The sequence below is a fragment of the Psychrilyobacter piezotolerans genome (genome assembly GCF_003391055.1).
Taxonomy (GTDB): domain Bacteria; phylum Fusobacteriota; class Fusobacteriia; order Fusobacteriales; family Fusobacteriaceae; genus Psychrilyobacter; species Psychrilyobacter piezotolerans.
In genome coordinates, this window is the sequence record NZ_QUAJ01000001.1 from 115,343 (window position 1) to 302,268 (window position 186,926).

At 34.2% G+C, this 186,926-nt stretch carries 172 protein-coding genes and 2 riboswitches; of the genes, 31 read left to right on the forward strand and 141 right to left on the reverse strand.

Annotated elements, in window-relative coordinates:
* Positions 1-64: 64 nt before the first annotated feature.
* The 10 genes from DYH56_RS00520 to DYH56_RS00565 all read right to left on the reverse strand — a co-directional run bounded on the left by DYH56_RS00520 (position 65) and on the right by DYH56_RS00565 (position 10,573).
* Entirely contained in the window at positions 65-1,057 is a 993-nt protein-coding gene (locus DYH56_RS00520) for a 7-cyano-7-deazaguanine synthase (RefSeq protein WP_114640890.1), read from the reverse strand.
* 86 nt (positions 1,058-1,143) lie between these two features.
* On the reverse strand, positions 1,144-2,451 hold the full coding sequence (locus DYH56_RS00525) for an MATE family efflux transporter (protein WP_114640891.1): 1,308 nt from the start codon (positions 2,449-2,451) through the stop codon (positions 1,144-1,146).
* A 216-nt stretch (positions 2,452-2,667) separates the two neighbouring features.
* Positions 2,668-3,120, reverse strand: a complete 453-nt coding sequence (locus DYH56_RS00530; protein WP_114640892.1) for a cell division protein SepF — start codon at positions 3,118-3,120, stop codon at positions 2,668-2,670.
* A 12-nt stretch (positions 3,121-3,132) separates the two neighbouring features.
* Positions 3,133-3,807 carry a YggS family pyridoxal phosphate-dependent enzyme gene (locus tag DYH56_RS00535; protein ID WP_114640893.1) on the reverse strand — a complete coding sequence of 225 codons (675 nt, stop codon included), beginning with the start codon at positions 3,805-3,807 and terminating at the stop codon, positions 3,133-3,135.
* A 10-nt stretch (positions 3,808-3,817) separates the two neighbouring features.
* A complete protein-coding gene (gene hemW, locus DYH56_RS00540; protein ID WP_114640894.1) occupies positions 3,818-4,909 on the reverse strand; it encodes a radical SAM family heme chaperone HemW in 1,092 nt (363 codons plus the stop codon).
* A 162-nt stretch (positions 4,910-5,071) separates the two neighbouring features.
* Positions 5,072-6,067, reverse strand: a complete 996-nt coding sequence (locus DYH56_RS00545) for a BMP family lipoprotein (RefSeq protein ID WP_114640895.1) — start codon at positions 6,065-6,067, stop codon at positions 5,072-5,074.
* A gap of 342 nt (positions 6,068-6,409) precedes the next feature.
* Positions 6,410-7,420, reverse strand: coding sequence for a BMP family lipoprotein (locus tag DYH56_RS00550; protein ID WP_114640896.1), 1,011 nt, complete (start codon positions 7,418-7,420; stop codon positions 6,410-6,412).
* Between the two features lie 147 nt (positions 7,421-7,567).
* Positions 7,568-7,777, reverse strand: coding sequence for a helix-turn-helix domain-containing protein (locus tag DYH56_RS00555; protein ID WP_114640897.1), 210 nt, complete (start codon positions 7,775-7,777; stop codon positions 7,568-7,570).
* 187 nt (positions 7,778-7,964) lie between these two features.
* Complete coding sequence (locus DYH56_RS00560) at positions 7,965-9,323, reverse strand: MFS transporter (RefSeq protein ID WP_114640898.1); 1,359 nt, start codon at positions 9,321-9,323, stop codon at positions 7,965-7,967.
* Positions 9,324-9,391: 68 nt separating this feature from the next.
* Positions 9,392-10,573 (reverse strand): nucleotidyltransferase, encoded by a 1,182-nt coding sequence (locus DYH56_RS00565; protein ID WP_114640899.1) that lies wholly within the window; start codon positions 10,571-10,573, stop codon positions 9,392-9,394.
* A 365-nt stretch (positions 10,574-10,938) separates the two neighbouring features.
* On the opposite strand from DYH56_RS00565, the gene mgtE reads away from it, so the two are divergent.
* Both mgtE and DYH56_RS00575 read left to right on the forward strand, forming a co-directional pair.
* Complete coding sequence (gene mgtE, locus DYH56_RS00570) at positions 10,939-12,294, forward strand: magnesium transporter (RefSeq protein WP_114640900.1); 1,356 nt, start codon at positions 10,939-10,941, stop codon at positions 12,292-12,294.
* A 10-nt stretch (positions 12,295-12,304) separates the two neighbouring features.
* Positions 12,305-13,072: a type III pantothenate kinase gene (locus DYH56_RS00575; RefSeq protein ID WP_114640901.1), complete on the forward strand. Its 768-nt coding sequence runs from the start codon at positions 12,305-12,307 to the stop codon at positions 13,070-13,072.
* Between the two features lie 86 nt (positions 13,073-13,158).
* On the opposite strand, the gene DYH56_RS00580 is transcribed toward DYH56_RS00575, so the two are convergent.
* The gene (locus DYH56_RS00580) at positions 13,159-14,001 is read right to left on the reverse strand and encodes an MBL fold metallo-hydrolase (RefSeq protein WP_114640902.1); all 843 of its coding nucleotides are present in this window, start codon (positions 13,999-14,001) and stop codon (positions 13,159-13,161) included.
* A 151-nt stretch (positions 14,002-14,152) separates the two neighbouring features.
* Here DYH56_RS00580 and DYH56_RS00585 point away from each other — a divergent pair, with 151 nt between their 5' ends.
* Positions 14,153-14,590 carry a hypothetical protein gene (locus DYH56_RS00585; protein ID WP_114640903.1) on the forward strand — a complete coding sequence of 146 codons (438 nt, stop codon included), beginning with the start codon at positions 14,153-14,155 and terminating at the stop codon, positions 14,588-14,590.
* A 56-nt stretch (positions 14,591-14,646) separates the two neighbouring features.
* Here the strand turns inward: DYH56_RS00585 and DYH56_RS00590 are convergent, their stop codons facing one another.
* The 5 genes from DYH56_RS00590 to DYH56_RS00610 all read right to left on the reverse strand — a co-directional run bounded on the left by DYH56_RS00590 (position 14,647) and on the right by DYH56_RS00610 (position 18,184).
* Positions 14,647-14,817, reverse strand: coding sequence for a 4Fe-4S binding protein (locus DYH56_RS00590; RefSeq protein ID WP_114640904.1), 171 nt, complete (start codon positions 14,815-14,817; stop codon positions 14,647-14,649).
* A gap of 245 nt (positions 14,818-15,062) precedes the next feature.
* On the reverse strand, positions 15,063-15,206 hold the full coding sequence (locus DYH56_RS00595) for a FeoB-associated Cys-rich membrane protein (protein ID WP_114640905.1): 144 nt from the start codon (positions 15,204-15,206) through the stop codon (positions 15,063-15,065).
* 153 nt (positions 15,207-15,359) lie between these two features.
* Positions 15,360-17,561 (reverse strand): ferrous iron transport protein B, encoded by a 2,202-nt coding sequence (feoB, locus tag DYH56_RS00600; protein ID WP_114640906.1) that lies wholly within the window; start codon positions 17,559-17,561, stop codon positions 15,360-15,362.
* A gap of 67 nt (positions 17,562-17,628) precedes the next feature.
* Positions 17,629-17,865 carry a FeoA family protein gene (locus DYH56_RS00605; RefSeq protein WP_114640907.1) on the reverse strand — a complete coding sequence of 79 codons (237 nt, stop codon included), beginning with the start codon at positions 17,863-17,865 and terminating at the stop codon, positions 17,629-17,631.
* Positions 17,866-17,956: 91 nt separating this feature from the next.
* On the reverse strand, positions 17,957-18,184 hold the full coding sequence (locus tag DYH56_RS00610; protein WP_114640908.1) for a FeoA family protein: 228 nt from the start codon (positions 18,182-18,184) through the stop codon (positions 17,957-17,959).
* A 406-nt stretch (positions 18,185-18,590) separates the two neighbouring features.
* Between DYH56_RS00610 and DYH56_RS00615 the strand changes: the two genes are divergently transcribed.
* On the forward strand, positions 18,591-20,000 hold the full coding sequence (locus tag DYH56_RS00615) for an aminopeptidase P family protein (protein ID WP_114640909.1): 1,410 nt from the start codon (positions 18,591-18,593) through the stop codon (positions 19,998-20,000).
* Between the two features lie 535 nt (positions 20,001-20,535).
* Here DYH56_RS00615 and DYH56_RS00620 read toward each other — a convergent pair.
* The 22 genes from DYH56_RS00620 to DYH56_RS00725 all read right to left on the reverse strand — a co-directional run bounded on the left by DYH56_RS00620 (position 20,536) and on the right by DYH56_RS00725 (position 46,279).
* The gene (locus DYH56_RS00620; protein WP_147269576.1) at positions 20,536-21,123 is read right to left on the reverse strand and encodes a hypothetical protein; all 588 of its coding nucleotides are present in this window, start codon (positions 21,121-21,123) and stop codon (positions 20,536-20,538) included.
* Positions 21,083-21,817 carry a peptidoglycan editing factor PgeF gene (gene pgeF / locus DYH56_RS00625; RefSeq protein WP_114640911.1) on the reverse strand — a complete coding sequence of 245 codons (735 nt, stop codon included), beginning with the start codon at positions 21,815-21,817 and terminating at the stop codon, positions 21,083-21,085. The genes DYH56_RS00620 and pgeF overlap by 41 nt, the downstream gene beginning before the upstream one ends.
* A gap of 143 nt (positions 21,818-21,960) precedes the next feature.
* The gene (gene argS, locus DYH56_RS00630; protein WP_114640912.1) at positions 21,961-23,676 is read right to left on the reverse strand and encodes an arginine--tRNA ligase; all 1,716 of its coding nucleotides are present in this window, start codon (positions 23,674-23,676) and stop codon (positions 21,961-21,963) included.
* 927 nt (positions 23,677-24,603) lie between these two features.
* On the reverse strand, positions 24,604-25,818 hold the full coding sequence (locus tag DYH56_RS00635; protein ID WP_114640913.1) for a dTDP-glucose 4,6-dehydratase: 1,215 nt from the start codon (positions 25,816-25,818) through the stop codon (positions 24,604-24,606).
* 2 nt (positions 25,819-25,820) lie between these two features.
* Complete coding sequence (locus DYH56_RS00640; protein WP_114640914.1) at positions 25,821-26,777, reverse strand: glycosyltransferase; 957 nt, start codon at positions 26,775-26,777, stop codon at positions 25,821-25,823.
* Positions 26,767-27,714: an NAD-dependent epimerase/dehydratase family protein gene (locus DYH56_RS00645; RefSeq protein WP_114640915.1), complete on the reverse strand. Its 948-nt coding sequence runs from the start codon at positions 27,712-27,714 to the stop codon at positions 26,767-26,769. The genes DYH56_RS00640 and DYH56_RS00645 overlap by 11 nt, the downstream gene beginning before the upstream one ends.
* 24 nt (positions 27,715-27,738) lie before the next feature.
* A complete protein-coding gene (locus DYH56_RS00650; RefSeq protein ID WP_114640916.1) occupies positions 27,739-29,133 on the reverse strand; it encodes a flippase in 1,395 nt (464 codons plus the stop codon).
* Positions 29,123-29,971 (reverse strand): dTDP-4-dehydrorhamnose reductase, encoded by an 849-nt coding sequence (gene rfbD, locus DYH56_RS00655; protein WP_114640917.1) that lies wholly within the window; start codon positions 29,969-29,971, stop codon positions 29,123-29,125. Before rfbD ends, DYH56_RS00650 begins: the two co-directional genes overlap by 11 nt.
* Positions 29,972-30,015: 44 nt before the next feature.
* Positions 30,016-30,594, reverse strand: coding sequence for a dTDP-4-dehydrorhamnose 3,5-epimerase (gene rfbC / locus DYH56_RS00660; RefSeq protein ID WP_114640918.1), 579 nt, complete (start codon positions 30,592-30,594; stop codon positions 30,016-30,018).
* A 1-nt stretch (position 30,595) separates the two neighbouring features.
* Positions 30,596-31,468 carry a glucose-1-phosphate thymidylyltransferase RfbA gene (gene rfbA / locus DYH56_RS00665; RefSeq protein WP_114640919.1) on the reverse strand — a complete coding sequence of 291 codons (873 nt, stop codon included), beginning with the start codon at positions 31,466-31,468 and terminating at the stop codon, positions 30,596-30,598.
* A gap of 48 nt (positions 31,469-31,516) precedes the next feature.
* The gene (locus DYH56_RS00670; protein ID WP_114640920.1) at positions 31,517-32,425 is read right to left on the reverse strand and encodes a glycosyltransferase family 2 protein; all 909 of its coding nucleotides are present in this window, start codon (positions 32,423-32,425) and stop codon (positions 31,517-31,519) included.
* A 524-nt stretch (positions 32,426-32,949) separates the two neighbouring features.
* The gene (locus tag DYH56_RS00675; protein WP_114640921.1) at positions 32,950-33,984 is read right to left on the reverse strand and encodes an EpsG family protein; all 1,035 of its coding nucleotides are present in this window, start codon (positions 33,982-33,984) and stop codon (positions 32,950-32,952) included.
* Entirely contained in the window at positions 33,981-34,934 is a 954-nt protein-coding gene (locus DYH56_RS00680) for a glycosyltransferase (protein ID WP_158538999.1), read from the reverse strand. Before DYH56_RS00680 ends, DYH56_RS00675 begins: the two co-directional genes overlap by 4 nt.
* Positions 34,927-35,985, reverse strand: coding sequence for a glycosyltransferase (locus tag DYH56_RS00685; RefSeq protein ID WP_114640923.1), 1,059 nt, complete (start codon positions 35,983-35,985; stop codon positions 34,927-34,929). The genes DYH56_RS00680 and DYH56_RS00685 overlap by 8 nt, the downstream gene beginning before the upstream one ends.
* 11 nt (positions 35,986-35,996) lie before the next feature.
* Positions 35,997-36,743 carry a glycosyltransferase family 2 protein gene (locus DYH56_RS00690; RefSeq protein ID WP_114640924.1) on the reverse strand — a complete coding sequence of 249 codons (747 nt, stop codon included), beginning with the start codon at positions 36,741-36,743 and terminating at the stop codon, positions 35,997-35,999.
* Between the two features lie 124 nt (positions 36,744-36,867).
* Positions 36,868-38,253, reverse strand: a complete 1,386-nt coding sequence (locus tag DYH56_RS00695; protein ID WP_114640925.1) for a mannose-1-phosphate guanylyltransferase/mannose-6-phosphate isomerase — start codon at positions 38,251-38,253, stop codon at positions 36,868-36,870.
* 501 nt (positions 38,254-38,754) lie between these two features.
* A complete protein-coding gene (locus tag DYH56_RS00700) occupies positions 38,755-40,050 on the reverse strand; it encodes a sugar transferase (protein ID WP_114640926.1) in 1,296 nt (431 codons plus the stop codon).
* 67 nt (positions 40,051-40,117) lie between these two features.
* The gene (locus tag DYH56_RS00705; protein WP_114640927.1) at positions 40,118-41,071 is read right to left on the reverse strand and encodes a hypothetical protein; all 954 of its coding nucleotides are present in this window, start codon (positions 41,069-41,071) and stop codon (positions 40,118-40,120) included.
* An 833-nt stretch (positions 41,072-41,904) separates the two neighbouring features.
* Positions 41,905-42,168 carry a 30S ribosomal protein S16 gene (gene rpsP, locus DYH56_RS00710; protein ID WP_114640928.1) on the reverse strand — a complete coding sequence of 88 codons (264 nt, stop codon included), beginning with the start codon at positions 42,166-42,168 and terminating at the stop codon, positions 41,905-41,907.
* A gap of 160 nt (positions 42,169-42,328) precedes the next feature.
* Positions 42,329-43,657 carry a signal recognition particle protein gene (gene ffh, locus DYH56_RS00715; protein WP_114640929.1) on the reverse strand — a complete coding sequence of 443 codons (1,329 nt, stop codon included), beginning with the start codon at positions 43,655-43,657 and terminating at the stop codon, positions 42,329-42,331.
* A 10-nt stretch (positions 43,658-43,667) separates the two neighbouring features.
* Positions 43,668-43,982 carry a YlxM family DNA-binding protein gene (gene ylxM, locus DYH56_RS00720; RefSeq protein ID WP_114640930.1) on the reverse strand — a complete coding sequence of 105 codons (315 nt, stop codon included), beginning with the start codon at positions 43,980-43,982 and terminating at the stop codon, positions 43,668-43,670.
* A gap of 1,064 nt (positions 43,983-45,046) precedes the next feature.
* A complete protein-coding gene (locus DYH56_RS00725; RefSeq protein ID WP_114640931.1) occupies positions 45,047-46,279 on the reverse strand; it encodes a dicarboxylate/amino acid:cation symporter in 1,233 nt (410 codons plus the stop codon).
* A 245-nt stretch (positions 46,280-46,524) separates the two neighbouring features.
* On the opposite strand from DYH56_RS00725, the gene DYH56_RS00730 reads away from it, so the two are divergent.
* The 3 genes from DYH56_RS00730 (at position 46,525) to abc-f (ending at position 49,784) form a co-directional block, all read left to right on the forward strand.
* A complete protein-coding gene (locus tag DYH56_RS00730) occupies positions 46,525-47,274 on the forward strand; it encodes a threonine/serine exporter family protein (RefSeq protein ID WP_114640932.1) in 750 nt (249 codons plus the stop codon).
* The gene (locus tag DYH56_RS00735; protein WP_114640933.1) at positions 47,275-47,724 is read left to right on the forward strand and encodes a threonine/serine exporter family protein; all 450 of its coding nucleotides are present in this window, start codon (positions 47,275-47,277) and stop codon (positions 47,722-47,724) included. It abuts the gene before it with no gap.
* A gap of 191 nt (positions 47,725-47,915) precedes the next feature.
* Complete coding sequence (abc-f, locus tag DYH56_RS00740; RefSeq protein WP_114640934.1) at positions 47,916-49,784, forward strand: ribosomal protection-like ABC-F family protein; 1,869 nt, start codon at positions 47,916-47,918, stop codon at positions 49,782-49,784.
* Positions 49,785-50,410: 626 nt separating this feature from the next.
* Here the strand turns inward: abc-f and DYH56_RS00745 are convergent.
* The 11 genes from DYH56_RS00745 to rfaD form a co-directional block, all read right to left on the reverse strand.
* Positions 50,411-50,611: a cold-shock protein gene (locus tag DYH56_RS00745; RefSeq protein WP_028855325.1), complete on the reverse strand. Its 201-nt coding sequence runs from the start codon at positions 50,609-50,611 to the stop codon at positions 50,411-50,413.
* Between the two features lie 160 nt (positions 50,612-50,771).
* Entirely contained in the window at positions 50,772-52,079 is a 1,308-nt protein-coding gene (hflX, locus tag DYH56_RS00750) for a GTPase HflX (protein WP_114640935.1), read from the reverse strand.
* A gap of 208 nt (positions 52,080-52,287) precedes the next feature.
* Positions 52,288-52,533 carry an SHOCT domain-containing protein gene (locus DYH56_RS00755; protein WP_114640936.1) on the reverse strand — a complete coding sequence of 82 codons (246 nt, stop codon included), beginning with the start codon at positions 52,531-52,533 and terminating at the stop codon, positions 52,288-52,290.
* A 1-nt stretch (position 52,534) separates the two neighbouring features.
* Complete coding sequence (locus DYH56_RS00760; RefSeq protein WP_114640937.1) at positions 52,535-53,911, reverse strand: sensor histidine kinase; 1,377 nt, start codon at positions 53,909-53,911, stop codon at positions 52,535-52,537.
* A complete protein-coding gene (locus DYH56_RS00765; protein ID WP_114640938.1) occupies positions 53,908-54,558 on the reverse strand; it encodes a response regulator transcription factor in 651 nt (216 codons plus the stop codon). The genes DYH56_RS00760 and DYH56_RS00765 overlap by 4 nt, the downstream gene beginning before the upstream one ends.
* A gap of 205 nt (positions 54,559-54,763) precedes the next feature.
* On the reverse strand, positions 54,764-55,405 hold the full coding sequence (locus DYH56_RS00770) for a hypothetical protein (protein WP_114640939.1): 642 nt from the start codon (positions 55,403-55,405) through the stop codon (positions 54,764-54,766).
* A gap of 281 nt (positions 55,406-55,686) precedes the next feature.
* Entirely contained in the window at positions 55,687-56,211 is a 525-nt protein-coding gene (locus DYH56_RS00775) for a ComEA family DNA-binding protein (protein ID WP_114640940.1), read from the reverse strand.
* A gap of 670 nt (positions 56,212-56,881) precedes the next feature.
* Entirely contained in the window at positions 56,882-58,276 is a 1,395-nt protein-coding gene (locus DYH56_RS00780; protein WP_114640941.1) for a coproporphyrinogen III oxidase, read from the reverse strand.
* A gap of 201 nt (positions 58,277-58,477) precedes the next feature.
* The gene (locus tag DYH56_RS00785) at positions 58,478-59,503 is read right to left on the reverse strand and encodes a type IV pilus twitching motility protein PilT (RefSeq protein ID WP_114640942.1); all 1,026 of its coding nucleotides are present in this window, start codon (positions 59,501-59,503) and stop codon (positions 58,478-58,480) included.
* 10 nt (positions 59,504-59,513) lie between these two features.
* On the reverse strand, positions 59,514-60,017 hold the full coding sequence (locus tag DYH56_RS00790; protein ID WP_114640943.1) for a GNAT family N-acetyltransferase: 504 nt from the start codon (positions 60,015-60,017) through the stop codon (positions 59,514-59,516).
* 256 nt (positions 60,018-60,273) lie between these two features.
* A complete protein-coding gene (rfaD, locus tag DYH56_RS00795) occupies positions 60,274-61,272 on the reverse strand; it encodes an ADP-glyceromanno-heptose 6-epimerase (protein WP_114640944.1) in 999 nt (332 codons plus the stop codon).
* Positions 61,273-61,556: 284 nt separating this feature from the next.
* Between rfaD and trxA the strand changes: the two genes are divergently transcribed.
* From trxA to thrS, 3 genes are all read left to right on the forward strand, one after another.
* A complete protein-coding gene (trxA, locus tag DYH56_RS00800) occupies positions 61,557-61,865 on the forward strand; it encodes a thioredoxin (protein ID WP_114640945.1) in 309 nt (102 codons plus the stop codon).
* Between the two features lie 111 nt (positions 61,866-61,976).
* Positions 61,977-65,636 (forward strand): porin family protein, encoded by a 3,660-nt coding sequence (locus DYH56_RS00805; RefSeq protein WP_114640946.1) that lies wholly within the window; start codon positions 61,977-61,979, stop codon positions 65,634-65,636.
* Positions 65,637-65,904: 268 nt separating this feature from the next.
* Entirely contained in the window at positions 65,905-67,818 is a 1,914-nt protein-coding gene (gene thrS / locus DYH56_RS00810; RefSeq protein WP_158539000.1) for a threonine--tRNA ligase, read from the forward strand.
* A gap of 110 nt (positions 67,819-67,928) precedes the next feature.
* Here the strand turns inward: thrS and disA are convergent, their stop codons facing one another.
* From disA to DYH56_RS00880, 14 genes are all read right to left on the reverse strand, one after another.
* Positions 67,929-68,990: a DNA integrity scanning diadenylate cyclase DisA gene (gene disA / locus DYH56_RS00815; protein ID WP_202922740.1), complete on the reverse strand. Its 1,062-nt coding sequence runs from the start codon at positions 68,988-68,990 to the stop codon at positions 67,929-67,931.
* A 2-nt stretch (positions 68,991-68,992) separates the two neighbouring features.
* The gene (gene radA, locus DYH56_RS00820) at positions 68,993-70,351 is read right to left on the reverse strand and encodes a DNA repair protein RadA (RefSeq protein WP_114640947.1); all 1,359 of its coding nucleotides are present in this window, start codon (positions 70,349-70,351) and stop codon (positions 68,993-68,995) included.
* 12 nt (positions 70,352-70,363) lie between these two features.
* On the reverse strand, positions 70,364-70,867 hold the full coding sequence (coaD, locus tag DYH56_RS00825; protein WP_114640948.1) for a pantetheine-phosphate adenylyltransferase: 504 nt from the start codon (positions 70,865-70,867) through the stop codon (positions 70,364-70,366).
* A gap of 1 nt (position 70,868) precedes the next feature.
* Positions 70,869-72,344 carry an Rne/Rng family ribonuclease gene (locus tag DYH56_RS00830; protein ID WP_114640949.1) on the reverse strand — a complete coding sequence of 492 codons (1,476 nt, stop codon included), beginning with the start codon at positions 72,342-72,344 and terminating at the stop codon, positions 70,869-70,871.
* Positions 72,341-73,372 carry an elongator complex protein 3 gene (locus DYH56_RS00835; protein ID WP_114640950.1) on the reverse strand — a complete coding sequence of 344 codons (1,032 nt, stop codon included), beginning with the start codon at positions 73,370-73,372 and terminating at the stop codon, positions 72,341-72,343. The genes DYH56_RS00830 and DYH56_RS00835 overlap by 4 nt, the downstream gene beginning before the upstream one ends.
* Positions 73,359-74,066, reverse strand: coding sequence for a ribonuclease III (gene rnc / locus DYH56_RS00840; protein ID WP_114640951.1), 708 nt, complete (start codon positions 74,064-74,066; stop codon positions 73,359-73,361). Before rnc ends, DYH56_RS00835 begins: the two co-directional genes overlap by 14 nt.
* Before the next feature lie 128 nt (positions 74,067-74,194).
* Positions 74,195-75,436: a beta-ketoacyl-ACP synthase II gene (gene fabF / locus DYH56_RS00845; protein ID WP_114640952.1), complete on the reverse strand. Its 1,242-nt coding sequence runs from the start codon at positions 75,434-75,436 to the stop codon at positions 74,195-74,197.
* 148 nt (positions 75,437-75,584) lie between these two features.
* Positions 75,585-75,809: an acyl carrier protein gene (locus tag DYH56_RS00850; RefSeq protein WP_114640953.1), complete on the reverse strand. Its 225-nt coding sequence runs from the start codon at positions 75,807-75,809 to the stop codon at positions 75,585-75,587.
* A 78-nt stretch (positions 75,810-75,887) separates the two neighbouring features.
* Positions 75,888-76,640 (reverse strand): 3-oxoacyl-[acyl-carrier-protein] reductase, encoded by a 753-nt coding sequence (gene fabG, locus DYH56_RS00855; RefSeq protein WP_114640954.1) that lies wholly within the window; start codon positions 76,638-76,640, stop codon positions 75,888-75,890.
* 10 nt (positions 76,641-76,650) lie between these two features.
* The gene (gene fabD / locus DYH56_RS00860) at positions 76,651-77,544 is read right to left on the reverse strand and encodes an ACP S-malonyltransferase (protein WP_114640955.1); all 894 of its coding nucleotides are present in this window, start codon (positions 77,542-77,544) and stop codon (positions 76,651-76,653) included.
* Between the two features lie 69 nt (positions 77,545-77,613).
* Positions 77,614-78,609 carry a beta-ketoacyl-ACP synthase III gene (locus DYH56_RS00865; RefSeq protein ID WP_114640956.1) on the reverse strand — a complete coding sequence of 332 codons (996 nt, stop codon included), beginning with the start codon at positions 78,607-78,609 and terminating at the stop codon, positions 77,614-77,616.
* Positions 78,596-79,612 carry a phosphate acyltransferase PlsX gene (plsX, locus tag DYH56_RS00870; RefSeq protein WP_114640957.1) on the reverse strand — a complete coding sequence of 339 codons (1,017 nt, stop codon included), beginning with the start codon at positions 79,610-79,612 and terminating at the stop codon, positions 78,596-78,598. Before plsX ends, DYH56_RS00865 begins: the two co-directional genes overlap by 14 nt.
* Before the next feature lie 135 nt (positions 79,613-79,747).
* Positions 79,748-79,930, reverse strand: coding sequence for a 50S ribosomal protein L32 (gene rpmF / locus DYH56_RS00875; protein ID WP_114640958.1), 183 nt, complete (start codon positions 79,928-79,930; stop codon positions 79,748-79,750).
* A 41-nt stretch (positions 79,931-79,971) separates the two neighbouring features.
* Entirely contained in the window at positions 79,972-80,463 is a 492-nt protein-coding gene (locus DYH56_RS00880; protein ID WP_114640959.1) for a YceD family protein, read from the reverse strand.
* A 322-nt stretch (positions 80,464-80,785) separates the two neighbouring features.
* Here DYH56_RS00880 and hydF point away from each other — a divergent pair, with 322 nt between their 5' ends.
* On the forward strand, positions 80,786-82,015 hold the full coding sequence (gene hydF, locus DYH56_RS00885; RefSeq protein ID WP_114640960.1) for a [FeFe] hydrogenase H-cluster maturation GTPase HydF: 1,230 nt from the start codon (positions 80,786-80,788) through the stop codon (positions 82,013-82,015).
* 408 nt (positions 82,016-82,423) lie between these two features.
* Positions 82,424-82,894: a septal ring lytic transglycosylase RlpA family protein gene (locus DYH56_RS16190; RefSeq protein ID WP_114640961.1), complete on the forward strand. Its 471-nt coding sequence runs from the start codon at positions 82,424-82,426 to the stop codon at positions 82,892-82,894.
* 105 nt (positions 82,895-82,999) lie between these two features.
* On the opposite strand, the gene DYH56_RS00895 is transcribed toward DYH56_RS16190, so the two are convergent.
* Both DYH56_RS00895 and DYH56_RS00900 read right to left on the reverse strand, forming a co-directional pair.
* Entirely contained in the window at positions 83,000-83,581 is a 582-nt protein-coding gene (locus DYH56_RS00895; RefSeq protein ID WP_114640962.1) for a TetR/AcrR family transcriptional regulator, read from the reverse strand.
* Positions 83,582-83,760: 179 nt separating this feature from the next.
* Positions 83,761-85,005 carry an OmpP1/FadL family transporter gene (locus tag DYH56_RS00900; protein ID WP_114640963.1) on the reverse strand — a complete coding sequence of 415 codons (1,245 nt, stop codon included), beginning with the start codon at positions 85,003-85,005 and terminating at the stop codon, positions 83,761-83,763.
* A 469-nt stretch (positions 85,006-85,474) separates the two neighbouring features.
* Between DYH56_RS00900 and DYH56_RS00905 the strand changes: the two genes are divergently transcribed.
* From DYH56_RS00905 to DYH56_RS00915, 3 genes are all read left to right on the forward strand, one after another.
* Entirely contained in the window at positions 85,475-86,758 is a 1,284-nt protein-coding gene (locus DYH56_RS00905) for a tRNA nucleotidyltransferase/poly(A) polymerase-related protein (protein ID WP_114640964.1), read from the forward strand.
* Between the two features lie 268 nt (positions 86,759-87,026).
* Positions 87,027-87,593: a hypothetical protein gene (locus tag DYH56_RS00910; RefSeq protein ID WP_114640965.1), complete on the forward strand. Its 567-nt coding sequence runs from the start codon at positions 87,027-87,029 to the stop codon at positions 87,591-87,593.
* Between the two features lie 38 nt (positions 87,594-87,631).
* Positions 87,632-88,327: a hypothetical protein gene (locus tag DYH56_RS00915; protein WP_114640966.1), complete on the forward strand. Its 696-nt coding sequence runs from the start codon at positions 87,632-87,634 to the stop codon at positions 88,325-88,327.
* A gap of 134 nt (positions 88,328-88,461) precedes the next feature.
* Here the strand turns inward: DYH56_RS00915 and DYH56_RS00920 are convergent, their stop codons facing one another.
* The 9 genes from DYH56_RS00920 to DYH56_RS00960 form a co-directional block, all read right to left on the reverse strand.
* Complete coding sequence (locus DYH56_RS00920) at positions 88,462-89,796, reverse strand: CoA-disulfide reductase (RefSeq protein ID WP_114640967.1); 1,335 nt, start codon at positions 89,794-89,796, stop codon at positions 88,462-88,464.
* A gap of 63 nt (positions 89,797-89,859) precedes the next feature.
* Entirely contained in the window at positions 89,860-90,711 is an 852-nt protein-coding gene (locus DYH56_RS00925; protein WP_114640968.1) for a DUF5677 domain-containing protein, read from the reverse strand.
* Between the two features lie 42 nt (positions 90,712-90,753).
* A complete protein-coding gene (gene tsaB, locus DYH56_RS00930) occupies positions 90,754-91,443 on the reverse strand; it encodes a tRNA (adenosine(37)-N6)-threonylcarbamoyltransferase complex dimerization subunit type 1 TsaB (protein ID WP_114640969.1) in 690 nt (229 codons plus the stop codon).
* Positions 91,437-91,889: a tRNA (adenosine(37)-N6)-threonylcarbamoyltransferase complex ATPase subunit type 1 TsaE gene (tsaE, locus tag DYH56_RS00935; RefSeq protein WP_114640970.1), complete on the reverse strand. Its 453-nt coding sequence runs from the start codon at positions 91,887-91,889 to the stop codon at positions 91,437-91,439. Before tsaE ends, tsaB begins: the two co-directional genes overlap by 7 nt.
* Before the next feature lie 200 nt (positions 91,890-92,089).
* Entirely contained in the window at positions 92,090-92,563 is a 474-nt protein-coding gene (gene rfaE2 / locus DYH56_RS00940; protein WP_114640971.1) for a D-glycero-beta-D-manno-heptose 1-phosphate adenylyltransferase, read from the reverse strand.
* 181 nt (positions 92,564-92,744) lie between these two features.
* Positions 92,745-93,080, reverse strand: a complete 336-nt coding sequence (locus DYH56_RS00945; protein WP_147269577.1) for a hypothetical protein — start codon at positions 93,078-93,080, stop codon at positions 92,745-92,747.
* A 125-nt stretch (positions 93,081-93,205) separates the two neighbouring features.
* On the reverse strand, positions 93,206-93,874 hold the full coding sequence (locus DYH56_RS00950; protein WP_114640973.1) for a HesA/MoeB/ThiF family protein: 669 nt from the start codon (positions 93,872-93,874) through the stop codon (positions 93,206-93,208).
* Between the two features lies 1 nt (position 93,875).
* Positions 93,876-94,124: a MoaD/ThiS family protein gene (locus DYH56_RS00955; RefSeq protein ID WP_199532944.1), complete on the reverse strand. Its 249-nt coding sequence runs from the start codon at positions 94,122-94,124 to the stop codon at positions 93,876-93,878.
* 4 nt (positions 94,125-94,128) lie between these two features.
* Complete coding sequence (locus tag DYH56_RS00960) at positions 94,129-95,856, reverse strand: aldehyde ferredoxin oxidoreductase family protein (protein WP_114640974.1); 1,728 nt, start codon at positions 95,854-95,856, stop codon at positions 94,129-94,131.
* A gap of 10 nt (positions 95,857-95,866) precedes the next feature.
* Positions 95,867-95,989: riboswitch (molybdenum cofactor riboswitch) on the reverse strand.
* A 274-nt stretch (positions 95,990-96,263) separates the two neighbouring features.
* Here DYH56_RS00960 and DYH56_RS00965 point away from each other — a divergent pair.
* The gene (locus tag DYH56_RS00965) at positions 96,264-96,584 is read left to right on the forward strand and encodes a toxin-antitoxin system YwqK family antitoxin (protein WP_114640975.1); all 321 of its coding nucleotides are present in this window, start codon (positions 96,264-96,266) and stop codon (positions 96,582-96,584) included.
* Positions 96,585-96,829: 245 nt separating this feature from the next.
* On the opposite strand, the gene DYH56_RS00970 is transcribed toward DYH56_RS00965, so the two are convergent.
* Positions 96,830-97,207, reverse strand: coding sequence for a GerW family sporulation protein (locus DYH56_RS00970; protein WP_199532945.1), 378 nt, complete (start codon positions 97,205-97,207; stop codon positions 96,830-96,832).
* 26 nt (positions 97,208-97,233) lie between these two features.
* Entirely contained in the window at positions 97,234-97,830 is a 597-nt protein-coding gene (locus DYH56_RS00975) for a hypothetical protein (protein WP_114640976.1), read from the reverse strand.
* A 228-nt stretch (positions 97,831-98,058) separates the two neighbouring features.
* On the opposite strand from DYH56_RS00975, the gene DYH56_RS00980 reads away from it, so the two are divergent.
* The gene (locus DYH56_RS00980; protein WP_158539001.1) at positions 98,059-98,670 is read left to right on the forward strand and encodes a toxin-antitoxin system YwqK family antitoxin; all 612 of its coding nucleotides are present in this window, start codon (positions 98,059-98,061) and stop codon (positions 98,668-98,670) included.
* 397 nt (positions 98,671-99,067) lie between these two features.
* Complete coding sequence (locus tag DYH56_RS00985; RefSeq protein WP_114640978.1) at positions 99,068-99,406, forward strand: DUF952 domain-containing protein; 339 nt, start codon at positions 99,068-99,070, stop codon at positions 99,404-99,406.
* Positions 99,407-99,496: 90 nt separating this feature from the next.
* Here DYH56_RS00985 and DYH56_RS00990 read toward each other — a convergent pair whose 3' ends face one another.
* From DYH56_RS00990 to DYH56_RS01040, 11 genes are all read right to left on the reverse strand, one after another.
* The gene (locus DYH56_RS00990; RefSeq protein ID WP_114640979.1) at positions 99,497-100,630 is read right to left on the reverse strand and encodes a hypothetical protein; all 1,134 of its coding nucleotides are present in this window, start codon (positions 100,628-100,630) and stop codon (positions 99,497-99,499) included.
* Positions 100,631-100,743: 113 nt separating this feature from the next.
* Entirely contained in the window at positions 100,744-101,193 is a 450-nt protein-coding gene (locus tag DYH56_RS00995) for an MOSC domain-containing protein (protein ID WP_114640980.1), read from the reverse strand.
* A 1,034-nt stretch (positions 101,194-102,227) separates the two neighbouring features.
* Positions 102,228-104,111 carry a molybdopterin biosynthesis protein gene (locus DYH56_RS01000; RefSeq protein WP_114640981.1) on the reverse strand — a complete coding sequence of 628 codons (1,884 nt, stop codon included), beginning with the start codon at positions 104,109-104,111 and terminating at the stop codon, positions 102,228-102,230.
* Positions 104,112-104,119: 8 nt separating this feature from the next.
* Entirely contained in the window at positions 104,120-105,340 is a 1,221-nt protein-coding gene (locus tag DYH56_RS01005; protein ID WP_114640982.1) for a molybdopterin molybdotransferase MoeA, read from the reverse strand.
* Between the two features lie 15 nt (positions 105,341-105,355).
* On the reverse strand, positions 105,356-105,964 hold the full coding sequence (locus DYH56_RS01010) for an ATP-binding cassette domain-containing protein (RefSeq protein ID WP_114640983.1): 609 nt from the start codon (positions 105,962-105,964) through the stop codon (positions 105,356-105,358).
* 2 nt (positions 105,965-105,966) lie between these two features.
* The gene (locus DYH56_RS01015; protein ID WP_114640984.1) at positions 105,967-106,662 is read right to left on the reverse strand and encodes an ABC transporter permease; all 696 of its coding nucleotides are present in this window, start codon (positions 106,660-106,662) and stop codon (positions 105,967-105,969) included.
* Between the two features lie 96 nt (positions 106,663-106,758).
* On the reverse strand, positions 106,759-107,697 hold the full coding sequence (gene moaA, locus DYH56_RS01020; RefSeq protein ID WP_114640985.1) for a GTP 3',8-cyclase MoaA: 939 nt from the start codon (positions 107,695-107,697) through the stop codon (positions 106,759-106,761).
* A 10-nt stretch (positions 107,698-107,707) separates the two neighbouring features.
* The gene (locus DYH56_RS01025; RefSeq protein WP_202922741.1) at positions 107,708-108,196 is read right to left on the reverse strand and encodes a MogA/MoaB family molybdenum cofactor biosynthesis protein; all 489 of its coding nucleotides are present in this window, start codon (positions 108,194-108,196) and stop codon (positions 107,708-107,710) included.
* Positions 108,197-108,405: 209 nt separating this feature from the next.
* Positions 108,406-109,050: an HD domain-containing protein gene (locus DYH56_RS01030; RefSeq protein ID WP_114640986.1), complete on the reverse strand. Its 645-nt coding sequence runs from the start codon at positions 109,048-109,050 to the stop codon at positions 108,406-108,408.
* Between the two features lie 160 nt (positions 109,051-109,210).
* Entirely contained in the window at positions 109,211-109,876 is a 666-nt protein-coding gene (gene deoC / locus DYH56_RS01035) for a deoxyribose-phosphate aldolase (RefSeq protein WP_114640987.1), read from the reverse strand.
* A 216-nt stretch (positions 109,877-110,092) separates the two neighbouring features.
* Entirely contained in the window at positions 110,093-111,394 is a 1,302-nt protein-coding gene (locus DYH56_RS01040) for a thymidine phosphorylase (RefSeq protein WP_114640988.1), read from the reverse strand.
* 312 nt (positions 111,395-111,706) lie between these two features.
* Here DYH56_RS01040 and DYH56_RS01045 point away from each other — a divergent pair, with 312 nt between their 5' ends.
* Entirely contained in the window at positions 111,707-112,363 is a 657-nt protein-coding gene (locus DYH56_RS01045; protein WP_114640989.1) for a Crp/Fnr family transcriptional regulator, read from the forward strand.
* Positions 112,364-112,434: 71 nt separating this feature from the next.
* Here DYH56_RS01045 and DYH56_RS01050 read toward each other — a convergent pair whose 3' ends face one another.
* The 3 genes from DYH56_RS01050 to DYH56_RS01060 form a co-directional block, all read right to left on the reverse strand.
* On the reverse strand, positions 112,435-112,899 hold the full coding sequence (locus tag DYH56_RS01050) for a MarR family transcriptional regulator (protein ID WP_114640990.1): 465 nt from the start codon (positions 112,897-112,899) through the stop codon (positions 112,435-112,437).
* A gap of 37 nt (positions 112,900-112,936) precedes the next feature.
* The gene (locus DYH56_RS01055) at positions 112,937-113,488 is read right to left on the reverse strand and encodes a cyclase family protein (protein ID WP_114640991.1); all 552 of its coding nucleotides are present in this window, start codon (positions 113,486-113,488) and stop codon (positions 112,937-112,939) included.
* Between the two features lie 106 nt (positions 113,489-113,594).
* Positions 113,595-114,602, reverse strand: coding sequence for a BMP family lipoprotein (locus DYH56_RS01060; RefSeq protein ID WP_114640992.1), 1,008 nt, complete (start codon positions 114,600-114,602; stop codon positions 113,595-113,597).
* 84 nt (positions 114,603-114,686) lie between these two features.
* A riboswitch (purine riboswitch) is annotated at positions 114,687-114,783 on the reverse strand.
* Positions 114,784-114,965: 182 nt separating this feature from the next.
* Between DYH56_RS01060 and DYH56_RS01065 the strand changes: the two genes are divergently transcribed.
* Positions 114,966-115,649, forward strand: coding sequence for a Crp/Fnr family transcriptional regulator (locus tag DYH56_RS01065; protein WP_114640993.1), 684 nt, complete (start codon positions 114,966-114,968; stop codon positions 115,647-115,649).
* Positions 115,650-116,089: 440 nt separating this feature from the next.
* Here DYH56_RS01065 and DYH56_RS01070 read toward each other — a convergent pair whose 3' ends face one another.
* From DYH56_RS01070 to DYH56_RS01115, 11 genes are all read right to left on the reverse strand, one after another.
* Positions 116,090-116,500: a hypothetical protein gene (locus tag DYH56_RS01070; protein WP_114640994.1), complete on the reverse strand. Its 411-nt coding sequence runs from the start codon at positions 116,498-116,500 to the stop codon at positions 116,090-116,092.
* 116 nt (positions 116,501-116,616) lie between these two features.
* Positions 116,617-117,573: a PGN_0703 family putative restriction endonuclease gene (locus DYH56_RS01075; protein ID WP_114640995.1), complete on the reverse strand. Its 957-nt coding sequence runs from the start codon at positions 117,571-117,573 to the stop codon at positions 116,617-116,619.
* Between the two features lie 50 nt (positions 117,574-117,623).
* Positions 117,624-118,223 carry a hypothetical protein gene (locus DYH56_RS01080; RefSeq protein WP_114640996.1) on the reverse strand — a complete coding sequence of 200 codons (600 nt, stop codon included), beginning with the start codon at positions 118,221-118,223 and terminating at the stop codon, positions 117,624-117,626.
* A gap of 34 nt (positions 118,224-118,257) precedes the next feature.
* Positions 118,258-118,410, reverse strand: coding sequence for a hypothetical protein (locus DYH56_RS15805; RefSeq protein WP_158539002.1), 153 nt, complete (start codon positions 118,408-118,410; stop codon positions 118,258-118,260).
* A gap of 154 nt (positions 118,411-118,564) precedes the next feature.
* A complete protein-coding gene (locus tag DYH56_RS01085; RefSeq protein ID WP_114640997.1) occupies positions 118,565-118,879 on the reverse strand; it encodes a DUF6693 family protein in 315 nt (104 codons plus the stop codon).
* Between the two features lie 142 nt (positions 118,880-119,021).
* Positions 119,022-120,749: a phospho-sugar mutase gene (locus tag DYH56_RS01090; RefSeq protein ID WP_114640998.1), complete on the reverse strand. Its 1,728-nt coding sequence runs from the start codon at positions 120,747-120,749 to the stop codon at positions 119,022-119,024.
* Between the two features lie 368 nt (positions 120,750-121,117).
* On the reverse strand, positions 121,118-121,666 hold the full coding sequence (locus DYH56_RS01095) for an IMPACT family protein (protein ID WP_158539007.1): 549 nt from the start codon (positions 121,664-121,666) through the stop codon (positions 121,118-121,120).
* A 20-nt stretch (positions 121,667-121,686) separates the two neighbouring features.
* Positions 121,687-122,313, reverse strand: a complete 627-nt coding sequence (locus tag DYH56_RS01100; RefSeq protein WP_114641000.1) for a trimeric intracellular cation channel family protein — start codon at positions 122,311-122,313, stop codon at positions 121,687-121,689.
* A 140-nt stretch (positions 122,314-122,453) separates the two neighbouring features.
* Positions 122,454-123,200 (reverse strand): site-2 protease family protein, encoded by a 747-nt coding sequence (locus DYH56_RS01105; RefSeq protein WP_114641001.1) that lies wholly within the window; start codon positions 123,198-123,200, stop codon positions 122,454-122,456.
* 35 nt (positions 123,201-123,235) lie between these two features.
* Positions 123,236-124,888, reverse strand: a complete 1,653-nt coding sequence (locus DYH56_RS01110; protein ID WP_114641002.1) for a ComEC/Rec2 family competence protein — start codon at positions 124,886-124,888, stop codon at positions 123,236-123,238.
* A gap of 84 nt (positions 124,889-124,972) precedes the next feature.
* A complete protein-coding gene (locus tag DYH56_RS01115) occupies positions 124,973-125,329 on the reverse strand; it encodes a DUF805 domain-containing protein (RefSeq protein WP_114641003.1) in 357 nt (118 codons plus the stop codon).
* A gap of 550 nt (positions 125,330-125,879) precedes the next feature.
* Between DYH56_RS01115 and DYH56_RS01120 the strand changes: the two genes are divergently transcribed.
* Positions 125,880-126,407: a GNAT family N-acetyltransferase gene (locus tag DYH56_RS01120; protein WP_114641004.1), complete on the forward strand. Its 528-nt coding sequence runs from the start codon at positions 125,880-125,882 to the stop codon at positions 126,405-126,407.
* Between the two features lie 54 nt (positions 126,408-126,461).
* On the opposite strand, the gene nagA is transcribed toward DYH56_RS01120, so the two are convergent.
* A complete protein-coding gene (nagA, locus tag DYH56_RS01125; protein WP_114641005.1) occupies positions 126,462-127,607 on the reverse strand; it encodes an N-acetylglucosamine-6-phosphate deacetylase in 1,146 nt (381 codons plus the stop codon).
* A gap of 562 nt (positions 127,608-128,169) precedes the next feature.
* Positions 128,170-128,997 carry a glucosamine-6-phosphate deaminase gene (nagB, locus tag DYH56_RS01130; protein WP_114641006.1) on the reverse strand — a complete coding sequence of 276 codons (828 nt, stop codon included), beginning with the start codon at positions 128,995-128,997 and terminating at the stop codon, positions 128,170-128,172.
* Positions 128,998-129,339: 342 nt separating this feature from the next.
* On the opposite strand from nagB, the gene nagE reads away from it, so the two are divergent.
* Positions 129,340-130,776 carry an N-acetylglucosamine-specific PTS transporter subunit IIBC gene (nagE, locus tag DYH56_RS01135; protein WP_114641007.1) on the forward strand — a complete coding sequence of 479 codons (1,437 nt, stop codon included), beginning with the start codon at positions 129,340-129,342 and terminating at the stop codon, positions 130,774-130,776.
* A gap of 116 nt (positions 130,777-130,892) precedes the next feature.
* Here nagE and gltX read toward each other — a convergent pair whose 3' ends face one another.
* From gltX to DYH56_RS01155, 4 genes are all read right to left on the reverse strand, one after another.
* A complete protein-coding gene (gene gltX, locus DYH56_RS01140) occupies positions 130,893-132,404 on the reverse strand; it encodes a glutamate--tRNA ligase (protein WP_114641008.1) in 1,512 nt (503 codons plus the stop codon).
* 19 nt (positions 132,405-132,423) lie between these two features.
* Positions 132,424-133,522 (reverse strand): peptide chain release factor 2 gene (gene prfB / locus DYH56_RS01145; protein WP_114641009.1). Its coding sequence is split into 2 segments (ribosomal slippage): positions 132,424-133,449 and positions 133,451-133,522, totalling 1,098 coding nucleotides; the frame shifts between segments, so codons are not numbered across the junction.
* A gap of 138 nt (positions 133,523-133,660) precedes the next feature.
* Positions 133,661-135,274, reverse strand: a complete 1,614-nt coding sequence (locus DYH56_RS01150) for a diguanylate cyclase (RefSeq protein ID WP_114641010.1) — start codon at positions 135,272-135,274, stop codon at positions 133,661-133,663.
* Positions 135,275-135,293: 19 nt separating this feature from the next.
* Positions 135,294-136,865 (reverse strand): glycosyltransferase, encoded by a 1,572-nt coding sequence (locus DYH56_RS01155; RefSeq protein WP_158539003.1) that lies wholly within the window; start codon positions 136,863-136,865, stop codon positions 135,294-135,296.
* A 154-nt stretch (positions 136,866-137,019) separates the two neighbouring features.
* Between DYH56_RS01155 and DYH56_RS01160 the strand changes: the two genes are divergently transcribed.
* Positions 137,020-137,715, forward strand: a complete 696-nt coding sequence (locus tag DYH56_RS01160; RefSeq protein WP_114641012.1) for a helix-turn-helix domain-containing protein — start codon at positions 137,020-137,022, stop codon at positions 137,713-137,715.
* A 63-nt stretch (positions 137,716-137,778) separates the two neighbouring features.
* Here the strand turns inward: DYH56_RS01160 and DYH56_RS01165 are convergent, their stop codons facing one another.
* The 7 genes from DYH56_RS01165 to DYH56_RS01195 all read right to left on the reverse strand — a co-directional run bounded on the left by DYH56_RS01165 (position 137,779) and on the right by DYH56_RS01195 (position 147,393).
* Positions 137,779-139,170: a cation:dicarboxylate symporter family transporter gene (locus tag DYH56_RS01165; protein WP_114641013.1), complete on the reverse strand. Its 1,392-nt coding sequence runs from the start codon at positions 139,168-139,170 to the stop codon at positions 137,779-137,781.
* A 78-nt stretch (positions 139,171-139,248) separates the two neighbouring features.
* Positions 139,249-139,617 carry a rhodanese-like domain-containing protein gene (locus DYH56_RS01170; protein WP_158539004.1) on the reverse strand — a complete coding sequence of 123 codons (369 nt, stop codon included), beginning with the start codon at positions 139,615-139,617 and terminating at the stop codon, positions 139,249-139,251.
* A gap of 257 nt (positions 139,618-139,874) precedes the next feature.
* Complete coding sequence (locus DYH56_RS01175) at positions 139,875-141,653, reverse strand: hypothetical protein (protein ID WP_114641015.1); 1,779 nt, start codon at positions 141,651-141,653, stop codon at positions 139,875-139,877.
* 5 nt (positions 141,654-141,658) lie between these two features.
* Positions 141,659-144,409: a DEAD/DEAH box helicase gene (locus DYH56_RS01180; RefSeq protein WP_114641016.1), complete on the reverse strand. Its 2,751-nt coding sequence runs from the start codon at positions 144,407-144,409 to the stop codon at positions 141,659-141,661.
* A gap of 144 nt (positions 144,410-144,553) precedes the next feature.
* On the reverse strand, positions 144,554-144,886 hold the full coding sequence (locus tag DYH56_RS01185) for a cupin domain-containing protein (RefSeq protein ID WP_114641017.1): 333 nt from the start codon (positions 144,884-144,886) through the stop codon (positions 144,554-144,556).
* On the reverse strand, positions 144,887-146,284 hold the full coding sequence (locus tag DYH56_RS01190; RefSeq protein ID WP_114641018.1) for an APC family permease: 1,398 nt from the start codon (positions 146,282-146,284) through the stop codon (positions 144,887-144,889). It lies immediately after the preceding gene.
* A 140-nt stretch (positions 146,285-146,424) separates the two neighbouring features.
* Complete coding sequence (locus DYH56_RS01195) at positions 146,425-147,393, reverse strand: OmpA family protein (RefSeq protein ID WP_114641019.1); 969 nt, start codon at positions 147,391-147,393, stop codon at positions 146,425-146,427.
* Positions 147,394-147,599: 206 nt separating this feature from the next.
* Here DYH56_RS01195 and DYH56_RS01200 point away from each other — a divergent pair, with 206 nt between their 5' ends.
* From DYH56_RS01200 to rnr, 4 genes are read left to right on the forward strand one after another with little or no spacing between them, the layout of a single operon-like run.
* On the forward strand, positions 147,600-148,631 hold the full coding sequence (locus DYH56_RS01200) for an N-acetylmuramoyl-L-alanine amidase family protein (RefSeq protein ID WP_114641020.1): 1,032 nt from the start codon (positions 147,600-147,602) through the stop codon (positions 148,629-148,631).
* A gap of 19 nt (positions 148,632-148,650) precedes the next feature.
* Positions 148,651-149,220, forward strand: coding sequence for a GerMN domain-containing protein (locus DYH56_RS01205; RefSeq protein ID WP_114641021.1), 570 nt, complete (start codon positions 148,651-148,653; stop codon positions 149,218-149,220).
* Positions 149,221-149,246: 26 nt separating this feature from the next.
* The gene (gene yqeK, locus DYH56_RS01210) at positions 149,247-149,807 is read left to right on the forward strand and encodes a bis(5'-nucleosyl)-tetraphosphatase (symmetrical) YqeK (protein WP_114641022.1); all 561 of its coding nucleotides are present in this window, start codon (positions 149,247-149,249) and stop codon (positions 149,805-149,807) included.
* A gap of 14 nt (positions 149,808-149,821) precedes the next feature.
* Positions 149,822-151,960 carry a ribonuclease R gene (gene rnr / locus DYH56_RS01215; protein WP_114641023.1) on the forward strand — a complete coding sequence of 713 codons (2,139 nt, stop codon included), beginning with the start codon at positions 149,822-149,824 and terminating at the stop codon, positions 151,958-151,960.
* A gap of 48 nt (positions 151,961-152,008) precedes the next feature.
* On the opposite strand, the gene DYH56_RS01220 is transcribed toward rnr, so the two are convergent.
* Positions 152,009-152,761 (reverse strand): YebC/PmpR family DNA-binding transcriptional regulator, encoded by a 753-nt coding sequence (locus tag DYH56_RS01220; RefSeq protein WP_114641024.1) that lies wholly within the window; start codon positions 152,759-152,761, stop codon positions 152,009-152,011.
* A gap of 305 nt (positions 152,762-153,066) precedes the next feature.
* Between DYH56_RS01220 and DYH56_RS01225 the strand changes: the two genes are divergently transcribed.
* Positions 153,067-154,395 (forward strand): MATE family efflux transporter, encoded by a 1,329-nt coding sequence (locus DYH56_RS01225; RefSeq protein ID WP_158539005.1) that lies wholly within the window; start codon positions 153,067-153,069, stop codon positions 154,393-154,395.
* A gap of 45 nt (positions 154,396-154,440) precedes the next feature.
* On the opposite strand, the gene DYH56_RS01230 is transcribed toward DYH56_RS01225, so the two are convergent.
* Positions 154,441-155,082: a helix-turn-helix transcriptional regulator gene (locus tag DYH56_RS01230; protein WP_199532946.1), complete on the reverse strand. Its 642-nt coding sequence runs from the start codon at positions 155,080-155,082 to the stop codon at positions 154,441-154,443.
* Positions 155,083-155,250: 168 nt separating this feature from the next.
* Between DYH56_RS01230 and DYH56_RS01235 the strand changes: the two genes are divergently transcribed.
* A complete protein-coding gene (locus DYH56_RS01235; protein WP_114641027.1) occupies positions 155,251-157,056 on the forward strand; it encodes a YgiQ family radical SAM protein in 1,806 nt (601 codons plus the stop codon).
* 112 nt (positions 157,057-157,168) lie between these two features.
* Complete coding sequence (der, locus tag DYH56_RS01240) at positions 157,169-158,482, forward strand: ribosome biogenesis GTPase Der (RefSeq protein ID WP_114641028.1); 1,314 nt, start codon at positions 157,169-157,171, stop codon at positions 158,480-158,482.
* A 58-nt stretch (positions 158,483-158,540) separates the two neighbouring features.
* On the opposite strand, the gene minE is transcribed toward der, so the two are convergent.
* The 25 genes from minE to DYH56_RS01370 form a co-directional block, all read right to left on the reverse strand.
* Positions 158,541-158,798 (reverse strand): cell division topological specificity factor MinE, encoded by a 258-nt coding sequence (gene minE, locus DYH56_RS01245; protein ID WP_114641029.1) that lies wholly within the window; start codon positions 158,796-158,798, stop codon positions 158,541-158,543.
* A 14-nt stretch (positions 158,799-158,812) separates the two neighbouring features.
* On the reverse strand, positions 158,813-159,604 hold the full coding sequence (gene minD / locus DYH56_RS01250) for a septum site-determining protein MinD (RefSeq protein WP_114641030.1): 792 nt from the start codon (positions 159,602-159,604) through the stop codon (positions 158,813-158,815).
* A gap of 13 nt (positions 159,605-159,617) precedes the next feature.
* Positions 159,618-160,289, reverse strand: a complete 672-nt coding sequence (locus tag DYH56_RS01255) for a septum site-determining protein MinC (protein ID WP_114641031.1) — start codon at positions 160,287-160,289, stop codon at positions 159,618-159,620.
* A 23-nt stretch (positions 160,290-160,312) separates the two neighbouring features.
* Positions 160,313-160,720, reverse strand: coding sequence for a hypothetical protein (locus DYH56_RS01260; RefSeq protein ID WP_114641032.1), 408 nt, complete (start codon positions 160,718-160,720; stop codon positions 160,313-160,315).
* 91 nt (positions 160,721-160,811) lie between these two features.
* Positions 160,812-161,639, reverse strand: a complete 828-nt coding sequence (gene folP, locus DYH56_RS01265) for a dihydropteroate synthase (RefSeq protein ID WP_114641033.1) — start codon at positions 161,637-161,639, stop codon at positions 160,812-160,814.
* 171 nt (positions 161,640-161,810) lie between these two features.
* Positions 161,811-162,644, reverse strand: coding sequence for an NAD+ synthase (locus tag DYH56_RS01270; protein WP_114641034.1), 834 nt, complete (start codon positions 162,642-162,644; stop codon positions 161,811-161,813).
* Positions 162,645-162,655: 11 nt separating this feature from the next.
* Complete coding sequence (gene ylqF, locus DYH56_RS01275) at positions 162,656-163,531, reverse strand: ribosome biogenesis GTPase YlqF (protein ID WP_114641035.1); 876 nt, start codon at positions 163,529-163,531, stop codon at positions 162,656-162,658.
* A 248-nt stretch (positions 163,532-163,779) separates the two neighbouring features.
* Positions 163,780-164,484 (reverse strand): 16S rRNA (cytidine(1402)-2'-O)-methyltransferase, encoded by a 705-nt coding sequence (gene rsmI / locus DYH56_RS01280; RefSeq protein ID WP_114641036.1) that lies wholly within the window; start codon positions 164,482-164,484, stop codon positions 163,780-163,782.
* A 21-nt stretch (positions 164,485-164,505) separates the two neighbouring features.
* Positions 164,506-165,306, reverse strand: coding sequence for a TlyA family RNA methyltransferase (locus DYH56_RS01285; RefSeq protein WP_114641037.1), 801 nt, complete (start codon positions 165,304-165,306; stop codon positions 164,506-164,508).
* 12 nt (positions 165,307-165,318) lie between these two features.
* Positions 165,319-166,152 carry an HD domain-containing protein gene (locus DYH56_RS01290; RefSeq protein ID WP_114641038.1) on the reverse strand — a complete coding sequence of 278 codons (834 nt, stop codon included), beginning with the start codon at positions 166,150-166,152 and terminating at the stop codon, positions 165,319-165,321.
* The gene (gene dxs, locus DYH56_RS01295) at positions 166,139-167,950 is read right to left on the reverse strand and encodes a 1-deoxy-D-xylulose-5-phosphate synthase (protein ID WP_114641039.1); all 1,812 of its coding nucleotides are present in this window, start codon (positions 167,948-167,950) and stop codon (positions 166,139-166,141) included. The genes DYH56_RS01290 and dxs overlap by 14 nt, the downstream gene beginning before the upstream one ends.
* Positions 167,951-167,977: 27 nt before the next feature.
* On the reverse strand, positions 167,978-168,283 hold the full coding sequence (gene yhbY, locus DYH56_RS01300; RefSeq protein WP_114641040.1) for a ribosome assembly RNA-binding protein YhbY: 306 nt from the start codon (positions 168,281-168,283) through the stop codon (positions 167,978-167,980).
* A gap of 99 nt (positions 168,284-168,382) precedes the next feature.
* Entirely contained in the window at positions 168,383-170,335 is a 1,953-nt protein-coding gene (locus DYH56_RS01305) for a ribonuclease J (RefSeq protein ID WP_114641041.1), read from the reverse strand.
* A gap of 112 nt (positions 170,336-170,447) precedes the next feature.
* The gene (mrdA, locus tag DYH56_RS01310; RefSeq protein WP_233499969.1) at positions 170,448-172,259 is read right to left on the reverse strand and encodes a penicillin-binding protein 2; all 1,812 of its coding nucleotides are present in this window, start codon (positions 172,257-172,259) and stop codon (positions 170,448-170,450) included.
* A gap of 399 nt (positions 172,260-172,658) precedes the next feature.
* Complete coding sequence (rsfS, locus tag DYH56_RS01320; RefSeq protein ID WP_114641043.1) at positions 172,659-173,003, reverse strand: ribosome silencing factor; 345 nt, start codon at positions 173,001-173,003, stop codon at positions 172,659-172,661.
* A gap of 8 nt (positions 173,004-173,011) precedes the next feature.
* Positions 173,012-173,980, reverse strand: a complete 969-nt coding sequence (locus DYH56_RS01325; RefSeq protein ID WP_114641044.1) for a LytR C-terminal domain-containing protein — start codon at positions 173,978-173,980, stop codon at positions 173,012-173,014.
* Positions 173,955-175,268, reverse strand: a complete 1,314-nt coding sequence (gene mtaB / locus DYH56_RS01330; protein ID WP_114641045.1) for a tRNA (N(6)-L-threonylcarbamoyladenosine(37)-C(2))-methylthiotransferase MtaB — start codon at positions 175,266-175,268, stop codon at positions 173,955-173,957. Before mtaB ends, DYH56_RS01325 begins: the two co-directional genes overlap by 26 nt.
* Complete coding sequence (locus DYH56_RS01335; RefSeq protein WP_114641046.1) at positions 175,255-175,962, reverse strand: RsmE family RNA methyltransferase; 708 nt, start codon at positions 175,960-175,962, stop codon at positions 175,255-175,257. Before DYH56_RS01335 ends, mtaB begins: the two co-directional genes overlap by 14 nt.
* Before the next feature lie 3 nt (positions 175,963-175,965).
* Positions 175,966-176,385, reverse strand: a complete 420-nt coding sequence (locus DYH56_RS01340; protein WP_114641047.1) for an RrF2 family transcriptional regulator — start codon at positions 176,383-176,385, stop codon at positions 175,966-175,968.
* Positions 176,382-177,392, reverse strand: a complete 1,011-nt coding sequence (ruvB, locus tag DYH56_RS01345; RefSeq protein ID WP_114641048.1) for a Holliday junction branch migration DNA helicase RuvB — start codon at positions 177,390-177,392, stop codon at positions 176,382-176,384. The genes DYH56_RS01340 and ruvB overlap by 4 nt, the downstream gene beginning before the upstream one ends.
* A 164-nt stretch (positions 177,393-177,556) precedes the next feature.
* On the reverse strand, positions 177,557-178,159 hold the full coding sequence (locus DYH56_RS01350) for a DUF445 domain-containing protein (protein WP_114641049.1): 603 nt from the start codon (positions 178,157-178,159) through the stop codon (positions 177,557-177,559).
* Positions 178,160-178,349: 190 nt separating this feature from the next.
* Complete coding sequence (locus DYH56_RS01355; protein WP_028855210.1) at positions 178,350-178,550, reverse strand: cold-shock protein; 201 nt, start codon at positions 178,548-178,550, stop codon at positions 178,350-178,352.
* Between the two features lie 128 nt (positions 178,551-178,678).
* Entirely contained in the window at positions 178,679-181,870 is a 3,192-nt protein-coding gene (locus DYH56_RS01360; RefSeq protein ID WP_114641050.1) for a UvrD-helicase domain-containing protein, read from the reverse strand.
* The gene (locus tag DYH56_RS01365; protein WP_114641051.1) at positions 181,857-184,508 is read right to left on the reverse strand and encodes a PD-(D/E)XK nuclease family protein; all 2,652 of its coding nucleotides are present in this window, start codon (positions 184,506-184,508) and stop codon (positions 181,857-181,859) included. The genes DYH56_RS01360 and DYH56_RS01365 overlap by 14 nt, the downstream gene beginning before the upstream one ends.
* A 149-nt stretch (positions 184,509-184,657) precedes the next feature.
* On the reverse strand, positions 184,658-186,085 hold the full coding sequence (locus tag DYH56_RS01370; protein ID WP_114641052.1) for an APC family permease: 1,428 nt from the start codon (positions 186,083-186,085) through the stop codon (positions 184,658-184,660).
* A 471-nt stretch (positions 186,086-186,556) separates the two neighbouring features.
* Between DYH56_RS01370 and DYH56_RS01375 the strand changes: the two genes are divergently transcribed.
* On the forward strand, positions 186,557-186,926 hold a 370-nt coding region (locus tag DYH56_RS01375; protein WP_199532947.1), incomplete at its 3' end, for a transposase zinc-binding domain-containing protein.

The following is a 186,926-nucleotide window of genomic DNA, read 5'->3' on the forward strand; positions in this document are numbered from 1 at the left end:
CACCATGGTGCACGCATAAAAAAATAAGGTTATAGACCTCATCCGTCTATAACCTTATGAATTTTTATAATACTAAATATTTTTTTATATCTTCAGCTAATTTCTCTAAATTTACTTCCTCTACATCTACAATCTTTTCATTCATCACTACTTGAATTTTTTTCTTCCCCTTAGCCTGTGAGTATCTTGAAAATAAATTTTGAGCTAAGGCAATTTGATCTTCATTCAGATCTCCATATCCTACGATAGCCGGCCCCGGAGTACCTGCTCCTGCGATATACAGAGTTCCATATCCCTTGTACTCAGAAAGTTTGAAGTTATCATCCTTTTCCCTTCCAACAAATAGATATTTACCACTGTCTAATCTAAAGAACCTTCCCCTCTTTGTCAGGTGGAACAGGTGTGAATACTCATCACTTAAAAACCCATCCTCTTCCAAAGTTCTCAACCTTTTAGAATAATTTGGCTCTGTCAACATACATCCCCCGCCGGGAGTTGGATATTCTACAATCCCCCATTTTTCTACCAGTTCCAATTGAACTTTTCTACTTCTACCGTTAACATCCATCAATTGTTCCCTGTCGATCCATCCTAATTCCTCAGGTTTTGTGATAGGTAATAATTTAGCACATAATGGTCTCACTATCAGGTCTTCCAGATCTACACCGGATAATTTTTTTACTCTATTCAATGAACTAAAATTTTGAGACATGGGTCTTTGTCCTAAAACCTCTCCAGATATCAAAAAACTAGCCCCATATTGTTCTAATAATTCTCCCGCTTTTTCAAACATAAGAGCGTGACAATCGATACACGGATTCATGTTTTTTCCCCTTCCACTGGGAGGATTTTTTACCAGTTCTGTATGGATCTTGCTAAAATCTACGTATTCTAATTTTACCCCCAATTGTTTAGCCATGTTATCTGCTTTCTCGTTTTTTCCGCCGAAAAAATGAGATACAAAATTAAGTGCTATAACCTCTATTCCTTGCTTTTGTACCAGCTTAATAGCTAAGGTACTGTCTAATCCACCTGAAAAAAGTGCTAATGCTTTCATCTTTGTTCCACCGTCCTTTTAAAATGCTCAAGGAGTTTTATCCCCTCTAAATAAATTGTTTTTTTACTTTATTAGTAAATAAAACATTATACCATTTTTTTCCTTATTCCCCAAATAATAAGAACTGTAGTTGTCATTTCTGCCAATGGTAAAGTTAACCAAACTCCGTCTATCCCATAAAATTCAGCCATTGGGTATAGCAGTATTGCAGTCATCCCAAGACCCCTTAAAAACATTATAAACATTGAAATTTTTGTCTGTTCCACAGCCTGAAAATAAGTCCCCATAAATAGATTGAACCCCATAAAAATTATGGCTATAAAAAATAATGGAAATCCATTTGTGGCTACCTCTGTTAGTTCTCTATTTTCGCTTACGAATAAATTTACCAAATTTTCCCTGTAAAAAACAACGCCTATATATATCAACACTCCCACACAAAATGAAGTTATCACTCCTATTTTTAACATCTCATCCAGCCTGTTTTTTAAACTACTCCCATAATTTATACTTATGATGGGCTGGCACCCTTGGGATATACCCAGATATAAAAGATAGATCATCCAGTTTATATTAAGTATGATAGCATAGGCAGAAACTCCTATAGATCCACTGAGTTTGAACAATATTCCATTCAGTAAAAAAATTACTACCCCTCCAAATGCGTCTGTTATAAAACTCGGGAATCCAGTTTTTATTATCCTCTTCAATATTTTAATATTAAGCCCGTCTTTTATTACCCCCAATGTATTTTTAGAGCTGATAAAGTGTGTTGCCAGGATCAAGGTATAGGTTAGTTGAGCTATTCCTGTAGCTGTGGCTGCACCTATCATCCCCCATTTAAATATAAATATAAATATATAATCTAAAACAATGTTTGTTAGTCCGCAGATCATCATCCCTACCATGGCCAGATTTGGATTGTTATCATTCCTGATAAATATATTCATAGTATGAGGAATTAAATAAAAACATGTAAACAGCGATATCACCTTTAAATATGATCTTACCATATGATAAATTTCTCTGGTAGCTCCCAGCCCGCTGACTATATCTTTTAAAAATAATTGTTGTATTATTGTCAATATTATACTTAATCCTATGGCTAATAACAATGCATTGGTAAAGGCTGTTTTTAAACTATCCTTTTTCCCACGGCCTAACTCTATCGCTCCTACAGTAGCTCCGCCCATACCCAGCAGCAATCCTATGGACGAATAGAGGGTAAACATAGGGACTGCCGTGGTAAGAGCCGCCAATCCTAAACTTCCTATCCCGCGGCCTATAAATAAGGTATCTATAAAAATTAATATTCCTACAGACAATGTTCCTGCCACCGATGGCAGGAGGTAGTTTAGAAATAACTTTAATATAGGATCTTTCCTTAAATCCATTTTTATGCCTCCTGAAACAATATTTTTCTATATAAAAATAAAATTCTCCTTCATACTCCCCTTACTCATTACAATATTTTAATACTTTTCCCTTATTTCAACATGTTATAACACGGTCCTATACCATTTGCAACCTTTTTCAACTCTACCCTTATATTTTTAAATTTTCACAAAAAAAAAGATTCTAACTCATTAGACGTCAGAACCTTTTTCCCCCTATCCAAATATTTCGTTATTTTCATCTTCTACATATGATTTTATCCCATCAGGTATAGATACATATACCTTCTTACTCACAGTTATAAACCTGGCTTTTTTTACTTCCATAGCTCCACTTAAAAAATCCAGCATCCTTTGAGCCATTTCATTGCTCAAGCTCTCTAAGTTTACAGTTACAATCTTTTCCTTATTTATATAGTTTGCAATCTTTTTACACTCTTCAAAACTAGTAGGGCTGACAAAAATAGTCTGATAGTCGCTTATATTTTCATTATTTTTATACACATTACTCTTTAAACTCGGTGTAGGTGATGATGGAACTGATAGATTTTCTTCTTCTTTTTCCCCTGCTTCTTCCTCCATTTCAACCATTATTTCATCTTCGATTTCATTGGATCCTTCTGTCCCCTCAAATCCTAAAACTTGTTTAAAATTTTTAAATAATTCCATAATTTTCTCCTCCTACTTGAATATCTTACTTCCAACTCTAAGTATTGTTGCCCCTTCTGAAAGGGCTATCTTATAATCATTTGTCATTCCCATAGAAAGTTCTATCAGACTGCCATTAAAATGTGTTTTATTTAGTTCATCTTTCAATGTTTTCAGGTCTGAAAACACCTTCCTCACTACTTTTTCTTCCTCAGTAAAAGGTGCCATGGTCATAAGTCCGCAAATCTCTATATTTTCAAATTTTAAAAGATTTGGCAACTCCTCATATAACCTTTCTATCGAATACCCTTCCTTACTTTCCTCTTTGGATATATTTACCTCTAATAATACTTTTATCCTTCTATTATTTTGTTTAGCTCTCTTATCTATCTCCTCCGCCAGAGAGATCTTATTGACAGAGTGGATCATCTCAATGTAGGGAGCAATATATTTCACCTTATTTTTTTGTAAATTTCCAATAAAATGCCATTTTATATCTCCTGTTTCTAAAGTTTCCAAAATATTTCTTTTTTCTTCTAAAGCCTGTACCCTATTTTCTCCTACAACCCTGCATCCTGCCTTGACCACTTCTAATACCCCATGTGCATCAACATATTTAGTTGTAGGCAGCAGTGTCACTACTCCTGGATTAGGTGAGTATTTTTCTATCTCACTTTTCAATTCTAAAATATTTTCTCTTATCCCCATAACTCCCCCTCTATTCCATGATTTCTACAAAAACATCATTTGCAAACATAAGCCCCTTAGATGTCAATTTATATATGCCTTCCTCATTTTTTAAATATCCTTTTCTACAAAGTTCCTTTATTTTTTCAAAGTAAAGATTATTTTCCGCCTCTATTCCTTCATTTAGAAGGCGAAGCCCCAAAATATAATAATTTTCTATCCTGTCTTTATCACTGACTTCTTCTTCTTCCATTAGTGGTTTTTCAGCTGTATCTATCTTTTTATAATAATCAGACAGTTCCACCTGATTTTTATACCTGATTCCTTCATAATATCCAGAAGCTCCCAGCCCGACTCCTATATACTCTATATTTTTCCAATATTTACTGTTATGTCTTCCTTCATATCCTTTTTTGGCAAAATTAGATATCTCATAATGAAGATATCCTATTTTTTTTAACCTGTCTATTATCAGTTCATACATCTTTGCTTCCAAAGCATTATCCAGTGGGTTCAATTTCCCGCTGTCCAGAAGATCCATAAATTTTGTCCCTTCCTCCCAGATTAAGGAATATATGGATATGTGTTCCGGCGATAGTCTTTCAACTATATCTAAATCTTCTTCCAGTTCCTCAATGGTCTGGTCAGGAGTGGCAAATATCAAATCGATGCTGATATTTTCAAATCCTGCTTTTCTGGCGTCATTATAGGTTTTTATAGCTATCTCCTTACTATGAATCCGTCCTAAAACTTTTAATTTTTCATCATTAAAACTTTGGATTCCAATACTCAACCTGTTTATTCCTATTTTTTTCAATCCCTCTAACTTTTGCATATCCACTGTCTGCGGATTCACTTCCAAAGTGATCTCAGCACCCTCATTTATAGCTAGTTCTTCTAAGATCTTTTCTATCTCTTCTACTTCCAATAGAGATGGTGTTCCACCTCCAAAATAAACAGTATCATATTTTAACTTAGGATATAATCTTATCTCCTCTATTAATTTTTCTACATATTCAATCCTGTCTGTCTTACTTTTTTCCTCACATGAAAATGAAAGAAAATCACAATATCCGCATTTTTTTACACAAAATGGAATATGAATGTATATAGCGTCACACATAACTTTTTCATCCCTTCTATTACTTAATTAATTTTCTATTTTTAAAATACCTTATAAAATTCTATAACTTTTAAATATAAGTTAATTATAACAAAAAAATCAACTTATTAGAAACCATTTTATAAATAAAAAAAACCTAGGAAAGATCCTAGGTTTTAAAGTTTATTTTAATTTGATTGAACCATCAATTATACCTTGCTTGATTTCTTCTATTTTTTGAAGTTTTTCCTCACCGATTATATCTTTAGTGTATTCAAATTTAGAAGTTCCTACACCATTGTTGGCTACACCAAATCTATTTATTCCTGGTTTGAAAGTTCCCTCTTTAACATCTTTTACTGCTGCAAATACTGCTTGGTCTACATTTTTAATCATAGAAGTAAGCACTGTTCCTGGTGCTACATAGTCTTGATCTGAGTCTACACCGATTGCATAGATTCCCATTGCCTTGGCACCTTCTATTACTCCTGTACCTGTTCCACCAGCTGCATGGAAGATTACATCTGCACCTTGATTATATTCTGCAATTGCACTTTCTTTTCCTCTAACTGGATCGTTAAAAGGATTTGGTCCAGATGTATACAAAGTAGTTACTTTGATATCAGGATTTATATATTTTGCCCCTTGAACATATCCGCTTTGAAATTTTTGAATTAAAGGTACTTCCATCCCGCCAACAAATCCAACTGTATTTGTTTTTGACATCATAGCTGCTAAAGCTCCTACTAAGAATGAACCTTCATCTTCTGCAAATACCAATGAAGTTACATTAGGTGCGTCAATTACTTCATCTATGATAGCAAACTTAACATTTGGATGTTCTTTTGCTACTGTTTCTACTGAGTCTTTCATTAAGAATCCTACACCTACTACTAAATCGTAGTTATTTTCGGCAAATTCTCTTAAAAATTGCATATCCTCCGATGGAGAAGCTGGTTCTACATATTTAAATTTAATCCCTAATTGTTCCTCTGCCATAGTAAGTCCTCTATAAGCCGAGTCGTTGAATGATTTATCTCCTAATCCACCTGTAGATAATACGATACCGACATTAAGAGGTTTTTCAGCCTTAACTTCTTTCGTTTCCTCTGTCTTTCCTCCGCATGCAGTTAAAAGCATAGCAAAAACTACTGTGAGTAATATAAATATTTTTTTCATCTTCTTCCTCCCGTTAAATATGATTCTAATTCATAATACCATATTTTTTTATCGTGTTCAACAATTAAATTGAAATATGTTCACAATTTTCACTATTTATTCTTTTTTAATTCATTATACTATATTTATAGATTTATTTTCACCAATCCATTCTTAATAATAATCTTTAAATAATTGATACATCTGGTCTAATGTTGAATCCACCCTTTTAATATTTAGAAAAAATTTCCATCTACTCGAAGTTTTCATTTTTGATTTTTAGACAACTACCTGAGATCTCTCTTTTATAAAATAGATATATAAAAAAGGAGTTAATTTATAAAATTAACTCCTAAAAAATATTTATTTTAATTTAGACATCTCTGCTTTCACATCAATTTTACCTGATATGATATCTGCTTTTATCTGATCCAATCTTTTTAATTTATCTTCACTGATCTGGTCTTTAGTATATTGAAGATCTGTTATTCCCACACCATCATTGGCTAAATTAAAGTCTTTTTGTCCTTTTGTAAATCCTTTTTCCTTTGTCTCTTTGATTATAGCAAATACTGCTCTGTCTACTTTTTTAAGCATAGAAGTAAGTACAGTTCCCGGTACCACTCCATCCTGGTTAGAGTCTACACCTACTGCATATACACCTCTTTCTTTAGCTGCTTCAAATACTCCCATTCCTGATCCTGCTGCTGCATGGTATATAACGTCTGCTTTACTATCGATCATAGATAACGCCATCTCTTTTCCACGAGCTGGGTCATTAAATGGACTGTTCCCGCCAACATATGCATCAAATGTAGTTATTTCAGGATTGATATATTTTGCTCCTGCCATAAATCCATCTCCAAATCTTTTGATAAGTGGTACTTCCATTCCACCTATAAATCCTATTGTGTTTGTTTTCGTCATCATTCCTGCCAATGATCCTGCAACAAATGACCCTTCTGGTTCATTGAATGTAGCTGATATTACATTAGGCATATCGATAGGTTCGTCTACCATTAAAAAGTGCACCTCTGGATATTCTTCTGCTACTTTAACTATAGAATCTCTCATTTGGAATCCTATACCAATTATTAAATCGTAATCTGCTTCTGCAAACTGTCTTAAAAACGTATCAAATTCCGATACATTTGCCGGTTCTACATATTTTATTTTTACTCCTAATTTTTCTTCTGCTTCTTTAAGACCTGCATAAGCTGAGTCATTGAATGATTTGTCTCCCAATCCACCTGTAGATAGTACTAATCCTACCCTGAATGCCCCATTGTCCTCTGCTTTTTCTTCCTTTGCTCCACCACATGCTGTTAATAATAATGCCATAATAACCATTATAAGTGTTATCATTTTTTTCATCTTTTCACCACTCCTTTTATAAACTTTCAGTATTATACACTAATATCCACCTAAGAAACAGGACATCTGTCTTGATGTTACTCTTTTTTTCAGACTTAATAAAATAAAAAAAAAAGGATTAGCTATATACTAATCCTTAACTCTCACCTATCTAACTTTATCTACTATGATAATCTCTTTTCCCATAGCATTCAATAGATTTTGTACAAATTTTAATCTAGGATCAATAGCTCCTATTTCAAATCTACCTACTGCTGAAGTATGTTTTCCTAATTTTTCTCCTAGCTCTCTTTGTGTAACTCCATTTTCCCTACGGTATGTTCTGCATTCTTCAATCAATCTATCTCTTAAGCTCATTATATTCCTCCCAATTATTGCTCACTAAGATATTTTAAAGTGATTATAATCTCCCTTTTAATTAAAATTTTGATTAATTTTGGAGGTCACTAAAAAAATACATTAGCTTCACTCATAATAACATATAAGTCAAGAAAAATCAATAATTTTCCGGGTTTTTCACAAAAAAAATTAAACATTACTGAATTTAACTGCCCTCTCTATCTTCCTCCGCTTGTTTTTCCGGATAAAGATAATAAAAAACAAAGGAAATTCCAAAGGAGATCGCTGAAAATATAGTGGTGGAATATACACCACTTTTCTCTACTCCCTGGGGTTTTGTTGAGGTCATAGCATCTATGAAACTCCCCGATCCAGCCACTAATAATACGGGCAGGGTGGCTATGGATACCAAGAATGCCATCTTTAGAAAAAAACCCTGGATACCAAAACATATCCCCTCTACCTGGGTTCCGCTGTCCTTTGTGATACGAGTACCTATCTCACTGAGCATTGCCGGCGGATAGATAAAAGCTGCTCCTGCAACTGGTATCCCGATCAATCCAAATAGTGCTAACCCGTATTTAACAGGTACTCCCCGGCCGAGGTAGTTTAATAGGAGTGATGTAACTATCAAAATTACCAATGAAATTAACATGGGTTTTTTATACCCTATCTTTTTACAGAGTCTGTTTGTGGGGTAAAAAAATAACGCTGACATACCAAACAATATCGCTGAAGCTATAGTTATCGCTTCCTTTCCGAGTCCCATAACATCCTCCACAAAGTAGTTCATAGTTCCACGAAGGGTATTAAATCCTATAAAGAAAAATAGTAAGCCCAACAGATAATAGATAAAAGATCTGTCTTCAAATATTATCTTAATCGAATTTTTTAAGGATTCTGTCGATTTCCTCCCATGGGATAGTTTTTTTTCAGGTACACCAAATATAGTTATGAGAGCTGGCAGGACAGAAAATAAAGCCAAAACAATAACCATTCCCCTGACACCTTTCTGGGTATCTCCACCCCCTATAATTTTTATCAAAATCCCCGGTAAGATCATAGCCAGGGCAGTGTATAACAGCCTGAATACAGACTGCCAGGTAGACAGGTTCAGCCTGTCTTCTTTAGTGTTGCCAATTTCCGGGATCATGGCATTATATGGTGCTCCTACGATGGTGTAAAATACAAAAAAAATAGATCCTACACACATCAAATATATAAAAGTCATCCAGTCATTACCTAATACCGGATAAAAAAATGCAATGGTAGACAGTGCCAGGGGTACAGCTCCCGCTGCTATAAATGGTATCCTCCTGCCCCATCTGGTATCCACCCTGTCAGACCAATATCCCACCAAGGGATCTGAGATCATATCTACAGATCTCGATATGATTAATGCCAAAGATATTAAGATCGGTGCCATTATCGGTGTCAATCCTGAATTTTCAGGGGGCAGATAGTAATACAGCACCCACTGGGCAAATATCTGGTCTACTATGGCATAGCTGACACCTACCCCATAGAATATCTGGTATTTTAAACTTAATTTTGTTTGTTCCAAATTTTTACCTCCCAATCATAATTCTACAGAAGTAGGGGCAATTCATGAATTACCCCTACATAAATCTTTTAATTTTTATCCATTAATTCACTTTTCATAATTATAGGAAACTTCCTCTCCTCATAGGGACTGACTATCCCGTATATCCTGTCACATTTTATCTCAAAATTCAGGAGTTCCCTCTCCCTTTCATCTAAGATCAGGCTGACATTTTTTAATCCCGACAGGGGTTTTATCCTCAAGTTTTCTTTTTTTTCCTTGAGATATCTGCTTCCTGCCTGAGAAAACCCCAATATTTTTACATATGTAGTTCCGGCCTTGGTTTCATCTATTATTTTTTTATCTATCTTCAAAAGGATATGGGCCAATACCCTTTGGATCCTTCCATTGGTATATCTCTTGGTCATTAGATTTTTATAAAATTCATGAAAATCCGGATATTTTACTGCCATCTCAAAAACCCGGTTATCTAAGCCTATTTCCATATCTGCGATAAATTTAAGTTCCTCATAGTTATTTAAAATTTCATATCTCAACAGGGGATAGAATTTCTCCAAATAAGTAGGAGTGCCTAAGATCTCAAAACTTTCTGCCGGCATCACTCTTTTTATCTCCTCCACCCTGCCTTCCTTTATCATCTCCCTTATGGAGGTGGCACTGGTAATTTCATCTATTATTTCCTTATCATGATACCCCACAGCCTTTCTTTCTATAAGGGTGGGTTCCATGGATGAGCCCAATTTTCTGATGGCTTTGATATATTCTACCCCCAGTATATCGTTGGGTTTTAGGATACCTTTTTCTCCTAAAAGTTCCTCTATAACAGAGTTTATAGCATTGGGATAGGATACCCCCTCCTCCATCCTTTCCTTTATCTTTTCATCCACAAGTTTTTTTTCATCTATCTGCAGATAGGCAATTTTTTTTAATTTTTCTAAGTCCGAAGATTCCGAACCAAAAACTAAAGTTTCCGCCCCTAGTTTATCCAGGATATCCACAGCTCCATGGGAAAATATTTCCGCTGACTGGGCAGAATAAAATACAGGCAGCTCCACCACCAGATCTACCCCATTTTTAAGTGCCATACGAGCTCTGGTCCACTTATCGTATATTGCAGGTTCCCCCCTCTGTAAAAAATTACCGCTCATGACTGCTATGACCAGGTCACCGCTTTTTTTAGCTTCCATCAAATGAAGTTTATGTCCATTATGAAATGGGTTGTACTCTACTACTATTCCTGTTGCTCTCATCCTTCTCTCCTTTTTAACTACAGACTCCTCGATCCTTGCTACTATATAACTTTTGAATTCAACTTTTAACTATTTTTTATTGGGACTGAGTTTTTTTATTTTTCTTTACCTTATTTTGAATTTTTTACTCATTACCATTATTATACATAATTTTTTTATATTCTTACTATATATTTTAAAAGTATTGAAGATATTTAGTATCTATATTATAATACCTTGGTTATTTAAAAATATTTTTTTTGCAATAAACTGATGTTTTTTATTAACAAAATAAATTTAATTTTAAAAAGGAGTTGGGTTATATGGACGATTGTATACGCAGGCTGGATGTGATGAAACAAATGTAAATCAAAGGAGGACTATATGTGAAGAACATACTTTTAGACTTAATCAAAGAAAAAAAGTTTAACAAACTTAAGGAAGAATTGATCAAATTAAACCCAGTTACCATCAGCGAGATAATTAGCGGGGTGCCTACTAGAGAGGAAACAATAATCTATAGGCTGCTGCCAAAGGAACTGGCAGTAAGATCGTTTTCCTATTTAGAATCCGAGGAACAGTTAAGGCTGATAACCTCATTTTCTACAGGGGAAACTACAGAATTAATAGATGAATTATTCTTTGATGATTTGATAGACTTGATCGAGGAAATGCCGGCTAATATCGTAACCAAGATATTGCAGGCATCTACCTTTGAAAACAGAAAAAAGATAAACCATTTTTTAAGCTACCCGGAAGAATCAGCAGGCAGCCTCATGACCACTGAATACCTTTCTTTAAAAGAAGATATGAGTATCGGTGAGGCACTAAAATATATTAGAAGGACAGGAAAAAATTCAGAAAGTATCTATACGGCTTATATTACCGATAAATCCAAAAAACTATTAGGAGTTTTGTCTCTCAGGTCAATTATTTTATCTGAATTAGATCAGCAGATATCGGATATATATAAGTCCGATGATATAGTTACTGTAAATACCCTGGATGACCAGGAAATTATTGCAGATAAATTTAAAAAATACGACCTCATCTCCATCCCTGTTGTAGACTTAGAGGGAAGATTGACCGGAATAATCACCATAGATGATATTGTGGAAGTTATAGAGGAAGAAAATACCGAAGATATGCAGAAGATGGCTGCCATCAATCCCCTTACAGATAAATATATGGATGTAAATTCCCTTGATATGGCAAAGAAGAGGATTCCCTGGTTGCTTATCCTTATGATTTCAGCATCTTTTACCTCTGGAGTAATTGGAAAATATGAGCACACTTTGGCCCTCCTCCCCATACTGAATGGATTTATCCCTCTATTGATGGATACAGCCGGGAATTCCGGTGCTCAGACATCTACCCTTGTAATCAGGGAACTTTCACTGGGAAATATCGGTGTAGGAGACTGGTTTAAGATAATGATCAAGGAATTTAAAGTCAGTTTTCTTGTAGCCATTATCCTGTCTATCGTTAATTTTTTAAGATTATATTATCTGGAGATGACTCTTTTTGGAAGGGTTAACAAATTTGAAATTGCATTCGTAGTTTCTTTCACCCTGTTTTTTACTGTTGTTTTAGCAAAACTAGTGGGAGCACTCCTTCCATTGGGAGCACAAAAATTAAAATTAGATCCCGCTCTTATGGCCGGACCATTAATTACAACAATTGTAGATGTACTAGCCTTGATAGTTTATTTTTACCTAATTACCACTTTTATGCCTGTATAAGGAGGACATCATGTTAATAGCATTTGATATTGGAAACACCCATATTGTCACTGGAATCCTGGATGACAAAGGAAATTTAATCACTAGTTTTAGGATCGCTACCAAGGATAACATCACCGAAGATGAACTTTTTTCATACTTGAAAAATATTACCGATTTTAACGAAATCAAATTAACTAATGTTAGGGGGGTTATAGTTTCTTCTGTAGTTCCCGGACTCATCAGAATTTGTGATTACCTGGCAAAAAAATATTTTAACCTGTCCCCATTAATTATAAATCTAGACCTTAACCTGCCTTTTGATTTCGCAGAAGGATTAAACAACTCCGGATTCGGAGCCGACAGGATAATAGATATAGTACAGGGGTTAAAATTACATCCAGATAAAGATCTGGTGGTCTTTGATTTCGGAACAGCTACTACCTATGAGATCCTTATAGATAAGGTCTATGTAGGGGGCGGGATTTTGCCGGGGATAAATATGTCTATAAATTCCCTCTTCGGGAATACAGCTCAGCTGCCTAAGGTAAAGTTTGAAAATCCACATACCATAGCCGGAAGAAATACAGTTGAACAGATCCAAGCTGGAATTTTTTATGGATACACCGGGCAGATCAAAGAGATTATCAGAAAAATCAAGGAGATCTATCCGGATATCTACGTTATTGCCACCGGCGGACTGGGTGAGATCATCAGTAAGGAAGTCAGTACCATCGATGAATACCTTCCAAATCTAAGTATTGAAGGGATGTATTCTATCTGGCTGGAAAATAACTAGATTATACTTTACCCTCTCCTAATTTAGGAGGGGGATTTTTTTTAACAGCTAACCTAGTTTAGGAGAGAAAAATAAGAAAGGTGAAGTTAAGAAATCTCAAAAACTCTCCCTGTATTAAACTCCTCAATCTGCTCTCCCAATATTTTCTTTAGCACACTAAACCCTTTTTTCCCTGTACAGTGGCCTGTATAAATATGAGGTATTCCCATTAGTTTTTCTCCTATATTTACCACTCTTTTTTCAGGTTCTGCCAATTTTTTAGTTATATTATTCTGAAGATGAAACCCTCCTACAAGGCCCTTTATCCTCATATCTGGATACCTGTCCTCCACACTTTTTACCATATTTAATATTCCCCCATGAGAACACCCGGTAAATACTACTAATTCACCTTTTTTTTCCTCTATTACCATGATCATCTCGTGGGAAAAGTCATCTGGAATATAGATCTCTCCGGTTTTTTTATAGAGATGGGAATTTCCCTTGAGAACCTCCCCTTCAGAATGGGTATTTATTATAAAACTTATATTTTTATCTAGTTTAAACTCTTTATCTACCAGAATAAACCTGTCTATATTCTCTTCTAAAAGTTCATTTTTTACCCCTATATATTTATAGAATCCCAGTCTCTTTGAATAGACCTCTGCTTTAGCTCCTCCACTGATTATTATCTTGGCAGTTTTATTTATTTCTAAAAATTTAGCCAGCCCTCCTACATGGTCGTAGTGGGCATGGGACAATACCAAATAATCTACCCCTCCTATATCTACCCCTAAGATTTCGGCATTTCTGTAAAATAAGTCATCTTTTCCCGTATCAAACAGTATTTTTTTATCTGCTGTCTCTATATGCAGACTCAATCCATGTTGTGATTTAAGATCTTCCTGTCTGGAATATAGATCGTTTTCAACCAATGTAGTTATCTTCATATCCGCCTCCTTTTTTATTTAATTTTAACAAGGAAATATTATTTTTCATAGGTATAATATTAAAATAGGAAATCAAAAAAATTGAATTTACGAAAGGGTAATTCATGAATTATCCATACAGTTCGCTATATGCGGTAGGAGGGGAGATTTTATGTCCGATAAAAGAATTATAGATAGCGATGAGTTACTCCGTTTGATCAAGAACAACTCTAGAAAAAACGAGGGTGAGGAGGGTGAGTTGGACTACGATATATTTATCGGTTTTGCCGATGGTACCTATGAAGGAATTGAAGTTGATACCAGTTATCATATCCTCGTTAGGAATGAATTTTTATTTATTTCTCAGATAAAGGAGTTTTTAGAAATCTGGGAAGGGGGAAATCTGGAAAATGAGGAGGAAAATGCTACTTGGTTTATCTCTGATTATTTCTCCGATGGAAATATCTATGAGTTAGAAGATGTAGACAGGGTGTTCAAAGAATATATTGTAGAGGGAGATGAATTTATTGTGGTAGGAAGTCATGATGAACTCTTCAAAACTATGATTGAAAATCCAGGGAAAAGCCTTGTAGTGGAATGGAGTAGATAGATTTATTATTTATACTAAAAAAAGTAGTCCTAGGACTACTTTTTTATATAAATCAATTATCCTGCTGTGATAGCGTCTACTGGACATGATCCTGCACATGCTGAACAATCGATACATGCATCTGAGATTTCATATTTTCCATCTGCGTCAGCTGAAATTGCTGCTACTGGACAAGTTCCTTCACATGCTCCACATCCGATACAAGCGTCTTTATCAATAATATACATAAGTGTTACCTCCTAAGAATTTGATTTACCTTACCCTTAATATACTCTAAATATTTCTGTATGTCAATACTTTTTTTCTTCTCTACCCCTTGTTTTTACTAGGTTTGTTTGGTTATCAAACTATATAGAAATCTTTGTTTTTTATAAGAATCAAATTTCTCACTCTTTCTATATATTAGAATATATCTTTTTATTCGTTAGTCAAAAATAAAAAAGCAACGTGATGTTGCTTTTTAGATCTATCTTTATTTTATCTTACCCTTGGTTTTGCAGGTTTCAGCACTGGGGCATCCCCCGCATTTGGATTCTCCCTTAAATGATTTAAACAAACTTCTCAAAGAGTAATATGAGATACCTATTAATATTAAACTTAAAAATATAGTTTTCATAAATCCACACTCCTTTAACTCTCTCTGATTCTCTCTCTTTCTATAAAGAGAGAGACCATTTTATTAACCCTCGCTTTAATCACATTTTAAATTAAATTAAATTTAATTTATATCTAATTTAAATATTCGTGAATCGAGAGGGAAGGGAGAGTTCTAAATAAACAATCTTCCTATTTGATAGATCAATGTAGATACAACATATGGTACCAATACCAAGAATCCTGTTACAAACCACATAAATTTATGTCCAAACTCCTGCTTTATAGCTGCTAAGGTAACTACACAAGGAACAACCAACAGAATAAATACCATAAATGAATATGCTTTTAATGGTCCCTCTTTATCTCCGGCCCACAGATTGGATACGGCTTGTACAACTCCGGTTCCCTGTTCCTCTATGGCATCTGCATCTGGTGCTTCGAATAATCCAGCTATTGCACTTACATCTATTATACCTAAGAATGAATCCTTTAATGCAACTCCTAAACTTCTAACCTGTTCTGTCAGATCTTCTCCCACGGTAGTAACTTCTTCATTTTCATCTTGGCCTCCCTCTTCTTTAAGAGGTAATACTTGAGCCATAAATCCTACTACAACTTCCTTAGCTGCTATACTCGGTACAACTGCGGCTACCGCTTCCCATCTGTCTCCAAAACCTGTTGGTTTCATAATAGGAGCTACTGCTTTTCCAAACTTTGCCATATATGAGTTTTCTGTATCTCCATGATTCGGGAAATAAGTCAATGCCCATAAAATTATCAATACTCCCATGATTACTGTTGTAGCTTTCTTCAGGTATGATCCTGTTCTTGTGAATGCTGACCTGGTTATCATCTTAATACTAGGTATTCTATATGGCGGTAACTCTATTAATAATGCTCTGTCATCGGTTTTAAAATATTCATGTTTTCTAAAAGTTAATCCCACTAGCATAGCTACAAAAATTCCTAAGAAATATAAACTCATCACTATCATTCCGGCACTCTTACCAAAGAAAGCTGCAGTAAATAATCCATAGACCGGTAGTCTTGCACCACAAGACATAAACGGTGCCATTAAAGCTGTCAATCTTCTGGATTTCTCATCTTCTAAAGTTCTGGTAGCATAGATGGCAGGTACTGTACACCCAAATCCTAATACCATTGGTACAAATGCCTTTCCATTTAATCCCATAGTTCTCATGACCTTATCCATTAAAAATGCTACTCTGGACATATACCCGCTTTCCTCTAATATAGCCAGGAAAAAATATAAAAATAACATCAATGGAACGAAGACTAATACTCCTCCAACTCCTGCAATCAATCCATCCAGCACAAATGAACTTAACCAATCTGGTGTTCCTTCTACAAGGATTCCGGCATATTTACCAATAAATCCATTTATAAACCCGTCTAGCCAGTCCTGTAATGGAGCTGCACCATTAAATACCGTCCCCATAAGACCAGCAATTAATATTAAAAATATAGGCAGTCCTAAAACTCTATTGAGTAAGATCTTGTCTACCTTATCTGTAAAATCTAACCTTGACTTCATAGATGTCTTCAATGTGTGCAGAAGGATCCCCTTTACAGCCCCATACCTGCTCTCTGCAAATACAGTCTCTACATCTTCATCAAATTTATCCTCTATCCTGGCAATAGATTCCTCTACTAAATCGATCTTATTTATTCCATATCCTTTCAACTTTCCTAAGAAATGTTTATCAGCTTCCAACAGCTTTATAGTTATAAAATCCATAGAGTATTTTTTCATTACAGGAATAAATTCATCGCTGTTTTTAATAAATTCCTTTACTTTTTTCATCTCTGATTCTAAAAATTTATCAACTCTCAATTCATATTTAGAATGTACCTGTCCTTTATGTTCTTCTGCTACCAGTAAAGCTTTTTCCAGCAGTTCTTTTATTCCTCTATTTTTTAACGCACTGGTTGGAACAGCCTGCATTCCCATATGTTCCTCAAAATGCTTTAATTCTAATTTATAGTTTAATTTTTCAAATTCATCTACAAAATTTAATGCCATCAGCATCGGCTTCCCCAGTTCTTTTAACAGCATAGTCAGGTATAAATTTCTATCTAAGTTGGTTGAATCTACTACATTTATTACTACATCCGGGTTCTCATTTATGATATAGTCACGAGTGATTTTTTCTTCCAGGGTATATGGACTGAGGGAATATACTCCCGGCAGATCCACTAACTTAATTGTTTGACCCTTATGCTCAAATTGTGCTTCTTTTTTTTCTACTGTAACTCCCGGCCAGTTTCCTACCTTTAGGGATGAACCTGCTATTTCATTTATCAGTGCTGATTTACCTACATTTGGGTTTCCTGCAAAGGCTATCTTTATCATTTCTTATCTCCCCTGTCTCCTACGGGCAATTTATGAATTACCCCTTCGTAAATTTTATTTTTTTTAATTATTTAGTTTCTACAACATCTTTTATTTCAATATGATTTGCATCTTCTTTTCTGATGGCTATCCCTGTGCCCTTTATTAAAAATTGCTGAGGATCTCCAAGGGGAGCATCTCTTTCTAATTTAATAACTTCTCCAGATGTGATTCCCATATCTGTCAGTCTTTTTTTCAGTTCTCCTAATTTACCTATCTTTACAATTACTGCCTTTTCCCCTCTGTTCAGTTCTGTTAATTTCATCCTGCCCTCCAGTTATATTCCTTATTCAAACCTATTGTTTTATATTATATTTTGAATTTCAAAGTATTCTCCTAAAAAAAAGGGCCGAGCCCTATATTTCATCTACAATAATTTTACTTGCCAGCCCGAATCCAACTGCATATTTTGAAGTTTTTGTTTTAAGTATCATATCTCCTCTACAGCTTCCCTCAGAAACACAGAGACACTCTCCTACACAAAATCCTCTCTCTGAGAGTTTATTCTTAGCCCTATCTCCACCTAATATTTCAACAATTTTTAATGTTCTATCCGATGCAGCAAATGTTATTGGACAAGCCATAAGATCCCTCCTAGTACTGATTTTCCTTCTATAATCAGTCTACCAACTTATTAAACATTTGTCAAGAATAAACTTTGACAATAAAAGTATTTTTATTCCCATATAATTTTTCAAAATATTTTGTTGTTTTTTCACCGAATATATTGAATATATGGTAGGATAACCTTGAGGTTATACTAAAAACTTATAACTAAAAAATAGAACGCTGATGCTATGCATACATGGATAATATAAAGATGATCGCAGATTTAATTTTAAGTTAAGAAAAAAATCAGCGAATATCCGTTAAATCAGATTTAATCCGCGTTCTATGAATTATTAGAAATTTGTAAAAAAAAAACGCTAGTTATAATCTGGGTAATCACGAAAGTAGCCTAGACAAAAATATAAAAAATAGGGGGATATTATGTTTAGTAAAGAAACTTATATTGAAAGAAGAAAAAAATTAAAGGAAGAATTAATAAAAGAAAAAAAATCAGGTCTTATTCTTATTACCGGAAACGGTGAAGCTAGTATGGATTATTTAGATAATACCTATGATTTTAAACAAGATAGTACTTTTAGATATTATTTCGGTATCGACCGGGCTGATATGTTTGGTCTTATAGATTTGGACAATGATAAGGATTACATCTTTGGATATGACTACACCATCTCCGATGTTATATGGATGGGACCTCAAAACTCTTTAAAGAATGAAGCTCTTAATTTTGGAATAGAAAACACAGGATCATACGATGATTTAAAGCTATTTTTAGAAAATAGCAACGATAAAAAAGTCCATTATCAGCCTCAATACAGGGGAGATAATATCATCACCTTAGGAGAACTTTTAAATAAAACTACCTGCGAGATCAAAAATGGAAGCTCGGAAAAACTTTGCTACGCCATAGCTGATCAGAGAAACTACAAATCTTCCGAGGAGATCGAGAAGATAGAAGAAGCAGTCAACGTTACCCGTGCCATGCACTTAAAAGCCATGCAGACTGCAAAAGCCGGGATGAAGGAATATGAAGTTACGGCAGAGATCCAAGGGGTAGTTTTAGGCAATCACTGCACCAATAGTTTTCCTACTATCTGCTCAACTAACGGTCAGACCCTTCACAACCACTATCATGGCAATACCCTGGAGAGCGGAAGGATGCTCCTCATCGACTGCGGAGCAAAATCAGCCTCAGGTTATTGCGGAGATATGACCACTACTTTTCCTGTCGACGCAAAATTTACTCCTAAACAAGCTGTTATCTACAATATATTGATAGATGCATACGATCATGCTGAATCTATATTAAAAGCAGGAATCACATATAAGGAAGTTCATCTGGCTGCTTGTTCTAAAATTGCCCAAGGGTTGAAATCTTTAGGGCTTATTGTGGGAGATCTGGATAAAGCTGTTAAAAACGGAGTCCATGCACTGTTTATGCCTCATGGATTGGGTCATATGATGGGGATGGATGTACATGATATGGAAAATTTTGGAGAGGTTATTGTGGGATATAACGGAGAGGCAAAGTCAACTCAATTTGGATTGTCTTCCCTTAGAATGGGAAGGGTTTTAGAGGATGGATTTGTTTTCACTGTGGAGCCGGGAATATACTTTATTCCTGAACTTATCAAAAAATGGAAAGATGAGGGGATTAATTCTGAATTCTTAAATTTTGAAAAAATTGAAGAGTTTCTAAACTTTGGCGGGATGAGATATGAGGGAGACTATGTTATAGAAAATGGCAGATCTCGTAGACTGGGATTGAAGATGCCAAAAACTATTGAAGAAGTAGAAGCCGAGAGAGCCAAGGCTTACATCAATAGCCTATAACTAAACATTTTAAAACCTTCAACACAAAGTAAATAAGATAAAGAGTTACACTAAGAAAAACTTTTTCTTGGATATAACCTTCCTCTCAACGCAGAGTCACAGAGATCAATGAGATTCACAGAGTTAAATCTTTTTTCTTGGTTAGAACCTACTCCTTTAATGCTGACTATCGCAATATTCTATGTTTATGACAGTAAACTAATAGTATATTGGTGATGCACACATCGGGTAGGTTCTAACTTTTTTAATTCTGACTTTTATTTTGACTCTAAAAATGAAGTTTATAGTCGTTGAGCTCCAGCTGTGTTTTTCCTACAATAACGATCGTGTATTACTCAGCTAAGACAACTTATAAATCTTCTTGAACTTTTACGTCTCATTTTCTTTCAAGAGAAAAGAGACCCGTATTAAAGATGGAATCTTTAGAATCTTTTTTTGCCACCAATTTACACTAATCTATAAACCTTTACTTCTACAACACAGAAACTTTTTTGACACAGATCTTTATAGAGCTAAAATAAAAGATATACGTTTATTAGAATATAACCTGCTCCAATTCTTCCGTTCCTATAAAATCATAGGGAAAGACCATAAATCCGCCGTCATTATCTAAATCCAGCTCATACCCAAGTTCTTTTGCAGTAATATAATATATATACCACACATACTTGGAACAATAAAAACTATTGGTATTTTTTCTCGAACTTATAAAATATCCTTTATCGGTATGTTTTTTTAAGTTTTCTACAAACAGTTTTTTAAATTTTTCATCGAAATGTTTATATCTCAGTACCATAACCTTCCTGTCTTCATACAGCCAGGAATAGGTATCAATCTCATAATATCCCACTCCTAATTTGGGATAATCACCTATGGTATCTTCTTTTACCACCATGGCCGCATGGCCGTACCACCCAAGGGGGTCCTTTACAATCTTATTCTTTACTATAATATCTCCTACCTCTAATTTTTCCGTCCTGTACCTTACCCGTATGATATCCTGCCATTCCCTCTCTACAGGTATACTGGCACAGGATGTAAAAATAAGTAAAAATCCAAAAAAAATAAGGATTTTAATAAAATTATTTTTTCTTAAAATATATGAATGCTCCATTTCTGCCACTTAGCTCCCCGTCCCTTCTGTACGAATGAAATTCATCCCTGTAAGTACACCTATTAGAAATTATTATATTTTCTTCCTCTATTCCCAGCCTTGTCAATATCTGTCTGTTAAATTCTATATTATCGTAGTAGTAACCGTCTGATTTTATGGAAAATACCAACCTTGTCATCTCCTTACCATACCGCCTGTAGTAAGCCTCAAAGAACTCCTCTCCCACCGGGTAGTTATCAGCAGATATCCCTATACCCAACCCGATTATAATATCTTCTACCTTGGAGCCGTATTCAGATATCATCTTTTCTATCATATTTTTCTGGATACCGTCAAAAGCTCCCTTCCACCCGGCATGGCAGAGTCCCATGACCTCATTTTTCTTGTCATAAGCATATATGGGCAGGCAGTCTGCATACTGGGTAAATAAAACTAAATTTTTATTTTTTGTGATAAATCCATCGGTATCCAGGTAGATGTCTTTTACCTCATCTTTTATCACCGCTATATTTGCAGAATGGGTCTGGCCCGCAAAAACTATAGTTTTATCCTCTATATGCAGAATTTTTTTTATCCTATCTCTAGATACCAAATCTTGCTTTATTATCCTGCTGTCTATCAGATCTTTGGTAGTATAGACTGCCCCTATCCCCAAATCATCAAATTCCTCTATCTTATAGTATTTATCTTTTTTTATAAACATAAGTTCTCCTTTTCAACTCCACCTATATTGTTTTTATTTCGTATAGTAAAAGAAGAATTCCAGTGGAATTCTTCTTTTGCTTTTTTTCTCCTATTTTATACTTCGGTTTCTCTAGATTTAGAGAAACCATAAAAAGGAAGAGTTTACATTCTGTCTACTGTTTTCATACCTAATAATCCTAATCCCTCTTTTAAAGTCTTGGCTGTTCTGTCAGCAATCAATAATCTAGAGTATAGGATCTCGTCCTCTTGGTTTAATATCGGGCAGGCATTATAGAAAGTATTGAATTTCTTAGCTAATTCATATAAATAATCTGTGATCAGGTTTGGCTTATACGTTGTAGAAGCCTTGAGTACCGCTGCCGGGAATTGATTCATATGCAGAGCCAGTGCTTTTTCTGCTTTTTCTATAAATTTCACCCCAGCATTTTCATCTAAGTTTTTAGAAGCTTCTGCCCCTTTTCTAAGGATAGACTGGATTCTGGCATATGTATATTGTAAATAAGGTCCTGTGTTTCCTTCAAAACTTAAAATCTTATCCCATTCAAATATTATTGCACTCTGTCTGTTTTGAGACAGGTCGGCATATTTAACAGCTCCAGTTCCAACTACTTCTGCAATAACGTCTTTTTCCTCGGCCGAAAGTGTAGGATTTTTTTCCTCTACTACTTCCAACGCTCTTCTTTTGGCTTCATCTAACAGTTCCTCTAATTTGATTACATTTCCCTTTCTAGAAGAGAATATTCCATCGGCAAATCTCATAATTCCAAACCATATATGTTGTTTTTCGATATCCCAGCCCATCATCTCAGTTATTGCGAAAAACTGCTTAAAGTGATCCTGTTGTCTTTCATCGGTTACATAGATCAATTTATTTACATCGTAGTTCTCTTTTCTGAATTTAACTGTAGCTATATCCGAAGTTGCATATAGGAATGCCCCGTCTCCTTTTTGTACCAGACACGGATTTAGCTTTGTTTCCTCAGGGAAAAATACAACCTGGGCTCCCTCAGATTCCACAGCTATTTTCTTTTCCTTCAATTCTTCTATAACTCCCGGCATTATATCATGGTAGTGAGATTCACCGAAATATGTGTCGAACTCGATATCCAGTCTGTTGTATATATTGTTATATTCATTTAACGATACATCTATAAATTCCTTCCAAAGTCTGTGGTTTTCTTCGTCACCTTCATGTAATTTTTTTAATTCCAATCTTGCCTGATCGTTTAATTCCTCGTTATCCTCCGATTCCACAGCAAATTTTACATATACTCTCTCTAATTCCTCGATAGGAGTTTCCTTATATGCATCTTTATTCAGCCAGTTTCTATACCCTATGATTAATTTCCCGAATTGCGTTCCCCAGTCACCGATATGGTTGTCTGCCACTGTATTATATCCCAAATGATTGTAAATTCTCTTGATGGAATCACCTATGATAGTGGATCTAAGATGACCTATATGCATCCTTTTAGCGATATTAGGAGAAGAATAATCTATAATAACATCTCCATGGGTATCTAAAAATGAAAAGTCATATTTTTCAGTAGTCATGGTATTTATTCTTTTCCCTAAATATTCTTCCTTTAAGTATATGTTGATAAATCCTGGTCCTGCTATCTCTAACTTTTCGATGATTTCATTTTCGAAGAACCCCTCTACCAGCTTTGCAGCTATTGCTCTGGGATTTCCTCCTATTATTTTAGAATTCATCATGGCAAAGTTCGTCTGGAAATCTCCAAATTTATCATTTGCAGTAGGCTGGATATCTACTTCTTTTAATCCTTCTACCCCTTCAAATGAATTTTCCACCATTTTATTAAATATACCTGCTATCTCTTTTTCAATAAGTAACATATTTTCAACTCCTATTTCTTACAATTTTTATAATTTATTTACTTTATATTTTAACATATTTAATTGGAATTTTGGATTTTTTTTACCCATATTTTTTTGTCATGGATTTCTAAAATTAAAATCTTTATACTAAACTCACAAAGGAAAAATTAAAACCTTTAATTCTTTGCCACTAATTTACACCAATCCATAGAACACGAATCTCTCTCGAGATACACTGAAACTCTATAATTTTCACTGATTAATTTTTTTATTGGTTAGAACCTTTTTGGGGTTCTGACTTTAATTCCTTTTTCTAGATGTTACTTTACTCCTCAGTATACTTCTTACGAGTTTCATCGTGTCCACCATGCCCGTCAGGCAACCCACTAAGAAACGGGGATCTAAAACCTCTCAACGCAGTGACTCAGAGCTCACAGAGACTACCTTTATTTCTTAGTTAGAACCTTCTATCTTTGACGCAGACTAAATTCTGACTTTTAATCGAAGTTTATAGTCGTCCAACTACAGCAGTACTGTTCCTACAATGACGATTGTGACTTACTCCACTAAGACAATTATAAACCTTCTTGAACTTTTACATCTCATTTTCTTTCAAGAGAAAAGAGACCCGTATCAAGGACGGAAACTTTGGATCTTTACTATACTCTTCTTTTTTATGGTTTCTCTTCAAAAAAGAAACCGAAGTAGTAATGATTAGCACTTTTAAATTTTGAAGACGATCATATCTAACTCCTTCTGTCCTTTGGACATCTTCCTCGCTTCGCGGTGACGATTATTAGAAATAATTTATAAATAAAAATCATTTCTAAATGTCAAGAGGGAGAATTTATCATAAAATTTTTTACATCAATGAAGATTGATGTTCATTAGTGACTAGTTTTTTTTCAGAAAAAAAGCACAGTTTCCTGTACTCTATATTTTTCTCTATTTGTTATACATATTTTCATAGTACTTAGCATAATCTCCAGATACTACATCATTTACCCACTCCTGGTTATCCAGATACCATTTAATTGTTTTTTCGATCCCTACAATAAAGGGTGTTTCCGGATAAAAGCCAAGTTCTTTGACTGTCTTTGTCGGATCTATGGCATATCTTGCATCATGCCCTAATCTATCCTGTACATAAGTTATTAGATCATAATTGATATCTTCAATATTACATTTCACAATACCTTTGTATTCATCTTTTATCTTTTCCTTGTCACAAGTCACTAGTTTTTTTATTGTATCGATAGTCATCTTCACAATATTTATATTAGTTTCTTCATTGAAGCCGCCAATATTATAAGCTTCACCTAATCTTCCGCCATCTATTACCATGTCGATACCCTTACAATGATCTTCTACATAAAGCCAGTCTCTGACCTGTTTCCCATCTCCGTATACTGGTAGTTTCTTTCCTTCCAGTATATTTTTGATAATTAAAGGAATTAATTTTTCAGGAAAGTGATAAGGCCCGTAGTTATTGGAACACCTTGTTACATTTACCGGGAAATGATAAGTTTCATCATAGGCCCGAACCAGCATATCAGCACCTGTTTTAGAAGTAGCATATGGTGATCTTGGATCTAAAGGAGTTTCTTCTGTAAAAAATTCATTACCAAATACTTTAGGTATACTTTCTCTATCTTTCAATATTCTTTTCATTTGGTCATTTGTTACTGCTAATTCTTTTCCTTCAGGATATTCTCTACACAATGAACCGTAAACCTCATCTGTACTTACCTGTAAAAACTTTTTCCCATCTTTATAGACAGGATATCCTTTGTCATCCTTAGCAATTGACCAATGCTGTTTCGCCACATCCATCAATATCTGGGTTCCTAGAATATTAGTTTTTAGAAATATCCCCGGATCTTCTATGGATCTATCCACATGAGATTCCGCAGCAAAGTTTACCACAGTATCTATATCATGATTCATAAAAATGTTTTCTATCAATTCTTTATTGCAGATATCCCCTTTAATAAAAGATACCCTGGAGTCTTTGAAGTCTTCCTTTATAGTTCCTAAATTTCCTGCATAGGTAAGCTTATCTAAAACTATATATTTATCTTCCCTATTCTGTTTTAATTTATATTTTAAAAAGTTGGCACCAATGAAGCCCGCTCCGCCTGTTACTAAGTAAGTTTTCATAATTAAATTCTCCTTTTTAATTTTTTTATTATTTTATAGATTATTTTTAAAGATATAGGTGGTATTAATAGAACAAAAGGTATGATTTTTACATCAATTACACTAACATATTTTAATGTACTATAATATTTTATATAATATTTGAAAGTTAGTATTCTATCTTTTCTTATTAACAAATAATATTTCAAATTAAACAATCCTGATTTTCTAGAATGATCTTTTATTACTTTTCTTTTATCTGAATCACTATATTTATTTGGTAACATGAATATAAAATTTTTCCAATCTTCTCCAAAAACTTTAAATGGATCTTTTTCCCAGTAACTGCCATTTTTTTTCTTATTCGTGGTTATTACTTTAAAATTTGACCAACATATTTCCATATTTTTTTTCAATGCCATTTCTAAGAGAATCCCCATTTGAGGGAAATTAGTTCCTAAATATTTAATATGTTTCTTTTTTTCAAACACCTTCATCATTTCATCTCGATTATAAATCGTTGCTCCTGTCATTGTTACATGCCAACCCAATTCTAAAAAAAATTTTTTTCCAGAATTATAATTTTTTTTAGAAAGATTAATTACACGATCTGGTTCTGTATTTAAAATAATTGAAGTATATTCTTTTTCTTTTATTAATTCCAAAATTTTTTTCAACATTCCTTTTTTTACTTTTAATGAATCTCCTAAATACCATATATAATCTTCTTTAGGTAACATTAAAGTTGAAATACAATTTTTATCATGCCCTAATGATTTTTTATTTTTTATATAGTGGATTCCTTCATATTTTTTTTTTAATTCTTTTACAACAAACTCTGTTAAAGAATTATTACTATCATCTGAAATATATAAAGGAATTTTGAATTCCTTTAATTCTTCTATTATTTCTAATATATTTTCTTTTAGGATTTCACTTCGATTATACGTAGGAATAGCTATTGCAAATTTATTTTTCATATTTTAATGTTGACTCCTTTACACAAGTTTCATAGATATACGTTATTCCTTCTTTTAGTGTTATTAAATCTATTTTTTGTATTTTTTGTATTTTTTGTATATCTAATATCATCTTTTTTGAATCCTCTAATCTTGAATCTTTATAAATAATTTCAAATTTTTTATTAGTAATTTCTTCTATCATTTCTATTATTTTTTTTATTGAAACCCCTCGCCCTGAACCAATGTTAAAAACTTCATTTTTAATAGTTTTATTTAAAATCAAATTAGAACTTAAACGACACAAATCTTCAATAGTTATAAAATCCCTAATTACACTTCCATCGCCCCATATTTCTATTTTTTCATTATTAACTAGTTTTTTTATAAAAATTGGAATTATTCCTTGATGTTTTAATTGGTTGATGCTCATTCCATAAGGGTTCGAAGGTCTAATTATTAAGTAATTAAAATTATTTGATTTTGAAGAAAGTTTAATATAATTTTCTAACAAAACTTTTGTCCAACCATAATAATTTATAGGATTTAAAGAATCTATTTCTTTGTAAATTCCATTTTCTTTATAATCTCCATAAACTGTTCCTCCTGATGAAAAATAAATAAATTCCTTTATTTTTAACCGTTCCAATGAATTTATAAGTTTTATCGTTGGGTTTACTACGTTTTCCATTTCTAATTCTAAGTCTTGTTCATTGCTAGACGGAATTAAAGAAGAAGCTAAATGGATTATTCTTTCTATCTGATATTCCTTTATTATATTTTCTAATTTTTTTATATCTTTAAGATCACCTTCTATTAAAGTTATGTTTAATAACGATAATTTTGATTTTTTATCATTTACTTTATCATATATATATATTTTTTTTTCTGACTTTAATAATTCATTTACTAAATTTACACCTATGAATCCTGATCCACCTATAACCAAAGTTTGCATTTTATACCTCCTGGTAATACAAAATTAATTGTTTTCATATTTCAATCTTCTTTTTCCTATAATATCCAATATTATTTTTTCTTTTAACATAATTAATGAAAATAAATATATTAAAATTCCCATTATAATTTTTAATATAAAATTATCTAAAAAAGATAAAATTATTAACATAATTATCCCTGAAACTAAAGATTTTAACATTAATTTTATATTGAATTTAAAATATTCTTTAGAATAATATATTTGAATAAAAGTAACTACTCCTTCTGTTAAAACAGTTGCTAATACTGCTCCCATTGCATTATATTTTTTTATTAAAACAAAGTTTAGTGCAATATTTATTATTGCTCCTATTAAAACTGAAATAGTTATTTTTTTTTCATTTTTTGTAGGAATTAAAATTTGACTACCTGTTATATTATTCCAAGTCCAAAATATTATTGTGATTGACATAACTTGAATCAATATATATATATTTAAATATTCTCCTGTAAATAATAAATTCACTATATCTTTTGCAGTTGCTATTATTCCAAAAATTAAACCAACTGCTAATAAAGTCAAATAATCAAATGATGTTTTAATCATATTTTTCATCTCTTCATATTTTTTATTGCTATACATATTAGATATTCTTGGTAACAATACTGCTCCTACAGTTGTTATTAAAATCATAGACATAACAATCAATTTATTAGACACATTATAAAAACTTACATATTTTTTATCTATTAAATACCCTATCATCAATTTATCTGATAAAGTATATATAGATATAGTTATTTGAGGTATAAATAAGTGTATACTTTCTTTAAAGTGTTTTTTTATATTTAATTTCTGATATTTAAATGAGATTTTTTTATTTATTCCTATCCAAAAAATAAAATTAGAAAACAAATTTAATAATGCAACTAAAAGTGCATACTTTTTTAAATCCTCTGGTTCCTTTACCAATATAAAAAGTAAAATTAATAAAATCATTTTTATTATAATATTTCTAAGTGATATTTTTTTAAAATCTTCTATTCCTTGATAAAACCAAGAGATATCAAAGATCAATGCAAATATATTTATAGATTGATATAGTATTAATATTTTACTCTCAAAAATATTAATACTTAAAAATAAAACTATAATAGTTATTAAAACTGTTAGTGTTCTAAATAACTGAATTTCTATAAAGTTCCTAGACAAATTTGTATGATCATTCCTTACATATGCTATTTTTCTACTTCCATATATGTTACTTCCTAAAGTTGCAAAAATAAGAAAATAAGATATAATTGTAAAATTATACGTATATATCCCCATATTATTCGCATTTAAAACTCTTGTTAAATATGGTAATGTAATTAATGGAATTAATAAATTTACTAATTGATATAACATCTGATAAAAATAATTTTTCTTAAAACTCACCTTTCAACTCCATTAAAAATTTATCTATTCCTTCTTTCCAACTAGGTATTTTCATTCCTATAACTTTCTCTAATTTTTTAGAATCTAACTTACTATACTCTGCTCTTTTAGCTGGTAACTTAAAATCACTACTTTTTGCCCTATTTAAAGTTCCATTCCAACCTATAGAATTTAGCACATATTTTGCTTGATCATATTTAGAAGCTTCTCCATCATTAGATAGATGATATAATCCATATTGTTTAGTTTTAATTAATTCCCATGAATATTTTGCTAAATCACATGAATAAGTCGGACTAGATACTTGATCATTTACTATAGATAGTTCATCCCTTCCTTTAGACCAATTTATAACCTGTTTATTAAAATTATTATTTCCTATACCAAATACCCAAGAAGTTCTAACTACAAAACTTTTTTCATAATTCTCTAATACTAATTTTTCTCCCTCTGCTTTTGATTGACCATAAATAGATAATGGACTTACTTTATCCTTCTCAGTATATGGAGCTTTTTTCTTCCCATCAAAAACAAAATCTGTAGAGTAGGTAATAAGCTCTGCTCCTATTTCCTTTGCGATTAGTGAAAGATCTTTAGGCGCATAGGCATTTAATTTATAACAAGTTTCTTTATCTTCTTCTGCTTTATCTACATTGTTATATGCAGCACAGTTTATTATCAACTTTATATCTTTACCTTTTATAAATTCTCTAATTTTTTCTATATCTGTAATGTCTAATTCTTTATAATCTGTAGCTATATATTCTATCTTTAGTTCATCAAATAACTTTTGAAAATCATAGCCTAACTGTCCATTAGCCCCTGTAATTAATATCATATTTCACCTCTTAATTCTGTGATGAGTGACATGTTACTTTCTTCTTATAACTTCACTCCACTCTCTACAAACTCTTTTAGTGTTTGCTGTACCTTATCTTTTTCAGATAATAATATCTCTTCTTCTTTCAATCCATATTTTTCAAAGTTCCAATCGATACTTATATCACTATCATTCCACAATACTCCTGAATCAAATTCTGGGGCATAATAGTTGGTACATTTATATTGGAATTCGGTATCATCTTCTAAAGTTAAGAAACCATGAGCAAATCCTTCTGGCACATAAACCATCCTTTTATTTTCTTCTGTTAACTCCACAATATAATGTTGTCCAAAAGTTTTACTTCCATCTCTAAGATCTACAGCTACATCCAATACAGAACCAGCTATTACCCTTACCAGTTTCCCCTGGGTATGTTTAGTTTGAAAGTGCAATCCTCTCAAAACTCCCTTTTTAGATTTCGAGTGATTATCTTGGACAAATTCCATCTTCAATCCTATCTCTTCAAAGTCCTTCTTTGAATAAGATTCCATAAAGAATCCTCTGTTGTCTCCAAATACTGTAGGTTCAATAACAACTAATCCCTCTATCCCAGTTTCTATTCTTTTAAATTTAGACATATTAGCACTCTCCTCCAACAAGATGAAGCAAGTACTCTCCATAGTGAGATTTTGAAAGAGGCTTAGCCAGTTCGCAAACCTTTTCCTTATCTATCCATCCATTGTTAAATGAAATTTCTTCTAAACAAGCAACCATTATCCCTTGTCTTTTTTGTACTGTTGATACAAAATTTGCAGCATCTAGCAGCCCTTCATGAGTTCCCGTGTCTAACCATGCCATTCCTCTTCCAAGATTGATAACATTTAAAGTGCCCTCATCTAAATACATCTCATTAAGAGTAGTTATTTCCAACTCTCCTCTGTGGGAAGGTTTTACAGCCTTGGCTTTTTCAACCACTGTATTGTCATAAAAATATAATCCTGGTATTGCAAAGTTAGATTTTGGATTAGTTGGTTTTTCTTCCAATGAAATGGCCTCTCCTTTTTCATTAAATTCTACTACTCCAAAAGATTCTGGATTAGTTACCGGGTATCCAAATATTGTAGCTCCTACAGTTCTTTTAGATGCTTCTGTTACCATTCCTGTAAGTCCGTGACCATAGAAAATATTATCTCCCAATACTAATGCACAAGGTTCTCCATTTATAAATTTCTCACCAATTATAAATGCCTCTGCCAGACCATTAGGATTTTTTTGTACTGCATATTCCAATTTCATTCCAAAGTTACTGCCGTCACCTAAAAGTTCTTTGAACGTAGGTAGATCACGAGGAGTAGATATAATCAATACCTCTCTTATATTTGCTAGCATCAATACAGATAGTGGATAATAAATCATCGGTTTATCATATATTGGATTGATTTGTTTACTTATTGCCTTTGTTATTGGGTAGAGCCTTGTGCCAGATCCCCCAGCTAAAATAATACCTTTCATAACTTGATCTCCTTTAAATATTTTTATTATACTTTACTTCTTATCACTTTAATTTTTTAATGTTAATTTATATTTATAATATTCTTCCTTATTGATTTTTATCATTTTTAAATATTGGTTTTTAAAAGTTATTAAAAATTTAAATACTAAATTTAAAATTAGTATTGAGTAACTCCATTTTAAACTTTTAACTCCATAAACTTTATTAAAATATTTATATCTACTTTCGTACATCATTCTTGACCTATGTTCTTTAAATTCAAATGATTGACCTTCTAAATGTATTATTTTAGCTTCTGGAATAGAGATAATTTTATATCCTAATTTTTTTACTCTATTTGTCAATTCAGTTTCTTCATAATACATAAAAAAATCTGGATCAAAAAAATAAGAATTCTCTAAAATTTCTTTTCTAATCATCATATCAGCACCAGTTATATATCCAACTTCTTTCGGAAATTTACTATAATTAAAATCTGCTCTTTTTTTGAATATTCTTTTTTTTATAGTCGGTATAAGAAAAATTGATTCTATTTCTGACTTTATTGAAGGTAATTTTTGTGAAAATGAGTGTATTGGCACCAATCTTTGACTGTAAAGGTTGGCACCACATATTCCTACACAAATATTTTTTTCCATATAATCAAATAAAATTTTAATTGCATTATTTACTAAAATAGTATCTGAATTTAAGAGAAATACATATTTTCCTTTTGAATTTTTTATCCCTAAATTATTTGCCTTTCCAAATCCTAAATTAACTTCACTTTTAATAAATTTTATTTCACTTCTATATTTGTATTCTTTTTCAAAATAATTTTGTGAACCATCATTAGAAGCATTATCAACTAAAATTATTTCATATTTTAGTTGTTTCGTTTTTTCTATTACGGAATTTATTGTTTCTTCTGTTAATTTTAAAGTATTATAATTTATTACTATTATTGAAATATCTATGTTCTACACCACCTTATTTTTTAAAAATGTCCATCTCTCTAAAAACATTGGCCACCAATTTAAAAATGCATATAGCATTATAATTGGATTTATATATGTTAATATTAAAATTATTCTATTTAATTTTTTTCTCCTTGTATAATGAAATAGAGCTATAATAAGCACTATTTCAGTTTGTTTAATTTTTTTAATACATAATTAATATAGACGCTGTGGATTAGTGTTTTCTCCTATATCTTAGACTATTTTCTTAAGGCTCTAATCGTAATTCATGTTTAATTGTTAATTAATTAGATAACGCTCGACGTTTTATATATAGCAATGATACGTTAACATAGTTTTTATGGATCACAACATCAAATAAATTATTCAAGGAGTGATAACTATGATTTTTGTTGGTATCGATGTTGCTAAAAATAAACACGATTGCCATAATTTTGACTCTTCCAAATAAACGATCGAAACAAAATTTTCTTTTCTAAATTTTTTAGAAGGTTTTTACAACCTTTAAAAATATTTTAAAATTAGTTTTTTAAAAAATAAATCTGATACGGTATGTATGCCGATTTATCACTTTTAGTAGATATAATTATTGTTGCTAAAAATAATATCATCATGGCTAAATAACAAATATAATTTAAAATTTTATATTGCTTAAAACATAATATCATCTGAGGAATAATCAGTATATAGAATATCAAATAAAATATTGATCCTCTGATCCCAGCATGTCCATATTTTATTAATGATATATATACTAAACTTCCAATTGTAATAGCATTAATATAAATATTATTATCACTATTTTGTTCTCGCAATCTATCACTTAACATAACTGTAGCTAACATTAAAAAAATTACTAAATAATATATTATTTCTCCGCCACTGCCTTTATGATCCTCAACATAAACTGAATAATTTGGAATAAATTTGATAATTAGAAATTTTAGAACTTTATCAAAAAAAAAGCTTCCACCTAATAAAAAAGTCAATATAAATTTATTAAATTTAATTTTTTTTAAAAAATATAATGGCAGTATAACAATTGCACTTTTATGCACTAACGTAGCTATGCATATTGTAGTTATATATTTTAAAATATTATTATTTTTAATATACTTAACAGAATACAAAGTTATTGATAAAGCCATATATTGCCTCATCATGCTAAGTGATCCTAAAAAAAACATTGGGATACCTAAATATACATACAAAGAAAGAGTTTTGTTCGCACTATTTTCTTTGATTGCAATATACAAGTAATATATTATAAAAATTCCATATAATATTATTAATACTTGTGGATAATTTATAAACCAAGTTATTTTTAAAAAAATCTTATTTATTAATTCTATTCTATTATATGCCTCAAGATAATCTGTTGATTTAGTTGCCCAATTATAATATCCCATAAAATCATAACCAACATCATATCTTAAAATTGTAAACAATAACATTATTATAATATTTAGTTTGTAACCTAAATCATTATCTTTATAATAATTTTTAAAATATAATATTAAACTTAATATTATCAATAACAATACATAAATAATCATATTTTCCCTTCTTCCCTGATTCTTACTAGAAATAATTTTATTAATTTTTTTATAATTTTAAAATTTATATTCTTAAAAAATATAAATAATATTTTTTTTGATTTAAATTCTTTAAATATTTTTTTTCTATATTCTTTTTGTTTCATCTCTTTTTTTAAAAATGGAGTTACGATGTTTGCAATAATTATTCTTGATATATTACCATTCCATTTTTTCTCTAATCTAAATTTTTCAAGTTCTTTCACTACATAAAATTTATCTTCGACTAATTTAATACTATTTATGACATTTATGGAATTAGTTGTTGAACCCATTCTTTCTCTTCTATAAAAATATAAAACTTTATTTATAAATTTTACTTTTTTTGCTTTATAAAATAATTGAGGTAAAGCTAGTGCATCTTCGGCAAAAATTCCTTCTTTAAAACAAAAATTTAATTTATTCAAAAACTCTCTTTTATAAAGTTTATCACATGGTCCCACAGCAGGATCTAATTCAAAATAATCAATACCTGATAATACTTCACTATTATATTCTATAAACTTATATGGAAAATTTTTTTCTAAATTTTCAACAAAATAATTTTCATACAAGCATTGCACTATATCTAAATCATTTTTTTTTGCTTTTTCATACATAATTTTAAACATATCATAATCTATAAAATCATCACTATCTATAAATGATATATACTCACCACTAGCACTTTTTAAACCCAAATTTCTTGCTGATGATTGTCCACCATTTTCTTTTATTATTAATTTTGTCTTTTTAGGATATTTAATTTTATACTCTTTCAGAATTTTCAAACTATAATCTGTTGAACCATCATCAACCAATATAACTTCTAATTCTTTTAAAGTTTGTCTGTATACAGTCTCTAAACATTCTTCTAGATACTCATCCACATTATACACAGGAATAATTACAGATATTTTAATTTTATCCATTATATCCCACCTCATTAAATACTTTTCTCATATTTTTCACATAGCTTTTAAAAGAGTACTTCTCTAGATAGATTTTTCTTGATTCATTTTTAGATTTTTTGAAATCACTCATTAATTTTTCTATAAATTCATCTTTAGAGTTACAATTTCCACCAACCAATGAACAATCAATATCAAACCCTTCAAAAGCTTCTGTTGTTCCATAAATAAGTTTTCCAAACATCATTGCCTCTGTTGTTTTTGTTTTCATTCCAGATCCAGAAAAAATTGGACAAACAACAACTTTAGTTTTATAATAAAACTCATCCACATTTTCTACTGTCCCGATAATTTCAACGTTATTTCTTGTATATTGATCTTTTAAACACTCCATTCCTTTTCCTATTATTTTTAATTTCCCCTGTACATGTGGCATAACATTCTCAATAAACCAGGTTATCCCTTCGACATTTGCAAAAAAATTAGATCCAACAAACAAGTAATCAATTTCATAATTTTCTATTTTATTTTTGTTAAACCTATCTTTTAATGATAATGGAATTATTTTGTAATTATCTCTTTTATAAATTTTGTTTAGCTCTTTTCCATCACGCTTATTTAATAAAATTATTTTGTCCGAATATTTCGCTGATAGTTTTTCATTATAATATACTGAAGGAAGTAAAATAATATTTTTCTTACCCTCGATCTTTATCTTTTCTTTTATATATTTATAATCAATATTATGAAAAAAAGTTATTATTTTTATAGTTTTATAATATCTTTTTATCTTCAAAATCATTCCACCATTTAAAGAACCATCAAAAAAAATATAATTATACTTGTTTTGTTCTATTTTTTCCATTAGTAGATTTTCATCTTTTCTAGTTAAACCTACACCACGAAGTATTAAAAGTTGAAATATTTTTTTTATTTTATTAGGGTTCTTTTTTATTATAAATTGATCCAATTTTCTTTCACCAAAAACCTCAATTAGCGACTTAAAATTTGTATCACTTACAATACCTCCTCCAGTTTTATCACTTTCATAACCAACATATAAACACTTCATCTAATTCTCCCCTAAACTTTATATCTCCTATATCCATACCATAAATAATTTATAAAGTAATAAACACTTTCAATTCGAGTTAATTTTTCTATTTTTCTATTTATTTCCCATTGAAATTTAATAGCATCTATTTTACTACTAGATCTAGAGTTTCCCAATACCCTATATTGAGCTAATGATTCTTCCACTCCATAACTATCTGTATCTTTTAAAATTTCTAACCATAATACATGATCTTCGCTCATTTTCAATTCTTTAAAATATTTTTTCCCTAATTTTTCGCAATTATAAATAACAGTTAAACACCCCATTATATTTCCCTTTAAAGATTCGTGATAAGTAACATTTTTAGGAACTTTTATTTCTCCCCTTATAGTCCCATTTTCATTTATCTTTTCATATCCCGTATAGGAAATTAAAACTTTATTTTTTTTCATAAAAGATATCTGTTTTTCTAATTTTTCTTTTTTCCAAAGATCATCCGCATCTAAAAAAGCTATATATTTTCCTTTAGCTAATTCTATTCCCTTATTTCTAGTCTTAGTTACACCACTATTTGCTTTATTTTCAATAAGCTTTATTCTCTTTTCTTGCTCTGCTAATTTAACAACCAAATTATAGCTATTATCTTTTGAACAATCATCTACTATAATCATTTCCCAATTTTTATAAGTTTGACCTTGTACAGAATTTATTGTTGCTTCAATATATTTTTCTGCATTATACAACGGAGTTATTATTGATACTAATTCTTCCATTTTGCCTCCATTTTTCTATGATTTCACATTTTAATAAAACCTTTTTTGACACAAATTTCACCGCGATAAAAAAAGGAAACGTATTAAAACAAAACTTCTTTTTTATAATTTATTTTAAATAAATTCAATTTCTAGCAAAATCATCTTCTAATCTCACTATATCATCTTCCCCGGTATATTCTCCTACCTGTGCTTCGATCATAACCACCGGTATCTTTCCTTCATTGGATAATCTGTGTACTTGACCCATCTTGATATAGGTACTTTCATTAGGTCTTACTAATTTCACTTCATCTCCTACAGTTACAGTAGCCGTTCCTGATACAACTATCCAGTGTTCATTTCTGTGAAAATGTTTTTGTAAACTTAATCTTTTTCCCGGCTTTACCTCTATCCTCTTTACTTTATATCCTGGAGTGTCTACCAATACCTCATATGTTCCCCATGGTCTGTGGGCTTTCAAATGAATATCGGGCAAAGCTGACCCTTCTTTTTTTAACCTTACTACCCTTTCCTTTATCTTCTGGCTGGACCCTTTCTTACTGATCAATAATGCATCCTCTGTATCTACTACAATCAGGTCCTCCACATCTATTAATTCAGTCTGCTTCTTGGTCAGTACAAAATTGTTATTTTCATCGTTAGGTAACTCTTCAGCCAGTGCATCAAAACTTCCAACATCCGACCACTTTATATCAGATGGTATTACCTTCACTATTTTTGATTTTTCCATGACAGCGTAGTCTATGCTGTCATGTGGAATATTTAACATATCATCCATTTTTATTCTCATCTGCTTCTCTTCTAAACTAACTCTTCCTTCATAGGCTGTCTTACTTGCTTCATATATTTCAGGTGAATACTTTTTTAGTTCCTCCAAAAATACCCCTGCCTTGAAACAAAACATCCCGCTGTTCCAATAATAATTTCCGGCTTCTAAGTACTTTGTAGCTGTCTCAAAATTAGGCTTCTCATGGAACGCCTTTACTGCAAAACCTCTAACTTGTTCCCCGTCTTTGTCTAAAGAAGGGGCTAGGGGAAGTTCGCTTTCTATATATCCAAACCCAGTTTCAGCAAATCCTGGAGTTATCCCGAAGGTAACCAAATTATCTTCTTCAGCCAGCCTTTTTGCTTCACTTAATCCTTTTTCATATTCATATTCATCCTTTATCAGATGATCCGATGGTGTCACCAATACTATCTCATTGGGATCCAGATCAAAGCATGCTAAAGCTATTGCAGGAGCAGTATTTCTTCCAACCGGCTCTAGTAAAAATTTAGCATTTTGAAAGTTATACTTTTTATCCTCTTCCAACTGATCGATTGCTAGAAAATACTGCTCCGTATTTGATATAATAAAATTACTGTCACATACCTTATTATTTCTCTCAACCGTCAGTTGAAATAATGACTGATCATTAAATAATTTAACAAACTGTTTCGGCATAAGGGTCCGGCTCACAGGCCATAACCTAGTCCCATTCCCGCCGCATAATATAATATTTTTCATAAACTTTTTTCTCCCTATCTTTCTTTTTTTTAAAGTAACCTAAACTATCTTTTTATCACAGGTTTTCTCAAATTATCCAACACTAATAAATTCTTTTTTTATTGGTTTTAAAATCCGAAGTTTATAGTCGTTAAGCTTCAGCTGTAATGTTCCTACAATGACGATCGTGTTTTACTCACTAAGACAATTATAAACCTTCTTGACCTTTTCGATTACATTTTCTGTCAAGAGAAAAGGTAATCCGTATCAAAGGCGGAATCTTTGGAACTTCCTTTTTGTCACAGATTATACAGATTTTCTTGGATTACCCAACCCTAAGAAATTTAATTCCCTTACACTAAGAGTAGCTAAAAAAATTCTAATCCTTTATTTTTGACTTTCAATCGAAGTTTATAGTCGTTACTCTCCAGCTGTAAAGCACCTACAATGACAATCGTGACTTACTTTTTAAAACAACATATCGCAAATAGTCTTAATTTATAAATCAATTTTATTGATTTACTATCTCCCTTTTACGGACAACACCGTCTTAACTGTTTTAAAAAATATCCCTACATCCATCACAAAATTTTGATGTTTTATATAATACAGATCAAATTCCAGCTTTCTCAATGAATCCTCTGTTGTGGCTCCATAGGGATACATTACCTGTGCCCATCCTGTAACCCCTGGCTGCACCGCATGCCTTAGATTATAAAAGGGCAGTTCCCTTTCTAATTCCTCCACATAGGGTACACTTTCCGGCCTGGGTCCCACAAAGGACATCTCCCCTCTGATTACATTTAATAACTGCGGCAGTTCGTCCAGTCTTGTTTTTCTCATGAAATGCCCTATTTTTGTAACTCTGGGATCCCCTTCAGTAGTCCATGATTCTTTATGGGGGTCAAACCCCACCTCTGCCCAATTCTCCTTGGTTATCATACTTCTAAATTTGAACATCTTAAAAGGTTCATTTCCAAGCCCTACCCTTATTTGAGTAAATAACAGCGGTCCGGCTTCCTTCTTATCCAAAAGTCCTGCTATCTTTAGTAAGACTGCGGTTAGCAGCATTATAGGCAGAGCCGGAATAGATATTATTATAGCCATCACTATATCAAACAGCCGCTTTACCCTTCTCTGAAGGGTATTATGCAGGATGTTAAATCCCAGGCTGTAGAGCAGCCATCTTTCGTCTATCTTAGTCACATCTATCTTTCCTTCTACTTCTTCATTAAACTGCCAATATGTCTGTATTTTTTTTCCCTTTAACTTAAGGTCCAATAATAAGTTTTGGTGATTTTTCAGGATAGCTTTTTCAGTAATTATTATCATGTCTATTTTCTTTTCAGAGACAATTTCTTTCAATCTGTCCACACCTTCGCAGCAGCATTGACCTGTGTATACATGTCTATCTGAGTTAATTATACTTTGTTTTATCTTATCAATCAGATCGTTTTCTCCCGCTAAGAGCACATTCATCTTGCTATTATTTAAAGCTGCCAATATGTATTTAATCAGATTTGCAATTATAATCAAAATAAGGAACACAGTAAATTCTTTTTTACTCTTTGTAAAGAAATAATTTATACTTCCTAAGACTGTATTAATCAAAACGGAATATACTATATCATTTTTTTCCAATTTCCCATTGCTGAAATCCAAATACCCAACAAGGTAATACGCCAATCCCATAATTAAAAACATAAGATAAAAAGCAGCATTATCTGTCCTATTAAATATATGAAATAATTTGTAATATGCCGTATACATTATTATAAAAAATATTATTCTTGACAGTATATTTTTGCTGTGTCGCATCTGCTCCTCTCCCCTTTTTTTACTCTTATTATTTTACAAAGTTTCTGTGCTGAAGTTTACTGGTTTTTTAATTCTTAAAATCAACATTTTCAAAAAATTCCTTCATGAAGGCTGCAAAGATCCCCAGGAATAACCCCAGTATCAGCCCCATAGCTACTATCATCATAGATTTACTCTTTTCCTCCACCTTATAAATAGATGATAATTTTTCAATCTGCTGGTTTAAATTTTTATCCTCTTTGAGCCCCTCTATTCCTACAGCTTGATCATAATATTTCTCATACAGAGCTTTATCACTATCCATCTCTTGCAATAAACTTGGATTAGTTATAGATAACATTGATATTATCTCTTGATTTTCCAATATTGAAACTGGCTGTTGTTTTATTATCTCCGCTATATTCTTTTCGCCCTCTTTAACTTTTTTTTCATATAAATTTCTTTTCTGAATAATAAAATCATCTTCGGTATCAATAGCATTTATTATTATAGCTGCTTTTTCTTTATTTATGATATCTATATATAAAGCTATTAACTTTTCACTCAATCCTTTATTAGCTTTGATATTGGAAATTAAGGAATAGTATTTTATTTCTTTTTTACCCTCATCCATAACTTTATTTATTTTAATGCTGTTATTTATAAATTCCCTTTTTTCATCTTCATTAAGAATCTTATCTTTGTTTTTAGTTTGAGAATATTTGTTGAATTCTTCATTTTTATAAAATTCATCTACTACTTCATTTTTTAATAAAATATCTTCGATAATAAATTTTTTTATTGTAAGATCAGCTTTTTTATTATAGTATGAATCGTTAAAATCTATAAGTTTAAAATTCTGCCCAAATTTCTCTATTTTATTAGCCTTAATATAAAAAGCTCCTCCTACACTCATAAGGGTGATTATTGCAGCGGTTAACAATATTAAACCTTTGTTTTTAAGTAATATTTTAATTAAGTCCACTAAATCTATCTGATTTTCATATTTCCTTACTTCATTTTTTAAAATTTCTGTACTCATCTCTCTCCTCCATTTTTTCTTTTTCCTTTCACCATATCATAATTAATTAGATTAATTAAATTTTTACATAATCTTTTCCACAATATTTTTAGACCCTTCTTAACAGCCCCTGCAGTCACACATCACCTTGTGAATAATTTTGTTTAAAATTCAATTCACAATTTACAGGGTTTTGTTATTTAATTACAAACCGCCGAGTTAATCCAGTATTATTATATCATTAAATTCCATGGTTTTTAAGTTTTTTTTAATGATTGATTTGATTTGACATTTCTACTTATTAAAATATATAACATACAAAATTCATGATCTTGATATTTTTTTCACTGATTTGTTGTTTTATTCATATTTCTTATATAAAAACAAATTGTTTATCTCAGCCCCAACAGAATAATGAAATATCTCAATTCGAAGTTTACAAAAACACAATACTCAAGTTTATTACATTTTTTAAAGTTATGCAAATATTTCAATAAAGATGGTACATCTCATTTTGTAAAATAAGCTCTATCTCAAAATCCTATGTTTACGCAGTAAACTAATATCTCAAGATTCTTAGATTATGTAATAACCTCTAGAAATCTTGGTGATGCCCCTTGCGGGTAGCATTTTGGTGATACCACTCGCTGGTAGATATTTGGGGATATCTCTTCCAGTTAGAATTTTTTTAACGCTGACTAAATTCTGACTTTTCGGATTTAAACCCATAAATATCAAGGTATCTCTAATTATAACTTTTAAAACCTGAGTCATCTCTGCCTAACGTTTTTTGTGACTATTTTTGTATAAAAAAGAACCCTCTCGGGTTCTTTTAAAATTTTATTTTAATAAAATTAGTTTTTCTTTGACTCTTCAAACTTAGCCCAAATTCCAGCTTTAGTTAATAAAGATTTAACAGTTCTTGTAGGTTGAGCTCCGTTTCCTAATAATCTTAAGATTTCTTCCTCTTTTAACACTACTTTAGAATCTTCTAAAGGATAGTAGTTTCCTAAGAAAGCTATTGCCTTTCCATCTCTTTTTTGTAATGCTTCCATTGCTACTACTCTGTAAACAGGTCTTTTCTTGCTTCCTAATCTAGTTAATCTGATTTTTAACATAATTAATTCTCCTTTTCTCATTTTAATTTATTTAATAATTTATTATAATTTGCGACTCTTTTCGTCCTAACGGACACCTTTCTTTTAAGAAGAGAAAGGAATACTTATTCATTCCAACCTCGGTTTCTTTGTACTTAAGAGAAACCATAAGAAGGAAGAGTTAAAACGGTAATTTAAACCCTTTGCCCATCTTAGGCATTCCCTTACCGCCGCCGAACATCTTCATCATACTCTTCATCTGTTCAAACTGTTTCAGCATCTTATTGATATCATGAACCTGGGTAGCAGATCCCCTGGCTATCCTTTTTTTTCTGCTGGAATTTATAATCTTTGGTTTTCTTCTTTCTTCTACAGTCATAGACTGTATAATCGCTTCGGTCTTTTTCATCTCTTTTTCTGCCGGTGCTAGATCCCCTAGATCCCCTACTCCCGGTAACATCTTCAGGATATTTCCGATAGGTCCCAGTTTCTTTATATTTTGCAATTGTTTTAGAAAATCTTCTAAGTCAAATTCTTGCTTTCTTAATTTTTCTTCCAGCAACCTGGCTTCATCTTCATCTATGGCACCTTGAGCTTTTTCAACCAGGGAAACTACATCTCCCATCCCCAAAATCCTGGATACCAGTCTTTCAGGATGAAATAATTCGATATCCTCCAGTTTTTCTCCTACACCGATAAACTTGATCGGCTTTCCTACCACTGCTTTGATCGATAGTGCGGATCCACCTCTGGTATCTCCATCTAACTTCGTCAGTACTACACCATCTATATTTAAAGTTTCATTGAAACTGCTTGCTAGATTAACTGCGTCTTGACCAATCATTGCATCTACTACTAATAGTATCTCTTGAGGTCTGACTTTTTTTCTTATCTGATTTAACTCCTCCATCAGATTTTCATCTATATGAAGTCTTCCTGCTGTATCCAGGATTATGTAAGTTGCTTCCTCTGCTCTGGCTTTTTTTACACCGGTTTCACAAATATTTACAGCATCCTTACTTCCCTCTTCATAGTATACCGGTACACCGATCTGATCTCCTAACACTTGAAGTTGCTTCATAGCTGCCGGTCTGTATATGTCCGCTCCTACTAAAAATGGTTTCTCTCCATTTTTTTTCAAATATTTAGCTAACTTAGCTGCAAAGGTAGTTTTACCTGCCCCTTGTAACCCGGCTAACATAATTATCGTGGGACCCCTGTGAGCTTTAGTTAATCTTGCATTTGTTCCGCCTAATAGTTCTGTCAATTCATCATTTACTATCTTTATGAATTGCTGTCCTGGATTGATTCCGCTGAGGGTGTTTTCTCCTACAGCTTTTTCCTTTATTTTATTTACAAAGTCCTTTACCACACGGTAGTTAACATCAGCTTCCAACAATGACAGCCTTACTTCCTTCAGGGCAGCCTTTATATTATCCTCTGTTAATTTTCCATGTCCCCTTACCTTTTTAAATATTCCTTGGAATTTACTTCCTAAATTATCTAACATAGAACACCTCTTATATATCAAAACTTGCTATTAAGCTGTCTAACTTTGCTTCACTATAATCTGCCTTCAGTTCTTTCAAACTGTCCCTTATCTCTTTCTCTCTCTTTAAGAATCCTATCTTTTCCTCATACCCCTTTAAAATCTTGATTCCCCTCTTGATATTATCATAGACTGCCTGTCTGCTGATACCGTGAGATTTTGCAATCTCCGAAAGGGAAAAATCATCTTCAAAGTGTTCTTCCATATAGGTTCTTTGTTTGTCACTTAAAAGGTTGCCGTAGTAACCTAATAAAATTGAAATCTCTAAAAATTCTTTTAATTCCATAATTTACCCCTGTATTATAATATATCTCCACCATTATGTCAAGTGTTTTTTCTTTACATTAAAACTATTATATCAAACTTCTTCCACTATCTCAACTTTTAATTATTTTTTTGACTTCTAACCCATAGAACGCGGATTATATCTGATAATAGCTATGATGTTCACAGATTAAATTCTTTTTTTCTTGGTTTTTAAAATCGAAGTTTATAGTCGTCCATCTACAGCTGTAGTGTTTCTACAATGACGATCGTGACTTACTCCACTAAGACAATTATAAACTTCTTGAACTTTTTCGTTAATTTTTCTTTCAAGAGAAAAAGTAACCCGTATTAAGGGCGGAACCCTTAGAACTTTATTTTTGACACAGATTACACAAATCTAAAATCTAATTTACACAGATTAAAACATTTTATTTTTGGTTAGAACCTTCTTTTAATTTTTACTTTAAATTTAATTCTTTTTCTATTGTTTGCTCTGTTTATTAAGTTTTAAAAATCGAAGTTTCTAGCCGTCAGATTCTCTTCTTTAATTTTGAACTTAATTCTTTTTCTAGATGTTACTCCACAGTATATTTCTTGCAGGTAGAACCTTTTTCTCCACCAACCTGCACTAATTTTATAAAACTTTTATAGCCATTATACAGAAGTCTTCTAATCATTTTTAGTCACAGATTTTCTCAGATGATTTAAATTCAAAACCTTTAATTCTTCATCACAAAGAACTGAGATAATGAGTTACACTAAGAAAAACTTTCTTGGTTTTGAACGAAGTTTATAGTCGTTGAGCTTCAGCAGTACTGTTCCTACAATGACGATCGTGACTTACTCCACTAAGACAATTATAAACTTCTTGAACTTTTTCGTTAATTTTTCTTTCAAGAGAAAAAGTAACCCGTATTAAGTGCGGAATCCTTGGAACTTTATTCCCTCCTTTTATGGTTCCCAGAGGGCACCAAATTTAGGATATAAGAGAAAGACAGCGGAGCTGTCTTTCTCTTAACTTTTTTATTAAAACCGAAGCAAAAAAGGATTTGAAATTTTCAAATCCTTTTTATTTATTTCCAACTATGCATCTTTTAGTACAGATTCTACTGCTGTATCTTCCGACAGCATCTTTTCCACGATTACCGCACAAGAAGCGTCTCCCAGTACATTTGTAGAAGTTCTCATCATATCAAACAATCTGTCTACCCCGAAGATAAGCGGCAAGGCTGTTACCGGAATTCCTGCTGCTACCAGTACCGCCACTACCAACAATGCCGGCCCAGGGACTCCTGCTGTTCCAATTGCTCCCAATACAGAAGTTAAAATTATTGCTGTATATTGAGCCATTCCCAATTCTACACCAAACATTTGAGCAAAGAATACTGCTGTCAATGCATATAACATGGCATTTCCATTCATATTAATTGTGGCTCCCAGGGGTAAAACAAACGATGTCACTTCCTGCTTTACACCTAAATTTTCACACTCCTGCTTGTTTATAGGGAGGGTAGCCATAGATGAAGCTGAAGCAAATGCTAATATCTGAGTTTCTTTCATCCCTTTTAAGAATGTCAACGGATTCATCCCGCCTAAAATTTTTACCAGCATAGGAATCAGTACAAAGTGGATCACTCCCAGTGTAACGGTAAAAGCAGCCAATAACTTAAGCACCAACACCATTATATCCATCCCAAACAGTGCTATTGAATTAGTCATCAATCCAAATACTCCCAGTGGCGCAATGATCAATACTTTTTTTATCATCCAGATCATCCCATCATTTACAGTATCCAAAATATCCGTCACCGGCTTCTGCTTTTTCTCATCCATTGTAGATAATGCTATTCCGAAGAACAATGCAAAGAATAATATTTGCAGGATGTTTCCGCTGACCAATGATTCAAATGGATTTGCAGGGATAACCCCCTGAACCGTATCCCAAAATCCAGCTACATTTGAATTTTCCGCATATGTAGCTGCATCTGTCATCAATGAATCCGGAACTTTTACACCTAAACCAGGTTTAAATATATTTCCTGCCAATAACCCCAACACCACAGATACTGCTGATGTACCTAAATAATAAGCTATTGTAAATACCCCGACCTTCCCTGCTGACTTTGTCTTTCCAAGTGCTGCCGAACCGGAGATAATACTAAAAAATACCAAAGGTATAACCAGCATCTTAATTAAGCCGATAAAAATATTTCCCAGTGGTGCAAAGATCACACCCTTTTCTCCTAAAAATGCTCCTGCCGCGATACCTAATACCATTGCTATCAATATCAATGTACTGTTGCTTACTCTTTTCATCCTTTCACTCCCTAAATTAACAAAATATTTATTTCATGTATAAACTTTAATCAGTTAAAATTATAATATGATTATACTAAATTTAAATAACTAATTGAAATATCTAAATAGTATTGTATTTATACGAAAAAGAAATAAATAAAACTTGGACTACATTCTATTTTTCATCTATGTTATCTGTGTGCGAAAAGGTTTTAATATGCTATAATAACAATAAAAAAATATGCTAAATTTAGGAGCTCAAAATGACATTAAATAAAATACTTAAAATCTCTGCCTATGCAGGGAAAATGATCTTAGAAAATGGCGGTGAAACCTATAGATCAGAGGATATCGTAACTAGAATTTGCGATACCCATGGTGCCACTTCCGACTGTTTTGCTACCCTGAGTGGTATCATCGTAGCTGTCGCAAAGGACGATAAAACTCTTTCAACCGTTATCCGTATAAAATCCAGGACGGTAAATTTGGAAAAGGTACACCAAATAAATGACCTTGCCAGAGATGCAAAAAACTATAATTGTGATGAATTCATGGAAAAACTTAAAAGCATCGATGGAACACCTAGATATTCTATCCTTTTTAATCTTTTAGCTCATGCTGTAACCGCAGCTTCCTTTGCCATACTTTTTGGCGGAACTTTAAAAGATTTTTGGGGAACACTTCCCATCGGGGCTGCAGTCTACCTGTTGTCATATTCATTCAGTAAGTATGAATTAAACGGTATCTTTGTAAATACATTGGGAGGAGCCTTCAGCGCCTTCCTTGCCTATTACTTCTTTTCTATTGAATTTATCGATAATATCGATAAAGCTATCATAGGTTCCCTCATGCTGTTAGTTCCAGGCCTGGCTCTAACCAATGGTATCAGAGATATTATTGCAGGAGATTATATGACAGGAATGGCTCGGGGGACAGAGGCTCTCCTTGTGGCCACATCTTTAGCTGTAGGGACAGGGGCGGCTATCAGTCTCTGTTTAGGAGGTAAATTTTAGATGTTTATACAAATTTTATTCGCTGTTTTGGCCACCTTTGGTTTTGGAATTATCTTTAATATCCGGAGAGAGAAGCTGATTTTTTCAGCTCTTGTAGGAGGAATAAGCTGGGGAACCTACTTATTCTGCTTAGAGCTTAGCACCTCTATTATTCTTGCTTATTTCGCCTCATCTGTTGTCCTGACCATTTGTTCCGAAATCTTTGCCAGACTCCTAAAAACTCCGGTTACGTCTATCCTTATAAGCGGATTGATACCATTAGTTCCCGGAAGCGGTATATATTACACTATGTTTTATATATTAGAAAAAAATATGGAACAAGCTATCTACAAGGGAACCGAGACCCTGTTTATTGCAGTGGCACTCTCATTTGGAATAGTAGTTGTTTCATCCCTTGTAAGAATCATTAAAACCGGACAAACAAACAGGTATTCAAGAAATATTTCTTAATAATTTAGTAGGAGCTTTATTTAAATAAAGCTCCTATTTTTATATCTTTATACAGTTTTATTTTAATCCTAATATAATTCAAATAATTTCTTAATTTAGCTTTTTTACTTAATTTATTATATACTGGAAGAGGAAAATTTGATTTTAAATGCGAATAGAAAAATTAAACTAAAGTTTAGAAGGAGATATAGATGTTACAGGTTACTATGGATAAAATAAGTAAATATTATGGCTCAAATTTAATATTAGATGATATCTCCCTCCGAGTAATAGAGGGTGAAAAAATTGGTTTAATCGGTAAAAACGGAAGTGGTAAATCGACTATATTTAAAATAATCTCTAAAATAGAAGATTACAGCAGCGGAAATCTGACCTTACAAAAAAACCTTAAAATTGGGTATTTAATACAAGATTTCACCAACTTTTTAGAAAAAGATGTCAATGAAGTCCTATATAGTGGATTTGAGGACCTTTTAGCCATTGAAAATAACATTAACAACTCTTTGAAACTAATTGAAGACTGTACTTCTCCTACCTACAATGATGATCTGATAAATTACGGTAAATTACAGGAGGAATTCGAGTCTCAAGGCGGTTATGAGATAGATGAAAAAATTAAAAAAATCAAGTTAGGGTTAAAGATTCCTGATGAATTCTTGAAAAAAAAGATTAGTGAGCTTAGCGGAGGGGAAAAAAATAGAGTTTTTCTTGCAAAAGCTTTAGTAGATGAACCTGATCTATTGTTATTAGACGAGCCTACAAACCACCTGGATCTTAGTTCTATAAAATGGTTGGAAGAATTTGTTAAAGGGTATAAAAAAAGTATTTTTTTAATTTCCCATGACAGGTATTTTTTAGACAATACCATCGATAAGATATACGAATTAAATGATAAAGGCATCGAGATATTCAACGGAAACTATAGTTACTATGTTGTAGAAAAAGAAAGAAGATACCTTAAAGAATTAGAAATATACTTGGCTCAAGAGAAAAAAATCAAACAGATGGAAGATGCCATTAGAAGGTTCAGACACTGGGGAAGCAACGGTGATAATGAATCTATGTTTATCAAAGCTGAAAATATGAGAAAGCGTATAGAGAAAATGGAAAAAATAGATAAACCAAAAATTGAAAAAAATATTTCATTTGATTTTGACAGCCAAGGGAGAAGCGGTAAAAGAGTTATTAAAGTTGATAAAATTTCTAAGGAGATCAATAACAAACTGCTATTTAAAAATATCTCTCTAGACCTGTATCTAGGCGAAAGATTGGGTATCGTCGGATCTAACGGCAGCGGTAAATCTACACTTTTAAAGATGATCTTAGATGAAGCAGAGGGTATTACTCTAGGAAGCAGCTTAAAGATAGCTTATCTTGATCAAAACCTCACATTTACAAATTATCAGTCTACTCTAATTGATGTTTTTAGAGATGAAAGTATCGTCAAAGAATCCGACCTTCATAGGAGTCTGGCAAAGTTTCATTTCTATTGTGAAGATTTAAATAAGAAAATAGAATCTCTTAGTGGCGGCGAAAAAGCCAGATTAAAATTAGCTATCATGATAAATAATGGATTTAACCTTCTTATTTTAGACGAACCTACAAATCATCTGGATCTTCATTTCAAAGAAATTTTAGAAGAAACACTGGCTTCATTTAATGGGACTCTTTTATTTATTTCCCACGACAGATATTTTTTAAATAAAATTGCAAATAGGATTATTGAATTAAAGGATCAGACTTTGTATGATTATCCCGGTAATTTTAATTACTACTTAGATCAAACTTCGGAAGTAATAGTAGAAGCTGTAAAAAAAGATAGAGCAGATACCAGAGTTAGAGACAATCAAAAACAAAAAAATGATGAACGCCGGTTAAAAAAATTAAAAACTCTTGAAACAAAAATTTTAAAAACTCTTGATAATTTAGAGGTTGATATCTCTCTAAACCAAGGTGATTACACAAAACTAGGTAATCTAATTATAGAAAAAGAAAAAATTGAAACAGAATATGAAATTTTATTGGAAGAAACCTTTGAATTGGAAGAGCTTTTATCTTAAAAGTTCTTTTTTTTACAGATCTATAAAAATCAAAACCTTCAACGCGGAGACACAGAGATCACTGAGATACGCAGGGTTAAATATTTTTTTGTCACCAATGTTCACCAATCTTTAAATATTCTACTGCTATAACACAGAAGTCTTTTTTAACACAGATTACAAAGATTTAAAATCTAAGATATACGGTTATTAAAATTAAGTATACTAAAAAACTTAATTTTAAATGTATCACAGGTCTAAAACCTTTTTTTCTTGGTTAGAACCTTTCTTTTCCTTTAATTCCTTTTTCTAGATGTTACCCTACTCCTCAATAGATATCTTGCGAGTTTCGTCGTGCCCAACATGCCCGTCAGGCATCCCACTAAGAAACGGGGATCCATGGTCTTCCTCATATAACATCATTTAGAAAAAGTGAGATTTTCTTTCCTCTATTTCTTTTGCTCATGAAAAGAAATGGAGTCAGTTAAGTGTGACACCCTTAGAACCTGTTTTTGTCACGAATTTATAAAACTTAAGCCTCTACACTAAGTCCACTAAGAAAAAGCTGGAAAGATCACTAAAAAAAAAATTTTTGGTAAAAAAAAAGCGATAGAATAAATCTATCGCTTAACTTTCAAATAAAGAAATTATACAGTTTCGATGTTTGAAGCTTGAGGACCTTTAGCACCTTCAGTGATTTCGAAAGTTACTTCTTCCCCTTCTTTTAAAGTTTTGAATCCTTCTTTGTTGATTTGAGAGAAATGTGCGAAGTAGTCGTTTCCATCTTCAGCTTGGATAAATCCAAATCCTTTATCGTCATTAAACCATTTAACTGTTCCTTTTAACATGTGTGTTACCTCCGTAAAATTTTAATACAGTAAAGCTTTCTCAAAATCCATTTAACTTCAATCCCAGAAGGGTTTCTTACTCAATGAAACTTTTGTTTAACTTCCTGTTACTATCCATATGATACTACACCCATTATACTTTGTCAAGTATTTTTACTTTTTATACCAAGAATAAATTGTATCTGTTGATATCATGTCCGTTTAAATAGGCCCTCACATGGAGGCCGTCATCTAAATATTTATGCTCTACAACCTTGGTGTTCTCCAGTATATAGTTAGCCATAGATCCACTTTCAAAGGGAATAATTAAATCTACAACCTTATAATCTTTCATTATTTTCCCCTCTATTTCAGAGATCAAGTGATCTAATCCATCACCAGTCAGGGCAGATATCGGCACCGTCATTTCCAATGGATCGGTAATTTCCAAAAGTTCTTTAGAATTTAATCTGTCTTTTTTATTTTGCACTATTATATACGGGATTTCCTGGGCTCCCAATTCCTTCACTACATTTTTAGTAACCTTCAATTGATGTTCATATTCCTCATTGGATACATCTACCACATATAACAACAGGTCTGCATCTTTTACCTCTTCCAACGTAGACATAAAGGCATCAACCAGAGTATGGGGCAATTTATTTACAAATCCTACTGTATCAGTCAATATAAACTCCAAATTATCCTTTAATTTTACCTTTCTATGAAATGGATCCAATGTAGCAAACAGCATATCAGCAACTGGTGACTCGTGTTTACTCTTCAATGGATTATTTACCCTTAAGAAAGTATTCATCAAAGTGGATTTCCCTGCATTTGTATATCCTATTAGAGCTACTGTCTGCAGGTGGCTCTTTTTTCTCTTACTTTTTTGAACTTCCCTTTGTTTTTTTAACGCCTCTATAGATCTTTCTACATCCCTTATCCTTTTATCGATAGTTCTCCTGTCCAGTTCCAACTTTTTTTCTCCCAGTCCCCTGGATCCTATTCCTCCGGCTTGTTTCGACAGCTGGGTACTTCCTCCTACAATTCTGGGTTTTTCATATCTCAATCTGGCTAATTCGACCTGTAATTTTCCTTCCTTACTCTTGGCTCTGTTGGCAAAGATATCCAAGATTAAACTGGTTCTGTCTATTATTTCCATATCTAAGATACTCTCCAGATTTCTTATCTGGATCCCGGAAAGTTCATCATCTACAAGGAGGATATCAGCACCATATCTGGCCGCCAATGCCTTTATCTCCTCTATTTTCCCACTTCCTAAATAAGTTCCTGCCTCTATTCTGTTTTTTCTTTGACTTATTGTATAAACCGTTTCTATCCCTGCAGCATGGGATAATTCCTTTAACTCTGCCAGAGAATCTTCTAAAGATACGTTGCTTTTTCTGGCAAAGACCTCTATCCCTACAACTATAGCCTTTCCAATAACACTGTCTATAAAACCTTTTACTTTTCCTGGTCTTCCCATAAATCTCTCCTTTTTTTAACACAGATTAAACTTTAACAATAGAACACGGATAACGCGGATTTGATAGATAATCACAGATTTTTATTTTCTTGATTTTAATCTCGAATTTAAAATTCTGTTTCTTTTCCTTAATATATCCGTGTATGCTTCAGCATCCGCGTTCCATTTTTTTCGTATTAATTCGCATCATTCGCGGTTCAGCATTTTTTTAATCTTCTATTATTTTTTTCAATTCTTCATACTCTTCCTTGGTGATCTCTCCCTTAGCCAGCCTCATCTTCAGCCTTTCCAAAGGAGTTTCTGATTTCTGAAGAAATTCGCCTTCCTTCCCCTTCATAAATCTATATACTAAGTATAACAATATTATAGGAAAAATAAAACCCGCTACTCCTCTAAACAGCATAAAGACCCAATAAACTCCCCCTGGTAATCCATCCATCATATGATAGCCCATGTTATACCTCCTTTGATACTTTTTCCAGTGTAAACCAAAATTTCACACCATCACTCACATTCTCTACACCAAATTTTGACCCGTGTCTTTCCAGGATCCCGTTGACTATGGTGAGGCCGAGACCTGTCCCCCCATACTTTCTATTTCTGGATTTCTCTACCCTGTAAAATGCTTTCCAAATATTTCCTAACTTATCTTCCGGAATGGAAGATCCTGTATTTATTATCTCTACCCTGGCTTCATCTCCCTCAGTTTCTAAGTTTACCCTGAGTTCGCCGTTATTCTCCACATAGGATACACCATTACTCAAAAGGTTATTTACAACCTGTCTTATTTTAAATTCGTCTCCTAAAACCATCAGATTTTCCTCTAAATTCAGGATTAAACTTACACCCTTATCTGCCAGATCGATCTTATATTTAGAACTCTCTTCCCTCAGCAGATCAAATAAGTCTAATTTTTCCAGCTTTATATCCACTATTTTTTCCTCTAATTTTATAAGTTTTATCAGTTCACTCAAAAGGGTGCTTATATTATTCCCCTCAGAGATAATAGTCCTAAGATACTCCTTCCCCTCCTCCTTATTTTCAATCAGGTCATATAGGAGCATCTCGGCATGGGTATTTATTACCGTTACAGGGGTTTTTATCTCGTGGGTTACACTGGCAATAAATTCCTTCCTGAGTTCATCGATCCTCCTTCTTTTTTCTACCTCATCTTTCAGCTTCATATTGGATAATTTTAACTGTCCTATATTTTTTTCCAGCTCCGAGGAAAGAAAATTTATATTATCCCCTAATTCTTCCAGTTCGTCCCCGCTTTTTATGTTGGCCCGGTAGGAAAAATCCATGTTTACCATCCTTCCGATAATAGAATTTAAAGCTATTATTGGTCTTGTGATATGGAGGGAAAATATATATACAAAAAAAAGTGATCCTATCAATATAGCTATTCCCTCATAGATATAAAATTCATTGACTATTCCAACTGTACTTCGTATAGAATCCATGGAGATTCTCAGAGTTATAAACTGCCCCGTTGGAAGGAGTTTATAATATTCTAAATGCTGCATCCCCCTGTGTTCGATTACCATGTTCCCCTCATTATTTTCATCCAATTCATATCTCGCTATACGCCTGGGATTTATTTTACCCATCATATTTATTGTAATATTATATTTTTGTGCATAGGTGTCTAACTCTTCCTCTGTGGGAACTTCCTCAGATATCAGTTTACGTACTTCCTTTATCTGAGCTATCCTTCTGTTGGAATAAAAATCCTCCAAATAGTTGTTATTTATGTATATCCCCCCGATTATAACCAGGGATACAAGGGCAAGGGAAAAGATAAATACCTTATGAGTCAATTTTAATTTCATCTCTTGTCCACCTCAAACTTATAACCTATCCCCCTTACGGTTGTTATATGCTCAGCACCGATTTTTTTCCTCAGGGTTTTTATATGGGTATCCACAGTTCTATAATCTCCATCGTAGGCAAAGTCCCATACGTCCGCTAATATTTTTTCCCTGTTCAGAGCTATCCCCCTGTTCAATATCAAATAATTCAATAGTTCAAACTCCTTTGGAGATATATTAGTATCCTTCCCCTTGATATATACTTTATGGTTGTTTAAGTCAACCTCTAAAATACCGTATTTTTTTTTCCCCCCTATTAAATTGAGAAGTTTTTTCACCCGTGTAACCAATATTTTCAGACTAAATGGTTTCTTCAGGTAATCGTTGGCTCCTACCTCCAGCCCCTCTACCTCGTCATCCTCCTGAGATTTTGCTGTAAGCATCAGGATGGGCAGACTGGACTCCTGTCTGACCATCTTCAGCACTTCTATACCATTTACCTTGGGCAGCATCCAGTCCAGTATAATTAAATCTATCTTCTCACTATAGAATATATCCATAGCTTCTGCCCCGTCACGGGCTTCCAACACCTCAAATTCATTTATTTCCAATATTTTTTTTATTACTTTTCTTATGTTCTCCTCATCTTCTACAACCAGTATTTTCATAGGTAGATCCACTCCTTTTTTTTCTCAATAATCCCTCTTGTGGTTTCCCCCTCGGAACCCATTCCTCTTTGGCGTTTGCCCTTTGTCAAAGGGTAAACTACAGTAATAGCTTAGAAGCATTACGTTGGTTCCTCTTTACTAAAGAGGAACCATAAGAAGGAGGAGTTCTAGGGCGAGAGAGGGTTCTTTTTATTATCCCCTATTATTATGAAATTAATGTGAAGACTGTTTTCACCCCTGCCTCTCCTGCTGTCCATAGGGTTTTCATATTTTCCATTAAAAATCCATAAAAATCGGGATCTATATAGGAAGCTATTCCCAAAAATAAAAGTAAAAAAGACCCTGTCGGCCTTATTAATTTTCCCTCTTTCCTCTTATTTAATCCAAGGAGCAGCAGCCCCAGAATTAAAAATAAGATGGTCTCCTCTATGGATCTGCTGAGTTTTATACCTGTCATAAATGAAATTACAGTAAATAAAATAAAGAGAGTAACACTCCCCATTTTTTTTATCTTTCTATTTAAGATTGGAATGTGCAGAAGAGCACTACCATTCCAGCCGTTGGGAAATAGATCATAGAGAAAATGTATTCCCATTCCTATGGAAAAACCCATTATAAAATATCTGAATCCCGTCTCTTTCTCTCCTCCAAAACCTAAAAACCCGCCCTGTTTATTTAAATATATGTATATAAAAAAAAGTGTGATCAACGGACTGTGAGTCAGTATAGACCTGTGTTTTAATTTTAATTTGAAATCCCAGTCCGGGTATTTTATCCCTATGAATACAGAGAACAACCCCAAAACTAAGCCTATTATGTCTATCGCTGTAAAATCTAAATTATGCATCTTCCCTACTCCTGTCTTTTTTTATTATCCATTCAAAATTTGAGCCGCTAATGATCGTAAATAAAGTTTTTTTCATCACTAAGAAAAGAGAACTCAAAGGTGCACAAAGAAAATATAGTAACCGGTTACGCGCAACTTATTGCTTTTTAATGAATACTTCGTGTAACTCTTTATCTCATCTCTTTGTGATTATAATTTTGTGTCAAAAACTATAATTTGAGTCTATTAATGTTATTTGCGGTTTGTTTTTTTACCAGTAAAACATTAATAATCATTGGTGTTTAATTATACTCCAATATATTTTCATAGGCCCTGTATCTTTCCTCTCCCAATATCTCCATCATCTCGATGTTGGAGTAGATCACACCATTTTTTCCTATGTAGATCTCTATTTTTTTTATTTCTTTTTTGGTGAATCCATAATATTTTAATGTCTCAGGAGGAGCTGAGTTTATCTTCAATTTATTTAAAGTCCCACCGTCTCCCGCCTCTATATTCTTAGACAATTTTTCTACACTCTTTTCTCCTATCCCGTCTATCCTGGACAGGTCTTCCAAGCTGTCTACCCTTCCCAGTATTTTTTTATATTCAAATATTTTTTTGGCAATACCAAGACTTATTCCTGCTTTTAAATAATCTTCTAATTGGGCATCGTTTATATTTAATTTTTTATTTTTATCTATGGTGCCAAAGATCATCTCTTTTTTTAATTTTATACTCTTTTTTTCAGGTCTTATCTTATTATAGACAAAACCTGTTGTTAATATCACTATGATTATGATAATCAACTTTATATTCTGATTCAAGGTTCCCACACCTCCTCAAATTCTCTTTGCAACTACTAATATTACTAAATTTCATTTTTTTAGTCACAAATTACACGAATTATCACTAATTCTTTTTCTTGGTTTTAAATTCCGAAGTTTATAGTCGTTGAGCTACAGCTGTACTGTTTCTACAATGACGATCGTGACTTACTCGCTAAGACATTTATAAACCTTCTTGAACTTTTTCGCTAATTTTTCTTTCAAGAGAAAAAGTAACCCGTATTAAAGATGGAATCTTTAGAACCTCTTCTTCTTTACGATTTCCCCCAGTCAACCTAAGTTGCCACTTGTAAAAAAGACCTAAGGATCCCATCCTTAACTGGCTCTGTTTCAGATATCGCGAGTATGTTATTTTCTCTAATAACATTAGAAAAAATAACAATGCGAAAAAAGTAGAGAAAAGCAAGAAGATTCTTACTCTTCCTTCTTATGGTTTCTCGATCACGAGTACGAAAAATTTACTTTTAGTAAAAATAAATTTTACGATGTGAAGAGAAACCGAAGCAATAACCATTTGATGTTATTTGAGTAAGTCAAAGGTAATGTCCGTCTTTTTATAGCTACAGTCCTCGTTATACTGCGGAACTTATTCTGTTGGACGACTAAGTAGAATATTCACTGAGAAGCTAGGGAACATCTAAAAAAAGGGTTATTTAAATAATTCCAATTTTTTAGGCAGCCTCTCCCTCATCTGTCTCACATAGGCTATGGGTTCCTTGGGGCTCACTATCCTCTTTATCTTATCCACAGTGAGACTTTCAGTTACCACAGATTTAGTGATGGCTCCCCCGCCTAATCCAAGGGTGGACTGGTTTTCCTCTATCATCTCAATATTAAATATCGATTCTGTCCCCTCTACAGCAAAGCCCATATTTTCTCCCCATTCAAGGCTGTTTTTCTGCCTGTACATATAATAGGGTTTCATCTTTTTCCCTTCTGTAACCTCATATAATTTTTCTTCTATCTTTTCATAGTCAAGAGGTGCCGGTTCATGAATATCTTTAAATAAAACAGAAGCTTTTTTCAAGGCAAGTACATGGGTCGTCAGGTTTTCAGCAGGATATTTTTTCAGCTCCTCCAGGGTATATAATATATCCTCTGTAGTCTCTCCCGGAAGTCCCAGGATCAGATCCATATTTATTATAAGTCCTATTTTTTTAGCGTAGTCAAACATATCATCAAATTTATCCCTGTCCAATGGACGATTCAATTTTTCTAAAGTTTTCAGATTAAATGTCTGAGGGTTTAAACTTATCCTCTCAACTCCGTAAGATTTCATTATGTCTAATTTTTTAAAGGTAAGTGTATCTACCCTCCCGGCTTCCAGGGTAAATTCTTTTAGATAGGTTAAATTTATATTGTCTTTTATTGATTTTAAGACCCTTTCCATATCAACCTCTGTCAATATACTGGGTGTTCCTCCTCCAATATAGAGAGATTCAATCCTGTTGGAAGTTCCCTTTAAAAATTCCCCTGTAAGAGCAATCTCCTCCAGGAGAGTTTCTACAAATTCATTGTAGTATTTACCGATCTTCCCCTTCATCTCATAGGAAGCAAAGGAACAGTATCTGCATTTTGTCGGGCAGTAGGGTATTCCTATATACATATTTATATGATCCCGGTTGAGAAATTCCATCTCTTTTTTAACCACATCTATGAGTAATTTTACTTTCTTAGGAGTCACCAGATATAGTTCATTTAGTAATTTTTCTATCTCCTCATAGGTGTATGCGAGATTTAAAAACCTTCTCACTAATTTTGTCGGTCTTACCCCTATTAGTCCTCCCCAGGGATATTTTTTATCCATTAATTTCAGGAGTCCCACCTTGGACATGACCAACCTCTGGTCCTCCAGTCTGTCCAAATTATTTTCATATGAAAACACAATTTTCTTCCCTGCTGCCTCTAATTCCAATTCCAAGAATCCATCACATCTTTTTTCCGTAATAATTATTTCTTCATCCACTAACTCCGGTATAAGAACCCGGATAAATTCCTTTAGATTGTTTTTTTTTATCTCAAAATTTAATTTAATATTTTCCATCTTATTTATTTATTTCTCCAATCTTTTCTAAAATTTTATAAATTCAAATTCTCCTACCACGAATTACACGAATAAAATCCAATCGAAATCAAAATACCCGACACGGATAACATCGATTTATTAGGATTGTCTATTAGCGTTATTCTTGGTTCAATTTTTAATCTATATCTATAAGTTTTTCTTACTTCTTATTTAAATATTCTATAATATTCTGCTTTTATATTCCTCTCTACTTATGATTCCTTTATCGAATAGGGCTTCCAAAGATTTTTCCATGGTTATCATCCCAAATCTGGCTCCTGTCTGTAAAACAGATGGTATCTGGTGGATTTTCCCTTCCCTTATGAGGTTTCCTACAGCCGGATTTCCTACTAATATCTCCAAAGCAACTCTTCGGCCGGTGCCATCTTTCGTTGGAACCAACTGCTGAGCTATTACCCCCCTCAGAGAAGTAGACAGCTGAGACCTGATCTGTCCCTGTCTTTCTTTGGGAAACACATCTATTATTCTGTCTATTGTTTTGGCCGCACTGTTTGTATGGAGAGTTCCAAAAACCAGATGACCTGTCTCAGCTGCTGTGATTGCAGCCTCTATAGTTTCCAAGTCTCTCATCTCCCCTACAAGGATTACATCGGGGTCCTGTCTGAGGATATATTTTAATGCTGTTTTAAATGAAGCGGTATCCGACCTGATCTCCCTCTGTTCTACCACACTCTTCTTATGGCTATGCATGTATTCTATAGGATCCTCTACAGTTATTATATGATGTGCTTTTTCCTCATTTATCTTGTCTATCATAGCTGCCAGAGTAGTTGATTTACCACTCCCTGTAGGTCCCGTCACCAACACTAACCCATTTTTATACTCTGTAAATTGTTTCAAGGTTCCCGGTAATTTCAACTGTTCAAAGGTAGGAATTTCAGTATTCAATACCCTGATGGTTATTCCAACTGTTCCCCTCTGCATATGGATATTTGCCCTGTATCTTCCCAGCCCTGCAACTCCAAAGGCAAAATCATATTCATGATGTTCCTTAAACTCTATGTATTGATCTTCCGACAGGATTGTTTTAGCCATCTCCTCCAAATTTTTAGGCAGCATCTTGTCAAAATCACCTGTGTCTAACAGTTCCCCGTTTATTCTGATCATAGGTGGTCTGCCTACTACAAAATGAATATCCGATCCTCCTACCTCATTAGCCTTCTCCAAAACTTTTCTTAATTCCATAAAATCTCTCCTATTTTATTATATACTGTTCATACAGCTCATTATTATCCTCTGCCAGGCCCATAAAAACACCATTATTTTTTATAATTATTTTTTTCGAGCCCTCATTATCAGAGGTACAGGATACTCTCACTTCTTTTATCCCTAGTTCTCTGGCCTTCTCCAGTCCCAGCCCCAATATCTTCGTCCCATATCCTAAAAATCTTTTTCTAGGAGGTATATCATAGCCTATATTTCCATGAACAGGTATACTCTCATGTCTTATTTTTATGATCCCTCTAATTTCTTTTTCTCTCCTATCTACAAGCCAGTATTCAGTAGCAGCAACATCACCTTTAGGCAGAGTTATCCCCATCCTCAATTCTTCTACCCTTCTTAAGTAGCTGTCAAAATTGTCTGCGGCCTCCATATATGAATAATACAGAAGGTCATTATCTTCCTGGTAATCAAATATCATCTCTCTAAATTGTTTTTCAAGTTTTTTTACAGGTAATATTAATTTTATTCCTATCACCTCCTAATTTTCATTTTAATCCTTTTGAAACCGCTAATGTCACAAATCAAAGTCAAAACACTTGATACGGATGACACAGATAAACTTCTAATTTACAAAATCAAATAACTCAACCACCAATCAATGCTGATACTCACTAATATCTAAAGAAATACCAGTTATTGACTATAATTAAAAACAAGGAAAAAAATTCCTTGTTTTCATCTTTAAAATCCTATTCTTTTTATTCTACAGTTCTTTTAAATATCCTTTAAATTTATAGATATGGATTTTCTTTAGCCAAATGATTTTGAACGTAATCCTTTACTCCCTCTTCCAATGTATGGAATTCCTCTGTATATCCCACTGACTTTAATTTTTTCATCTCCGCACAAGTATAATATTGGTATCTTCCTCTAAGATCCTCAGGCATCGGTACATACTCTATAACTTTAGATTCTTCCAATGAATAGTCATCTGCACCTGCTCTTATTGCATTTAATGCAAGATCTTTAAAACTTCTGGCAACTCCGGTTCCTATATTATAGATTCCTGATTTATCCTCGCTCTCTATAAAGAACTTTAATACCTTTACTACGTCTTTTATATAAACGAAGTCCCTCAACTGACCTCCGTCTTCATATTCAGCCTTATGAGATTTAAATAATTTTACCTTCCCATCTTTCTTATATTGATTGAAAGCATGAAATACCATGGATGCCATTCTGTCTTTATGGTATTCCTGAGGTCCGTATACATTAAAAAACTTTATTCCAACCCATTGTTTAGGAGTTCCCTCCTGCTTAAATGCCCAGTCATCAAAGAATTTTTTAGAGTATCCATATTTATTCAGTGGTTTTAATTTTTTTAACTCCTCCGGACTTACATCATCATCATATCCTAATTCTCCCAATCCATAAGTGGCAGCAGATGAAGCATAGATGTAGTTTATATCCCTTTGTGTACAGAATTCCCACAATTTTTTAGTGTATTCGTAGTTATTTTCCATCAGGAAATCCATATCTGTTTCAGTAGTTGCAGAACATGCTCCCATATGCACCACTGCTGTTATTTTTTCTGCATTTTCCTCCACAGACAACCATTCAAACAAATCATTTTTATGTACCCAGTCATAGTAGTCTCTGTCCCTTATATTTAACCACTTATCTTCTTTTTCTAATTCTCCAGATAAGATGATATCATTTCTTCCGCCTTCATTTAATTCCCAAGTTAATGCACTGGCAATAAACCCACATGCTCCTGTAATCAATATCATATTCCTAAACCTCCAATTGTTTTAGTTTTAGATTTTTTTATAACCTAATTTTAACATAATTATATATGGATGAGCAAGAAAACTCATTTATTTCAGCCTTATTTTTAGAAATACGATATTTTTTTAAAAATATATTTAGGTCATGGGGATTCTATACACAATGGTATAAAAAATAACCGATAATAATAAAAACATTAGAGATGTTGAATGTTTGACACAGTATATTTAATATGCTAGTATTACTTAAAGATGTTTGTAATCAACATAATTTAGGAGGGGTTTTAATGAGTAAAGTTATATATACCGATGAAGCTGGTTTCGATACTGTTATCCAAGATGGGATTGTTTTAGTTGATTTTTATGCTGACTGGTGTGGTCCTTGTAAGATGTTAGCTCCAATTTTAGATGAATTATCTGAAGAAGTTACTGCCAAGATCGTCAAAGTAAATGTAGATGATAATCCTGGATTATCTCAAAAATATGGTGTTAGAAGTATCCCTACTATGATAGCTTTTAAAAATGGAGAAGCTGTGGATCAAATAATAGGACTGGTTCAAAAAGGAGATTTAACTAAAAAATTAAATTCATATTAAGAGTAAGGGTCTTCGGACCCTTTTTTTTTGGTTGAAATCATAGAAATTTATGTTATACTTTATCTACTATAATGGAAAAAAATTGCTTAAAACTAGGGGAGACATGATGATATGAAAAATTTGAATTCAAAGTCCCTTGCTATCCTCCTATTTTGTGTTGTTCAAACATCCTTTGGTGCAAACGACATAAATAAAGCGGCTTCAGCAGGGCTTTTTTCGACTGTAAGTGATATAAGTAAAGTTAGCACCTCCAGTGATGGTACTGCTATCTCCAGCGAAAGTTTAGTTATCGACACAAAAAACGATACCCTGACAGCTGATGGCGGGGTAAAGTTTCAATACCAGGGCTTAAAACTCCAAGCCTTCGGATTTAAAAGGGATAGGGAATCAAACATAGTTACTGCTACTGGGGATGTCAGGATCCAAATGGGAGACTACCCTAACCAGGCCAGGATCGATTCCAATAAAACCCTTCTTTCATTGGACAGCAGTACCTTAAAATACTATGACAGTATATCCTATATGGAAGTAGGTACAGTAACTGGTGCCCAAGCTCCCAATGACAGAATATACTTTGGCGGGGAAGTAGGAGAATATAATGAAGAAGCTTTTACCCTGAAAAATGCCTGGTTTACTACCGACTTTAGTATCTTAGAGACTGGGGATTATAAGAAGGGAGGGTATTACCTCGGGGCTAAAAAATTAAAAATTATACCGGATAATAAGGCTGAATTCCAGGATATCGACCTATTTATAAACGATTATAAGGTAGGCTGGTTCCCATGGTATGCAGTCAATATCAGACAGGGTTCCAAGGTACCGCTTTTCCCTGTTTGGGGAGACAGTACCGATTATGGATTTCATATATCCAGCGGTATAAACTATGGAGATAATGACAGTAAGTACTTTAAAGGTGGTATAGCTCCTAAATTTGCCGACAAGCTGGGACTCTTAGTTGGAAGGTTTGAAAACTGGTATGACCTGGGAAATTATGGACAGGGCTTAGTTACTGCCGATGATCTGTTGGTAGTAAAAAAAGATAGTTCTGTCGACGATAGATGGGACCTGGCTGCCAATCATGAATATAAAGATGATAGTGGTTACCTGAAGTTAGGACTGCAGAGTACAACAGTAAATAAGATAAGTGCTTTAGAAGATCATAGAGATGATCTTGAAAGAAGTGGATTCTATGACCCTACCAGCCCCAACTATGGGGGGGAGGAAAGAAATGACGGTGAAACCATTAATTTCATCACCTTGGATTCTGAGTTTGAAGATATAGGGGAAAGAAATGATATCACCCTTTATTCTAAGGTTAAGATGTTAGCTGGAGGAGAGGATGCCTACAGACAATTAGTAGATGACCGAATGGACGATGCCTCTTTTGGTTCCCAGTTAGATAATAAATTATACACCGATCTCGGGTTCACCAAAGATAACGAAGATTATATGATATCTGCCTACTACGACTATCTAAAGGATCTAGACCCCGGTTCTACATCTAAGGCAGACGATGACCAGTCCAGGCGTGAAAATTTCGGATTTGCGTTCAACCTAAAGGAAACTAAGATAGACTTTGCCTACGATCATGAAAGGGGAGATAAACTGAGAAAACTCAGATCTTGGGAACGTAGTCCCGATTTAGAGGATATCACAAGACTTCAAGGGGGAAGTATAAACTATGTTCCCTGGTCTGTATATGAATACGATAAAGATGACAGCGATAAGATCAGACTACACCTTGGAGAATATGATCTGGGCAGCAGCGGAGCAACCTATAAGGTTAAGTTTGACAGTCTTCAATCTGAAAAGGAATTAAACCTGGATAATGATCCATTTAGGGAAACTGCACAGTCAAACAATCCCGACTTTAACAAAAGGGATCAGCAGTATAACAAGGAAGAGAATATTATCTACAATAAAAACAGGGATGATAAGGTTGCAACTGAATTTTTCTATGATCAATATAGATTGGAACTTACCTTGGGGCACTCCAAACAAGAGGTCTGGGACAGGGAAGGTATATATAATTACAATGAATTAGAGGAAAATGATGCCTATAATATCTATATCAACGAATCTGATTTTGTCCAAATTGAACTGGAAGATAAAAGACTTCACCTAGGTTACTTAGGTGAAATGGGGTTAAGATATAATCTGAGATACGATGATTATACAGATGGGTACGACTCCTATTCCGGTGATAACAGCGGCGGAGACTCCTCTTTAAGGCACCAGGTGGACTTCAATCATAAACTTACCCTATTGGATAACACCAACAACCATTTTAGAAACCTGGACTTTAAATTAAACAATGAATTTAATTATTTTGGCCAACTTTACTCCTATGACAATGGAAGCCGTAATGGTGATTCCACATATAATGGACAGGTCAGGTTAAAGAACAAGGACAGCATCCATGAATTCAAAGACAAGGTTACATTGGATCTCGGTAACACTACAACTGTCTACAGTACCGGATATAAACAGAGTAATGACGGCTTTGACAGAGATGTGAAAAGAGGGGATCTCTTTACCAACAACATCGATTTTTTAGTCAACGATGAGAAAAAATTGAACCTGTACTATGATCTGGATAAGAGGTTTACCCGTGGGGAGCTTACCCCTGCCGGCTATGCCTTTGACGATGAATATAATGACCTTACCAGCAATAAATTCGGTGGTAGTTATTATATAAATGAAAGTTACAGGTTCTATTACAGCCATGAAAAAATTGATTACACCCTCATGGAATCTCAAAATATTCCTACTACCGATCCAAACTATAACTATGGTGCCCATGAAAAAATATCGGAAAGTACCTATGGATTGGAGATAAAAGATGAGCTGGATCTCTATAACCTTACATATACCCATGCTTCCGATGACAGAGAAGATAACAATATGGATACTTTAAATATTAAAAATGATGTTATCGGTGCCAGTTATTTAAATGGCGGAGAAGTAGAACACTTCTATCGTGCTACCTACGGGATATATAAATATGGGCCGTCTCAAAATTTAAAGGATTATTCTGCAGATCAGGTTTCATTTAAATATGAATACAGGGACAAAAGATTTACCGATGAAGAATTAAGGAGTTATGCCGCAGCTGAGTATAATAAAGGCAAGTTAGAGATCACACCGGCCGAGATAAGCCGGGTGAAACAGATCTTAAATGAGAGAAATGACAATCAGCTGGACTTTAGTTTAAACTCTATTATGTTAGAAGAGATGAATCGTCCTGAGTATAAAAAATACTTCACCCTTTCCCTCATGGCGAAAGTACATAGGGAAGCCTATGACCAGAGTAATGATTTTTTTGGAAGTTTAAAGGAATTCGAAGGAGATGTTTATGGGTCATATAAAAGGTTTGGCCTGGGATATAAATATCGCGAAGAAGCCAATTTTAATAGCAGTTATGACAGGGATATCACCAAGCAGGAGCACGAATTCAGGCTCCGAGCCGGGATAGGAAAACCCAGTCAGGGGTGGAACATAAAATTATCCTATAAAACCGAAATTGACAACGATGATGAATACGGTATCTATCTTGGAAAGGAGACGGGATACTATGAATGGTCTGTTGGGTATACCAAAGATTACGACAGAACTACCAAATCATATGACGATCGTTTAGCTCTTCAATTTACTCTGCTTACATTCCCAGAAAATCCTCTCTTGGGTATCGGATACAAGGATAAAGATGGAAGTATGACTCCTAAACTATGGCTTGGCAGCGGAGTAGAGGTAGATGAACTAAACAATTAATAGACTTTTTGACATTTTGAACTAAATATGTTAGAATTTTCAGATAATAATATTTCAGCAGGAGCTTAGACTATGAGATTACTTACCACCACAACGGATACTTTTTTTTAGGATTTGTAAATATACAGATCTTATTTCCCTTGTAAAATTATAAGTTTTGTATCTGTCTGGAATGAAAAAATATTTAACCCATCTAGATGATACTCTAGGTGGGTTCTTTTTTGTAAAAAAAATTATATTATATAAAAAACTGAGGAGTGATGTAAAGATGATTAAGATAACTTTACCAAGCGGGGATATCAAAGAATTTGACAGCCCGGTAAATATGTTTCAAATTGCCAAAAGTATAAGTAATTCACTGGCTAAAAATGCTGTAGCAGCTAAGGTCGACGGAAAATTAGTGGATATGGCTACAATGCTTAGCGAAGATGCTGCTGTGGAACTTATCATGCCTAACAGTGAAGAGGGAATAGAGATCATCAGACATTCCACTGCACATCTTATGGCTCAAGCTGTAATCAGACTTTTCCCTGAAACTAAAGTAGCCATAGGACCGTCTATCGAATATGGATTCTACTATGATTTTGATCCTAAAGAGCAGTTTACAGAGGATGATCTGGCTAAGATCGAAGCTGAAATGAAAAAAATAGTCAAGGAAGATATCATTATAACTAAAGAAGATATCTCCAAAGAAGATGCTATAGCAAGATTTAAAGAAGCAGGAGAGGACTATAAGGTAGAGATTATTACTGATATTGCACAAGGAGCTCTTACTCTTTATTCCCAGGGTGAATTCACAGACCTATGTCTTGGACCTCACGTACCTTCTACTAGATATTTAAAATCATTTAAACTTATGTCGGTAGCCGGTGCTTACTGGAGAGGAGATTCTTCTAACAAGATGTTACAAAGAATTTACGGTATAGCCTTTGACTCAGATAAAGCATTAAAACTTCACCTGAAATTCTTAGAGGAAGCTGAAAAAAGAGATCATAGAAAATTAGGTAAGGAATTAGATCTATTCTTCATGAGTGAATATGGTCCAGGATTCCCATTTTGGTTACCAAAGGGAATGGAATTGAGAAACGCACTGGAAAACCTTTGGAAGTCAGAACATAGAAAGGCCGGATACCAGGAAGTTAGAACTCCTATCATGCTTAACAAGGAATTATGGGAAACTTCTGGTCACTGGTTTAACTATAAGGAAAACATGTACCTTTCTGAAATAGATAAACATGAATTTGCTATAAAACCTATGAACTGTCCTGGAAGTGTTTTAGTATACAAACACGACTTACACTCTTATAAGGATTTCCCTATTAGAATGGGTGAATTAGGTATCGTACACAGACATGAATTCTCTGGTGCATTACACGGATTATTCAGAGTTAGAAACTTTACACAGGATGATGCTCATATCTTTATGACTCCGGATCAAATCGAAGAGGAGATCATAGGAGTTATCAACTTAATCGATAAATTCTACAACAAGTTATTTGGATTTGAATACCATATCGAACTATCTACTAAACCTGAAAAGGCTATTGGATCGGATGAGATATGGGATAAAGCTGAATCAGCACTAGAAGGAGCTATGAAAAAAATTGGATTAGATTATAAATTAAATCCAGGAGACGGAGCATTTTATGGTCCTAAGTTAGACTTCAAAATCAAAGATTGTTTAGGTAGAGAATGGCAGTGTGGAACTATCCAGCTTGACTTCAACCTTCCTGAAAGATTTGATATGAACTATATTGGAGAAGACGGAGAAAAGCATAGACCAGTTATGGTTCATAGGGTAGTTTATGGTTCAGTTGAAAGATTTATCGGAATCTTAATTGAGCATTTTGCAGGTGCATTCCCGCTATGGCTGGCTCCTACACAAATAAAATTACTGACTCTAAACGATGAAGTAGTTCCATACGCTAAGGAAGTTATGGCTGAATTAGCCAAAGTTGGAATCAGATGTGAATTAGATGACAGAGCAGAAAAAATAGGATATAAGATCAGAGAGGCCAACGGTCAATACAAAATCCCTGTACAGCTTATCCTAGGAAAAGCTGAGGCTGAAGCTTCGGAAGTTAATGTAAGAAGATTTGGTTCAAAAGACCAGGAAACTATGAAATTAAATGATTTCATTTCTATGATCGCAGAGGAAGCAAAGGTAAAATTTGATAAGTAAAAACTAAAAAAGGAAGATGCACAGGCATCTTCCTTTTTGCTTACCCTATATCATCTAGCTTTGTTTAGCCCTACGAGGGAGAAACCTAAAAGGAAGAGGGTCAGAGGGTTCTATTTTTCCCACTCCGCTGTCATCTTCAATCTTTTTATCCCTTTTTTTATGGATCTGGCTTTAAACATACTGATCCCTCTTATCTCCATCAATTCCTCTTCTGTCAGTTCCAATATTTTGGATAAAGTTTCGTATTTACTGATTATTTTTTCAGTGTCTTTTCTCGTAATCCTCGTGACCTTATTTAAGATCCTATATCCCCTTGTGTCTAACTCCATATCAAAGGTAGCTGCTGATCTGCCGTACCCCAAAGCACCCGCTATATTTTCCGACTCCAAGAGTTCCAAATCTCCTAATTCCAACAGCCTTTCCTTTACTTCAGCTGCACCAAATTCCTCTTCCAACCCTAGATTTATATAGTCTCTTATGAAATTTTCCTCTTCCTTCAGAACCCCTTTAAATAGTTCCTCCAACTGGATCTCTAAAAATTTCCCTTCCGATCCTAATTCTATTATTGAATGTTCCACTTCTACCCTTATCCTTACCAGCATCTCAAACCTTTGGAGAACTGTCACAACCTCTGAAAGGGTCACCATTCCGTCAAATTCTAAAAGGGTAATATTTTGTAAGGCTCTGTCCAATACATGTTTATACCTTTCAAAGGTTTTCATTGCCTGGCTGGCTTCAATCATTATATCAGCCAGGTTTTTCACCTTATATCTAAAATCTCCCTTATAGAGGGTGATCCGGTTCCTTCTTTCTGAGATAGCTATAACTAAATTATCCGTCTGTTTAGCTACCCTTTGAGCTGACCTGTGTCTGGTTCCGCTTTCATTTGTTTTAAATGATTTATCTGGCTGCAGATGTACATTGGCATATTTAATTTTTGTAGCGTTCCCATCTAAGATGATAGCACCATCCATTTTGGACAGCTCATGGAGTCTTTGAGGAGTAAACCTGCAGTTTATTTCAAATCCACCATCTATAAGGTCTTCTAAAGTATCATTGGCATCCAAAACTACCAGAGCACCAGTCCCGGCATCTAAGATGTTATCCAAACCTTCTCTAAATACCGTTCCAGGGGTTACCTGGGAAAATATTTTCTTTAAATTATACTCCATAATCACCTCATCCTCTCTGCAAGTTCTGCTAAATTTTTTAGGTATATCATCTTTAAATTATAACTATTATTTTCAATCTCTTTCTTATTGGAATGAGGGAGATAAACACCTGAAAACCCCAACTTTTCCAATTCTTTCAGCCTTTTATCCACGAAGGATACTTTTCTTATCTCTCCCCGCAGACCAAGTTCTCCAAGTGCTGCTATCTTTTGACTGATCTCTATCCCCTTGGTTATAGAGATCATTGCCATTACTACTCCTAAATCTGCCGCCCCGTCATAGATCTTTATTCCTCCTGGGATATTTACGAAAACATCCTTAGAGGACAGGTTTAATCCTATCTTTTTTTCCATAACGGCATTGAGTATCTGCACCCTGTTTCTGTCAAACCCCTGTACTACCCTCTTTGGAATTCCAAAGGGGGATTCATTCACCAAAGTCTGAACCTCCAATAAAAATATCTTGGTCCCTTCCAATACAGGAACCACTATACTTCCGACATTTTTTTCATCCCGTTCACTGAGAAAAAATTCCGAAGGATTTTTTACCTCTACCATTCCTTTTTCTTCCATATTAAATATTCCAAGCTCGTTGGTAGATCCAAATCTATTTTTTAAACTTCGTAAGATCCTATAGAAGAGTCCCTCTTCTCCCTCAAACTGCAGCACCGAATCCACCATATGTTCCAATAATTTCGGCCCTGCCACCTTCCCGTCTTTGGTAATATGTCCTACTAAAAAGAAAGATATATCGTGGGTTTTAGCCAATTCCACTATCTTTAGGGTACATTCCCTTATCTGAGTGGTAGTTCCCGGGATGGAATCAAAATTTGAACTGTATAAAGTTTGGATGGAGTCCACCACAACTACCTTGGGTTTCTTCCTGATAACATAATCATAGATAGATTCCATCTCTGTCTCCGACATGATAGATATATTATTTCCAGATAAACCCAACCTGTCTCCCCTGTATTTTACCTGAGCCGGTGATTCCTCCCCGGATATATAAAGTACCTCTCCATACTGGGAATATTGATCTACAGCCTGCAGGAGCAGGGTAGATTTCCCTATCCCGGGATTTCCTGTCAAAAGGACTACTGCTCCCTTTACAAGACCTCCTCCCAGCACTCTGTCAAACTCATTAAATTTCGTGGTATATCTATAGTTTTTTTCTACTTCTACATCTTTAAAATTAACTACCCTGGTGTTGCTGATTTTTTTTTTAACACTGCTTTTAGAAGAAGCACTGCTGACCTCTTCCTCCAATGTTCCCCAGCTGTCACATTCCGGGCATTTCCCCAGCCATTTAGAAGATTCATAGCCACAGTCTGAGCAGATATATACAGTTTTTAATTTAGCCATGAATTCACTCCTTTAACCCTTATTTTTTATCTCTTTTGCCCTTTTTCTTACATCCTCTACTATCTCCGGTGAAATAAATTCATCTATCTTTCCACCATGGAGTGCCACTTCCCTTACCAGGCTGGCACTGAGATAGAGACTTTCCCTTGATCCAGGTAAAAATATTGTTTCTACCTGATTATCTGAAAGGGATTTATTTGTAAGAGCCAGCTGCAGCTCATATTCATAGTCAGAAACAGCCCGTAAACCTCTCACTACAATATTAGCCTTATTTTGTAAAACAAAATCTACCAACAATCCATCAAAAGTCTTTACTTCTATATTATCTAATTCCGATAAACATTTTTCAACCAATGCTTTTCTTTCCTCTAAATTAAACCAATATTTTTTGTTGTGGCTGTTTAAAACACCCACTATTAATTTATTTGAAAATTTACTGGCACGTTTTATAATATCTAAATGCCCCTTAGTTATAGGATCAAAACTTCCTGCACATACTGCTACTATTTTTTTCATCTTACATCTCCATTACTATTTCATAGTCATTATTGTTTTTTTCTTCATTTTTCTTATTTTTTTTCAGGACAAATTCCTTGTTACGTAATTTTAAATATCCTGTTATAAACTCTATATAAGCCTCACAAATAAAGTCGTACAACTCCGCACTCGTAGCAAGCCTTATTCTCCTAATATCATCATCTTCCCCTATTTCTCTTATTTCTCTCATTATATCCAGGATAATACTCTCTTTAGATTTCACTGTTCCTGTCCCATCACAGCACGGACAAGGTTTTTGATAGTATTTAGCCAGGGGGCTTCCCTGTCTTTTTCTCGTCATCTCAACCAGCCCAAGATCTGTAAAATGAATGATATTATTTTTTATCCTGTCTTTTTTTAAGCACTGCCCCAATACTTCCACTACTTTCAGCTTGTCTTTTTCCACCTTCATATCGATAAAATCTATGATGATAATCCCACTGAGGTTTCTAAGTCTCAGCTGTCTTGCTATCTCTATGGCTGCTTCTACATTAGTTTCCACTACCGTCTCTTCCAGGTTCGTCATCCCTGTATTCCTGCCTGTATTCACATCTATACTTATGAGAGCTTCTGTCTTTTGGATGATCAGATATCCCCCGCAGTCTAACCAGACCCTTTCATTTAGAGCCGCCTCCAATCCCTTGGTTACATTGTAGTGATCGAAAATATGGAGGGAACTCTCAAATAATTTCACCTTGGTTTTAAATGTATTGTCGGAAAATGCCCTTACATAGTCCACTATCTCCCAATACCTTTTCTCATCATCTATTATCAACTCATCTATTTGATTGGAAAAAACATCCCTTACAGTTCTTGTAACCATATCGTTATCCTGGTATAGAATCTCTCCTGCACGGCTTTTTTTAAAACTGTTCTCTATATTTTTCCATTTTTTTACCAAATATTCAATCTCCCTTTCAAAATGAAGATTAGTTTTATCCTTAGCTGCAGTCCTTATAATAACCCCCATCTCATCAGGTTTTATCTTGTGGATTGCGGTTTCCAGCCTCTCTCTCTCTTCAGGCTCCTTTATCTTTTGCGAGATAGCAATATGGCTGTCGTTTGGCATCAGAACCAAATATTTTCCAGGTATAGTATAGTGGGTAGTCACACGAGCTCCCTTATCACCCCGGGGTTCCTTTACTATTTGGACTATTATTTCATCTCCTACACTGAGGATCTCCTCTATGGGTCTATTGCTGTTTTTTACACCACTCAGATATTTTTCCTCAAATTCACGCAGATCCCGGACATGCAAAAAAGCATTTTTTTCTGTGCCAATATCCAAAAATGCTGATTCCATTCCAGGTAATACATTGGCTACCCTAGCCTTATATATATTACCATTTATTCTATTTTGTTCGTTCCTCTGTATAAAAAATTCTGTGAGTTTATCTTCCTCTAAAAGAGCTGCTCTCTCCTCGAAATCACTTATACTTATTATTATCTGATTCATAATATACCACTCTCTAAAATTTTATTTAAGATTTCTTTCCTAGTATATTCTATCCTATTTACCACTACTTTTTCCAGTGATAAACTATTATCTCCCTTTATAGTCATCTTTTTTCCAAAAAATAACTTGTTTTTTTTATTCATCCCTACTATTTTAGAGATGTTTTTCTCATGGGTAACTATATCCAAAGTTTCTAAATTTAGTGATCTTAAAAATCTACCATAGATTTCTGTCTCAATAGTTTCCTTAAAAGCCGGATGAAAAGGTCCTGCTTTTATTACCCCCTCTTCACAAAGATCGTCGGAGGGCTGCAGTCCTACCCTGATTATATTTATATCATTCAGTTCAAACAAAACCATGATCGGCAACACCCTCATAACAGCTTCTTCCAACTCCATGGGGCTGTATTCCTTATCATAATACATCTTTTCTAATTTCGTATTATTTATAACCAATGTAGGATATATCCTTACCATATCCGGTTTTATCTCCACTACCCTTTCTGCTGTTTTGTAATCTGTCTTGTTGGTAGACCCAGGGAGTCCGGGCATTACCTGTATTCCTAATTTAAAACCATAACTCTTTATTAAAGTAGATGCCGCTTCTACTATATTAGATTTATAACCTCTTTCAGACCGGGACAAGACCTCATCATCCAGAGACTGTACTCCCAACTCTATAGTTGTTACACCGTATTTCAGGAGAAGGTCCAATATCTTTTCATTGATGTAGTCAGGTCTTGTAGACAGTCTGATCCCATCTACAAGACCTGCATCGATATACGGTTTAACTGTAGCTAAATATCCTTCCTGTATCCTCTTGTCAATCCCTGTAAAGGTTCCACCAAAAAAAGCTACTTCTTTAACCGAATTCTTTGGTAGAATCTCTAAATGTTCTTCTATTATTTCTTTAATATCGGAACATGTGACGTCGGTTTCCCTACCATTTATCTTCACCTGATTACAAAATACACAGGTGTGGGGACAACCAAAGTGACTTATGAATATTGGAATGTTATAATGTTTCAATATATTTTATTCCCAAACTGTCACAGGCATGTTTTGCGGCTTTCTGCTCTGCTGTTTTTTTGTTTTTTCCCTCTCCTGATCCTACTAATTCACTATTTATAAATACACCTATCTTAAAAAATTTAGCATGATCCGGTCCATCTTCACCTATAAGCTCATAGGTAGGTACTTCCTTATATTTTCTTTGGCTGTACTCCTGCAGGGCCGTTTTAAAATCTATCAATTCATCATTTTCATAGATGTGCTCTATCTCATAAACCAGATGGGATAAACCGTATTTTCTAGCAGTTTCTAAGTCCGAATCCAGGTAGATAGCTCCTAATACCGATTCAAATACATCTCCTAAGATTGAAGATCTATCCCTTCCCCCGGTGACTTCCTCTCCCTTACTCAAAAAAAGATATTCACCTAATTTTAATTTTCTTGATATTTTCGCTAATACCGGTTCACTTACTACCATTGATTTTAATTTAGCCAGATCACCCTCTGAGGATTCTTTAAAATTTTTATATAAATATTCAGTAACGACAAGATCTAGAACTGCGTCTCCTAACAGTTCTAGTCTTTCGTTGCTTATTTTTTTATATTCCTTATTTTCATTTCCATAAGATCTATGAAGTAAGGCATGTTTTAAAAGTTTTTTATCCTTAAAAGTGTGACCCAGAATTTTTTCTAATTCCAAGTATTTTTTCATTTCTCCACCCTTATAATTGACTCTTCCTCCCTATGGTTTCTCGATTCACGAGTATTAAAATCAATTCTAGTTAGAATGAATTTTAAATGTGATAAAGGAAACCAAAGCTCAGGGAAAGAGTTAGTTTTTTAGTTCTCGTATTTTTTCATAGCTATTACTGCGTTATGCCCACCAAATCCTAATGATGTAGACATTCCTACTCTTATTTCCTTCTTTCTCGCTTCATTTGGAACGTAATCTAAATCACATTCTTCATCTGGATTTTCATAGTTGATAGTCGGTGGCATTATCCCTTCACTTATTCCTAGGGCTAATATTACACCTTCAATTCCACCTGCTGCTCCAAGTGCATGACCTGTAGCTCCCTTAGTAGATGATACCGCTAAATCTTTAGCATGATCTCCAAAAACAGTCTTTATAGCTGCTGTTTCCAGCCTGTCATTAGCTGGTGTAGAAGTTCCATGTGCATTGATATAGTCAACTGTAGTTTTATCTATATTTCCCTGCTTTATAGCCATCTCCATAGCTCTTGCTGCTCCCTCTCCACCTGGTCCTGGGGAAGTGATATGGTGAGCGTCACAAGTTTCTCCATATCCTACGATCTCTGCATATATCTTTGCTCCACGTGCTTTAGCCTGTTCCAATTCTTCCAAGATCACTATTCCTGATCCCTCTCCCATTACAAATCCATCTCTATCCACGTTAAATGGTCTAGATGCTTTAGTCGGCTCATCATTTCTAGTAGATAATGCTTTCATATTAGCAAAACCTGTGATCGCAAATTCTGTGATACAAGCTTCAGTTCCACCTGCTATCATAGTATCAGTTTTCCCATATTTGATCATCTCAAAAGCATCTCCAATTGAGTGAGTTCCTGCAGCACATGCTGTTACTATAGTTTTATTTGGTCCCTTAGCACCAGTGTATATTCCTACATTTCCAGAAGCCATATTAGCTATCATTGCAGGTATTGTAAATGGAGATACTCTTCTAGCACCTTTATCTAATAAAGTCTTATGTTGAGTTTCAAAAATTTCCATCCCACCAATTCCAGAACTAACTATAGTTCCTACAGAAGTTGCATTTTCTTCAGTTATCTCAAACTTTGCATCTTCCAAGGCCATCTTAGCTGCTGCTATGGCAAATTGTGTGTTTCTAGCTAATTTTTTTACTTCTTTTTTTTCAATTCCAAAATCTGTAGGATCGAAATCAGTTACTTCTCCAGCTATCTTTACCGATGTATTTTCAGTATCAAAACTCTCTATTCTCTTTATTCCGCACTCTCCAGCTTTTATTTTAGCCCAAGATTTTTCTACCCCTGTTCCTAGTGCAGTTATCATTCCTACCCCAGTAATTACGACTCTTCTCATCTTTTCACCTCATAATATTTAAGTTTTTTAAATAACCATCTCTAAATTGTAGCTTCCTACCAATTGTTGATTTTCTATTATCATATCTAATCTACAGACAGTTTTTTAAATAAAATGATAGGGGATATAACTCCCCTATCTATAATCTTTATTTAGCTGCTTCTACGAAGTTAAGTACATCTTGAACAGTTTTGATTTTTTCAGCATCTGCATCAGGAATTTCGATATCGAACTCTTCTTCGAATGCCATGATTAATTCTACTGTATCTAATGAATCTGCTCCTAAATCGTCGATGAAGTTCGCCTCTAAAGTTACTTGATCCGCGTCTACACCTAATTGATCTACTATTACTTCTTTAATTTTATCTAACATAATTTTTTCCTCCTTGAATTTAATTTACACTTTATAATAATAACAAATTTTGTACATTTTTTCAACCTTAAAAAGGTTTTAAGGCATTATCATACCACCATTAACACTTAAAGTCTGCCCTGTTATATATGTAGACAGATCCGAAGCTAAAAATAACACTGCATTAGCTATATCTTCCGGTTCTCCCATCTTACCTAGTGGTATTGAATTTAACATAGCTTCCTTTGCAGCAAAACTTATAACATTCGTCATATCAGATTTTATATATCCTGGTGCTATAGCATTTACCCTTACATTTCTTTTAGCTGATTCACGAGCCAGTGATTTAGTCATCCCTATAAGTCCGGCTTTAGAGGTAGCATAGTTTACCTGCCCCATATTTCCTGTAAGCCCTACTACAGAGGTCATATTTATAATCGATCCAGACCTTTGCTTAGTCATAGTTCTATAAAACCCCTGAGTCACATAAAATATTCCTTTTAGGTTTACATCCATAACCGAGTCCCAATCTTCTTCTTTCATCTTCATAAACAGCCCATCTCTTGTGATACCGGCATTATTTACCAGGATATCTACTCTGCCAAATTTTTCTATAGTTTTGTTTACCAGATTTGTTACATCTTCTTTAGAAGTAACATTGGTTTGCACCGCCAAGGCTTCCACGCCGTATTTAGCAGATATTTCGCCAGCTATCTCTTCTATTTTTTCAATAGCAGAACTTCCGATTATTACTACATCAGCTCCACTTTCAGCTAATTTTTCCACAACAGATCTTCCGATCCCCCTTGTAGATCCAGTAACTACCGCTACCTTACCCTTTAAATTAATCATAATAGTCTCCTTATATCGATTCGACATTTACCACTTCTAAAGTTTTATCTATCTTTCTAACTAAACCTTTTAATACTTTTCCAGGTCCAATCTCATAGAATTTAGTTACTCCATTATCCCTTAATTTTTCGATTGTTTCAACCCATCTTACAGGACCAAAAGTCTGGTGGTATAACTCTTCTTTTATTTTTGCAGCATCCTTTAAAAACTCTACTCCTGTATTAGACAAGATCTCGATATTTCCTTCCATAAAGTTGAATTTATCAAAATCAGCTTTTAATCTGTCTCCTGCCGGTTTCATCAATGATGAATGAAATGGCCCGGATACAGCCAGTACCATAGCTCTTTTAGCTCCTGCTTCCTTTAACTTCTCACATGCTGCAGCAATGGCATCTTTTGATCCCGCTATTACAGTCTGCTTAGGTTCGTTATAGTTTACAGCTTCTACTATTCCATCTATACTTTCACAGATCTCCTCGATCTTAGCTGATTCCAGCCCGATAATAGCTGCCATAGTTCCGTCTACCTCACCTGAAACTACGTTCATAATCTCCCCTCTAAGGGCAGTTAATCTCACTGTATCACAAGTTGATAATACGTTAGCAGTTCCTAATGCTGAGTACTCTCCCAGTGAATGTCCAGCCGCATAGTCTGCTTCGATTCCGCTGTCCTTTAATAACTTAGTCAATACCAACGACATAGTTACTATAGCAGGCTGTGTATATTTTGTTTGTTTTAACTTCTCCTCAGGTCCGTTAAACATAGTTTCTTTTAAGTCTAAATCTAAGCTATCAAAAATTTCATCAAAATATTTTTTAGCCATCTCATTTGTTTCATATAATTCCTTACCCATTCCAACATATTGTGTTCCTTGTCCTGGATATATAAACGCTATTTTCGACATTGTTCCTCCCTTAATCATAACACCTGTAATTTATATCACATAACACCTGTTATGTCAAATTTTGTGTGACTAATATGCCCACTTCATAACACATGATGCATAGGTCAATCCGGCTCCGAAACCTACCAACGCTATATTATCACCTTTTTTAATCATTCCTTTTTCCAACGCTTCTCCCAAGGCTAACCCAACGGAAGCTGCTGATGTATTTCCATATCTATCCAAGTTTAGCACAAATTTTTCTGCCGGGAATCCCAACTTTTTTGCTGCTGAACTTATGATTCTCATATTAGCTTGGTGAGGTACGATTAGTTCTAATTCATCTATACCTATACCTGTATTTTCCAATACTTTTTCCACTGCTCCAGGCATGGCTTTTACTGCAAATTTAAAAACTTCCTGTCCCTTCATCTTAAGGTAGTGAGATCTATTATCTATAGTTTCATGGGTTGCAGGAGTTCTAGATCCACCTGCCGGGATGATCAATACATCATCCAAATCTCCGTCAGCACCCAGATGAGAACCTATAAGGCCGTAACCCTCTTCAACCTCTCCCAGTACTGCCGCTGCCGCTCCATCACCAAATAGTACACAGGTATTCCTGTCTTCCCAATCCAAAATTCTAGAGAATACTTCCGCACCTATCACCAATACTTTTTTATACATACCAGTTGCTATAAAGTTCCCTCCGGCTTCCAGTCCGTATACAAATCCACTGCAGGCCGCACCCAGGTCAAATGCTGCTGCATGATGTGCTCCCAATCTTTTTTGCAGCATAGCCGATACAGAGGGAGTAAAATAATCCGGTGTCAGCGTAGCCACAACTATGAGGTCTATCTCCTCCGCCTTGGTATTAGATGATTCCAAGGCCTTCACTGCTGCATTGTAAGCAAGGTCAGAGGTAGCTTCATTCTCTGCCGCTATCCTTCTTTCCTTTATCCCTGTCATCTTTTGTATCCATGCATCTGAAGTATCCACTATTTTTTCTAAATCAGAATTTGTCATTATTTTTTCAGGGACATAGGTTCCTATTCCCAATATCCCAAAATTTTTAAGAGTTTTCATTTTCTCCTCCGATTACCTTTTTTAAACTTTCAACAAAGTTATTTTCTGCAAATTTATTTCCGACTAAGATAGCATTTTTTATAGCTTTTGAATCTGAGTTACCATGAGCCTTTATAGATATTCCATTGAGTCCCATAAATAGCGCTCCGCCATATTCCGATGAATCGGACTGCCTCTTCATCTCTTTGAATACAGAGCTCATAAGTAATGCTCCTATTTTTGCCAGGAGGCTTTTATTTACCCCGTCCTTTATGATGTTTTTCATAAAATGAACTGTTCCCTCTGCTGTTTTCAGCACTATATTCCCTGTAAATCCGTCTGTTACCACTACATCTACAGATCCATTGGTCATCTCACGGGTTTCTATATTCCCACGAAAGTCTATGTATTTATTTTCTTTTAACAGATAAAATGCAGCTTTAGTAAGTTCATTCCCCTTACCATCTTCCTCTCCTATATTAAGTAAACCTACTCTAGGACTTTCTATATTCAACAATACCTTGGCATACTCATTTGCCATGGTAGCAAACTGATCCAGATATTCCGGCTTACAATCAGCATTTGCCCCTGCATCCAGGAGCACTATATGTTTATTATCATTTGCCGGGAACACTGTTGTTATAGCAGGCCTGAGCACTCCTTTAATCCTTTTTAACTTCAACTGGCTGGCTGTCATAAGGGCCCCTGTATTTCCGGCCGATATACAAGCTGTAGCTTCTTTATTTTTTACCATCTCTAAAGCCACATTCATAGATGCATCTTTTTTAGCTCTTACAGCTGCTGTAGGAGATGACTTCTCATCCATTTCTATCACTTCTGTGGCATTTTTTATCTCTATTCTATCCACATCATAACTATATTTTAACAGTTCTTCTTTTATAAGTTCTTCCTTCCCCACAAGGATCACACGGATATTTTTATTTTCACCGATAGCTTCGATAGCTCCCTTTACTGTTTCTAACGGAGCATAATCACCACCCATAGCGTCTAATGCTATTCTCAATATTCTCACCCCTTTTCCTATCTACTCACTCTATCCTACCATATTTCTTCGTTTTTTTTCCCTTGTTTTTTTGTTTTATAATTTATTTTTATATAAAAAAAAGGTAAGAATACTCTCACCTTTTTTTCTTAAAGATTACTCAGCGTCGCTAGTTAAAACTTGCTTCCCTTTATAACTTCCACATTCTAAACATACTCTGTGAGGTCTCTTTGGAGCTCCACAGTTAGAACACGTAGCTAAGTTAGTTCCTTTTAAAGCGTGGTGCGATCTTCTCATGTTTTTCTTAGCTTTTGATGTTTTCTTCTTAGGTACTGCCATTATATTCCCCTCCTAACTTTTATTTTAATTATAATAAATTATTAATTCTTTAAATCCAGCAGCTTTTGCCATCTGGAGTCTATACCGCTGTTACGATATTTTTCTAATTCTTCTAAACCATCACATTCCGGTTCACAGGCTGGAAATTGAGGCATATCCAAAATAATATAATCTCTTACCAGAGAACTTATATCCACCTCTCCATCAACTAACTCTTCTACCATGTCATCTGATACTTGCGCTTCCTTACCTAGAGATTCGATATATTCGTCATAATCTTTACTCTCTTTATAGTCTCCAAAAAACTCTCCAGAAACCTTGACTTCTATCTCCTCTAAACACCTGACACAACTAGTCTTTGCTAAAGCTGTATATTCACCTCTAATGATGACCTCACCTTCAACTAGTTCTAATAAGTAATCTACATGAACTTCCGGAACTATTGCTCCTTCTACCAGAATATCTTCTAATATCTCTGTAAATTCAAATTTAGTTTCCCTTTTCATTTTTAACTGATCAATATTTTTTTTCAAGTCAATTCACCTCTATAATGTTACCTATGCATTATATTAAACTTTCCAACCTTTGTCAAGTAAATTTTCTTAACAAAGGTTTTTATCTTCATTTTTATTTCATTCTAATAGTTCTTTACGCCAACCTTTTCGGCTTAAATTTAGTTTACGAGTAATAATTTACAACTAAATTTATTTTAACAAGGTAATTTATTCCATTATAAATGTCCAATCCACCTCCTATTATATAACGTATGTTATTTTATTTCAATCAAAAAGTTTACATTATAGATCGATTAACGATATAATATAAATATCAAAATATATTTAAGAGGTGATTTTAATGTCAAATTTAAATAAAACTCCAAGTTCAAACAGACTGCATATCTCTATTTTCGGGAAAAGAAATATGGGGAAATCAACACTAATCAATGCAATCACAGGACAAAATTTAGCCATCGTTTCTGATTTTGCAGGAACAACAACCGATCCCATCTATAAAGCTATGGAGATCCTGCCCATAGGACCATGTGTTCTTATCGATACAGCAGGAATAGATGATGTAGGTGCCTTAGGAGATTTACGTATAAAGAAAACCATGGAAGTCGTAAGAAAAACCGATATAGCCCTTATCACAGTTGACTACAACGGATTTCTAGAGTTCGACTATAATATTATCGACATTTTAAATAAAAATAACACTCCGTTTATAGTGGTTATCAATAAGGCAGATATAGAAAAACCCAATTCTGATTTTTTAACGGAGTTAGAAAATTTAAATTATCCATATATAAATCTGTCCGCAGAACAAAAAGACAGGATGGAAGATATGAAAGGCCTGATCATCCAGCATTCTCCCATGGAATTTGAAAGTCCAAGCATCTTAGGAGACCTTATAGAAGACGGAGATCACATTGTTTTGGTTATTCCCATCGATACCGGGATGCCTAAAGGTCGTATAATTCTGCCCCAGGTGCAGACTATGAGAGATATTTTAGATAACAGCGGAATCATCCACACCTGTAAAGATACCGAATTGCAAGCCACTTTAGATGGATTGAAACATCCTCCGAAATTAGTCATCACAGATTCCCAGGCTTTTGAAAGAGTCTCAGCCATGGTTCCAGAAGGTGTCCTTCTGACTTCATTCTCCATCCTTTTTGCCCGATACAAAGGTGATTTAAACAGGATGGTAGATGGAGCAAAGACACTGATGTCACTTAAAAGCGGGGACAAATTTTTAGTTTCAGAAGCCTGTACCCACCATGTTCAAAAAGATGATATAGGCAGATATAAGATCCCCAAATGGATAGACGAAAAGATCGACACCGGGATAGATTTTGATATCGTAGCAGGAAGGGACTACCCAGAAAATTTAAAAGACTATAAATTGGTTATCCATTGCGGCGGATGCACTCTGAACAGAAAAGAGATGTTAGGCAGAATAGACATAAGTTACCGTGAAGGGGTTCCCATCTTAAACTACGGTCTTTGTATAGCCGCCCTCTATGGTATCCTGGACAGAGCCCTTAAACCCTTTCCAGAAGTTAATGAAATATGGAAGAAAAAGTAAATCTTAAAAACTTAACCGCAAATTACACAAATGAATGCGAATAAGTAGAGGATAGAGGAAAGTATCTTGAAAAAGAAAAAATCAGATAGAAGCCCAAGAAGAGAATTAATTACAAAGAAAAGAGGTTAACAGAACCCTCTCTTTTGTTCTCCCCCCTTTATGCCATCGTAAAATTAACTTTTACTAAAAGTAAATTTTTTGTACTCGTCAATCGGGGGAGATGTCCAAAGGACAGTAGGGGTTCTTGGTGTTGATTGGTGGCTAAGTTATTTGATTTTTGTAAATCAGAAGTTTATCTGTGTCATCCGTGTCAAGTGTTTTGACTTTGATTAGATTTTATTTTCGAAAATTAACCACATTAGCGGTTTCAAAATTGTAAATTAGTGATAAAAAGGAGAGGATTTCGAAATGAAAAAATTAGTATTAGTCATAATTATCGCTATTGCCCTGGTAGGCTGTAGCAGCAACGCCCCAAAGAAAACAGTATCGTATTCTAAATCCCCCGTACAAAATTCTAAATCTAAAACAGGTAAGACTGTCACAGATAAGACCGTCAAAGGGAAGACCATGAGAGGAAAGGCGTCTTGGTATGGAGATTACTTTCACGGGAAAAAAACAGCCAGCGGGGAAAAATACAACATGTATAATTTAACCGCTGCCCATAAAACACTGCCTTTCGGCACAATTGTCAGAGTAAAAAACTTAGATAACGGGAAATCTGTAGAAGTCAAAATAAATGACAGAGGCCCATACGTGAAGGGGCGGATCATCGATCTGAGCAGAGCTGCCTTTAAAAAAATAGCCCCCTTGGGAGCCGGAGTATTGAATGTTGAGGTTACCATCTTGGACACTTCAAATACTTTTAGATATAAACACTAAATTTTATCTCAAAATTCTATGTTTATGTAATAAACTAGTAGCATTCTGCTCTTGGGGTATGATTTTTCAAATAAAAAATGAGCAAAATAATTTGCTCATTTTTTATTAATTTAATTCATTTTTTTCTTTTTCTATACCTAGGTGGTAATAGATGATCGATGCAGGGCCACTTATCAGTCTTTTTCTTATAAAATTATCCGATGGTGTTTTGAAATATCCCGTTGCAATAAGGGTAGATAAACCATGGGCATATGTCCAGCAATCAATGGTCAAAGTTTCTTTGACATCAGCTGGCAGACTATCAAACCTTTCGTCTTTTTTCATCTCCTCAAAGATAATCTTATGAAACTCAGATATCAATGTACTGTATGAGCTATTTCTTAAAAATATAGATTTAAATAACGGTTTTTCTTCCCTTGCAAATTTGCAGATCCCCATCCCTATATTAAGAAAAGGTACCTCCTCTTTTTCTTTGCTGACATATGTTAAAAATAGATTTTTGGCTCTATTTATCAATTCCTTTTTTAATTCATCCATAGATATAAATAAACCATAGATGGGTGCAGGAGAACAGTTTAATTCCTTGGCTAAACTTCTAGCTGTGATATTTTCCAAACTGCCTCTCTCTAACATACCAAAAGCTTTATCTATTATTTGTTCTCTTGTGAATATGGGTTTTTTAGGCATTTTTCCCCTCCAATTTTATTTTTCTTGTATTATAACACTTGTTTTTTTATCTTTTATGTATTATAACACTTGTTTTTTAGTTTTTCAACCTCTATTCTATATAAGTTTATAATTTATAACTATATTTAAGTTGTAATTTTATATAAAAAGGGAACCCCTCTAAGAGTTCCCCTAAATAATTAGAATTTATATGCTGCACTTATTCCTGTAGCAATTATATTTTTTTTATAATTTACCCCATCTACTTCATGATCAATATAGTCCACATACATCGTTCCGAATGTCCACTCTAAGTTAGAATTCTGCTGGAACTTAGCTCCCACTGTAAATATATGTGAGTTTAATGCAAACTCGGTGTCGTTAAACGTCTCATCAGATGCACCTGTATCCGCATAGTTATATCCAGTAGTCAGAGTCCATCTTTCAGATACCTGGTACTCTGTACCTACATTTACTTCCCATCCGTTTTTAAATCCGTCTTTACCATCTGTGTCAGCTTCTGAAATGAAAAAATAGTTTCCTCCACCCATTACAGTCCACTTATCGGTCATTTTATAAGATACCCCGTATTTCAATTCAGCTGGAAGGTCTCTCCATCTTTTATCACCATCGATGATTGGAGCTAAAGCTGCTCCTGCCGGGTTTGCAGCTATTGCAGGTAGCATTACTCCTAAACTTCCACTTCCTTCTGAATCTGCTTCAAATTCCAGCTTAACCTTAGTATTATAAGTCACTGCCATGTTCAATCTGTCGTTAGGTCTATAGTTCACTCCAAAGGTTCCACCGAATCCCTGGGCCGTTCTCTCTGCATCATAAGTACCATCCAATCCTTTAGTTATTGGACTTGTTGGATATTGTTTTGTATCTTTAACTTCAATTTTTATATTTCTTTGGGCATAGATATATTTAACCCCTGCTGCCACCGACCATTCATTGTTTAATCTGTAGGCCGTCCCAAGGTTAGCCATGACATAGGCATTTTTCCCTTCAACGGTACCGCTTCCACCAAAATCAGCTCCAAGTCCACCATGAAGTAAACCATCCAATAAAGGTACTCCATCCTCATAGTCTAAAGTAGGTCCTCCTGCTGCTCCTCCAGTGTTGGCATAGAATGCCCAGTCTCCACTCTTATGAATATAACTTAAATTAGGTATAATCCCCATTGGATCGTTAGCCTTATAGTTATCCCCACCCTTTTCCATCTCGTAAGTAATATTAGACAGCTGTCCTCCTATACTCATATAGTTTCCGTCCTCTAAATGGACTAAACCTGCCGGATTATAATAAACCGCCTCTGCTGTTAATGTAGCATTTTGAGCCGGGTTCCCCATATATGCTGGCGTTGAGTTAGCTAGTGCGTCTACACTGGCTCCATATGATACTGTACTAAGTAAAGCTATACATCCAAATAATATTTTCTTCATTTTTTCATTTCTCCTTCTTTCTCTTTTATTTTAACAGATCAACAATTTGACCTTCCTAATTAATTACTAGTGTAATATAACACCTATTATTTTAAAAGTCAAGATTTAAAATAACACTTGTTCTTCATCACCTTCTTAATTATGGATCTCTTAAAGCCGAACAACCGTAGCCTACTTTAATTTTATCGTGATTTATCATAAACTATTAATTATGCTTATCTTTCACTTATTCATCATGTAGAATTACAAGAAACTTTATGCCCTACAAATGATCCAGATAGGTGCAAAAAAAACAAAGTCATAGAAACGAAAGATCTGTTATAAAGTTCAGCCTTTGGTTATGTTTTAAATTATTTTATTTTCAGGTAATTTAATATTCGTGCCATAGAAAACGAAGAGAGAAAAAAAGTTTTAAATCACTCCTATCTGAGGTATAATTACCATAAAGCGGCAAACTGAAGGAGTAAAGATGTATATAGAATTAGCTAAGGAGATCCAAAAGATAAATGGTTGTCTATATGTGGTAGGCGGGGCTGTGAGAGATTTTTTTATCTACAACAATCCCATTGAAAAAAACTCAAATATAGACATAGAAATCTTAGGAGTTTCTCCTGCACAAATAGAAAAAATATTAAATAATTTCGGCAGATGGAAATTAGTCGGCAGCCTCTACAAGGTCTATCTCATCGAAAATTTAGAAATTACTCTACCACGAGACGGTGACGGATTCAACCCCGCTTTAAATATAGAGACTTCCATTCTAAACAGGGATCTGACCATCAACTCCCTTTACTACAACCCTCTGACAGAGAAGACTATAGACCTTTATAATGGAAAATCAGACCTTGAAAATAAAATTTTACAATATATAGACCGTGAAACTTTTTTAGAAGACCCCCTCAGATTATTTAGAACCATCGAGCTGGCAGGGAGGTTAAATTTTAAGCTTTCGGAGGATCTAAAGGTCTTAATTTCAACAAATTTTCACCTGATTCAAAAGATTCCACGGGAAAGAATCATGGGGGAATTGGAGAAAATCCTTTTAAATCACAGGAAACCTTCCAAAACTTTCAGGCTCCTGGATGAGGTTGGAGGAGTCGAGATCCTGTTTCCAAATCTATACCGGTCTAAAAAAACAATCCAGGATAAAGTTTTTCATCCTGAGGGAGATGTTTTCACCCACACCCTTATGACCCTTGATATCCTAAAAACCACCGAAAGAACAGCAGACCTTATGGTAGCCCTTTTATTTCACGATATCGGAAAAAACCTTACACAAGACACCAATTTTAAAGGGCATACCAGAGCATCCAGGGAGATGTTTTTAGATTTAATAGGTAAATTTACAAACAACAAAAAACTCATATCTTCTGCTTCTGATTTAATTTTTTACCATGCTGCCCCATTGATATTGATGTTAAACAACAAGGTCAATAAAATCACAATAAGAAAGCTAGCTGTCCAGGTAGATATCCCTAAACTCCTCAAAGTCTATAAAGCTGATGTTTTAGGAAGGGGACGGTTAGACAACTCACAGGAACTGGATAACATCCAAAAGATAAGGTCTATCTATCTGGAGATAAAAGATGATCTGACTCCCTTAGTCAACGGCAGCCACCTGCTTTCATGGGGATATAAGAGCGGGAAGGAATTTAAAAAGATCCTGAACTATCTGTATAAGTTACAGTTAGAGGAGAAGTTCACCAGCATAGAAGAAGCTAGGGATATAATTGAAAATGAAGAGAAACAATAGAACGCGGATGCATAGATACATACACGGATAAAATGGAGATAATCACAGATTTTTATTTTTGGGGTTTAAACCAAGAAAACGTAATTATCAGTGTGAATCAGAGATTTTTCTGTGTATCTCGAAGAGATCCGCGTTCTATGAGATAAGTTAAAGTCAAATTTTAGTCCACTTCAAAAACAAAGTTTAGGATAACGGCAAAGAAAAGGTTTGAATATTTACAAAAATATCTAATTATGATATTCTTGTACTATAATGATTAGGAGGAACTATGAATTTTTTTAAAAAGATGCTACTTTTAACCCTCTTACTTTCCTTCATGGGATGTTCTAAAAATGCCTATGTCAGAACTATTGAAAAAGGATACAGTAAGAGTAAGGAAGATCCCTCTGTTTATATTAAAGATAGTGAGGAATCTATATATACCAAGAAAAAAATGAAATACTCGGTCTACGAAAACCAGCACTTCCTAGTGTTGAAAGAAGATAAAAAGACCCGGGAAAAAACTCTATACCTGGCATTGAAATACAGGGGGGATGAGTGGATCTATATGAACGCTCTGGATTTAATCTCCCATGAAACCTATCATATGAATTTTATGGCCAGAAAATTAAATACAGCTTTTTGGAGGGATAAATCAAATCTTGTAGATTCCGTTGAGGAGTACATAGCTTTTGCTTTAAAACCTCAGGAGATCGATGCTATGAAAAAAATGGCTGAGAGTAATCACGGAGAGATAAAGTATTATAGTGAGGTCGATGACAGATCGGTAACAACAGCAATAACTGCAGAAGAAATTCAAAATATGAAAGAAATATTAGATTTATATTCTAAATAAAATATAGGGGTCACCACCCTGTCAAAAGGAGAGATATTATGTCAATTAAATTAAAACATTGCTTAACATCACATGCAACATCATTCAATCCTCAAAGTCGTGGGTTTGATATAGCAGGACAATTCGACAGCTTGGTTCAGCCTATTTTTCCAATTGGAATGCCTAAACTATCTATATACTTAGCATTCGAAGGGTTAAATAGAGATACTAACTTCGAGATGAGAATCAACAGTCCTAGTGATGAATTATTATCCAGTGGAGAGTTACCAGTTCCCAGAGATATGTTTGGTCACGGTAGAAAAGTAATCAACATTGAACAATTTGTTATTGCCGAAAGGGGAACATATACATTAGACATCTTAGAAAAAACTCCCAGCGGATTAAAGTTTTTAATGACTGAAACTCTGTTTACTACGTCTTATCCGCCTAAAAGACATTTTCAAGATGGAGAAGTAGAAGCTATCTTAGCTTCTAAAGAAAAAATCATCAGAACTATCAAAAGTGATTTTAAACCAGTGGATGTGGATACTGTTGTAAAGTTACAGCTGAGCTTAGACGTCAATGAAAAGTTGGAAGAAGGGCATATCTTATTCCCTGAAAATAATATCCTTACTATTGAAGACAATGAATATGATCTTACCGGACTGAGAAGGGAAATGGAATGGATGTTTGGAAGACCTATCCCTCAGCAGCAGCCTCAAAATGAAGAAGGATCTGCAGAAGAAACAAAATAAGTTATACTCAATATAAAAATATAAGAAGAGGCTGATCCAAAAAGATCAAGCCTCTTCTTTTGACTACTAAATCTAATGACTAATTTACCAGAAAAACACATTATTCAGTAGGTATTTAAAAGTATAATTTATATCTATTTAGCTACATTTCCGCTTACATTGAGTACATCCCATGTTCTGGCAAATGGAGGAGAATAACAAAAATCCATCATTCCTAATTCTGAAGTTTTCATCTTTGCAGCAACTGCCATGGCAATAACATCTACCCTCAATACAGCTCCATTTTTTCCTATAATCTGCCCTCCTAAAATAACCTTAGTCTCAGCATCATATATTAATTTTACAAAAATATTCTCCTGTCCCGGATAATAATTAGTTTGATTTTTATCCTTTACTAATACAGTTTTATAGTTTATCCCGTCTAATTTGGCTTCGGTTTCTGTTATCCCTGTTCTTCCGGCTTCTAAATCCATTACCTTGATGCAGGCAGATCCCAGAGTCCCATTGAACTTAATTTTAGCCCCGGCTAAATTTTCCCCTACTACCCTTCCAATTTTGTTAGCTGTTGTAGCCAGAGGAATATACACATTTTTCTTTCTGACTTTATGATATACCACTGCACAGTCTCCTGCTGAATAGATACTATCTACAGATGTTTTTCCCTCTTCGTCTATTATAATAGCTCCCCTGTCCATCTCAATTCCTGTACCCTCCAGGAATCCTGTTGCAGGTCTTACACCAGTGGCTACAACTACGATATCAGCACTGTATTCACCCTTATCGGTAATGACCCTTTCTACCACACCATTTCCCTCTATTTTTTTTACAATCTCTTCTAAATGAAGTTCTACACCATGTGATCTTACCTCTTTTTCCATAAGATCTGTTATCTCACTGTCAAAAGAAGCTGACATCATCCTTTTTCCCTGTTGGATAACCCTTACATTTTTCCCCAGATTTTTCGCCGCTTCTACAACCTCTATCCCTATGTACCCGGCACCGATCACTACTATCTCTTTATTTTCCTCTTTCATTATGGCTTTCTTTAAACTGATACCGTCATCCATAGATTTCAAAGTGAAAATATTTTTTAAAGTTTTCAATCCTTCAACTGGCGGCAGGATAGCATTAGCACCTGTAGCTACCATTAATTTATCGTATGAACTTTCAAAAGTTTCATCTGTCACTAAATTTTTAACTATTACTATTTTTCTCTCCACATCTACCTTTAAAACCTCATGATTTATATTCACTTCTACACCGGATTCTCTAAACTGTTCCGGAGTCCTGGCAATCATACCTTTGGGATTGTCAAAAAAATCTCCTACATAATAGGGCAGCCCGCAGGCTCCAAAAGATACGATACTTCCCTTTTCATATACTATGACCTCTGAATTTTTAGCCATTCTTTTAGCCTTTGCTGCTGCACTCATTCCTGCTGCTACTCCGCCTATAATAACTATTCTCATAAATCCTCCTTTATCGTCTACGAAACTAAAAATGTCTAATCAGAAATCTTTATAATGCCATCCTTATATTTCAGCATTCAATTTTGTTGTTCCTGCCAATCTTTCATTATCTAATTTTATCAACTTTTCTGATTTTTCAAATATTTCTTCCCGCCATTTTTCTAAATTAGATGAAGGTTCCCGGATATACAACTTAACCATCCTATCAAATATTTCCCCTGAAAAACGTGCAATTATCTGTGAGATTAACCCTATTTCAGTTTTCGAAGTATCTCTAAATCCTCTCAATTTAAAACTATTATCCTCTGAATAACTGTGAATAATCGAACCTTGGTTATGGGTTTCAGCACATAATAAACTATAGTGTATCTTTGCACCCTTACTTTTGTAAGGATCGTCTGTTTTTTCATCAAAATAAAAGCTTTTCCAGTTAAGTCTGTGATCGTTACTTTCTTTTTTCTTTCCCCGCTGTTTTTTTAGTTCGTCTCCCAACTGTTGTTGAATTGATTTTATACCCTCCTGGTCATCTGCCGATAATTCCATTTTTTCATATTTAGACAGATAATCTAAACTTTTGCAGTAAATATAAGCTAATGCTCTTTTGGGGGCTTTCAGCATAAAATTCAGATCTAAAAAACCATCTAAAACACTTCTTGCTAAAACAGATATATTCTGCTGGGAATATTTTTCCGATAATATAATTATCCCATCTATTTTTTCCAGTATTTCCTTTAAAATAGAAATCATTATTTGCTGCTGTTTTTCTTCCCGGCCAGTTACCTTACTTTCATTTAAAGAAACTACTATATCCAGGCCTTTTTGAATAACTTCTTCCAGCATCACACTAAATTCAACATACATTTCTTTTGTTTTATCAGTTGCTTCCTCTGTTAACTCTTGTTTTGTAATCCCCATATTCACCACTCCTAAAAATAATTTTATTCGTGTTGTTCATGATTACTTCTTCTCCCTGGCTTCTTTTTCCCTTTCAGCCTGGGTTTTCGAGATATAATAAGGCTCCAGTGTATAAAGGTTATCTGCATCTCTTTCCACTGCCATCTCAGCCATAATTCCCGCTCTTACCATTGAGTTGGATTTTAAATTATATACGGCATTATCTCCCATAACTTCATCTATTATTTCCTTATAGACAATACTTCCGTCACCTGTAAAAGTAATTTTTTCCCCTTTAAAATCTTCCAATATTAATTTTAGCTCCTCGGCTCCATACTGGGATACCCGCGTCATCAGGTCACCATTATATTCATAGGCAGAATAATACACCCTTCCCTTTCTGGCATCTATCAGTGACATAATCTTATTGGGAGTTTGTGACACAGTATGTGCAAGGATATCCAATTCATTTACCCCTACAAGGTCGCAGCCGATACTGTAAGCCAGTCCTTTGGCTGTTCCTACTCCTACTCTGATTCCTGTAAATGATCCAGGCCCTATACTGACAGCTATCCTGTCTATATCCTTTGGCTTAAGTTTAGCCAGGCTGAATACCATATCCACTATGGACATCAAAGAATCTGAATGATTCAGCCTTATATTTGCATTTATTTCCGATAAAATCCCTATCTCACTATCGTATAATGCTACACTACCTGTTTTAGTAGAAGCATCTATTCCCAATACTACCATAATTTATTTAACTCCTTCTCTCTTTCTTCATTCCCGATAAATTTCATCTCAACTTCACGGGAATTCTCATCCCTGTGATATATTTTTATCTCTATATATTCTTTGGGTAACTCTGTATCTATTATGTTGGCCCACTCTATTATTGTCAGCCCGTCGTTATGCAGATAATCTTCATACCCGATCTCATATACTTCCTCAGGGTCGGACAGTCTATAAACATCAAAATGATATAAGGGCATCTTCCCCCCTAGATGTTCCAATACATAGTTAAATGTGGGACTTTTTATATTGCCGGTGATCCCTAATTCTTTTGCTATTGTTTTAGTCAGAGTTGTTTTTCCTGTTCCCAGATCTCCTACCAGTGCTATAACGTCATTTGGAATTACAAAATCAGCTAATTTAACTGCTAATTCCGTCAATTCCTCAAATGATAATATTTTCTTCATTTTTTTCATTCTCCTTTTTGTCACGAATTACACCAATTTATAGAACACGGATTACGCGGATCTAGCGGATTTTCACTGTTTTTTACTGGAAATAAAATCTGCGATTACCTTTTTACACCATCCGTGTATGCATAGCATCCGCGTTCTATCACCTTTTTCTAGGTGCTAATCAGTATTTATTGGTGGCTAAGTTTTTTATTTTAATTTTTGTTTTCCGCTATCTTTTTCACTACATTGGAGGTAGATTTCCCATCTACCAGGGTAAGGATCCTTACCTCTCCTCCGTTTTTCTCTACTACCACAGTTTCAGGAAGATCTTCCTTCTTGTAATCTCCTCCCTTTACATGGATAGAGGGCTTCAATGTTTCTATTATCTCTACAGGGGTGTCCTCCGGGAATATTACAGCATAATCTACAGCCTTTAGCCCGCACAATAATTCTGCCCTGTCCATCTCACCATTTATAGGTCTTGTAGGCCCCTTTAACCTTCTTACAGAGTCATCGGAGTTAACTCCCACGATCAATATATCACCGCATTCACGGGCTTCATTTAAATATCTGAGATGTCCCACATGCAGGATATCAAAACACCCATTGGTAAAGACCACCTTTTTTCCGCTTTCTTTCAGTCCTTCAACTAATTTACCGGCCTCTTCTCTCGTTAGTATACTCATAAATTCCTCCTGATTTTTTCCTTTTATTTCTATAAATTATACCTTAATTTCAATTCTTTTAAAAGACCTCACTCTCAAACCTGTCTATAGTTTTCTCTATTGTCATATTAAAAAAAATTTTAATTATGAATTTTTTTTATATTCATGACCTCGTGAAAACGCCAAAGAGGAAAGAGTAAGCCTACCTGTGCCTCATCTCATCCAATTCAAATACCAGTCTGTCATATGAAGACTGCATCCTCTTCATCTTTTCCTCATATTCCCTTGTTTTCTCCTCCACCTTTGTTTTCAGTCTGCCATCTACATCATCTAATTTTGCTCTCAATTCCCTTAATTCACCATTCCTAACCTTTAATTTCTGCTTTAAGGTGGTGTTTTCTTCCTCTATTTTTTTATATCCATTCTGAATCTCTAATTTATCCCTGCCTAATTTCTCCAGTCTGCCTCTCAGTTTATCTATCTTACCCAGCAGTTCTATTTTTTCCCTTCTATATCTGCTCTTTAATACAAAAAACATCTTTATATTCTCCTTTAAATTTATTTTTATAATATATATTAACACGATTTTATTAGTTAATAAAACATTATAACCATTAAAATAGAGGGGAATAATCCTGCGATCATCCCCCTCTATTTTAGTCATTACACCTTCAATCTGGTAAAACTGTTGTACTCAAGGTCGATATACAGGACCTCATTGTTTAAGACTTCTCCTTTATTCAATAGGAGCTTGATTACTTCTCCTACCTGGATAGAAGCTGCCAGGGCAGGGGTGAAACTGGGATTCCCCATCTTATTTTCCAGGTCATCTTCCTTATAAATTTTATCCAAAATAAAATCTCCCGGCATGATCACTGCTACCTGTGCTATCCACCCTCCTATAGCTCCATGAACCATGGGAATATTGTTTTTATCACAAGATAGCTCTACAATCTTTTTTAATCCAGGAGAATCCAGTGCGTCTACCACTATGTCTGCCCCTTTTATGATGGCATCGATATTATGACTGGAGATTTTCCTATTGATTGCCATAACTTCCGTCTCCGGATTTATAGTTTCTGCCCTTTTTTTACCTTCCTCTACCTTAGATATTCCCAAATTATCTTCTGTAGAGATTATCTGCCTGTTTAAATTAGACATCTCAAATTTATCAAAATCCACAAGGATAAGTTTTCCTACTCCTATCCTTGTAAGCATCTCAACTGCATATCCCCCTAAGCCTCCCATACCTAAGATAACTACCGTGGATTCGGATAGTTTCTTTTGCTCATGGGTCGATATCATTTTTTTATTCCTGGAATACCTGTCCATCTTATCCCCCTCCTACAGGGGGGAAGATAGCTACCCTGTCCCCTTCTTTCATAGATTCATTATAATCTAATTTCCTTATCCCGTTGATCATAACTATCATAATTTCTTTTTCTGAAATTCCAATCTCGTCCATCAAATCATCTATTGTCAGATCATTTTTCACTTGTATCTTTTTTACCCCTCTGCTCTCTAGAGGAAGCAGCTCCCTCAAATAAGCAAAAAGTCTTATTTCTATCTGAATATTTTCCATCCTCCTAAAATTCCAATGTTTTATCTAATTCTTCATCTGTAAAATCAAATGTTACATTGTGAGGAGCGACTGCTTCCTCTTTGAAAAATTCAGGTAACCTGTCTTGAACCTTTGTTATTCCAGCCCTTTGATTAAATGCTTTTTCCAGCTTTAATACTTCCTGCCCCCCTGCAAGGATCTCATTAATATCAAAATTAGTGTCATATTTTGAATTTATCATATTAGCTACTTCGGGGAAGGCAGTTTCATCATCTAAGATAGGGAAGGCTACAAAGATACAGAATCCCAAACTATCTAAAACTGCTGTTGCTATTTGAAGATTTCTGGATAACTCCACCTGTCCCTCTTTCTTTAATGGGTCCACAACTCCTCCTACCCCTAATATGTTCGACGTAACTGCATATCCTGCCGTATGATCTGCTCCCATTGGAGTAGTTGCATAGGTTACTCCCTGCCCCTTTACCGATCTGGGGTCATAAGCTGGCAGCGCCTGCCTTTTTACTACGGGCACCCTCTCTGTTCCAAATGCCTGACCTGTAAATGCAGCTCCATTACCTATGATTCTCCCGATAGGTGAACCTTTACCGATCTCTTCCAATAACTTTAGTGCACCTTTATCATCACCAAATTCTAAATATCCGCCTTCCATTGCAACTCCTACTGCAACTCCAGTATCTATGGTGTCTACTCCAAAATCATCACACATTTTATCCATCTTGGCTATTGAATCCAGATCTTTTATATGACAGTGAGCTCCAAATGCCCAGATAGTTTCATATTCAAATCCCCCTGTAAGATAATCCCCTTTTTTATCATTATACACCTGGGAACATCTCATGATACATCCAGGATGACATGCATGGGTTGTCTGCCCCTTTCTTTTTTGAATAGTTTCAAACATAGTTTCCCCACTGATACTTTCGGCAAATTCAAACCTGCCATCTCTAAAGTTATCTGTAGGTAATCCCCCGGCTTCATTTAAAATATTTACCAGAACTGCCGTTCCATATGCCGGCAGACCCTGCCCGGATACAGGGTGGGCTAAGACCGATTTGGAGAAGTTTCTGGCTGCAGTCCTAAATGAATCTATATCATGGTATTCAACTTTGTTTTCCTTCCCGGGATCAATAACTATTGCCTTTATCCCTTTGGACCCGAGAACTGCCCCGGTTCCGCCCCTTCCGCAATGTCTTGTTGGTCTTCCTTCCGGATCTGTAACTGCAATTGATGCTGCAGTTAATCTCATCTCCCCAGCCTGTCCTACCGACATTACAGTTACTTTTTCACCGCATTTTTCTCTCAAGATATTTCCTACATCATAGTTCCCTTTCATCTTTAAGTAGCCGGCATCTTCTATTGTCACTCCTTCAGGAGTTATTTTTATGAGGTTTAATTCCTGATTTTCAGGTTTATTCTCTATAATAATTGCCTTATACCCTAATTTTGCCAGGCTCTGGGCTGCTGTTCCCCCTGCGTTGGATTCCTTTATCCCGCCAGTTAACGGACTCTTGGTTCCTACACTGAGCCTTCCTGAACTTGGTGCCAAAGTTCCTGCAAAAAGACCCGGAGCTATGACTAACTTATTGTTCTTCCCCAGCGGATGTGACGCGGCATCAACTTCATCGGATATAATTCTGGATGTCAGTCCTCTCCCGCCTAATCCTGTATATTCAGGTTTTACCTCTTCAAAACTAACGATCTTGGTACCCATGTCGATTCTACAAATTTTCATAATACATTCCTCCTTATTTTGGTCCACTCCTTTCCAAATGCGGGAGGAAATTCAGTTTCCCGAAAGACCCATTGGTGTCATTTCATAGATGTCAAAGATCCTTAGAAATTTCCACTCGGAGATAACATTAATATAATAATCTTACAATATAGTATATAATATATTTTCTTAATTTCAAGTTTCTTGCCTAAAATAAACGATTATCTCTTTAAAATAATTAAAAAAACAACTAAATTCTGAGGTACTACTACAATAACGACATAAAACGCTAACTATTTAAAGATAAAGTTAACCTTTAACAAGACTTAAAAAAATAAAGATAAACTTAAAAAAATTGAATATATTATTATTTAAAAGCACACTTAAATAGTGGTTAATAATTTTTAAAAAAATCAAAGGAGGGAGTCATGAAAAAAATAATATTAATATTAGTGATTAGTATAGGTTTAATGAGTTATAGTAAATCAATTAATCAATTACATAACAAAAATATCAAACTTAGAAGACATTTTTACAATAAATTCGCAGATACGGAAGTGACTGCCTATAGTAAAAATAGAAAAGTCATATATAAAGGACATTATAAAAATGGGAAAAAAGATGGGGAATGGATTACCTATTATAAAAATGGGAAAATTAAATCTAAAGAAATTTATAAAGATGGGAGAAAGATTAGCTATGGTACTATACCAAGGTTAATTCCTTATGCATTTATAAAGTTTTATTGATTTATAAACAGATGTAATTGTCCAATAAAATTATAAAGATGAGATTAGAAAAGAAATTTCAAGATACATGAATTATTATAATAACCATAGGTATCAATGGAATTAAAAAAAGATGACTCCCGTGCAATACAGGAATCATCTTTTATCAGTAGCCTGACTATACCTTTTTTTAAGTGTCCTTGACAAAGGGTACAGTTTAAAGTACCCATTCTGCTATCATTAGATAAAGGATGGGTACTTTTTATTTAATCATTTTCAGATTCTTTCTTGAAACTATCAGGAGCAACCTCTTTAAGCTTATCCATCAAATCAGGGACCATCTCTAACAGCTTCTCCAATCCAGTATTTTTCTTAATCGGAAGAACACTCACTTCTCCGTTTTTAATGACAATCACAGCAACAGGCGTTATATGGGAGCCGAAGCCGGCACCATGGCTACCAGACTGCTGGTTTTTTTTTGGGTCTGATTCTTCCCCATTGCCTGTTCCCAATCCAAAAGAAAGGGAAAGAGTCGGGATTAAAGTAATATCCCCTATTTGAAATGGTTCTCCAATGACAGTTTTGTTTTTAATAAAATTTTCAAATTTGTCAAACAACTGATCAATATTTTCTTTAATAGCCATGGTTATAACCTCCATTAAATTTATTATTATCTTAAGACAAGCCTTGCCGGCTTATACAAAATCAGTTTTAAAAAAATAAAAACCAAATAATATAAAGCAAACGTCCCGTCTGTGTATATTGTCCCGTTATAAATCTCCTCGTCATACCTAAATCTAAATTTTTCCATATCCATGGGGATGCTGAAAAAGCTGCTTAAGCCATGTACAAAACCTGTAATGCCGGGGTCTTCAAACCCAAGCTCCCCGCTGATGACAAACTTTTTGGGTTTATATTTTTTCAACACTTTTTTTAAACAGTGAACTATATATTTTACTCCCTTTTTCGTCATTTTCCTTTTTTTAACCCTGGTTCTGCCTTTCTTTTCATTTTCTTCAATTTTCTGTTTTTGTGCAGTTTTTTTACTTTTAATTTTAATGGATCTGCCAAACACCTTGATGTAAAATAGCTGCTTATTACTATAGCCTAATTGAAATAAACCAAACAACCATCTTACCTTTGCACCACAGTAAAAACAGTTTTTGTTATTTGCCAGTTTAATACTGTAGGTAAAAGGAAAAAACAGCAGCAGCAAAATAAATAACAGAACAGATATTAAAATAATTAGTAATACATCTAAAATCATAAATAAAACATCCTTGGAAATTTCCACTCGGAGATAACATTAATATAATAACCCTACATTAAAGTATATAATATATTTTTTTAATTTCAAGTTTCTTTTATTCACCCAACTTGTGCAAACTTTATTTTTTGTTGTCTAATCATCTAAAACAAACATTGTCCCTTTAAAAATTGACTTTTTAAATTTTTTGAGTGAGACTAAAAAAAAAGAATGAAAAAGGGAGGAAGAATGAAAAAATTATTAGTATTATTAATAATTAGTATAAGTTTAATGAGTTATGGAAACTCAATTAAAAAAGATCAATTACAAAACAGAAATGGGATGGATTATAAAAATAGAAAAGATGGGGAATGGATTGGCTATTACGAAAATGGACAAATTGAATATAAATACAATTATAAAGATGAGTTAGCAAATGAGGAATTTATTAAGTATTACGAAAATGGACAAATTGAGTATAAATACAACTGTAAAAATGGGATATTAAATGGGGAATCAATTGGCTATTACGAAAATGGACAAATAAAATATAAATATAATTATAAAGATGGATTCGCAAATGGAAGATCGATTAGCTATTACAAAAATGGACAAATCGAATATAAATACAATTATAAAGTTGGATTCGCAAATGGGGCAGTTATTGGTTATTATGAAAATGGACAAATAAAACTTAAAGGAATTTATAAAGATGGAGAACTAAATGGGGAATGGATTTTCTATTATGAGAATGGACAAATAAAACTTAAAGGAATTTATAAAGATGGAAAACTATATGGGGAATGGATTTCCTATTACGAGAACGGACAAATCGAATATAAATATAATTATAACTCTTAAAGATGGAGTTAAATACTAATTTATTGGGATACAATATTTTATAAACCTCTTAAATGAATGTTGTGCTTTACTCATTTTGGAACTCTCATAACTCGAACCAATAAAATCAACCTTAAAAGGACACTGAAAAACAGTGTCCTTTTATTTATTACTTTTTAACATTTTGTCTTTAAATTCATTGAACTTTAAAATTTGCACAAGTCGAGTTATTAATTTTTAACCTTCTAAAAATTCTCTGCATTAATATATACCTTTTCTATTTCCTCTTTGGGAATTATCCTGCTGAAGATATTATTTTCATCATAATTTATTTACCTCACAAAGCTCCTTTATAATTAAACATAGCTTTATAGGTTTATGCTATACTACACTTATCAACTAAAAGCGGAGGTTCAAAATGATATTTCATATAGTAGATAAAGATTATTGGCTCAGTCAAGTTTCTAGTGGTGAATATCTCACAAGCTGTCTGGATTCAGAGGGCTTTATTCATTGCTCTGATCTCCATAAAGTTACCCATGTGGCAAACCAAATATATAAAGGTGTTAAGAATTTAATACTACTCTGTATTGATGAAGATAAGGTTCATGCTGAAGTTAAATGGGAAGACCTTTACAATCTAAATTATGACTATCCACATATTTATGGCGTGCTAAACATAGAAGCAGTAATCTCAATTCATGAATTCGAACCTAATGAGAAAGGCTGTTTTAGTATTCCAAATGATCTAATATAACTGATTCCCCAATATGGGGAGACACGTCCTTATATCTTAACTCTAGCTATAGGATACCTTTACATTAGTGGCAATCACCTCTATATATTATTATAATTCATCAAACTCAGATAAATCCATTTCTTTCCTATTTTTCCAGTCACAAACTAATCCACCTTTAAAAGATTCTCCAATATACTCATTGGTAATCCTAATTATAGCCGGTAGTTCATTATAAAAACTAACAACGCCATAAATGTTATTGTCTTTTGCAATTATCATTGAGTAATGAGATTTTTCAGGTGTTTTTTCTATTATTTCAATAACATTATTTAAAATATCTTTCTCTTTAATAATAAACTGATCAATGTTTGTACAATTTAGGATACTCTCCCTAATTGAATTGAATATTCTATTTAAAACAAATTCATGTCCCTTTAGGTAAGCAAGAGTGTTAAAAGCCGTTTTTAAATATAAAAAATGCATATCTACAGATTCTAAGTCAATTTGATAAGTATATTTATGATTTTTTTTACCTAAATTCAAAATTTTCTTAGTTCCTTTAACATTTTTTTTAATTTCCTCAAGCAATGCTGTAATAAGAACAAGAGCTAAAAAATCCATATTAATTCTTTTATGGGAAGTTGCTGCAAACCACTTGTTATTGTTAATTCCAATATTGATAAAATGTTTTTTAGTTGAATATGGCATCTCTACCATAATGTAACTTCTTTTTTTATCCAACAAGAAAACTAAGAGCTTTAATTGAAAACTAAGTATATCTTCCTTGCTACGATTAATATTAAAAAACGTAGGTAAACAGGAATTCTCAGCGTCATTGAAGTCAATATATATTTGAGGAATTATATGTGATTCTCCAGCGAATATAAATCCAAGCTGATAGGAATCGTTTGGTATCTCGCCCTCTTTTAAAACTCGTACCATTGGGGATTTTATTTTTTTTACATTTAACGATCCTCTTTTTCCTGGACCAAAATTATTTCTATTGATTGAAATAAATGAATTTCTCATTATATTCATCTCTAGAGGAGAAAATTTTTCATTCACTTTATCAGACACATATCCATTTGGTAACGTACGTATTCCACCAAGTCCAGCAGGAATAATATGCTCTTTTTTTACATATGTAAAATTTTCACTATCATTATTAATATAAATACAGTGTTTAATAACAATCCCTCCATTTATAAATAAAAATGTATTTTTTCTACTATTATTCTGCAAAGTCGACTTTACCTAACTTTTTTATATATACTTAAAATTTTCGTTTATACTTTCAAATTTGAAAACATAGATGAAATCATGGCTTCATATTATAATATTTTTCCACCAGTATCTTAATCTTCTACAACTTCTATTAGATCGCCCTCTTTTATCTCTCCACCCTTTAAGATCTTAGTGAATATCCCCTCTCTGGGCATAACGCAGTCTCCCACTAATTTTCTGATCTCACATCCTACATGACAATTTTTTCCTATTTGGGTTACCTCCTGGAGGGTTTCACCAATTTTTAACTTTGTTCCAACCGGTATTTCATATAAAACCATTCCTTCTGTTGTCAGATTTTCGGCAAATTTTCCTGTACAGAACCCCACCCCGTCTAAATTCTTTAATTTTTTTATACTGGAATTATCCAACAGGCTGACCTGTCTATGCCAGTTACCGGCATGGGCATCTCCTACCAAACCATGATCTACCTTAAACACTCCAGTTTTTATAGGTTGTTTAACCACACCCTTTGTTTCACTTATATTTATTGCAAGTATCTTTCCTTTTATACTACCCATGATCTTCTCCTTATTTTTTATAATTATCTAATTTATGTTTAATTTTTTTTGACACAGATTTTTAAATTCTTTTTTTCTTGGCTAGAACCTTTCTTTTCTACCGCGAATTACGCTAAAAAAAATTCGTACTCGTCATTCGGGAAAATTGAAGGTTCTAAGGGTGTCACCCTTAACGGACTCTATTTACTTTTTATCTGAAAAAGAAATAGAGGAAAGAAAAGCAGACTTTTTCTAAATGATGTTATAGGGGTAAGTCAGAGATGATTTTCGTCTTTTTACTGTGACAGTCCTCGCTTCACTGTGGAACTTATTCTGCTGGACGACTAAGTCAGATATTTATTGTGAAGCTAGGTAACATCTAGAAAAAGAAATGAAATTCAAGAATAAAAAAACAAAAACTCTTTCTGACTTTAAATTTTGAAGTTTATAGTCGTTACGCTTCGGCAGTACTGTTTCTACAATGACGATTGTGACTTACTATACAAAGACATTTATAAACCTTCTTGAACTTTTTCGTTAATTTTTCTTTCAAGAGAAAAAGTATCCCGTATCAAAGGCGGAACCTTTGGAACTTAATCTTTTGTCACAGATTACACAGATTTTGGAACCTTTTTACACGGAGACTCACCGAGGTGAGGTTAGAGATACACTGAGGTTTTTCTCTGGGTAACTCTTCTTTCCTCTGGGTTCTCCGTGTCCAATTTTTTTCTTTTAAATTCTTTTTCTGGATGTTATCCTGCTTCCCAGTATAACCTTTGCGAGTTTCGTCGTGCCCATCATGCCCCGATAGATAAGACCCTCTCTCCCCCTTCAGGTACTCTCTCCCTCGTAGGGAGAAAGAACTATAACTGTCCTTGCTTTGGTTTCTCCCGATTCACGAGTACAAAAAATATACTTTTAATAAAAATATTTTTTTCGATGTGAAGGGAGAGACCTAAGAGGAAGAGGGTAATAAGAACTTTCAACTTCGAAGTTTATAGTCGTTACACTTTGTTTCCTCTTTACAGAAAGAGGAAACATCGAAAGAAGGAGTTCTAAGAAATCTCAACTATCTCCCCTGGATTCTCCAACTTATATCCCGGTATATTATCTATCTCTTTAGAAAATTCTTCCGATTTTAAATATTCAATAAACTTTAAAACTCTTTCATCTTCCAAACTGTCCTTTAAAACTGCAAAATCATAGTCCTCATAATCTACTAAAATAAAATCAAGATCCAATATATCTGCTGCAGATTTCACCCCTAAAGCCAGGTCACAGGTTGAAGATTTCACCGACATTGCTGCCGCCATATGGGTTACAGCTTCCCTTTCATAACCCTGGATATCGTTATTATCTATACCTAATTTTTCCAGATTATAGTCCAGAAGGATACGGGTTCCTGCCCCCCTCTGCCTGTTCATAAATGTCAGATCAGCCCGGATCAGATCCTCTATTCCCCTTATATTTTTGGGGTTTCCTTTGGGTACCATGAGTCCCTGTTCCCTCTTTATCCCTTTTATCAAGGCCGCATCCCCAGAAGGGAAATATTTATTTAAAACACCTGTATTGTATGTTCCGCTTTTACTATCCAGTATATGGATAGGAGCTATGGTGGTTTCCTTTTTCTTTAATGCCAATACCCCACCAAAACTACCCACATGGGATAACGACAATTTTATTCTATCGGAAATCCTGTCCATTATGGGATCATTGCTTCCAATCACTACTATGGATTTTTTTATAGCTGATAACGGCTTGAGTAATTTTATCTCTACCTCTTCCCCTATATCGTGCCCCTCGTTATTTCTCGATATTACAAGGATTCCATCGGCTTTCACCAGACTCATGCTGACTCCTGCCCCTCTGTCCAGAGGAGTAGCAACTAATTTACCTCCTACATAACCTAAAGTCATACGGACAAACTCCTTATGTTTCAAGGAGGAATATATCCGCTTGGATAAGCTGGCTTTTACTATGTCAGCCTTTTCATCATCTCTGCATAACATCTTCTCCAGGAGTGATTTTACAAACTCCTGGTAGACAAAATATGCCGATACGGGGTATCCCGGTATTCCTATTACGGGTTTGTCCTCAATAAATCCTAAGATAGTAGGTTTTCCCGGTTTGATGGCTATACCGTGAATTATAACTTCTCCCAACTCTTCTATGAGAGATTTTGTATAATCATGGGTTCCTGCTGACGACCCTGCATTGATAATCACTATATCATTTTTCCCTACTGCATCCAGTATATTTTTCTTCAGCAGTTCCCTTTCATCCCGGACAGGTGAATATCTGTACGGCTCCCCACCGGATACGGTAATCATTGCCTCAAACATCCTGGAGTTGGAATCTATGATGTCTCCTACCTTTAAATTCCTGTAGTCTTCTACGATCTCGCTCCCCGTCGGGATAATTGCAACTTTCGGCTTTTTAACCACCTCTATCTCAAATATCCCCCCGGCAAATAAAGCTCCTATATCCTCCGGCCTGATCTCGTGAAATGACGGCAGGATCATATCGTTTTTTATTATATCTTCCCCTACATTTCTGATATGCTGGTAGGGATACGCTGATTTTATTATCCTGACATCTCCATTTTCTGCTTCCACTACTTCCTCTATCATGATGACTGCATCAAACTCGGGATTGACAGGATTTCCTGTATTTACATAGAGAAAATCTTTATCTTTTTTTAATGTTACAGGATTGGTTTCGCTGGCCGTTTCCGTGTCTTTAGACCTGACTAATATCCCGTCCATAGCTGAAGCATTAAAATTAGGAGATGATACATTGGCAAACACAGGGGACGATGTTACCCTTCCCAGAGATTTTTCCGTGGGAATGGTTTCTTTTTTACTGTATTTTTCTATCCTGTTAAAAAACAGGGGTTTAGTTTCTTCCAAGCTGATATTATCTATAAATGTATTCCTCATTCTGCCTCCTAAAATCTATATACCCTTACCCTGCTTCCTTTTTCTAAGCCCTCTATATTACTCCCCAGTACGATATATCCGTTGGATTTAGTCATAAGAGTTATCATCCCTGATTTCCCGAAAATAGGATTAATAATTATCTCATTGTTTTCAACAGTTTTATTTATCATCTGATATGTTGTCCGTCCGGGGGTAGAGTGAAGGTTATGGGATAAAACCCCATAGTAATAATCATCACTATCCCCGCAAAAATATAAACTTTCAATAAGTTTTTTTACGACAATATTAAAAACAACCATGGAGGAGATGGGATGACCGGGCAGACCAAAGATAAGTTTATCGTTGGATCTCCCGATAATAGTAGGTTTCCCGGGTTTTATAGAGATCCCGTGAACAAAGACTTCCCCCCCGTCCAATTCCGAGATAACCCTGCTGGTATAATCGTAGTTCCCGGCAGAACTTCCCCCTGAAATGAGCACTATATCGGATCTTTTGGTTGATTTCCTCACCTCTTCCAATATAGTTTCGAAATTATCTTTAACTATTTTTTTCTCTACCACGACTCCAAATTTCTGAATAGCCAGGGAAAGGGTATAGGAGTTTATATCCCTGATTTTTCCCATCCTATACTCCTCATCCTCTCCTATAATCTCGTCTCCTGTGGAAATTATAGAAAACCTGAATTTTTTAAATACCGGAAGTTCGTATATCCCTAAAGATGCCAAAACTCCTACATTTTCAGGGGTTATAACAGCCCCTTTTTTCAGGATAATATCGCCTTCCCTTACATCTTCTCCCATAACCATTATATTTTCAAAACTGCTTACCGGTTTATGAACCAGCAGAGTATCTTCCAGTATCTCGCAAAACTCTATCATAATCATGGAATCTGCACCCTCTGGGATCATGGCACCTGTGGGGACATATACAGCTTCCCCCCTTTCCAGTTTTTTAGAACTATCTTCCCCCATCAAAACCTCACCTTTTATGGTGAAAAATGCCGGGATCCCCTGGGAAGCTCCCAGGGATTCCCTGGATTTTATGGCATATCCATCCACTGTTGACCTGTTAAATTCAGGAACATTCAGGTCAGCTGCAATGTTTTCACACAGTACCCTGCCCAGGGAATCTTCCAGTTTACACATCTCTTTTTTTCCTTTAAGGGATGGTATCTTTTTTAAAATTAATTCTTCTATCTCATCTATATCGGTTACCTTTAGAAAGTTCATATTTTGACTCCTCTTTTATTCCACCCCTAATTTTTCCAGGACTATTTTTTCTCCCTTTAAATTCTCAAAAAAACTATGATCGTGAGTTACAACAATTATAGTAGTGCCTCCCTGGTTGTATTTTTTCAAAATATCTATAAGTTCCAGCTTAGCCCCTTTATCCAGATTTGCTGTAGGTTCATCCAACATCAATAGTTTTGGGGAAAAGGAAAGTGCTCTTACAATTGCAACCTTCTGGGTTTCCCCGCTTGAGAGTTTAGAAGCTTCCTTATTTTTTAATGCCTTTAAATTAAAGATCTCCAAAAGATCTTCCATACGCTTCTCTATATTTACTCTTTTTCTGATCTTCAGCGGGTATGCGATGTTTTTATAGACATCTCCTTTTAGCATATACGGGTTTGCATCCACCAATGAAATCTCTTCTTCTGAAAAAGAGTCATCTATCCTGCCCTGATAATCCCTGTCTATCTTGGCTAGAATATTTAATAAGGTGGATTTCCCTGCTCCATTTTCCCCTAGCAAATAACTGATTCCGCCATTTCTAAAAGTAAGTTCCGGAATATTTAAAATACCCTTCCTATTAAAACTTTTTTTTAAATTTTTAATCTTAATATCTTTCCCCATAACTAGTTATCCACCTCGATCTTATGAACATATATGAAGTTATTAATTAAAAATGTAATTCCTAATAATATTATCCCCAAGGCTATTCCTGTAGAATAATCCCCCATTGAATTTAACATGGATATAGACGTTGTCATCACCCTGGTGGATCCTTTGAGGTTTCCTCCTACAATCATCACTGCCCCTACCTCTGTTATTGCACGGGAAAAACAGGTGATAACTATTATCAGCAATTCATCTTTTAATTCAAACAGGATTAAGAATAATCTGTCTTTTCTTCCTCCGCCCAGTATTTTCCCCACCCTGTTTATTTTTCGTGCCTTGGACCGGCTCAGTGTATAGGTCAGGCTCAGGCACAGAGGCAGGATCAAAAATGACTGGGCTATTACAATGGCTGTAGGAGTGTATAGCAGTTGTAAAAAACCAAATATTGAGTTCCTGGATAAGACCAAAGCTATCAATAATCCTACTACTACCGATGGGACCCCCATCAAAGAGAATATTGTTCTGGCGAAGAACACTTCTCCTTTAAATTTTTTCAGCCCCAACTTTAATCCTAGGGGTATGAAAATCACTGAAATTATCAGTGTTGAGATAAAGGCAACTCCTACCGAGAGAAAGATAACTTCATACAGCTCCTTATTGAAAGATATTATCAGTTGAAATGCCTTTATAAATCCATTTAATATATAATCCATATTTTTTCCTTTTTAAGTTTACTTCACAATAACAGTCTATTCTTTTTACTTTAAACTTATCTATCATTTTAATTTTTTTTAAAATGTATATCCCACTTATCCGCCTATACTTACCATATTTTTTTTTATATATTTTTTTTCATTCAACCTGTGTTCCTTTGGTTTTTCTCCCATAATTTTTTTTAAAGTCCCCAGGGGATCCTTTTCTTCTAAAACTTCTAATAAGTTGTACTCTGTATCCGAATGCAGACACAGCTTTAACTTCCCTTCAGAAGTTATCCTTATCCTGTTACAGGAAGAACAAAATTTATTTGAATTAGGTGATATAAATCCGACTTCTCCCTTTGAGTCCGGTATTTTGTAAATTTTAGCTACATTTTCTCCCCTATAAAATTTCAATTCCCTGTATTTGTTTATAACCTCTTCTGCTGAATAATATTTATCTTTCCCCCACTCTATATTATCTCCCATTGTCATCAATTCAATGAATCTTACCTGGATTTTTCTATCTTTGGTAAGTTTTATAAACTCTCCTATTTCCTCGCTGTTAAAGCCGTTGATCAAAACACAATTTATCTTTATGGGAACCATGTCCAGTTCTTCTAATTTATCTATAGCCGATAAAATTTTATTTAAACCATCTACCCCTGTTATACCTTTAAATTTATCCCTCTTAAATGTATCCAGGCTTAAGTTTACTCTGGCTAATCCGGCTTTTTTCAGCTCCTCTAATTTCTCCGATAATAACAGCCCGTTACTGGTCATGGTAATCTCTTCTATCCCATCTATCTCCTTTATTCCACGGACTATTTCCACTAAATCTCTTCTTAACAGCGGTTCCCCCCCTGTTAACCTGATCTTTTTTATTCCCATTTTTGAAAATAATTTTACTAAATTAATAATCTGCTGCTGTGACATAGTTTTTTCAAAACAATGTATATTATCCTGGGGGCTGCAATACTTACATTTAAAATTGCAGCTATCTGTCAATGAAATTCTTAAGTAGTCTATATCTCTGCTGTATGAGTCTAACATATTTCCCCCTCTACTTTCTGGCACAGTCTCCTGTTTGTTTTAATAAAATTTCCAGACCGTGATGTACCGGTTCTAATATATATTCTAATATTTCCCTTACCGCTTTAGGGCTTCCAGGGAGATTGATGATCAGCGTATTCTTCCTGATTCCTGCAACGCCTCTGGACAGCATCCCACGATTGGTAATCTTCAAACTAAATGCTCTCATAGCTTCCGGTATTCCCGGTGTCAGCCTTTCTATTACTTTCAGGGTTGCTTCCGGCGTTACATCCCTTGGAGAAAATCCCGTTCCCCCTGTAGTTAGAATTAAGTCTACATCTCCTCTTTCAGTTATTTCCAGAAGTTTCCCCGCTATAATATCTTCTTCATCTGGAATGAGATCTGTTACAATAACTTCATATCCAAATTCTTCCACACACTCTATAATGACTTTTGTACTCAGGTCTTCCCTCTCACCTTTGGATCCCTTGTCACTCATACAAATTATTCCAACTCTCATAATTTCACCTCTTATCGTCAATAATAGTACATTCCATCTTACTTATATCAAGAATAATATACCTCATTTTTATATAAATCAAGTTTTTTCCTAAATTGTATAATTAAATACCAAAAAAAAGATCCATAGATACCCTCATATAGTGTAATTACCACCAGACAGGAGTATCTATGGATCATAATATTTTAACCGGCATAAAGATAAGTTCTTTATTTTTCCCCATTCCACTCTGAGTGAAAATTTTCCAAAAATTCTTCCATTACCCTGTGCCTATTCTGGGCTTTTTTATATCCTGTTTTAGTATTCATCCTGTCTTTTAACAGGAGCAGTTTTTCATAAAAATGACTTATTGTATCCCCCTTATCTTTTATATGGAGGTTACAATCCGGGTCATACATAACTCTTTTTTTATATCCGCCATATGCAAAAGTTCTGCCTATCCCTATGGCTCCTATGGCATCTAACCTGTCTGCATCCTGCACTATCTCGCCCTCGACAGTTTCCATCTTGTGTTTATTTTTCCCCCCCTTAAAGGAGATATTGTTGGCTACATAAACTACATGATCTATTATTTTTTTTTCCACTTCTAACTCCATTAAAAATTCACTTATGATCTCTCTTCTGTCCTCATCGGTGTGCCCGAATTTATGATCTGCTATATCATGCAGGAGAGCCCCTAACTCCACCACAAAGATATCTATCTTACCCTCATAAAGTTCCTTCTCCTTCTTAGCTATATCCAGTGCATTGTTGTAAACTCTTACAATATGCCACCAATCATGGCCCGATCCTTCCCCTTCTAATTTTTTCTTTACAAATTCTTTAGTTTTTTCTATGATTAATTTTCGATTCATCCTCAACACTCCTTCCATTAATTTGTTTATATTTTTATTTTAGCATATTTATTTGATTCCCATAAAAAATAGTTCCAATCAAAAAAGAATACTGTAAACAGTATTCTTTTTATTTTATTTTATTCCTGCCTTATAATTATAAAATTAAATTAAAAACAGTTTAGTATTCCCCTTCTTTGGCTTTTCCTGTACTCACTAAGCTGACACCAGAAGATGTCCCTAATCTAGTTACTCCCATCTCAATATATCTCATGGCAGTCTCTATATCTCTTACTCCTCCAGCGGCCTTTATCTGAGCTTTATCCCCTACTACTTCCTTCATAAGAGCTACGTCTTCAAATGTAGATCCCCCTGTTCCAAATCCTGTAGAAGTTTTTACAAAGTCTGCTCCTGCACTGACAGAGAGCTCACAAGCTTTTCTTTTTTCTGCATCTGTCAGGTAGCAGTTTTCATGGATAACTTTTAATACATGAGTTCCCATAGCTTCCTTTATCTCTCTGATCTCAGTTTCCACCTCATCAAATTTACCATCTTTTAAGAATCCAACATTGAGTACCATGTCGATCTCATCTGCCCCGTCTTCGATACATTTTTTAGTTTCGAACACCTTTGCGTCTTTAGACATAGCTCCCAAAGGGAATCCTATTACTGCTGCAATTTTTACATCCGATCCCTCTAACTCTTTCTTAGCTAAAGGTACATACGATCCATTTACACATACTGAAAAAAAGTTATATTCACGGGCTTCCTTACATAATTTGATTATATCTGCCTCTGTAGTCGTTGCCTTTAACACTGTATGGTCTATATACTTGTTTATTTCCATGATTTTATTCCTCCATTTTTTTGTTTTTGGCTTTACACAAATCAAAATATCTGACACAGATTACACTAATTTTTAGAACTCTCTGTTCTCCCTCTTTATGGCATCGTAAAATTCATTTTTACTAAAAGTAAATTTTCGTACTCGCCAATCGAGGGAGGTGTCCGAATGGACGGTAGGAGTTCCTCGTGTTAATTCGTGACTTAATCTTATTAGTTATTATCCTATCATATCTAATATTGTTGGTATTTTTTCTACTTTTTCCTCAGAGAATACAAAGGCACCCCTTAAAGTTTCTAAGATCTCATCTCTCATGTTATTTTGATGGTATAGAGTTAACAGAGCTTCTCCTGCCTCAAACTGGTCTCCTACCTTCTTATGCATTATCAGTCCAACTGAATGATCGATTATATCATCCTTTGTAGCCCTTCCAGCTCCAAGCATCATAGCAGCCTTACCTATTTTTTCAGCATCAATATGTTTTATATATCCCCTTTCATCCACATTGAATTCAAAAGTTTCAGCAGCTATATTAAGCAGTGAATAGTCGTCACAGATATCAGGATTTCCACCGCTGCCTTTTATGAATTTTTTCAGCATCTTAAGAGCTTCTCCATTTTCTATAACTTCTTTTACCCTTCCGATCCCCTCTTCCAATGTTTTTACATCACCTTTTAAGATAAGTGCCTGTGCTCCCAATACTTCCACCAGATAAGTGAAGTCCTCAGGTCCATTCCCCTTTAAAGTTTCCACAGCTTCCACTATTTCAAGTGAGTTCCCCACAGCATTCCCCAATGGTTCATCCATATTAGTCAGCATGCATACAATATTCCTGTCAAATGCCTTCCCCAGGTCATACATTGTCTGGGCTAATTTACGTGCTTCAGTCAGGTCCTTCATAAATGCCCCGGATCCTACCTTTACATCTAAAATTATTGCATCTGCATGAACTGCCAATTTTTTACTCATTATAGAACTGGCAATAAGCGGAATACTTGATACAGTAGCTGTAACATCCCTGAGTGCATAAAGTTTTTTATCCAAAGGAACTATTGTATCTGCCTGCCCCATGAGTCCCGTTCCTGTTTCATTTACTATTTTTATCAATTCTTCTTTTGAATTGCTGAATTTAAACCCTTTGATCGACTCAAATTTATCTATAGTTCCACCAGTGTGACCCAGTCCTTTACCGGATAATTTTGCCGTTCCCATTCCCAGGGCACCAAATATAGGAGCTAAGGCGATAGTTGTCTTATCTCCTACCCCTCCTGTAGAATGTTTATCTATCAAAAACTTCTCCACGCCAGGAAAATCTATTGTTTCTCCTGAATCTATCATAGTTCCCGTGAATACTTTCAATTCCTCTGTAGTCATCCCATTAAAATAAACAGCCATTAAAAAAGATGCAATTTGATAATCAGGTACTTCTCCTGCCTGGTAATTTTCCAATAAAAATCTTATCTCCTCATCGGTTAAAATTTCTTTTTCCCTTTTCTTTTGGATAATGTCAACTATTCTCATTTTTAGCCTCCCCATATAATACAGCTATACCTATAATATTATAACTTATATTTTCTTTTTTTCCTCTTTAATCATTATTATTAATGAACGTTCGCGATGGTGCATGCATTAAAAACCTTAGAGTTTGCCCGCCTCCGGCGGGCAAACAGCTATAATTTTTCTTTGAAATCATCAAAATACTTTATTTAAAATAGAATTTTAAATAAAATAAGAATTACATTTTAATATTATTATTTTGATTTTCTTCTTAAAATATGATATAAAATTTTATGAGTTAATTATAGGACAGGTGGCAGAAATGGAGGAGAATGGATGAAAAGCAGTCTGATTATAGAAAAATTTATCGATACATATAAATTGAACAACCTGTTTTCTAAGGAAAATATCAATTTATTTAATTTAAAAAAATACTCCAAGGGAGAAAATATCCTCAACGCCAAAGATGAAGTAAAACACATCTATTTTATTGTGTCCGGGGGTGTTGATATCCACTCTTTTTTAGCCAGCGGCAGGGGTATCTTCATAAATAAATTATCCCCACCGGAAATATTTGGAGATGTGGAATATCTAGGAGAAACTTCCATGTTATTTGATGTAATTGCCAACTCTAACAACACCCTTATTATGAGTATCTCATTTAAGGCTATTGAAACGCATTTAAAGGACAACTCCCAGTTGTGGAGATTTTTAGGTGTGGCTTCTACCCGAAAATTATTAAAAACAAACAGTGCCATCCTCCTGAAGGAGGGGTTTAACCTAAAAAATATCTTAGCCCTTCATCTGGTTGAAAATGACCACCTTATAAATTTCAAATCTTTAAATGAGCTGTCCAAAGAATTGAATGTCAGTTATCGTAATCTGACCAGGATCATAAAGTTTTTTACAGATTCAGGAATAATAAAAAAAGACCGGAAGAGTATCACCACTCTGGATGAGAAGGCCATAAAAAAATATGCTAAAGAGATATAAAAAAGCAAGGTGAGGTTACATCCAGATAAAAAAACTAGGGATTTTTCAAAATTCCTATTTTTTTTATCTTTTTAATCTCTTAGTTTTTCCATCTCATTTTGCAGATGATTATTTGATCTTTCCAGAAACTTTAAGACTATTTTCTGCTCTTCCCCGGTAAAGGTTGAATAAAAACCCATCTCCCTGTCTTTCGCTGCTTTATGGGTCTTTTCATGGTCTAAATAAACTTCCATTCCCTTTGAAGTTAATCTAAAATATACCTCTTTTTTATTTCCCTCTTCTTTAAAACTAGTTATAAACTCTTTTTTTATTAATTTTCTTGTAATCTTTGTTATTCCGCCTCTGGTCATCTTCATTGTATTTGCCAGCAAAGTAACATTTGGAGATTCCAGCTTTTCAATATTATCTATACAGTGGATCTCCGACAAGGATAGATCCCAGCTCTTATTTTTATTGGACATATGGTTGTATACTTCTGCTTTTTCTAGAAATTCAGATATTTTTTCAAATATAAGTTCTTCTATAATTTTTTTCATATTTCTCCCTCCGTTCTATAATCTAAAGTTCATAAAACTACCCGAAAACTTCTATTTCTACCGGAATAGCCGTAGCTCCCTCTTTCTGATCCCATTCTAATTTCAATTGAATTATATCAGAAATTTTATCCAGATTAGTCATATTTTCAATTACATAGGTTCCTTTGGACTCTGTATATTCATCTATCTTTCGATGATCCTTCCCATGCTGGATCCCATGGAGATCTATTCCTATAAATTTTACTCCTCTGTCTATGAGGGAATCCACTGCTTCATCTGTCAGAAATGGAGCATCTTTAAAATTCAAATATTTCTCCGTCCCATAACCGAATTTTTCCATGAAACCAGTTCTAAAAATAATAAAATCTCCTTTTTCAACTTCAATTTTTTTTACTCTTTCATAGCCTATGAGATCCAAACCTCTGACATCAACCACCACTCCCCTGCACAGTCTTAAAGACAGATCCAAATCAGAATAATTGTATACATCTATATGGGTTCCTACATGTCTAGCCTGATGTTCATCCTGCTTTTCGGCCCACTCTCTAAGTTTTTCCGGCATATCAAAAGTTTTTAAATTTAAGTTCATATCTCTGCCTCCTTTTTGTTTATAAGGAAACAATAACTCGTTTTTGTTTCTTTGTCAACAATAATTTTTATAATAAAAAATCCTCCAAATTTGGAGGATTTTAAACTTATTTTATTTCAATCTTTCCCGAGATAAGATCTTTCTTTATTTGTTCTAATTTACCTAAATTTTCCTCTCCGATAACTTCTTTAGAAAATTCAAAGTCAGTAGTTCCCATTCCATTTTCTTTTAATCCTAAAACAAGTGTTCCAGCTGTAAAGTTTCCGGCTAATCCCTCTGAAGCTGCATCAAATACAGATACGTCCACTCTTTTTAAGATTGAAGTTAGGATTTTCCCTTTTACTTCTCCATCCTGGTTTGAATCTACACCGATCCCATATAAATCTTCCCTGCCTTTTATAGCTTCCATAACTCCTCTACCAGATCCACCTGCTACTGTAAAAATAACATCCACACCGTTTTCTGCCATTGATATAGCCAATTCCTTTGCTCTGGCAGGGTCATTGAACGGGTTGCTTCCACCAACATATATATCCTTTACTTCAACATTTGGATTCATATAAAGAGCTCCCTGCTCATAACCCTCATAAAAACTCTTTATTACCGGGGCGTCTACCGCTCCTATAAATCCCAATGAATTATTTTTGGTTACCATTTGTCCTAAAGCTCCTGCTAAGAAAGAACCTTCTTTTTGATTAAAGATTATAGATTTTACATTTGGCAGATTTACAACTGAATCTATAATTACAAAATTACTTTCCGGGTATTCTTTTGCTACCTTTTCAATACCTTTTTCAGCATCAAAACTCACACCGATTATAAGGTCATAATTTGCTTCTGCAAATTCAGTTAAAAATTGATCAAATTCTGAAAGAGTTGTAGGCTCTACATATTTAATTTTTACACCTAATTCTTTTTCCGCTTTCAAAAGACCTTTATAAGCTGAATCACTGAAAGATTTATCTCCTAACCCGCCTAAACCAAGTACTATTCCTACTTTATAATCAACTTTTTTTACACCTGCATTTCCGGCATTGGCAGAATCCTCTTTTTTCCCGCAAGCAGTCAATAAAATCAAGCTTAAACCCATTAAAAATAATATTATTCTTTTCATTTTTTTATTCCTCCTAATTTTTAAACAACATCAACAATATCTTATTTATATATGTAAAAACTAAAAACAGCTTACCAAAAAGTAAACTGCTCGCAATTTACTCATAGTGGCTAATTTAGGTTAGCCGTAGAAACTTTTGTCCATATCACAAATTTATATGAGTTGATTTATTTTTTTATGGTAATATGATAGTATAATACCAACAATAAAAATAGGTCTTATGTCCTTTTTTAGGGTATAATAATAAAAAAGCACAACTTTGCCTTTCTATTAAATATTAACCAACAACTAAAAATTAACGTGGATAAAACTTAGGCAAAAATTTACAAAACCTTAAACAATAAAAAAACAGAGGTGGAATCTATGAAAATCATCAATAGTCCCAATTTATTAAAAAAATATATTGAATTGTACAATATCAGCTCCATTTTTTCAAATAACCTTGAAAAATATATGTCCCTCTACCAATTTAAAAAAAATGAACATCTTTTTACCTCCTCTGAAAAGGTAAATTATTTCTACCTATTGGTTGCCGGGGGAACGAAAATCGTTTTAAATTTGGAGAATGGAAAATCCCTCCTAATTGATTACAGTAAACCCTTGGAGATGTTAGGAGAGATGGAAATAATAAACAACCCATATTCAAAATACGATATTATTGCTACTGAGGACACTACTGTAATAGGTATCAGTATGAGTGTTTTTTCAAAATTAATTGCCGATGATCCAATATTCTGGAAATACCTGTATAGCTCTACCCTAAATAAATTACAGGCTACAGTTAATTCCAATATTATCTCCTCCTCCTATAGTTTTGAGCATGTTTTAGCCAACTATCTCATCAACCATGCTGTGGAAAAAGGAGATGAAATCTTGATAGAATCTACCAGTTTTAACGACCTGTCCCAACTTTTAGGTACCAGTTACAGGCACCTCAACAGAGTCTTGAAAAAATTCATCGAGCAGGGGCTGATAAAAAAAGACAAGAGAAGGATAGTTATCACAGATTATGAAAAATTAAGCGAGTATTATATAGAACTATATTAAAACATAAAGAGGCACAACCCGTTTTGGGTCAGCCTCTTTTGTTTACCTCAATATAGTCATTCCATAAAAACTTATTTTCTTGATGCTGACTAAAGACTTTGTCACGAATTACACGAATTTTAAAAAATTTATTTTATCCTTTAAACTGAAGTTTATAGTCGTTACACTTCCGCTGTAGTGTTTCTACAATGACGATTGTGACCTACTCCACTAAGACAATTTATAAACTTCTAGCACTTTTTGGTTACTTTTTCTTGCTACAGAGAAAAAGTGACTCGTATTAAGGACGAAACCCTTAGAACTTTTATTTACTCTTCTTTTTTATGGTTTCTCTTCAAAAAAGAAACCGAAGTAGTAATAATTAGAGTCAAGTTTAAATACTCTTTGTGAGCTCTATTTTTTCTTCGTGTATGGTGCCCATTTATTAGCTAAAAGCAAGACTACATATTTTTTATATCGTGCTTCATATTTATAATGTCTGCTTTAATAGCAGGAACTATCTCTTTCCAGATGATCTTCTTTTCCGCTGCAAAATCTTTTTTCATCCTGTTAATTTTTTCAAATAGTGATAAATAGATCTCTCTAACTTTTTTATTTCTAAGGTCTGTTCTGTATACCTTATCAAACTCTATCAGGATATTGTCTACACACCCTTCATTTACAAATTTTTCCCCATCAAAACTGGTCTTAAATAACATCAACATGAATTTATAACCAATTTTATCCTTATCTAATTTACAATATTTTAAAGTATAGATATCTCCTCCTGCAATAACATTTGAAATAAATCTTCCATCTATATGATCGGCTACCTTTTCCTTTATCTTTAATACATGATTTTCATTTTCCATTGTCTTTCAACTCCTAAATATTTTTTATATTACATTTTACCATATGATCCATTAAAAATTTATAAAATTAAAAACCTCCTGTGAAATAGATTACTCTAAATGCAGGAGGCTATATTTTATTTGAAATCCAAATAGATTTTTTGAAATCTTTCATAATGATCTTTTAACTTTTTATTCTGGTATTTTTCTGATATTTTCAAGATACTTTGATTGACATCCTCCCAATAATACAGATTGATTTTATTAAAATATTCTATTTTTATATTTTTTCTAAATTTTATGAATTCTTTGTATTGAGTATCATTTCTTTTTGAAATAATACAATTCATAGTTCCTATATTTTCTTTTTTAACTATCACATTGTTTTTTAATTCAAAAAATGTATTATATAAATTTCTAACCAACTGATAATTTTTTAAAAAAAACTCATAATCAACAGTATCTTCATTAAATAATTCAATCACTTTATCGTATTGAACTTTTGTATTAGTCATATTTAAGTTATGCTTCTCATTAGGAATTCCAAACCATTTTGATTCATATTTTGATTCATTCTTTACTTTTCCAAAACTATTTTCTGTATATTTTATCTCAAATAAATGCTGTATCCCTTTATTTTCCGTTAAAAGACAATCTACTTCTGTTTGGCTTTCTCCACCTCCAGAATCATTCATAGAAACTTCTAGTTTTAGACTTACTATATCTTTAATCCCAAAAATAAATTCACACATGTCTTTTTCGTTTTTTTCTATTTTAATTGGTAAAAAAAAGTTTATAGCCATACTTTGAGATGAATTTAAATGTTTTTGAAAATTGTGTAGTTTTATTTTTTCACTTTTTATCAATTCTAAAATTTCTTTTCTATAGGTGTCAAAATAAACAATTTCACTATATTTATTATCATTAAAACCCACACACAGCTTATCCGATAATATATAATCATATTTTTCCCCATTATAAATTATAAATTCTTTTAATTTTTCTTCCTGTATTGAAGTTACACCTAAATTTAATTTCGTGCTAAATTCACCTAAATGATTTTTAACTTTTTTATTAAATTCACCGGATTTCATCCTATCAACTCCTAATATTTTATTTTTAACATACTATAAATTATAAAAAGCTATATCCCTTTTAAAATTTTACCTATTTCACTTCTATTTTCGTCTATATGTACGGCTATTTCCAAAAGACCATCTTTTATTTTTTTTATTACTTCTTTTCTTTTACCTTCATCTTGCAATTTATAAAAATTTTTATTTTCATATTGAAAATCTGTATCACAGTATTTATATAAATTTGTTGCTCCACTGGACGTTTTTAATGATAAAGTGGTTAATTTTTTTAACAACTCCTCTTCAATATTTTTCAAACCAACCTCTTGTACGTCTTTATCAAATATTTGAAAGAATAAATAAAAATCTTCATCTGCTTTTGCATTTGCTACTCCTATACTCAAAACATTTTCATTAAAATAATCCTCATAAACATAATACATTTCTAATGGTGACCATTTATTGTTTCTCGCATTTTTTATTTTATTCACTTCTGATACCCCTTGATCATTATCTAATGAAAACCCATATTCCCCTATACTTCCTCCTATCTCTTCTTTTAATTCATTCCAAAATTTAAACTCTATCTCGGCTTTTGCTTCTGGGATTGATTTACTTAATTCCTCAACTATCTTTAAATTATTATTTTTTAATAAAAATTCTTTCATTATTTCCTCCTTTTCTGGCTCAGAATATATATATTTAGTATTCTTTTTTATATTGAGCTGTCGTTTCTCTCACACTAGGTATAATACTTAATTTTTCTATACTTTCCTCTATAAATTTTAGAATTTTTTCTTCAAATAATATCTTTTCATAATTTAAATCTTCGCTGTCCAAGGTTAAATAATACAATTTATCTTAATATATCATTAAAATTTTCCTACTTCCTTTCCCCTATGAATATTAGGAATTCACTTTTAGTTTTAGTTTCAAAAGTAAAATATACTTAGTATACTAAAAAAGGGTAATCCATAAATCACCCTTTCTTCTGATTATATTATTCTCTTTATGCTATTTCTATACTATTCGTAACACGTTTTCCTAAGCTGAATATGAAGAATATACCTGCTATTCCAAATGTTATTATACTAAATATTGTCCATAACACGAGATATACACAATCTCCTCCTACATTTAGATTAGAACTCATTCGTCTTTCGATACCGTTTTCTACCAGTATACTTCTATTAATTAAATATTTTGAAAAACTCAAAATAAAAAATGGTGCTGCTAATCCAAAAGTTATAATCAGTAATAAAAACCACCCCAATAAAAACAACAAACTTTCTCCAAACGTTAAATTACATTTTATTTTCCCCACAAAATCTCTCCTTTTTTTAAGTTTAATTTTTCGTATTTTAAGCATACATTAAGTTTCAATAAAATAAAAATTAAAAAAAATTAATATTTTAAAAAAAGAAAATCCTCAGATTCTCTTTCTTAAATTATATTATTTTATTAAACTATAATCCCTCTACAAATTCTTTGAATTCCACCATAGATCTGTCTAGTTTCTTTTCCACCTCTGCCTTGCTGTCTGATTTTACAGCGAAATAATATTTTATTTTCGGCTCAGTTCCAGATGGCCTGGCTGTGATATATGTTCCGTCAGCTAAAACAAATTGAAGCACATTGGATTTCGGCAGGTCTAATTTAACCTCTGTACAAGCCGTCTTATCGCACTCTGTCTGTAATTCAAAATCTCTTACTGTGACTATGTCCTGCCCCAATAGTTGTGCAGGAGTATTTTCTCTTAGAGTTTTCATGATATTGGTGATTTGTTCTGCTCCATCTTTTCCACTCATAGTTATTGCAGTGATTCCCTCTTTATACCAGCCATATTTTTCGTACATCTTATCTAATTCTGCCGGAATATCTGTTCCAATAGACTCATAATAAGCTGCCATCTCGGATAAGATCATAGTAGTCACAATGGCATCTTTATCTCTGGCATGGGTACCTATCAGGTATCCATAAGATTCTTCAAATCCAAAGACATAACTTCCGTCTAAGACCCCATCTTCGAATTGCTTTATTTTTTCCCCTATGAATTTAAACCCCGTCAATGTTCTATACATCTTTACCCCATGAGCTTTTGCCACTGCATCAAGCATAGGAGTAGAAACCACTGTGGAAATTACTGCACCATTGGAAGGGATATCCTTTTTAAATTCCAAGATATATTCCATCAACAATAACCCTACCTGGTTTCCATTTGGATATGACCAATCACCTTTTTTATCCTTTACTGCTATTCCCAGTCTGTCTGCATCTGGATCATTTGCCATAACAATGGATGAACCTTTTTCATCTGCTAACTCAATTCCTAATTTAAACACTGCCGGATCCTCAGGGTTTGCATACCCCACTGTAGGAAATGTTCCATCTGGCATCTCCTGACTGGATACTGTGTACACAGATTTAAATCCACATTCATCCAATACTCTTTGTACAGGCACCCTCCCTGTTCCATGGAGCGGGGTATATACTATCTTATAATCTGCTTTATTTGGAATATCTGTTATAATCTGTTCCTTCTTTACAGCCTCCATATATTTATCATCTAAATCTTTTCCTACTATGATCAATAATCCACGGGATTTAGCTTCCTCTTCAGAGATAAGTTTAATCTCTCCTAAATCTTTGACATTTTTAACACCATTTACTATCCCGCTGGCATGAGGTTCTACACATTGAGCTCCGTCATTCCAATAAACTTTATATCCATTGTATTCTACCGGATTATGGGATGCAGTTACTACTACACCTGCCTGGGTTCCCAATTCTCTCACTGCAAATGATAATTCCGGAGTAGATCGAAGTGATTCAAATAAATATGCAGGAATTCCATTGGCAGCTAATACCAAAGCTGTATTCAATGAATATTCTACCGATCCTATCCTGCAGTCATAAGCTATTACAACACCTTTTTTTCTTACAGCTTCTGCATCTACTTCTAACAGGTAGTTTGCAAATCCTTGAGTCGCTTTCCTTATCATATATTTATTCATTCTATTGATTCCGTTTCCCCTGACTCCCCTCAATCCCCCTGTACCAAATGCTAATTCAGTATAGAACCTTTCCTCTATCTCCTTTTCATCTCCCTTTATAGAAGCTAATTCTTCCCTGTCCTCTCTATCTATATATGGTGAATTTAACCACACTTCATATTCCTTCATATAATCTTTCATAGTTTCCCTCCAATTTTTATTTCTCGCTTCTTAGTAGATAATACTTTTTTTCCGTCTTTTTTTCAAGTAAGATTTTTGAGTTAAATCTACTTCTCCACCTTTTTTTTCCTGTTAATCTACAGAAATCTTAATTCATAGAACACGGATCTCTGTCGAGATACACAGAAAATCTCTGATTCACACTGATAATTACGTTTTCTTGGTTTAAACCCCAAAAATAAAAATCTGTGATTATCTCCATCCTATCCGTGTATGTATCCATACATCCGCGTTCTATTTCTTTTTTTCTCTGTGTGACTTTATCTTCCCTCAGTGCAGCCCTGTGTCCAAGTTATTAGCCTAAAAAAAAAAGGTTGAATAATTCAACCTTAATTTTCTATCAATACAATTCCCCTTACTTCCTTTAGTTTTGCAAGTGTACCTTCTGAAACTCTTCCCCTGTAGAGAATTTGTTCCCCGTATTCCTTGAAAAACTCCTCTTCATCCTCCAGCAATTTGTCTATCTGAACAGACCTGTCATAAGAAAATTCCATTACCACATTTATTTTGGGATTCCATTCCACTATCTGGGCTTCTTCCACAGCTAATTTTGCAGTTTTAGCATAATTTCGAATAAGTCCTCCGGCTCCTAATTTTATCCCGCCAAAATATCTGGTAGCTACTACCACTAAATTATCCAACCCCAGTATATTTAAAATCTCTCCCATAGGTTTCCCTGCTGTTCCACTGGGTTCCCCATCGTCATCTACCTTATAGTATTCCTGACCTTTTTCTAAGACCTTATATGCACTGCAATTATGTCTCGCATCGGGATGTTTTAATTTTATCATCTTTATAAATTCCTCTGCCTCATCCTTTGTAAAAATAGGCTTTATATATCCTATAAATTTAGACTTTTTGATCTCAAATTCTATCATACTTTCATTTTTTATTGTTTTCAAATCTTAATCTCCCTAAATTTGCCAGGTAAGTTTAATTTATATTTAATAGCTACCATCCTTATGGCGAATAGAAGTAAAAATATTGTATAAGCTAAACTTTCCCTCTCTAAAATCTTCTCCTTGGCTAAAAACCAATATAAAAATCCTCCTGCTGCACATAGGGCAGCATACAGGTCTTCCTTCAATATAAATGGGATTTCAGAAACCAGCATATCTCTGATCACTCCTCCGCCTACACCAGTCAGGGTAGCCATTACAGCTGTAGAAAATGGCCCTAAATTAGCGTTCACACCTTTTTCTGCTCCAATTATGGCAAAGGCAGCCAATCCTAATGCGTCAGATATCATTACAAGTCTTGAAATTCTCCTGCTGCCTTCTAATTTATTGTGTAAAAAAAAGTAACTGATCAGTGCTGTAACCACAGCTAAGTATGCATCCCTTTCATTGAGAAGTGATACCGGAATTTTATTTAGGAGCATATCCCTTATGATTCCACCACCTACTGCAGTTATTACGCCCAGTACAATCACACCAAAAATATCTAACCTGTATTTCAATCCCTTTAACATCCCGGATATTGCAAAAGCTACAACACCTATATAATTTGTAATCTCGAAAAACATCTTCCCTTTACACTCCTAATCTTTTCTCTTTTATTATTTTTTATTTTATTTTTGACGCTAAATTTTATTTAATTGGCGTATTCGTGGTTAATCTCCTGGTCTTTAATTATCCATTGTACATTTGGGATTCCAATTATTAGTTATCCCTGCCTTATATACATATTTAAAATATTCACTAAAAAACCAAACATTGGATCGATTATCTTCCATAGTATCCCCAGGTAACTTAGGGCAATTATTATAAAAAATCCATATCTGTCTAAGTTCTCGACCATATCTTTTATCACATCTCCTCCCAGACTCCATAAGATCTTAGATCCATCCAAAGGCGGGATAGGCAGGATGTTAAATATCCCTAAAACTAAATTTATCCTGATCAAATAACCTATTGCCATATGAACTATATCATTGCTCATATATAACTCCGGGAAAAATTTAATTATCGTAGCACCTACAAAGGCCAGGGTAAAATTCACTACCACTCCGGCTATAGACACCATGAAAACACTGAGTTCCCCTCTTCTAAAGTTTCGATAGTCTACAGGGACAGGTTTTGCCCACCCTATGACAAAGGATGACCCCATCAAGATAAGTCCGATGGGTAACAACATACCTAAAGGATCTATGTGTTTTATAGGGTTTAGTGTCAAACGTCCCATGACTTTAGCTGTGGAATCTCCATTTAGATAAGCCACCACTCCATGAGCTAATTCATGCAATATGATAGATATCATGAGGACTCCTATCATAATAAGGATCGTTGGTGTTTTTATCAAACGCCCCATCAGAAATACCAACAATAAAACTGCCAAAGTTCCGTAGATAACCTTGGTAGACCTGGGCATATCTCTATTTTCATATTTAAAATTTTCAAAAAAATCTCTCATCTTACCTCCTATTTCCGTTATTATGACACAGAGATTTACTTTCTCTCTGTGACTTTCTTTATCCTTCCTTTTTCATTTATAAAAAATTCATCTCCTACCTTTATCCTTTGCCCTTTCTCAAGTACAGTAGTTTCTGCGCCGGGGTAGGCTTCCTTTAACTCATTATTTTCCATTCCATAGGAGGTCACTATATAATCTAATCTATTTATCCCGCTGTCTTTTAGCAGGAGGATCTCCCTCCTCTCTGGTCTCCTATTCAAAAATAATACCTCATTGGGAGTGCTTCTATAATTCATCCATTTCAAATCTAATTTTTCTATCCTTTGAGGCGGTACTAGAAATATCAACGGTATTATCCCTAAAACTATATACCAGTATTTTCTTATTTTTTCCCTTTCAAATAGGATAAATAATAATATTAGAACATATAGGAAGATATATAATAATAAAGAGATTTTAACATAAAATGCCAAAGTTAAAAAGGGAATTTTAGAAAATATATCTATTATTAAACTCAAGAGTTTATAGAGGTAATATCCAAGGGGCATCAAGATCTTCCCCAGACCTATAAAAGATAATAAAAGGGCTATAAATAAGACCTGAACTGTGACCGTGCCCAGTGGAATCACTATTAAATTTGGTATAAAAGAAAACAAGGGTAAAACTCTAAAATAATATAAAAATATCGGTATCAGGATAAGCTGGATGGAAAAGCTTAATATAAGAAAATCTATAAGTTTTATTTTTTTTAGTTTTTTAGGAATAAATCTTTTTATCTCCCCTTGGATTTTAGGGTATAAAAATAAGATTCCTGCTAAAGCCAGGTAGGACATCTGGTAGGAGATACTCCTAATGGCATAGGGGTTGATAAAACCAGAAACCATAAAAGCCAGCATCAATGCTTTCTTCATCTCCCTTTCCTCATAAAAGATCTTAGCACCTAAATATAGTACTCCCATGATATATGCCCGGAGGACAGAGGGAGTAAACCCTACCCCATAACAATAGGCCGTGAGGATGATTCCGGCCATTGCATATCTGATCTGATAGGGTAATTTTTTTAACAGAACCAGTATGGAAAATATTATTATTCCTATATGCAGCCCTGATATTACAAGGATATGGGAGGTTCCTGTATAGTTAAACTTTTCCCTGACCTCTTGAGATATCCCGTCTTTCCTGCCCAGCAGAACTGCTGCAACAAAATTTTGAAATTCATAGGGAAAGGCGGAGACTAATTTTTCTACCCTGTTATTTAAAAGATCTTTAATTGGAGTTTCTATCTTTTCATCTTTCAAAACCACCAATTCTATCCTGGCATCCTCTATTTTATTTATTCTTCCCAGAACATTATAAGAACCATCCTCTAAAAACTTATCCAAAACAGGATAATAACTGATTTTCAAATGTTTTCCGTCGGTTTTTATTATCTTGGCATTGTCTGAAACCACATCCATCTGAAATTCATAAGTTTTATTTACTCCAAGTTTATCCATGGTTTTCAAACTGTAATTCACATACAAAAATATCGTTATCCCGCTTAACACCAAGGTTAAGATCCTGTCTTTTCTTTTAAAGTAAACTGCCAGGATAAACAAAAGGGAACAAAGTAATCCTTCCCTCCCTCCAAAAAGATTGACCATAGATATAAATATTGCATTTAGGAAAAATATCATATTTATATCCATAAGATCACTCCCTGTTCTAATATTTTACTTGATACAGCTCTAGTTATTCCCAAAGTCAGTTACCAGATGCAGTTCATTGTATAATTAAAACCTTGTTTGCCGTAAACTTTCTCCATATTGATTTCTGCCAGCCTCTCCCTCATTAACCATTAAGACCAGAAACCATATCCAGCCTATCAACGGAATCAATATCACCAGCTGCATCCATCCGCTCTTTCCTATGTCATGCAGCCTTCTTATGGTAACTGCAATTCCCGGGATAAATATAAACAATGAATATATCCCTGAAAGAACTTCATTTCCAGGGGAAATTAGTTGGTCTATTGTAAGCAATGCCATACTTATTGCAAAATTTACCAATACAAACATCCAGTATTCCCTTCTGTCGGATCTGCCGTCAAAATCCTTCCACTGCCTCAATACTTTTAAATAATAATTCATCTGCTCTCCTCCTTTATTAGTTTTGCCTATAATTTACTAAAAATACCTTATTTTCCTTTTCACATCACCCCTATTTTTTTTAAAATTTATAAATCGATCTTTAATAATCTATCTTTCATAGCGTTACAGAACTTTAAAAAAACTTTTACAGCTATTTCGCTGAAGTCTAATAATTTTTTTGTCACGAATAGCACGAATCTTATAAACATTTTTTGACACAGATTTACGCAGATAAAAACTGATTTCCACAGATTAATTTACATCCTGTATTTTTTATTTCTTAATCCGTGTATGCTCTTGCATCCGCGTTCTATTTCTTCGTGATACATTTAAATTTCTTTATTAAATCATATTTAAAATTAAGTTTTCCAGTACACGTTTTTCTACGATTATCTAAATCGAGTATAGCTAAAACTTGATTTAGAATGTCGTTTTTAATAATCCTATATTTTTAGTGTAATTCGTGACTAAGTCTTTTAATATTTTTGGATTATTTCCCTTTGCAGAGTATACTCCTATTAAAAATTAATTTTCAGGGGAGGAAAAAAAGATGTATGAAGGTAAACTGGTACGACTGAGGGAGTATCGAAAGGAAGATATAGAAAAAGCTAAGGAGTTTTTAAATGATTTTGAGGTAAGGAAAAATTTGCAGCCTGCAATACCTTACCCGTATACATTGGAAGACGAGGAAAAGTGGTACAGCGGTATCAGTGCTGTAAAAGATACCTATACCTTTGCCTTGGAAACTCTAGAGGGCAGATATATTGGGGGATGCGGGGTAAATAGTGTCGATTGGAAAAACAGTAAGGCAGTGATCGGAATATTTATAGGAGATAAGGAATACTGGGGTAAAGGATACGGCAGTGATGCCATAAATACCCTGGTTAAATTTATATTTGAAGAGATGAATATCAACAAGATAGCACTGTGTGTCTATTCTTTCAACGAAAGAGCCATCAAATGTTATGAAAAATGCGACTTTACCAGAGAGGGGGTTTTGAGGGAAGAACTTTTCCGACAGGGCAGATATCACGATGAGATATTGATGAGTCTGCTGAGGAAAGAATATAAAAAATAAAAACCCTGCCTAATAATTAGAGAATTCTCCTCTAATTATTAGGCAGGTTTAGGTTTAATTTACACTAAATTTTGATACACCCCTTACTATTACATCTATTAATTCTATTTTTTCATCTAAGATAACCAGGTCTGCTGTATATCCAGCAGCTATCCTTCCATACCTGTTGTCTATATTCACTGCTTTGGCCGGATATAAAGATGCCATCCTCAGAGCTTCTTCTAAAGATACTCCTACATGTTCTACTAAATTCCTGACTCCCTGATCCATGGTCAATACCGACCCGGCTAAATTTCCCTCTTCATTTCGGAGCTGACCATCTTTATGAAAACACCTCTTACCCTCAAACATAAATTCAGGCATATCGGTCCCTGCAGGGGACGCTGCATCTGTAACAAGATATAATCTTTCTCCCAGCAATTCTTTGGCAATTCTCACACTGGCATAATGACAATGGAACCCATCTACTATTATTCCTGCTTTTATATCTTTAGAGTCGAATACAGCTCCTACAACCCCAGGCTCTCTGTGGGTGAACGGACTCATAGCATTATATAGGTGGGTTGCCAATGTTATCCCATAAGGTTTCTTTTCCATTATCTCTTCATAGGTAGCGTTGGTGTGTCCAAGGGCCACATTTACTCCCCCTTCTCTCAGGGTTTTTATATGCTCAGGTTTGGCATTTTCAGGTGCCAGAGTAAGGATAGTTGTTTTTGACTTGGATATTTTCCCGATAATTTCATCCGATAAGACCCTTATCAGATCCTCCCTATGAGTTCCTTTTTTATCCACAGATATATATGGCCCCTCTATATGAAGTCCCAAAACTCCTAAACTTTCCAAATCCTCTATCTCTTCCATTACCTGAAGAGCACTCTCGATCTTATGGTCTGCACAGGTAATAAGGGTAGGAGTATATAGAGTACAGCCATATCTTATATTAGTTTCATTCATAACTTTAAAAGTATTTACAGATACATCCTCATTTAATAAGACTCCTCCGCAGCCGTTGAGCTGTAAATCTATAAATGCCGGTGCTATAAGATTACCATCTATATCTTTTTTTTCTATATTGGGATATAAAGTGTCTAAATCCTCTGATTTTACTATCTCTTTTATTTTTTTTCCATCTATGACAAGGGTTCTGTTAAAGATGGTTTTTTCACCGGTAAATATTCTGCCGTTTATCAATGCGTACATACATTTCATCTCCTTTTAAAACTTTGACACAGATCTCACTATGCCCATCAGGTATCCCACTAAACCATCTCTCGCCTAACTCTTTCCTTGTTGTCGTTTTCGCGAGGTCACGAATATAAAAAAATTCTTATAGTTAAAAAGAATTTCTTTAATGTGAAATCAGAGAAAACTATAGCTCGATCTTTTAGCTTTGGTTTCTCTAAAACTAGATTCATATTTAAAATTTATTCTAAAGTTAGAATTAATTTTGATATTCATGAAATCTCCATAAAAAGGAGGAGTCTAAACTTCCGGCACTTTTTGGATACTTATTTCTTGCTCGCATTTTTATTTTTTTCTAATGTTATTAGAGAAAATAAAATAATCGCGATATCTAAAGTATCCCAGTTAAGGGTGGAATCCTTAGGTCTTTTTTGTCGCAGATCTCACAGATTTCATAAACTAAAGTCTTTCAATTCTTCCTTTTGACATTTAGAAATGATTTTTATTTCTAATAATCGTCACCTCGAAGCGAGGAAGATGTCCAACAGGACAAAAGGAGTGATCTCTGTCAAATATAATCCTATCTTCCCCTATTGTATAAATCTGCAATTAATTTTTCCGAATCTAAGTTTGCACTTTCTATATCTTTAAAATATCTATAAGTTCCTACTTTTAATTCTACTGTAGCCTCTTCATCCGACACTATGATGCCTTTTTTATGCATTTGAAGAGCTGAGATTGTCCACATATGATTGATTCCCTCTTCTACAGCCTGACGAAGTGCTCTGGCCTTATTATGTCCATTTACCATGATCAACACTTCCTTAGCATCTAGTATAGTCCCTACCCCTACAGTCAGCGAAAGCTTTGGAACCTTATTTATATCGCCGTCAAAGAATCTTGAGTTAGCTATGATAGTATCAGCAGTTAATTCCTTATCTCTTGTCCTGGAAGTAAGTGATGATCCCGGTTCATTAAATGCAATATGACCATCTGGACCAATTCCCCCTAAAAATAGATCTACTCCCCCTACAGTTTTCATCTTTTCTTCAAATCTTGCACACTCAGCTTTATAATCTGCAGCCATCCCGTCTAAAATATTGATATTTTCTTCCTTTATATCTATATGATTAAAAAAATTCTCATACATAAAGTAATGATAACTCTGCGGGTTATCCCTGTCTAAACCTACATATTCATCCATATTAAATGTCACTATATTCTCAAAGCTGATTATTCCATCCTTATTAAACTGAATAAGTCTTTTATACATTCCTAAAGGTGTCGATCCTGTGGGTAATCCCAATACAAAGGGGGTTCTTGCAGTAGGTTTTGCCTCCAATATTTTGTTTGCTACATAACAGGCTGCCCAGTCACCAATATTTTTTTCAGTAATAACAACTCTCATAGTCCTTCCTCCAATTTATATTTTTTTATTTATCAAAATTATAGTTTCATTTTTGACTATTGTCAATCTTTTTGAATAAAAAACACAATCTTTATTTTAAAAATGAATTTTTTTTACAAAATCCTTGATTTTTGATATACTTATATTGTATTATATTTTTAGAGAGTGTTTTTTAATAATATATACTGTATTATATTAAATCAATTTTTATACTTTTTTAAAAAAACATGAATTAAGAAAACTTTAGTAGGATATTTAGACCCTGTTAGGTATCTTAATTTAAGGAATAAATTTTAAATCATATAAAAATTGTATAACTACTTAATTTTAAGGAGGAAAAATATGTTTAAGTATTTACAAAAGATTGGTAAGGCATTGATGGTTCCTGTAGCTGTACTTCCAGCAGCAGCAATATTAATGGGTATTGGATATTGGATCGATCCCACCGGATGGGGAGCAAACAGTCAGGTAGCAGCACTTTTAATCACAGCTGGTAAATCTCTTATAGGTAGTATGGGAATTTTATTTGCTGTAGGTGTCGCTTTTGGAATGTCTAAGGACCAGCATGGCTCTGCTGCACTAACTGGTTTGGTCGGGTTTTTAGTTTTAACTACCCTGCTCAGCCCCGGAGCTGTAGCTGCATTAAAAGGCATAAAAGTTGCCGATGTTCCTGCTGCTTTTGGCAAGATCGACAATGGTAACCAGTTTATTGGTATCTTAGTGGGGGTTATCTCATCTGCATTATATAACAAATTTAGTAAGGTGGAACTGCATAAAGCATTATCTTTCTTCTCAGGTAAAAGATTAGTTCCGATTATAACTGCTGCTACAATGATCCCCATTTCATTTATATTGATGTTTCTTTGGCCGGTAGTCTATAATGGATTAGTTACATTCGGTACTTCTATTGTTGATTTGGGACCATTGGGGGCAGGGATCTATGGATTCTTCAATAGATTATTGATCCCTGTTGGATTACATCATGCTTTAAACTCTGTATTCTGGTTTGGCGCAGCAGGGATCAATGACCTTGGAAACTTCTGGGCTGGAACAGGAACTAAGGGGATTACAGGTATGTATATGGCCGGATTTTTCCCAATCATGATGTTTGGATTAGTTGGAGCCGCTGCTGCTTTTGTTAAAACTTCTAAACCAGAAAATAAAAATAAAGTTGCTTCTATCATGATTGCTGCCGGATTTGCAACATTCTTTACCGGTGTTACAGAGCCATTGGAATTTGCATTCATGTTCTTAGCTCCTGGATTATATTTAATACATGCACTTCTTACCGGTGTTTCTTTATTCATTGCAGCTACTATGCACTGGACCGCTGGATTTGGATTCTCAGCCGGGTTAGTTGACTTTATCCTGTCTTCAAGATTACCCCTGGCTGATAAGCCGTATATGTTAATAGTTCAAGGGCTGGTATTTATGGCTATCTATTATCTTGTATTTACATTTGCTATCACAAAATGGAACTTAAAAACTCCAGGGAGAGAAGAGATCGAAGGGGATACTGAAGAATTCGAAGCTCCTACAACTCATACTGCAACAGCTAAGTTAATCTTGGAATATGTCGGTGGAACGGAGAATCTCATGGAAGTAGACAGTTGTGCTACCAGACTCAGATTGGAAGTTAAAGATCAAGGATTAGTTCAGGATGCTAAGATTAAGAAGATCACTTCTGGTGTATTAAAACCAGGAAAAACATCTGTTCAAATTATTGTCGGGCCGCATGTGGAATTTGTAGCTGCGGAATTAAAAAAATTAGTAAAATAAGATAAAAAAATAGGGTTAACCATTTGGTTGACCTTATTTTTTTATCCCCTATTATTTTCAAAAGGAAGTAAAATAAAAAAAAGGAACTAATCACATGATTAATCCCTTTTTTATATCTAGTATATCTTATACTGTTCGTTCATATTTTGGATTCTGGCTAAAGTTCTTGTCTTCCCTATGATAGAGATAACATTGTATAATTCAGCACCCTTTCCTTGACCGGTAATTACTGCTCTAAGCGGCATATATACTTTACCAGGTCCTGTTCCCATAGCTTCTAAAGTATCTACTAACATAGCTTTTACTTCTTCTACAGTTAACTCTTCATTTGCACCTTCTAATTTCTCTACGAAATACTTTATAGCCTTTATCTCATCTTCACCCTTTATAGCATTGTGAAGTCTTTGAATTGGTTTTTTCTCCTTGTTGCTCATCTCTTCAGTTGTTTCAGGCAGCTTGAATTCATCCACATAGTAGATGTCAGCTAATGCTGCTAATCCCTTCATAGTAGTTGCAGGTTCTCTCAAGATATCGATTACTCTCTCTAAAGTTTTCATCTCTTTTTCATCGGCATTTTCAGATACAAATCCTCTTTCAACGAAAAATCTCTTAGACATTTCAGTTAATTCTGTCAGGTCTTTCATTCTCATATGCTGGTTATTTACCCATCCTAACTTTTCTAAATCAAAGATCGGTCCTCCTAATGATACTCTTGTAATATCAAAAGTTTCTATAAATTCATCCAGAGTAAAGATCTCCTTATTTTCTCCTACAGAGTATCCCATAAGACCCAGGAAGTTTATCATTCCCTCTTTTAAATAACCCTCTTCAAGATAGTAATTTAATGATACAGGATTTTTTCTCTTAGAGATCTTTGTTCTGTCTGCATTTCTAAGTAATGGCATATGAACAAATTCAGGCATATCCCATCCAAAAGCCTTATACATTTGAATATGTTTAGGGGTAGAAGCAATCCATTCCTCTGCTCTTATAACATGAGTTATCCCCATTAAATGGTCATCTACTACGTTAGCTAAGTGATAAGTCGGGAACCCGTCTCCCTTTAATAAAATTTGATCATCTATCTTATTGTTTTCAAATCTAACTTCCCCTCTTAAAACATCCTTTATCACAGTTTCACCGTCATATGGCATCTTAAGTCTGATTACATATTCCTCACCAGCTTCTAATTTAGCTGCAATTTCTTCCTTAGATAATGATCTGCAATGCCCGTCATATCCAGGAGCCTTTTTCATGGCTTTTTGTCTCTCTCTTAATTTATCTAATCTGTCTCTTGTACAGAAACAGTAGTAAGCTTCTCCTTTTTCCACCAATTCATTGGCATATTTCCCGTATAAGTCAAATCTTTCAGACTGTCTGTAAGGACCAAAATCCCCGCCTACGTCTGGACCTTCATCCCAACCTAGATCTAACCATCTCAAAGTATCAAATATTTGCTTTTCTGAATCAGCAGTAGTTCTAGTCTGGTCTGTATCCTCTATTCTAAGTAAAAATGATCCTCCGTTTTTCTTAGCCATAGCTAAATTAAATAAAGCTATATAAGCTGTTCCCACATGGGGATCTCCTGTTGGAGAAGGTGCTATTCTCGTTCTAATTTCTTTACACATATCTATATTCCTCCTAAATTTATTTTTTCATCCATCTGAGATATCCGGTTATGAAGTTATCTATCTCACCATCCATAACTGCCTTTACATTCCCGCTTTCTGTGTTGGTTCTATGATCCTTTACCATGGTATATGGCTGGAATACATAGGATCTTATCTGGTTTCCCCAGCTGTTGTCAGACTGTTCTCCATGGAGTTTTTTCAGCTCATCTTCCCTTTTTTTCATCTCTATCTCTAACAGCTTGGATTTTAACATCTTTAGGGCTGTTTCCCTATTTTGAAGTTGTGATCTACCACTCTGGCATCCTACTATGACTCCCGTTGGAAGATGGGTCATCCTTACGGCTGAATCTGTGGTGTTTACATGCTGCCCTCCTGCTCCTCCTGCTCTAAATGTATCCACCTTTAGATCACTTGGAACAATCTCGATATTAATCGTATCATCAATTTCCGGGGTTACATCTATAGAGGCAAAAGATGTGTGTCTTTTTTTAGCAGCATCAAAGGGAGATATTCTCACCAGTCTATGAACCCCTTTTTCACCCTTTAAGTATCCATAAGCTCTCGAGCCGCTTACTAAAAGGGTAATGGATTTTATTCCCACCTGGTCACCTGCCTGATAATCAAGTTCCTCCACCTTATACCCTTTAGAATTAAACCACCTGCTGTACATCCTATAGAGCATCTCTGCCCAGTCACAGGATTCTGTTCCTCCTGCTCCTGCATGAATAGTAAAGATAGCACCGTTTTCATCATATTCACCATCTAAAAGCAGACTGGTATCAAAATCTTCTATCTCCTTTATGAGTTTAGAAAATTTAGTCTGGAGTTCCTCTGCAAATTCTTCTTCACCAGCTTCTACAAATTCAATGAGTAGATCCAGTTCATCTATCCCATTAGATATATCATTGTATTCTCCTACAATCACTTTTAAAGAATTTAAGTTTTTAATTATCTTAGAACTTTGTTTCTTGTCGTTCCAAAATCCATCTTTCAGGGTTTCACCTTCCAGTTCCTTTATCTCATCATTTTTTTTCTCTAAGTCAAAGATGCCCCCTGATTCCAGTTAATTTCTCTTTAACTCCTGTCATTTCCCTTCTTATCTCTAAAATATCCATATTTACCACCTATACTCTCTATTTTATTCAACCATAATAATCTTATATTTCCCCTTTAAATTACATTTTTATTCAGAAAATTATAGCATGAAATTCCTTTATTTTCAATGCTGCTACCATATCTCTAAATCACAATTTTTAATATAAAATTTTATTTTTTCCCGATCTTTTAGCCTTATATAGTGACTTATCGACTATCTCTATCAACCCTTCAACACTGAGTCCTTCTTCATATTCCATGACTCCTCCGCTTATAGTTACCTTTATTTTTTCCCTGCTATTGAAAAATTCTCTCTTTTTTATTTCCTTCCTTAACCTTTCTCCTACTTTAAAAGCATCCATTCTGTTAGTATTAGGTAAAACAATTATAAATTCTTCCCCGCCATACCTGCACACTTTATCCATCTTACTGGTTTCTTCCATAAAAATTTTACAGACTTCTTTTAACACAAAATCTCCAAAAACATGGCCGTAGACATCATTTATATTTTTAAAATTATCTAAATCAATCATAATTATAGAAAAAGTCGACTGAAACATCTTCTTTTTAATTATTTCATCCTCTAAAAAAGTAGTGAGACTCTGCCTGTTATAAACCCCGGTAAGGGAATCTATTCTGGCAATTTCCTTTAATTCAATCTCTCTCTTTTTGACATTTTTTTGAATATTTTTTACCTCTTTTGTTATTACATTCAATTCTGAATCATCGGATATATACATCAATATTTCTTCTATATTTTTACTATAGTTTCCATTGGAAATTCCCTCTATTAAAATACTTAAATTTTTCAAATGAACCTTTAACTTTTTAGAAAATGAATTTATTATCAATAGAGAGATTATCGTCCCTATCAAACTAATGATAATTCCAGCTTTTATTATATTTAAAGGGAGCTCTTTTAGCTCATTTTTATAGGTTCCGCCTACCATGATTAATCCTAATTCTAAAATAGGTTCCAACCTAAAATATTTTTCACCATTAGGTGTATCCAAATCAAATATTACAGGTTTTTTAAGACTTAAAATTTCATCTAAATAAGATTTTTCACCCTTGAATTTCAAATCCATATATTCCTTTATTAAAATTATATTTTTATCATTTACCCCTGGTATCCCGGCATCTACAACAAGCATTCCCTTCTTATCCATGATAAACATCTTTCCTGTTTTTCCGATGGACAGATGGGACATTTTCAATTGATAATCCGAAAAATTCAGGTCCACTCCTACTACTCCTAATATTTTATCTTGAATATATACAACCTTAGCTATGGTAATTCCACTCTCTCCATTTGAAAATCTATAAATATCTGTAGTATGATAATCACTGTCTTCCTTTACCGCTCCTGTATACCACGGCCGTCTCCTCGGGTCATACCCCTCAGGTATAAAACCTGACCCCTTTAATGAGAAGTTTCCAAACTCATCCCCATAAAATATATTTTCAACCTCTTTATTATCAGTTACTATATGATCCATCATACCCTCTATCAGATCTTCAAATTTATCTTTGTGGGAACTTTCTTCCACACTGTGGATCACAAAAAACTCCAACAGGTTTAACACGGCTTCCATCTTATCGTTGATTAATTTTAATTGTTTTTTTTCCGAAGCAAAGATAAATTCAATTTTTTCCTGCTCCCTTCTTTCAGTTTCATTTTGTGTCAAAAAAAAACTATACATCCCTAAAAAAAAGATGGGTATCAGGCAGCTGATCACAGAAATTTTAATCACACTTTTTTGTATATTCATAATAACCCACCTCCTTTTTTTATCTTAGATCAAGTAACCTTTTAGCCACCGATTCAAAAGAATATTTTTTACTTTCCGCTATAAATTTTTTGTTCAGGTTGGGTACTTTCCCTAACTTTTCTAAATTTAAATTAACTACCTTCTCCAGATTGTTTACAACTTCACCATCTAAATTCACTAAACTATCCTTAAAAGGAATAACTTCTTTTAATCCTGAATGATTGAAAACTACAGGAACCAATCCCTGAGACATTCCCTCTATACTTACCATCCCAAAAGACTCTGGAAAAATAGACGGAACTACAATTACACTATGTTTTTTTATAACATGGGGCAGGGTATCGTGATCTAATTTTCCCAAAAACACAACCCTGTCCAGATCTATTTTTTTAGCTAATTCTAAATATTTATCCAATTTATCGCATTCTTTTAATGAATTCCAAAATTTTGATAAATATTTCAACTTCCCATGTTTTTTTTCTTCTAAATAATTTCCTTTTTCTATAATAATTTCTAGTAGCTCCTTATTACCATCTATTAATCCCCTCAGTAAGATTTCTAAAGCCGGTCTAAATTTCCCATATCCCACAATAGTTATATTTGTTGTGGGATTATTTTGAAAAATATAAGGCAGACTCATCAATAAAATATGCACCCCTTTGGAAATTATTAGTTTTCCTATATACAGGATCTTCTCCTCTCCTCTTAGGTTCTCAGATAATTTAGATATCAGATCTCTGTCTATATCCCTATATTCTATAACATTTTCTCCCTCATCTAAAAGTTTTTTTATCTCCTCTATATCTTTTAATTTTTTCACTTTCTCATAATTTTCATCATATATTTTTTTTATCGGCCCATTGGAATAACTCACTTTTTCTTCTATAATATTTTTAACCTCTTTATCTTTTAACAACCTATTGAATTGCTCAAAATTAACCCCTGAAGGAATGATTTTAAACCTGGTATCCCTAAAAAATTCTGTTCTTTCATAGATCTCACAAGATCTATCCCTTATATATTCACTTTGGACCACCACATTCTTGGAATCCAAAAACCCTTCATAGGAGAGGTTCATATACCTTTTATCTCTGCTTATAATATAATTTAATGAACTTCCATGACCAATAACTATATATGGCACCCCGGTCTTTTCCTGCACTTTTTTCATTATATATGGAGCTATGGCAAAATGATTACAGTAGATTATATCTATCTTGTTTTTTTTCAAAAAACTAATCATTGCCTTTACATTTAAATCTATATACCTTTCTAACTCTTCATCGGTCAAGTTATCAAATGTTTTTACTTTAAACCCGTCATATTCATCGTAGACAAACACAGGAAGCAGATCACCAATATACGGAGTTACTCCTATAAATCCATCATCTTTAAAATTCGTCTCCAGAGAAAGATTTTGATCGGCATCCATAACCCAATGGGAGCCAATATCTTCCACTCCACCCCAATTTCTTTCCTGGGAAAATAAATATACGTTATTTTCTTTTAAAAATTCTTCCACTATATTCAATGTAAAAACATTACTCCCGCTACCACGTAAAAGGTAACCATGCCAAAATAAAATTTCCAAACTCATCAACTCCCTTTTAGTTTAACATAATATACCTTTAATTTTAAACATTCCCTGTACAAAAAAATAATCTATAGTTCAAATCATCATTTGTAATATTCCCAAATTGAGGTTATAATTAACTATAACAATATATAGGGAGCTGATATCTATCATGACTTTTAATAAATTTATTAAAAATAAACGAACAGAATTAAATCTAAGTCAAAATAAATTTGCTAAATCCATTGGAATAACTCAATCTTATTTTAACAATATCGAGAGGGGTGAGTTAAAAAACCCGCCCAGTGAAGAAGTTTTAGAAAAAATATCCATGGGTCTCATGTTAAATGAGGAGGAGATCGATTATCTAAAATTTTTAGCTGCTTTTGAAAGAACTCCCCAGCTCATCAAGGATGAATTAGACAGAAAAGATAAGGAGATCAGCTATCTCAGAGGAAATTCTTCTATTTCTGAAAACAATTCCATCTCCATCGACGACCAGATCCCGGTCTTTGAAAGGATCAGTGCCGGCATTGGAGTTTTAGGAGACCAGGAAGTTACAGAGTATATTACCCTCCCTGGGATCAGAAATCACGGTAATATTTTCGCAGTCAATGTATGGGGTGATTCTATGGAACCCACCATTAAAGACGGTTCTATAATTATTGCTAAAAAAGAAGTTGAGGTAAGAAATGGAGATATCGGAGCTTTTTTTATAAACGATGAAGCCTTTGTAAAAAGGCTGAAAGTTACAGATTCATATGTAGCTCTTATCAGTGACAATCCCAACTATCCCCCTATTTTTATAGGCCCTGGAGAAGATCTCAAAGTTGTAGGAAAGGTAGTAAAAGTTTTAAGTGATATATAGCAACGTGATGTTAAATCTAAATAATAAAAAATGGAAGCAGAATTTCTGCTTCCATTTTTTAGTTTATCCTCTATTCAGCACGGCCTTACCTTCACCGTCATTATATACCTCTTTATCTAAAGATCCCAATAATTTTGCTGTTACAACACCGGTAGCCATAGCTCCCGATACATTTAAAGCAGTTCTACCTTGATCTAAGATAGGCTCAATAGCGATCAATAATCCAACCAATTCAATCGGTAATCCCATTATAGGAAGTACGATTAGGGCTGCTATTGTAGCTCCTCCTCCAATTCCAGCTCCTCCAAGTGAAGCTATCATTACAACTATTACCAATTTCACAAAAAATGCAGGTTCCAATACGTTTATACCGGTAGCAGTGGCAATCATTACAGCTAACATGGCAGGATATACTCCTCCACAACCGTTTTGTCCAACGGTAGCCCCGATTCCAGCTGACATACTTGCAATAGAGTTAGGTACTCCTAATTTTTTTGTCTGACAATCAATATTCATTGGAATAGTTCCTGCAGATGTTCTAGATGTAAATGCAAATGTCAGTACCGTCCATCCTTTCTTTAAAAATATTACCGGTGATACACCGCATAACATGATCATCACTAAGTGTACTCCAAACATAAGTGCTAATGCAACATAGGTAGCTACAACAAAGTTACCCAGTCTTGAAATTTCCACAAAGTTAGAACTAGCACATACCTTGGTCATTAAGGCTAATACACCGTATGGAGTAAGTCCCAATACCATCTGTACTAATTTTAATACAACTGCCTGAGCTGCATTTGTAGCATTTTGAATTAATTCAAAAGTCTTCTTATCTTTCTTTTTGATCTTTCTTGTAGCTACCCCCACTAAGGCTGAGAAGATAACAACACCAATTGTTGAGTTGTTTCCTGCACCAGTCATAGCTTTAAAAGGATTGTTTGGAATAATTCCAACTATTTGTTCAATCAATGAAGAAGTATTGCTGACTGCTCCAGCTTTCCCCTCTAAGTAACTCATTCTGGCAGCTTCTTTTGCTCCTGATATTAATCCTTCTGCACTTAAATTAAATGCTAAAGATGTAAATACGGATATAAGAGCAGCTATACCACAAGTTACCAATAATATCCCAATTATAGTTGTACTCATCTTCGCTATAGAACTATTTTCAGATTCCTCTGCATTGATAACAGATGAAGCTATCGATACCATTATTAGAGGAATAACTATCATCTTTAATAACGATACATACCCGCTGCCAATTATATTGGTCCATTGTAATGTACTTGCAATTATATCCGATCCCTGTCCATAAAAAACCTGCATAGACACACCAAATACTACTCCTAGTCCCAATCCAGTAAATACCCTGTTTGTAAATGACTTATATGATTTCTGCATCCAAGCCAGCACATATACCAATATTGCCATAATAAGTATATTTAAAATTTGCATATATAACCCTCCCTAAAATTTTCTACCAAATTTAAAACCTTTTTTTATTTTAAGTCTAACCTAGACTTTTTGTTTTTATCATGTCCCGCATCCGTCATCATTTGCATGCCAGGCATTGGTACCGTATTTCATATTAAATGATTTTTCAAAACCATATTTCCTGAGAATCTTTACAGCCTTTAGTCCCTTGGCTCCTGTCGTGCAGAACACTACATATGAATCGTCTTTAGTTATCTCTTTTTTTTCCAAAAGGTCTTTGATCTTTGTTTCAAACTCCTTAAATTCAACGTTGATAGTTTCATCAAAGATAGGTTCAACCTTCTTTCTTTTACTTTCATTCCTTACGTCGATTACAATTGCATCATCCCCTATAAGATCTAATGCTCCATCTTTATCTACTTCCAGGTGTTTATCCCAGCCAAATAGATCACTAATAATTCCCGCCATTTTTCCCCTCCCCATTTTTTAAAAACATTTTTTACTAATTTAGTCACTTTTACATTGTCGACCCACATTGTAAACAATGAGATCTATTTTGTCAATCTAAAGATTTTTTAAGTGTCTTGCCACCAAGATCACTAAGAAATAACCAAAAAGATCACTGAAAATCCTTTTTCTTTGGATTTTTAATTTTTAAGTTTAAATTGCTAATAAAAAGCAAAGACCTGGAGAATTTATATCTCCAGGTCTTTGCTTTTTTTATCTTATTCTATTTCATTAAAATAACCATATTTCGACAGGATAGCTTTAACCTTAGGTACATTTTCTTCCTTTATAAGGATATAAAAACCCTCTGCTTTTAAAATATATTCTTTTAACTTACTATCTGTAGCCAGGATCTTAAAAAATTCTTTGTCCTGTTTAACTTTAAATACCTTTATCTCAGATTCATGAGTCAGGCAGTTTACTTTAGATCTCAACTCATCAAAGAAAGTCTCCCAAACTTGGGGGAGGTCTTTATAAAATTTATTTTTAAATTCTTTTATCCTTTCCTCTAGTTCCTTTATTGTTGCAATTCCCTTTAAGAATCTTCCCTTATCCATCCTATATTTATTTTCACCAATCTTGATAGATATTTTTTCTAAAAACATAGACATTATAGGAGCTGACCCAATGATGGTTATTAAAAGAAGATCTTCATCATATACTATCTCTGCGTCTTCATTTTCCTCTGCGAAAGCATACTCATCTGCCCGCCCCAGGACATATTCTCCTAATTTAGTCAGCTCTATATATTTTAACCCATCATATTTCGATAAATAATTATTCTTCAAATATAATCCATTGTTGCCGCTGGGCAGGTCATAATAAAGGGTAAATAATCCCAAACTTCCTAAAAGGAAGAATATCGACTTTACAAAGGGCTCAATGATATATCTATGATATTCATCATACTGGGATATTCTGGTCCTTCCATAGTTTGATTCATTTATATACACATAATCATATACATCTTTTAACTCAATGATATCTAAAAACTCATCTCTATAAACCAGATAGTTTATAATATTTGAAATACTTATGGTCTTTTCCGACGGCAGTTCCATGATTAATTTCACTATAGTCTGAAGTGATCTGGTCAGATTTTCTGTTTTCTTTATATTTTTTACACCCTTTAAATAATTCAGGTATTTAGTTGTATATTCATACCCATCGTTCTTTGTAAGTTTTCCGCTGAGGAACTCGTTTATAATATATTTAAATTTGTCCAGCTTAAAGTTTTCCGGGACAAGGTATTCATCTTTTATCAGATAGAATAACAGTCCCATAGTTTCAGTTTTTAAATAATCCAAATCTTTATTTTCACTATAAAATTCTGAAATATCACAGTATTTCTGCATATCCCTTTTGCTCTCTTTGAGGAGTTTTAAACTGGTAGAAAGTTTTATATTTCCCTGGCTGTAAAAATTATAGTATAAACTATACTTTTTACATATTTCCTCTTCAGAGTTATGTTTATAGGTATAGATTGGATTTTCTATCGGGTGGATAAAATAATCTCTCACTTTATTTGGACAATGGGGTCTTATTTTCCTGATGATATCATTGTCTAAATATAAATACCCCGGCCCTTCTTTAGCTATTTTATTTTTTTTATAATGAAAAAATTTATATCTGTCCTTTAAATTCTCACTGGTTTCATAGGTGTGTTCTTTTTCAAAGAACTCCTCTATCTGCGACTCTTCCAAGATATATTTTCCGCTCCACAAGATACTTCTAAAGATCTCCTGAATATCCTCTTCCAGGCTGTTAAATATCTCTACAAAAGTTTCTTTTTTATAGAAAGCTTCCTCCAATAGATCTACAAATACCGATTTATTCGACGTTTCCGATAACAATGAAACCTCAAATATATCCAAATGAAGACCAATGTGTCCATCTGCTATCCAGTCTATAAAATATTTTTTATACAAACTATAGATTCCATCTTTTGTATAAAAATTTGTAATCGAACTTTTAAATTTATCTCTGCTTATCCCCATTTTAATTACACTCCTAACATATATTCAATATCAGATTCACTTAGACTTTTAACTGCAACAGTATCTGTAGTTATAAGGCTGTTAAATAATTTATTTTTTTCCATCTGTAAACTAAGCATCTTTTCTTCTATAGTTCCTTTTGTAATAAGTTTATAAGCAAATACCGTCCTGTCCTGTCCCATACGGTAACTCCTATCTACAGCCTGATCCTCTGCTGTCTTGTTCCACCACGGATCATAGATAAATATCTTATCAGCAGCAGTCAGGTTCAGCCCGACTCCTCCTGTTTTTAATGTCATGATAAATACCTTGCATTCCTTGGCCGTCTGAAATTTTTCCACTAACTCCTGTCTGTTTTTGGTAGCACCAGTCATAGATATATGATTTATTCCATGACTTGCCAGTTCCTCACATATATTATCTATGGAATTGATATAATTTGTAAAAACCAGCACCTTATGTCCATTTTTTACTGCTTCCAAAATGTTGTTTACCAATATTTCCAACTTTGCCGATCTTACTAAACCATCACTTTTGGATTCCGGGCAGCTGGCTATTTGACGCAATTCATTCAATGCCTGGAGGATAAATATCTGACTCTTTCCTATCCCGTGTTCAGTTAATTTTTGATTTATAAGGGTATAGTAGAAATTTCTTCTCTCTTCATATAATTTTCTTTGCGGTTCATTCATCTCTACATAGAGAGTTTTTTCTATCTTATCCGGCAGATCTTTTAATACCTGCTTTTTTATCCTTCTCAAAATAAATGGGTATATTTTCTTCTTTAATTCCTCTATTATCTCTAAATCGTTGTCTTTTTGAATCGGGTTAGCATAATAATTATTAAAATCTTCAATCCCGCCAAACATCTGCGGATTTAAAAATCTAAACAATGAATAAAGTTCCCCCAAATTGTTTTCCACCGGTGTTCCACTGAGAGCCAGTCTTTTTTCGGAATTTAATAACATCACTGCTTTCGTTATCTGAGATGTAATATTTTTTATATTCTGGGATTCATCTAAAATTACCATCTCAAATTTTTCTTTAGTCAGTAATTTAACATCATTTCTTACCGTTCCATAGGTAGTCAGAATAATGTTACAGTCTTTTACCTCATTAAAATCTCTATTATTTCCATAATATATTCCTACGGTCAGGTCTTTACAGAATTTTTTTATTTCACTCTCCCAGTTAAAAACCAAACTTTTAGGCATGATGATGAGAGACGGCTTCGTCAGGTTTTTATGCAGGTATGTATAGGCTAAGATACTTATGGTTTGGATAGTTTTTCCCAGACCCATGTCATCAGCCAGACAGCCGCCTAATTTATTTTCAGTTATATAATATAACCATTTATATCCATATTCCTGATAACTTCGCAAGGTTGCATCTACCATGGCATTTGGTATGTCTAGAGTTTCTATCTCATTTAAACCTTGGAATATCTCTCTGCCATAGGCCACCCCATCTCCGGATATTTTTTCTCCGATAAGTTCCTCTATTATTGGCAGATCAAAGAAAGATACCTTAACGTCTTTAGATGATTTAGTATTTTTAAATAACCTTTCCAATTTTTCTATATATTTTTTATTGATCAGTGCATTAGTCCCATCACTTAGAACCACATATGAATCTTTTTTATATTTTGAAATTATATCCAGGATAGAAAATTTTTCCCCTTCTATCTCCAGGTGTGCATCTCCCTCTAAAAAATCAATTGAATGAGATAGTTTAGCTATCAGCTTTGGCTGCACAGTTTTTATTTTATACGTTTTTAATTTTTCTGTCCCTATAAATTTATATTTAGAAACTAAATTAAGCAGTTCCTTACTTATAAATTCTTTGGCTAATTTTTCATGGAGAATGATCAGATTCTCCTCCACATAGTAACTTTCCTTTAACTTTAACTTTCTTTGGTATTTCACCAATATCTTTATCACGTCTTCCATACTTTCAGACATGGTAGATATATCTATATCACAAATTGATATTATTTTTTCCAATGAATTTAATAATACCACCGTTTTAATGTCATCTTGTTTCAGCATATTATAGGTCATGGTAGATATTTCAAAACCAAATTTAAGATACAAACTTCTGTCTTTAGAAATTTTTTCTATTATAATCTGCGGTACAAATGACCTCTTATTTAATTTTTCTATCCTGTAATCCTCATATTCCAAACTTAAATTATCAAAATAAGAGTTGGTTATAGTCAAAAATCTTTCCATCTCTTTTGGATCTATCTGTGTATTCAGTTCCAGTGCACTTAGGTAATTCTCTCCTATGTCATCAATATGATAGATCTTGTTTTTTCTTATCACATAGTTTTCAGTCAAAAATTCAAAAATTTCATACTTAGCATCCAATATTAATTTAACCTCTATTTTTTCCTTGGATTTTTCCAGTTTTAGAGTTATTTTTCTTTTATTCTCCCTAATACTGATTTGTTTAAAATCCTCTGTGACAAAGTATTTACTCTTCCTCAGCAGTTCAAATAGATGTGGGTTTTCTTCTAAATAAATTAGATTAGATTCATTTTCCCACGATATATTAAAAAAATTATGCTCACTTATAAGGTTCAAATTAGAAATTATTTCTAAAGTATTTTTATCTGTTTGGATAGGAGTTATTGGAAGACTTATTTCATTCCCTTTTTTATCTACTACCTCGATATAAGATTTTTTTTCATAAAATCTCAATTTAAAATAAACTTCTACCCGTTCTTCACTTTTACTAATAAATTTATCGTACATCGCTCTCTCCACTCTTCAAAAATTCTAATTTAAATATCCATTAAAGCCTATTATATCAAAAAATCTAAACTTTTTCAATCTTTGGGTAAGTTCAGTTCTAAATTTAAAATTTGGAAAAAAAAGAAGGACCTAAGTCCCTCAGAATTACCTTACATATTTTACCGGATGTTTTGCTCCCGGAGCTTTTATTACTATAAGCTCTAAGACCTCCTCATCTTCATTTCTAACATTCATCTTTATATCATATGGAATTTTCAAAAGAGTTCCTTTTTCATATACTTTAGTTTTTTCATCTCCCAAAGTTATAGATAATTTACCCCTGATAACCGTCATATGTACAACTGCATTTGAATAATGTAAAGGCAGCCCCTTTCCCTTTTCAAATACCATATGAATATAGTTTAAATCATCCTCTAAAATTAATTTTTCTACTGCCGTTTTATCCCCTGTGGACATTTTAAACACTTCTTCTATCATCTAATCCCCCTTTAAATCCCTGTTCAGGATCAATTCATCCAACTCTTCTTTAGTATAATGCACCACCTTAAGGTCATAAAACTTATAGAATGATAAACCTATGAGCCCCCAGACTATTACTATAGTTGCCGACGGCATGGACAGTGAACTATTCAGTCCCGGCACCAATAATAAAATTAAAAATATTACCCCGGCTATGGAACCAAATATAGATGGCAGATAGATTTTATTATATTCTGCCTTATATAATTTATAAGAAGAAAGGCTGGTATACAGGTATCCTATGGAAGCTCCTACACTTGAAGTCCCGACTATCCATCCCAATACATTCCTTCCAAACCATGGTGCAATCAATGATATTCCCAGGATGAACAGGATAGCATTTTTAGGAGTATGATATTTAGGGTCTAGTACCCCGAAGAATTCCGGTAATATCTTTCCCCTGGACATGGCAAACAACAACCTGCTGGCAGCCATATAAAATCCATTTATCCCTGCTACTATAGCCGAAAGAAGAGCTATTCCAAGGGACCACAATCCAGTCTTACCAAAATAATATTCAACTGTATGTCCCGTTGCCCATGTTATATCACCCCTTGTGACTTCCTCCAAGGTTATCCCAAAACTTGTGAAAAATAAGATTGAACAATAGATTAAAGCTCCTATTAAAATAGAAAATACAGCCAATCTGGAAGCTTCTTCAGCCTCAAAATTCAGTTCCTCTGCAACCTGTGGGATACAGTCAAACCCAACAAACAACATTGGGGCAATAGACAGGACCTTTGATATGTTAGACAGGCTGATCCTCTGGCCTGTAAGGAAGGTAGCCGTGTATGAGTTAGCTACACCAGCTTTTGCTATGACCAGGCTTAGAAATAAAAATACTATCCCCACCAATAAAAGTACCATTATATTTTGAAAATTCGAGGCTAATTTTACCCCTTTAATATTTAGATAGGCGAAAAAACACAGGGCAAATACTGCTATTCCTATCTCCCCCAGATATATACTGGATCCCGCTATGGTATAAAGGTATCCAACCTTTAATACTCCCGGCATTATAAATTTTGCAACAAAAGCCAGACCTGTAGCATTAAAGGGTACTAAACTTGAATATGCCAAAGTTAGAAACCATCCGCATGTCAATGCATGCTTCCAGCCAAATGCGTCATAGGTAAATGCGTATTCTCCTCCTGCTACTGGAAATTTATGGAGTAAATAACCGTAATTTTTTTCTATTACAACCATTATAAGCCCGCCCATAAGGATAGCTATAACAGAGTTTATCATCCCTGCTTTCAAAAACGTAGTTCCCGGGAGTATAAATGCTCCGGTTCCTATGATTGCCCCAATTGCCAAGGATAATATATCCATCTTTTTAATTTCTTTTTTCAACATCAAATCAGTCCCTTATGTCAAGATTACCATCCATTAATACAGTTCAAAACATAATATTAACACGTGATACGATATAATTATATCACATATTTTTAGGAGAAAGATGAAAAATTATACAAATATTACCCCATACAAATCTATTATTTCTCTATTTCTATTTCCACCCTTCTATTGGTATTATGGTCTTCTCCTAATGGCATTGATTCACCCTTACCAATTACTTCTACTTCTACTTCTTCTGGGATTTCCAGATAATCCACGACCGCCTGAGCTCTCTCTTCTGATAATTTTTGGTTATATTCAACCGATCCCCGAGTATCTGTATGCCCTGTTGCAGTTATTTTTTTGGCTCCCCCTACCTCGGGTTTTAACTTATCCAGATCAGCCCTTCCCTTTTCACTTAATTCACCATCATTAAACTCAAAATGATCTAAGGTATATTTTATTAATGGTTCCTCTTCTACGATTACTGGAATTATTTCACTTTCCTCAACTACAGATATATTTTCCGGGATTACTGAGTTATCACCTTCTTCTGAGATAACCACAATCCTCCTAGGAGCAGCTTCCTGCCTCATCATGTCATAAAACTCTCCCAGCTTCATTCCAAATTTTATTCCTACACTATCATGATATCCGCTCTGATCCTCTTTTTTAAATTCATAACCCATATTTTCATATAGAACTTCCAGATTAAAAAATCCAAGGTCCCTTCCTACACCAACTCCTACATAATGACCCCCTCTGGTGTTCCCGCCAGTCACATTGGAGGATGCATTATAACCGCCTCTTCCTACCAGGTAAAACATCTCATCCAGCATCTCATATTTCCCAACTAAATAAAACGGCATAGAATTATTATACTCATTCTTATCATCTTCTATCCTGGATCTGAATTCCGTCCCCACCCCATAGGTGTAATCCTCCCCATAGGCCCATAAATACTCTGCTCCCAAGGTCCATCCCTGATCTATGGAGCCGCCGCTGTCCCCCATATAATCTTTGGAGATATTTCTCCATACATCATATCCACCTTTGATCTCCAGTCCCTGTGCATAGGTTGTGGTTACCAATACCAATGCTGCCATACCAAATAAAAGTTTTTTCATCCTCTACCCCCTTAAAATCATATATACAATAATATTTATCTACTAAATTTATTCCTTATTTCCTTTTTTTTTACTTTTTATTCAGATATTTAATGAGATAAAATTATCAACTTTTTCTAATAAAAATTTACACATTATATTGTGATATATGATAAAATGTAACTTGATAGTTCAACCTTAACCTCATACAATATAAGGAGAGCACAATGAGAAAAATAAATTTAATCCTACTTTTTTTTATCCTAGCTACTATAGGATTTTCTAACCAAATTTTATTACAAAACCTGAGATTTAATGGTAATCCTCCCCAAATGGTTATCGATGTAGAAGGAAATGTTAAGCCTAAGTATAATATTAGTTATGACGAACAAAACAGGTACCTCTTTGTTGAATTTTTAAATACAAGAGCTTCCTCAAACTTAAAAAATAAGATACTCAATGGAAGTTATGTTAAAAATGTCCAGGTAAGAAAGTATAAAAATTCTACAGGTGTCTTTATATTTTTTAAAAACAATATAAATTATAGTGCCCGTTATTGGTCAAACCCCACAAGGTTTGTATTAAACTTTGATAAAAATAAGGCTAAAAAGGAATATACCATCATCGTAGATGCAGGTCATGGGGGAAAAGATCCTGGTGCCACTGGTTTTAATAGATACCATGAGAAAGATCTGGCACTGAAAATCACTAAATATCTTAAAACTAATCTTTCAAAAGATTTTAACGTAATCATGACCAGATCCAATGATTCCTTTATCAGTTTGTCCGGCCGGCCGAACATAGGGAATAAATATAAGGGTGACTTCTTTGTAAGTGTCCATCTAAACTCCAACAGCAGTTCCCAGGCTAACGGTGCTGATATATTTTATTTTTCCAGAACAGAATCCAATTATGCTAAAAAAGTAGCTGCTTTTGAAAACAGTGTAGGAGATAAATTTGGAGAAAATGCCGACGATATAACCCTTATTATGGGACAGCTTTTTTACAAAAAAAATAAAGAGGTCTCTGCCAAGGTAGCACAAAACCTGGTCAACTCTTATTCCAAAAAGTTAAGAATGACAAACAGGGGAGCACACGGAGCTAACTTTGCAGTTCTTAGGGGATTTGATGGCCCTGGAATACTGGTAGAAGCTGGATTTATTACAAATACCTCAGATATAAGTAAGATTAAGCAGGCTAAATACCAGAAATTAGCTGCTGACGAGATTGCCAAAGCTATAAAACAACATTTTTATTAAAACATTAAGGAGATCAGCTATGAAAGATAAAAAAAGTTTAATTATCTTAGGGAGTTCCATTACCTTCCTTTTAATAAGTAGTATTTTTTTCTATAAATACGTCACTATGGGAGATGAGATTCCCATAAAAAAAATTACTAACCACAAAAATATACAGGCAATTATCGATATTAAGATAGTAAAAATTTATACTCCCAACGATTCTTTGGACAGGTTGGTTCCATCGGATATAGAGATTGTTAAGGAAGATTTTGCTTCCGAGGTAAAATCCATCTTCAACGGGATTCATGAACAGAGCAATTATCAGATTAGAGATGAAAACGGGAATTACTATCCATTTATGGACTCCGATATAACACTCTTAAACTCCTATCTTGTAGGTGATAAACTATATCTTAACCTCAGCTCCAACATTACCAAGAGTATTCAAACTAAGGAACAGGAACTCCTAATCATATACTCTTTGGTGAACACCTATACAAGTTTAGAGGGGATCAACAGGGTAAAAATACTTATCGATGATGTAGAAGTAAACAGATTAAAATGGTACAGTCTCAAAACTTTTTATACTAAAAATTTAGATATCTAAAAATAAAAAGTATCACGGAGGTTTTTATGTTAAATCAATTGTATGACCATATTGAGAAATCACTCCCACCTAAAAGATACCAGCATACCTTGGGAGTTATAGAAGTAGCCGTCGCTTTGGCAAAACAATATGATATCAATGAACACAGTGCTGAGATTGCAGCCCTCCTGCACGATGTCTCTAAATGCATGAATTTGGAAGAACTTCACTTCTATGTGGAATGTGATGAAACTTTGAAATATTACGGAGATATGGGAGAACTGCTCCATGGTTTTGCAGGAAGTGTTTATGCAAAAAAAGAATTGGGAATCCATGATGAAGATATCCTCAGTGCCATCAAATACCACACCATCGGCAGGAGGGGAATGACGACTTTAGAAAAGATAATATATATTGCCGACGCTGTAGAACCTAACAGAAACTACCCCAATGTAGATTTAATTAGGGAAAAAGCAAAAACTTGTATCAACGACGCTATCCTACTTGAGGTAGATAGAAAATTAAAACATCTCCTGGAGATCGATGCTCCTATCCACCCTAATACTGTGGATATGAGAAACTGTATCTTAGGAGAGTTGGGAAAATAAAGGGAGAAAAAGTTATGAATAAAAACGATGAAAAAAAAGTTTTAGAACTTTTTAAAAAAGGTAAAGGAAAAACTTTAAGTGAGATCACATCTTATATGGGTTGGTCTCTTAAATTAAAAAAACAAAATAGAGATTTTTTGGATAAATTAGTAGAATCGGGAGACCTTATCTTGAGTAAAAGGGGGAAGTATAATACTCCTCAGAATTTAGGATATGTTATCGGAAATCTCGATGTAGTAAAGGACAGATTTGCATTTGTTGATACAGAAGATTTTGGTGTATTTATCCCTAAATCTAAATTTAACGGTGCATTCAACGGGGATCTTGTTATGGTACAGCTGTCCAGTGAAACTACCGGAGCCAAAAAAGATGGGGAAGTAGTCAAAATATTGAAAAGGGAAAAAAATACCATCATTGGTATCTACCAGGCCAACGAGAGATTTGGCTTTGTAGTTCCTACCCATTCATTCGGGAATGATATATTTGTTCCCAAAAGGTTCAATGGAGGAGCCCATAATGGTGAACTGGTGGTCTGTGAAATTATATCTTGGGGGGAAAAAGATAAAAAACCCGAGGGTAAGGTTATCGAGAGAATCGGGGACCCCTATGATACCAACAATATGATTGAAGCTCTTATCATCAGGGAAGGGCTGTCTATGGACTTTTCTCCCAGACTAATTCAAAAGGCAAAGGAATTAAGCGATCAGCTTTCAGAGGAGGAGATCGCAAAAAGGCACGACCTGAGAGATCTTCCTATTATTACCATCGACGGGGAAGATGCCAAAGATCTAGATGACGCTGTATATGTGGAAAAATTAGATAATGGAAATTTTAAACTTATAGTATGTATCGCCGACGTTTCTTACTATGTTCCTTTCGGGAGTGCTCTGGATATGGAGGCCCGTAAAAGAGGTAACTCGATATATCTGGTAGACAGAGTAATACCTATGTTTCCCAGGGAGATTTCAAACGGGCTGTGTTCGTTGAATCCCCATGAAAATAAATTTGTATTTACATGTGAAATGGAGATTGACAACAAGGGGCAGGTAGTAACCCACGAAACTTATAAAGCTGTAATATCTACTGCTCATAGGATGACCTATGGGGGAGTCAATAAGATCCTGGCTGGTGATAAAACTTATACAGAGGAATATAAAGATATAAATAAGATGGTCTTTGAGATGTTAGAACTATCTCATATCCTTAGAGAATTAAAATATTCCAGAGGCAGTATCGATTTTGATATTCCAGAGGTAAAAGCTGTCTTAGGAGAAGATAAAAAAGTAGAGTATCTTAAGGTAATCGAAAGAGGTGAATCTGAAAGAATTATCGAGGATTTCATGATTGCAGCCAATGAAACCGTTGCTGAAAAGATATTTTGGATGGAACTGCCATTCCTATACAGAACCCATGAAAAACCTGATCCAGACAGAATTACCGCACTAAATGATTCTATTAAAAAGTTTGGATATAACCTTCATTCCCATGAGGACTTACACCCAGGGAAGTTCCAAAAGATAATAGAGCAATCTAAGGAAGACGGCAACAGCCAGATCATCCATAAACTTATTTTGATGAGTTTAAAGCAGGCCAGGTATACAGTAGAGAATGTCGGGCATTTCGGATTATCTTCAAGTTATTATGCTCACTTTACTTCTCCTATCAGAAGATATGCCGACCTTATGGTTCACAGAGTTATCAATGAAACTCTAACCGGTTATCCAAGTAAAAAAACTATAAAGATGTTTAAAGATGAGATGTCTGCCATTGGATCACATATCTCAAAAACAGAGAGAACAGCTATGAAATTAGAATCTGAAAGTGTAAAGATAAAAATTGTAGAATATATGCTGGATAAGATCGGAGAAGAATATAAGAGCAGGATTATTGGATTCAATAAAACTAAGATATTCTTTGAGACAGAGGAACACGTAGAGTGTTTCTTTGACGGAGTCAATTCTCCCAACTACTTCACCTTTGATGAAGATAACTATACTATGAAAAATGAAGATACAGGAGATCTCTTTAAATTAGGAGACAGTGTAGATGTATCTATCGTTCGGGCTGACCTCAGCCAGTTAGAGGTAGAAGTTGTCCCTGCACAGTATTTAGACAAATACAGGGGCCCGAGACAATTCAGAAGAAAACATTAATAAATTAAAGTAAATAAAAATGGATTCCTAATGGAATCCATTTTTTATTTACCCCATTATTTTTTCCATTAACTCATCTGAGATATCAAAGTTAGCGTAAACATCATTTACATCTTCATTATCTTCCAATGCTTCGTATAATTTCATAACTTTTTCAGCCATTTCTTCGTCTTCCACTTTCACCATGTTTTCAGGAAGCATTACTATTTCTGCTTCTTCATATTTATAGCCAGCTTCAGTCAACGCCTCTACTACAGTTTGTAATTCAGTAGGGTCAGTTAGGATTTCGAATGTATCCCCTTCTACAATCAGGTCTTCTGCTCCCATCTCTAGTGCTTCCATCATAAATTCATCGGCATCTAATCCTTCAGAATTTAATATGATCTGGCCTTTTTTATTGAACATCCATGCTACTGCACCGTCGGATCCCATATTCCCGCCATTTTTAGCAAAATTTGATCTTACAGATGATGCAGACCTGTTTTTGTTTTCTGTAACTACATCTACTATAAATGCAGTCCCGCCTGGACCATACCCTTCATATCTGATCTCTATATATTCTACACCAGCTAGTTCTCCAGTACCTTTTTTTATCGCTCTATCTATATTATCCTTTGGCATACTCTGTTTCTTTGCCTTCTCTAATGCTAATCTTAATCTAGGGTTAAAGTTTATATCTTTCCCCCCCTCTTTTGCTGCTATTGTTACCTCTTTTGCTAATTTTGTAAACAATTGAGCTCTCTTTTTGTCCTGAGCTCCCTTTCTATGCTTAATATTAGACCATTTACTATGCCCTGCCATATTATTACCTCCGCTTATTAGTTTCTTTTATATAACCTAATAATTTTATCATATTTAGAATAAGTTATCAAATTCACTCTATCTTTTGTCGATTTACAGTGACATGATAAAATTATTTGCATATACTCAAAAAAAACTTAAGAAAATTAAAAAAAATTAAATTTTTAAACATATTCATGATATTATTTATTAAGATAAACCTTGACCATAAGGTACATTTAATGTTTATAATGTATTATAAACGGAAATTTAACAACAATGTAAAACTTTAATTATAGATCAAAATAAATTTAAGGGAGATGGGGATGAAAAAAGATATAAACAAATTGTTTTTTAAATACACCATCCCAGGTGTTGTAGGGATGATGGTAACTTCACTATATGTAGTTGTAGACGGAATCTTCATAGGTAAGGCTGTGGGAAGCGATGGCCTGGCTGCTGTAAATATGGTGGAAGCTGTTATTGCTTTCTCATTTGCACTAAATATCATGATTGCCACAGGGAGCGCTACCATAGTGGCTATAAAGATGGGAGAGAAAAAAAATCACGAGGCCAGTAAGGTATTTAGTTTCTTTGTTCTTGTACTTACTTTAGCAGCCGGCGGGATAAGTCTTTTCGTTTTAGGATTTCCAGAGCAGACTGCCGATTTTTTAGGAGCTACCGGAGTTTTAAAAACCATGGTTATAGAATATATGACCACAATCATGTATTTCAACATTTTCTTCATGGGAACATATTTTTTAGAGATCTTTGTCCGGACAAATGGCAGACCTACCTATTCAATGAGTGCACTCATAATAGGCGGAGTGTTAAATATAATTTTGGATTATATCTTCGTTATCCAGTTAGACTATGGTCTGAAGGGAGCTGCCCTTGCAACGGGTATATCCCAGACCATTTCTACAATAATGCTTATCGTTGATTTTTTTAGAAATGACAGTCAGCTCAAATTTGTAAGGCCTGATTTTTCCCTGAATCTTCTCTTTAAAGGCATTGTCAATGGAGCTTCAGAATTTGTAAGTGAGATATCTTTGGGATTTATAATATTTATATTTAATCTTATCATCATGAAAGAGATTGGAAAGATAGGAGTTTCGGCTTTTAGTATTATAAACTATATCAACACAGTGGTTTTCGCTATCCTTTTGGGAGTTTCCCAGGGGATACAGCCAATTATAAGTTATAGTTTAGGAGCTGGTGAAAAATATGTGATTAGGGGTATCTTTAATTTAGCTATAAAAACAGTTTTCATCATTGGAATTTTTGCTTTTACATCTATGTTTATATTTAGTGAGGAGATCATCGGGACTTTTTCTGATAATAAAGAGCTCTTAATATTTACTACTAAAGCTGCCAAGATCTACTGCTTTGCTTATTTTTTAAACGGTATCAATATGGTCATGTCAGCATATTTTACAGCTATTGAAAATGCTAAACTTTCCGCTTTCATCTCTGCTCTCAGAGGAATAATATTTGTTATCATGGGCATCACCATCTTTCCCAGGGTCTTGGGAATAGATGGTATATGGTTTACCATGCCCGTGGCAGAGGTTTTAACAGCTTTTATCGGATATAAATTTATTAAAAAATGTAAGGTATTAAACCTAAATGATTCTACCACTGTAGCCGTGTGAAAATAAAAAGGTGATTTCTTTCAGAAAGAAATCACCTTTTTTTAATTATTTATTCACCTGTTTTATATATCTGTACATTGTAGCTTCCGAGGTTTTTAGTTTTTCAGCCACCTTGGCCACCGACCCCTTTATCAAAAATACCCCTTTTAAATTTAATTTTTTAGTTATTTCTATTTTCCCCAGATGATCCATCCGGTCTACAGAGATCCTGGATTCTGTAATAACTTCATTTATTATGGAATCCATAATATCTTCAATGGAGCTTTCAAAACGCTCCTCCTCCCTGTCTTCCATAACATTGTTCCCGCCATAGTTGATAAAGTCTTCCATTCTTTTCTTTAGGTCTACAAAATCTGAGATATCGGTATTTATTCCCAATAAACCTATTATATTTTCTCTTTCATCCCTTATGAAATATGTAGAAGTTTTGAGCTGTCTCCCATCCTTTGTTTTTCCGTATAGGAGCAGATATTTTTTATCACTATCTCTATTTTCTTTTATATGTTTAAAGGAAAGATCAGCTAGTGGTCCCCCTACCTTTCTTCCAGAAATATGTCCATTTTTTATAGCTATTATTGAGTTATTTATATTTCTCACATCGTGGAGCACAACTTCATAATTGGGCCCTAAAAAATCAGCTATAAAATTAACCAGATGTATATAAGATTTTAATTTAGAATCTGCCATAATCATTCCCTCCTTAAATTTTATAATTTATTTTACCATAAAAGATTTTTTTGCCATAGAAATTAATTTATCCAGAAGATTTCCCCGTGCAATAACAGTGCATATATGATATAATGTATAGTATTTTAGAATAATTATTTTAGTGTAATGTAATAGAGGGAGAAAAATATGTTTTTACCAACTACCAGAGAAGAGATGGATAGATTAGGCTGGGATTCTTTGGACATAATCCTGGTTTCTGGGGATTCCTATGTAGACAGTTCGTATAATGGAAGTGCTGTTATAGGAAAATATCTGTCAAAATATGGATTCAAGGTGGGAATCATTGCCCAGCCGGATATAGATAATAATGAGGATATCAAAAGGTTAGGAATACCTAACTTATATTGGGCAATCTCTGCTGGATGTGTTGATTCTATGGTGGCGAACTACACTGCTACCAGAAAAAGAAGACAGAAAGATGATTTTACTCCAGGGGGGTTAAATAACAGACGTCCCGATAGAGCTACTATTTCATATACAAACCTTATAAAGAAAAATTTTAAGCAGACTCCTAAACCAATTGTTATTGGTGGGATAGAAGCCAGTTTACGTAGGACTGTTCATTATGATTTTTGGACAAATAAATTACGTAAATCAATATTATTTAATTCAAAAGCCGATATTCTTTCTTATGGAATGGGAGAAAAATCCATGTTGGAATTGGCTCACGCCATTGAAAATGGAGACGACTACACCGGTATTCGCGGGATTTGCTATATTGCAAAGGAACCCAAAGCCGGGTATTTAGAACTGCCGAGTTTTGATGAATGTAAGGCTGATAAACATAAATTTATCGAGGCCTTTGAAAAATTTTATGTAAACAATGATCATATTACAGCTGTAGGCTTATCACAAAAACAGGATACCAGGTATCTGATCCAAAATCCCCCATCGATCATTCCTACAACTGAGGAGATGGATGAAATCTATGGATTGGAATATGAGAGAGCACTCCACCCATACTATAAAAAAATGGGAGAAGTAAAAGCTCTGGACACTATTAAACATTCGGTTACTACCCATAGAGGCTGTTATGGTGAATGTAACTTCTGTGCCATTGCAGTTCACCAGGGCAGGACTATCACCCAAAGAAGTGCAGACTCCATCGTAAAAGAGGTAGAAGATATCTCTGCAATGAAGTCATTTAAGGGATATATCTCCGACCTGGGCGGTCCTACGGCTAATATGTACGGAATTGAGTGTCTGAAAAAGCAAAAATTAGGAGCCTGCAAGGATATGAGGTGCATGTATCCGAAAACTTGCAAGGTCTTAAATGTAAACCATAATAAACAGCTGGAATTACTGGATAAAGTCAAAAAAGTAGAGGGAGTCAAAAAAGTATTTATAGCTTCCGGAATAAGGTATGACCTTATTATGGATGACAATAAATGCGGTTCTCTATACCTTGAAAACTTAGTTAAAGACCATGTATCAGGCCAGTTGAAGATAGCTCCTGAGCATACCGAAGATGAGATCTTAGGTCTTATGGGGAAACAAGGAAAGGATGTTTTAAAAAGATTTAAGGATGAATTTTATAAGATAAATGACAGACTGGGTAAAAAGCAGTTTTTAACTTACTATCTGATTGCAGCTCACCCGGGGTGCAATGAGAGGCATATGAAAGATCTCAAGAATTTTGCCAGTCACGAACTAAAGGTTAATCCTGAACAGGTTCAAATCTTTACTCCTACCCCATCGACATATTCTACCCTTATGTATTATACTGAGATAGATCCCTTTACAGGGAAGTCTATGAAGGTGGAAAAGGATACAGCCAGGAAGTATAAACAAAAAGATATTTTAATAGATAAAGATGCCAAAAATGGATATATGGGAAATTCTTATAATAAAGATCATTCCAAATCCAAAGATAATAATAAACCTAAGAATAATAAGTTCAAGGGTACAAATAAGTTTAAGAAGAAAAAATAAAATTACTCCTCCTTCTTACGGAGATTTCATGATTATTTAACATATAAATAGATCACAAGTGAAAAGAAATCAACGCACTAACAAGGAAGGAGTTATTAGGAGGAAATAAATTATGAAACCAATAGTTGCCATAGTTGGTAGACCAAATGTTGGAAAATCTACTCTATTTAATAAATTAGTAGGAGATAGAGTAGCTATCGTTGACAACCAGCCAGGTGTTACAAGAGACAGACTTTACAGAGAAACTGAGTGGTGTGGGACTGAATTTGTCTTAGTGGATACAGGTGGATTAGAGCCCAGAAACAATGATTTTATGATGGCTAACATCAAAAAACAAGCTGAGGTTGCCATGAACGAAGCTGACGTTATTCTATTTGTTGTAGACGGAAAAGCCGGGGTTACTGCCTTAGATGAAGAGGTAGCTTACTTACTTAGAAAGAAAAATAAACATGTAATCCTATGTGTAAACAAGATCGATAACTTCCAAGCTCAATTAGAAGACACATATGATTTCTGGGGATTAGGATTTGAAGATCTGGCTCCTGTATCAGCAGAACATAAGGTAAACTTAGGAGATATGTTAGATACAGTTGTAGAGCATATCAATAAGTTAGAAATGCCTGAAGAGGAAGAAGGGATAAAGATTGCCCTTATCGGAAGACCAAATGCCGGTAAATCATCTTTAACTAATAGATTATTAGGAGAAGAAAGAAGTATCGTAAGTGATATTGCCGGTACTACCCGTGACTCTATCGACTCATCATTTGTACATAATGATGAAAAATATGTACTTATAGATACTGCCGGTATCAGAAGAAAATCAAAAATAGAAGAAGATTTAGAATATTACTCTGTACTTAGAGCAATCAAGAGTATCAAAAGAGCCGATGTTTGCTTCCTATTACTAGATGGTAAGGACGGCCTTACCGAACAGGATAAGAGGATCGCAGGTATCGCCCATGAGGAACAAAAACCCCTGGTTATTGTTGTAAACAAATGGGATATTGTAGAAAAAGAGACTAAAACTATGCATAAGATGAGAGAATATTTAAGGGTTGAACTGCCATTCTTAAGTTATGCTCCTATCGAATTTGTATCTGCTTTAACTGGTCAAAGAACATTAAAATTAATCGATCATGTAGACTTAATTCATGCAGAATATCATAAGAGAGTCAGTACTGGATTATTAAATACTGTATTAAAAGAAGCGATGGTTTTAAATGCTCCTCCTACTAGAAAAGGTAGAGTTATTAAAGTTAACTACTGTTCACAAGTTTCATCTGCTCCTCCTAAATTTGTTATATTCTGTAACCATCCAGAATTATTACATTTCTCATATATTAGATATATTGAGAATAAATTTAGAGAAGCCTTTGGATTTGAAGGTTGTCCACTTACCTTCGTAGTAAACAAAAAGGGAGACTAAAAAAAAGAGATTCGGAGTCTATGGCTTCGAATCTCTTTTTTTATACCTATATCTTTTCTTATTTTTTTAATATATCCTTTACAGGAACATTTACTATGAGTGCTCCTCTATTTCTATTTTCAGTCTCTACATCAAATTGGATATTGATCTCTTCCTGCTCTATCTTTATATATTTTGAGATAACTTTAATAAGTTCATCTTTCATTTCATTTAAAACAGTGTTAGAGATCAGTCTCCTGTCATGGATTAAAACCAATTTTAATCTATCCTTGGCTACTGCACTGGATTTTTTTCTTCCAAATAATTTTTCAAACATATCTATCCCCCCATCTACCTAGAAAAGAAGTTTTTAAATTTACTGGCAAAACTTCTCTTTTCATCTATATTTAAAAATGGGATATCTTCTCCTACTATCCTGCCTGCAATATTCATATACGCTTTTCCAGAAGGTGATACAGCCTTTACAGTTACAGGCTCCCCTCTATTTGTAGAGATCACTATCTCCTCATCATCTGGGACCACCCCTACTATATCAAGTCCTAATATGTCTACAATATCATCCATATGCAGCATATTCCCCTCATTAATCAGCTTCATCTTTACCCTGTTTACAATAAGTTTAATCTCTCCCATCTCACTGGCAGCAAGGAGACCTATTACCCTGTCTGCATCCCTTATGGAAGATATCTCTGGAGTTGTTATTATTAAGGCCTCATCTGCACCCACTATGGCATTTTTAAACCCCTGCTCTATTCCGGCCGGGCAGTCAATCAGTACATAGTCAAACTTTTCCTTCAGCTCAGCTACTAATTTTTTCATCATCTCTGTTGAAACATCCATCTTATCATTTGTCTGGGAAGCTGGCAGTAAAAATAATTTATCATATCTTTTGTCTTTTATAAGAGCCTGCTTCAGCCTGCAGGTACCTTCCATAACATCCATAGAATTATAAACTATTCTATTTTCTAACCCCAATATTACATCTAAATTTCTAAGTCCAATATCAGCGTCCATCAATACTACACTATTACCATTTTTGGCCAGACCAACTCCTAGGTTGGCTGTTGTTGTTGTTTTTCCTACTCCGCCTTTTCCAGATGTAACCACATATACTTTTCCCATATCTGAGTTCCTCCTAAGTTGTGACAATATTTTTCAGTGATTTTCTTGTTAATTTATCTATTATCAATATATTATTTCTTAAATAAGCTATATTATTTTTATTTCGCATAATTTGTTTACTGCGAAACAATATATTGCTGCTGTAATTTTTAAATAAAACTTCATCTATCTTCAGTTGAAATGGATTCATATTAGAGGCTACAATGAATGCCTCATCGTTTCCCTTTATTCCAGCATGAGCCACGCCATTTAGAGTTCCCATGACTATTATATTCCCTTCGGCTTTAACAATAGAACCCGGATTAACATCCCCTAAGATCACTATATTTCCAGGATATTCTAAAATTTCTCCGGACCGAAGTGTTCCTAAATGAAATTTTGTTATCCCTTCCTTTACTATACTAGTCATCTTTTCAACCTCTTTTAAAGGTAAAGTTTCCCTATCGGTTACAAATAAAATATTCATATCAACTGTTTCATCTATAATATTCAATAATTCTAATTCTTCCTCTTCATCTATCTCTCTGCCTTTAAATTCAATAACAGCTTCATACCCCATGAATAATTGCCTGGATTGCTTTAGTTTTTTCAATAAGTGATCCTTTAGTTCCTGAAATGGAATTGCAGGATTTAATATTATTACCAGCTTGCCATTAGATCCCTTAAATATCACATTATTTCCCATGTTTACCTGCCTTCTAGTATAATTTATATGTCCGTTTTTTCTTCGTCCACTTTCGAAGCACCGTTATCTTCCATTTTTTTTAAGGTTTTTTCAATATTTCTTACTTTTTTATTCATTTCATTGATTCTAAATTCCAGAGAATTTAGGATCCAGAATTGGAAATGGCTGACTTTTTGTGCCTCATGGACCATCCAGGCGATCTTTAATACAACCAGCAATATCGCTGCTGCTATCTCAATTTCCAAGGAGATTTTTTTTAGTACTCCCCCAAAAATAATAAGTGCAAATAATATCCCAAAGAAAGCTATATTTATTAAATTATTATTTGAATTTCCCTTACTCCCGCCAATCTGGCCAACTATATTACTTATCCTGTCTTTTTCTTTTTTAAAGTCATCTAATTCCTGCTTTAATTGATCTTCACCCTTCATAGTTCCCCCTGTCGCCTACGGCGAAATTGATATTTGATAATTGGTAATTAATAATAAAAAAAGGTAAAAAAACAAATTCAAAATCTTTTTTTTATTTATTTTTTACAGCATCTGTCATCTTTAATGCTCTCACTGTTTCCCTCACCTCATGAACCCTTATTATAGAAGCACCATTATAAGCTGATATCACTGCAACGGCCAGATTCCCTTCCAATCTATCCAAGGGAGAGGTTCCTAATATGTCTCCAATAAATCCTTTTCGGGAAGCACCTATTAATATAGGATACTCCAGTTTTTTAAATTCACATAATTTTTTTATGATTTCCAGGTTATTTTCAAAGGTTTTACCAAACCCAATTCCTGGATCTAATATTATCTTTTCAGGTGATACTCCCGCTTTAACAGCAATATCTATACTTTCTCCCAGACTCCCCTTGATATCTTCTATTATATTATCATATTCAGGGTTTTTCTGCATATTTTTAGGGTTCCCCTGGATATGCATAATTATAACAGGAACCCCATATTTCGCTATTACTTCAGCCATATTGGGGTCCCCTTTCAATCCTTTTATATCATTTATAATGTGTGCTCCTGCTTTGATGCATTCCTCAGCTACACGAGATTTATATGTATCGATAGATATGGGAACATCCACCTCACCGACCAGTCTTTTTACTACAGGAACTATTCGTCTCAGCTCTTCCTCTTCCTCTATATACTCAGCTCCAGGTCTGGTAGATTCAGCTCCTACATCGATTATGTCCACTCCCTCTTCCACCATCTTCTTTGCTCTTTTTATGGCAGTTTCCAGATCGGTATATGATCCGCCATCTGAAAACGAATCAGGAGTAAGGTTCAGTATTCCCATGGTATAAGTTTTATTTTCAAAATCAAATTTTTTCTTGTTAATTAACATCAGCCTTCACTCCTTTTTTTCTTTTTTTCTTTTTCTGTCACAGATTTAAAACCTCTAATAGTGCTGCCAAATTTAATAAACATCAAATATGAGATAAGAGATAGACTAACCGGGTAGTCTACCTCTTAACTTTTTTTATCTACCTTATATAAACCAGAAAAAAGAGTCTGGTTATATCCCCCAGTCTCTTGGGTATCTAAATTCTCTTTCCATAGTTCTATTAGATATTTTAGCTATGAGAGGCAGTTTTCTCTTATATTGATTGGTTTTTATCCTCCAAAGGATGGAATCTACAGTTTTTTCAGAGTAACCTTTTTCCAAGATCTCCTCCTTTGTATACCTTTCATCCACCAATAAATTAATGATCTCGTCAGCTAAAAAGTATGAAAATCCTAATTCATCCTCATCGGACTGCCCTTCCCAAAGGTCAGCACTTGGTTTTTTCTCGATAACTTCCTTTGGAATACCCATGTATTCAGAGAGTTCCCAAACCTGGGTTTTTAACAGGTCACCTATGGGGTTGATTGCTGATGCTGAATCCCCCCACTGGGTACTGTATCCCAGTAAAATTTCGGTCTTATTAGAAGTACCCAAGACCAATGATTTCTCCTTGGCTGAATAATCATACAGGATGGTCATCCTTTCACGGGCCATCTTATTTCCCTTTCTCAGGTCTGAAATATCAGGTTCTTTGGCAAAATATGCATCTACCATATCTGTAATCTCTATCTTTTTAACTCTCATCCCGGTAGCTTCTACCACCCTTTGGGCATCTTCTAAACTCTCACGACTAGAAGATTTATAGGGCATCATTATCCCCAATACATTTTCAGGTCCCAGTGCTTTTACAGCTAAGAAAGCTACTATGGCTGAATCTATTCCTCCAGATAATCCTAAGACCACCTTTTCAAATCCAGCACTTCTAACCTCTTCTCTGATAAAATTTACCAGTATTTTTTCAGTCAATTCCATATTTAATTTTATTTTTGATTTAATATCATTCATATAAAAATCTCCTATTCAGACATATCCTTGTCTAAGCCAAATTTACCTAATTTTTTTGCTCTATAATCACGCAATAAGGTCAAGGCTGCCTGTTTTGTATTTACCCTGTCTCCGCTCAAGATCATTCTCATTCTAAGGGCAATTCTATCTAAAATAATCTCAGGGATCTCCTGCATATCTTCATCTGTCAACTTATATTTTTCCTGAAGAACTTTCGATTTTTTATACCTAATCATTTTTTTTATAAGCAGGCTGGCTACTTCTTCAATAGGTAAGATCTCATCTTTTATAGCCCCTGCTATTGCTAAGTTATATCCGATTCTCTGGTCCTCAAATTTAGGCCATAAGATTCCGGGAGTATCCAGTAACTCCAATCCCTCTTTTATTCTAACCCATTGTTTACCCCTGGTAAATCCTGGTTTATTTCCTACACCGGTTATTTTTTTACCCACGATTCTATTGATCAATTTAGATTTTCCAACATTTGGAATACCGGCAATCATAAGTCTTGTTTGAACCTTTCTCAGACCTTTTTTCTTCATTTTTTCTGATTTTTCCTTAGCTACCTCATCTATTATCTCAAATAAAGCTTTCATATTGTATCCAGTTTCAGCTGAGATCTCCAATACATGATCAGCTAAATCATTTTCCTCAAAATAATTTATCCAATATGCTAATTCATATTTTTCTACTAAGTCGGCCTTATTTAGGAGAACTATTCTTTTTTTCCCTTTTGCAAATGTTGCTATTTCTGGATTTCTGCTTGAAAGTGGAATTCTAGCATCTACGATATCTAACACGATATCTATTATCTTCATATTCTCAACTATCATTTCCTTGGTCTTTTTCATATGACCAGGATACCAGTTTATTTTTGTCATTGACATAATTGTTTATCCTTTCTAAATTTATTTTTTACTAACTCTTCTTTCTTATAGTTTCTCGATTGACGAGTACGAAATTTTCTTATAGTTACAAGAAAATTACGATGTCAAAAAGAAACCAAAGCCAAATATATTAGCGATAGTTTTCTCTGATTTCACATTAAAGAAATTCTTTTTAACTATAAGAATTTTTTTATATTCGTGACCTCGCGAAAACGACAACAAGGAAGGAGTTAAATTACTCTTCTTTCCTAGTCTCTTGCATATTTATTTACCTTTTCTTTTTTCTTAGTCACTTCTGCTTCCTTTATCAAAAGGACTATTTCCCCTTTTATGGGGTTGGCTTCCAATCTTTCAATTAATTCCGAAGTTTTACCTCTGATTATTTCCTCATACATCTTTGTAATCTCTCTAACTATGATTACATATCTGTCTCCAAAATATTCATTGACTTCCTTCAGGGTTTTTAAGATTCTATGGGGAGATTCGTATAATACAACTACCCTCTCCTCTTTAGCTAAGTCTTTTAATAGAGTTTGTCTTCCTTTTTTCTTGGGTAAAAACCCTTCAAAAGCAATCCTTTTCATAGATATCCCGGCTACTGAAGCGGCGGCCGTAAGTGCACTTACACCTGCCACAGGAACTACTTTTATATCACTATTCAGAGCAGCATCCACTACTTCATATCCAGGATCCGAAATACAAGGTGTCCCGGCATCTGTAACCAGTGCTATATCCTTTCCCTCTAAAAGTAAGTTTATAATATTCTGTACCTGATGACCCTTGGTATGTTCATCATATCTGTATACTATATTTTCAATCTCAAAATGATTTAATAATTTTTTAGTCACCCTAGTATCTTCCGCAAATATATAATCCGCCTCTTTTAGAATTCTTACCCCTCTATAAGTCATATCCTCTAGGTTACCTATTGGAGTTGCTACAATATATAACATATTTTCTCCTTCTTTATTTTTTTATCTTAATGTTCTACTCTCTTCTACAACTTTATCTATATCCACAATGTTTTTAGTCTCTGCCAATGAAAATAATGAGATATATTCTATATTTCCCTTTCCGCCTGTTATAGGAGAAAAGTCCAATTGATGTAATTTCACTCCATATTCATTTGCACTTTCTACTACCATATCTATGGCCATCTTGTGCTTTTTAGGGTCTTTTACTATCCCGCCTTTTTCAATATTTTCACGTCCTACCTCAAATTGCGGCTTGATTAAAGCCATTAATTTAGTATCTTCATTCATAAATTTAATCAGGTGGGGAATTACCTTGGTTATAGAGATAAAGGACACATCCATCACAATAAAATCTATTTCACTATTATCAATATCTTCTAAAGTAAGATCTTTTATATGCGTTCCCTCGATAGATTTTACCTGCTCATGATTACGGAGTTTCCAATCTAATTGATTGGTTCCTACATCCATTGAATAGGCAAAAGCTGCACCATTTTGCAGTGCACAATCTGTAAATCCGCCTGTAGAGGCTCCTACATCCAGTATTTTTTTCCCTGAAAAATCAAGATCCCATATTTTTATAGCCTTTTCTAATTTTAACCCTCCACGACTGACATATTTCAAAACTTCCCCTTTGATCCTGATTTCAGGAAGTTCATCGGTCCATTTTATCGTGGTTCCTGCTTTTTCTATCTTTTTGTCAGCCACTATTACAACTCCTGCCATAATAGCTCTTTTAGCTCTTTCCCTAGTTTCAAAAAAACCCTGCTGTACCAAAAGTACATCCAATCTCTCTTTCATCTATAACCCCTTCTACAGTCCTCTATCAAATATTTGATTGTCGTTAAAATGATTGAATAATTCACATTGTTTTACCAGTGTTTCAAACCCTATTTTATCGACTTTTCTAATCAATTCCTCTGTCTCGGTGATTCTTTTTATGAAGAATTCATCCCCGATAACTATTTTTTTGTTGGCATTATAATAACTAAGCAGCTGTTTGTTTGTTTTTAATTTTAGCTCTACCTTTGCTCTTTTAAGTCTGTCTTTTATAATACCACTGGTACAATCCAGCTTTTCTTTAATATCGTCCAAACTATGACCTTTAGCCATTAATTCTACGATCTTATCCGCACCTATTGGATTTATCCTATGGTATTTTGCAGAGTATTCATCAGCTTTATGTACCATAAGAGCTTCCTTAGTACTAGGAGTAACTCTCCCCCACCTGCCATGATGAGATAGGACAATATGAACTATCTTTCTCTCGGTATTGGCATCTAAGACCAGGCCTGTTTCCTCTTCCATCTTCTTTAGTATACCTGTGGCTTCCTTCCTTATCCTATCAGGTTTTTTCAGCATCACCTGGCTATGGGATAAAATAGAATCTCCTCCTGCCCTCAAACTTGCTTTTGAAGTATCATGGATTATTATTCCTACAAGCATGGCAAACAGGTCCAGTTCTTCTCCTGCTCTTTTTAGATTACGATAAGATTTTTTTAGATCTCTTATGGCAATCTCCAAAACATCATAGGTATGAGTTGTTACTGAAACTCCTAAATCTTCCATTTCTTTCAGTTGACCTATTACCGGAAATCCCAACAATATGTTTATATATTCTTTTGCTTTTTTATTAATATTTTGCATTTATACACCTTTCAATATCATTCACAAGAGGTCTCCCCCTGAGTCCAAATTCTTCTAAAAGTTCTCCCCTTTTCCCGTGAGGTATAAAATCACACTCTATTCCCAATCTAAATATTTTCCTGTAGATATTCATAGAATTTGTCATCTCCAAGAGAAAACTTCCGAAGCCACTTTTTATCCGACCTTCTTCCAACGTTATTATGTTTTTGTATTTTTTAAAATTTTCTTCTATATATTCCTCATCTAAAGGTCTGATACTCGATACCCCCACTATAGTAGGAGAAATACCTCTAGTTTTTAATTCTTCCGCAATATTTACCACTTCTTTTACCATACTTCCAACGGCTAATATCAAAGTATCATTACCTTTTTCAATCTCTTTCCATTTTCCGAATTCAAATGCAGAAGAGTTATAATCCCAAGCACTGTCTCTGGGGATCCTAATGCTAAGTGGCCCGTCTTTATAGGTCGATGAAAATTCCAAAATTTCTTCCAGCTCTTTTTTAGTTGTAGGAGCCAATATATTTATATTTGGAATTGTCAGCAGGTATGGTATATCATATAATCCCTGATGAGTTTTCCCGTCCTCTCCTACTATTCCTGCCCTGTCTAATATGAAGTTCACCGACAGGTTTTGAATAGATATGTCATGGATAAGCTGACCATAGGCACGCTGTAAAAAAGTCGAATAGATAGCTACATAGGGTATTTTCCCCTGGGTAGCCAGTCCACCTGCAAATGTTACTGTATGTCCTTCAGCTATCCCCATATCATAGGATCTTTCTTTAAACTTATCAAAGTAACCGGATAATCCAGTTCCTTTGACCATTCCGCAACACAGGGCATAGATATCACTATTATTTTCCCCCATCTCAACTAACTTATCTCCAAATATCTTAGAATAAGATACTTCACCTTTGGGAGTTTCCCCTGATTTTATATCAAAGGGAGAGATCCCGTGAAATTTTTCCGGGTTTTTCTCTGCAGGAAGATAACCCTTCCCTTTGTGGGTCTTTATATGTAAAAATATAGGACCCTTTAAGTTTTTAGCTTTTTCCAGTGCCGGCAACAGCTCCTCAAAGCTATGCCCGTCCACTGGTCCTACATATTTAAATCCTAAAAATTCAGACATACTGACAGGAGCAACCATGGTTTTCACCCCGTGTTCCACCCTGCCAATTATATCAGCTATCTTATTTCCAATTTTCCCGCGCCTAACCATTCCTTCAACTTCATCTTTTAAGTCCAAATAAAATTTACTGCCCATCACACGGCTAAAAAATTTTGAAAGTGCTCCCACATTGTTTCCTATAGACATCTCATTGTCATTTAAAATAACTATAAGATTTTCACACTTTCCATCCATATTATTCAGTGCTTCCAAGGAGTGACCATTAGCTATAGATGCGTCACCTATAACTACTATGACCTTATTTCCCTTGTCAGCTGTTGCTATCCCAAATCCTGCTGAAAGTGCTGACCCTGCATGACCGGATATAAAGTGGTCATGGGGGGATTCAGCCCTGTCTGTAAATGGTCCTATCCCATGCCTTTGACGAAGGGTAGAAAATTTATCTTTTCTCCCAGTCAGTAATTTATGTACATAGGATTGATGTCCAACATCAAATAATATTTTATCCTTAGGTGAGTTAAAAATACTATGGATTGCCAGGGTTAACTCCACAACTCCTAAATTAGGACCTATATGCCCGCCATTTTTACTCACTGTTTCAATTATTATTTTTCTAATTTCATTAGATTTAATTGTTAACCCCTCTATCAGCTTTTTTTTATCCATGTAAAACCCCTAATTAAACTTTTTTAGTTATATTCTTCTCAGATCTTCAGATACTACTGGATGATCCTTATTTTCTTTGTATAAAGTTATTATTCTACCTGTGATTCCTACTACTTCACAACCACTTTTTTCAGCTAATTCAGCTGCTAACTCTTTCTTGTCTACCTCTGCGTTTTGTAATATTTTTACTTTGATTAACTCTCTCTTTTCGATTGCATCCAATATACTTTTTACTATATTTTCACTAAATCCGTCTTTTCCTACTCTTACTAATGGTGACATGTCATGTGCTGCTTTTCTTAAATATGCTCTTTTTTTACTTGTTAATTTCATTCTTTTTTTCTCCTCTTGTCGCCTTTGGCGAAACTAATATTTTAAATAGATAAGTTAAAAACTTTTCTTTTTCTTTTTCAAATTGCTTCTACTATACTTCTATACTTCCATTACTATCGGTAGGATGATCGGTGATCTCTTGATCTTTTCATAGAAAAATTTATTGGCTGTATCTTTTGTTATACCTTTTAACGTCGACCAATTTTTAGCATCCTCTTCTTTTAGAGCTACTATTTTTTCCCTGATGATTCCCTTGGCTTCATTAATCATGATATCTGCATCTTTAGAGTAAACAAATCCTCTGGTAACTACGTCTGGTCCTGCTAATAATTTACCGCTTGTTTTATCAATAGTAAGCACTATTATTACCACACCATCTTCAGCCAGCTGCTGCCTGTCTCTAAGGACTACCTTACCGATATCTCCTACACCTAATCCATCTACCAGTGTTATTCCAGAAGTTACCTTCCCTGCTAATTTAGCATAAGATTTTGTTACCTCTACCCTGCTTCCATTTGTAGCTATAATTATTCTATCTTCCGGTATTCCTGTTTCCATCCCTGTTTTCTTATGGGCTATCAACATCTTATAGTCCCCATGCACAGGCATAAAGTTTTTAGGTCTAACCAGGTTTAACATCAGCTTCTGCTCATCCTGACTTCCGTGTCCAGATACATGGATACCGGCTATTTTTTTGAATACAACATCTGCATCATTTTTTAACAGGTTATTTATATTGTTATAAACTGCTCTCTCATTTCCAGGAATTGGAGTTGCAGATATTATTACTGTATCGCCTTTTCTAATCTTAATATGTTTATGCATATTTTTAGCAATTCTTGATAGAGCTGCCAAGGGCTCTCCCTGGGTTCCGGTACATAGCAGCACTGCTTTCTCATCTGGTAATTTTTCAATCTGCTTTAGACTGACCATTATTCCCTCTGGTAACTTTAAATATCCCAGTTTAGAAGCTATATCAAAGACTTTTACCATACTTCTTCCCTCTACGGCTATCTTTCTGTTAACTCTGTGGGCTTCGTTTACAATTTGCTGAAGTCTGTATATATGAGATGCAAAAGAAGCTATGATTACCCTTCCACTGGCTTTTTCAAACTCTTTTCTTATAGATTCTCCTACACTTCTTTCAGATGGAGTATATCCCTCTAATTCCGCGTTTGTACTGTCTGAAAGTAACAGGTCTACCCCTTCATCTCCCAATCTGGCAAATCTGCTGAAATCTAATCCATCACCATCTACCGGTGTTAAGTCTATTTTAAAATCTCCTGTATGGATTACTTTTCCAGCCGGTGTTTTTATACAAATGGCATATGCATCTGCTATACTGTGAGTTACACTTATGAATTCTACTTCAAAATATTTTCCTATCTTAAATCTGCTTCTTCCACGAGCTTCCTTCATCTTAGGTGTAAAGTTACCAAAAGATGATTTTTCAAACTTTGATTTTGCCAGAGCTAATGCTAATTTCCCGCCATACATAGGTACATTATGATCTATAGTCTGGTAAAGGTATGGTGTCCCGCCGATATGATCCTCATGACCATGGGTAATTAACAACGCTTTTACCTTATCCTTATTGCTTGCTATATAGCTATAATCAGGAATTACTACATCTATTCCCGGCAGTGCTTCATCTGGAAAGGCTATCCCTGCATCTACTATTACGATCTCATCCCTGTATTGAAATAAGGTCATATTTTTTCCTATCTCATCTAAACCACCTAGAGGTATAACAAATAATTTTTCCTCTTTTTTATTGGATTTAGGAGCATCTGTGTCATTTGGAACTATTTTTTTAGGTCCCTTATGAACCTTCTTTCTATGTTTTATATCTTTTATCGAATCTTTAGCTACTGCATCTTTTTTCACTTCTACAGTTCCTAGTTTTTCTAGTTTTTCTAATTTTTTTAGTTTTTCTGATTTTTCCACAGTCTCAACATCAGTTTTTTTAGGTCTTTTAAAAAAACTTTTGACTCTTTTTACAGGATTATCAGATAAAGATGTAGTTGTCTCTACCTTTTCCGTTGTATTCATTTTTCTCCTCCTTAATTTTTAAGGGAAGCCTTCTTTACCTTCCCTTAAAAATTTAACAATAACATAACTCCCTTAATTAAGAGTAACCTTCATTTATCCTTATTTTCTTTCACTATTTTCTTTCACTATTTTCTTCCGCTACTTTTCCCTTTTCTAAATAAGCATCTATAAAGACTTTGGCTACTTCGGCTGCATCTTTACCTCCAGAACCTCCGCCCTCTATAAAAGCTGTAAACGCTATTTCCGGTTTGTCAGCTGGAAAATATCCTGAAACCCAAGAATGAGGTTCCTTGTATTTTGAGTTTTGAGCTGATCCTGTTTTAGCAGCCACCCTTACTCCATTTGTCCTCAATCTTTTTGCCGTTCCATCTTTAGCTTCTACAGTTTGTACCAAGGCTTCTTTTATCTCTTCCATATACCTTTTATTGTACTTTACTTCCTCCCTCTCACCTTTTATTTCCTTTATTTTTCCTTCTTCCGTTACTATTTTTTCAACTAAATGAGGAGTATAAGTATACCCTTTATTAGCTAATATCGAATAAGCTTTTGCCATTTGAAGGGGGGTTACCAACAGGTACCCCTGTCCTATTGACAGATTTATAGAGTCCCCTGTATACCAAGGTTCCTTTAATCTTTTCTTTTTCCAGTCATTATCCGGCAGGAGGCCAGGCTTTTCTCCTGGTATATCGACTCCTGTTTTTTTCCCTATTCCGAAAGCATCTGCTACCTCTAGCATCTTCTGCCTTCCGTATTTATCTGCTGCTCTATAGTAATAGTAGTTTACAGATTCTACCAAAGATTTGGTCAGGTCTGTATACCCATGTCCCTCTCTTTTCCAGCTTCTCCACTTCCACTTACCTATCTGGTAATACCCGGGATCAAAAAATGTCTCTTTGGGGTTCAATCCTTCCTCCAAAAAAGCTAACGCTGATAAAGCTTTAAATATTGAACCTGGCGGATATCTTCCTGTTATGGCTCTATTTTCTAAAGGCCTGTCTTTGTTAAACATAATATCGTCCCATTCCTTAGTTGTCATCTTAGAAATTATGGTGTTCAGTGGATATTCGGGATTACTTGCCATGGTTATTATCCTGCCTGTTTTTGGTTCTATAGCCACGAAGGCACCCTTCATTTTTTTCATATTCATATAATCAGTTATTTTCTGCTGAAGATCAAAGTCCACAGTAAGATAGATATCATCTCCCATTTTAGGCTTTTTTTCTTCTAAGGTTTTAACAAACCTGTTATGTGCATTTACCTCGATATACCTGTAACCATTTTCTCCTCTGAGATAGGATTCATATTGCTTTTCAATCCCCTGTTTCCCTATTATATCATCTTTTTTATACCCGCTGTCCTTCATTTTTTCATATTCATCTGAGGAAACATTTCTTACATATCCCAAAATATGAGATCCCAAGGACTCATTCAGATATTTTCTTTTAGAATAAATCTGAACTTCTAAATATGAAAAATCTGAATTTTTTTCTATTATCTTGTGGGCTTTTTCTTTGGATATATCATCAAAAATAACATTTTCTCGAGTATAATTATAGATTTCCCCATACTTTATCCTCTTCTCTATTGTTTTTTTATCGTATCCCAAAAGTTTTGACATCTCATCTAATTTTTTTTCATCATACTTTCTTTCGTTTAGATAAACCAGTCTGTAGCCAGCTTCATTGTTTACCAGGAGTTCACCATTTGAATCATATATTTTACCACGATAACCGTTTACTCTCTTTACTTTAATACTATTTTTATTGGACATTTTTTTATATTTTTCTACCTTTACTATCTGCATAAAAAAAAGTCGTGCAAAGATCAAACTATATATTATTGCAACTATTATGAGGAAGTTTTCTCCCCTTCCTTTTTCCGACCTTTTCAACTTCACTGACAGCATTTTTCTTTTTAATTTCATATATTTTTCCTTAATTTTTTTATAAAACTATAATTAAGCAGCAGATATCCACCAAACATGATTACCCCCTGATAGAGATAAAAATATGGTAATTTTATATATAAATATGTCCCATATATAATGAATTGTATCAAACTATAATAAATTATATTTATCTTCTCGTATCCTAATACCTTAGACAAAAAATAACTTACTACAAATATAATCACAAAAACAATCCCCAGTTCTACCAAAATATTTTTGTCCTTAGATATTATTATGCAAATTAATATAACTTCAAATATCCCGTTTTTACCTCTTTTATAAGCTAAATATGTTAAATAAGGTAGAGCTATTATGTTATAAGGAAAGGTTACCACCAAAGAATTTTCTAAAAAAATAAAAATCAGAATAAAAAAATTAAACATCTAATTCAGGAAACACTACATTAGCATATCCCCATAACTCCTCTAGTCTATATAGATCTCTCGTATGCTGATCTAAAACATGAATTATTACATCATCCCCATCGATCAATATCCAGTGGGCTTCATCCTGCCCCTCTATATGCAGTCTTCTTTCATCCAATTCCATTAATCTAGATTCTACTTCCTCTGATATAGCCCTTATATTTCTGTTAGATGATCCTGTACATATTACAGCGTAATCACATAGAGAATTTTTTCCTTGAAAATCAAGGATGATCAGCTCTTGTCCTTTCTTACTCTCAATAGCCTCCACTATCTTTTCCAATTTCTCTAACATAGCTCCCCCTATTCTTTTATATAGACATTTATTATGTTATTTTCTCCATTGTTACTTTCTACCATATTTTGTATCCCCAATTTTTTAGCTATCTTATAGGCTATATAGTAGTCTTCTGCTCTGTAGTCCACTACAGTCAGGTTCCCTTTTTCAGTCCCTGTAGAGATGTTTTTATATCCGTTTTTTACAAGGAGATTTTTAGCATTTACAGTTACTTTATCTGCACCATGAATATTAATTTTAGTTTGTATATTTTCCTCTTTTCCTAAAATTATCACAGCATTAGCCAGAGTCGGCAGATCCAATTCTGATTTTATTTTAATATATTTTTCATCTAAACTCATAACCAAAGCTTCTATTTGATTGGTTTGTAAGTCTTTATTGATTATATAACTGTACTCACTGTCTCTTTCATAGTTTGCAGCATTATATTTATACGAAAGAGCTTCCTCTATCTTCTTTCCTGTTCTACCTGCATAACCAGATTTCCCATTACCGTTCAACACATCCACTATTACATTTTCTGCGGTTTCACCGTTAGATTTATAATATTTTTTCATGAATAATGAGTTTAAGTTAGAAGTCAATACATATCTTTTATCCTCTATCATAACTTCCGGAACATTGTATTTATAAGCTACATTTAATCTAACTTCACCTTTTTTTACCACTTCAAAAGTATCAACTTTTTCCGGTAACAATTCATTTATCCCATCCATAATACCACGATAGTTTCCTACTTTATCCAAATCTGCTATGGTCTTGTCCCCGTCCAGCTGGATATCAAAGGGTATACTCAGTGATAATTTATCCTCGTATACAACAAACACATTTTCTTTTCCTATAACCATATATCTCGGAAGGTCTATTATCCTTTTGTTGTTACTACTAATATTCATATATAATAACCCTATTAGAGTTATCACAAGGAATATTATAATACTGAGTAATTTAGATTTTTTCTGTCTCTTTGCCATAAAGTTTCCCCTCTTCTAAATATATTTCTACCTCTACTATCTCACTTACTTTATATCCAGAATCTTCCATTTTTATCCTGTGATAGTTCTCTGTATATCCATAAGCATATCCATCTTTTATAGTTTCCACCAATACCTTAGTTTTCTTCCCGATATTTTTTTCTTTAGATAACTGTTCCATCTCTTTTCTTAAACCTTCCAGTTTTTTAGCCCTGTTTTTCTTGTGGCTGCCATCTACCTTCCCAGATAATTTACTGGCTGCAGTATTTTCTCTGTCAGAATACGGGAAGATATGCAGATTTGAAAATCCAATTTCCCCTATCAGGTTATAAGTATTTTTAAAATTATCATCTTTTTCCTGCGGAAATCCTACAATTACATCTGCGGTAAACTCCAGATCTTTTACTTTTTCCTTCAATCCTAATAATTTATCTTTTATGAGATCCGTTCCATATTTCCTCTTCATCAATCCCAGTACTTCATCGTCACAAGATTGCAGGGAAATGTGCAGGTGGGGCATCATTTTAGAGTTGTTTGCCATAATATCTATAAACCTGTCATTTATCTTATCCGGATAGATAGATCCCAGTCTTACCCTCTCTACACCATCTATTGCAGTAACTGCTTCCAATAGGTCTTCAAAGTTTTTCCCCTCTTCTAAATCTTCACCATAGACACCCATATTTATACCGATCAAGATAATCTCCTTATACCCTTCACCGGTCAATATTTTTATCTCGGTTAAGATACTATCCAATTTCCTGCTTCTGCTTCTGCCTCTGGCAAAGGGAATCTTACAATAAGAACAAAATTCATTACATCCATCTTGGATCTTTACGTAGGCTCTGCTCATCTCTCTCATAGTAGCAAATTCCAATTCACTATATTCATGATCGTCAAATATATTATGAGAAACTACTTTTTCTATCTCTTTTTTATCCTCTATGGATCTTACCAGCTTTAAAATATCACCTTTATTGGTATTTCCTACAACATAATCAACATAGTCTTTTTCCAGCAGACTCTCACCATCGGTCTGGGCATAACATCCTGTTATTATAACCACAGAATCTTTACTTAACTTTTTGGCACGACTCAATATATTCCTGGTTTTTTTATCAGCTATACTGGTTACAGTACAGGAATTTACTATATAATAATCTGATTTCTCTTCAAAATTTACCTCTTCATATCCTTCTTCTAAAAACTGTTTTTTTATACTCTCAGTCTCATATTGATTGACCTTACATCCCAGAGTATAAAAAGCTACTTTCTTACCAAATTTCATTTAAAATTACTCCTCCTGCTACTATAGCTGCTGTCTCTGCTCTCAGTATTCTTCTTCCCAGGGAGATTATTTTTACACCCTTCCCACGCAAAAACTCTACCTCTGAATCATCAAATCCGCCCTCCGGACCTATAAGGTACAAGATTTTTTTTAACTTATCCAACCCATTATAGTTGGTTATCTTATTCCCGTCGGCTCCCTCGTAGGGTAAAAATACCAGATCATATTCACCATAATTAATTTCCTTTAAATTAGTAGGTTCAGCTATCTCTACTTTCCTTACTCCCTGGCACTGTTTCAATGCTTCTGTAGATACTACAACCCATTTATCTTTTTTTTCCTTTACTTTTACAACTGTTCTTTTAGTTTTCATAGGAATAATTTTATTTATTCCTATCTCGGTCAATTTTTGTATAGACAGATCCATCTTATCATTTTTTAATAATCCTAAGGCTATATCCACCTTTACAGAAGTTGAATAATTATCCTCTAAAACTTCCCTTATCTCTCCTAAAATCTCTTTTTTATCCAGGGAAAGTATCTCACACCTATACTCTTTTTCACCATCAACAACCCTGATTTCATCTCCTACATTCATACGAAATGAATTTTTCAGGTGATTTATATCTTTTTTATCCTTTATTTCAACTATATTTCCCTTTATATTTTCTTTTTCGACAACTACACTTATCATGGACTATACCATGTCCTTGTTTTTCATTAGGTCTGCCAAAGTAGTTTTCCCCAAAATATCTTTTAGTGCATTATCTAATTGGGACCACAGGCAGCTGGTTCTACAATCTTCTTTGATACATTTTTTATTGACTCCCTCATTGCAGTCCACTACCTTTACCTCTTCATCTAAAATTTCATAGAGTTCAAGTACTGTAATATTCTCAGGATCTCTGGTAATCTTATACCCGCCATTAGGTCCCCTTTTCCCTTTGATTATATCTCTTTTCTTTAATTTGAATAAAATTTGCTCCAAATATTGAACCGATATATTTTGATCCTGGGATATCTCCTTTATCCTTACCAGTCTATTTTCATTTAAATTTCCTTCTGCTATATTTATAACGGCTCTTAGCCCATATCTTATCCTTGTGCTTATCTTCATAGGTTTTCCTCCGTTTTTTCTTTTTTATTAAAATGCTTATATGCTTTTGGGGTCACAACCCTTCCCCTGTGGGTTCTTTTTATAAATCCAATCTTTACCAGATAGGGTTCATAGATCTCCTCCAGAGTTCTTCTGTCCTCTCCCAACAGAAGAGCCAGTGTTTCTATTCCTACCGGTCCGCCACCATAGTTATCTATGATAGCCAGGATGATTTCACGATCTAATTCATCCAATCCATAGTCATCGACTCCAAGCAGACTCAAAGCTTCTTTGGCTATTTTTAAAGTTATTATCCCGTCTCCGCGAATCTCAGCATAGTCACGAACTCTTTTTAAAAATCTGTTGGCTATCCTGGGTGTACCACGACTTCTAAGAGCTATTTCCAAAGCTCCCTCAGATTCTATCCCGACTTCCAGGATATTAGCTCCCCTCATGATGATCTTCAAAAGATCCTCGGTAGAATAGTAATCCATCCTATGAACCAGACCAAACCTGTCCCTCAAAGGAGCACTGAGCAACCCTGCTCTGGTTGTGGCTCCTATCAGTGTGAAATTAGGCAGTTCTATCCTGATAGATCTTGCTGTAGGCCCCTTACCGATTATAATATCGATCTCACGGTCTTCCATAGCCGGGTAGAGGATCTCCTCCACCGATGTATTCAACCTATGAATTTCATCGATAAACAGGATGTCCTGTTCGTCTAAAGATGTCAAAATTGCTGCCAAGTCCCCTGCTTTATCCAGAACAGGTCCAGATGTTACCTTTAGATTAGTTCCCATCTCTGTAGCTATAACTCCTGCTAAAGTAGTTTTTCCTAATCCCGGCGGCCCATATAAAAGGGTGTGATCCATAGATTCATCCCGATTTTTAGAAGCAGTCATAAATATTTCTAATTTTTCCTTTAACCTGTCTTGACCTATATATTCATTCAAAGTTTTAGGTCTTAGATTTCTTTGTACTTCTATTTCACCGCCAAACTCAGCTGCCGATAACAGTCTTTCATCCATCTATAACTCCTTTAATCACTTACAATCCAAAACATTTTTTGTCACTAATTGCACATATCTAAACTAAAAAACAAAACCATAGGACACGGATGACACGAGCATCAGCGTTCTATTTTTTAAATTTATAAATCTTGGTATTTATTGGTGGCTAACGCTTTTTCTTTTTAGATATATAAGCTTATCGCAAATTGTATCCCGCCTATTACAGCTCCTAAGATTGCCCCTATGACCTCGATATGCTTCAATTCATTGTTTGCTATTCTATATACCATCTTTTCCAATTCATCCAATTCAAAGTTTTCAATTTTCTCAATAATTATATTCTTCATGTCTACACTGTCTTCCATTTTTTGTATCAGCACTGTAAAAAATTCATCTTTATTCTCATCGATGGCATCTTTTATATGACCTTTGATCTTCAGTATCATACTGTCTGTTATAAATAAGCTGGCCATTGGAATTTTTGCCAACACTTGTTTTTCTAATTTATCCTCTACAATTCTGTCTACGATTAAGTCGATCTCTTCTCCTAATTCTATATCCCCGATATTTGCAGTGATATCCTTCATAGATATCAATTCCTCCTGGATGGTATCAGCTATACTTTCCGCCATCTCCATCTTTCTTTTTGGAATAAGTCCCTGTACTCTAAATCCTAATATATTTATCTCTTTCAACGGTCTGAACAACATCTTAATTGCAAAATAATTTGTTATCCACCCGATTAATGCTCCAATCACTATCATCAAACTTGCTTTTAATAACATCTCTTCCTCCTAATTTTTAAACACTTCAAACAATATAACATTTTATCATATTCGGTGCTTTTTTTCAATTCCCTTATTAATTTAGTAAAGAAAATAAACGGAATAAAAAATTGTTCTTTCATTCTGCTCAAAAACTAAAAAAAGCAGTAGATAAATCTACTGCTTTTAAACATTTCAAATATATATATAATTATACAGTTTCGATGTTTGAAGCTTGAGGACCTTTAGCACCTTCAGTGATTTCGAAAGTTACTTCTTCCCCTTCTTTTAAAGTCTTGAATCCTTCTTTGTTGATTTGAGAGAAATGTGCAAAGTAGTCATTTCCATCTTCAGCAGAAATAAATCCAAATCCTTTATCATCGTTAAACCATTTAACTGTTCCTTTTAACATGTGTGTTACCTCCGTAAATTTTAATACAGCGAATCTTACTCAATTTCCAAATGAAATTTTGTTAACCCCTGTTACTATTTATATAGTATCTTAAAAGTTATATAAAGTCAATTTTTTTTATTTTTATTTTAACCTAATTTTAAAAATTTAGTTTTTATACTATATTCCTCTCCTACTTTTTCCCCGACAACCCTCTCATACCTCTCCAATTGTTCTCTGTCCATAGATACCCCGGATTTATAGTCGTAGATAATTATCTCTTTCTCTTTTTCATCCAAGTTGAGTCTGTCTATGATATGGGTTCTTCTTTTATTTATAGATTCCCCATCTTTTTCTATTTTTTCATAGGATACCAGTTCCAATTCCTTAAAGATGGTCCACCTTCTGTGGAAAACATCTGGGTTGTCAGATATAAACTCCTCCACCCTGCGAATTATCTCCTGAGTCCTCTCAATTCCCAGCATATTACTGTATTTATTTAATGTCAGCTGCTTGGCTGTTTTTTTCTCCTCAGCCCCGCCGTATTCTATATTTTCCAAGTAATAATGGATAGCCAGACCGGTTTTTCTCTTCAGTTCCTTTTCCACACTATGCTCTAGGAAAATTTCTTTATCTTTTTCTTCTTCTGTTTTCTCAGAAACTTTTAGAGCTACAGCATCTCTGTATAGACTGGGTTCTATACAGAAATTTTCATTCCTGCTGTCATCCTCTGACTTCTCCTCATAGGGTATAAATTTACCGATCATCTGGGTTCCGCCATCTAACAGATCTTCCCTGGTTACATTAAAGTATTTTTCAATGGGAGTTATCAGGAGATCGTTATTTAGTACAAATATCTCCTCTTTCTTTTTAGTGGTCTTTGTGGGTTCGATACATAAAAATAAATTTGCACGGGGTCTGGTCATCCCTACATAGAGGGTGTTTATCTCCTCATCCAAAAATATTTGTTCATTGTGCTCATATATCTCTGTTTTTTTTATAACACCGTTGTAGATAGAATTCGTAAACAAATAATCTTCTATATTTTCATAATTTTCATCCAATTTAGCCAACAGCTGAACTTTATGCTGCATCCCCTTATCTGAATATCCTGTTAATTTATAGCCGGATCCTTTATCCGCTAAAAACATATATTCTGTATGAAAGTCCAAGCCCTTAGAACCGTGAATCGTCATCAAAATCACAGAATTCAATTCAGATATCCCCACCTGTTTCAACCCATTGGAGTCGCTGTTCATCTTCAAAAAACTCATAAAATCAGACAGATATTTATATTCCTCCATAAGTTCCAGAAAAAAGTTAATATTTTTTATATCCCTTGTAGCACTGTATGTTTCTGCAAAATCATATTCCTCAACTATGCCTCTTCCCATTTTTTCATAGGACAGTCCTTTGATTTTTTTTATCCTATCCAGTTCTACCCTGAGGTTTTCTTTTATATTTAATTCTTCTATGGCAGGATCTATACCTCCCCCTCTATTTATTAAAGAAAGGGGAACCGAAGAGGAGAGTTCTAAGTATCCCAGTATATCTTCCCTGTTGCTCAGCAGGTATTTAAGGTCTTCCTCTCCAATTTTGATAGTTTTCCTGAAAAACTCTATCAGTGACATAAAATCATTGTGGATAAAGAAATTAAATAATCGCAGAATCTCCTCTATACAGGGATGCTGTACGATGGAAAGGCTGTTTTCCATTATATACGGCACTCCCAATTCTTTCAGTTTGTCTCCTATCTTACTGAGGTCCTTCTTTTTCCTCCCGACTATCCCTATTCCCCTATAATCGGGATTTCCACCGGCACCCCTGTCTGCAAACCTGTCCCTGATATCTATTGCAATTTCAGAATGAATCTCAGAGTCAACCATAACTGCTACAAACCCCTTATCATCTTTCTTACAGCACTTAACTTCCTTATATTCCCACCTGTCATCTTCTTTTTTTGTGTGATGATTTTTAGAAATATGATCAAAAAACAGGTTAACAAAATCTATTATCTTCTTTTCACTCCTATAATTTGTGGGCAGAGATTCTACACCAGCATCTAGGATTCTGTCAAAACTGAGGAATAACCCCTTGTCTCCTCCACGCCATGAATAAATACTTTGTTTTTCATCCCCTACAATGATTATATTATCACACCCCTTAGCGATGGGCTCAATTATCCTCCACTGGGATACACTGGTATCCTGTGCTTCATCTAAAAACAAAGTTGATATTTTACCGCCAATTATTTCATAAAAATTATCTGTGACTATACCATCACTCACAAGATCCAAGTCTTCCTCTATCATATATTCGCTGGTATAATTGGTTATATCGGAAAAAGTAAATTTTTTCTCCCTGAATTTTATATCATCATAGATAGACCTGGTAATTTTTTCTATCTCCAATATATCCTGTTCATAGGGAACTACCTCTTCAATAAAAATTATTCTTTCCAGTAACCTGTGGATCTCATCCTGGACTTCCAAAACCTGAGCTTTTATATGTTCCCTGGCTTTTCCTCCCATCTGGGTTCCGTTAATAATTTTATTTTCCAAAAAATCTTTTCTTTTCTCCAGTATAAAGGTAATTAATTTTTCCTTATTATCCAAAATTCCATGAAATTCTTCCTCTATGATCTTTCCCGCCTTAGCCAAAACTTTTTCACGGATCTTCCCGTGATCTGTTACCAGTTCACCGGCCAATTCAAAGGTTCTCACTATATTTCTATATAATTCATCTTTTACGCTTTCCGCATCATCACTTATTTCCTTTTTTTCTATCAGAGCAAATTTCCATCTCTCCTCGGATATTTTTTTTATGAGATCGATATATTTCTCCACCTCTCTATCTGCTGTTTTTTCCAGGAATTCTTTAATCTTATGAAACTCTTCTCCCTTTATAATTCTGCTGAATACCTCCCCGTAGATCTCCTCAGCCTCCACAGTATTACTCATAGAATAGGTATAGATATTCAGAGACGGTCCTATGGCTTTTTTAAAGATCTGGGCAATGAATGAATCTATTGTATAGATCCTTATCTTGTCTTTATTCAGCAGAAGTTCATTTTTGACTTTTTTTATCCTGTCTGTATCTATCTCAATCTGCGGGTACAGAGATATGATATTTTCTTCCAGTTCTTTATTTCCGTGACTTAAATCATCTAAAAACTCAAAAATTCTGACCTTTAATTCTGCTGTTGCTGCACGGGTAAAGGTCATAAACAATATCTCACTGTAGTCCTCTCCCAGCAATATCCTGGATATATATTCTATAGCAAGCCTGTAAGTTTTTCCGGTTCCTGCACTGGCTTTTACCACTTTTCTATTTGATTTCATCTACTTCACCAACCTTACAGATATCCAGATATTCACATCTGTCACACTTACTTGTTTTATTCCTCTCAAAAATCCCTGAATTCAAAAATTCTTTCAGTTCTATCTCCAAAACACCCAGGTTTTTTTCCTTCCCATCAGGATCTACCTTGTTTCTGCCGGTTTCATCTTTTACTAATTTTATTTTTTTACTTTTTTCCAGATTTCCCTTATCCACATTAAATATATATTTTTCCGTGAGGTCTGCTTCTCCCGCATGTAAGATACTGTAAAAATCCAGCTGCCTTTCATTCAGGTTTCCGGTTTTAAAGTCGATAATATAATCCCTTTTTTCCGTTTTAATTATGAGATCCGCTTTAGCTCTCCCTATAATACCTATAGTTTTATTCTTTATATCACTCTTTAAAAGTTCCTCTATTAGAAGTCCCTTTACCTGCTCACCACACAACTCCTTTGAGATCTTCCTAAAGAACTCTCCTACACTGTCAGCCAGGTTCTTATAGATAATCTCCCTATAATACCTTTCATTTAATCTGGGCAGTTTCAGCCTTCTCCTGCCTACCAATTCCTCCAAAACACCCATAACTATCCCTACTTCTATCCTTCCGCTTTCCAGCAGGGAATAATCCTTGGTCAGCTCTATTTTCTTCAGTACTGCCTCAAAGAGTTCATGGGCAAGATTCCCATATTCCCGACGGGTGAGATTCCTCTCCACCTCAAGTTCCTCCCTGTTTAACTTCACCAAATATCTGAGATACATCTTATATTTACAGTTAAATAATTCATCGCACATATATGCTGTTATCCCAAAAGGGGCTTTTAATTCTTCCACCTGAAATTTCATCTTACTGGGTTTTTCTCCCCCAGACAACTTCCCGCCATCTTCAGAGCCGGGTCTTATCAGTTCTAAATAATTTTCTGTTGTCTGTTTCAAATGTTTAGAATTCACTTTAAATTCTTCCATGAGCTCCTCCACAAATGGAGAAAGGGAACTGTCTGAACCCATATTTTTTACAGCCAGTATAGTAGAGTTCTCACTGGTCATTACAGCTCTGAATAAATTATATTTCTCCTCCAGCCTAATCTCATCTACTCCTTTTATCCCTAAGTTCTTTTTCTGCTGTTCTGTAAATAAAAATGTATTCTGCTTATTTTTCGGTATAAAACTATCTGAAATATTCATCAGTAAAATATTTTTATTTTTCATAGTTTTTATCTCTTCGAGACCTTGTTTCCTTGATGCTGTATCAAGACTTCCCCCTATTTCCTTAAACTCTAAATATTTTAATATCAATTTCAATAATCCCTCTGCTGTTTTCCCGTGTCCAAAAAAGTTTTTCCAGCCGTCCACTACATCCAGGTCTTCTATAACCTCTATCTCACTGAGAGCCTCGAAATACTTACCGATATTTTCACTTCCATCTAATAATTTTTCCAATTCCTCACCAGAGAAAGTGAGTTCTCCGGTCCATTTTTTTAAGTCCTCATAGGATCTCATCTGTTCTATATCTTCAAATATCCTGTGGATAAAGTTTTCTTCCCCCAGTTTTTCTGCTATGACATATTTCGTCAGATATTTATAACCTTCATTTACCAAGGCTTTGAATTTATCCAAATCCTCAGGTGCAATCTTATAGTATTTAGAAATTTCATCTCCTTTGATTATATCTACCACAGTGTGAAGTTCCAGGGCCAGTTCCCCGTCGATCTCCTCCAGGGTAGACAGCAGTTTATGGAGCCCCTCCAGGAGAGAAAAAATAGGCAGATCTGATATACACCTGGTTTCATTAAAAAAACTGTTATATTTATAGTTTTCATTATTTGCATCAAAAATTTTGATATCTGTATCTTTAATTTTTTTTTGTATATCCAGAACTTTTAAAAGTTCTGTAAATTCATCATCTGCAGTATAAACCTCTATTTTTTTAGTGGTCACAGGTATATTTTTGCCTACCCTTACACCCTTTACTGCCAGAGTTTCTTCGCAAAAATCATCCTTATCCATCTGTAATTTCAGAGTCAGGGTAAACCCCTCTGCTTCTAATTTTTCAACTATCCACTTTTCCAATGGGGTAAAATGGATCTTATTGTATATAACTATATCCCTGTATCCACCCAGACTTTTAGAACTGTAGTTTTCATCCTTTATTATAAAAGTAGGATCGGTATAGTGTTTATCCGATAGAAATTTCATATAATTTTTTTCGATATCCAAAAATATATCGTATATTTTTCTCTGCCACTTTCTCAGATCTCTGACCTCTGTCAGCCTGTATTCCTTTAACAGTTTGAAAAAATTTAAAAAATTAGCAGCAATATCGATCACATCGTAATAACTCTCTACTCCTAATTCCTTTCTATTTTTAGAACTCAACGACCTGTAAAAAGCTATCACTTGTTTTTCTTCCCGTAATACCATCTCATCACTTAAAAATAAGTTGGTTTTAAACTCTCCCAACCCCATAAATTTTGGCTGTTTTAAAAATATATTGGGAACTTCTATGGATTCCTTACGATCTAAATCCTGCATATATATTTCTTTGCCCAGACTTTTATCTGCCGATTTAGGAAATATATGGATCTTTCCAGGTTCTATATCCTTTATTATCTCCTCGGTGTAGGAGTAGTATTTTATATTCATCTTTTCATTCTCCTTTTGAGATTTTATTTTTTGTCATGAATTACACATTAAAATTATACACCAATCCGAACTAATCAGAAAGAAAAAAACTTAGACACAAATTAATATGAAAAGTAAAAAAAAGAACCCATTAGGATTCTTTTTTTTATCTATAAAACGGCATTAACTTCTATTCCTATTATATTTCCCTCAGAATCTCTGTTTAGGATTAATTCATCCAATTCTTCCTTGGTATAGTGCACGACCTTAAGGTCATAAAATTTATAAAATGACAATCCTATTATGCCCCACACAACTAAAACTATTATAGATGGGAGACTCAGGGAACTGTCTGATCCCGGTACCAATAACAGGATTAAAAATATTATTCCTGATATAGATCCGAAAATACCTGGTATGAATACCTTACCGTATTCTTCCTTATATAGTTTATAAGAAGAAAGACTTGTGTATAGATATCCTATGGATGCTCCTACACTGGAAGTCCCGACTATCCACAGCAATACATTCCTACCGAACCAAGGAGCTATCAGAGATATACCCAGGGTAAACAAAATAGCATTTTTAGGAGTGTGATATTTTTTATCCAATACCCCGAAGAATTCAGGTAAAATTTTTCCCCTGGACATGGCAAACAATAATCTGCTGGCTGCCATATAAAATCCATTGATCCCTGCTACGATAGCTGAGGTAAGTGCTATTATTAAAAGTATTATTCCTATCTTTCCAAAATAATATTCTGTGGTATGTCCTGTTGCCCAAGATATTTGACCATTCATTATCTCCTCTCTGGTTACACCAAAAGAAGTAAAAAGAATGATTAAGATGTAAACTAAGCCCCCCACTAAGATAGAAATTATAGCCAATCGAGATGCCTCTTTAGCCTCAAAGTCTAACTCTTCTGCTACCTGTGGAATACAATCAAATCCTACAAACAACATTGGAGCTATGGATAATATCTTTAATATTTTAGGGAAACTTATCGTTTCTGAACCTAAAAATGACATGGTATTTGGATTAATTATTCCTACTTTAGCTATAACTAAACTTAAAAATAAAAATACTATTCCTACCAATAAAAGTACCATTATCTTCTGCAGTTGAGAAGCCAGCTTTATCCCTTTAATATTTAAATAACCAAATAAACAAAGAGCAGATACAGCTACCGCTACTTCTCCTAAATATATATCAGATCCCGCTATACTGTAAAGATGACCCACTTCCAAGATACCAGGCATGGTAAACTTGGCCACCAGAGCTAAGGCTGTGGCATTTAACGGGACAATACTTATATATGCCAGGGCCAAAAACCATCCGCATGCCAGGGCATGCTTCCATCCAAAAGCGTCGTAGGTGAAGGCATATTCTCCCCCTGCTACTGGAAACTTTTTAAGTAAATATCCGTAATTTTTTTCTATCCCTACCATTATCAATGCTCCTGCAACTATTGCAATAGTTGAGTTAAAAATTCCTGCCTTTAAGAATAAATCTCCCGGAAGAACGAAAGCTCCCCATCCAATGATAGCACCTATGGCTAACGATAATATATCCAATTTGTTAATTTCTTTTTTTAACATACTTCACTCCTTAAAATAAATAAAAAAACACTCTAATTCCACCACCATAAAGGTAGTAGAGTTAGAGTGTTTAAGTTTCGTCATATAGACTCACAATATGCCACATAAGTAGCATAACTCATTGCCTCAAAGAGACCCTAAGTAAACCCCAGTTCTACAAATATTTTTCAATTTAAACTTTCCTTTTATTCAATTGGTTCGTATCCACACTATATAAAACATTGCAAACCTCGCCAATCAAGTAATCATTCAATCTACTTCACATTGTATTCTTTTTCACTTTTCGATACATTTTAACACATTTTACGCATAAAATCAAAATTATCTCCGAAAACGACTAAATAAATGTTATTACTGTGTGTTTTTCCCTATAAATTCATACCAAATGAAAACTCCTAGGTAATAAAAAAAAGCTAACGCTTCTTCAACCCCCAGCCCCCATCTTGGGGGTTTTTTGGTATAATAACTATTATGACTACTATTACACTTAAAGATATTCTTACCAACGACAACCTAAAAGCTTTTTTTAAGCATCATTTTAAATTCTTTTTGAATTTCCCCAAGAGTTTTATTCACTTTATCAAATCTACTCTCGTTGCTGCACAAAATTGTAGAGAGTTTGCTTTTGCTAAATCTGTATTTTCTTGCCCTACTTGCCCTCACTATACTTTTAGACCCGTTACTTGTAAGTCAAAATTTTGTTCTTCTTGCGGGAAAATTTATGCAGAAAAATGGGCTCATAAACTATCCTCTCAATTAATTGATAAAAAACACAAGCATATGATCTTTACTCTTCCTAAAGAAATTTGGAACTACCCAATTATTAAAAGAGATTTATTAG

Excerpts from the sequence above, each read along its gene's own strand:
- DYH56_RS00520 (WP_114640890.1), bottom strand. The coding sequence starts at position 1,057 with ATGAAAGCATTAGCACTTTTTTCAGGTGGATTAGACAGTACCTTAGCT.
- DYH56_RS00525 (WP_114640891.1), bottom strand. The coding sequence starts at position 2,451 with ATGGATTTAAGGAAAGATCCTATATTAAAGTTATTTCTAAACTACCTC.
- DYH56_RS00530 (WP_114640892.1), bottom strand. The coding sequence starts at position 3,120 with ATGGAATTATTTAAAAATTTTAAACAAGTTTTAGGATTTGAGGGGACA.
- DYH56_RS00535 (WP_114640893.1), bottom strand. The coding sequence starts at position 3,807 with ATGGGGATAAGAGAAAATATTTTAGAATTGAAAAGTGAGATAGAAAAA.
- hemW (WP_114640894.1), bottom strand. The coding sequence starts at position 4,909 with ATGTGTGACGCTATATACATTCATATTCCATTTTGTGTAAAAAAATGC.
- DYH56_RS00545 (WP_114640895.1), bottom strand. The coding sequence starts at position 6,067 with ATGAAAAAAATATTTATATTACTCACAGTAGTTTTTGCTATGCTTTTA.
- DYH56_RS00550 (WP_114640896.1), bottom strand. The coding sequence starts at position 7,420 with ATGAAAAAAATGATAACACTTATAATGGTTATTATGGCATTATTATTA.
- DYH56_RS00555 (WP_114640897.1), bottom strand. The coding sequence starts at position 7,777 with ATGAGCTTAAGAGATAGATTGATTGAAGAATGCAGAACATACCGTAGG.
- DYH56_RS00565 (WP_114640899.1), bottom strand. The coding sequence starts at position 10,573 with ATGAGAGCAACAGGAATAGTAGTAGAGTACAACCCATTTCATAATGGA.
- DYH56_RS00575 (WP_114640901.1), top strand. The coding sequence starts at position 12,305 with ATGTTAATAGCATTTGATATTGGAAACACCCATATTGTCACTGGAATC.
- DYH56_RS00580 (WP_114640902.1), bottom strand. The coding sequence starts at position 14,001 with ATGAAGATAACTACATTGGTTGAAAACGATCTATATTCCAGACAGGAA.
- DYH56_RS00585 (WP_114640903.1), top strand. The coding sequence starts at position 14,153 with ATGTCCGATAAAAGAATTATAGATAGCGATGAGTTACTCCGTTTGATC.
- DYH56_RS00590 (WP_114640904.1), bottom strand. The coding sequence starts at position 14,817 with ATGTATATTATTGATAAAGACGCTTGTATCGGATGTGGAGCATGTGAA.
- DYH56_RS00595 (WP_114640905.1), bottom strand. The coding sequence starts at position 15,206 with ATGAAAACTATATTTTTAAGTTTAATATTAATAGGTATCTCATATTAC.
- feoB (WP_114640906.1), bottom strand. The coding sequence starts at position 17,561 with ATGATAAAGATAGCCTTTGCAGGAAACCCAAATGTAGGTAAATCAGCA.
- DYH56_RS00605 (WP_114640907.1), bottom strand. The coding sequence starts at position 17,865 with ATGAAATTAACAGAACTGAACAGAGGGGAAAAGGCAGTAATTGTAAAG.
- DYH56_RS00610 (WP_114640908.1), bottom strand. The coding sequence starts at position 18,184 with ATGGCTTGTCCAATAACATTTGCTGCATCGGATAGAACATTAAAAATT.
- DYH56_RS00615 (WP_114640909.1), top strand. The coding sequence starts at position 18,591 with ATGTTTAGTAAAGAAACTTATATTGAAAGAAGAAAAAAATTAAAGGAA.
- pgeF (WP_114640911.1), bottom strand. The coding sequence starts at position 21,817 with ATGTTTATAAAAAAAGATAAATACTATAAGATAGAGGAATTTGATGAT.
- argS (WP_114640912.1), bottom strand. The coding sequence starts at position 23,676 with ATGTTACTTATTGAAAAAGAGATAGCAGGTATATTTAATAAAATGGTG.
- DYH56_RS00635 (WP_114640913.1), bottom strand. The coding sequence starts at position 25,818 with ATGAAAACTTACTTAGTAACAGGCGGAGCGGGCTTCATTGGTGCCAAC.
- DYH56_RS00640 (WP_114640914.1), bottom strand. The coding sequence starts at position 26,777 with ATGAAAAATAAATTTGCAATAGCTATTCCTACGTATAATCGAAGTGAA.
- DYH56_RS00645 (WP_114640915.1), bottom strand. The coding sequence starts at position 27,714 with ATGCAAACTTTGGTTATAGGTGGATCAGGATTCATAGGTGTAAATTTA.
- rfbD (WP_114640917.1), bottom strand. The coding sequence starts at position 29,971 with ATGATATTAATTACAGGGGCTAATGGACAGTTAGGCTATGATTTTCAA.
- rfbC (WP_114640918.1), bottom strand. The coding sequence starts at position 30,594 with ATGTCTAAATTTAAAAGAATAGAAACTGGGATAGAGGGATTAGTTGTT.
- rfbA (WP_114640919.1), bottom strand. The coding sequence starts at position 31,468 with ATGAAAGGTATTATTTTAGCTGGGGGATCTGGCACAAGGCTCTACCCA.
- DYH56_RS00675 (WP_114640921.1), bottom strand. The coding sequence starts at position 33,984 with ATGATTATTTATGTATTGTTATTGATAATATTAAGTTTAATATTATAT.
- DYH56_RS00680 (WP_158538999.1), bottom strand. The coding sequence starts at position 34,934 with ATGGATAAAATTAAAATATCTGTAATTATTCCTGTGTATAATGTGGAT.
- DYH56_RS00685 (WP_114640923.1), bottom strand. The coding sequence starts at position 35,985 with ATGAAGTGTTTATATGTTGGTTATGAAAGTGATAAAACTGGAGGAGGT.
- DYH56_RS00690 (WP_114640924.1), bottom strand. The coding sequence starts at position 36,743 with ATGGAAGAATTAGTATCAATAATAACTCCGTTGTATAATGCAGAAAAA.
- DYH56_RS00695 (WP_114640925.1), bottom strand. The coding sequence starts at position 38,253 with ATGAAAAATATTATATTATGCGGCGGGAATGGGACTAGGTTATGGCCT.
- DYH56_RS00700 (WP_114640926.1), bottom strand. The coding sequence starts at position 40,050 with ATGCGACACAGCAAAAATATACTGTCAAGAATAATATTTTTTATAATA.
- DYH56_RS00705 (WP_114640927.1), bottom strand. The coding sequence starts at position 41,071 with ATGAGTACAGAAATTTTAAAAAATGAAGTAAGGAAATATGAAAATCAG.
- rpsP (WP_114640928.1), bottom strand. The coding sequence starts at position 42,168 with ATGTTAAAAATCAGATTAACTAGATTAGGAAGCAAGAAAAGACCTGTT.
- ffh (WP_114640929.1), bottom strand. The coding sequence starts at position 43,657 with ATGTTAGATAATTTAGGAAGTAAATTCCAAGGAATATTTAAAAAGGTA.
- ylxM (WP_114640930.1), bottom strand. The coding sequence starts at position 43,982 with ATGGAATTAAAAGAATTTTTAGAGATTTCAATTTTATTAGGTTACTAC.
- DYH56_RS00725 (WP_114640931.1), bottom strand. The coding sequence starts at position 46,279 with ATGAAAAGAGTAAGCAACAGTACATTGATATTGATAGCAATGGTATTA.
- DYH56_RS00730 (WP_114640932.1), top strand. The coding sequence starts at position 46,525 with ATGACATTAAATAAAATACTTAAAATCTCTGCCTATGCAGGGAAAATG.
- DYH56_RS00735 (WP_114640933.1), top strand. The coding sequence starts at position 47,275 with ATGTTTATACAAATTTTATTCGCTGTTTTGGCCACCTTTGGTTTTGGA.
- abc-f (WP_114640934.1), top strand. The coding sequence starts at position 47,916 with ATGTTACAGGTTACTATGGATAAAATAAGTAAATATTATGGCTCAAAT.
- DYH56_RS00745 (WP_028855325.1), bottom strand. The coding sequence starts at position 50,611 with ATGTTAAAAGGAACAGTTAAATGGTTTAATGACGATAAAGGATTTGGA.
- hflX (WP_114640935.1), bottom strand. The coding sequence starts at position 52,079 with ATGGGAAGACCAGGAAAAGTAAAAGGTTTTATAGACAGTGTTATTGGA.
- DYH56_RS00755 (WP_114640936.1), bottom strand. The coding sequence starts at position 52,533 with ATGGGCTATCATATGATGGATGGATTACCAGGGGGAGTTTATTGGGTC.
- DYH56_RS00760 (WP_114640937.1), bottom strand. The coding sequence starts at position 53,911 with ATGAAATTAAAATTGACTCATAAGGTATTTATCTTTTCCCTTGCCCTT.
- DYH56_RS00765 (WP_114640938.1), bottom strand. The coding sequence starts at position 54,558 with ATGAAAATACTGGTTGTAGAAGATGAGGAGAACATAAGAAAAGTAATA.
- DYH56_RS00770 (WP_114640939.1), bottom strand. The coding sequence starts at position 55,405 with ATGCATAATTTAGATTTTACAGCGATAGACATAATAGGCTTAGTTTTG.
- DYH56_RS00780 (WP_114640941.1), bottom strand. The coding sequence starts at position 58,276 with ATGGAAAATATTAAATTAAATTTTGAGATAAAAAAAAACAATCTAAAG.
- DYH56_RS00785 (WP_114640942.1), bottom strand. The coding sequence starts at position 59,503 with ATGGAATTAAGAAAAGTTTTGGAGAAGGCTAATGAGGTAGGAGGATCG.
- rfaD (WP_114640944.1), bottom strand. The coding sequence starts at position 61,272 with ATGATATTGATTACAGGAGCATGTGGGTTTATTGCCAGTGCATTAACT.
- trxA (WP_114640945.1), top strand. The coding sequence starts at position 61,557 with ATGAGTAAAGTTATATATACCGATGAAGCTGGTTTCGATACTGTTATC.
- DYH56_RS00805 (WP_114640946.1), top strand. The coding sequence starts at position 61,977 with ATGAAAAATTTGAATTCAAAGTCCCTTGCTATCCTCCTATTTTGTGTT.
- thrS (WP_158539000.1), top strand. The coding sequence starts at position 65,905 with ATGATTAAGATAACTTTACCAAGCGGGGATATCAAAGAATTTGACAGC.
- disA (WP_202922740.1), bottom strand. The coding sequence starts at position 68,990 with ATGGAGTATAATTTAAAGAAAATATTTTCCCAGGTAACCCCTGGAACG.
- radA (WP_114640947.1), bottom strand. The coding sequence starts at position 70,351 with ATGGCTAAATTAAAAACTGTATATATCTGCTCAGACTGTGGCTATGAA.
- coaD (WP_114640948.1), bottom strand. The coding sequence starts at position 70,867 with ATGAAAAAAATAGTAGCAGTATGTGCAGGAAGTTTTGATCCTATAACT.
- DYH56_RS00830 (WP_114640949.1), bottom strand. The coding sequence starts at position 72,344 with ATGAATCAGATAATAATAAGTATAAGTGATTTCGAGGAGAGAGCAGCT.
- rnc (WP_114640951.1), bottom strand. The coding sequence starts at position 74,066 with ATGAAAAAATACTTGGAATTAGAAAAAATTCTGGGTCACACTTTTAAG.
- fabF (WP_114640952.1), bottom strand. The coding sequence starts at position 75,436 with ATGAGAAGAGTCGTAATTACTGGGGTAGGAATGATAACTGCACTAGGA.
- DYH56_RS00850 (WP_114640953.1), bottom strand. The coding sequence starts at position 75,809 with ATGTTAGATAAAATTAAAGAAGTAATAGTAGATCAATTAGGTGTAGAC.
- fabG (WP_114640954.1), bottom strand. The coding sequence starts at position 76,640 with ATGATTAATTTAAAGGGTAAGGTAGCGGTAGTTACTGGATCTACAAGG.
- fabD (WP_114640955.1), bottom strand. The coding sequence starts at position 77,544 with ATGTCGAAAATAGCGTTTATATATCCAGGACAAGGAACACAATATGTT.
- DYH56_RS00865 (WP_114640956.1), bottom strand. The coding sequence starts at position 78,609 with ATGAAAACTCTTAAAAATTTTGGGATATTGGGAATAGGAACCTATGTC.
- rpmF (WP_114640958.1), bottom strand. The coding sequence starts at position 79,930 with ATGGCAGTACCTAAGAAGAAAACATCAAAAGCTAAGAAAAACATGAGA.
- hydF (WP_114640960.1), top strand. The coding sequence starts at position 80,786 with ATGTCAAATTTAAATAAAACTCCAAGTTCAAACAGACTGCATATCTCT.
- DYH56_RS16190 (WP_114640961.1), top strand. The coding sequence starts at position 82,424 with ATGAAAAAATTAGTATTAGTCATAATTATCGCTATTGCCCTGGTAGGC.
- DYH56_RS00895 (WP_114640962.1), bottom strand. The coding sequence starts at position 83,581 with ATGCCTAAAAAACCCATATTCACAAGAGAACAAATAATAGATAAAGCT.
- DYH56_RS00900 (WP_114640963.1), bottom strand. The coding sequence starts at position 85,005 with ATGAAGAAAATATTATTTGGATGTATAGCTTTACTTAGTACAGTATCA.
- DYH56_RS00905 (WP_114640964.1), top strand. The coding sequence starts at position 85,475 with ATGTATATAGAATTAGCTAAGGAGATCCAAAAGATAAATGGTTGTCTA.
- DYH56_RS00910 (WP_114640965.1), top strand. The coding sequence starts at position 87,027 with ATGAATTTTTTTAAAAAGATGCTACTTTTAACCCTCTTACTTTCCTTC.
- DYH56_RS00915 (WP_114640966.1), top strand. The coding sequence starts at position 87,632 with ATGTCAATTAAATTAAAACATTGCTTAACATCACATGCAACATCATTC.
- DYH56_RS00920 (WP_114640967.1), bottom strand. The coding sequence starts at position 89,796 with ATGAGAATAGTTATTATAGGCGGAGTAGCAGCAGGAATGAGTGCAGCA.
- DYH56_RS00925 (WP_114640968.1), bottom strand. The coding sequence starts at position 90,711 with ATGGGGATTACAAAACAAGAGTTAACAGAGGAAGCAACTGATAAAACA.
- tsaB (WP_114640969.1), bottom strand. The coding sequence starts at position 91,443 with ATGGTAGTATTGGGAATAGATGCTTCTACTAAAACAGGTAGTGTAGCA.
- tsaE (WP_114640970.1), bottom strand. The coding sequence starts at position 91,889 with ATGAAGAAAATATTATCATTTGAGGAATTGACGGAATTAGCAGTTAAA.
- rfaE2 (WP_114640971.1), bottom strand. The coding sequence starts at position 92,563 with ATGAGTATACTAACGAGAGAAGAGGCCGGTAAATTAGTTGAAGGACTG.
- DYH56_RS00945 (WP_147269577.1), bottom strand. The coding sequence starts at position 93,080 with ATGTTTTTTGTATTAAAGAGCAGATATAGAAGGGAAAAAATAGAACTG.
- DYH56_RS00950 (WP_114640973.1), bottom strand. The coding sequence starts at position 93,874 with ATGGACAGGTATTCCAGGAATAAAAAAATGATATCGACCCATGAGCAA.
- DYH56_RS00955 (WP_199532944.1), bottom strand. The coding sequence starts at position 94,124 with ATGGAAAATATTCAGATAGAAATAAGACTTTTTGCTTATTTGAGGGAG.
- DYH56_RS00960 (WP_114640974.1), bottom strand. The coding sequence starts at position 95,856 with ATGAAAATTTGTAGAATCGACATGGGTACCAAGATCGTTAGTTTTGAA.
- DYH56_RS00965 (WP_114640975.1), top strand. The coding sequence starts at position 96,264 with ATGAAAAAAATAATATTAATATTAGTGATTAGTATAGGTTTAATGAGT.
- DYH56_RS00970 (WP_199532945.1), bottom strand. The coding sequence starts at position 97,207 with ATGGCTATTAAAGAAAATATTGATCAGTTGTTTGACAAATTTGAAAAT.
- DYH56_RS00975 (WP_114640976.1), bottom strand. The coding sequence starts at position 97,830 with ATGATTTTAGATGTATTACTAATTATTTTAATATCTGTTCTGTTATTT.
- DYH56_RS00980 (WP_158539001.1), top strand. The coding sequence starts at position 98,059 with ATGAAAAAATTATTAGTATTATTAATAATTAGTATAAGTTTAATGAGT.
- DYH56_RS00985 (WP_114640978.1), top strand. The coding sequence starts at position 99,068 with ATGATATTTCATATAGTAGATAAAGATTATTGGCTCAGTCAAGTTTCT.
- DYH56_RS00995 (WP_114640980.1), bottom strand. The coding sequence starts at position 101,193 with ATGGGTAGTATAAAAGGAAAGATACTTGCAATAAATATAAGTGAAACA.
- DYH56_RS01000 (WP_114640981.1), bottom strand. The coding sequence starts at position 104,111 with ATGAGGAATACATTTATAGATAATATCAGCTTGGAAGAAACTAAACCC.
- DYH56_RS01005 (WP_114640982.1), bottom strand. The coding sequence starts at position 105,340 with ATGAACTTTCTAAAGGTAACCGATATAGATGAGATAGAAGAATTAATT.
- DYH56_RS01010 (WP_114640983.1), bottom strand. The coding sequence starts at position 105,964 with ATGGGGAAAGATATTAAGATTAAAAATTTAAAAAAAAGTTTTAATAGG.
- DYH56_RS01015 (WP_114640984.1), bottom strand. The coding sequence starts at position 106,662 with ATGGATTATATATTAAATGGATTTATAAAGGCATTTCAACTGATAATA.
- moaA (WP_114640985.1), bottom strand. The coding sequence starts at position 107,697 with ATGTTAGACTCATACAGCAGAGATATAGACTACTTAAGAATTTCATTG.
- DYH56_RS01025 (WP_202922741.1), bottom strand. The coding sequence starts at position 108,196 with ATGAGAGTTGGAATAATTTGTATGAGTGACAAGGGATCCAAAGGTGAG.
- DYH56_RS01030 (WP_114640986.1), bottom strand. The coding sequence starts at position 109,050 with ATGAATCGAAAATTAATCATAGAAAAAACTAAAGAATTTGTAAAGAAA.
- deoC (WP_114640987.1), bottom strand. The coding sequence starts at position 109,876 with ATGGAAATAAACAAGTATATAGACCATACAGTGTTAAAGGCAACGACT.
- DYH56_RS01040 (WP_114640988.1), bottom strand. The coding sequence starts at position 111,394 with ATGAGAATAGTTGACATTATCCAAAAGAAAAGGGAAAAAGAAATTTTA.
- DYH56_RS01045 (WP_114640989.1), top strand. The coding sequence starts at position 111,707 with ATGAAAAGCAGTCTGATTATAGAAAAATTTATCGATACATATAAATTG.
- DYH56_RS01050 (WP_114640990.1), bottom strand. The coding sequence starts at position 112,899 with ATGAAAAAAATTATAGAAGAACTTATATTTGAAAAAATATCTGAATTT.
- DYH56_RS01055 (WP_114640991.1), bottom strand. The coding sequence starts at position 113,488 with ATGAACTTAAATTTAAAAACTTTTGATATGCCGGAAAAACTTAGAGAG.
- DYH56_RS01060 (WP_114640992.1), bottom strand. The coding sequence starts at position 114,602 with ATGAAAAGAATAATATTATTTTTAATGGGTTTAAGCTTGATTTTATTG.
- DYH56_RS01065 (WP_114640993.1), top strand. The coding sequence starts at position 114,966 with ATGAAAATCATCAATAGTCCCAATTTATTAAAAAAATATATTGAATTG.
- DYH56_RS01070 (WP_114640994.1), bottom strand. The coding sequence starts at position 116,500 with ATGGAAAATGAAAATCATGTATTAAAGATAAAGGAAAAGGTAGCCGAT.
- DYH56_RS01075 (WP_114640995.1), bottom strand. The coding sequence starts at position 117,573 with ATGAAATCCGGTGAATTTAATAAAAAAGTTAAAAATCATTTAGGTGAA.
- DYH56_RS01080 (WP_114640996.1), bottom strand. The coding sequence starts at position 118,223 with ATGAAAGAATTTTTATTAAAAAATAATAATTTAAAGATAGTTGAGGAA.
- DYH56_RS01090 (WP_114640998.1), bottom strand. The coding sequence starts at position 120,749 with ATGAAAGATTATATGAAGGAATATGAAGTGTGGTTAAATTCACCATAT.
- DYH56_RS01095 (WP_158539007.1), bottom strand. The coding sequence starts at position 121,666 with ATGATAGAATTTGAGATCAAAAAGTCTAAATTTATAGGATATATAAAG.
- DYH56_RS01100 (WP_114641000.1), bottom strand. The coding sequence starts at position 122,313 with ATGTTTTTCGAGATTACAAATTATATAGGTGTTGTAGCTTTTGCAATA.
- DYH56_RS01105 (WP_114641001.1), bottom strand. The coding sequence starts at position 123,200 with ATGAGAGATTTTTTTGAAAATTTTAAATATGAAAATAGAGATATGCCC.
- DYH56_RS01110 (WP_114641002.1), bottom strand. The coding sequence starts at position 124,888 with ATGGATATAAATATGATATTTTTCCTAAATGCAATATTTATATCTATG.
- DYH56_RS01115 (WP_114641003.1), bottom strand. The coding sequence starts at position 125,329 with ATGAATTATTATTTAAAAGTATTGAGGCAGTGGAAGGATTTTGACGGC.
- DYH56_RS01120 (WP_114641004.1), top strand. The coding sequence starts at position 125,880 with ATGTATGAAGGTAAACTGGTACGACTGAGGGAGTATCGAAAGGAAGAT.
- nagA (WP_114641005.1), bottom strand. The coding sequence starts at position 127,607 with ATGTACGCATTGATAAACGGCAGAATATTTACCGGTGAAAAAACCATC.
- nagB (WP_114641006.1), bottom strand. The coding sequence starts at position 128,997 with ATGAGAGTTGTTATTACTGAAAAAAATATTGGTGACTGGGCAGCCTGT.
- nagE (WP_114641007.1), top strand. The coding sequence starts at position 129,340 with ATGTTTAAGTATTTACAAAAGATTGGTAAGGCATTGATGGTTCCTGTA.
- gltX (WP_114641008.1), bottom strand. The coding sequence starts at position 132,404 with ATGTGTAAAGAAATTAGAACGAGAATAGCACCTTCTCCAACAGGAGAT.
- DYH56_RS01150 (WP_114641010.1), bottom strand. The coding sequence starts at position 135,274 with ATGAATATACAAAAAAGTGTGATTAAAATTTCTGTGATCAGCTGCCTG.
- DYH56_RS01160 (WP_114641012.1), top strand. The coding sequence starts at position 137,020 with ATGACTTTTAATAAATTTATTAAAAATAAACGAACAGAATTAAATCTA.
- DYH56_RS01165 (WP_114641013.1), bottom strand. The coding sequence starts at position 139,170 with ATGCAAATTTTAAATATACTTATTATGGCAATATTGGTATATGTGCTG.
- DYH56_RS01170 (WP_158539004.1), bottom strand. The coding sequence starts at position 139,617 with ATGGCGGGAATTATTAGTGATCTATTTGGCTGGGATAAACACCTGGAA.
- DYH56_RS01175 (WP_114641015.1), bottom strand. The coding sequence starts at position 141,653 with ATGGGGATAAGCAGAGATAAATTTAAAAGTTCGATTACAAATTTTTAT.
- DYH56_RS01180 (WP_114641016.1), bottom strand. The coding sequence starts at position 144,409 with ATGTACGATAAATTTATTAGTAAAAGTGAAGAACGGGTAGAAGTTTAT.
- DYH56_RS01185 (WP_114641017.1), bottom strand. The coding sequence starts at position 144,886 with ATGATAGAAGAAGTGTTTAAAATGTCCACAGGGGATAAAACGGCAGTA.
- DYH56_RS01190 (WP_114641018.1), bottom strand. The coding sequence starts at position 146,284 with ATGTTGAAAAAAGAAATTAAAAAGATGGATATATTATCCTTGGCAATT.
- DYH56_RS01195 (WP_114641019.1), bottom strand. The coding sequence starts at position 147,393 with ATGAAAAAACTTTTATTTGGTATGGCAGCATTGGTATTGGTAACCACA.
- DYH56_RS01200 (WP_114641020.1), top strand. The coding sequence starts at position 147,600 with ATGAGAAAAATAAATTTAATCCTACTTTTTTTTATCCTAGCTACTATA.
- DYH56_RS01205 (WP_114641021.1), top strand. The coding sequence starts at position 148,651 with ATGAAAGATAAAAAAAGTTTAATTATCTTAGGGAGTTCCATTACCTTC.
- yqeK (WP_114641022.1), top strand. The coding sequence starts at position 149,247 with ATGTTAAATCAATTGTATGACCATATTGAGAAATCACTCCCACCTAAA.
- rnr (WP_114641023.1), top strand. The coding sequence starts at position 149,822 with ATGAATAAAAACGATGAAAAAAAAGTTTTAGAACTTTTTAAAAAAGGT.
- DYH56_RS01220 (WP_114641024.1), bottom strand. The coding sequence starts at position 152,761 with ATGGCAGGGCATAGTAAATGGTCTAATATTAAGCATAGAAAGGGAGCT.
- DYH56_RS01225 (WP_158539005.1), top strand. The coding sequence starts at position 153,067 with ATGAAAAAAGATATAAACAAATTGTTTTTTAAATACACCATCCCAGGT.
- DYH56_RS01230 (WP_199532946.1), bottom strand. The coding sequence starts at position 155,082 with ATGGCAGATTCTAAATTAAAATCTTATATACATCTGGTTAATTTTATA.
- DYH56_RS01235 (WP_114641027.1), top strand. The coding sequence starts at position 155,251 with ATGTTTTTACCAACTACCAGAGAAGAGATGGATAGATTAGGCTGGGAT.
- der (WP_114641028.1), top strand. The coding sequence starts at position 157,169 with ATGAAACCAATAGTTGCCATAGTTGGTAGACCAAATGTTGGAAAATCT.
- minE (WP_114641029.1), bottom strand. The coding sequence starts at position 158,798 with ATGTTTGAAAAATTATTTGGAAGAAAAAAATCCAGTGCAGTAGCCAAG.
- minD (WP_114641030.1), bottom strand. The coding sequence starts at position 159,604 with ATGGGAAAAGTATATGTGGTTACATCTGGAAAAGGCGGAGTAGGAAAA.
- DYH56_RS01255 (WP_114641031.1), bottom strand. The coding sequence starts at position 160,289 with ATGGGAAATAATGTGATATTTAAGGGATCTAATGGCAAGCTGGTAATA.
- DYH56_RS01260 (WP_114641032.1), bottom strand. The coding sequence starts at position 160,720 with ATGAAGGGTGAAGATCAATTAAAGCAGGAATTAGATGACTTTAAAAAA.
- folP (WP_114641033.1), bottom strand. The coding sequence starts at position 161,639 with ATGTTAATTAACAAGAAAAAATTTGATTTTGAAAATAAAACTTATACC.
- DYH56_RS01270 (WP_114641034.1), bottom strand. The coding sequence starts at position 162,644 with ATGAATGATATTAAATCAAAAATAAAATTAAATATGGAATTGACTGAA.
- ylqF (WP_114641035.1), bottom strand. The coding sequence starts at position 163,531 with ATGTCAATGACAAAAATAAACTGGTATCCTGGTCATATGAAAAAGACC.
- rsmI (WP_114641036.1), bottom strand. The coding sequence starts at position 164,484 with ATGTTATATATTGTAGCAACTCCAATAGGTAACCTAGAGGATATGACT.
- DYH56_RS01285 (WP_114641037.1), bottom strand. The coding sequence starts at position 165,306 with ATGAAAGAGAGATTGGATGTACTTTTGGTACAGCAGGGTTTTTTTGAA.
- DYH56_RS01290 (WP_114641038.1), bottom strand. The coding sequence starts at position 166,152 with ATGCAAAATATTAATAAAAAAGCAAAAGAATATATAAACATATTGTTG.
- dxs (WP_114641039.1), bottom strand. The coding sequence starts at position 167,950 with ATGGATAAAAAAAAGCTGATAGAGGGGTTAACAATTAAATCTAATGAA.
- yhbY (WP_114641040.1), bottom strand. The coding sequence starts at position 168,283 with ATGAAATTAACAAGTAAAAAAAGAGCATATTTAAGAAAAGCAGCACAT.
- DYH56_RS01305 (WP_114641041.1), bottom strand. The coding sequence starts at position 170,335 with ATGAATACAACGGAAAAGGTAGAGACAACTACATCTTTATCTGATAAT.
- mrdA (WP_233499969.1), bottom strand. The coding sequence starts at position 172,259 with ATGAAATTAAAAAGAAAAATGCTGTCAGTGAAGTTGAAAAGGTCGGAA.
- rsfS (WP_114641043.1), bottom strand. The coding sequence starts at position 173,003 with ATGTTAGAGAAATTGGAAAAGATAGTGGAGGCTATTGAGAGTAAGAAA.
- DYH56_RS01325 (WP_114641044.1), bottom strand. The coding sequence starts at position 173,980 with ATGGCAAAGAGACAGAAAAAATCTAAATTACTCAGTATTATAATATTC.
- mtaB (WP_114641045.1), bottom strand. The coding sequence starts at position 175,268 with ATGAAATTTGGTAAGAAAGTAGCTTTTTATACTCTGGGATGTAAGGTC.
- DYH56_RS01335 (WP_114641046.1), bottom strand. The coding sequence starts at position 175,962 with ATGATAAGTGTAGTTGTCGAAAAAGAAAATATAAAGGGAAATATAGTT.
- DYH56_RS01340 (WP_114641047.1), bottom strand. The coding sequence starts at position 176,385 with ATGAAGATAAGCACAAGGATAAGATATGGGCTAAGAGCCGTTATAAAT.
- ruvB (WP_114641048.1), bottom strand. The coding sequence starts at position 177,392 with ATGGATGAAAGACTGTTATCGGCAGCTGAGTTTGGCGGTGAAATAGAA.
- DYH56_RS01350 (WP_114641049.1), bottom strand. The coding sequence starts at position 178,159 with ATGTTATTAAAAGCAAGTTTGATGATAGTGATTGGAGCATTAATCGGG.
- DYH56_RS01355 (WP_028855210.1), bottom strand. The coding sequence starts at position 178,550 with ATGTTAAAAGGAACAGTTAAATGGTTTAACGATGATAAAGGATTTGGA.
- DYH56_RS01360 (WP_114641050.1), bottom strand. The coding sequence starts at position 181,870 with ATGAAATCAAATAGAAAAGTGGTAAAAGCCAGTGCAGGAACCGGAAAA.
- DYH56_RS01365 (WP_114641051.1), bottom strand. The coding sequence starts at position 184,508 with ATGAATATAAAATACTACTCCTACACCGAGGAGATAATAAAGGATATA.
- DYH56_RS01370 (WP_114641052.1), bottom strand. The coding sequence starts at position 186,085 with ATGTTAAAAAAAGAAATTAACAAATTGGATATATTATCGTTAGCCATA.